Origin of the sequence: Streptococcus sp. 1001283B150225_161107_H12 (assembly GCF_015552665.1) — a bacterium.
Taxonomy (GTDB): Bacteria; Bacillota; Bacilli; order Lactobacillales; family Streptococcaceae; genus Streptococcus.
In genome coordinates, this window is the sequence record NZ_JADNFC010000001.1 from 403,701 (window position 1) to 634,386 (window position 230,686).

Here is a 230,686-nt window from a genome sequence, read left to right on the forward strand (position 1 = left end):
TTATGAAAGAACTATTCTTACAAATCTCTAATCGCCAAGACTTGACGCAAGAGCAGGTCCAAGAAGTCTTTGATCAAATCTTGCAAAACCAACTATCAGAAAGTCAAATCGCTGCCTTTTTGATGGGACTCAAAACCAAGGGAGAAACAGCAGACGAAATTACCGGAATTGTACGTGCCTTAAAGGCCCATGCGACGGTATTGCCAGAAACCTTCTCAGATGCCATGTGCAACTGTGGGACTGGTGGAGACCAATCCTATAGCTTTAACATTTCGACGACTGTTTGCTTCGTTTTGTCTGCGGGAGGGATCCGCATGGCCAAGGCCGGCAATCGCTCTGTTTCTTCTAAGTCAGGCTCTGCAGATGTCCTTGAAGCGCTGGGAATCAACGTGGCTGCCTCGCCAGAGACCCTCTCTAAAGCCTTGGACGAGGTTGGTTTGGCCTTTATCTTTGCGCAAACCATGCATCCGGCTATGCGCTTTATTGGTCCTGCTCGTCAGGCTATGGGGATTCCAACCATTATGAACCTGGTCGGTCCTCTGGCTAATCCACTGGATCTTGAAACCCAACTCATGGGGCTCTATCGTGTTGAGTTGCAAGAGATTGTCGCGCGTGCCATCCAGCAACTGGGACGCAAACGTGCCGTCGTCATCACAGGTCCTGACAATATGGACGAAGCAGCTCTATATGGAACCAATACCTATACCCTCCTAGAAGACGGCAAAATCAGCCAGCATACCTTTACCTATGAAGATCTAGGGATGGACAAGGTAGAGCTGTCTGAAATAACTGGTGGCGATGCCAAGGAAAATGCAGAAATTCTCCTCAGTGTCTTGAAGAATGAAGCCAGCCCTTATCTGGAAACGACAGTTCTCAATGCTGGTCTTGGTTTCTATGCCAAAGGAAAAGTGGCAAGCATCAAAGAAGGTGTGGAGCTTGCGCGTCAATTGATTGCGGATGGTTCTGCCCTTGCTAAATTGCAACACTTACAAGAGGTTCAAGTATGAGTAAAGCCTTTCTACCGACAATCCTAGAACAAAAAGAAAAAGAAGTGGCGCAAATGGTCATGGAAGACCTCCAGCCTCTTCGTCAGACCTATCGTCTCTATGATTTTCTCAAGAGCCATCAAGAGCACTTGCAGATCATCGCTGAGGTGAAGAAAGCCAGCCCTAGTATGGGGGATATTAACTTGGATGTGGATATTGTCGCCCAAGCCAAGACCTATGAAGAAAACGGGGCAGCCATGATCTCAGTCCTGACGGACCAAGTCTTTTTCAAAGGAGATCTCGACTACCTTCGTGAGATTTCTTCCCAGGTAACGATTCCAACCTTGGCCAAGGATTTTATCATCGATGAGAAGCAAATTGTCCGCTCTCGCAATGCCGGAGCGACGGTCATTCTCTTGATTGTCGCAGCCCTGCCCGAAGCCCGGCTCAAGGAACTCTATGACTTTGCGACGGGGCTTGGTTTGGAAGTGCTTGTAGAGACCCATAACTTAGCTGAACTCGAAATCGCCCATCGGATCGGGGCGGACATCATTGGGGTCAACAACCGGAACCTGGTCACTTTTGAAACGGATCTGAATACCAGTTTTGAATTGTCCGCGCATTTCAAAGACCAGCCAGCTTATATATCGGAGTCCGCTATTTTTGATGGGGCAGATGCGGCTTTAGTCGCTCCCTACTTTAATGGGATCTTGGTAGGGACTGCCCTCATGACAGCAGGAGATGTAGCAGCAAAGGTCAAGGAGTTACAAATTGACAAAGGTTAAAATATGCGGCCTATCTACAGCGGAAGCCGTGGAGACAGCTGTCCTAGCAGGAGCAGACTATATCGGCTTTGTATTCGCTAAGAGCAAGCGACAAGTCAGTCTGGAGCAAGCCCACGAATTGGCGAGACTGGTGACTGGCATGACCAAAATTGTTGGAGTCTTTGTCTCACCCAGTCTAGAGGACTTGGAGCAAGCCATTGCTCAGGTTCCCTTAGACATTGTTCAGATTCATGGAACGTTTGATGAAGCTCTGATACCAAAGATTTCAGTTCCCGTCATTCGCGCGATCCAGCTCAGAGATGGGGAAGCCCAAGTGTCAAGCCAGGCTGATTATCTGCTCTTTGATGCTCCAGTAGCTGGGAGTGGGCAAACCTTTGATTGGGACTTGCTGAAAGATCAGAAGATCCGGCAGGACTTCTTTATTGCAGGGGGCTTGACAGTGGACAATGTCCACCAAGCTCGAGAGAACTTTCAGCCCTATGCCCTGGATGTCTCTTCAGGGGTCGAAACAGACGGACACAAAGATATAGAAAAGATAAAAGCATTTATAGAAGGAGCGAAAGCATGAACTATCAACTACCGGATGAAAAAGGGTTTTATGGAAAATTTGGGGGCCAGTTTGTCCCAGAAACCCTGATGACAGCCGTGATCGAATTGGATCAGGCATACCGAGAAGCCAAAGCAGATCCAAGCTTTCAGGCGGAATTGGATGACTTGCTCAAGAATTATGTAGGGCGGGAGACTCCACTATACCACGCCAAAAGCCTCTCCAAGCACATCGGTGGGGCACAAATCTACCTGAAACGAGAAGACCTCAACCATACAGGGGCCCACAAGATTAACAATGCTCTTGGTCAGGTCTTGCTGGCTAAACGGATGGGCAAGAAGAAGATCATCGCGGAGACAGGGGCTGGTCAACACGGAGTAGCGACAGCGACGGCAGCAGCACTCTTTGAGATGGAGTGTACCATCTACATGGGGGAAGAAGATGTCAAACGCCAAGCCCTCAATGTCTTTCGGATGGAACTCTTGGGAGCAAAAGTCCATAGTGTGACAGACGGATCGCGCGTGCTGAAAGATGCGGTCAATGCAGCCCTTCGTGCATGGGTAGCTGGGATTGATGATACCCACTATATCATGGGGTCTGCCCTTGGACCAGCTCCCTTCCCAGAGATTGTTCGAGATTTTCAATCTGTTATTGGTAAGGAAGCCAAACGTCAGTTTGCTGAAGTCTCGGGTGGAAAACTTCCTGACGCGGTCCTAGCTTGTATCGGTGGAGGTTCCAATGCCATTGGCATGTTCTACCCCTTTGTAGAAGACGAATCTGTAGCCATGTACGGAGCAGAAGCCTCTGGTCTTGGTTTGGATACGGACAAACACGCAGCGACCTTTGCCAAAGGTCGTCCAGGAATCCTTCACGGAGCCTTGATGGAAGTGCTTCAAGATGCCCATGGACAGATCATGGAGGCTTTCTCTATCTCTGCTGGATTGGATTATCCTGGTGTGGGGCCAGAGCATTGCTATTTCAATGAAATTGGCCGGGCTACCTATGATTCCATCACGGATGAAGAAGCCCTCGAAGGATTTAAGTTGCTCTCTCGTTTGGAGGGAATCATTCCAGCATTGGAGTCCAGTCATGCTATCGCTCTAGCGCAAAAAGTCGCAGCAAAAATGACTCCGGACCAAAATCTCATCATCTGCCTATCTGGCCGTGGAGACAAGGATGTCATGCAGGTGAAAGAACGGTTTGAAGCAGAAGGGAAGTAGAGATGACCAAAACACTAACACAGCATTTACAAGCTATTAAAGACAGCAAGCGTGGGATCTTCGTCCCTTACATTATGGCGGGGGATCATGAGAAGGGACTGGATGGCCTCTTTGACACTATCCAGCTCTTAGAAGAAAGTGGAGCATCGGCTATTGAAGTGGGGATTCCCTGGTCGGACCCTGTAGCGGATGGGCCAGTCATCGAAATGGCTGGGCAACGTAGCTTGGCCAAGGGAGTGACCTTAACCGCTATTGTAAAAAAACTCCAAGAACAAGAGACCAAGATTCCCCTGGTCATCATGACCTATATCAATCCAGTCTTCCAATATGGGATAGAGGCTTTTATAAAAGAATTGGCTTCTACCTCCGTCAAAGGCTTGATCATTCCCGACTTGCCAAATGAACATGCGGATATGATAGCACCTTACTTGGAAGGGAGTGATATTGCCCTTGTACCCTTGGTCAGCTTGACCACAGGCATCGAACGCCAAAAGGCCTTGATCCAAGAAGCAGAAGGCTTTATCTATGCGGTAGCCATCAATGGGGTTACTGGAAAAATGGGCAATTACCGGGACGACTTGGATCAGCACTTGGCGACCTTGAGAGACTTGGCCACTATTCCAGTTCTGACAGGATTTGGGGTCTCCACCCAAGAAGATATCCAACGCTTTAATCAGGTATCGGATGGTGTCATCGTAGGCTCGAAAATTGTTCGGGACCTTCATGAGGGCAAAACCAGCGATGTTAAGGCCTTTGTAGACTATGGTTCACACTTTAATAAATGCTAAGGATAAGAAAAATTACAAAATTTAATAAATTTTCAGAAAATTACTTCTCTTCTGAAAATCTTTGTGGTATAATCTTAAGACAACCTTAAAAATTTATTAGGAGTAAACAATGAAAAAAAGAAATGTCATTGCTCTTGCAGGAGTAGCTCTTCTTTCAGCAGGTATTCTTGCAGCATGTTCTGGTGGTTCTAAATCATCAAGCTCAAGCTCAAAATCAAGTGAGTCAGGTCAAAAATTCTCTTACGTCTATGAGACAGAACCTGAAAACTTGAACTACATCACATCTGGTAAAGCTGCAACCCACGAAATCACAGGAAACTTGATCGATGGTTTGTTTGAAAACGACAAGTATGGAAATTTGATTCCTTCACTTGCTAAAGATTGGACAGTTTCTCAAGATGGCTTGACTTATACTTACAAACTTCGTGATGATGCCAAATGGTATGATTCAGAAGGGGAAGAGTATGCGGATGTGACAGCAGATGACTTCGTTGCAGGGATCAAGTATGCCGCTGACCACAAGTCTGAAATGCTCTACATCATTCAAAACTCTATCAAGGGATTGAATGATTATGTTGAAGGTAAGACTTCAGACTTCAAAAATGTAGGCATTAAAGCAGTTGATGATCATACCCTTCAAATCACTTTGAACCAGGCAGAGCCTTTCTGGAATTCTAAGTTGACTCTTGGGATCACTTTCCCAATCAATCAGAAATTCGTTGAATCAAAAGGGGATAAATTTGCCCAAGCAAGTGACACTAGCTCACTTCTTTACAATGGTCCATACATCTTGAAGAGCTTCACTTCTAAATCATCTATCGAGATGAGCAAGAATGAAAACTACTGGGATAAGGACAATGTTCACATCACAGATGTTAAGCTCGAATACTATGATGGTCAAGACCAAAGTAAATTGGCAAACTCATTTGAGGACAACGCTCTTAGCCTTGCTAAATTGTTCCCAACTGGACCTGGATTTACAGACCAAGCTAAGAAGTTTAAAGATGAAATCATCTACACTCCTCAAGATGCCAGCACCTTCGTTATCGGTGTGAATATCGACCGTCAGTCTTACAAGTACACTTCAAAAACAACAGATGAAGAAAAATCATCTACTAAGAAAGCTCTTTTGAACAAAGACTTCCGTCAATCAATCAGCTTTGCCTTTGACCGTGAAGCCTATGCTGCCCAAGCGAATGGTAAAGATGGAGCAAGCAAACTGATTCGTAACTTGTACATCCCACCTACATTCGTTCAAGCAGATGGCAAGACCTTCGGTGAGATGGTTAAATCTGAGTTGGTGACTTATGGAGACGAGTGGAAAGATGCAAATCTTGACGATGGTCAGAATGGTCTTTACAACGAAAAACAAGCCAAAGAAGAGTTTGCGAAAGCGAAATCTGCACTTGAAGCAGATGGCGTGAAATTCCCAATCCACTTGGATATGCCAGTAGACCAAACGACTCAATCTAAGGTTCAACGTGCTCAATCTTTCAAACAATCAGTTGAAAGTACGCTTGGAAAAGAAAACGTCGTTGTCGATATCCATATGGTATCAAAAGAAGATCTCTTGAACGTAACCCTCTTTGCTGCTAAAGCAGAAGACGAAGACTGGGATATCTCAGATAACGTTGGATGGAGCCCTGACTATCAAGACCCATCAACTTACCTTGATATCTTGAAAGCATCTTCTGGTGAAAATACTCGTACCTTCCTTGGATTTGACCCAAGCGAAAACAATGAGGCAGCTAAGAAAGTTGGCTTGTACGACTTTGAGAAGATGGTAACAGAAGCAGGAGCTGAAACACAAGACCTTAACAAACGTTATGAGAAATATGCGGCAGCTCAAGCTTGGTTGACAGATAGTGCTTTGGTCATCCCAACCACTTCTAAGACTGGTCGTCCATTCTTGACTCGTGTCGTACCATTCTCAGCGCCATTTGGCTGGACTGGTGGTAAAGGAAAAGACAACGTTGTCTATAAAGGTATGGAACTTCAAGACAAGGCTGTAACAACCGAAGACTACAACAAAGCTCTTGAAAAATGGAAGAAAGAGCAAGCAGAGTCTAACCAAAAAGCTCAAGAAGAATTAAAAGATCATGTGAAATAAACATCTTTTGATCGAGGCAAATTTGCCTCGATTTTTTTCTTGTTTAGAATTTGCTATAAAAGCGCTTACATAGTATAATAGCTGTATTGATTACAAAATAGTGAGGTCTCTTTTATGAAAAAGAAAACAGTGGTGTCCATGGTGGCTTCAAGCCTTTTGCTAGCTCCCTTTGTCTTAAATCAAGTGGTAGCAGCAGATGAGAACCTACCAGAGCTTGCTCCAACGAAAGAAGTCGTGACTCAGGTGGCTCCGGAGCCTGTAGCTTCTGAAGGAGCAACTTCCCAGAGTCAGGCAGATCCGTCTGCATCCGCTCCAAATGTGGAACCTAAGAAGGAAGTAGAGGTTTCTGAACCTGCAGGACCGAGTCCAATTGCTGCTGCAGAGGCGGAGAAGGCTGACCAGCCAGTTGGACAAGAAAAGACCGTGGCGGTAACTGAAAAAATAAATCTCCCACAGGCACCTCAGGGGGCAGGTGTCCCAGCTAGTCCAGCGGCTTCGACGGGAACATCAACTCCAGCGACAGGACAAGCCTTAACCTCTTACACAGGAAGCTTGGCAAATAGTGAGCTCAAGGATAAGGAATTAACGGTTCAAAATGCTGTTGATGAATTGCTTCAGTGGGCGGCGAAGGATCCTAAGCAGGCTGGTCAATCGGCTGCTGATCGGGAACGCTTTGCTAAGAGTCTAGGGATGATTAGCACTCAAGAGGACTTGAACCGCAAGGTCAGTCAAGAAGAGCTGACCAATATGTATAGCATTGCTAAGAAACTCTATGATGCCTATCGCTCTGAAAAGAAAGCTCCTCTCTTTTTAAATGGGCGGGCTCAACCCATCTTTCCTTATACAAGTGGGGAAAAATCAGATGAAGACTACCACTATGAGGATAGCGAAATCGTCCGCTTCCCAGTCTATGTAGAGACCGATTACGATACAGATGCGGATGGCAAGCGGGACTTAGTCAAGGCCATTGTCCAGTTGCCTAAGGCAGTTGCCAGGGGAGACTTTAAGGCGGCGACCATTCTGGAAGCGCGTCCTTATGTAGCAGGAACCTTGGATGAGAACTATGTGACTCTTGAAAGCTTGGGCTTGCCGACAGATGGCTCCTATGATATGAAGAAGTTGCGGAATCAACCAGCTAAACGACAGGCTGTTGGAAACTCATCAACTGTAGATGCGGCTAAGAAGGCCAAGGCTTCGGATTGGTATTACTACAGTCCCTACGAGTACATCTATGACTACGAAAATCTCAACTGGTACGACTATTTCTTGGTCAGAGGCTATGCCTTTATCTCTAGTGCTGGGCTTGGTACCAAGGGATCAGAAGGATTTAACACCACAGGCTCTGATCTCGAAATCAATGCCTTTAAGAATATTATCGAGTGGGTCAATGGCAAGCGCAAGGCCTACACCGATAAGACTAGCAATGTTGAAATCAAGGCAGACTGGGCCACAGGAAATGTTGCCATGACCGGTCTATCCTGGGCTGGAACCACGACCTTTGGTGTGGCAAGTACAGGAGTCGAAGGCTTGAAGACCATCGTTCCAGCTGCTGGGATCGCTTCTTGGTATGACTATTTCAATAGTCAAGGAACAGCTTATGGGAACCCACCATATAGTGATTTATCTTGGTTGTCCCTCTATGTCGGTACTCGGATCCTAGATGAAAAAGACTGGGCAGGCATTTGGCAAAATTATGCCAACTATATCAACCAGCTCAACAAGGACCAAAATGCGCACGAACGCAATTACAGCGATGTCTGGAAGGAGCGGGATTATACCCTTCATCCTGAAAAATTCAAGACCAGTGCCCTCTTGGTTCACGGCTTGAATGATGACAACGTTAAAACCAAGCATTTTGAACTCATGTACGATGCCCTCAAGAAGGCAGGCCAAAATGTCAAGCTCTATCTCCACCAGGGAGACCACGTCTATCCAGCAGCCATGTCTCGTGGTTATGGTATTCAGGCCAATGGCCAAGATTTCTATGATCTTTTGAATACCTGGCTTAGTCATTACTTGTACGGGGTAGAGAATCAAGTTGACAAATTACCAGCTGTCTTGGCTCAAAACAACTATGACCCAAGCAAGTGGACCACTTATGATAACTGGAAGACTTCACAACGCCTCTTCCTCAATGCCCAGTCGAAACGCTTGGAAGAGACGATTTCAAGTGATTACGCAGGAGCTGGCATAGAGATTGCTAAACGCAACGAAACTGTAAGTCAAGGTTCTTCAAAAGCCAACATGACCTTTGTGTCAGAGGTGACAGAAGATACTACCATCAAAGGGCATATCCCTGTGCACTTCAAGGCAGCCCTGGCTAAGGGGAAAGGCAAAAACTTCCAGATCAATGCCCTTTTAGTCGACGTCTCTGATGAGGAATTTGATGTGGTCGGCAACGGTGGCGTCAAAGCAGATAAAAAAGCAGACGGCTTCTGGATGGGAAGTAACCTTTCTAATCTCTCTGTAGCAGAGTTTGAGACCATTAAGACCAAATACAAGGTCATTGCTAAAGGATGGATCAACCTGGCCAACCCTGAGTCTGGCTATGATTCAGCCAGCTCAAGAAATAGTATCGAGCCAAAAGTTGGAGAATTCCACGACTATACGGTCCATCTCCAACCAAACCTCTATACGGTTAAAAAGGGCCACAAATTAGCCCTAGTCTTCAATACCTATGATCCATCTGACTTAACCGTTGAAAATCCTTACGAAGTCACCTTCAAGACAGATTCTATCCGTGCGACCATTCCGATTGTAGAAGGGACGCGTTCGCAAGTAGCTACTTATCTTCCTAACGCGGCTGATACAGCATATGCTGCCCTTCCAGAGATTCAAGGAGCCAAATTGGTAGAACCAGCAGTTCATTACATCGAAGAATACCATCTGCCAGTCCTTCCAGAGCCTGAAAGATATGGTAGATCAGAGATTCCTGCTGGTACAAATCTTCGTCCACTCGTCAAAACGGCTGAGAAAGAAACTGCAAAACCAGAATCTCTATCTGTTGCTTATGGACAAACATTTGTCTATGAGACGGGTAAAGCAGTAGTTCCAGCGCAAGAAAAAGCAGGTCAGCTTCCTCAAACAGGCACTGAAAAGGAATGGATAGGATTCTATGGGTTAGGTACCCTCCTCTTGTCTAGCCTTCTTTTCTGGAAGAAAAAGAAAGAAGATGTCCAAGGCTGAGAACGTAGCAAATATTTCTAAAAACTAGAATTTTGGTGTAGAATAGAACTATCAATGAGAGATTAGTGGAAAGCACTGATCAAAGGAGGAACTATGGTACACGTACTAACAGATGCAACATTTGAACAAGAAACTAGCCAAGGCTTGGTCTTGGTGGACTTCTGGGCAACTTGGTGTGGTCCTTGCCGGATGCAGGCACCAATCTTGGAACAGTTGGCAGAAGAGATCCATGAAGATGACTTGAAGATCTTTAAGATGGATGTGGATGAAAATCCAAACACTGCTCGTAATTTTGGCATCATGTCTATCCCAACACTCTTGTTCAAGAAAGATGGCCAAGTGGTGAAACAAGTCGCTGGTGTTCACACCAAAGAACAACTCAAAGCAATTGTTGCGGAATTAAGCTAAGATAAAAGAAGCCCTTGGCTTCTTAGCGTATCAAACTCGTTCACTTCCGATGATGGAAGTGGGCGAGTTTTTTTCTTTTTATGAATTTGTTAACAGAATAAGATAAGGAATTGACAGCGCTTTCCTAAGGTGTTAGAATGAACCTGTGGTTTGCCATAAAATATAAGAAAGAGAGTAGGACAGAAATCGGTAATTCGTTAGAATTCGATTTCGTCGTCCCACCTCCGCACAGTTGAGTAGGGCTGTAAAAGCTGATGAAATCAGCGTAGTAGAGCCCACTCAACCACTGCGTCTTGCTCGACAATCCAAAGACAATTGAAAGGCTAGAACTTTTGTCCTAGCCTCTTCAGTCAATTAAATTTTCTAGTTAGTCTGCTAAAATCCATACGCTGACGGAGCGTTCTGAGACTGGGAAATCAGCCCAGCCGTCTTCTTGGATTTGAACGGGTTCCTGGTAATTTCCTAGGGCATCGTAGTAGGTCTGTCCTGCATATGCTTGGCCGATTTCCATGCGTTTGGCAGATGCAGCCGCATTTGAAATGACGCAGGCGATAGGAGAAGACTCTTCCGTTCCAGAGCGAGTCCAACCAATGCAGTTAGGATCGTCAAAGTAGTCCCTTTGTTCACCGTAGGATAAGTCTTTGCGGATACGAAGGAGTTGATCCAGATCCGCTTGGAAATCCTGCTGAGCAAAGTCCCCTGAAATGCCGTAATAGTCTCCATAAAAGACACATGGAAGTCCGGCCTCGCGGAGGAGAATGAGGGCGTAAGCAGCAGGCTTGAACCATTCACCAACAGTGGACTCTAAGGCTTGTCCTCTCTGGGTATCGTGATTATCGACAAAGGTTACAGCACTTTCTGGATGATTGCTTGCGAGCGTACCATTGAAAATAGTGGTTAAATCAAAGTTTTCCCCTTCTTGGCTAGCTCTAAAGAGATTTTGGTGGAGGGCAACGTCGACTAAGTCGAACTGATAGTCAATGCTAGCTAGGTAGTCATTGTTGCTTTGTTCATCCCCGTTCCAAAACTCACCAAATACGTAGAAATCGTCTCCATATTTGTCCGTGATTTGCTGGATGAAGTTCTTCATAAAGAAGGAGTCGATGTGTTTAACCGCATCGAGACGGAAGCCTTCTACCCCAGTTGTTTCAATAAACCATTCAGCCCATTGGTTGAGGTTTTCGACCACTTCTGGGTGTTTGAAGTCGATATCAGCGTACATGAGGTAATCATAGTTGCCGTTTTCGCTGTCGACCAGATCATCCTGTGCCCAACCTTTGTTTTCCCCTTGGATTTGGTAGATGCCACTCTTATTGCGGGAAGCATCGTAGTCGGTACCGGTGAAGTGGTACCAGTGCCAGTGGAAGTCATTGTAGGCTCCATTTCGGCCATCAAAGGTAAATTTGGTCCAGCCCTTGATAGTAAAGGGCTCTGTCAAGACAATGGTCCGATCGTTAGGGTCCACTTCGACCACTTCAAATTTTTCTAAACCATCGGCTGCTGCCTTATGGTTGAGGACTACATCAGCCATAGGCTGGATTCCAGCTTCTTTTAAGGCTTGGATGGCTTGCAAGTAGTCGTCTTTGAATCCATACTTGGTGCGGACAGTCCCTTTTTGGTCAAACTCTCCAAGGTCAAAGAGGTCATAGACGCCATAGCCGACATCATTGGCAGATGTTGCTTTAAAAGCAGGTGGCATCCAGATTTTACGAATGCCCAAATCTGCCAGGTGAGGAGCATCTGCAGCTAAGCGGGACCAGTGTTGGCCATCTGAGGGTAGGTACCATTCAAAATATTGCATTAAGGTTTGATTTTCCATTTTGTTCTCATCTTTCGTGAATAATGCCTTATTTTACCAAAAATGACAGGATAGGGCAAAGGTTTGCACTCTCGAAAACGCTGTCTTTATTGGATTAAGGATAAATGGGCTGGAAACGAGCTCTCGCATGAGAAAAATGGGGAATTTGCCCTCATGAATAGGAACTATTTTTTCGTTTTTGTTCAAGTTGGCTCAATCTGTCTAAAAAGAGACTATATGTCGAAGAAGTGTCTCCATCATTTGATTGACAGGAAGGAATGTCTGTAGGATTTTCCCTGCTGTCAGTTAAGTTGTTATCCTGTTTGAAAGCTAGCTGTATACCAAATGAGAGGAATTCTAGCTTGCGGACAGGAGGAGATGCCGTTGTTGAAAGGAGGGTTCGTTTTTACTGCATCTATTGAAAAATGATCTTGTCTACTTATTGTCGTTTCGGATAAACCGTTAAAACGACACCTTTCAAAGGAGTTTGTATATGAAAAAATCTAGCCTTGTTTCGATTGTTTTTGCAAGTTTGTTACTGAGTCCAGTTGTTTTGGCGCGCCATGTCCAGGCGGAGGAAGTAGCTACGAATGGTGTAGAACCAGCCTTGACTACCCAGGTGGGACAGCCAAGTACAGCTGAAGCCACTCCTATTTCAGATGCAGTTCCAGCAAGTGGGGAGCTGTCTCCTAAGAAGGAGCTTACGAATCAACCTAACTTGGACCAAGCGACTGCTGAAACAGGTCCTACAACGATTCAGCCGACAACGGGAAATGAATCCTCTCCGACCAAGGAGACTGCTGTAGCAGAAAAAGCTCCAGTCCAGCCTACTAGTGATGCTCCTCAATCAGCAGAAGTGTCTGTTGCAGAGAAGAATCCTTCTCCAGTTTCTAGCGCTCCTAAAGTGACTCTAGGAGAACTTTCAGAAGTGACTGGTCAACCAGTAGCAGAGTCAGATGTGAAGAAGGAAGCTACAGTGATAGACGCTGTCAACCAGCTCTTGAACTGGGCCTCGACCAAGGAGAATCAAGTCGGGTCTACCGATAAAGATCGATTGGCATTTGCTAAGAGCTTAGGAATGGTCAAGGAGGGAGTAGAGGGTTCTGCACCGGTCACGGATCTCTCCAGCATGGTAGAAGTGGCTAAAAAGCTCCATACTGCATACCGAGCAGAGCGGAAGAAACCTCTCTTTTTGAATGGACGAGCCCAGCCCATCTTCCCATTTTCACCTGGGGATGATATTGAGCATTATTCCTATGATAAGAGTGACATCGTCCGCTATATTGTCTATGTTGAAACTGACTATGATACGGATGGAGATGGCAAACCGGATTTAGTCAAGACCTTTGTACAGGTGCCAAAAGCTGCTGTCAATGGGGACTATAAGGCTGCCAGTATCTTTGAAGCTAGCCCTTATGTAACAGGGACGACCGAAGAGCGTACCTTAGAGGGAATTGGTCTCAAAGAAGGTGGAAACTTCGAGATGGCCAAGCTCTATGAAAAACCTGCCAAACGCCAAGCCAGCAAAACTGTAACGACAGAAGAAGTAGCCAAAGCGACCGATCCAAAAGAATGGTATTATGTCAATCCTCGTGAAAGCTCGAATGACTATACACACTATGACTATGAAAATCTCAACTGGTACAATTACTACTTGGTTCGTGGCTATGCAGTGGTGACCAGCAGTGGCTTGGGCTCAAAAGGATCCGATGGGATCAATACGACCGGCTCAGACCTTGAAGTGGCAGCTTACAAGAATATCGTGGAGTGGCTTAACGGCAAACGTAAAGCCTACTCAGATAAGACTAGCAACCATGAAGTCAAGGCAGACTGGTCCAATGGAAATGTAGCCATGACAGGCTTGTCTTGGGCAGGTACGACAACTTTTGGAGTGGCGTCTACTGGAGTGGAAGGTCTCAAGACCATTGTGCCAGCAGCAGGGATTGCCAGTTGGTATGACCATTTCAACAGCCAAGGATCTCCCCTTGATACAGGTGCTTCCAATGACCTTTCCTGGTTATCTGTCTATACCTCTGGTCGTATCCTTGACAAGGAAGATTGGGACAAGGTCAAGGATTACTATGCAGCCTACATCACCAAGCTCAATGAACTCCAACACAAGGATGGTCATAATTATAACGAAGAATATGCGAAACGCGACTACACGCTCAACGCAGCCAACTTAAAGGCAGCTCCTCTCATTATCCAAGGGCTCAATGATGACAACGTCAAGCCTAAACATTTCGAACTTATGCTGGAAGCCTATAAGAAGGCAGGAATCGATCCCAAGGTCTTGCTCCACCAGGGCAATCACATCTATCCATCCACGCGTTGGTCAGGGACAGAAGTGGCAGGACAAGCTTTTAATGACCTGATGAATCTCTGGTATAGCCATTACCTCTACGGTATCGAAAATGGCATTGAAAATCTCCCACAAGTAACGGCTCAGGACAATTTGGATCCTAGCAAGTGGCACCGTTTTGACAAATGGGATACGGATCAAGCTATCTCAGGTCGGATCTACTCCAAGCGTGAAGAGGTAACGGTAACGGGGGATTATTATGGCACGGGAAACAACTGGACAACACGCAACCAGGATGCAGCCTTCCATTCTTCCGAAGTGGCAGCTTCCTATGCAGCCACCGTCGACCAAGATACGACCATTAAAGGTCATATTCCGGTGCATTTTAGCGCAGCTTTTGTCAAGGGAGACAAGAACCATGCCCATGTCAGTGCGACCCTGATGGATGTTTCCGATGAGGAATTTGATGTCGTTAAGGAAGAAATCACCTATGATAAAGATGGCTACAGCACGCGCACACTGGAAAAAGAAACCATCGATGAGACAGGTTACTGGAACGGTAGCAACCTAGAGACTCTGCCTCTCAAACGTTATAAGACCCACAAGGTTAAGAGTGTGGTGATTGCGCGTGGTTGGATGAATTTGGCTAATCCAGCATCTCGCTATGACTCAGCAAGTTCTAGTCATTCTATTGATGTCAAAGAAAATGAATTCCATGATTACACCATGTACTTGCAACCAAACTTGTACACAGTGAAGAAAGGTCATCGTCTGGTCTTGAGCCTACACACCTATGATCCGGATTATATCTATTTTGCGGATCCATATGAAGTGACCTTCAAGACAGACTCTATTTCAACAACCATCCCAACTGTCGAAGCTAGTCGGTCGCTCTTATTCCGCTACCAGCCAAGTGAAAAGGATACTGAATATGCAAGCTTGGCAGATCGTATTCTCCCAATTGCTAAGAAGAAGCCTACTGTAGTGGAAGAAGCCGGTAAGGTCTCTGTTGTTGATCAAGCTAGTCATCTGGAACAACAACCACCAGTTGGACGAGACCAAATGGACTTCCGTAAAGAACAGAAAGAAGAATTGGCTCAATTAGCACACGTCAGCGAAAGCAAAAGTCAAGGAGAGGAAAGTGTCGCTCGCTTGCCTGAAAAGGAGGAAGCTCACTTGCCTGAAACTGGAGAAACAGTAAATATCTGGACAGTTTATGGCTTGCTAACCGTCCTTGCGACTAGCTTGTGGAAAGTTGTCTACCGTCGCAAAGAAGATCAATAATACCAGACTGATCGCCCAAGGGTGATAGCATATCAAAGGATCCAGTCCATCAGAAGGAGGCTTCCATTGAGATCCATAGAACATTTCCAAGAACAAATTGCCACCATTTTTCAAGAGGCAATGTCCATACCGAGCTTTACTAATACCGAGACAGAAAGGGAGATAGAAGACTATCTAGACCAACGAATTGGGTCTATTCCATATTTCAAGAGTCACCCCCAGCACTTTGGTCGCTACCCTCTTCCCAATGACCATCTTCATCGCAGTGTCAATTGGGCCTTGGTCGATAAGGGCAAGAAAAAGACAGTGATCCTTTTTCACCACCACGATACGGTAGATCTAGAAGATTACGGTCCCCTAGCCCCTATAGCTTTGGATTCCGAGGCACTGGTTCATGCCTTGAAGGGCATTGATTTTCGATCAGAAATGCAGGAGGACCTAGATTCTGGCCAATGGCAATTTGGACGAGGTTCTTGTGACATGAAGGCGGCTTTAGCGCTCCAACTGGGTGTCTTAGAAGCCTACGCCTCCGATCCAGAAGGAGGTCAGGTCAACCTCCTCTACCTATCTGTGGGAGATGAGGAGTCCTATTCACGTGGGATGAGAGGAGCATTAAGTTTGCTCTGTCAGTTAAAAGATGAGTTTGACTTGGACTATGTCTTAGCGGTCGATTCAGAACCCTTTGAAGCCACTAGTGATAAGGAGAAGGTCCTGCACATCGGTACTGTCGGCAAGCTCATGCCAGTCGTCGTGGCTCAGGGTGTCTTATCCCATATGAAGGAGCCTCTAAAAGGAATCAACGCCCTCTCTCTATTAATCGCAGTCGCATCGAAATTGGATCTCCATCCAGACCTATCCGACCAAGCGCTGGGAGAGCAGTCTCCTCTCCCTTCTTGGTCTTATCTGCGAGATTTGAAGGACCAGTATGATGTATCGACGGTCCTCTATGCTGCTGGCTATTTCAGTGTGCTGCATCTGAAAAAGACCCCTCAGGAATTGCTACAACGCATCAAGGAGTTGAGCCAGGAAGTGGTTGATGAGTTTTACGTCAAATACCTGTCCCTCCAGAACCAAGCAGGCCAAGAACATGTGATAGGTCAACCAAGGGTGATCAGCTATCAAGAATTGCTGGATCGTTGCCAAAAGAAGGAAGGCTTTTCAAACTTCCAAGACCAGTGTAAGCAAAGAGCTTACCAAGCTTTCTTATCTGGAGTCAGCTATCAGGCCATTGCCATTCAGCAGATCCAAGCTTACTTAGACTTCCTAGCAGAGAAAACGCCATTGGTCGTCATTGGCTTTGCACCACCCTATTACCCATCCATGAACTGTCGCTCTTTACCAAACACCAGTCTCAAAATTGGCACCCTGGTGGATGATTACCGCCACTATTTAGGAAGACGCGGCCTGAGCCTGAAGGTAGAGGAATACTTCATGGGAATTTGTGACACCAGTTATTGCGCCTTGGAGAGAGACCTAGCAAGCTATCAGGTCGTCTTGGATAGTTTGGCGACCCCTTCTCAAGTCTACGAGTTGGATTTGGAAAAAATTGCCCAGATCCAAGTTCCGGCAATCAATTTAGGACCTTGGGGCAAGGAACTCCATCAAAGAGGGGAGCGGGTCTATAGGGAGGATCTCCTGGAGACCATCCCTAACTATCTATTTGACCTTCTCTACCGTTTTGAAGAATTGCTTTAATACTTAAGTTTTCCATTGACAAGAGAGGAAAAGAGGATTAAAATATAGGCAATATAAGGAAAATATTTGCTTTCATCAGGAAAGTGGAGTGGAAGAAGGAGAATCTATGATTGAATTTCAAGGTGTAACCAAGGATTACGATGGTCAACTGGCATTGAACCATTTGAACTTAACCATTGAAGATGGGCAAATTGTCGGCTTGATCGGCCATAATGGAGCCGGGAAATCAACGACCATTAAGAGTCTGGTCAGTGTCATTACCCCGACGACTGGTAGAATCCTAGTAGATGGGAAGGATCTCTATAGTAATCGCTTGGAAATAAAGAAGAAAATTGGCTACGTAGCCGATTCGCCAGATCTCTTCCTTCGTTTGACGGCCAATGAATTTTGGGAGTTGGTCGCTACTTCTTATGATATGAGCCAGCAGGAATGTGATGACCGCTTGGAGCATTTGCTGCATCTGTTTGACTTTGCTAGTCATCGTTATGAGGTTATCGAGTCTTTCTCTCATGGGATGCGGCAGAAGGTCTTTGTTATTGGGGCTCTTTTATCTGATCCAGACATCTGGGTTCTAGATGAGCCCATGACTGGTTTGGATCCCCAAGCCTCTTACGATCTGAAGCAGATGATGCGGGAGCATGCTGATAAGGGCAACACTGTCATCTTCTCTACCCATGTCCTCGAAGTAGCAGAACAGCTCTGTGATAAGATTGCCATTCTGAAGAAGGGGAACCTCATCTTTTATGGAACTATCGAGGAATTAAAGGGGCAACACCCAGAACAAAGCCTAGAGTCCATTTATCTTGGACTGGCTGGTCGAAGAGAAGAGGTGAGTCCAGATGCGTCTTAAAATGGTTCGTCGCCTAGTCGATGTCAACATTATCTATGCGACTCAGCCCGCCCAATTAGCGAAATTTAGAAAGAAGCAGGAAAAGGATCCGACTAGGAAGGTCAATGTTTCCGCCCAGTCCATTCGGACCTATATATTTATCGGTCTCCTTTATCTCTTCCTTTTTGGGATACTTTCTAGTGCCAATGATTTTGTCTCTAGCCCTGGTCCCTTTGTCAATATGATTACGCTCTTTGCGCTCTTAGCCATATCCCAAGGCTTGATGAGTTTTTACAATGTCTTTTACGAAAGCAAGGATTTACAATTTTACCGTCCCTATGCCTTTTCGGATGCAGAAGTAATTGCAGGAAAGAGTATTTCGGTCATCTTAGTGCTCCTGATGGCCCTGCTTCCAATTATTAGTTATTTCATCATTCTTCCTATCCAAGCAGGGGGAAATATTCTGGTGGGGCTCCTTCTTGGCCTTCTTTGCGCCATGATTCTCCTCTCCATCCTCTTTTTAGGCACCTTGTTCCTATCCCATCTGATTACCAAATCAGCTGTCTTTAAGAAACACACCAGTTTGGTGTCTAACCTCATCATTGGATTGAGTAGTCTCATTTCTATTGGAGCCTATCTCTATATCAATATGCTCCAGTCAGAGCACTCGGTAGCTGGTGATTTGGTCACTCAACCCAGCATTTTTCCTCCGATAGAGGTCTTCCATACCTTTATCTTGAATCCTTTGGATTCAGGAGCTCTACTTGGGATCTTGGCTTGGGTATTGGTTCTAGCAGTCCTCCTTTGGCTGGTCAAAAGTCAGGTCTTGCCTCATTTCTATGATGCTGCCCTTGAGGTTTCTTCTAGTCATGCGGTTAAGGAGCGGGTGAGTCAGATGAAGCTAGGAGATCAGAAGGCCTTTCATCGTTTTACTGTTTCCTATCATAAACGGCTTCTGAGTGATGGTACCTTGCTGACGCAGGTCATCTTCATGATGGCGATTTTCCCTTATCTGTTCACCTTTGGCTTGTTTCTAGGGGCTTCGCGAGCTTCCCTTCAAATTGAAAACTACCTCACGCCCCAATACCTCCTTCCTTTATCGCTGATTGCTTTCATGATTGGAGTCTTCAACTCTGTGGAAAGCTTGACCAGTATTGGGATCTCCTTGGAGCGGGAAAATTTCGCTTATCTTCGTGCCCTTCCGATTGACTTTAAACGCTATTGTTTGAAGAAATTTTGGATCCTCTTTTCGGTCCAATCTGCTTTGCCGATCGTGCTCTTAGTAGGGGTATCTTGCTACTTTGGGGTCCATCCCCTCTCCCTTCTAGCCATGCTTTTAATTTGGTTTTTGACCAGTTTGAGTTTGAGTGTGATCGCTTTTAGACGTGATTACAAGCTCTTAACCACCAATTGGTCGACTGTGACAGATCTGATGAACCGTAATAGAGGAAATGCTGCCCTGAGAGGCTTATTAATCTTTATCTTTATTATCGTCATGCTGATTTTGATAGGATTTGCTTTCTATCTCTCTGCTGTGGCCTTCACCACCTTGATTGCTAGTGTGATTTATCTTCTCATTGCAACTATAGGAGCTCTTGCAACTGTTTCTATCTATAAACGTACTTTTTATAAATTTAACCAAGAGATTGGTGAATAAAAAAGATTCCCTCTGGTCTGACCGGAGGGAATCTGTATTTTAAAATACTGGAATGAGTTCTAGCTTTTCAGATTGAAGACAAAGTCATATTAAAAACTTTCCTTAGGTGAGTACGGACGTCAGCGAACTTCTTCGAAGTTCCAAGACTAATTATTGAGCCTAAGGTCTCAATAATTCCGAGTGCCTGAAACAATAACGTTTCAGGCACTTTTCTCACAGCGGAAAGTTTTGGTATTTTTTTGAATCGATTTAAAAATTGGAACTCATTTCTATTTCTGCAGAATCGCTTAACTTATTTTACTTTAAAATAGTTTGTCTACATTATAAAAGACTGGAATGAGTTCCAGTCTTTTATAATTAGTTGTTAAATTTCATAGCCGATTAAGAGGCCACCTTCTTCAGCATAGAAGCTGCAGAGGCCAGAGGTCGGAAGAACTTCAATATCCGCATTGGCGAATTTTTCATGTACCAAGGCAGAGAGTTGTTCTACGAATTTATCGTTGCGGCGGTGAGCGATGGTGATGTGTCCACCTTTATAGCCGGCTTTGAGCATTTCTTCAAAAGTAGTGGAAATAGCTTTCTTTTGGCCACGGGCTTTATGAAGGAGTTCAAGGGTTCCGGTATCGCTGGCTTGGCCGACCATACGGATGTTTAAGAGGCCGACAACTGTTCCGATAATTTTATTAAGTCGACCATTTTTAACCAAATTATCGACCTTAGCCAGGACAAAGATCAGTTTGGTTTTTTCTTGGTATTTGGTGATGACTTCGACCACTTGATCAAAGTCAAGGTCTTGAGCGATGAGTTGATGGAGTTTGCGGACGAGGAGGTCCACTTCACCACCAGCGGATAAACTATCGATCACATGGATGTTGGTTGCAGGATGGTCTTCTAGATAAAGTTTTTTTGCGACCTGAGCACTATTGTGGCTACCAGACAACGTACCAGTGATGGTAACAACGATGATATTATCAGCACCCTCGAAGGCTTTCATATAGTCATCAGGACTAGGACAAGCTGATTTGGAAGCAGTAGTAGTAGCATACATATCTTCCATCATTTTGTCTGTATCCAAGTTGGCGTCGTCTGTATAGATGGTCTCACCAATCTGGATGGTAAGGGGAACTGAAACAAAGCTAGTATCTGGTGCAGCACTTTCATAAGTACGATAATCACAGCCAGAATCTGCAATAATTTTCCATTTCATTTTTATTACCTCAAAATGTAAAAAATTGTACATTGACAAGTAGTTAGTCTTTTTTTACAATTATATCATGAAGTTGCATTCTCTGAAAGCAGATACATTCAGATGATACAGATAGAAAGTAAGTGTTATGGCAGAAAGAAAGATATCCGAAAAATCCTTAGCGAACCTAAAGCGATCCAATCAAGAAAGCAATGCCATCACACGGGAATCCTTGGAGATTTCCTTGCTTCAGTTGTTGGATAAAAAGGACTTGAAAAAGATTACTATTTCAGAATTGGTGGAGAGAGCAGGCGTTTCTCGTGCAGCTTTTTACCGAAATTATGAGTCAAAAGAAGAATTGCTCGAATCCATCTTCCAATCAACTGTTTCGAAGATTACCAAGTCTTTGGAAGGCTATAATTTCAAGACCGATTTGTACCAGATTTGGGTCTATCTCTTTAAAGAGGCCAAGAAGGAAGCCCGCATTATCAGCTTGGCCGTCGATTATAATTTTGAGAAACTACTCACCAAGGCTGTTTATGAATTTCTAGAAAAGAGGAGTAAAAGTCAGAAATCCTCACAAGGACCAGCTAGTTATTTGAATTCCTTCCTCAGCTCAGCCATTGTCTCTGTCCTGGCCAAATGGATCAAGGATGGCATGAAGGTTCCGGCGGAGAAGATGGCTTCCTTAGGTCTTCCCTTGTTTCCTCAAAAGAAAAGAAAATAAGAAAAATGATCTACTAGATCGAGTGTTTACTTCGATTCCAGTAGATCATTTTTTACTTTATCTAGGAAACGGTCCAGTTCCTTTTGGTTTTTGAGAGTGATGAATTTATCGGAATAGGTAGAACGGATATTTCGATACCTTTCTTTGGCATTCTTAGTTCGACCGTCCCAGAGAATCCAACGGATGAATTCCCAGTCAAAGCGTTCAGGGCAGCCGGCTGCCATACTCTCACGGACGCGGCCTTCATAACGGCGGTATCGTTTCCACCCTCTATAGAGACAGTTCCAACGAGAGAAGTTGAGAAAGATAATCTGGTCGGCTTGCTCCATTCTCTCCTGATAGCAGCACCAAGAGTAATTGCCATCAATTACCCAGTCTCTATGATCGCTGAGAAACTGTCTCATCTCTTGCTCCATCCAATCCCGGTCACTGTCTATCCAACCCGGTTGAAATTGAAGGGTGTCCATGTGGAGCTTGGGGATGGAGTAGTAGCGGGCTAGGTTTTCAGCCAAAGTTGACTTACCAGATCCTGAATAGCCGATAATCATAATTTTCATGTCTTCTCCTCATTTGGAAGCAACAAAAAAAGCTCCGGAGAGCTCATTTTGTATGCAATACTTGATTAGCCAAGTTTTGCTGCAAGACGTGCTTTATCACGGCTAGCTTTGTTTTTGTGGATCAAACCTTTAGTTTCTGCTTTATCGATAGCTGAGCTAGCAGCGCGGTAAAGTTCTTCAGATGGGTTTGCTTCAAAAGCTTTGATTGCAGTACGCATAGCTGATTTTTGAGCTGAGTTTTTTTCGTTTTGTTTAACGTTCAATTCAGCGCGTTTGATAGCTGATTTAATGTTTGCCAATTTTTTCACCTCCAATGATATTCTAACTCTCTTATTATATCTGAAAACTTTTCTTTTGACAAGCCCAAACTAATTTTTCTTCGAATCGCTATTTTTTAAAGATCATTTTGTCTTAAAACTTTTATCTCTTGAGATAGATTTCGTCGATCTCATGGTTGGCAGATTTGTGCAGGATCAGTTCGGCTCGGTTCCGGGTGGGCTCGATATAGTCTTTTAGATTTAAGAGATTGATCGACTCCCATACCTGATGAGCGAAAGCGAGGACTTCTTCTTCAGGCTGCTTGGTAAAGCGGTGGTAGTAGTTGCTTGGGTCATCTTTCGCACGGTCTAACAACTTTTTAAAGCGATCGATATACCAGGACTCAATATTAGCAACCTCAGCATCCACATAGATGGAAAAGTCAAAGAAGTCTGTCATATAGAGCCGATCGTTTTGGGGATTCTGAAAGACATTGATCCCTTCCACGATAATGAAGTCCGCAGCTTGGATGGTTTGCTTCTGGTCAGGGACGATATCATAAATCTCGTGAGAATAGACGGGGATTTGATAGCTTTGACCATTTTTAAGTTGGTTGAGGAAATCCAAAAGGAGCTCCATATCATAACTTTCAGGGAAGCCCTTGCGATTGAGATTGTTTTGTTCAATCAAGGTGGCGTTGGGATACAAGAAACCATCGGTGGTCACCAATTCAACAGTAGAATCTGAAAAGGTCCGAGAAAGAAGGATTTGAAGGAGACGACTCGTCGTTGATTTGCCGACAGCCACGCTCCCTGAAATTCCAATCATAAAAGGCTGTTTTTTACTTTCCTGTTGGAGGAAGATGCCTTTTGAGAATGCTAAATCCTCTTTCGCTTTTTTGTAGATTTGAATCAGATGTGTCAAGGGTAAGTAGATATCTGTTACATCTTGCAAGCTAATGAGGTCGTTAAAACTCTTGATTGAATTCAATTCCTCTTCAGATAGAGGAGGGGTTGATTTCCGGTGGAGATTTTGCCAAGTTTGTCGATTGATCTTTTCGAAATGTAGAAATTCTTTATCCATTGCAAGCCTTTCCTCCATAGTGACCTTTAGTATATCAGTTTTGAGATCTTCTGTAAACGATTTAAAAATAGGTTAAATTATGCTATAATGCTAATATGAGTAAAATGTACTATGACGAACATCCAGATGCCCAACATGATATCCATGAGTTACAGGTGGTTCTTTTAGGGGAGCGGATGAAATTTCTGACGGATGCCGGTGTTTTTAGTAAGAAAATGATCGACTTTGGTAGCCAGGTCCTTTTATCTTGTTTGTCCTTCCAGCAAGGAGAGACGGTTTTGGATGTTGGTTGCGGGTATGGTCCACTTGGTCTCTCTTTGGTTAAGGCCCAAGGGATCCATGCGACTATGGTAGACGTCAATACACGGGCTTTAGATCTAGCTCAGAAAAACGCAGATTTAAATCAAGTTGAAGCAAAAATCTTCCAATCCAATGTTTATGATCAGGTTGAGGGAAGTTTTGATCATATTATCAGTAATCCTCCCATTCGGGCTGGGAAAAAGGTAGTCCATCGAGTGCTTTCTGGAAGTTTTGACCATTTGAATCCTGGTGGAGACTTAACCATTGTCATCCAGAAAAAACAGGGAGCTCCAAGTGCGAAGGCCAAAATGGAGGAAGTCTTTGGGAATTGTGAAATTCTCAAAAAAGACAAAGGTTATTATATTTTAAGGAGTGAAAAAGTCACATGAGAGCTGTAGATATCATTCAGAAAAAACGTGATGGCATTGAGTTGAGTAAAGATGAGATTCATTGGTTGATCGAAGGCTATGTGGCTGGAACAGTACCTGATTATCAAATGGCTGCCTTTGCCATGGCGGTTTATTTCAAGGGGATGACGACCCGAGAAATTTCAGATTTGACCATGAAGATGGTGGAGACAGGGGAGCAATTCGACCTTTCCGCTATTAAAGGCATCAAGGTGGACAAACACTCAACAGGTGGTGTAGGGGACAAAGTAACAATTGTACTGGCACCTCTAGTGGCTAGTTTTGGCGTCCCAGTTGCCAAGATGAGCGGTCGTGGTCTTGGACATACAGGGGGGACCATCGATAAGCTAGAATCCATTAAAGGATTCCAAATTGAGCGGACCCAGGAAGAGTTCATTAAACAAGTACAAGAGATTGGCCTTTCTGTCATTGGACAGTCGGACCAATTGGTCATGGCGGATAAGCTTCTCTATGCACTTCGGGATGTAACAGCGACGGTTGATACAATTCCATTGATTGCCAGCTCGGTCATGAGTAAGAAGATTGCGGCTGGAGCGGATGCCATCCTTCTCGATGTCACCGTTGGAGAAGGGGCCTTTATGAAGACCATTGAAGAGGCGCGTGAACTGGCTCGTACCATGGTAGATCTTGGTAATGCTGTTGGTCGTAAGACCATTGCTGTTTTGACAGATATGAGCCAGCCTTTAGGAACCAGCATCGGGAACCGTCTCGAAATTCTTGAAGCCTTAGACATTCTTCAAGGCACAGGCAGAGAAGATGTGACTCACTTCATTTGTGAATTGGCTCAAATTATGCTGGAACTCGGCGGGGTGACGGCCAGCTTGGAAGAAATCAAGCAGCATCTGACAGCCGGCAAAGCACTGAAGAAGTTTGAAGAAATGGTCCTTGCTCAAGGTGGAGATTTAGACGATCTCTATCGTCCAGTTCAGGTAAAAGAACAAGTGCCTGTCTATGCAGAAGAGGATGGCTATATTGCAGCCTTGCCTGCGATGGAACACGGACTCTTCGCTATGCGTCTTGGGGCTGGTAGAGCAGTCAAATCAGATGATTTAGATTATGAAACAGGGATTGTTTTTGCTAAGAAAGTTGGGGATCCTGTTCAAAAAGGCGACCTTGTTGCAACTATTTATACAAATTTAGAAATTAGTCAAAAAACCATTGCAGAATTCCAAAAAAATGTTAAAATACTAGACAAGGTTGTAAGCGTTTCAGAAATTATTGAAATTGTTTCGTAATTCATTTGGGGGAGATTTATTAATGAAATTAAACAAATATATTGACCACACATTATTAAAACCTGATGCACAACAAGAACAAATCGAGGCTTTGATCGAAGAAGCGAAAGAATATGATTTTGCAAGTGTTTGTGTCCAACCGACCTGGGTCAACTTCGCTGCAGAAGGACTTCGGGATTCAGATGTAAAAGTGTGTACAGTGATTGGTTTCCCTCTTGGCGCAAATACACCAGCTGTTAAAGCATTTGAAACTCAAAATGCCATCCAAAATGGAGCCGATGAGATCGATATGGTCATCAATATCGGTGCCTTGAAATCAAAAAATCTGACATTAGTAGAAGAGGACATTCAGGCTGTTGTAGATGCAAGTGGTGATCGCTTGGTAAAAGTGATAATCGAAACCTGCTTGTTAACTGAAACTGAAAAAGTAGTGGCTTGCCAGATTGCCAAATTGGCAGGAGCAGACTTTGTCAAAACTTCAACTGGTTTCTCTACTGGAGGAGCAACTGTTGAGGATGTTGCCCTCATGCGCCAGGTTGTTGGACCGGATATGGGAGTGAAAGCATCTGGAGGTACTCGTAGCTATGAGGATGCACAAGCCATGATCCAAGCGGGTGCTAACCGAATCGGCACTTCCTCTGGAGTAGCCATCATGAAGGGAGAAGTAGCCCATGGCGACTACTGAGTTGATTGACCTAGCTGTAAAAACAAGTGAGAATGCTTATGTACCTTATTCTCATTTTCCAATTGGAGCTGTTCTTGTGACAGATGAGGGGAAGATTTATACAGGCGTCAATATTGAAAATGCGAGCTTCGGCTTGACCAATTGTGGCGAGCGGACAGCCATCTTTAAGGCTGTTTCAGAAGGAGAGCGTTCATTTAAGGAATTAATTATTTATGGTCAGACGGAAAAACCAGTTTCACCCTGTGGTGCTTGTCGCCAGGTGATGGCTGAATTTTTCGAGCCAGACCTACCGGTTACTCTGGTAGCCAAAGATAAATCGACGGTCGTGATGACGGTCAAGGAATTGCTTCCATATTCCTTTACAGATCTTACGTAGTAACATCTGTAAAGGCGGTCTATTGACCCTTTCATTAATCCGCAACTTAGTTGCATATCTTATTTAGGAGGTTCAGAAATGAACAAGAAACAATGGTTAGGCCTAGGTCTAGTAACTGTCGCTGCAATCGGACTTGCTGCATGTGGAAATCGTGCGTCTCGCAAAGATTCTTCAGATGCAAAAACTGATTTAAAAGCTGCTATCGTTACTGACACAGGTGGTGTTGATGATAAATCATTCAACCAATCTGCATGGGAAGGTCTACAAGCTTGGGGTAAAGAAAACGGTCTTTCTAAAGATAACGGATTCACTTATTTCCAATCTACAAGTGAAGCAGATTTTGCAAATAACTTTAGCCAAGCTGCTACAAACGGCTACAAATTAGTTTACGGTGTTGGTTACAAACTTGCTCCAGCTGTTACAGCTGCTGCAGATGAAAATGCTGATATCAACTACGTTATCATTGACTCTGTTGTAGGAGATAAAAAGAACGTAGCATCTGCTGTTTTTGCGGATAATGAAGCTGCTTACCTTGCAGGGGTTGCTGCTGCCAAAACAACTAAGACTAACAAAGTTGGTTTCATCGGTGGAGCACGTGGTGAAGTTATCACTCGTTTTGAAAAAGGATTTGAAGCAGGCGTGAAGTCTGTAAACAAAGACATTTCAGTAGACGTACAATATGCTGAAGACTTCAACAACCCTGAAAAAGGAAGAACTATTGCAGCGACACAATACGCTGCAGGAGCTGACGTTATTTACCAAGCTGCTGGTGGTACAGGAGCTGGTGTGTTCAAGGAAGCAAAAGACTTGAACGAGAAGAAAAACGAAGACGAAAAAGTTTGGGTTATTGGTGTAGACCGTGACCAAGTTGATGAAGGTAAATACACTTCAAAAGATGGTAAAGAATCTAACTTCGTATTGGCTTCTACTTTGAAACAAGTTGGTAAAACTGTTCAAGAAATCGCAACTCAAACTGCTGATGGCAAATTCCCAGGTGGAAAAGTGATCACATTTGGTTTGAAAGATGGTGGTGTTGATTTGACAACTTCTAATCTTTCTGAAGATGCTAAAAAAGCAGTAGAAGATGCTAAAAAACAAATTATCGATGGTAGTGTAAAAGCACCTGAGAAATAAAACCTTCCAGAAGCGATCCATCCTTCTTGGGTCGCTTTTTTATGAGGTGTTGAGACATTTTGTCTCAATAGAACTTACTAACTCGTTTAGCAGGTCCTACTGAAATAAAATATAGTTTTCTAGAAAGGAATATTCGAATGGCACACGAAAACGTCATTGAGATGCGTGAAATTACCAAAATCTTTGGTGAATTTGTCGCAAACGACAAAATCAACCTCGAATTGCGTAAAGGTGAAATTCATGCACTTCTTGGTGAAAATGGAGCTGGGAAATCAACCCTGATGAATATGTTGGCTGGTCTTTTGGAACCAACGAGCGGAGAAATTGTGGTCAATGGGAAGTCTGAAAAACTAGATTCTCCTTCAAAGGCTGCTTCTCTAGGGATCGGGATGGTTCACCAGCACTTCATGTTGGTGGAAGCTTTCACTGTTGCAGAAAATATCATTCTTGGTAGCGAAGTTACTAATAAAGGTGTATTAGATTTGAAAAAAGCTAATGCAGATATCCTTGAGTTGTCAGAACGCTACGGCTTGGCTGTGGATCCTACCGCAAAAGTTGAAGATATTTCTGTCGGTGCTCAACAACGTGTAGAAATCTTGAAGACGCTCTATCGCGGAGCTGATATTCTGATTTTCGACGAGCCTACTGCAGTGTTAACTCCTGCTGAAATTTTGGAGTTGATGGAAATCATGAAAACCCTTGTTAAAGAAGGGAAATCTATCATCCTTATCACTCACAAACTAGATGAAATTCGTGCCGTTGCAGACCGTGTCACAGTTATTCGTCGTGGTAAATCTATTCAAACCGTTGGTATCGAAGGTGCTACCAATAAAGATTTGGCAGAAATGATGGTTGGGCGCTCAGTTTCTTTCGTAACAGAAAAAGAAGAAGCACAGCCTAAAGAAGTGGTTCTTGCAATTTCTGATTTAGTCGTGAATGAAAACCGTGGTGTTCCTGCGGTCAAAGAGCTATCTCTTGATGTTCGTGCAGGCGAAATTGTCGGGATTGCAGGGATTGATGGGAATGGTCAGAGTGAATTGATTCAGGCTATTACCGGACTCCGTAAAGTCAAATCAGGTAGTATCAAAATTAAGGGACAAGAAGTTGTTGGACTTTCCCCACGTATGATTACTGAAATGAATGTCAGCCACGTGCCTGAAGATCGTCATCGTGATGGTCTTGTGCTTGAAATGATGCTTTCTGAAAACATCGCACTTCAAACTTACTACAAAGAACCACTTAGCAAAAACGGTGTCTTAAATTACAATCAAATTAATTCCTATGCCCGCAAGTTGATGGAAGAATTTGATGTTCGTGCAGCCAACGAGATTGTGCCAGCAAGTGCTCTATCAGGAGGAAATCAACAAAAGGCCATTATTGCTCGTGAAGTTGATCGGAATCCAGATTTGTTAATCGTTAGCCAACCGACACGTGGTTTGGATGTTGGTGCGATTGAGTACATCCATAAACGTTTGATTGGTGAACGTGATAAAGGGAAAGCCGTCCTCGTTGTCAGCTTCGAATTAGATGAAATTCTAAATCTATCCGACCGGATTGCTGTTATTCATGATGGAAAAATCCAAGGTATTGTGAAGCCATCTGAGACCAACAAACAAGAGCTTGGTATTCTTATGGCTGGTGGAGAAATCAAGGAGGCTTCAAATGAATAAAAATACAAGACAAATTGCTATTCCTTTTATTTCTGTAATCCTAGGAATCATCCTCGGAGCCATTATCATGTGGATCTTTGGTTATGATGCTCTTTGGGGTTATGAAGAACTCTTCAAGACAGCTTTTGGTTCCATTAAAAATGTGGGTGAAATTTTCCGTACTATGGGGCCGCTGATTTTGATCGCTCTCGGATTTGCGGTAGCCAGTCGAGCTGGATTTTTCAATGTCGGCTTACCAGGACAAGCCTTAGCTGGTTGGATTGCGGCAGTATGGTTTGCTTTGTCCTTCCCAGATATTCCGCGTATCCTAATGATTCCTTTGACGGTCCTTGTGGCTGCAATTGCCGGTGGTCTCATTGGTTTAATTCCAGGACTTCTGCGAGCATTTTTGGGGACGAGTGAAGTCATCGTTACTATTATGATGAACTACATCGTACTGTTTGCTGGAAATGAAATTATCCGGAACTTCCCTAAAAAGTTCATGGTCGATTCTGAATCTAGTATCACAGTAGGAGCAAATGCAAGTTACCGCCTAGGGTTCTTGACAGAATTGACTAAGTCACGGATGAATATCGGTATCTTTATCGCCTTGATTGCTGTTGCAGTTATTTGGTTCATTATTAAGAAAACAACACTTGGTTTTGAAATCCGTTCCGTTGGTCTCAACCCGAATGCTTCAGACTATGCAGGGATGTCAGCTAAACGGACCATCATCCTTTCCATGGTGATTTCAGGTGCCCTTTGTGGGATTGGAGGAGCTGTAGAAGGGATTGGTACCTTCCAGAACGTTTATGTTCAAGCTGGTTCCTTGGCTGTTGGATTTAATGGGATGGCAGTGGCTCTCCTTGCTAGCAATTCTCCTATTGGGATTGTCTTTGCGGCCTTCTTGCTTGGAACCTTGCAAACAGGTGCGCCAGGTATGACCACAGCGACTATTCCACCAGAACTTGTCAATATTGTGACAGCTTCAATCATCTTCTTTGTAAGTGCTCACTATATTATCGAAAAATACATCAAGCCTAAAAAACAAATGAAAGGAGTAGAGTAAGGATGAATATTGTTGCTATACTAACGATTCTTGTATCGAATATGCTGGTCTATGCTGCTCCCCTCATTTTCACTAGTATCGGAGGTGCCTACTCCGAACATGCTGGTGTCGTTAATGTCGGTTTGGAAGGGATCATGGTTATGGGAGCTTTCACAGGAGTCGTGTTTAACTTGACTTTTGCTGGCTCTCTTGGTGGCATGACAATTTGGCTTTCTCTCCTTGCAGGCGGTTTGGTTGGTCTTATTTTCTCTGCGCTCCATGCGGTAGCGACTATTAACTTCCGTGCTGACCATGTGGTGAGTGGTACGGTATTGAACTTGTTGGCTCCTGCCTTAGCCGTCTTCTTGGTAAAAGCCATCTACGGAAAAGGTCAAACCAACAATATCGATTTGTCATTTGGTAAATTTGATTTTCCTTTCTTGTCTGATATTCCTGTCATTGGTGATATCTTCTTCAAGAATACTAGCTTAATGGGATATGTAGCGATTGCATTTTCATTTGTAGCATGGTTTATCATGTTTAAGACGAAATTCGGTCTTCGCCTTCGCTCAGTTGGTGAACATCCTCAAGCTGCGGATACCCTCGGTATCAATGTTTACCTCATGCGTTACTATGGTGTGCTCATCTCTGGATTCTTAGGAGGAGTTGGGGGTGCCTTGTATGCACAATCTGCTTCTGTCAATTTCTCTGCCACTACCATTGTGGGACCAGGATTTATCGCCCTAGCGGCCATGATTTTTGGTAAATGGAGCCCAATCGGTGCCATGCTATCCAGTCTATTCTTTGGACTTTCACAAGCCTTGGCAGTTGTATCTACGCAGATTCCTTTCCTTGCCCATATTCCAGGAGTTTACCTCCGTATTGCCCCGTATGTATTGACCATCATTGTCCTAGCAGCCTTCTTTGGTAAGTCGGTTGCACCGAAAGCAGATGGTGTGAACTACATCAAATCGAAATAAAAGCCTCCATTATGGAGAAAGAAAGCACGAGTCATTTGGACTCGTGCTTTTTGTACGTTTATGGATTAGTTTGCATTTCTGCAAGTAGGTTTTTTGCTGTCGTAGTCGGTAAGATTCGCAGGCGATTTAGTGAGTAAAGGCCATCATCTAGACTGGCTAGTCCATTATTGGTCGTTAAGCCCATTTTGTAGCCATTTTTTTCTGCTAGTTCCATGGTGACATCAGAGTAGCGACCGGCAGGGTAGACAATGGTGGTAGTGGTTTGATTGAGTTTCTTATCTAGTACTTGTTTGGAATTTGCGAGTTCAGATTTCTGACGAGAGCTATCTGATTGAGCCAAGTCTGGATGAGATACTGTATGACTCTCAAAGGTCATACCTTGCGCTTTCATTTCTTTGATCTGATCGAAGGTTAAAACACTGGGTCTTTCCTCGTCAGAAAAGGAAGTAATGATATTGTTGGTTGCGGTCATTTGGTATTTTTTTAAGAGTGGATAGACTATGGTATAAAAGTCAGCAATTCCATCATCAAAGGTCAACCAAACGACTTTTCTCCCTTCAGGCAGTTCATTTTTAGTGAGTGCCCGATAGGCTTCCTCAGGCGTCAAGGTATAGTAGCCGGCTTCTTTAAGAGCTTTGAGATGACTCTCAAAGGTTTCTGGTGCCACAATGAGATTAGCATTGGCTTCTTCAGAAGGAGCCATCGTGTGAACAGCGTGGTACATGAGAATTGGAATTTTTACAGGTTGATCTTGTTTTACCCATTTAGTAGTGGAGCCTGTCTGTTTCGCAGTCTGGCTTGTTTCTGCTTCTTGTTTGTTTACACCTGGAGTTGTTACAACTCGTATCAATAGGAAGATACCTAAAATGAAGATGCAGGATAGGAGAAAAGCATTTAAAATTAGTAGCAATCGTATTTTCTTTGGGACATGTCTTTTTCGGTGATTCATAGAGACCCCTTTCTAATTCATTATCATTATATCATAGGGGCAGGAAATCTCTTTAAGACAAAGTTACAAATAGAGTAAAATTACGGGGAATATCCTTGACTTTTGAAGGAATGATTTGGGAGTTGCGTTGATGTGGAGGTTTTAATCCGGAAAAGAAGTGTTCTTCTAAAGGAAGAGAACCATAGAACTAGTCAGAAGGGGTTTGTTTTTGATATAATAGACTATATTAGATTTTTAAGGAGACCAACATGTCTGTAAAAATTGCCTTACTAGGATTTGGTACTGTTGCCAGTGGCGTACCATTTTTATTAAAAGAAAACCATGAGAAGATTAGCCAATCTGCTCAGTCTGAAATTGAAGTAGCTAAAGTTCTTGTCAAGGATGAAGAAGAGAAAGCCCGCTTATTAGCTGCTGGTCATGACTATAACTTTGTGACCAATGTTGATGAGATCATTGAAGACAAAGACATTGCCATCGTTGTTGAATTGATGGGTCGAATTGAGCCAGCTAAGACCTTTATTACCCGTGCTCTTCAAGCTGGAAAACATGTCGTAACAGCTAATAAAGATTTGCTTGCTGTTCATGGAGCTGAGTTGATTGCGATTGCCAAAGAGCATGGCGTTGCCCTCTATTATGAAGCAGCAGTAGCTGGAGGGATTCCAATTCTTCGGACCTTGGTAAACTCTCTCGCTGCAGATAAAGTGACTCGCGTCCTGGGTGTAGTCAATGGAACCTCCAACTTTATGATGACCAAGATGGTCGAAGAGGGCTGGTCTTATGAAGATGCTTTAGCTAAGGCTCAAGAGTTGGGCTATGCGGAAAGTGACCCAACCAATGACGTAGATGGGATTGATGCAGCCTACAAAATGGTGATTTTGAGCCAGTTTGCTTTTGGGATGAACGTTCAGTTTGACCAAGTAGGTCATAAGGGGATCCGCAACATTACTCCTGAGGATGTTGCTGTGGCTCAAAGTTTAGGCTATGTAATCAAATTGGTGGGATCTATCGAAGAAACTCCTTCAGGTCTCTCAGCAGAAGTAACTCCAACCTTCTTACCAAAAGCACACCCACTAGCAGGCGTGAATGGTGTCATGAATGCCGTTTATGTGGAGTCTATCGGAATCGGGGAATCCATGTACTATGGTCCTGGTGCAGGTCAAAAACCAACAGCCACTAGTGTAGTCGCTGACATTATTCGCATTGTTCGTCGCCTCAATGAGGGAACAATTGGAAAAGCCTTTAACGAATACAGCCGTCCTGTGCAATTGGCTAAACCAGAAGATGTGAAGAGTGATTATTACTTCTCTATTCAAACTCCAGATATGAAGGGACAATTGCTCAAGTTGGCACAAATTTTCAACCAAGAAGATGTTTCCTTTAAGCAGGTTCTCCAAGCAGGTGCCAAAGATTCTGTGGCTCGTGTTGTGATTATCACTCACCAATTGAATCAAACACAATTGCACCACATCATTGAGAAAATTGATGCTGAAGCTGACTTTACCTTGTTGAATACCTTTAAAGTATTGGGAGAATAAGATGAGAATTACAGTACCAGCGACCAGTGCCAATGTCGGTCCAGGATTTGATTCTGTTGGAATCGCTGTTTCTAAGTATTTGACCATTGATGTGCTAGAAGCTCAAGAAAACTGGTGGATTGAACATGACTTGGGAGAGGAAATCCCAAGCAATGAAGAGAATCTCTTGCTTCAAACCGCTCTCCAAGTTGCATCTGATTTGCCTCCTCATCGTCTCAAGATGACCAGTGAAGTGCCTTTGGCGCGTGGTTTGGGGTCATCCAGCTCTGTTATCGTAGCGGGGATTGAGTTGGCCAATCAACTGGGCAAATTATCCCTAAGTGATGAAGATAAACTAGAAATTGCGACAAAAATCGAAGGTCATCCGGATAACGTAGCGCCAGCTATTTTTGGAAATCTGGTCGTAGCGAGCTATGTGGATCAGCAGACCAATCATTTGGTCCTTCCCTTCCCTGAATGTGCTTTGGTAGCCTTTGTTCCCAATTACGAACTCAAGACCAGCGATAGTCGAAATGTCCTTCCAAGTGAGTGGACTTATAAGGAGGCTGTTGCAGCTAGTGCAATCGCAAACGTGGCTATTGCCGCCCTTGCTAAGGGAGACTTGAGAGTCGCAGGGAAAGCTATCGAAGCGGATCGCTTCCATGAACGCTACCGCCAACAGTTGGTTGCAGAGTTCCCTCAGGTGAAAGAAGTTGCACATCAACACGATGCTTATGCGACTTACCTTTCTGGTGCAGGGCCAACTATTATGACCTTGCTCCCAGTTGAACATGCAGAAGCCTTTGCCAAAGACTTGGAATCTAAGGACTTAAATGGTCAGGTCTTCTCTTTAAAAATTGACACAACTGGTGTGAAGATTGAGGGCAGCGAATCCTGATTTGTTGAAAAAATGATTAGATAGGCTAAATTAGTCTATCTAATTTTATTTATCTATGATAAAATAGTTCTATAAATTATTTGTCTATCAAATTATTTTAGGATAATAAACAATTATTCGTAAGATAGATAGAATTGTAAAGGAGATTGTAATTCTAATGAAAGACTTTGAACGTCATCAACTTGCTACGGAACTTGGATTCCAGTATGATCCTGAAACTTCATCTATTTATGGGGAGAACTCTGGCTATTTCTTCTTAATGAGTGAAACAGACACAAAAAATGTCTTCAGCATTGCGCTTTCTGTTTCACGTGATGATGCAGAAGAAGCAGCGGCTCAATTGCATCAAATGGTGAAAGACTCTTCTGTTTTGAAGAGCATTAGCCTCAACCAATATGTCACAACTTTCACTGTAAAAGCTGGAATGACTAAAGCAAAAACAATTGAAAACATTCGTCAAGCCTTAACAGAAATCCTGCAATTTTTGCAAACCAATGGCTTCTACACTGTTTGTGGCTACTCTGGTGAAAAAGGCCCAGTTGGTCTCTATCAGATTGGAGATTCCCTCTTCTTGATGAACGAAGATAGCTTCCAAGAGCTCAGTACTCAACTGAAGATTGAAACGGATTCGTATAATAGTCAGAAAGAAAATGTCCTTCTTGGAACAGTCGGTGCCTTTATTGGTGCCATTATCGGAGGAGCTGTTACTCTTTTCATTGCCCGCCTCGGCTACGTAGCTTTTTATGCTGGTTTTATCCTTGGTATCTGTGTTGTCAAAGGCTATGAAATCTTAGGGAAGAAATTTAGTAAACTTGGAGCAGTTATTTCTAGCATTCTCTTGTTAGTGACTATCGTTCTCGTGCAACAATTTGACTACGCTTTAGAAGCAGTTAAGCAACTTGGAGTCGACTTTAGTGATGGATTTGATTTGATCAATACCCTTGTTCTAAATGGTGAAGCACCTGAAAAATACTTCTTTAACTTCTTTATGTTGGCAGTCTTCACTATTATTGGGGGTGGTGTTGCCATTAGTTCAGCCTTGTCCACTCATAAGACACGTGGCATTGCACGTAAGATTGGCTAATTCAATTAACCCTTGTTTAAAAAATTAAAACAGAATCGGTCCTTTGGCTGCTTCTGTTTTTTACTTCTGAGTCGAAAAGTGGGCTAGTTTTTGTTATAATGGATAAGATAACGTATAGAAGAGAGTTGTGAGATGGAAATCCTAAAGCAAATCAAAGAGGAGTTGGCTGGTATTGAGATTTTGTTCAATGAGCCACTCAAACAATACACCTATACCAAGGTTGGAGGAGCGGCAGATTATTTAGCCTTTCCACGCAATCAATATGAATTAAAACGAATTGTCACCTTTGCTAATGCTCAGGAAATTCCTTGGATGGTCTTGGGGAATTCTTCCAATATTATCGTCCGTGACAGTGGGATTGAAGGCTTTGTGATCATGTTTGATCATTTCCATGACGTCCGAGTCAATGGCTATGTGATTGAATCGGAGGCGGGAGCTAAGCTAATTGATGTGACTCATGTAGCCCGCTACCATAGCTTGACAGGCTTTGAATTTGCTTGTGGGATTCCAGGTAGCATCGGTGGAGCAGTCTATATGAATGCTGGTGCCTATGGCGGTGAGATTGCCCATATTCTTCAATCATGTAAGGTCTTGACGCCAGAAGGAGAAATTAAAACCTTAACAGCAGAAGAATTAGCTTTTGGCTATCGCCATTCCAAGATTCAAGAAACTGGTGACGTAGTGATTTCTGCCAAGTTTGCCTTAGCACCTGGTAATTATGATCAGATCGATCAAGAAATGGCTCGCCTGACTCATTTGCGTGAGCTTAAGCAACCACTTGAGTATCCGTCTTGTGGTTCGGTCTTTAAACGACCAGTCGGGCACTTTGCGGGTCAATTGATCAGTGAAGCAGGATTGAAAGGGCATCGAATTGGTGGCGTGGAGGTTTCTGAAAAGCATGCCGGCTTTATGATTAATGTCGATCATGGTACTGCCAAAGATTATGAAGACTTGATTGCCCATGTCATTGCGACAGTTGAAAAATCAGCTGGGGTGACCTTGGAGCGCGAAGTCCGTATTATTGGGAAAAATTAACGGTTCGAGATGGAATAGGGGCTACTATAGGGTAGACCCTTCCTACTTTAGAAGGGGGGTGAGTGCCTATCGATACCGAAAATAGGTGGGGCAGTCTTATAAGTCCCCGAGAGGTGTTGGTGGTCTGACGGGTCCGCTCGTCAGCCTATGAGACTAATGGTTGGTCTCAGAAGGAAACGCATGAAAAAGAAGGAATTTATGTGAATTGAAAAAACCAATTATTGAGTTTAGAAATGTCTCAAAAGTATTTGAAGACAGTGATACAGTGGTTCTCAAAGACATCAACTTTGAGTTGGAAGAAGGGAAATTCTATACCCTCCTCGGTGCTTCAGGATCTGGTAAATCAACGATTCTGAACATCATTGCTGGTTTATTAGACGCTTCGACAGGAGATGTCCTCTTGGATGGTGTTCGGATCAATGATGTACCGACCAATAAACGGGACGTCCATACCGTCTTCCAATCCTATGCCCTTTTCCCACATATGAATGTGTTTGAGAATGTTGCTTTCCCTCTCCGTTTGAAGAAAGTCGACAAGTCTGAAATCGAGAGACGAGTAACAGAAGTCCTCAAGATGGTGCAATTGGGAGGCTTTGAGAAACGGTCCATCCAGAAACTTTCTGGTGGTCAACGCCAGCGGGTAGCCATTGCACGGGCGATTATCAATGAACCGCGAGTAGTCCTCTTGGATGAGCCCTTGTCTGCCCTTGACTTGAAGTTACGGACTGACATGCAGTATGAGCTCCGTGAATTGCAACAACGCTTGGGTATTACCTTTGTTTTTGTAACCCACGACCAGGAAGAAGCGCTAGCGATGAGTGACTGGATCTTTGTCATGAACGAAGGAGAAATCGTCCAATCAGGAACGCCAGTTGATATCTACGATGAGCCCATTAACCATTTTGTTGCGACCTTTATCGGTGAGTCCAATATCCTTCCAGGGATCATGATTGAAGACTACTTAGTAGAATTCAACGGTAAACGCTTTGAGTCAGTCGATGGAGGGATGAGACCAAACGAACCGGTCGAAGTCGTCATTCGTCCCGAAGACTTGCGAATCACCCTGCCCGAAGAAGGTAAGCTCCAGGTAAAAGTGGATACCCAACTGTTCCGTGGGGTACACTATGAGATCATCGCCTATGATGAATTGGGCAATGAGTGGATGATCCACTCAACCCGTAAGGCTATCGTGGGTGAGGAAATCGGTCTGGACTTTGAGCCAGAAGATATCCACGTCATGCGTCTCAATGAAACGGAAGAAGAGTTTGATGCTCGGATCGAAGAATACGTAGAAGTGGAAGAACAAGAAGCCGGATTGATCAATGCCATCGAGGAGGAAAGAGATGAAGAAAACAACATCTAACCTCTTTGTGGTTCCCTACTTTCTATGGATCCTCCTCTTTGTCTTGGCTCCCGTAGTTTTGATTATTTGGCAATCCTTTGTCAATGTCCAAGGACAAGGTTCCTTAGAGAACTACCAAACCTTTTTTACAGCGCAGAATTGGACCTACCTCAAGATGAGCTTCAACTCCATTCTCTATGCTGGGATCGTTACTTTTGTGACGCTTTTGATTTCTTACCCGACAGCTTATTTTTTGACCCAGCTTAAGCACCGCCAACTCTGGCTCATGCTGATTGTCCTTCCAACCTGGGTCAACCTCTTGCTCAAGGCTTATGCCTTTATCGGGATTTTTGGTCAAGGGGGATCTATTAACCAATTCTTGAGCTTCATCGGAATCGGTCCGCAACAGATCCTTTTTACGGACTTTTCGTTCATCTTTGTTGCTAGTTACATTGAGTTGCCTTTTATGATTCTTCCTATCTTCAATGTATTGGATGATTTGGATCCAAACCTCATCAATGCTAGCTATGACCTAGGAGCTAACAAGTGGGATACCTTCCGTCGAGTTGTCTTCCCACTGTCTATGAACGGGGTTCGCTCCGGTGTCCAATCAGTCTTTATTCCAAGTTTGAGTCTCTTCATGTTGACGCGTTTGATCGGAGGAAACCGGGTCATTACCCTTGGGACTGCCATCGAGCAGCACTTCCTTACGACGCAAAACTGGGGAATGGGATCCACCATTGGGGTGGTCTTGATCCTTGCTATGCTCTTAGTCATGTGGGTAACGAGAGAAAGGAGTGAACGATGAAAAAGATTTCACGTATCTATTTAGGATTGATTTTCTTGCTCCTTTATCTACCAATCTTTTACTTAATTGCCTATGCCTTTAATGCTGGCGGGGATATGAATGCTTTTACAGGCTTTACCTTGGAGCATTTCCAAAGTCTCTTTGAGGATACGCGTCTCATGTTGATCCTCTCACAGACCTTCCTCTTGGCCTTCTTGTCAGCCTTGATTGCGACCATTATTGGGACCTTTGGGGCAATCTACATTTACCAGTCTAAGAAGAAGTTTGAAGGACCATTTTTGTCCGTCAATAATATCCTTATGGTGGCACCTGACGTTATGATTGGGGCTAGCTTCCTGATCCTCTTTACGACCATCAAGTTCCAGTTGGGCTTTGCTTCTGTCTTGATGAGTCACGTGGCCTTTTCTATTCCAATCGTGGTCTTGATGGTCTTGCCGCGCTTGAAGGAAATGAACCGTGATATGGTCAATGCGGCCTATGACCTAGGAGCTACTCAGGTACAGATGTTGAAGGAAATCATGCTTCCTTATTTGACACCTGCCATCATTGCTGGTTACTTTATGGCCTTTACCTATTCCTTGGATGACTTTGCGGTGACCTTCTTTGTTACAGGAAATGGGTTTACGACCTTGTCTGTTGAGATCTACTCACGGGCTCGTCAAGGGATTTCGTTGAATATCAATGCCCTTTCTGCCTTGGTCTTCCTCTTCAGTATCTTACTGGTGGTCGGCTATTATTTCATCACTAGAGAGAAGGAGGAGACAGTATGAAAAAACTCTATTCATTCTTGCTAGGGATTGTCGTGGTCATCCTCGTGTTAGCGGGACTAAGTGCCCGTCTTGAAGCCAAGACCAATCCAAAAGACAGTGACAAGCTGGTCATCTACAACTGGGGAGACTATATCGATCCAGAATTGCTCAAGGAATTTACCAAGGAGACAGGCATTCAAGTCCAATACAATACCTTTGATTCCAATGAAGCCATGTACACCAAGATCAAGCAAGGGGGGACGGCTTACGATATAGCGATTCCAAGTGAATACATGATCGCCAAGATGATGGACGAAAACTTGCTTGAAAAATTAGATAAGTCTAAACTGAAAGGCTTAGACAATATCGACCCACGCTTCTTGAACCTGGATTTTGATCCGGACAATCAGTACTCAGTTCCTTACTTCTGGGGGACCCTTGGTATCATATACAACACCAAGATGGTCGACAAAGCTCCAGAACACTGGGCTGATCTATGGAGACCAGAGTACAAGAATGACATTATGATGTACGATGGGGCGCGTGAGGTCATGGGGATTGGACTCAATAGCTTAGGTTACAGCCTCAACTCCAAGGATCCTCAGCAATTGCAAGAGTCTGTCGATAAGCTTTATACCTTGATGCCTAATATCAAGGCCCTTGTAGCCGATGAAATGAAAGGCTACATGATCCAGAACAATGCGGCTATTGGGGTGACCTTCTCCGGTGAAGCTCGTCAAATGCTGGATGCCAATGAGGACCTTCGTTACGTCGTCCCATCAGAAGCCAGCAACCTTTGGTTTGACAATATTGTCATTCCAAAGACCGTGAAGAATAAAGAAGCAGCTTATGCCTTTATCAACTTCATGCTTCGCCCAGAAAATGCTTATAAGAATGCTCTCTATGTCGGTTATTCTACACCGAATAAAGAAGCTAAGAAGATGCTACCAAAAGAGGTCCAAGAGGACCAGGCCTTCTACCCAAGTGATGACACGCTAAAGAACTTAGAAGTCTACGAACAACTTGGCAAGAAGTGGTTGGGCGTCTATAACGACCTCTACCTACAAGTGAAGATGTATCGGAAGTAGGATATAATTCTATAAAAGCTAAAGCAAGTTTCTACCGGTAAAAACCGGATTGAAACTTGCTTTTTTGTGTGAATAGAGGGCGTGAAAACAATAAATAAATTATCATAGGTCCTTTCAATTATTTCAACTTTCAGAAAGATTATATTTTGATAATGCCTTTTTATTTGATTTGACTATAAAGTGTAGAGAGACTACAATAAAGTTGTAAACGTTGTCATTTTTATTTGAAGGCCTTCCTTCTTTCAAATCTCTACAATTTTAAAGGAGTTTCATTATGAGGAAAAAGAAGCTTACTTTTATTCTTTCTGCTTTATTACTATCGCCTATAGTAATAGCCAATCAGGTTCAAGCTGAGGAGCAGGCTGAAAAGCCGACCGAAGCAGTTTCTGAGCTAGTTCGTTCGCCAGAAGCTATTTCTACTGAGAATTCACAAACAAATGCCCAGTCTGAAACTGCAAGCCTTGAGTCAGTAGTGGAGGCAGATGCTGAGATAGAGCGCCCAGTGGAGGGGGACGCTAGCAAGCTAACTGAAACTGACGATACTTTAGGAGGATTACCGAAACCTTTATCGGTTTCAGAAACGTCTGGAAAACTCTCTAGTTTGATTGAAAATCCAAATGTGGCAAATCAAAATTTGACCATAGGGGAAACAGCAGACGAGTTGCTGAAATGGGCGGAGTCCAAACTGGACCAAACAGGTGCAACGCTTGAAGATCGACTTGAGTTTGCAAAGAGCTTGGGGATGATTCCAGACGGGGTAGGCAAGGATGAGCCGGTCCAGAATCTAAACCATATGATTTCAATCGCTAAGAAATTGAAAGAGGCCTATCGTGCAGAGAAAAAAGAACCTCTCATCCTTAATGGAAAGACCCAGCCTATTTTTCCTTTTACTCCAGGTGATGTAGAAACTGGTTATTCCAATGAAAAGAGTGACATTGTCCGCTTTGTTGTCTATGTTGAGTCAGATTATGATACAGATGGTGATGGGAAAAGGGACCTCATTAAAACATTTGTCCAACTTCCGAAAGCAGCTGCCAATGGAGATTATAAGGCTTCGACCATCTATGAAGCAAGCCCTTATGTGGCGGGAACGACCAATAAGGAAACCCTTGGAGAAATTGGTCTAAAAGAGGAGGGCGAGTTTGACAACAAGAAACTCTATCGTTATATAGATCCTCGTCGTCAAACTGGTTCTACCACAACTTTAGAACATGCTAAAAAGGCAGATTCCAAAGATTGGTACTATAAAAATCCAAACGAAAGTGATGCAACCTTCACACGCTACGATTATGAAAATATTAACTGGTACAACTATTTCTTGGTGAGAGGCTATGCGGTCGTTACCACATCAGGATTGGGAAGCTATCAGTCGGAGGGAATCAATACAACAGGAAGTGACTTGGAAGTAGCTGGTTATAAGAGTGTCATTGAATGGCTAAATGGCAAACGGGTTGCTTATACAGATAAGACATCGAATATTGCCATTAAAGCAGACTGGTCGAATGGAAAAGTCGGTATGACGGGATTGTCATGGGCAGGAACCACTACTTTTGGAGTGGCTGCGACAGGAGTCGAAGGCTTGAAGACTATTGTTCCTGCGGCTGGTATCGCGAGTTGGTATGATTATTACAACAGCCAAGGAACGACCTTTAACGTGGGTCCTTATAGAGATTTGTCACATTTGTCTGTCTATGTATCCAATCGGATTCTAGATCCGGCTGATTGGAACAGAATTAAAGAGGACTATGCCCGCTACATTACTCAGTTGAATCGCGACCAACATAAACATGGCTATAATTATAGCGACATCTGGAAGAATCGTGATTATACCCTTCATCCAGAAAAATTCAAGGCCAGTGCTCTAGTTATGCATGGGTTGAATGATGATAATGTCAGAACCAAACATTTTGACCTGATGTATGAGACTTTGAAAAAGGCTGGCCAGCCCGTGAAGCTCTATCTCTATCAAGGAGATCATATCTATCCTGTCAATAAACGCTTCGGAATTAAAGAGGGGCAACAAAGTGTCAGTGACCTTCTCAATCTATGGTTTAGTCACTACCTATATGATGCAGAAAATCAGGTAGAGTCTTTACCAGAAGTAACCGTTTCTAATAACTATGATCCATCCAAATGGGAACACTATTCTAGCTGGAAGTCTAGCAATCAATTGACCTTGAAGACCCTTTCTAGACGTGAGGAAGAAACCATTGATAACGATTACTATGGTGCAGGGATGGATTGGACCAATCGGGATTCTCACACCACCAAGCAATCCTCTACTGCCAATGCTTTGTTTACAGCAGAAGTGACAGAAGATGTGACCATTAAGGGGCATATTCCTGTCCATTTTCAAGCTGCCTTATCCAAGCTAACCGATCAAAAGTACAAAGACTATCAAGTTAATGTGCAACTGGTCGATCTCTCTGATGAGGAATTTGATGTTGCATCCAATAAGATTACCTATGATGAAGCTGGCTACAAGTACCAAGAAATGCCTCTCAACACGCTTTCTGAATCAGGCTACTGGATGGGAAGCAATCTAAAAAATATTGCCAACAAACAATTTGGAACCATTAAAACCAAGTATAAGGTCATCTCTTCTGGTTGGATCAACCTAGCCAATCCTGATGCAGGCTATGCCTCCGCTAGCTCAAATAGTAGCATCGATCCCAAGCTCGGAGAGTTTCGGAACTACACCGTCTATCTACAACCAAATCTTTACACGGTCAAGAAGGGGCATAAACTGGGCTTAGTCTTTACCACCTTTGATAGTAACTATGTCTGGACGGATGATCCGTATTCCTATCGCTTGAAAACACGGTCCATCGTAGCAGAAATACCAACTGTTCAAAAAAGTAGTCTTCGCTATGCTTGGTATGTTCCAAATGAGAAGGATGAAACTTATCAGGTACTTCCATTGGTTGAAGAACCCCTGCCAGAGTATCCACTGGATACCCTTGTGCATACTGTGGATCAGAAAGAGCAGACACCAAACAAGGATTATATACCATACAAGTCAGGTTCATTAGCAGTTGAGACTAGCAAGAAAAATACTCTGGTACCACTAGCTGTTAACTACCAACAAGAAACATCCGAGACGGTGGATGAAAATCTCCCTCAAGTAAGCGGTACTCGCAAGGAAGGACTTTATTTGCCGCAAACTGGAATGACTACCAACTTTGAAGTCATTTCAAGTGTGTTGGGAATCGTTCTTTTAGTCGGAATGGGAATCGTACAACTAAAAGAAAGAGAAAATTAGTCACATAGATTGAATCACCAGCTTTCCTATTTTTTAGGGGAGCTGATTTTTTAGTAGTTTGCGTGCTTCTAAGCATTGTCCTGAACTAGAAAAATAGCCTTAAATATAGTATAATGAAGTGATATGCTTAGAAGGGAATGTAGAAGTATTGAGAACTTCAGAATTGCTAATTATTATTCCTGCTTATAATGAAAGTGGTAATATAGAAAAAACAATCAAGATGATTGAGGAACATACGCCAGAATTTGACTATGTCATTATCAATGATTGTTCCACAGACAATACTCTGGAAATTTGTAAAAGGAATCAATTTAATGTCATTGATTTACCCATCAATTTAGGAATTGGTGGTGCTGTACAAACAGGATATCAATATGCAGTTAGACACAGCTACCAATACGCTGTCCAAGTAGACGGAGACGGCCAACACAATCCTGAATTTATTAAAAAAATGTTAGAAGTTCTTCAAGAACAAAAAGTCAACATGGTGATTGGTTCTCGTTTCATTGAAAATCAAGGTTTCCAATCCTCATTCGCGCGGCGGATTGGAATTTCATTTTTTGAAAAATTAATCAAGGTTTTGACGAGTCAAAAGGTAACAGATCCAACTTCTGGTTTACGAGTTGCTGACCGAAAAGTGATTGAGGAATTCGCCAAGCAATATCCAAGTGATTATCCAGAACCAGAGACGATTGTGTCCCTGTTAACCTCAGGATATTCAGTAGCAGAAGTACCTGTATTAATGAACGAACGAGAGCACGGGGAATCATCTATCACATTAAGCAAATCTGTTTACTATATGATTAAAGTGACAATGGCTATGTTATTGGCTAGAATCGGTGGAGGATATAAGAAATAAAATGCTAAATATTTGGTTGACCATTATTGTAATTGTTTTTATGCTTTATATTCTACGACTGGTTGCAAAGAAGCTTGTTGAAATGAGAAATGTCATCTCTTGGCTTATTCTTTGTATCGTCTCGTTGCCAGTCATTTGGTTTCCTAATTTGATTGGAGCAATATCTGAATTTCTTGGGATTCAGACATTAAGTAACTTTGTTTTTCTATTAAGTACATTTTTATTAATATTTTTAATCTTTTCATTAACTCGTACTGTATCGAAGCAATCAGTACAGATTAAGAAATTGTCACAAACAATTGCCTTATTAAGAAGTGAGAATGAAAATGAATAATAAAGCAAATAGGAGTGTTTATTTTTGGAATTTTGCTGGGAATATAGCAGCGGCTGCAGTTTCTATATTGTATTTGATTATTGTCTCTCGATATACTTCCTCAAGTGATGCTGATAATTTTAGTTTAGCTTATGCAATTGGGAATCTCTGGATTGTAATTGGTATGTTTCAAGTAAGAAATTATCAGGCGACTGATTTGAAAGAAACATACTCATATTTGGAGTATTGGCTAACTAGGGTTATAACAGTTTGTTTGATGTTAGTCACATTATTTCCATATTTACTTTTTAGTGGAAATAATGTTGGAAAAGGAAATTTATTTTTAATTATAATCCTAACGGTGCTTTATCGTTCTTGTGATGCTTTTTCTGACTTATTCCAAGGATTGTTTCAACAACATGAACGTTTAGATATTGCCGGAAAATTAATGGTGCTACGTTATGGTTCGAGCACAATCATTCTCCTAATTAGTTTGTTACTTTCAAATTCTTTAATTTTTTCTTTAATTTGTTTATGTTTTTTTAATGTTCTTTTTGTTTTCGGGGGTGATTACGTCCAATCCAAACAAATTAGAACGATACCTTTTAATCAGTTTTCATATGCTACATTTAAGCAATCAATTAATATCATGAAAACTTGCCTTCCCTTGTTTGTTAACGGCTTTTTATTAGTATATGTTTTGAATTATCCAAAACAAGTGATTGATAAATTGCTAGTCGAGGGTGTATTACGTGAAGGTGCTCAAAGAGACTTCAGTATTCTATTCATGCCTGTTTTCTTTATGAGTTTATTTGTATTAGCATTAAGACCTTTAATTACCGATTTGGCAAAACAATGGTCAGAAAAAAGATTTCATACGTTTAATGCTATGATTCGAAAGATTTTATTATTGCTTATGATTTTGGGACTGGTAGTATCAATACTGGCCTATTTGTTAGGGATCCCTATTTTGAATATTATAAGTGGTATTGATTTATCAAATTATAGTTTATTACTTACTATTTTAGTGCTTTCCGGCTTTTTATATTCTATAGCTTCTGTCATAGGTGATTTTTTAATTATATTGAGGAAGCAAGTCTATCTACTCTATGTTTATATCGCAATGGCGTTGTTGACAAATCTTCTTACGCCTCTAGCAATGAGGGAGTTTGGTTTGTTTGGAGCAGGGCTTAGTTTTGTTATGGTTATGCTATTTTACACAGTTGCGAGTTGGATTGTCTTTGTAATTATGAGAAGGAAGGAGATTCAAAAATATGAATCAGTGGAATGATCATACATTTGTAATCTGTGCTTATGGGGATAGTCCTTTTTTAGAGGATTGTATAAACTCGTTATTAAGCCAAACCGTAAAAAGTAGTATCATTTTGTATACTTCTACTCCAAGTGTATTTATCGAAAGTATTTGCCAAAAATATGCTATTCCATTTAATACAAGTGTTGGTGGTGGGATTGGGAAAGATTGGAATAATGCTTTATCTTTTGTTACTACCCAATATGCTACAATAGCCCATCAAGATGATTATTATGAGCCAACTTATTTAATGGAAATTAAAGAGAGGATAAAGAAGCATCAAGATGCTATCATTCTTTATTCTGATTATTTTGAAGAAAAAAATGGAGAGGTCATTAAACCGACTTCAAATCTAAAAATCAAATCATTAATGTTAAAAACAATCTCTTTATTCCCTAAAACTAAGTGGTGGAGAAATCGTATTCTTGCTTTTGGAAATCCGATTTGTTGCCCTGCTGTAACTTATAATTTAGAATTGGTTAAGGGCTTTAGATTTGATGAGGAATGGAGAGTTAGTCTAGATTGGCTTGCTTGGTATCATTTGGCTAAATTTGATGGCAGATTTGTATATGTTCCAAAGAAATTAATGTGCCATCGTATTCATGAAGATTCTGAAACGAGTAATACCATTAGTGATAATACTCGAACGAAGGAAGATTACATGATGTTTAATCTTTTTTGGCCAAAAGGATTAGCGAAATTGATAAATCGTTTTTATAAAAAGAGTCAGGATACAAATGGTTAAACATTACTTGTTTGAGGTTTGCTAACAATATAAAAGTTCTATTTTCTTGCTTATCTGTAAAAACCATGAGTGATATTTATAAATATAAAGGATAAAATTGTGAAAGAAGCGCCTAAGATTAGTGTCATTATTCCAGTATATAATGCAGAATTATATCTCAAAAGATGTATAGATTCAGTTTTGAATCAAAGTTTTAAATCATTTGAAATTATTGCAATTGATGATGGTTCAAAGGATAATTCGTTCAAAATATTGAATGAATACCAACAATTTTCTCCAAGTATTAGAATTTTGAGTCGGGAAAATAAAGGTGCGGCTTATACTAGAAATGAAGGTATCAAGCTTGCAAAAGGTGAATTCATCATGTTTATCGATAGTGATGATTATATAAACCCAGACTACTTGCAGGTGTTTTATGATGAGATCTCAAACGGGATGGATGACGCAGTTATTGGTGGGCTTCAAAGAGTAAACCAAGATGGAAAACAACTATTTTCTATCCAATTGGGTAAAGATAAATGGTCGAAATATAGATCAATTTCACCATGTGCTCGCATCTATAGAAAAAAATTTATAATAGATAACGAACTTTCTTTTCCAGATATTCCGTTGGCTGAGGATTTGTTATTCAGTTTAACCGTATATACAAAATCTAAGAATATTAGAACCATACCATATTGTGGATATAATTGGTTTTACAATGAGAATAGCGCATCTAATACATTAAATAAGGGTTTTAATCCAAAATTAGATATCAAGAATGTTCTTGATAAGATAACAGGGATTATACCAAATGATTTTTCTGAAACTAAATTAATTAAATTCTTTATAAAAAAATTTACTCTTTATTGGTTATTAGACGGTGGGAGACATTCCACAAGTGAGGAGTTTTTACGTCAATATAAAGAAATTAATGATTGGGTCAAGATAAATGGAATGAAGTCCACACTTTCTGTTTTTAATCGAGAAATTAGAGATGAGAGATTGATGGTTAAACTAGCTATCTTTACAATGAACTTGATTGAAAAAGTCGGTTTATTAAAACTGTTTGCAAAACTGTATTGTAAAGGATAGTTAGAAAAACTATAGTTTCCGAAAAGATAATAGTAAATGTTAATAGGAGCAATGAATGGTTATATCAGTTGTAGTCCCGTGTTTTAACGAAGAAGAATCGATTCCATTATTTTACGAAGAAATGGAACGAGTTCGGATCTCCATGGGGGAAGAATTTGAATATATTTTTATCAATGATGGGTCTTCTGATAAAACTTTAGATGTTTTACGAGAACTCAATCTCTTAAATCCTTATGCTCATTATCTTTCCTTTTCGCGAAACTTTGGGAAGGAAGCGGCTCTCTATGCAGGACTTGAGCGTGCCAAGGGTGAATATGTAACTGTTATGGATGTGGATCTCCAGGACCCACCAGAGTTATTGATCGAAATGAAGCAGAAGTTGGAGGAACAGCCGGATTTAGACTGTGTCGGAACGAGACGCGTAACCCGTGATGGGGAACCGCCGATCCGCTCTTTCTTTGCACGGATGTTTTATAAATTGATCAATCATATTAGCCAAGTGGAAATGGTTGACGGGGCCCGTGATTTCCGTTTGATGCGGCGTCCCATGGTTGATGCCATCATGGAGTTATCCGAGTACAATCGTTTTTCAAAAGGGATTTTCGCCTGGGTTGGATTTGAGACAGAATACCTCGAATATAAAAATGTAGAGCGCGTAGCAGGAGAGACATCTTGGAATTTTTGGTCTCTATTCAAATACTCGATTGAAGGGATCGTTAACTTCTCAGATGCCCCACTAAATATTGCCTTTATTGGTGGACTGTTATCTTGGATTTTGGCTTTTATCATGGTGATTCTGATTGTAATCCGTACCTTAGTCTTTGGAGATCCTACTTCAGGTTGGCCATCCCTCATGACAGTGATTCTTTTCCTTGGAGGCTTCCAATTGCTAACTATTGGGATTTTAGGGAAATATATCGGTAAGATTTTCATGGAAACCAAGAAACGTCCAATCTATGTTATCAAAGAGAAAAGCAAGTAAAAGCAGAAAACTTCTGCTTTTTTTGCTATAATGATAGAGAAAAAGCATTCGAAAGGAACTTAACATGATTTTAATTACAGGTGCAAATGGGCAACTTGGAACAGAACTTCGCCATTTGTTGGATGAACGAAATGAAGAATATGTAGCCGTTGATGTGGCTGAAATGGATATCACAAATGCAGAAAAAGTAGACGAGGTATTCGCAGAAGTGAAACCAACCCTAGTCTACCACTGTGCTGCCTATACAGCTGTTGATGCGGCAGAAGATGAAGGAAAAGAGTTGGACTATGCGATCAATGTGACTGGTACGGAAAATGTAGCAAAAGCGTCTGAAAAACACGGTGCAACCTTAGTTTATATCTCAACGGATTACGTTTTTGATGGGAATAAACCGGTGGGACAAGAATGGGAAGTAGACGATCAACCAGATCCTCAAACTGAGTACGGTCGTACCAAACGTATGGGGGAAGAATTGGTTGAGAAGCATGTTTCTAACTTCTATATCATCCGTACAGCTTGGGTCTTCGGGAACTACGGTAAGAACTTTGTCTTCACCATGCAAAATCTTGCGAAGACTCACAAAACACTTACAGTCGTCAACGACCAACATGGTCGTCCAACCTGGACCCGTACTCTTGCAGAGTTTATGACTTATTTGGCTGAAAACCGTAAGGAATATGGTTATTACCACTTGTCAAATGATGCAGCAGAAGATACAACTTGGTATGACTTTGCAGTTGAAATCCTCAAAGATACGGATGTAGAAGTGAAGCCAGTGGATTCCAGCCAATTTCCAGCTAAGGCAAAACGTCCTCTCAACTCAACGATGAGCTTGGCTAAGGCTAAGGCTACAGGATTCGTTATTCCAACTTGGAAAGATGCTTTGAAAGAATTTTATAAACAAGAAGTGAAATAAGAACAAATAGAAGCGGCCCTCAAGGGTCGCTTTTCTGTTTGGATTAGGCAAAAAGCCTAGAAAATGGTATAATTGAATAGACTGTGAATGATTTGAAAGGGAACTCTATGCAACATGTTTTTATTATCGGAAGTCGTGGGCTTCCGGCTCAATATGGCGGTTTTGAGACTTTTGTGGACCAATTGGTTTCGCATCAAGTGTCTTCAGATATCCAGTATCATGTTGCCTGCCTTTCTAATGATCAAGCTTATTATCATTTTGACTATAAGGGTGTCGATTGTTTTACGATTAAAGCTCCCAAGCTTGGGCCTGCGCGTGTCATCGCCTATGATATGATGGCCATCAACTATGCCTTGAAGCTTATTAAGAAACAAGGAATTGAACAGCCGATTTTTTACGTCTTGGGCAATACAATCGGAGCCTTTGTGGCGCCTTTTGCGCGTAAGATCCATAAGATGGGTGGACGATTCTATATCAATCCAGATGGACTGGAGTGGAAGCGGGCCAAGTGGGCTAAACCAATTCAAGCCTATCTCAAGTATTCTGAAAAAATCATGACACGCCACGCTGACTTGGTAATTTCAGACAACCCAGGTATTGAGTCCTATATCAAGGAAGCCTATCCTTGGTCCAAGACGACCTATATTGCCTACGGAACGGACTTATCTCCTACTAGCCTAAATAGTCAGGATAATAAGGCCCGAGAATTCTATCACAAGTGGCAGACACAGGAGAAGAACTATTACTTGATCTTGGGTCGTTTTGTCCCAGAAAACAATTACGAGACCGCCATTCGTGAATTTATGGCCTCTTCTACCAAGCGGGATTTGGTGATCATTTGTAACCAGGAAGGCAATCCTTATTTTGAGGAGCTCCGAGCTCGGACTGGATTTGATCAGGATCCACGCGTCAAGTTTGTAGGAACGGTCTATGATCAAGACCTATTGAAATATATCCGTAAAGAAGCCTTTGCCTATATCCATGGTCATGAAGTGGGCGGAACCAATCCTGGTCTCCTAGAGGCTCTTGCCCAGACGGATCTGAATTTAGTTTTAGGAGTCTCCTTTAACCAAACGGTCGCTAAGGATTCGGCTCAATATTGGACTAAAGAAACTGGGAATTTAGCGCATTTGATTGACCAGGTAGATTCTTTAGAAGATGTATCTGAATGGGGTCAACGTGCCAAGGCCAATATGAAACAAAACTTTACCTGGGAAAAAATTGTAGGTGAGTACGAGGAATTATTCTTATCATGAAAGTAAATATCTTGTTGTCCACCTATAATGGTGAACAGTATCTAAAAGAGCAGGTCAAAAGTATCCAAGACCAGACCTATCAAGACTGGCAACTCTTGATCCGAGATGATGGATCGACAGATGGTACGGTGGAGATCATTCAAGAGTTGGTGGCCCAGGATGAGCGCATTCGCTTTATCAACCAAGGAGCTATCGAAAATCTCGGTGTTATCAAGAGCTTCCATGCCCTCTTGAAGTATGAGAAAGCAGATCTTTATTGCTTCAGTGACCAAGATGATGTCTGGCTTCCTGAAAAAATTGCTCTTCAAGTAGCAGAAGCCGAGAAGCATCCTCAAGAAGTGCCTTTGCTGGTCTACACAGATTTAAAAGTGGTCGATGAAAACTTGAATGTGCAGCATGAGAGTATGATTCGCACCCAGTCTGATTATGCCAATACCGAACTGATTCAAGAGTTGACGGAAAATACGGTAACTGGCGGAGTTGCCATGATTAACCACGCTCTGGCTGACTTATGGACAGGTCAAGAAAAACATGCGCTCCTTATGCATGATTGGTATTTGGCCTTGTTGGCAACTGCCTTTGGGAAGCTCATCTATATCGATCAACCAACAGAATTGTACCGTCAGCACAGTAGCAATGTTCTGGGTGCTCGAACCCTCAGAAAACGGGTTAAAAATTGGATCCGACCCCATGTGCTGTTTGCCAAGTATTGGAATCTCATAGAGTCTAGTCAAGAACAAGCAAAAAATCTATTGGATCTGCCTGTCAGTTCCCAAACTAAAGAAATTATTGAAAACTTTGTCACCATTATGGATGTTCCACTAAAAGAACGTCTGAGACGGATTCGTCAGTATGGTTACCGGAAGAACCGAGCCTTTCATACGGTTGTGTTTACCAGCTTGATTCTGACAAAGTTTGCATATCGAGGTAAAAAATAATGTTTGACGTTTTTAGTCAGAAAAATCGAATTTTATTACGAGAGTTAATCAAAACAGACTTTAAATTACGCTACCAGGGATCAGCAATCGGTTATCTTTGGTCGATTTTAAAGCCCCTGATGACTTTTACGATCATGTATATTGTCTTCATCCGATTCTTACGCTTGGGTGGAGATGTGCCCCATTTCCCAGTTGCCCTCTTGTTGGCCAATGTAATCTGGGGCTTCTTTTCAGAAGCCACATCTATGGGGATGGTGTCGATCGTTAGTCGAGGCGACTTGTTGCGAAAATTGAACTTCTCCAAACACATCATTGTCTTGTCTGCGATTTCAGGAGCAGCCATCAACTTTGTTATCAACCTTGTAGTGGTCTTGATTTTTTCATTCTTCAATGGGGTGACATTCTCTTGGACAGCCTTGATGGTCATTCCGCTATTCTTTGAGTTATTCTTGATGGCGACAGGATGCGCACTGATCTTAGCGACATTTTTTGTTCGTTTCCGTGACTTAGGTCAAGTATGGGAAGTACTCCTGCAAGCAGGCCTATATGCGACGCCAATTATCTATCCGATTACCTTTATTGCAGACCGCAATCCATGGGCGGCTAAGTTGGTCATGATGAATCCTTTGGCTCAAATTATTCAAGACATGCGTTATTTCTTGATTGATAAGGCCAACACCCCTGTCTGGCTTTTGGTGGAAAATAAGTTCTTGGTTCTGATTCCTTATGTCTTGCCAATTCTTATTTTTGTTGCTGGCTTTGCTTACTTTAACAAACATGCTAAGAAATTTGCGGAGATTCTCTAATGACAGATAAACAAATTGCAGTAAAAGTAGACCATGTCAGCAAGTACTTTAAGTTGCCAACAGAGGCAACCAATAGCCTTCGAACTGCCCTGGTCAATCGCTTCAAAGGAATCAAAGGATACAAAGAACAACATGTTCTTAAGGATATTTCTTTTGAAGTAGAAAAAGGAGACTTTTTCGGGATCCTCGGAAGAAATGGTTCTGGAAAATCGACTCTCTTGAAAATTATTTCTGAAATCTATGTGCCAGAAAAAGGAACCGTCACTATTGATGGGAAACTGGTGTCCTTTATTGAGCTTGGAGTGGGCTTTAACCCAGAACTGACAGGTCGAGAAAATGTCTATATGAACGGGGCTATGCTAGGCTTCTCAACAGCTGAAATTGATGCCATGTATGATGATATCGTAGACTTTGCTGAGTTGCATGAATTCATGAACCAAAAGCTTAAGAACTACTCATCAGGCATGCAGGTTCGTCTAGCCTTTTCGGTTGCCATTAAGGCCCAAGGCGATATCTTGATTTTGGACGAGGTCCTAGCAGTAGGAGATGAGGCCTTCCAGCGAAAGTGTAACGATTACTTCCAAGAACGCAAGAAATCAGGGAAAACCACGATTCTGGTTACCCATGATATGGGAGCCGTCAAGAAATATTGTAACAAGGCTGTTTTGATTGAAAATGGCTTGGTGAAGGCTTTAGGGAGTCCAGAAAATGTTGCCAATCAGTACAGTTTTGATAATACAGCTCCTTTGCAACAAGGAGGAGAGGTTGGTGGAGCAGGTAATTCAAACCAGAAAGAAAATGGCTTGATTGAAAATTTTCAGCTTCAGTTGTTAAGCTCAAATAAATTACGTCCTCAAGATCCTATTCAGTTCCAGATTGATTTTGATGTTCGTGAAGATATCAGGACCTATATCGCTCTGTCTTTAACGGATATTGATCGGAACATTTGGATCTACAATGATAATTCTATGAATCAACTGATGAGTGGAACTGGACATAAAACGGTTCATTATACTTGTTCACTGCCAACTGTAAATGACTTAAAAATGAAATTGGAAGTGACGGTAAGGGATGAGGAAGGACAGATGTTGGCCTTTTCAGATGCCACCCAGACCCCACTGATCTTTATCAATCGAGATGATATCGCTTTGGATGATAAATCAGCAATGGATTCGGCAAGTGGCTTAATCCAACGCAATGGAACATGGTCAATGACTGACTAGACTGAGGGAAATATGGAAACGACGCCTTTTGTTTCGATTATTTGTACGGTTTTTAATAAGGAGCCCTGGCTAAAGAAGACGATTGATAGCTTCTTAGCCCAACAAACAGAGTTTGCTTATGAGATTATCTTGGTGGATGATGCTTCAAGTGATGGATCTCGTTCTATTATTCAGGATTATCAAGCCAACTACCCTGATCTGATTCGTGCCTTTTATCAGGATGAGAACCAGGGAATTTCTAAAACCTGGGTCTCTATTTGTAAAGAAGCACGTGGTCAGTATATTGCTCGCTGTGACGGAGATGATTTTTGGTTAGACCCTTTAAAACTTCAGAAACAGGTTGATTTATTAGAAAGTAAGCCTGATTGCAAATGGTCCAATACGGATTTTGATATTTATGATGAAAAAGGAAGTCTCGTTTCTAAGGCTGGCTTTGCTAATCATACAATTCCATTAGCAGATACCTATGAAAAGATGCTTGCAACAAGAGGTTTTACCATGGCCTCTACATGGCTAGTTGAAAGAGATCTGATGTTAGAAGTCAATCAAGAGTTAGATTTAACGACATCAGATGATACTTTCAACCTCCAATTGGAACTCTTTCAACGGACTTCTTTAGCCTATCTGGATGAAGCGACAGTTGCTTATACCATTAATCAAGGATCGGATTCTCGTCCTACTGATTTTAAAAGATTAGAACGTCGCTTCCATAAGCTACTGCAAACTCAATTAGCCTATCTTGATAAATATCCAAATGCTGATTTTAAAGAGATGACAAAAATTCTCTTAGATCGTACTAATACTTATGAGATTCGCTTGTCTAAACCAATGGACTCCCTTTCACATATTGGGATGGAATCTGTTACGATTTATTTGGGAGATGAAGAAAACACCTATTCGGAAGATCGTACCTTGACCAAACTGCTTCAAAAAGAAGATTGCCTGACAATCGAAATTCCGAAGGGAACTTCTGTTATTCGAGTTGATCTTTCGGAAAATCCTAGTTATTACTCTGATGTTGAATTGAAAGATTCGTCAGGCAAGGTTTGTTCAGCTGTTTATAGTAATGGCATTGTTGTTGATAATTTGTATTTGTTTAGCGAACCGGATCCTCAATTGATTTATGAAGTTGAAGAAGAAGGGGTGTATCAACTGAGCTATAAAATGATTTCTATAGATAATCCCTCTGCACCGGATTATATCGGAAAAGTTTTTGCTGCCGAAATGTTAGATTGTCAAAATAGTTTGAAAAATCTTGAGGCAGAGTTACAAGCTACGAAAGAAGCATATAATACAGTCATTCATTCGCGCCGTTGGACCATTCCAACAAAGATCTTGAAATTCTTAAGAATAAGGAAATAATATGCAACGTTTACTTTTATATGTTCACTACAATAAGTTTAATTTTATTAGTGGGCATGTACTCTACCAATTAGAAAAAATTCGTCCCTTGTATTCACGGGTGGTCTTTATCTCTAATAGTCAGCTACCAGAAGATGTGAAGGATCATTTGTCTTCCCAACAGTTGGTGGATGATATTCTTGAGCGCCAAAATAGTGGCTTTGACTTCGCTGCTTGGCGGGATGGAATGAAGACAGTCGGCTTTGATCAACTGTCTCACTTTGATTCGGTTACCCTCATGAATGATACCTGCTTTGGACCACTTTGGGATTTAGAACCAATTTATCAACAGTTTGAAAATGACCCTGAAGTAGATTTCTGGGGAATGACTAATTACCGGAAAGACAAGGATTTTAACGAGCATATTCAAAGTTATTATCTTAGCTTTAAAAAACAGGTTATTGAATCAAGTACTTTTCATGAGTTTTGGCAGGGCGTTCAAGACTTTACCAATGTCCAAGATGTGATCGATCACTATGAGACCAAGGTCACAACGAATTTCTTGGATGCTGGTTTTCGCTATAAAACTGTCTTTGATACCATCCATGAAGATACAACTGGGATGCTCTATCCAGACTTTTCTTACTACAATCCTACAGCGATTCTCAAACATAAGGTTCCTTTCATCAAAGTCAAAACCATTGCAAACAATGAAGGAATCATGCCTTATATTTTTGATGAATTGGAGCGTGTATCGGACTATCCATTGGATTTGATTCTTAACCACATGTCTATGATTGACCGTCCGGACTATCCTTATCTCTTATCCCGTAAGTATTTGAAGGATCAAGACTTAGGAGACACATTTGATAAAAAAGTAGCGGTTCATCTCCATGTCTTTTATGTGGACCTCTTGGAAGAATTTCTAGATGCTTTCCAAGCTTTTCATTTTGACTTTGATCTATGGATCACGACAGATGTAGAAGAGAAGAAGCAGGCTATTGAACAAATCCTTTCTAATCGGGCTCAAGAAGCGATGGTTGTGATGACTGGAAACATTGGTCGGGATGTGTTACCAATGCTGCTCTTAAAAGAACAACTCTCCCAATATGATTATGTTGGACATTTCCATACCAAGAAATCCAAAGAAGCAGATTTCTGGGCAGGTGAATCTTGGCGCAAAGAATTGATCGAGATGTTGGTCAAACCGGCTGATCAAATCCTAGCCAATATGGAAGCCAATCCAAAAGTCGGAATGACTATTGCAGATATTCCAACTTTCTTCCGATACAATCGAATAGTGGTTGCCTGGAATGAAGCTCTCATTTCACCAGAGATGAACAAGCTCTGGCAACGGATGGGAGCGACCAAGAAAATTGATTTCAAAAATCTCAATACCTTTGTTATGAGCTATGGCACCTTTGTTTGGTTTAAGTATGATGCTTTGAAACCACTCTTTGATTTGAATTTGACAGCAGCAGATATTCCAGCTGAACCTCTTCCTCAAAATTCGATCCTTCATGCGATTGAACGCTTATTAGTCTACATTGCCTGGGATCAAAAATATGACTTTAGGATCTCCCAAAATCCACACGTTCTCACACCATTTATTGATAATAAGCAGTTGAACAATCGAGAGGATCTCCAACCACATACCTTCGTGGACTTTAATCAAATCGGCGGGATTAAAGGAGCCTTGATGTATATTGCGATTGGACCAGCTAGAGCAATAAAATATATTATATTGAGACTTCTAAAGAGAAAGTAGAGGAAATCTTGTGAGTTTATTTGATAAAGAAAAGTTAAGAAATATTATCATTGCAATCGTCTTAATCTTGTTCTCAAGGATTTTTTTGACCAGTTTATTTGAATTTACTTTGAATAAGAAAGTGTTAATTCTAATAATAGCATCAGTTATCTATCTGTTGCTGTTTAATTCAAAAGACTCTGATAAATTACCACGGAATGCGTTTCTGTTAATAGTTATATTTGGTAGTTTTATTTCTGTTGTCAAGCCAGTTCAATATGGATTGGATGAAGAGTCGCACTTGCCAAACGTCATTAGTATAACAGATAGTCCGATTTTTAAGTATTCGGATGAAAAGCTAGCAGACTATGATTCTGTATTTTGTTACGATGCTTTAAGAAACCCTGGGAAAAAATCCTCACAGTACTGGTATAGTGTAGAACATAAAGATAGTAAAATTAGAGGAACAAGAGTTGGATTTGACAATCCTGCCTTTCTCCCTAATGCTATTGGATGGTCCATCGGTAAACTAATCTCGAAAAAAGTATATGTTTCTTATTATTTAGGAAGAATTTTCGAAGTTATAGCCTTTGCAATTTTAGCTTATCTTGCATTAAAAATCAGTAAGGTATTCAGAGAAGCTATTTATCTTTTTTCTACGTTCCCAGCTGTTTTATATATTATCGCTGGTTACCATTATGATTACTTATATTTTGGAGCCAGTTTAATTGCGTTAGCATTATTAACAAATGTACTCTCTGAGAAAAATAAAGTTGATAAAAAATATGCAATTGCTTTTCAATGTACGACATTACTTTTTGCATTTTCGAAATTTCCTTTTATATTAACAGGAAGTATGTTGTCTGTTTTACCAAATAGATATTATAAAGATAAAAAAATGAGGACATTCTCTTCCTTACTATTTCTTTTAAATCTATTTATATCATTTATTTATGTTGGTATTATTAAATTATTCCCTTCTGGAAGTTCAATTTCAGGGGAAGGTCCAGGTCTATTTTATTTCTTAACGCATCCATTGCCATTGTTACGAACTTTATTCTTAGCACCGCATGGAATTATTAATGATTTTATTTCAGATCCATTAAAGTATGTTTCTGAAAAATCAGCATTTTTAATCGCAGCTTCAATTTTCACTTTCTTTTTCATTCTATTCATTATTATTCTTAGAAATAAGATTGAACTGCCTAAATTCTTTAAATACTACAGTTTGCTTTTACTTTTAGGTACAGCAACTCTAATTATTGTTGCGATTTCTGGAGATCCTCGTGTATATCACACAGGTGATATTGTTGTTGGTGGGGTTCAAGGTCGTTACTATTATTATATTTTAATGTTTCTACCACTTTATTTCGGCACATGGTTTCACAAAAAAGTGGGCATAGCTGATATTGCTCAAAGTGAGGATTTACATTTTGATATATCGTTACAATATGCACTCATCTTTTTGAACATTTTAACGATTAGTATTGGGATTTATACACAAATTCAGAGTTGATTATTATAATTTAAACATCATAGTTATGGGGAGAAAAATGAAGAGAAAAAAGAAGTTTAATTTAAAAGAGTTTCTTATAAGAAACTATCAAAAATTAACGAGAACTCAACTGTATTCTTTTGCTCTCCTCGTGTTTTTTCTTGTCATTAATACGTATTTAGTTCAGCATGTGATTGCTGAAAAACTAGGAGCAACTGATTCCGTTATGGCATTGATTAATCACTGTGGAATCTATTTTGGGCTTGTTACAGTCATTTTGGTTGTCCTAATTTCTCAATATGATTTAAAGCGAATTTTTGCTTTAAAGATTCTTGTATCCTATAGTGTCTATTTAATTCTTTCTTATTCAGTTGAAGTTGCCCTTCATATTAATGTACCGAAATATAAGGTATTCGATTTTGCTAAGAATGGTTTTTGGCAGACCAACTCAATTGTTTTTGTATCGGTATTAGTTGCTAGTTCACTCTTATTTTCAACTATTAGACAGTGGTTTGATAACAAGGCTGTTAAAAGAAAAACGAGACCAATTGGAAAACTATTTGAATACTTATTGCATTCTAGTATTTTAACAACTTTTGTTTTAACAGATTCTAAAATTCCTTCAACTCTATATCGTACGACCTGGTATTTGTTTGATGGCATTGGAAAAACCGGAGGAGGCAAGTATTCCCTGTCGCAATTCTGGTTTGTCGAGTTTAGAATGATTGGTTTTTCTATTCTTTTAACTCTTATCGGATTGTTTTTTGTCAAAGGTCAAATAGACTTAGTTAAAAATAGATCGAGTTTTTCACTGGCTATTATGACTAGTATTAGTCTAGCTATTCTATCTAACACTGGTGTGCAACTTGGACTTGGAGCAGGAGACTTGCTTGTTGGTTATTCGATTTTTCCAGGTGGGGTCGTATTTCCTATCCTCTGTCTCGTGTTTCTATATATCTCTCTATATGTATTGATAAATAGATATTGGTTTACAACGATTTTAATAGTCTTTAGTAGTGTTTCTTTCGTTGTTGCCAACGCTGTTAAATTCAGTATGAGGGGAGAACCTATTTTACCGAGTGATTTGGTCTGGTTATCTCAACCGTCCGTTTTATTTAGCTTTGTTGATGTCTCCTTTATGTTCATCGTCATAGCTGTTGCTGTAGGTCTATCGGTTACCTATATTCTCGGTAGGCGATATATTTATACAGGCAAGATTATACGGTCAACTATAATTCGCTATCTTACACTTTTGTCTCTTGTATTATTTGGTTATAAAGTATATTCTATCTTTGACCAAAAAGAAAATGGCGTGATTTCGGAGAAAGTACCAGTTATTACCTTATTGAATAACTTTCAGGATACGAAATGGCTGGGGAATTCGATTAATGCCAGGTATCGGTCGTTAGCTTTTGTCTGGTTCAATCAATTGACAACAGAAGTCATGATAAAACCGGAGGGATATAGTAAAGAAAAAATGCTTGAGATTGAAAAGAAATACTCTAATCAAGCCTCTGAAATCAATAAAACAAGAAATGAAGTTATCGATCAACAGACCATCATCTATGTTCTAAGTGAGAGTTTTTCGGATCCTAGCAGAATAGAAGGAGTGACAATTTCTAGAAATCCTATCCCAAATATTCAAGATATAAAGTCAAAAGTGACAAGTGGTTTAATGAAATCAGATGGCTACGGCGGTGGTACGGCTAATATGGAATTTCAAACTTTAACAGGTTTACCATTTTATAATATCAGCCCTACCGTCTCTGTTCTATACTCAGATGTTGCTCCGAAAATGCAATCGTTAATTTCGATAAGTGATTCTTTTGCACCTAAAAATAAGGAAATTATCCATTTTGAATCAAAAATTAACTATTCAAGAGATGTTATCTATAATAGACTGGATTTTGATAAGTTTGTAAGTATTGATGACAAAAAGGAATATAATGTAGGATACCAGGAAATTCATGTTAGTGACCAATCAACCTATAATGCAGTCCTAAAAGATTTAAATCCTAAGCAGAGTCAGTTTTTCTCAGTCATTACGATGCAGAATCACGCCCCATTTATTGCAGGGGAACCATCAGATGTAACAGCTTCCGGCAAAGGTTTCTCAGAGGATGTGAATACTCGTTTGACAAATTATTCAAGGTTATTAACGTTTACTGACAAAGCCACCCAAGATTTCCTAGAAAAGCTATCCAAAATTGATAAAAAGATTACAGTTGTTTTTTATGGAGATCATTTGCCTGGTTTGTATCCAGAATCTGCCTTTAAGAACTATCCAGAAGGTCAATACCAAACAGACTACTTTATTTGGAGTAATTTCGATGCTCCTAAATTAGACTATCCTTTAGTCAACTCCAGTGATTTCTCTGCTATGGTCTTTGAACAGACCAACTCTAAAGTCTCACCTTACTATGCTCTTTTGACTGAGGTTTTGAAGAAAGCAAGTGTTGACAAAAAAGCTTTAGAAGGAGAAGCGAAAGAGATTGCTGAAGATTTGAAGATGGTTGAGTATGATCTGATAAGTGGTAAAGGATACCTTTCCCAAGATTTCTTCAAGGTACCATCGGCGAAAAATTAATGGAAAGAGACCAGCTTTCATCAATCTGTCATTCAGTGATTTGATTGCTAAAATTATTAAAATAGAACAGGCTTTCCTGTTCTATTTTTGTTGATTTTATGCTAAACTAGTAGGAGGGGGTTCCGCATATGATTAAGATTTTTGGGAAAATCCGATACCATTGGCAGCCTGATTTATCAATGCTGATTACCTATTGGTCATTATCGGTTATACCCGTCTTTATTGGACTAGCTCTAATGTATGAGAGTTCCAGTATCCCGACGGTGGTACTCTTTTCATTCTTTCTCTTTATGGCCTTGCTGGCTGTAGGAGTGCATCGCTATTTTACGATCTACGATGATGGGATTTTACGGATTATCACGGCGAATCCATTAACTCCTATAAAAGTTCCGATTTCATCGATTGAAAAAGTGGAAGTTACAAAGAATTCCATCAAGTTAATTTTCAACGATGGATCAAGAAGTCGGACCTTCTGTATGCGTAAGTGGCCCAAAAAATACTTTATCAATGCCTTAGCCTTGAATGATCATTTTAAGGGTGAGATTGAGTTGACAGATAACTTTATCCATGTGGACTATTATCAACTCTACTATGCAGATAATGAAAAAAGCTCTTAATCTTTGATAAGAGCTCGGGTTGGACAATTTTTAACTGCTTCTTGGATAGAAGCATCGGTAGGAAATTCCTTTTCCAATCGTTCATCCTCAGAGGCGAACTTAACGATGCCATTATCGTGATAGTCAAAAATGTCCGAATATGTTTGGCAAAGGCCACATGCGATACAACGTTCAGGTATTAAGGTTATTTTCATATCTATATTGTAATGATTTTAACAGGAAAACACAAGGAGGAAGTTATGCCGAAAGAGCCATGGGAAGAAGAAATTTATGATGACGGAGAAGAAACATTGAAACGAACAAACAAATTAAATGGAATAAAAGCTGATCGCTTGTTGACCATCTTGGCGATTATTTTCTTTATTATTATTGTAGCGATGGTCTGCTTCTTAGTTTACCTTTCTACAGGTGGAAGCGATAAGAAGAAACAAATGAGCGGTTTCTACAATGGTGAAACAACAGTCGTTGCAGCAAGTAGTGCTCCAGCTGCAGAACAGACAGAGGAAGCAAGTGCAGAAGAATCTGAAGAAGGTACGATTACAGTCCTAGCTGGTGAAGGAGAAGCAGCAATTGCGGCGCGTGCTGGCATTTCGATCGCCGAATTAGAGCAACTGAATCCATCTCACATGTCTACTGGATCATGGTATGCAAATCCAGGAGATGTCGTCAAGATTAAATAAAGGATAAGCTATGAAACAGATTCAAATCGCGATTGATGGCCCTGCATCTAGCGGGAAGTCAACTGTTGCTAAGATTATTGCTAAAAATTTAGGCTACACTTATCTCGATACGGGTGCCATGTATCGCGCAGCGACCTATCTGGCTCTTCGTCATGATCTGACTGAAGCAGATGTTGACCAGTTGGTTGATTTGCTGAACCAATATCCTGTGAGCTTTGGGCGCTCTGAAGACGGGCAGCAATTAGTCTTCGTAGCTGATGTCGATGTGACTCATCCAATTCGTGACAATGAAGTGACCAATAATGTCTCTTGGGTATCTGCCTTGGCTCCTGTCCGTGAGCGCTTGGTAGCCCAGCAACAACAGATTGCTGCTCAAGGTGGGATCGTCATGGACGGTCGTGATATTGGGACGGTTGTCTTACCAGATGCAGAATTGAAGATTTTCCTAGTGGCTTCTGTAGAAGAACGTGCAGTACGTCGCTATAAGGAAAATTTGAGCAAGGGCATTGAAACAGATTTAGAAGTATTGAAAAAAGAAATTGCTGAGCGGGACTACAAAGACAGTCACCGAGAGGTTTCGCCATTGAAACCAGCAGACGATGCCATTCATTTTGATACGACTGGTGTCGGGATTGATCAAGTGGTTGCATTTATTGAAGAAAAAGCAAAAAAAATCCTTGACAATCCATCATAAACTTGATATCATATAAAAGTTGAGAAAAGCAGAAGTGAGAACTTCTCGCCTTGCGACTAACGTTGTCTGGCCCCTACGGATCAAGTTTCAGAAATGAAATATAATCATGTAGTGCGGGTTTGCGTTAGCAAGTCCGCTCTTGTTTTTCTCTAAAATAAAAAAAGAGGTGAAAACCATAGCAAAGCAAGACTTATTCATCAATGATGAAATTCGTGTACGTGAAGTTCGCTTAATCGGTCTTGAGGGCGAACAATTGGGTATCAAACCACTTGGTGAAGCGCAAGCACTTGCGGACGACGCTAATGTGGACTTGGTTCTCATTCAACCTCAAGCTAAACCTCCTGTTGCGAAAATTATGGACTACGGTAAGTTCAAATTTGAGTACCAGAAGAAACAAAAAGAACAACGCAAAAAACAAAGCGTTGTGACCGTGAAAGAAGTTCGTTTGAGCCCAGTTATTGACAAGGGTGATTTCGATACAAAACTTCGCAATGCTCGCAAGTTCCTTGAAAAAGGGAACAAAGTGAAGGTTTCCATTCGCTTTAAGGGTCGTATGATCACCCATAAAGAGATTGGGGCAAAAGTTTTAGCCGACTTCGCTGAAGCAACTCAAGATATTGCTATCATCGAACAACGTGCTAAAATGGATGGTCGTCAAATGTTCATGCAGTTGGCACCAGCAACTGACAAGAAATAATCTGTCAGAAAGTTAAAAAAAGGAGAAAATATCATGCCAAAACAAAAAACACACCGCGCATCAGCTAAACGTTTCAAACGTACAGGTTCTGGTGGACTTAAACGTTTCCGTGCTTACACTTCTCACCGTTTCCACGGAAAAACTAAGAAACAACGTCGTCATCTTCGTAAAGCATCTATGGTGCATTCAGGAGATTTCAAACGTATCAAAGCAATGCTTACTCGCTTGAAATAATCGCGTATTTGTAAGTAAAGAATTCTAGGAAATATTGGAGGAAATATAAATGGCACGTGTTAAAGGTGGCGTTGTATCACGCAAACGTCGTAAACGTATTCTTAAATTAGCTAAAGGTTACTATGGAGCTAAACACATCTTGTTCCGTACTGCAAAAGAACAAGTAATGAACTCTTACTACTATGCATACCGTGACCGTCGTCAAAAGAAACGTGACTTCCGCAAATTGTGGATCACACGTATCAATGCGGCAGCTCGTATGAACGGACTTTCATACTCACAATTGATGCATGGTTTGAAATTGGCTGAGATCGAAGTTAACCGTAAAATGCTTGCTGACTTGGCTGTTAACGATGCAGCAGCTTTCACAGCTCTTGCAGATGCAGCTAAAGCAAAACTTGGTAAATAATGTTTATAAGACTGGGAAGATTTTCTCAGTCTTTTTTTCTTGCTAATTTCATGCTATAATGAAAATAATCGTAACCGATATGAGGAGAGATGGAGGATACAAAGGTGACACACAATCGACTAGCTTGGGATGAGTATTTTGCAGCACAGGCTTTGTTAATATCAAATCGAGCAACTTGTAAGCGAGCCAAGGTGGGTGCTGTATTGGTCAAGGATCATAAGGTGGTTGCGACGGGTTACAATGGCTCTGTCTCTGGTACGGAGCATTGCTTGGATCATGACTGCCTCATGGTGGAGGGACACTGTGTTCGGACCCTCCATGCAGAGGTCAATGCCATTTTACAGGGAGCGGAACGGGGGATTCCCAAAGGTTTCACAGCCTACGTGACCCATTTCCCCTGCCTCAATTGTACCAAGCAGCTGCTTCAAGTTGGCTGCAAGCGGGTGGTTTATATCCATCAATACCGCATTGATGAGTATGCTGAGTATCTCTACCGTGAAAAAGAAGTAGAGCTAGTCCATCTTCCATTGGAAGTGGTCAAAGAAGCTATTGCTGAAGCTGACTTTATTTAAGAATGGATTGCTGTCTCACTACCTACAATTAAATTGAAAGCTTATTTTTGAGATCACGCTTCACTGATTCGTCTAGAGGGGGGAGATTGTGATGAACCGTAAAATTTGCTACCTCATTCTCTTACTAGTCCAGGTTCTTGGGGCTCTTTTTCAAGTATTTATGCTCTTATCCGGAGAGCCTAAAAACGGAGAGAATCCCCCTATTATCTGGTTGTCAATCATTCAGATTCTTTTATAGCTTGCTGTGGCCACTACAGATCCTCTCTTTCTGTTTAGCCATGGATGTCCTACTGGGTGCTTTCTTTTAGGTGAAACGACCAAAGATACTAAGGAAAATAGTTTTTGACAAGAAAAAAGGCTCTATCATTGCGATAGAGTCTTTTTTTGTTATTTCACTTCGCCACCTTCAACAACGAGGTCATCTGCTTTTGCAGCATCGCCGTAGGTTGGGTGAAGAGTTTTTTCATAAGCTTTGTGGAAGAAGTTTTCTTTTCCAAGCTTTTGAATGTCATCGTTAATGAAATCAAGGAGTTCTTTGTTTCCTTTTTGAACCGCTGGTGCGATAGTATCTGGATTACCAAGTGAAGTAATTCCAACTTCGTATCCTTTGTTTTCAAGGGCCCAAGCAAGGACTTCTGTGTTGTCTGTTGAGAAGGCATCGCCACGTCCATCTAGGAGAGCTTGATAGGCATCGCTGTATTGGTCATATTTTTGAAGTTTTACTTCTGGATGGTTCTTTTCGAAGTAGGTTTCAGCAGTAGTTCCCTTGGTTACGATCAAGGTCTTTCCTTCCAATTGTTTCACATCAGTGATAACCTTATCTTTAGGAGACACCACACCGAGTGAAACCTTCATGTAAGGAAGGGCGAAGTCTACTTGTTTCTTCCGCTCATCAGTTACGGTGAAGTTGGCCAATGTGATATCCACTTTATTGGAGATCAAGTATTCCGCACGGTTAGCTGCATCCACTGATACATATTTCGGTTTGACACCAAGGTCTTTAGCTAATTGGTTTCCTAGTTCGATATCGTAACCTTGGTAGGATCCATCATTATCAACATAACCAAAAGGTTTTTTGTCTCCAAAGACTGCGATACGAAGCTCGCCACTTTTCTTGATTTCTTCAATGGTACGTGCTTTAGAGCCGGTAGAAGAAGATGATGACTTGCTAGAGCCACATGCAGTGATAAAGAGCAAAGCGAGAGCGAAGGTAAAAAGAACTAAAATTGGTTTAATGAATTTCATAAAAATCTCCTTTATAGATATGAGCCAAATTGGCTAAAGTCAAATACATTTAAAAATTCTTGTGCTCGTTGGGTTTGTGGGTTGGTAAAGAAGGAGTGAGCACTTCCTTCTTCGGCAATTTTGCCCTGATCCAAGAAAATAATCCGATCGGCAATAGCTTGTGCGAACTGTAACTCGTGGGTCACCAGAATCATGGTCCGTCCTTCTTGGGCCAGGTCGTTGATGAGTTCTAGGACTTCCCGCACCATCTCAGGGTCTAGAGAGGCTGTCACCTCATCGAAGAGGATAATTTCTGGATGCATGAGGAGGGAGCGGACAATGGCTACCCGTTGCTTCTGTCCACCAGACAACTGCCTTGCGTAGCTATGTTTCTTCTCCAAGAGACCGACCCGTTCCAGTAACTCTTCTGCTTCCTTGATGACTTCCTCTTTAGCTCGTCCTTGAGCTTTTGTAGGACCAAGAATCAAGTTTTGGAGGACGTCTAAATGGGGGAAGAGTTCATAACTTTGGAAGACCATCCCAATCTTTTGGCGGACCAGGTGGAAGTCTTTTTGGTTTTTGGTAATGGATTGACCATCCAAGAGAATATCGCCAGCTTGGATGCTTTCTAAGCCATTGATACAACGAAGGAGGGTACTCTTACCACAACCAGAAGGCCCCAAGATCACTACGACCTCCCCTTTTTGAACTTTGAGGGAAAGCCCTTGGAGGATAGGAGTGTCTCCAAAGGATTTTTTTAGGTCCTTGATTTCTAAAATGGTTTCAGACATATTAATTCCTCCAGTGGTTTTCTAACTGTCCTGCTAATTTGGAAATAGGGAAGCAGACAATAAAGTACAAGACTAAAATGGTTCCATAAATCCAAAAAGAAGCGGTTGGGATGGTCAGGCGGTTGCTATCGATGATTTGTTGGCCGACCTTGGTAACTTCAACAACCCCGATGAGGACCACTAAGGAGGTTGTCTTTATCATACGGGTAATCAAGTTAATAGCTTGTGGAAGCAATCGTCTGAGAACCTGTGGGATGATGATGTAGCGATATAGTTGGACCTTGCTTAGTCCTAAGGCTTGTCCACTTTCAAACTGGTGTTTTGGAAGAGAAGTGATGGCCCCTCGGACCAAATCCCCCATCTCAGCCGTTCCCCAAAGGGTAAAAACGATAATAGCTGAACTTTCACCAGAAATGTTTATGTTGAAATTGCGGGCCAAGCCGAAGTATACGATAAAGAGCAAGACCAACTGGGGCATGATCCGGATAAATTCCAGATAAAAGCGAGTGAGCAGACGAATGACTTTTGAATGAGAAGTCATCACGATTCCGAGTAAAGTTCCAAGGATCATGGATAGGAAGACAGAGATAATGGAAATCCCAATGGTCACGCCCAAGCCTTGGAGTATTCGAAGGAGATTATTTCCCTGAAAGAGTACTTGGATTCCCGAATCCTGCATGGCGTAATCTCCTTTCTATCCAACTAAAGAGAAGTGAAATCGGTAGTAAGAGAAGCAGATAGGCAATGACCAACATGGTCAGGGCGATGTCTGTCTCGTAATAGAGTCCGATCAAATCTTTTGCGACATACATGAGGTCAGCTAAAGCGACTACAGAGAATACAGAGGTCTCTTTAATCAGGAAAATGACATTGGCACTAAAGGAAGGCAGAGCCACTGCGGTCGCTTGCGGTAGAATCACATAGCGAAAGACATGTCTGGGTGTTAGTCCAATGGAGAGACCGATTTCATGCTGGGTTTGACTGACAGCTTCTAGACCGCTTCGGAAGGACTCAGCCATATAGGAACCACCTAAAAAGATGAGACCAATGGTTGCACAGACTTCTGAAGAAAGGACGATTCCTATCCTTGGCAATCCAAAGTAGAGGAAGAAGAGCTGAATCAAGAGCGGTGTATTTCGAGAAAGTTCGATGTAACAGCCAGCTAGTTGACTTAAAATCGGTAAACGATAATGTCGGATGATACTGACAATCAGTCCTAAAAGAAATGAACCTAAAATCCCCCATACAGCAATGTGAAAGGTCAAGAAAAAGGCCTGCTGGTAGAGTGGAAAGTATTGTTCAACAATTGACCAATCCAAAAATGATTTCCTCCTCTCTAATGAGCAAGGAAAAAAGAAATGCTACCTTACTGATTAGAAAATAATACTGTCACATTGTAACACGAAAAAAAACATTTGAATAATATGGAAAATTTATCAAGCTGATAGATAAAATTTATCACTCATCATAGGCGATGCTATAGATTATCAAATGGGGTATAATAGGAGTAAGAAACTCTAAATCACTTAACCTTATAAAAGAGGAGGAAGAGCGATGACAGACCAAGATCCACAATATGAATCAAACCAAGGGCATCAAGGTGTGACTGAGGGGACTGTTCAGTCATCCATGGCGGGGGCAGAGCAGAATCCCCCAAAAAATAAAGACAAAGAGGCATATTTTTTAGGAGACAGTCTCCTTTCTAACAATGAGATGAAGCCAGAAAAAAGAGTCGGAAGTACGATAGTACTATCTATTGCACTTGTTTTCGCAACTATATACCTAGGATGGTCTTTACTCGTCGCGATCGCATTTAGAGAATGGACAATTATGTTACAACTCCATTTTCTCTGTATTATCATTGCTACCCTTCTGCTTTGGAGTGGAAAAACGATGGGGAATAGAACAACTCTCTATACATCCGCAGTTTTATATTTTGTCTCGATGATTGCAGCGTATGACCCAGCTGGGGGAATATTTTTGTTTATGCCTATTGTAATAGCTATAGTGGTTTTTTTCGGAACTGTAATGTTTGATAATGGAGAGTAATTATAGAAGATAGGGCGAAAAATCCTATCTTTTTTATATATCGAGAAAACATGGAGGAAGCGGTTACAAATTGTGGTATAATGAGAGGTAATAAATCAATTTATACTTTACTTTGAAAGTGGAGTGAAATAAATGTCTAGAAATAAATGGTATCAGGGCTAATTTATTTTGTAACCTTTCTTTATATTTCGACTGTTTGGATAGCAGGTAATGAAAATGGATCGGGTACGATTATGTTCTTCGATTAGAAAAGAGCATACCTGGTATCCGATCGTTCCGTTGGTTTCCTTGGGCGTCACTATCCTGCAATTCCTTGGTAGGATTCCAGTTGTCTTACGGTTAATGAAAAGAATGATGAAATAGTGTATAAATGTTTTAAGAGAAAACATAAATAAAGTAATAAGAAAAGGAAAGGAGAAAGCTATGCCATATCAGCAGAATAATGTTGAAGAAAATAAAGATAGGATTAGGATAAGTGGAGATGGTTTTAATTCGGCACCTATTCAGAATTATCCAACAAAAATCAAATTTACTTCCATTCTTCTTTCAGTCGCCTTTTACTTATCCATTATCTATCTTGTATTGTTTATCTCTTACTTTGCACTTTCGGGTAATGCTTGGGGACTTTTCATTTTAATTTTTCTAGGACCAAACTTTTTAAGTATTGTTATTGGAGCCATTTTCCTTAGAATAGGGATGGAGAAAGGGAATAAAACGCTACTCTATACAAGTTTCGTACTTTATATACTGTCCATTATTTTAGCTTATGATCCAGACTGGGGAGTTTTCCGAATTGCACCGATAGTTTTATCTATTCTCGTTTTAATAGGAACAATCCTAGCGAAAGAAGATAAAGAAGTATTGAGATATTAAGAAGGGGGAAACTCTTTTAAATCAGTATTTGCTTGATCAATGATCCTATCGAGTCAAGAAATTCTATCAACTTGTATATTTTAAAAATGTCATTAGATGCATGGAAGAATTCAGTGAATATCACTTATAAAATCGTTTATTCCAGCTTTTTAAGAAAAGCAAAATATTTTAGAAAAATGTCAGGAGAAAATTATGACAGATCAACAGCTAAATTGTGAAACAAACCAAGACAAAGACGGAATGCCTGAAGAATCTATTCAGCAACGAATGGGGGATCAAGGCCCAGAAAACCCTGCTCAGCCACCAATGGGGGCTCAAGGCCCAGAAAACCCTGTTCAACCACAAATGTCGGATCAAGGTCCAGAAAATCCTGCTCAGCCACCAATGGCGGAACAAGCCCCAGAAAATTCTGTTCCTAATAGGGGCCTTCTAACTCTTGTATTTTTCGTAAACATGGGCTTACTGATGCTTTTTATAGGTAGTGCTGTGGTAATGGGAGGATGGGCGATTGTCTTTTTGTTCTTTTTGGGCTCTTACCTTACTTGTTATATTGCTGCGACAGTCTTGCTTGGCATTGGTACGAAAACGGCTAATAAGACGATGCTATTTGTTTCAGTAACTCTCTATTTTGCGTCCATGCTTTTTGCTGGTGATCCAGCTTGGTTAGGTATTCAAATTCCATCTATCATTTCCACTATCCTTGTATTAATAGGGACCTTGCTACTGTAGGAATTAGAGTTGGAAAGAGGTTAAGTTAAAAGATATAGTTTCAAACTATATCTTTTTCTTTTTATAAAAAAGGAATACTGGTGCAAAATCGTGGTATAATAGTTAAGTTATATGGTCCCGATAAGGTGGTAGAAAGCATCTACCAGTTCTTTGTAACTCTATAACAATTATTTTTTAAGGGGGGACATTTTTATGTCAGAACGTAAATTATTCACGTCTGAATCGGTATCTGAGGGGCATCCAGATAAGATTGCAGACCAAATTTCAGATGCTATTTTGGATGCTATTTTAGAGCAAGATCCAGAAGCACACGTGGCTGCAGAAACAGCTGTTTATACTGGTTCCGTGCATGTCTTTGGTGAGATTTCAACTACAGCTTATGTCGATATTAACCGTGTGGTTCGTGATACCATTGCAGAGATCGGTTATACAAACACTGAGTATGGATTCTCGGCTGAAACAGTTGGAGTCCACCCATCTTTGGTGGAACAATCTCCTGATATTGCTCAAGGGGTTAATGAAGCCTTGGAAGTGCGTGGAAATACAGACCAAGATCCACTTGACTTGATTGGAGCAGGAGACCAAGGTCTCATGTTTGGTTTTGCAGTGGATGAAACAGATGAACTTATGCCATTACCAATTTCACTCAGCCACAAATTGGTTCGTCGTTTGGCAGAACTTCGTAAGTCTGGCGAGATCAGCTATCTTCGTCCAGATGCCAAGTCTCAAGTCACTGTTGAGTATGATGAAAATGACCAGCCGGTGCGCGTGGATACGGTTGTTATTTCAACTCAACACGATCCAGAAGTGAGCAATGAACAAATTCACCAAGATGTGATCAATAAGGTCATCAAAGAAGTGATTCCAGCTTCTTATCTGGATGATGAAACAAAATTCTTCATCAATCCAACAGGTCGTTTCGTTATCGGAGGACCTCAAGGAGATTCAGGTTTGACTGGTCGTAAGATTATCGTAGATACCTATGGTGGTTACTCACGTCACGGTGGTGGCGCCTTCTCTGGTAAGGACGCAACTAAGGTGGACCGTTCAGCTTCTTATGCAGCTCGCTATATCGCTAAAAACATTGTTGCTGCAGGTCTTGCTAAGAAAGCAGAAGTGCAATTGGCTTATGCGATTGGGGTGGCTCACCCTGTATCTGTTCGTATCGATACTTTCGGTACAGGAACAGTTACTGAAAGCAAATTAGAAGCAGCAGCGCGTCAAATCTTTGACCTTCGTCCTGCAGGGATTATTAAAATGTTGGATCTCAAACGTCCAATCTACCGTCAAACAGCGGCTTATGGACATATGGGACGTACTGATATCGATCTACCATGGGAACGTTTGGACAAGGTAGAAGCCTTGAAAGAAGCAGTTAACTAAGGATATAGAAAGGAGGCTGGGACAAAAGTCCTAGCCTCTCAACTCTCAATTATCTTTGGTTTGTCGAGCAAGACGCAGTGGTTGAGTGGGCTCTACTACGCTGATTTCATCAGCTTTTACAGCCCTACTCAACTGTGCAGAGGTGGGACGATGAAATCGAATTCTAACGAATTACCGATTTCTGTCCCACTCTCTTTTTATGAAATTAATCTACAAATGTAAACAAAATGATTGACAAGCAAAATGGAAGGTGTATAATAAAACTACAAATGTAAATCAATTGTTCTTGATGTGAGCTAGAAAGGTAAAAGAATGGCAAAGATTTCAAGTGCGGAATGGGAAGTGATGAGAGTTCTCTGGACTAAGGGGGAAGCGACTTCTACAGAAATAACCAAGATTCTCTCTAGCAAGCAGGACTGGTCTGCCTCAACTGTGAAAACCCTTTTGGGACGGTTAGCAGATAAGGGCTATTTGACAAGCCGAAGAGAAGGTCGGACCTATTTGTATCAGGCTATCCTCAATGAAGAAGAGGCTAATTTTACAGCTGTCAATGAAGTTTTAAGTAAGATCTGCTTGACCAAGCATGGTCACATATTGGAGAGATTAATCCAGCAAACCCCTATGACCGAGGAACAAATGAAGGGGATCCAAGACCTTCTGGCTTCTAAAATGAGCGTCGAGAGGGTTCAATGTGATTGTCAACCTGGTCAATGTCACTGTGCCAGTCATGTGGAGGAAGAGATATGAAAGAAGAAACTTTTGTCGTCAATGGGATGACCTGTGCATCCTGTGTCATCAATGTGGAGAAAGCTGTTAACCATCTGGAGGGTGTTGAAAAAGCGACAGTGAATCTGACTACTGAAAAAATGACGGTTGAATATCAGGGGGAACCTTTGAGTCCAGAGGCTATTTCAAAAGCAGTAGCGGACGCCGGTTATGAGGCAGTAGTATACAATCCAGATACAGCTAAGAGCCAAGAAGAGCGAGAAGGTGACAAGCTACAATTGATCCGAAAACGCCTCTTTTGGTCTTCCGTCTTCACCCTGCCTCTCTTTTATCTAGCAATGGGGCCCATGATTGGCCTACCAGCACCCGCATTTGTTTCACCTGATCGAGCACCTGTGGCTTATACTCTTGTTCTTTTGTTCTTGACCATCCCTGTGATGGTTTTCGGTCGAGCCTTTTATCGAAATGGCTTCCGAACCCTTCTAAAAGGACATCCCAATATGGATGCTTTGGTAGCTCTAGCGACTAGTGCAGCCTTTCTTTATAGTCTTTATGGGACTTATCACATTTTGCTTGGCCACCACCATCACGTGCACCAGCTTTATTTTGAATCTGTAGCCGTGATTTTAACCTTGATTACTTTGGGTAAGTATTTTGAAACGCTATCAAAAGGGCGTACTTCTCAAGCCATCAAAAAGCTCATGCATCTGGCGGCTAAAGAGGCAACAGTCCTACGTGATGGAAAGGAATTGAAACTACCTGTAGAAGACTTGGTCATTGGAGATCAGATCCTAGTCAAACCTGGTGAAAAAATAGCCGTTGATGGTCAAGTGGTTTCCGGACAATCATCCATTGATGAAAGTATGCTGACAGGTGAATCTATCCCCATCCAAAAAACGGAAGGCAGTCCAGTTTACGCTGGTTCCATAAATGGACAAGGTAGTTTGGTTTATCAGGCTGAAAAAGTTGGTCGAGATACCTTGCTAGCACAAATCATTCAGCTGGTGGAAGATGCCCAACAAACCAAAGCACCGATTGCCAAGATTGTCGATCAAGTGGCAGGAGTCTTTGTCCCTGTAGTCATGGGGATTGCCCTCTTATCAGGCCTCTTTTGGTACTTTATCATGGGTGAAACTTTCACCTTTGCTATGACGGTTACGATCAGTGTCTTGGTCATTGCCTGTCCATGTGCCCTAGGCTTGGCGACTCCGACAGCCATTATGGTGGGCACAGGCTTAGGGGCAGAGCATGGAATCCTCTACAAGAGAGGGGATGTCCTTGAGTTAGCCCATCAAGCACAAGTCTTGGTCTTTGATAAAACGGGGACCATAACCCAAGGAAAGCCTCAGTTGTCTTCTTCCTATACCTATGGTCAAACGAACCATGCCTTACAAGTCCTAGCTTCTCTGGAAGCCAAATCCGAACATCCACTAGGACAAGCTATTTTGGATGCTGCGAAAGAAGAGCATATAGACTTATTAGAGATGGAAAACTTCTCTAGTCTAACAGGAAGGGGCCTCACTGCTAACTATGGTGGGAAGGTTTATCTGGCTGGGAATCAAACACTCATGGATGAGGAAGGAATCGATATTCATCTTGCCAAGGCTGACTTGGAGGACTTAACTCAGGATGGACAAACCCCGATTTTCTTAGCTGAAGATGGACAACTCTTGGCCCTATTTGGGGTAGCAGACCGGATCAAGGAAGATAGTTTAGAAATGGTTGCTAGCTTAGAAAAAATGGGCAAGGAGGTCATCATGCTGACTGGGGATAATGAACGGACTGCTCGAGCGATTGCCAAGAAGGCTGGAATCCAGCAGATCATCAGTCAGGTCCTTCCTCAAGAAAAATCACGGGTGATCCAAGATTTGCAAGCAGAAGGCAAGTCTGTGATCATGGTGGGAGATGGAATCAACGATGCACCAGCTCTTGCAACCGCGGATATCGGAATTGCCATGGGATCTGGGACAGATATCGCCATGGAAAGTGCCGATATCGTCGTCATGAAACCGCAATTAATGGATGTTGTCCGAGCCTTGGAAATTAGTCGTTACACGATTAAAACCATCAAGGAAAACTTGTTCTGGGCCTTTATCTACAATGTTTTAGCCATTCCGGTGGCGATGGGCCTTCTCTATCTCTTTGGTGGCCCGCTCTTAAACCCGATGTTAGCAGGTCTAGCCATGAGTTTTAGTTCAGTATCGGTTGTACTGAATGCTCTCAGATTAAAGAGAAAAAAATTGTAAGAACTAGGAGAAAAGTTACCTCCTCGAGTAAAAGAAAGGAAAATAATTATGTCAAAAACATACGAAATTACAGGAATGAAATGCCAAGGTTGTGCCAATGCTGTCACTGAAAAATTATCTGCTGTAAAAGGTGTAGAAGAAGTAAAAGTTGATTTAGAGAAAAAACAAGTAACTATTGAAGGGAAACCTTGGAAATGGTCCTTGAGTCGAGCTTTAAAAGGCAGTAAATATGAATTAGGAAATGAAGTGAAATAAAGTCAGAAAAGGCGGTCCGAAAAGGGCTGCCTTTTTTTAAAAAAACAACAAGAGAACACATAAATAAATTAGGGTTGTTAGCAAAAATATAAAAAAATAGTAAAACATATAGTCGAGGTTTTCTAAGGATTGGATTGACCGATCAAAAGATAAGAAGTAGTGGAAAATGAAGCGTTTTTATGATATAATAGATGCGGTAATTTTTTACCGAATGATTGAAAGAGCTTATACAAATTTACATGAAAAAAATTATAATTAATGGTGGTCGCCCTTTAAAAGGTGAGGTGACCATTAGTGGTGCAAAAAATAGTGTGGTGGCCCTCATTCCAGCAACTATTTTAGCAGACGAAATTGTGACCCTTGATGGTGTTCCAGATATTTCAGATGTGGCTAGCTTGATTGACATCATGACCCTCATGGGGGCAAAGGTGGAGCGAGATGGGGAGACTCTTATTATCGATCCACGTGGTGTACAAGATATGCCAATGCCATTTGGAAAGATCAACAGTCTTCGCGCTTCTTACTATTTCTACGGAAGTCTATTGGGACGTTATGGCCAGGCAACTGTCGGTCTACCAGGTGGATGTGATTTAGGTCCACGCCCCATTGATCTGCATTTAAAAGCCTTTGAGGCGATGGGTGCTAAGATGACCATGGATGGTTCGAGTATGAACCTTTCCACAAATGGGAAGCGTCTTCGTGGTGCAGCTATCTATATGGATACGGTTAGCGTTGGAGCAACTATTAATACCATTCTGGCTGCTGTTAAGGCAGAAGGTCGTACCGTTATTGAAAATGCTGCTCGTGAACCTGAAATCATTGACGTCGTGACCCTTCTCAATAATATGGGAGCACACATTCGTGGTGCGGGTACAGATATCATTACCATTGAAGGAGTAGACTTTCTCCACGGTACGCGTCACCAAGTGATCCCCGATCGCATCGAAGCAGGGACCTATATCGCCCTTGCTGCAGCTGTTGGAGAAGGGATTCAAATCAACAATGTCCTTTATGAACACTTGGAAAGCTTTATCGCTAAGCTGGAAGAAATGGGTGTTCGGATGACCATTTCTGAGGATAGTGTGTTTGTTGAAAAGCAAGAAAATCTGAAAGCTGTTCACATTAAAACCTCTCCTTACCCTGGCTTTGCAACGGATTTGCAACAACCCTTGACTCCTTTGCTCTTGACCGCTAATGGAAAGGGAAGCATCGTAGATACCATTTATCAAAAGCGGGTCAACCATGTGGCTGAATTGATGCGCATGGGAGCGACCATTGAAACAGTTGGTGATCGCATTGTTTACCAAGGACCAAACCAATTAACAGGAGCTCCAGTTAAGGCGACAGACCTGCGTGCAGGGGCTGCCTTGGTGATTGCCGGTTTGATGGCTCAGGGTAGAACGGAAATTACCAATATTGAGTTTATCCTTCGTGGCTATTCGCATATTATTGAAAAATTGCAACAATTGGGAGCTGACATCGAGCTGATTGATGAAGCATAACGAACGATTTTTATGAACATTTGGACGCAACTAGCAGCATTTTCATGTTTTGAAACAGAGCGCCTCTTCTTGAGGCCCTTTCTATATAGTGATGCCGCTGACTTTTATACCATATCCTCCAATCCAGAGAATTTGCCTTTTATTTTCCCAGCACAAACGTCCCTAGAGGAATGCCAGTATGTCTTGGCCAATTATTTTTTAAAGAATCCTTTAGGAATATGGGCGATTTGTGACAAGGGAACAGACCGTGTGATTGGATCGATTAAGTTTGAAAAATTGGATGAAATTAAGAAAGAAGCTGAACTTGGTTATTTCTTACACAAGGACTATTGGGGTCAAGGCCTCATGACAGAGGTTGTCAAAGAGATTACCTTCTTGTCCTTTCAGGAATTTCATCTCAAACAAGTCCGAATCATTACCCATGTTGAAAATATAGCCAGTCAACAGGTGGCCTTACATGCCGGTTATACATTAAAACGACAATTCAAGGGGAGTGACCGCTATACCCGAAAGATGCGGGATTATTACGAGTTCTGCATAGATAGAGGAGATCTCAATGAGTAAACACCAAGCGATCTTAGATTATTTGGAGAAACTACCAATTGGCAAACGTGTCAGTGTGAGAAGTATCTCGAACTATTTGCAGGTGAGTGATGGAACCGCCTATCGGGCCATTAAAGAAGCTGAAAATCGTGGAATTGTTGAAACGAGACCTCGTAGTGGGACGGTTCGTGTCAAGTCCAAAAAGGCAGTCCTAGAACATCTGACTTTCCGAGAGATTGTAGAAATTACCGGTTCGGAAGTATTGGCAGGAAAAGAAGGGCTGGAACGAGAGTTCAACAAGTTTTATATCGGGGCCATGACAGAAGAGCATATTTTAGATTATGTCTCTGAAGGTGGACTCCTCATTGTGGGAGACCGGACCAATATCCAGCGTCTGGCCCTCCAACACGACAATGCTGTTCTTGTAACCGGTGGCTTTGACGTCGATCCTTCTATTTTGGAACTGGGTCGCAGTGGTCAAACTCCTATCTTACGTACCAAGCATGATACCTATACCGTGGCGACCATGATCAATCGTGCTCTCGCTAATATGCAAATAAAAACAGATATTTTAACGGTCGAACAAGTCTATTCGCCCATGCATGAATACGGTTTTTTACGGGAAACAGATACCGTACGTGATTATTTAGATTTGGTAAGAAAGAGCCGGTTTAGTCGTTTTCCTGTCGTCAATCAACACCAGATGGTTGTTGGGGTAGTGACCATGCGAGATGCCGGAGACAAGACGCCCCAGACAACTCTGGACAAGGTCATGTCCCGTAGCGTCTTTACGACAAACCTATCCTCTAGTATCGCCAATGTCAGTCAACGCATGATTGCAGAAGATTTTGAGATGATTCCTGTTATTCGCAGCAATCAGACCCTATTAGGGGTTATTACTCGTCGTGCGGTCATGGACCGGATGAGCAAGGAGCAATTGTCAGGCTTGCCAACCTTTAGTGAACAAATCAGTCAAAAAGTAGTTCTTCAAGCCAATCATTTTGAATTGACGGTTGAACCAAGTATGTTAGAAAAGAGTGGTATTCTCTCGAATGGCGTTCTCACTGAAGTTCTAACAACAGTCACTCGCCAGCTCATGATGAATTCTGGAAAAAATTTAATTATCGAACAGCTCTTGGTCTATTACCTCCAAGCTGTTCAAGTGGACGATACCTTGCGGATTGAAACGCGTATTGTCCGACAGACTAGACGATCGGCTATTATAGATTTTGATTTGTATTTGAATTTACAGTTAGTTACGAAGGCCACCGTCACTTTGAAAATTAATTAGAATGGAAGTAGGAAATAGATGATTACATTGAAATCACAGCGTGAAATCGAAGCTATGGACCGAGCAGGAGACTTTCTTGCTAGTATCCATATTGGCCTTCGGGATTTGATCAAACCAGGTCTCGATCTGTGGGAAGTAGAAGAGTATGTTCGACGTCGCTGTAAAGAAGCCAATGTCTTGCCCCTTCAGATTGGTGTAGAAGGAAGCTTGATGGACTATCCCTATGCGACATGTTGTGGGATCAATGATGAAGTGGCTCACGCCTTTCCTCGTCACTATGTCTTAAAAGACGGTGATCTCTTAAAGGTGGATATGGTCTTGTCCGAGCCCTTAGACAAGTCTGTTGTTGATGTCTCAAAGTTGGACTTTGATAATGTTGCACAGGTGAAAAAGTATACAGAAAACTACTCTGGTGGTTTGGCTGATTCTTGCTGGGCCTATGCAGTTGGGAATGTTTCCCAAGAAGTCAAAGATCTCATGGATGTCACCAAAGAATGTCTCTATAGGGGGATTGAACAAGCGGTTGTCGGAAATCGTCTAGGTGATATCGGAGCTGCCATTCAAGAATATGCTGAAAGCAAAGGTTATGGTGTAGTACGCGATTTGGTCGGTCACGGTGTAGGACCAACTATGCATGAAGAACCAATGGTGCCTCATTACGGACGTGCAGGACGTGGCTTGCGCTTACGTGAAGGGATGGTACTCACCATTGAACCAATGATTAATACCGGAACTTGGGAAATCGATACCGATATGAAGACAGGTTGGGCCCACAAAACCCTTGACGGTGGACTTTCTTGTCAGTACGAACATCAATTTGTTATTACTAAAGATGGACCGGTTATTTTGACCAGTCAAGGCGAAGAAGGAACCTATTAAAACAAGTAGTGAGGAAAGAATGGAGCTGAAGATAAATAACGGTTTCGCTCTTTTCTCTTTTTATGACTTTGTTTAGGGGAGGAAAGATATGAAAAAGTTTCTAAAATGGCTAGGCCAACGACCGTTTATTAAGGGGTTCTTGCGCTTTTATATGGCCTCTGAATCGGACATCACAAGTATAGCAGTGGCCTATTATTTATTGATTTCCATTCTCCCTTTATTGTTGATTGCAGCCAATATTCTCCCTTACTTTCAGATTCGTCCGACTCAGATTTTGCTGACCTTGCGTGAAGTATTACCTGCCTCCATGTACCGCATTGTCTTGCAAGTGATTTCATCAGTGCTTACTAAGCCGTCTACTGGTTTGCTTAGTTTCTCCATCATTTCGGCTTTATGGGTCTCCTCACAGTGTATCGCTTACCTGCAGAGAGCCTTCAATAAAAGTTATGGAGTGGAGAAGGAGAGGGGGATTATCTGGGCGAGAATCTTCAGTATTTTGATTAGTTTTGCTCTGCAAGGTCTGTTCGGTCTATCTCTGGTTTTGACCATGTTTGGCCGGATGATTATTCGTTCCGTCTATGAGATTTTTAAGTTTGACGAAAGTATCTACCTTCGCCTCTTAAATATTTCAGGACCTTCGGTTTACTTCCTGCTCTTTTTAACCTTGCTCTTGCTCTATTACACCCTACCCAATATCAAAATTCCTAAGTTTCGCTATGTCTTCCCTGGGGCCATCTTTGTAACTGTGATTCTCTATGTAACCCTCAATATCTTCTGGAAGTATGTTGATCGTTATATTACTAATTTCTTAGATGCTCGTTTCTTCGGTTCAGTCCTTTTAGCGGTCATTATGTTCTGGTTTATCCTGGTAGCTAAGGTGTTGATTATTGGCTGTATCTTAAATGCTAGTATCCAATATGCCATCGAAGCGAGATTTGAAACAAAAGACGGGGATGTGGTAGCCAAGTACAAGTCATCTAAAGTAGCTTTTCACCAAAAAGAGGCTTCAGTCAAGCGTCGTTTCCATCTTAAAAAATTGAGAAAAAATCAGGAATGATGTTAAAGAATAAAATAGGAACAAGCCGGTTTTCATCCGGCTTTTTTGTGGTTGTTATTTTTGTTGCATTTGCAATAAAAATGTGATAAAATCAATCATAAAGAAAGGAGGAGCAGATGAAAGTTCTAAGAGAGATTGGCATCATAGCCCGAGCCTTAGATTCGATTGCCAATATTGAGTTCCGAGATTTGGATTTAGCAAGAGGCCAATACCTATATTTAGTACGGATTGGGGAGCAACCAGGGATCATTCAAGAGGAGTTATCCGATTTATTAAAAGTGGATCGCTCAACAGTAGCCCGCTCTGTTAAAAAATTAGCTGATAAAGGTCTCATCCGAGAATTAACTGATCCTTCCAATCAAAAGATAAAAAAATGGATTCTAACGGAAAAGGGACAAGCGCTTTATCCTTTTATCCTTGCTGAGCATGCTTATTCTGAAAAGACTGCTTTAAAAGGTTTTTCAAAGGCAGAAATCCTTCAATTAGAAGAATGGCTTGCTAAAATGAGAGAAAACGTAGCAACGGATTGGGAGTTAGTGAAAAAAGGTCAAAAAAGAAACTATAGTGAGGAAAAGAAATGAAATTTACAGTAGATCAAGAGTTTTGGGACTTGTTTCCCCAAGCACAAGTAGTGGTGATGACAGTGGAAGGTATTGACAACCATGTTGACGAGAGCAAGGATTCATATTTTAAGGATTTGCTCGACAAGGGAGTCGCACGATCAAAAGAATATATTGATGAAGATCAGTTCACTGCTAGTCCAGTCGTTCAGGAATGGCGTCAGGCTTTTACCAAATTTAAGACCAAAAAAGGTGCACGTTCGTCAATCGAAGCCTTATTGAAACGTGTGTCGCTAGGACGGGATTTTTATCCCATTAATCCTTTGGTTGATCTCTACAATAGTGTTTCGCTAGCCTATGCTATCCCCTGTGGTGGTGAGGATATGGAAAAGATAGCTGGAGGCTTATCTTTAGGAAAAGCCAAGGGGGGAGAGCCATTCTTCCCGCTAGGAGCGGAGGAAGACGCTCCAGCTTTGCCGGAAGAGATTATCTATTATGATCAAGAGGGAGCTGTTTGCCGTTGTTTAAACTGGCGGGAAGCCCAAAGGACCATGCTGACAGAAGAGACTCGACAGGCTATTCTTGTGATGGAGGCAGTGACTGAAGAGCAAGCAGAACGGGCCAAAGAAGCGATGGATGAATTAAAAGTCTTGGTCAAGGACTATTTTGGTGTGGAAGGAAAGATTGCTTATTTGAGCGCCCAAGCAGCTAGTCTAGAAGTATAAAAAAATACCGTCAGAGACCATAAGAGTTCTGACGGTTTTTCTTGGTTATTTGGAACTTACTTCTTATTTCGGAAGACAAAAAGTTTACTGAAAACATAGTTCAAAATGACTATCATAAATTGGGCGGCAAAGGTTTCGATGGTATTGATAGCCGTCCGATTCATATTAACGAACTGACCGATGATTTGTGGATACTGGGTTACAAAGATGGTAGTCATCAGGAGGTCCAGCACGAGTGTCCCCATTCTAGCAAAAGAGAAGACAATTAACCGTTTCAACCAGCCTTTTCTTTCTTGTTTAAAGACAATGGTATCGTTGGTAGCAAAGGCAAAAAGAATTCCTGCAATATTTCCAATCAAGGTAGCTAGTTGTTCCTGGTCTGTCAGTTGGAAAACAATCAGCCGAGTAGCAACAGAAACAATCGTTGTAGCAACACCAAAAATCAGGTAGGCTAAAATTTCATTATCAAAGATTCGATGGACTAGTTTTTTCATACAATTAGTCTATCATAATTCCCTTATTTGTGCTATACTTATAAAGTTGATTTGTTGAATGCAACTCGTTCAGATGAGCTTCATTAGCGAAACTCAACCCTTGGTGCTTAGCTTCTTTCACCAAGCATATTAGACGCGGGAAAACCGCTAAAGGAGAAAACGATGAAAAACTATACTGTTCGTGACTTGGCACAGATTGCCCTAGTTGCAGCTCTCTATGTGGCCTTGACCATTACGCCCCCGTTGAATGCCATCGGAAGCAACGAGATCCAATTCCGTGTTTCTGAAATGCTCAACTTCATGGCTTTCTACAATCGGAAATACATTTGGTCTGTGACCATTGGGTGTATGATTTCTAACTTCTTGAGTTATGGAATTGTCGACGTAATCGTTGGTGGTGGATCTACCTTGGTCTTCGTTACACTTGGAGTCTATCTTTTTAAACGCTATGAAAAGACAGATCTCTTTAATGGATGGATTCGCAAGGATCATTTCTTATTCTCAATTTTCTTTGCCCTCTCTATGTTCACGATTGCCCTAGAATTGCATATTCTAAACAAAACACCATTCTTCTTGAATTGGTTGACAACTGGTTTGGGTGAATTTGCTTCCCTGATTGTTGGAGCTATTTTGATTAAAAAGATTGCCCAACGAATTGATTTAACTCAATAATCCACTAGAGAGTGGGACAGAAATCGGTAATTCGTTAGAATTCGATTTCGTCGTCCCACCTCCGCACAGTTGAGTAGGGCTGTAAAAGCTGATGAAATCAGCGTAGTAGAGCCCACTCAACCACTCCGTCTTGCTCGATAATCCAAAGACAATTGAGAGGCTAGGACTTTTGTCCCAGCCTCTTTTTTGATGTCCAGACCGATTCCGATTCCTTTTGAAAAACGATATTTTTTCGCGTGTGAAGTAGTCAGAAAGGCCACAGTAAAGCGTTTTTATGGTAAAATAGAGATATGGAAACCAGAATAAAAGAGTTAGTAAACTTACTAAACAAATATGCAGAAGAATATTATACAAAAGATGCTCCTTCCGTATCGGATTATGAGTACGACCAGCTTTATCGGGAATTGGTTGCTTTAGAGGAAGCTCATCCAGAATTGGTCCAACCCAATAGTCCAACCCATCGGGTCGGAGGAACTATTCTCAAAGGATTTGAAAAATACCAGCATACTTACCCGCTTTATAGCTTACAGGACGCCTTCTCCTATGAAGAATTGGTGGCCTTTGACCAACGGGTTCGTAAGGATTTTCCATCTGTCACCTATGTATGTGAGTTAAAAATTGATGGCCTATCTATTTCACTTTCTTATGTTGATGGTGTCCTTGAAACGGGTGCTACACGGGGGGATGGGAGCATTGGAGAAAATATCACCGAGAACCTCAAGCGAGTTCGCGATATTCCTCTAGTCTTACCGGAACCTCTTACATTAACCGTTCGCGGAGAATGTTATATGCCCCGTGCGTCTTTTGATGCCGTAAATTTGTCCCGCCAAGAAAATGGGGAGGCAGAGTTTGCGAATCCTCGAAATGCTGCAGCCGGTACTCTGAGACAGTTGGATACGAAGATTGTTGCGGAGCGCAAGCTCGCGACCTTCCTCTACCAGGAAGCTAGTCCTACTGACCAAGCGACCCAAGAGAAGGTATTGGCTAAATTAAACGGCCTCGGTTTTGTCGTCAATCCTCATCACAAGACAGCGACCAGTATCGAGCAAGTCTGGGCTTATATTCAAGAAGTTGCAGCCATGCGCGATCAACTTCCATATGATATTGACGGGGTCGTGATTAAAGTAAATGATCTAGCTGTTCAAGAAGAACTTGGCTTTACCGTCAAGGCTCCCAAATGGGCAGTGGCTTACAAATTCCCAGCTGAGGAGAAAGAAGCAAAACTCTTGTCAGTTGATTGGACAGTAGGTCGGACAGGAGTGGTGACACCAACGGCTAATTTGACGCCAGTTCAGTTAGCAGGGACGACGGTTAGTCGAGCTACTCTCCATAATGTAGATTACATTGCTGAGAAAGATATTCGCAAGGATGATACGGTCATTGTTTATAAGGCCGGGGACATTATCCCAGCTGTCTTGCGTGTTGTCATGGATAAACGAGTATCAGAAGAGCGATTAGAGATTCCGAGCCATTGTCCGAGTTGTCAGAGCGAGCTTCTTCATTTTGAAGATGAAGTGGCCTTGCGTTGTATCAACCCCCGCTGTCCGGCTCAAATAAAAGAAGGACTCGCTCACTTTGCCAGCCGTGATGCCATGAACATTACAGGCTTGGGGCCAGCAGTGGTTGAAAAACTGTTTGCCAAAGAACTGGTTCAAGATGTAGCAGGTATTTATCGCCTGACCGTGGATGATCTCTTACAATTGGATGGCTTTAAAGAAAAATCTGCTCAAAAATTAGTAGATGCGATCCAGACATCGAAGAGAAATTCTGCTGAAAAACTATTGTTTGGTCTGGGAATTCGTCATGTGGGAAGTAAGGCTAGCCAGCTCTTGCTCCAGGAGTTTCATTCCATTCCAGCCTTAGCTGAGGCAGAGGTTGAAAAGATTGCGGCGATAGACAGTTTAGGAATGGTAGTTGCAGAAAGTCTCAAGCGTTACTTTGCTCTAGAAGGTTCTCAACTTCTTTTAGAAGAGCTTAAGGAAGCTGGGGTAAACTTAGATTACCTAGGTCAAAAGGTTGCGGAAGATGCACCATTATCTGGTAAAACAGTTGTCTTAACCGGTAAACTGGAACGTCTGACACGTTCGGAAGCTAAGGCTAAATTAGAAGCCTTAGGGGCTAAAGTCACAGGCTCCGTGTCCAAGAAAACAGACCTATTAGTTGCAGGTAGCGATGCGGGAAGTAAATTAAGCAAAGCGCAGGAATTATCGATTGAAATACAGGATGAAGCCTGGCTTGAAAGTTTATAGAGGCATGTATGGAAAATAAGATTAAAAAAGCACGAGTGATATATAATCCGACTTCTGGTCAGGAAATCATTAAAAAGAACATCGCAGAAGTCTTGGATGTGTTAGAGGATGTAGGCTACGAAACAAGTGCCTATCAGACCACTCCTGAGCCCTTATCAGCCCAGTTAGAAGCAGAGCGGGCTGCAAAAGCCGGTTTTGATTTGATCGTTGCTGCCGGGGGAGATGGGACCATTAATGAGGTGGTCAACGGGGTTGCTAGCCTCGAACATCGTCCAAAAATGGCTTTTATACCTACTGGTACAACCAATGATTACGCACGTGCTCTGAAGATTCCGATGGGAGATCCAGTAGCGGCTGCGCGGATCATTGAGAAGAATCAAACCATTCAAATGGATATTGGCCGTGCTTACGGAAGTAAATATTTTATCAATATTGCCGCTGCAGGGACTTTGTCTGAATTGACCTTTAGTGTGCCGAGTGAGGTGAAGTCGCGCTATGGCTACTTTGCTTATGTAGCGGAGGCAGTGAAGAAGTTCCCTAAGAATAAAACCCGCAAGGTGCGGATTGAGCACGACAATGGGGTCTATGTTGGACCAGTTTCGCTTGTCTTCGTGGCTCTGACCAATTCAATCGGTGGCTTTGAAAGTGTGGCACCAGATGCTAAACTTGATGATGGGAATTTCACCTTGATTTTAGTGAAAACCGCTAAATTATTTGATATGTTGTCCCTCATTATGCAAGCTGTTAATGGTGGAAAACACGTCAACGATTCAAATATTGAATACCTCAAGACTTCTAAATTGAAGATTGAAGTTTTGGATAACAAGGAAGAGTTTAAAATCAATTTAGATGGTGAATATGGTGGCGATACGCCAGTAGAACTGGAAGTCTTCCACAATCACTTGGAATTTTTTGCCAACATCGATGAAATTAATGACGATGCTCTGGTTCATTCAGAATATAAATTAGAAGAATAATGGAGAAACATTGCTGAGAGTGGGCAATGCCAGTTTCTTCTTACTTAGTTAATTAGGAAATAGGAAATACAAGAGGATGCATCAGTATCAAGTAAAAATCCACTACCATCATCCCGTCGGTGATTATTTCGCCCGTGATATGTGGAAGTGGCATGAAGGAGTATGGGGAGAGGAAGTGTCTTTCTCCAAGCTCGATTATTTTGGAGTTGAGGGGCTCCTAGTTTATAACTGTGAGACACCTCAACACATTGGCCATGTCATCATCAAGGAAGGAAACTGGCTTAGTCAGTCGGATGAATACCATATTGAGCTTTTGCCAGAAGGGAAAGTGCGGGAAGTCTGGTTGATTCAAGGAGATGACACCGTTTATTATTCCTTACAGGCTGCAATGACCAGTCATGAATACAGCCGTCGGAAGCCACACGCTTTTGATATGGCGACTCATTACCAGGAATTTGATGCCAAATGGGGCTATCAGGGTTGGTTGGGATATCGCCAGCAAGATGATGATTACCGCTTTAAACTTTGGGCACCTACTGCCAATAAAGTAGACCTTCTTATCTATGATTCTGTCGCCAATGACAGCAAGGTCTGGAAGGTTGTCCCAATGGTTCGTGGTCAGAGAGAATCTAGCGACCATGTTCGCAATAACTGTGGTGTCTGGTATGCAGATGTCATGGGAAACCTCAGTGGACTAGCCTATCAGTATAAGGTTTATTTTGATTACCATACAGAGGTTGCGCGTGATCCTTATACGATCGCTACCAGTGAAAATGGTAAAAAATCTGCCATTCTTTCTCATCAGGATTGCATCTTCCCTGCCTTTCAGTCAGAAGGTTATGAAAAGGCTGACTGGCGTCTGGATAATCCTTGTCAGGCGGTTGTCTATGAAATGCACGTCCGGGATTTGACCATCTCTCCGACTTCTGGTGTGGATGAAGCCTATCGAGGAACCTACCGAGGAGCTCACCAGACTGGGACGAAGAACGCCCAAGGCGATGTCACAGCCTTTGACTATATCAAGGAATTAGGGGTCAATGTGGTTCAACTGCAACCAGTGACCGACCGCTATAAGACCTATGATGAAGACGGGAATGTCCTCTACAATTGGGGCTACGATGTGCAGAATTACTCTGCTCCAGAGACTAGTTACTCGACCAAACCTCACGATCCTAAGACTACCATGCGCGAGTTAAAAGAAATGATACACGCCTATCATGAAGCGGGTATTTCGGTCGTCATGGATGTGGTCTATAATCATATCTATTCGACAGAAGATGGAGCCTTCCAAACAACCGTTCCTGATTATTACTACCGGATGAATCCAAATGGATCCTTCCAAAATGGTACAGGAGTTGGGAATGAGACGGCCAGTGAGCATGAGATGTACCGCAAATTCATGATTGATTCCTTGACTCATTGGGTAACAGAATATAAGATTGACGGTTTCCGCTTTGACTTAATGGGGATTCACGATGTGGATACTATGAATGAAATCCGTGAAGCCATGGACGCAATTGATCCACGGATTCTCCTTTATGGAGAAGGTTGGGATATGGGGACAGGATTGGCTCCAGAAGATAAGGCCAAAAAGGACAATGCTTATCAAATGGCCCAAGTCGGTTTCTTTAATGATACCTCTCGAGATGCCATTAAGGGAGCTGAAGTCTTCGGATCCATCAAACGTGGCTATGTTAGTCGGAAGTCTACAGAAGACATCATTGCGCGTTCCGTTCTGGGAAGTGCAGAGTTGGGATCCTTCCTAACTCCAAGTCAGGTCCTCAACTATGTTGAAGCCCATGACAACTACAACCTCTACGATTTACTTTCTTATGTCCACCCAAATGATTCTCAGGAAAAAATTAAGAAGCAGGTAGAAATGGCGACAGCCATGAATCTCCTCTTCCAAGGGATGGCCTTTATGCAGGTTGGACAAGAGTTTCTACGAACCAAACTAGTTGCAACGGGCGAAGATGGTGAAGTGACACATGAAGATCGAGAACGGGCTATGAATTCCTATAATGCGCCAGATGCCGTCAACCAAGTCGATTGGGATTTAGTATCTGTCAACAAGGATACAATCGAATATGTGCGTCAAATCATTCATTTGAAGAAGACCCTACCTGCCTTGTCCCTCGAATCTTATGAGGAGATTTATCAACATGTTTTTGTACATACTGCCGATATGGGTAGTGGTGTTGTGGTCTTTGAATTGACCTGGGATAAACACTATTATGTTATCTTTAACACCAGTGGACTACCATTCTATCTCCAGAACGCAAATCATCTTGAGCTCCTTGTTGGAAATAGTCGAAACAAACGTCCATTCTATGTAGAGAATTTAACAGCATCTGTCTTTGAATGGAAGAAATAAATAAAAAAAAATAAAATTGGGATTTCCCAATCTTATTTCAAATAGAAGATAATGCTCTCTTAAAAACTTTCCTTAGGTGAGTCCGGACGTCAGCGAACTTCTCTGAAGTTCCAAGACTTAGTTTTGAACCTAAAGTTTCAAAACTCCCGAGTACTTGAAACATAGTGTTTCAAGTACTTTTCTCACAGCGGAAAGTTTTAGATTTGCTTTAATAATCCAAGGTAATAGAAGTTTATTTTGAAAAACAGTCCAGCTTCCTTAAAGTAAAAACAGTTTGTCTATATTCAAAAATAAGATTGGGAGGTCCCAATCTTATTTTTTTTCTGATGAAGATGAGCTTGAGCTACTTGAGCTGGAATCCTCACTTGAAGAAGATGAACTGAACTGTTCAGGGTGGAGCTCCTTATAGCTTGGTGCTTTGAAGAGATCAACCGTTGATTGATTGCCTTTTTGGCTATAGAGGCTGGTTGATGCATCACCTTTTTCTTTTTCAATTTTCTTCAATGCTTTCATCGAGTTATTGTAGGAGTAGTCATCCGGGTTGACTTTACCAAGATCATTTCCTGTATAGAATCGTAAGAGGTCTCCTGTTTGGATACTATCACTAATCTTGAGTTGTAGATTCGCTGCCTCACGGATTTTATCCAGTTGCTCTTTCGTTGATTCGTCTGGATTGGTGATTTCTTCACCAGTCTTGGTGTAATAGGTCCGGCCACTGTAACTTGTATACTCAGGAGTCACAAAGTAGTTAGCAGAACGGAAAGCTACGATTTGGCTATGATTTGGAGATAACAAGTCTTGACCAACTTGAAGGAAGTTCTTAGAATCAATTCCTAACAAGTGTTCTAATGTTGGAAGCATATCAATCTCTCCACCATAGGTCTCAATCACTTTCCCCTTGTCCATACCAGGAATAACTACCATATACGGTACGCGTTGCAACATGGCATTGTCATAACTAGACCAAGTTTCAGAGTTCTTATCTAGCAAAGGAGCCAGGGCTGGATTTCGAGAATTAGAAATACCGTAGTGGTCCCCGTACAGAACAATAATGGAGTTCTCATAAAGACCAGAAGCTTTGAGATAATCGAAGAAGGCCTTGATGGAAGCATCCAAGTAGTTGGCTGTTGCGAAATAGCCATTAATGGTTTCATCTTGCGTCTCTGCAAGAGGGAAGCCAATTTCGTCACCAATCAGACTCGTCGTATAAGGATAGTGGTTGGAAACGGTAATGAACTTAGTATAAAACGGTTGTTGCATGTGTTCCAAGTACTTGATAGAATCCTTCAACATGATCTTGTCATTAAGTCCATACTGGAAGGAGTTGGTGTCATCTTGCTTGGTAAAATAGGAGGCATCAAAGAAGTAATGGTAGCCCCATTGTTTGTAAGCTGTATTACGGTTCCAGAAGCTTCCGGCATTTCCGTGGAAAACTGCACTGGATTGGTAGCCATTCTTAGAAAGAATGAAAGGAGCTGCTTGCTGGGTATTGGTCCCACCGTAGTTCACCATAAAGGAACCTTGGTTCAAACCGAACAAGCCCGTTTCAATCATGGTCTCTGCATCCGATGTTTTGCCAGCTTTTACCTGGTTAAAGACATTGGCAAATGCAAAGGTTTCGTTTGAATGGTAGAGCGAGTTGATAAAAGGGGTCACTTCGTATTCTTTGCCATCGACTTTCAATTTATAGTCGATCAAGAATTGTTGGAAGCTTTCCAAATGGATATAGATAACATTACGACCTTTAGCAAGACCAAAGGTTTCAGGGTTTGGTTGAGCATAATGGCTAGCAATATACTCTTCAACTGGCTTCAAGTCAACCTCAGAAGCCTTTGAGCGTTCTTTATTGGCCATGTAGGTCTGGTTGGCACTGTAACCCAAAAAGGCAGGTAAACCAAGCGCACGAACCACATAGTAGTTGGAGAAGCCACGCGTTAACAATTCCGGACGGTCAATCTCTGCCAAGAAAAGGTTGGCAGAGAAGAGCATAGCAGAGAGCGAAGTCACTGCAAAACTTGCCCGTTTGTTAAAGGGACGGTGATCTAGTTTGACCAATTTCTTTAAGAAGAGGAAAGCTAGAATCGGGAAGTCTAAAATATAGATAATATCCCAGGGACGGAATAATTCTAAGGCTGCAGCTCCAAGACCAGCGGAAACCTTACTAGAGGCCAGCATGGTATTAACCGTTACGAAGTCTGTAAACTCACGATAATAAATCGAGTTGGAAATCAACCAGATAAATAAAATGACATAGATGCTAAAAGATAGCAAATAAAAGAGTTTGGTTCTCTTAATATAAAAAGCGAGACCGATCAATAAGAGGCTTAACGGTATCGGGTTAATGACTGCGAGAAAAACCTGATAGAAACCTTGAATATCTAAATTAAAGTCTACTGTATAGGCCCACATGGTTTTAAACCAATATAGCAACAGTAGGGTAAAGACAAATCCTAGTCTGGTACTCATAGCATCGAGTATCGTTTTGGTAATTTTTTTCACAAAAATATACTTCCTTGCCTTATTTCCTTAAAATTTTCTTACAACAGTATACCATAATTTAAAACGTTTTGAAAATATAGCAAGTGTTTAATTCGGGACAAAACGTTAAAGTCTGAGATGATGAATCAATTAGTCAACAAAAGTAGGGAGAATGTCAAATAAGGTTTTCAAATCAACAATATAAGTCGTATTTTTAAGGAAGAGACTTTGTGAAATTTTGAAAATTTTGATACAATAGAAAGTATGAAAAAGCTGATAATTAACCGACAAGTTGAGAAGAAAATCCATAAAGGTTATAAGATTTTAGAAAAGATTGACTTTGGGCAACTCTCCTTTGACAATGAGGTGGTTGAGCTGGTCACAGCTTCGGGCCATTTTCTAGGGACAGGCTACCTTTCAGAGCAAAACAAGGGACTTGGTTGGGTCATTTCTACCAAGAAAATCACCTTGGATCAGGCTTACTTTAGTCAGCTATTTGCTAAGGCCAAGTCCAAGCGCCAGTCTTACTATCAGTCGGAATTGGATACAGCTTTTAGAATTTTTAATCAAGAAGGCGACGGATTTGGTGGCTTGACCATTGATCTCTATGGAGATTATGCCGTCTTTTCCATCTACAATGCCTTTGTTTATCAAATCAGAGAGTTGCTTGTTGCGGTTTTTCAAGAAGTCTTTCCAGAGGTCTTGGGAGGATATGAAAAAATCCGTTTCAAGGATCCAGGTTATGAGTCAGCCCATCTTTTTGGTCAAGAAGCTCCAGAGCAGTTTTTGATTTTGGAAAATGGTGTTCGCTACCAAGTCTTTCTGAATGATGGCTTGATGACAGGGATTTTCTTAGACCAACACGATGTGCGTGCTAGCTTAGTAGATGGCTTAGCTGCAGGTAAAAGCTTGCTCAATATGTTTTCTTACACAGCGGCTTTTTCGGTAGCAGCGGCTATGGGAGGAGCAGTAGAAACAACCTCTGTTGATTTGGCTAAGCGGAGTCGTGAACTATCTGAAGCTCATTTTGTGGCAAATGGTCTAGCATTGGACCAGCACCGCTTTATCGTCATGGATGTTTTTGATTATTATAAGTATGCTAAGCGTCATGGCTTGACTTATGATGTGATCGTTTTAGATCCGCCGAGTTTTGCTCGCAATAAGAAGCGTACCTTCTCAGTTGCGAAGGATTACCACAAACTAATCGAGCAGTCCCTAGAAATCTTGAAACCAAAAGGAATTTTGATTGCTAGTACGAATGCTGCAAATGTCAGTCGGGATAAATTTAAGAAAGAAATTGAAAAGGGCTTTAAAGGCCGGAAACATCGGTATATCAGTGAGGTCGGACTTCCAGCTGATTTTCGATATAACGAAAAAGAAGAAAGTAGTAATTACTTAAAAGTATTTACGATTAGGGTGGATCAATGAAATTAGTCGTTTCTGTAATGCCAAGAAATTTTGAAGAAGCACAGGCCATTGATGCCAGTCGTTATCAAGATGCAGATGTGATTGAATGGCGTGCGGATTACTTGGACAAAAATGATATCTTACAAGTGGCGCCTGCCATCTTTGAAAAATTTGCAGGTCGTGAGATTTTATTTACGCTACGGACCCGGGAGCAGGGAGGAGAAATTGAGCTTTCTGGTGAAGAGTACGTAGCTCTTATCCATGATATCAACAACATCTACCATCCGGATTATGTCGATTTTGAGTACTTTGGTCATCAGGCCGAGTTTAATCAGATGATGGATTATTCCAATCTTTGCTTAAGCTACCATAATTTCCAGGAAACCCCTGAGAATATGATGGAGATTATGTCTGAATTAACCAGCTTTACACCGAAATTGGTCAAGGTATCTGTGATGGCTCATACCGAGCAGGATGTTCTGGACCTAATGAACTATACACGTGGCTTTAAGACACTTAATCCTGAACAAGAGTTCGTTACCATTTCTATGGGGAAAATCGGCCGAATCTCTCGTATCGCTGCCGATTTAACCGGTTCTGTTTGGTCCTATGCTAGTGTAGGAGTGGAAAGTGCACCAGGACAAATTAGCTTGTCCAGCATGCACAAGATTCGGGAGATCTTAGATGAAGATTGATGGCTATACGCGAATGGCTGCCGTGATTGCCAAGCCCATTCGTCATAGTATCTCACCCTTTATTCACAATCAGGCTTATCAACTAACCGCGACCAATGTAGTCTATCTTGCTTGGGAAGTGGAAGAAGAACAAGTCGAACAAAGTCTTCAACAGTTACGGGTACTGGATATGTTGGGCGCTAATATTTCCATGCCTTACAAGAAAAAGGTCTTGCCATTTTTAGATCAGGTAGATGGAAGCGCACAACTTATTGGTTCGGTCAATACGATTGTTCAGAAAGATGGTCGTTTAACAGGCTACAACACAGACGGACTTGGTTTTCTAAAGAGTCTTCCTAAGACTTTTTCGATAAAGAATAAGAAACTTGTCCTTTTAGGAGCGGGTGGTGCTGCGACTGCTATTGTTGTAGAGGCTATTCGGCAAGGAGTTGGCGAGATTCATTTATTTGTTCGTCCAGAAAGTTTAGATAAGTATCGGGCTATCTTTACTCCACTATCCGAAACTCTTGATGTTTCAATTGTCCTTCATGACTTATCCAGTCGGGATCAGTTGAATGCAACGATAGAGGGGACGGATTTATTGATCAATGCTACAGGACTTGGAATGGACGGGTCTTCTCTCCCTATTCCGAAAGAGTTTAACTTTCCTAAAGAATGTCTAGTGGCTGATTTAGCTTATTTTCCTGCCAAGACACCATTTCTTCAATTAGCAGAAGAACAAGGGGCAAAAACCTTAAATGGCTTGGGAATGCTCTTCCATCAAGCTGCCGTTGCCTTCGAACTGATGACGGATAAAACTTTCCCGGAAGAGGAAGTCTGGCAAGCTTTGAAATTGGAATACCCAGATTATGTATTAGAAAAATGATGGAAGAAAACAGAAAAACTTAATCAAGTATGCTCTGTTTTCTATTTTTATACAATAGTGAAATTGTAATCTTTTTCACATGGATTTGAAAGGAGATTCTTATGAAGGTGAATGTTGATCTACCAAAGAATGGTTATGAGATTGTCATTGAGAATGGAGCGATCCAAAAGGTTGGAACCTGGCTCAGTCATTTATGGGAAGCTCAAAAAGTAGCAGTCATTACAGACAATCATGTAGGGTCTCTTTATGCAAGTCAGGTGGTAAAAAGCCTTGAAAGTGAAGGATTTACAGTGATTAGCTTTGAGTTCCTAGAAGGAGAAGCTAGTAAAAATCTGACGACCGTTCAAAAAGTCTATGAATTCTTAGCCAAGAATGGGATGACACGATCAGATGGCATCCTCGCTCTTGGTGGTGGTGTTGTTGGTGATCTAGCTGGCTTTGTAGCATCCACCTATATGCGGGGAATCCATTTCGTCCAAGTACCGACTAGTTTGACGGCTCAGGTTGACTCCTCTATCGGAGGTAAGACCGGAGTCAATACACTCTATGCTAAGAACATGGTAGGAACCTTTGCCCAACCGGATGGGGTTCTGATCGATCCTGAAGTGCTGCGGACTCTTGGCCAGCGCGAGTTGATCGAGGGCATGGGGGAAGTCATTAAGTACGGTCTCATCGAAGATCCTGCCTTATGGGAAGAACTGGATCAAATGGATGGCTCCATTGAGTCTATTTATGAGCATGCAGAATCCTTGATTGCCCATTCCTGTCAAGTCAAGCGCAAGATGGTCGTCGAAGATGAGTTAGATCAAGGCATTCGCCTTTATCTGAATTTTGGTCATACCCTTGGTCATGCGATCGAAGCAACAGCCGGTTATGGTCAGGTCATGCATGGAGAAGCCGTTGCGATTGGAATGGTGCAAGTTACTAAGGTGGCAGAAGCTAAGGGATTGGTTCAAGCCGGTTTAACGCAGGCTATCCGGCAAATGTGTCAAAAATTTGGCTTACCAGTGGAATTCCATACTTGGGATAAGGAAAAGCTTTATCAGGCCTTGATCTTAGACAAGAAGGCCAGGGGCAATCAATTGAAACTTGTTTTGGTACCTGAAATTGGAACTTGTCAGATCCATCCAGTCCCATTGGAAGAGATGAGAGACTTCTTACACTAGAAAGCGACAAAGGAGATAGCATGCGTTATTTAACAGCAGGAGAATCACACGGACCACGACTTACAGCTATTATCGAAGGAGTGCCAGCAGGGCTCCCTTTGACCGCTGATTATATCAACGGCGAATTAAAACGTCGCCAGGGTGGCTACGGTCGTGGAGCACGGATGAAGATTGAAAGCGATCAGGTCGAGATCACGTCAGGTGTTCGCCATGGCTTGACCATGGGAGGTCCTATCACCTTGAATGTCACCAATCTAGACCATCAAAAATGGCTGGAAATCATGTCTGTCAGTGATGTGGAGGGAAAGAAGAAGGGACTCCGGAAAATTACCAAGCCTCGTCCAGGCCACGCTGATTTGGTTGGCGGGATCAAGTACCGCTTTGATGACTTGCGAAATTCTTTGGAACGGTCATCGGCTCGGGAAACAACCATGCGGGTAGCAGTTGGTGCAGTAGCCAAACGTCTATTGGAAGAGATTGAGGTTCAAGTAGCCAGCCACATCGTCAATTTCGGTGGCATCGAAGTAGAGGTTCCGGAAAATCTAACGGTTTCCCAAATCAAGGAAGCGGTTGCTCAATCCGAGGTTTCCATCGTTAATCGAGAGCGAGAAGAGGAAATCAAGGCCTATATCGATAGTGTGAAGAAAGAAGGGGAAACCATCGGAGGGATCGTCGAAACGATTGTAGGTGGTGTGCCTGTCGGTCTGGGTTCTTTTGTCCAATGGGATAAGAAATTGGATGCCAAGATCGCTCAAGGGGTTGTCTCAATCAATGCTTTTAAAGGTGTAGAGTTCGGGCTAGGCTTTGAAGCAGGTCGTCGCAAAGGCAGTCAAGTCATGGACGAAATTCTTTGGTCTGAGCAAGATGGGTATACTCGTCGAACCAATCATTTGGGTGGATTTGAAGGCGGTATGACCAATGGAGAGCCGATTATCGTCCGTGGTGTTATGAAACCAATCCCAACCCTTTATAAACCCCTTATGAGTGTCGATATTGAAACGCACGAACCGTATAAGGCTACGGTGGAGCGGAGTGATCCGACGGCACTTCCAGCTGCAGGGGTTGTCATGGAGGCTGTGGTGGCAACGGTTTTAGCCACAGAAGTCTTGGACAAGTTCTCTTCTGATAATCTGGAAGAATTGAAGGAAGCTGTCGAGCGTCATCGGGCCTATACCAAAGCTTTCTAACTGGAGAAATAGATGGAAGAAAAGGTTGTTTATATCGTCGGTCTAGGACTGATTGGCGCTTCGTTAGCCATGGGGATCCGAAAAGCTCATCCGCAAGTGACTTTACTAGGCTATAATCGCAGTCAGGCCTCACGGGATATTGCACTTAAGAATGACATAGTGGATGAGGTGACGGCTGATTTGGAAGAGTTTGCTTCTCGAGCAGATGTTATCATCGTCTCTTTGCCCGTCAAGCAAACCATTCAAACCTTTCAGCAACTGGCGAAAATACCACTGAAAGAAGGAGTCATTGTGACAGATGTGGGCTCCACCAAGGGGGCTATTGTAGAAGCTGGTCAAGAAGTTTTTAATCATCTCCCAGTCCGTTTTGTCGGCGGGCATCCCATGGCGGGAAGTCACAAGACAGGAGCTGCCTCAGCTGACTCCACGCTCTTTGAAAATGCCTACTATATTTTTACCCCAACAGCTACGACAGACCCAAGTGCGGTCTTGGAATTGAAGGATCTCCTCTCAGGGCTTAAAGCCCGTTTCATCGAGGTAGATCCAATAGAACACGATCGGGTCACTTCTCAAATCAGCCACTTTCCTCACGTATTGGCAGCTACCCTGATGGGACAAGCAGCTGCTTATACAGAAGAGCATGCCTTAGCAGGTCGCTTTGCTGTAGGAGGATTTCGTGATATGACGCGGATTGCGGAGAGTGAGCCCAGTATGTGGACCTCCATTCTGCTATCTAATCCAGCTTCGGTTCTCGATCGGATAGCGGATTTTCAGGATCGTCTTGACCAAGTTGCTGATATGATTCGCCAAGGACAAGAAGATGCCATTTGGTCCTTCTTTGACCATAGTCGAGAGCAACGGCAACATATGCAGATCCATAAGAGAGGAGGGGTGGAAAGCACCTTCGATATTTTTGTGGATGTCCCAGATGAAGAAGATGTCATCCTTCGGATCTTGGAGCTGCTTCGTGGTACCTCCTTGGTCAATATTCATATTAATGAAGAAAACCGGGAAGATGTCTACGGGATCCTTCAGATTTCCTTTAAGACGGCTGCAGATCAAGCGCGGGCTGAAGCCCTGATCACCGAGCAAACGGATTATAGTGTGGTGATCAAATAGGTCCCAAGTAGGATTTTTACAAAAATAGCAGTTTCTACCACAAGATCTACCAGAATCTTTGTATAATAGAACAAAACCAAATTGTTAAGGAGAAATCACATGTCAAATATTTATGATCTAGCCAATGAGTTGTCACGCGGAATTCGTGACTTACCAGAATACAAGGCTGTCCTTGCTAGTAAGGAAGCCATTGATGCCGATGCCGATGCAAAAGCGTTATTCGGAGACTACCTGGCTTTCCAACAAGAAATTCATGGAGTCATCCAGTCTGGACAAATGCCAACTGAAGACCAACAAAAGAAAATGCAGGACTTTGCTGGGAAGTTACAAGGAAACCCAATTGTAAATGAGTTTTTCACCAAACAACAGCAATTGTCTGTTTATCTAGGAGATATTGAACGGATTATTTTTGATCCAGTTCAAGATTTATTTAAATAAGGGAGAGGTGGAGAGCCCACCTCTTTTTCTCTCCCATCTTAGAGGACCTTCCAAGTTAACGTTGAAAATGGCTGTTTTTTATGGTAGAATTTTTAGAAAAGCTTGAAGGGGTAAGCCATGAAATTACAAACGAATTGTAAGGGTTTAAATGGAATCATTCGTGTTCCGGGGGATAAATCGATCAGTCATCGTTCGATTATCTTTGGTAGCCTTGCGCATGGAACCTCTAAGGTCTATGATATCCTACGTGGTGAAGATGTCTTATCAACTATTCAAGTATTTAGAGACCTAGGCGTTTCTATCCAAGATGATGGTCAAGTGATCACCATCGAGGGGAAAGGTTTTGAAGCCTTTCAACAACCTAAGAATGATCTGGATATGGGGAACTCAGGCACCTCCACTCGATTGATAGCGGGTGTCTTAGCAGGAAGTCCTTTTCCAGTCACCATGGTTGGAGATGACAGCTTGTCTAAACGGCCAATGGATCGAGTGGCGATCCCCCTTCGAGAGATGGGAGTCACTGTCCAGGGTCAAACAGATCGAGACATGTTGCCCCTTCACCTTCATGGAACAAAAGAGTTACAACCAATCCATTATTCATTACCGGTAGCCTCTGCTCAGGTCAAGTCGGCTCTTCTATTTGCTGCCATGCAAGCAGAAGGGGAGTCAGTCATTCTAGAGAAAGAACTGACACGGAATCACACCGAAGATATGATCCAGCAGTTCGGTGGCCAGATCAGCGTGAAGGGCAAAGAAATTCGCCTACGTGGGCCTCAAAGCTTCCATGCCTGTGAGGTGACGGTACCAGGTGATATTTCCAGTGCAGCCTTTTGGTTGGTAGCTGGTTTGATTGTCCCTAATAGTCAGATTCGTCTGGAGAATGTCGGGATCAATGAGACTCGTACAGGTATTCTAGAAGTTATTGAAAAAATGGGAGGCAAGCTTCAAATATTGGATGTTGATCCCCTTGCTAAGGCTGCGACGCTTGTCGTAGAGACTTCCGACCTCCATGGAACAGAAATTTCGGGTGATTTGATTCCTCGCTTGATTGATGAGCTTCCAATCATTGCTCTTTTGGCTACCCAGGCTTCTGGCCAAACCATTATCAAAGATGCTGAAGAATTGAAAGTCAAGGAAACGGATCGTATCCAAGTAGTGGCAGAGAGTCTAAATGCCATGGGAGCTAACATCACCCCAACAGAGGATGGGATGATTATTGAGGGGAAAACGCCCTTACATGGTGCTAGCCTGCAAACCTTTGGTGACCACCGAATCGGTATGATGGGAGCTATTGCAGCCCTGCTTGTAAGCGATGGTGAAGTGGAGCTTGTGCGTGCTGAAGCTATTAATACCAGCTACCCTACCTTCTTTGCTGATTTAGAAAAGGTGTTTTATGCCTAAAGTACTACTCGGCTTTATGGGAGCAGGGAAAACGACCATTGGCTCTTTATTAGATCCAGCTTTTACAGATATGGATGCACTCTTGGTCCAACGCTTAGGAATGCCGATTTCTGACTATTTTGCTCGCTATGGAGAAGACAGTTTTCGCCAGCAAGAGTCGCTTTTGTTGCAAGAGTTGCTCAATCAAGAGAGCTCGGTCATTTCAACTGGTGGGGGCATCGTCCTGAAACCAGAAAATCGCAAGCTTCTCAAGAAGAATCCTTGTAATATTTATTTACGGATTGATTTTGAGCGGCTTTATCAAAGACTGGCTGCGGATCCTGCAACTAAGCGCCCCCTCTTTCTTAATAAAAAACCAGAAGAGTTTCGTGCCTTGTATGAGCAACGCCTGCCCCTATATGAAGAAGTAGCCACACATGTGATTGATGTTGCTGAAAAGACACCAGAAGAAATTGTGGAGATCATCCGATGCTTGTAGCTTATCTCGGTCCTAAGGGATCCTTTACCCACCATGTAGCCCTTGAAAGTTTTGAAGAGGCGACCTTATGCCCTTACGGGTCTATCACAGAAGTGATCAAAGCTTATGAGTCCGACCAAGTAGATTATGCGGTTATCCCTGTTGAGAACTCTATCGAAGGTAGTGTCCATGAGACGATTGACTACCTCTTTCACCAGGCTCGTTTTCAGGCTATTGCAGAAGTGGTCTATCCCATTAAGCAACAACTCTTAGCTGTTAAGCAGGATCAAGCCATTGAGGTGATCTATTCGCATCCTCAAGCATTAGCCCAAGGGAAAGCCTATGTACAGGAGCATTTCCCTCAAGCCAGACTAGAGATGACAACATCGACATCCTATGCAGCTCGATATGTCTCTCAACATCCGGAACTTCCTATTGCAGCCATTGCGCCTTTGGAGGCTAAGGATGAATATGGTTTGGAAGTGGTAGCTAGTAATATTCAGGAAATGGATCAAAATTTCACCCGCTTTTGGATCCTTGGTCAGCGACCTTTTGAAGGAAGTCGCTCGCTGAAGAAAGCTGCTAGTAAGGATAGTTTGGCCATTACCTTACCAAGTAATATTGCGGGCTCCTTATGCCAGGCCCTATCTACATTTGCTTCAAGAGAATTAAATTTAACAAAAATTGAAAGTCGTCCTTTAAAAACGGCCCTAGGGGAGTATTTTTTTATCATCGATGTGGTGGATGCTGACGAAGCACTGTTTGCTTCTGCCTATCAAGAACTGGAGTCCCTGGGAGTATCTATCAAAACCTTGGGCCACTATTCGGTCTATGTGCTAAACGATAATGAAACGGAGAACGTATGAGTAGAGAATCAGAAAACCTATCCTATCATGAACAAAAGAGATTGGATTATCTTTATTCCAACTACCATTACCTGAACGAAAAGGAGCAGTTGGAATACAAGTACTTAAAAAATAAATCAGAGGGACGATTCCAAGACGATCCCGTTTCAGAAAGAGCAGAAGAGCCTGTTGCACCTTCAAGTAGAGGAGAAGACAATTCTGACGAATTACCAGTCTATCCATCACGTAGCCGGAAGGACAAACCCAAAACCAATAAAAAGAATCGAGAGGACGTAGCAGCCCTTCCCAAACGTAAGAAGGGAAGAAAGATCCGCTTCAAACGTATTTTAAAATGGATAGCCATCTTCTTCTTGTTAGTCCTTGGTGGAATGGTCTTTATGTTTCTAAAAGGCTTGAATAGCAAACCTGGTGGGACTAACGCCCAACCAGCTGTTAAAGAGTATTTTAACGGTCAGAAGACCAAAGACGGGGTCAATATCCTGATCCTGGGAACGGATGGTCGGATTGGGGAAAGCTCATCTGAGACGCGAACGGACTCCATCATGGTGGTCAATGTCAACAACAAGGACGGCAAGGTGAAAATGGTCAGCTTTATGCGAGATACTCTGGTACATATCGATGGCGTAAGCCAACAAACAGATCCAGAATATCAAGATTACTATGACCAGAAGTTGAATACAGCCTTTACCATTGGAGAGCAGAATAACAACCAAGGAGCAGAATTGGTCCGTCAAATGCTCAAAGATAACTTTGACATTGATATCCAATACTATGCCATGGTCGATTTCCAAACCTTTGCGACAGCGATTGACACTCTCTTCCCGAATGGGGTGGAGATGAATGCTCAGTTCTCCACCATTGATGGTGAAACCGTCTCTGAGGTTGAAGTTCCTGATGACTTGAATATGAAGGATGGGGTCGTTCCGAATCAGACCATTAAGGTCGGAAAACAACGAATGGACGGCCGGACCCTCCTCAACTATGCTCGTTTCCGTAAAGATGATGAGGGCGACTTTGGACGGACAAGACGCCAACAAGAAGTCATGTCTGCCATTGTGCACCAAATTAAGGATCCAACCAAGCTCTTTACTGGATCTGAAGCACTGGGAAAGGTCTTCGCTATGACCTCGACCAATGTACCCTTCTCCTTCCTATTGACCAACGGGATTGGCTTAGTCGGAAGTGCCAGCAAGGGGATTGAACGCATTACCATTCCAGAAAATGGGGATTGGGTCGATGCCTATGATATGTATGGCGGCCAAGGTCTCTTAGTGGATTTCGATGCTTATAAAAAGAAATTGTCCCAAATGGGCTTAAGATGATATAATTAAGGGATAGGAGTTTTGAAAACTCCATCCCTTTTAATTTGTAGAAAGATTGAACACCATGTTAAAGAAAAACGAAATTGTAACGGTTGAGATTGTCGATTTGACACACGAAGGAGCAGGAGTGGCTAAGGTCGATGGCCTGGTCTTTTTTGTGGAGAATGCCCTGCCAGGAGAAGTCATCCGCATGCGCGTGCTCAAGGTCAACAAGAAAATCGGCTACGGAAAAGTAGAGGAGTACTTGGAAAAATCTCCTCACCGCAATGAAGAGCTAGACCTGGCTTACTTGCGAAGCGGCATTGCTGACTTGGGCCACCTAGCTTATCCGGAGCAGCTGAAATTCAAGGCCAAGCAGGTTAAGGATAGCCTTTACAAGATGGCAGGAATCTCTGATATCGAAGTGCCCCTGACCTTGGGGATGGGCCATCCCGTCCAGTATCGCAACAAGGCCCAGGTTCCTGTCCGTCGTGTCAATGGTCAGGTAGAGACAGGTTTCTTTCGCAAGAACTCTCATGATTTGATGCCGATCGAAGACTTCTATATCCAAGATCCAGTCATTGACCAAGTGGTCTTGGCTCTTCGAGATTTGATTCGTCGGTTTGACCTCAAGCCTTATGATGAAAAGGAACAGTCTGGCTTGATTCGCAATCTTGTGGTCCGCCGAGGTCACCATTCAGGAGAAATCATGGTCATTTTGGTCACCACTCGTCCCAAGGTTTTCCGTGTGGACCAGTTTCTCGAGCAGTTAATCAAGCAATTCCCAGCCATCAAATCTGTTATGCAAAATATCAACGATCAGAATACCAATGCCATTTTTGGAAAAGAATGGCGGGTTCTCTACGGTCAAGACTATATTACCGATCAAATGTTGGACAATAGCTTCCAAATCTCTGGACCAGCCTTTTACCAGGTCAATACAGAAATGGCAGAGAAGCTCTATCAGACAGCCATTGACTTTGCGGAGTTAAGAGAAGATGATGTCGTGATTGACGCCTACTCCGGAATTGGGACCATTGGCTTGTCAGTTGCCAAGCATGTCAAGGAAGTCTATGGGGTAGAGGTCATCCCAGAAGCAGTGGAGAATAGCCAGAAGAATGCTAGTTTAAATGGCATCACCAATGCCCACTATGTTTGTGATACAGCAGAAAATGCTATGAAGAATTGGCTCAAGGAAGGCATCCAACCAACTGCTATCCTAGTCGACCCACCACGCAAGGGCTTGACCGAAAGCTTCATCAAAGCAAGTGCCCAAACAGGCGCTGACCGGATTGCTTATATCTCCTGTAACGTCGCGACCATGGCGCGTGATATCAAACTCTACCAAGAATTGGGCTATGAATTGAAGAAAGTACAGCCGGTGGATCTTTTTCCGCAAACGCATCATGTTGAGGCGGTAAGTTTGCTAGTCAAGGAGTAAAACGACGAAGATTAGCATTTACTTCCGCCCATGCGATAGCTGTCCGTGATTGACAAGTGCTAGCACGCAGACAGAACGGAGATAGCGAACCGCTGAGTGTGTCGCTCTGCTCGTAAAAGCTTAGAAACCTTTGAACGAAAGGGATAATGAAAGCCTTGATTGCAAGGCTTTTTGCTTTATGGTGGGTAAGTATCAGAGTGAGAAAATTTTTGGAATGAGTAGAAGTGATAGCTAGAAATTATCAGTTTCTATTTCCATTTACCCTGTGGGTACGTGTTTGTTTCCATTGACAAGGAGTTTGTGGGAATAGAAATGTACCCACCTTGTTTGAATCAAGTGAAGTGTAGTTGAAGGAAATCTGTTGAAAGCAATACTTCATTTTACCGAATAAGTAATAATTTAGGCAACTTCAAATCGATTAAAAAAAACTATTTTAAAGGTTAAGAGTAGACAAAAATTGTCCACTCTTTTTTGCAAACTCAATTTATCAATAAATGAAATGAGGGAATGTAAAATGAAATATTTTGAGGTTGAGTTAGAAAATCCTGATGAATTTTTAAAACTACAAACAGAAGATTTTGTGAAAGCTAATCGCTTGCTACTAAGGAAGATAATCCAGAGCGTTACAGTCTATGAAGAAAACTTCGTCATATCCTTTAAATCTGGCATCGAATTGGAAGTATGAGTCTCATTCCATAACTTTTATATTGAACATATCATCTTGTTGTGTTATACTATAAATTGATATAAACAAAGATGTAGGAGGAACCGAAACTATGACAGCCTCAATGCGTTTAAGATAAGCTGGCAATAAAAAAAGCAGAATCTATACCCGATGATAGGCTTTTTTGTTGTGCTTATTTATACGATATTGAGCATTCATTAGTTACGGTGAGGATATTGGTTATTTAACTATACCTTTATTTAACTATGTCTTTAATATGAATGTTTCCAAATTGTATGTATGCAGACCAAAAGCCACATTGTGGGGTTTGGCCTGCATTTTTTATTGCCTAGAATGCTATTCAAAATAGAAATTCAAGCAAAATAATATGCAGGAGATAATATAAATGGAAAAATACAACAATTGGAAACGAAAATTTTATGCAATATGGGCAGGGCAAGCAGTATCATTAATCACTAGTGCCATCCTGCAAATGGCGATTATTTTTTACCTTACAGAAAAAACAGGATCTGCGATGGTCTTGTCTATGGCTTCATTAGTAGGTTTTTTACCCTATGCGATTTTGGGACCTGCCATTGGTGTGCTAGTGGATCGTCATGATAGGAAGAAGATAATGATTGGTGCCGATTTAATTATCGCAGCAGCTGGTGCAGTGCTTGCTATTGTTGCATTCTGTATGGAGCTACCTGTCTGGATGATTATGATAGTATTGTTTATCCGTAGCATTGGAACAGCTTTTCATACCCCAGCACTCAATGCGGTTACACCACTTTTAGTACCAGAAGAACAGCTAACGAAATGCGCAGGCTATAGTCAGTCTTTGCAGTCTATAAGCTATATTGTTAGTCCGGCAGTTGCAGCACTCTTATACTCCGTTTGGGATTTAAATGCTATTATTGCCATCGACGTATTGGGTGCTGTGATTGCATCTATTACGGTAGCAATTGTACGTATACCTAAGCTGGGTAATCAAGTGCAAAGTTTAGAACCAAATTTCATAAGGGAGATGAAAGAAGGAGTTGTGGTTCTGAGACAAAACAAAGGATTGTTTGCCTTATTACTCTTAGGAACACTATATACTTTTGTTTATATGCCAATCAATGCACTATTTCCTTTAATAAGCATGGAACACTTTAATGGAACGCCTGTGCATATTTCTATTACGGAAATTTCCTTTGCATTTGGGATGCTAGCAGGAGGCTTATTATTAGGAAGATTAGGGGGCTTCGAAAAGCATGTATTACTAATAACAAGTTCATTTTTTATAATGGGGACCAGTTTAGCCGTTTCGGGAATACTTCCTCCAAATGGATTTGTAATATTCGTAGTTTGCTGTGCAATAATGGGGCTTTCGGTGCCATTTTATAGCGGTGTGCAAACAGCTCTTTTTCAGGAGAAAATTAAGCCTGAATATTTAGGACGTGTATTTTCTTTGATCGGAAGTATCATGTCACTTGCTATGCCAATTGGGTTAATTCTTTCTGGATTCTTTGCTGATAAAATCGGTGTAAATCATTGGTTTTTACTATCAGGTATTTTAATTATTGGCATTGCTATAGTTTGCCAAATGATAACTGAGGTTAGAAAATTAGATTTAAAATAAACAATATTGGAGGAATATTTATGTATCTTATTTTCATGTAACTCTTCCTGCTAAAATCGCAGGGTTTTCCCTGCATACAAGCAAATGAAAGCATGCGATTATAGACAGGAGGAAATGTTATGGAATTAATATTAAAAGCAAAAGACATTCGTGTGGAATTCAAAGGACGCGATGTTTTAGATATAAATGAATTAGAAGTATATGATTATGACCGTATTGGTTTAGTAGGAGCAAATGGTGCTGGAAAAAGCACTTTACTCAGGGTACTTTTAGGAGAATTAACTCCCCCAGGATGTAAAATGAATCGTCTGGGTGAACTTGCCTATATTCCCCAGTTGGACGAAGTAACTCTGCAGGAGGAAAAAGATTTTGCACTTGTAGGCAAGCTAGGTGTTGAGCAATTAAATATACAGACTATGAGCGGTGGTGAAGAAACAAGGCTTAAAATAGCACAGGCCTTATCGGCACAGGTTCATGGTATTTTAGCGGATGAACCTACGAGCCATTTAGACCGTGAAGGAATTGATTTTCTAATAGGACAGCTAAAATATTTTACAGGTGCACTGTTAGTTATTAGCCATGACCGCTATTTTCTTGATGAAATAGTAGATAAAATATGGGAACTGAAAGATGGCAAAATCACTGAGTATTGGGGAAACTATTCTGATTATCTTCGTCAGAAAGAGGAAGAACGTAAGAGCCAAGCTGCAGAATACGAACAATTTATTGCGGAACGTGCCCGATTGGAAAGGGCTGCGGAGGAAAAGCGAAAACAGGCTCGTAAAATAGAACAGAAGGCAAAAGGTTCTTCAAAGAAAAAAAGTACTGAAGACGGAGGGCGTTTAGCTCATCAAAAATCAATAGGAAGTAAGGAAAAAAAGATGTATAATGCTGCTAAAACCCTAGAGCACAGGATTGCGGCCTTAGGAAAAGTAGAAGCTCCGGAAGGCATTCGCAGAATTCGTTTCAGGCAAAGTAAAGCATTGGAGCTCCATAATCCATACCCTATAGTCGGTGCAGAAATTAATAAAGTATTTGGGGATAAGGCTCTGTTTGAAAATGCATCTTTTCAAATTCCGTTAGGAGCAAAAGTGGCGTTAACTGGTGGTAATGGAATCGGAAAAACAACTTTAATCCAAATGATCTTAAACCATGAAGAAGGAATTTCTATTTCGCCTAAGGCAAAAATAGGTTACTTTGCACAGAATGGTTACAAGTACAACAGTAATCAGAATGTTATGGAGTTTATGCAGAAGGATTGTGACTACAATATATCAGAAATTCGTTCAGTGCTAGCATCTATGGGGTTCAAACAGAACGATATTGGAAAAAGTTTATCTGTTTTAAGCGGTGGAGAAATTATAAAATTGTTGCTTGCTAAAATGCTCATGGGTAGATATAACATCCTAATAATGGATGAACCCAGTAACTTCCTTGACATACCAAGTTTAGAGGCTTTGGAAATACTAATGAAGGAGTACACCGGAACTATCGTGTTTATCACCCACGATAAACGATTACTCGAAAATGTAGCAGATGTAGTTTATGAAATTAGAGATAAGAAAATAAATCTGAAACATTAAATTTAAGGTAGTCGCTGGTCAGTATAGTCTGTTCTGGTTGGCGACTCCATTGTTAAAGAGTATAAAGACTTTAGATTTTATGAATATTAAAAATAGGAACAGTCAATTGAACTGCTCCTATTTTTCTGCTAAATATATTGTAGTTTTCTTATATGTATAATGATAGATTAGCGGATTCTCATCTACGGTACTTACTTCAAATATGAAGAAGTGATCGCGGTTATCTCTGGACTTTTCCTTATTGAGGACAAAGTAATTCTTACGTGAAGTCGCCATTGTTTTTAGGATATCATCAGTTAGGAAGGTCAATGGAATATTCATGTTAGAGTAGCGGTAGAAGTCACGTTCAAAATCTTGGTAGCTCTCGCTATAATAGTCCATTTGTAGGTGATTACGCTGAAACTCAAGCTGATTCATAGAGCACCTCCTCGACAAGTTCAATACTAATAATGTCTTTTAATTTCAAATTGATGTGACCTGTTGTAGTTTTTATCAAAATGAAATCTTTGGTCAGACTTGGTATTGTTCCAGTGTAGGAAACACGCTTGTTTTTTTCAATCACTTGAATGCGTGTGCGTAGCTGCCCGGCGTATACTTGACTGAGGAGTAATAATTTCTTCTCTAGTGATAAGTCAGACATGTACGTTACTTTGTTTGTATCATCAGAGAGTGCTGATGCATGTTCAGATAGGAAAAAGCCCATCCATTTTTGCATCTTTGTATCCTGGTACTCTCTTGCTGATTGAAATGGTAAATATGAACGGTCAATCATATCAAATCCTTTCTATGCAGAGGCAAGGGTATTTTTATCAAATTGAATCGTAAAACCTTGAATTCCCCCACCTGTGTAACATTCTTTAAAGCGATTGATTACCTCAGTATAGATTATCACAGATGAGCTTGTTGGCTTAATGCTAAATGTAAATTCCAATGGTAATCGGTTTTCAGATTTAGCATGTACTAGTCGTATCGATATTTCAGTTGTTTTGAGTTTTCTCTGACGAAGTTTTGAAGTTGCTGTTTCAACGATTCCATGTAAAAATCTTTCAAGCATTTCAATATCATTACATCCTTTGCTACGGATTTCTGAAAATTGTACTGTATTTTTTTCTTGTTTCATTTTAATCCCTCCAATCCACCCGCGGAATGACCACCGATAAGTTTACTGCGTTCAATATTTCTGGAACCTTCAGTTAGGACGGTTCCTTTTTGTATGGCTAAAAAACCAAACTGTTCTCTGACAACATCAATAGCTGTCTGAAGTCTATTATCTTTTTCAATTTGTTCTACATCATCAAAGAGTGATAGTAGAGTATAGCTTTCATCTACGAAGCCACTATAAGATACACCAATTTGTCTCACTGCACCAGAGGTGTATTTTTTCGGAATAATACAAGTACATGACTCACCATTGTTTTGGGGAGATTTGCGGGTTCAATTTTATTCTGAGCATTTATAGATTTTTTCATCTCAGTCCTAGAATAGCCAATATGAATAGAAACGACAGTAGTCAATACTAGGGCTACTGTTCCGTTCCACAGTATCATTTAAAAATCATTTTCACACCCTTTCGTCTATTAGTATAGAAGAAAGCTCTCAGCACAAGTTGAGGCAGTATCACTGCTCTTCCAATCTGAGACAGCGATAAATAGAAGGGGATGGTATTGGTGTCAATCAATGAGTAACAAAGTAACAGCATGATTTGAAACATTTGCCTGTAATTTGCGGAGGAACATCAATATGGATGGAATAACAAAAGATTCTATAAAAACGGCTAAACTAATGAAACAATTATGGCCCCAATTGACCGATAAAGAAGCTATTGATGAAGTAAAAAAATATACGAATGGCAAAAATACTGCAATCTTTACAGAAGTTAAAGGTGACACAATTGTAGGGTTAGCACTATGTTCACTCAGATTTGATTATGTTGAAGGTTGTAAATATAGTCCTGTTGGATTCTTAGAAGGGATTATTGTCGACGAGGAATATCGTTTAAAGGATATTGCTAAAAATCTCTGTGCAAAATGTGAGGAATGGGCGAAAAATAAAGGATGTAAGGAATTTGCAAGTGATTGTACTTTAACGAATACTGATTCTATAAGATTTCATCTCAATATTGGATTTCAGGAGGCAAATAGAATTATTCATTTTAAGAAGAAATTATAATTTCAGAACGTGGTCAAAATTTATGTATCTTTAGGAAGTGTGAAAGATTGGGCGAACAAATTTTTTTGATGGGTGGAAATCCGCCGATAAAGAACCATACGATTGTTCATAAAATTGTGTCATCAAGGAAGATCGGAAGAATTGTCATTTTTACAGTTTATCGAGAAAATTGGGAACCGTATATGAAAAAGTACACGGAAGTTTTCCAAAGCCATTTTCCTAACCTAAACACTGATTACATACTCTTGGACACTGAGCAGATTGATTTTGATAGCTATATAGATGCTGATGTCATTATCATCGGTGGTGGAAATACAGAAAAGTATCTAGCTACTTACATCAATCAGCAGTTCATAAATTATATCGATCGCATGCTGAATAAAGGGACGAAAGTTATGGGATTTTCTGCAGGAGCCCTATTATTAGGAGAAAAAGTCTATGTCTCACCTAATGATCATTCAGATCATCAGATAAAGATAAAAAATGGATTAGGACTCTTTAGTCAGTTTTTAATTAGTGTCCATTATGATTCCTGGAATGATAAAGCTAATAAGGATAGAGCTGAAGAACTCGTTAATGTTCCCATAATTCCACTAAATGATTATTCCTGTCTTGTATTAGATAAACTTGGAAACATTATTGAGAAAATTGACTAATTTTCATTATGTAATTCTGGATCTAGGATACTAAAATGTAGACGTACTGTTTAATGAAAAGCCTTGAATTAAGGCTTTTTGTTATATTCCAATAAAGAACTTGACATTATTAGTTTCGTCCACTACAATAGAAGTTACATACCATTGGTATGATAGAAAGGGACTGGAATGGCAAGAAATAGAAACTCACATGAAACTAGAAAAAAAATACTAGAGGTCTCTAAAGATTTATTTTTAGAAAAAGGATTTGATAATACGTCAATACAAGATATCATAGATGGCTTAGGTGGATTGACGAAAGGTGTTATTTATCATCATTTTGAGTCTAAATATGATATTTTGCAAACGATCATTAGCGAAAATAATCAAGAAATTTTAAATTATAATTGGAGAGGAAATACTGGATTAGAAAAGATACAAAATTCTTTGATGGATTCTTTCTCTAACTTTGAACACCAAAGGCTCGTTTACTCTGCTTCAATTATGCTAAGAAGTCCACGCTTATTGGGAGAGCAGTATCTAGGTCTATTTTCTGATTTTTTACCCGAAATTAGAGAAAAAGTTTACGAAGGCGTTGAAGATGGGTCTATTAAAACAGAATATCCAGAAGAGCTAGCAGATTTAATTGTTTTAACTCTAAATATTTGGATTGGTTTTCAAATTTCCGTTTTTTCATTAGTGGAATTAAAGCGTAAAATGAATTTCATTAAACTTACTTTTGAAGGTCTAGGGGTACAGTTAATTACTAATGAAATGATGGAGGTTATTTTCAAGTTATTTGATCACTTAAAAAAATAGGAAATAAGTAGTTGCATGACATGCTTGTTAATACTAATTTCTATCTATGTAATATCAATTGAACGATCTATTTTACATTTTGATACTTAAAAAAATAACATACTTTATGTGTGTTATTAAAATCCTATTTTACATACCATGGGTATGTTTGTTTTTTAGCACATACATACCAACAGTATGTATCTATGTGCTATTGTATTAAATATTTGTTGAGATTAGTTTGAATAGTTTATTCTTTATTTACACTTCGGAGGAAAGAATCTATGTTGTCGCTTATTAAAATTGAATTAAATAAAGTTTCTAAATCTAAATTATTTTTAGCCTGGTTGTGTACCTTATTTATAGTGTTAGGTATTACAGCAATCATTATTATGGGGTTAGGTACTGACAATAAACTAGGAGAATTCACTGGACAGGATTCTAATCTTATTAGAATTACTGGGAAATGGGAAGGTTGGGCAATTGTAGCATCATTGTTTTCATCTTTATTTACAAAAGCCGCATTTTTGATTTTTGAATCTTATTTATTATCTACGATCATCATTGATGAATTTAAACGAAGAACAATTTTTCAGTTGTTTTCTTACCCTATTTCTAAAATAAAATTACTATGGGGAAAAATTCTTTCAGTCATTCTAATATAATTTATTGCCCATTTTTCTGCACATTTAGTGATTCAATTATTCATTAGATTCATGGCTGTTGTAACTGAATCTAGTTATATTCCTGTAGCTAATCAATTAATTAACTTAGCTGGAATAACGTTTGGAACAGTACTAATAGGGTTACTACCATTTGTTTTAGGTATGATTAAGCATTCAACAGCTATAACAATGCTTACAGGACTTAGTTTAGCAGCATTACTTTCGAATATAAGTCCAGGAAGTTTATCTAATAATATTGCTGATAGCTTATTCTTTTTGATATTTGCAAGTTTCATAAGTTTAATGATTACTTCATTTTCAATTTTTAATATTTCAAGACAAGATATTAGTATCAAGTAGCATACCTAAGTTTAATTGAAGGAAAGTGATAATTCCTTAATAATTTCTATAAAAAAAAGAGACTGTATAAATTAATATTTATGCTCCGGGAGAAAAATTCTTGCATTTTAAGCTGGATATAGAAAGAGAGATAGAAATGAGAAATATTGTTGAAATAAAAGAAGTTTTTAAAACAATTGATAAGGAAGAAGTTTTAAGTGGTATTAACCTTCAAATTGCTGAAGGAGAAATCTATGGTTTTTTAGGACCAAATGGTGCAGGGAAAACAACTTTAATGAAATGTATGTTATCCTTATCAACTATTACATCAGGTAGTATTGAAATTTTTGGAAAAAATCTACAAGAACACAGAGAAGAAATCCTAAGTCAGGTTGGAAGTATTATTGAAACACCAAGTTTTTACGAAAACTTCACTGCAAAAGAAATTTTGGAAATTCACGCACAGTATATGGGGAAAACTATTACTGAATCAGATATAATAAGAGCCTTAAAAATGGTCGGATTAAAAAATACGACTAAAAAAGTAAAAGATTTTTCGTTAGGAATGAGGCAAAGGCTTGGGTTAGCTCGTGCCTTTCTAACAAAACCTAAATTGTTAATTTTAGATGAGCCAATCAATGGTTTAGATCCAATAGGAATTCAAGAAATTCGAAATCTTTTGTTGTCGCTTTCTAAGGAGCATGGAATTACAGTACTAATATCGAGTCATATATTATCGGAAATTTCACAGATAGCAGATAAGATTGGTTTTATCAAAAATGGAGAAATGGTAGAACAGGTTTCTATGAAAGAGATTAGGAGAAAGAATATTGACTTAGAAGAATATTTTATGTCACATTTTCTCAATGAAATTAAGAATTATGAGGTAGATTAAGGATGAAACAATTGATAAAGAACCATCAGAAGGCTTTTTATGCTTTCATGATATTTAATATACTGGTCCCTTTAACTAATATTGCTTTTGCTTATTCTATTAAAGGTATTATTGATAGTGGTATGTCCCAAAATGAAGATGCCTTAACTCAAGCGGTACTAATAGGGGCTACTGTTATTTTCATCTATGCAGGACTCAACTTTATATCTCTTCGATTGAAAAATAGACTTGTTAGGCAAATCATGTCAAGATACAAAAATAAGGTGTTCCAATCTATTTTAGATAGGGATTATAGAGACTTTTCTAAAGAAAAATCAGGGAAATTTATTTCTGTATTAACCGAAAATATGAAGAAAATTGAGCAAGATTATCTACACCAGTATTTTAATATTTCAAAAAACCTTTCCTTAATGATTTTTTCGCTCCTAGCTATGTTTATAGGTAATTGGTATTTGACCTTATTGGTTATCATTGCTAGCATTATTCCAATGATGATTTCTGGATTCATTGGACAAAAATCAGCTTATCTTCAAAAGAGTGCCATGATTGCCGATCAGAAGTATTTAGCTAAGGTTAAAGATATTTTAGCAGGGTTTCTAGTTATAAAAAGTTTTAATGTGAAAGAGGCTATCCGTCAAGATTACAGAAATGAAAGCGAAAAATTGGATGAGATATATTTTATGAAAGGAAAATTTGATGTCTTAGCTAATGTTATTTCGCAGCTTTCGGGGATGATTGTTTTTTTAGTAGCCTTTGGTGGAGGAATGTATCTTGTTTTTAATGGCTATACCACAATTGGAAGTGTAACAGCTATTGTTCAACTGGTCAATTTTGTAGTAATGCCACTAAATGAAGTTGGTATGGGAATGAGTAAATTCCGTGAAGGTCAGGCAACACTAGATGCATTTGAGGTAAAAGATGTAATCGAACTTCAAACTGGTAAAATGAAAGAATATTTCGATGATGTTATTTCTTTCTCAAATATAGATTTTTCTTATCCTAATACTGAAGAAAAAATTTTTAATCATTTATCTTTGAAGATTAAAAAAGGAGAAAAAATTGCAATTGTAGGAATGTCAGGGAGTGGGAAATCGACTTTGCTCAATCTATTACTGCGTTTTTACGATGTAACAAGTGGACATATTTCAATTGATAATCAAGATATACAAGCTATTTCAGCAGAGAGTCTTTATAACTTAATGACTATTGTTCAGCAAGACGTTTATATTTTTGATGATACTTTAAGAGCAAATATTACTCTTAATCAATCCTTCACTGATGAGGAAATAAAGCAAGCTGTAAATCAGTCAGGTTTAGAAAGTTATGTTTTAGAAAATGAATCTGGTCTACAAGCTTTATGTGGAGAGAATGGCTCAAATCTATCTGGTGGACAAAAACAAAGACTTAGTATTGCGCGTGCCTTGATTCGAAAAACACCAATTTTATTATTGGACGAGGCAACCTCATCTTTGGATAATCAAGTAACTACTGAAATTGAAAATTCAATCCTGGATATTCAAGATTTGACTGCACTTGTAGTAACCCACAAGTTGAATGAGAACATTTTGAAAAAATACGATAGAATTCTCTTTATGAATGGTGGCATCATTGTTGAAGATGGTTCTTTTGGTGACTTGATGGATAGGAGAGGTGAGTTTTATAAGTTGTTTGAGTTGAGTGTGTAATTCTCTTTCGTTCTATAATATAGAAGTTTACTAGCACCACATGTTGAGTGTGTAGGTCTGCTGGTAAAAGTGTAAAAACCTTGTAACGAAAGGGATACTGTAAAGCCTTGATTGTAAGGCTTTTTTTGCATTTTTGTGATAGAATATAGGTAGTTATAATCGAGAGTAACTAAGAAGCAGAAAATATTACATTTAAAATAATCAAGATATGGAGATGAAATGACAGAAATTGATAAAAGGAATTTAAAAAATTATCTTTATATTACATTTGGAATTACTTATATAACATGGGGGCTTCTCGCCATAATTACGCAATCTCATATTTTGGGATTAGAAACGATTATAGGGAGATCATTACATATAGTAGGTGCACTTGGACCAGCTATTGCAAGTGGCTTTTATTTGAAAAGGAATAATATAAAATTTAAACATTTTGTATTTAGTAAGAAAGAAAATAGTAGTATTTATTTCATTATTCATTTGTTAGCAATTTTGATACTATTTTCTGTATCTTCCTTAGAATTAAACGGAGTATCAATTTACCTGATGCCACTATTCTTTATTCAATTAATCTTTTTTGGTGGTGGTCACGAAGAATTAGGATGGAGAGGCATACTACAACCCTTACTTGATAAAAAATATACTTATTGGAAATCTAATTTTATTGTAGGATTAATTTGGGGGATATGGCATCTGCCTTTATGGTTTATTGTTGGAGAAAGTCATCAAGGATTTCCTTTTATTTTATTTTTTATATATACGTTATTTTTAAGTTTTGTTTTAGGGCTTCTTTACCGTCAAACGCAATCTGTGGGGTATTGTATTTTATTTCATGCGTTCGCAAATTTGTTAAATCTCTATTTTGTGTTGAAGATTAATCTTACTTTTATTATCATTTTTATAGCTTATTTAATTTATACAATATTAGCAAGTAATAGAATTAGTAAGAAAAAGAATTTGTATCCAAAATAAATGGATACACTCTAGAAAATGAAGATGATTTTGTTCAAGGTAATAAAGTAGAAATAACGAACATTTATATGAAAGGTTTAGAGTATACATGAGTCTCTTATTTGAAGAATTTAAAACCATTTGTTTCCATTTAAATCGAGTCGGAATTAAACCGACACTGATGGGGTCTTTGGGATTGGAGTTTAGAACGAAAGAAAATTGGGGGCCGTCTGACATTGACATTCATGTGCCTGGTGACCCTAGAGGTTGGGAAGCACCTGATCATCTCAGAATTTATGACTGGGACAAGATAATGAAAGTGATGAAAGACTTAGGCTATGTCTTAATAGATATTCATGAGCATGAATTCCAAAAGGATAGAGTGAGTGTTGAATTTGGAAGTATCGATTCCTTACTTGATTTTGCAGGAGTTTCGGAATCGGATATAGAGCTTATTCACATTGAAGGCATCACTTTTCGTCTTCCAAGTCTGGAGCAGTATCTAAGTATTTACAAAGCTTCTTCTCAAGACTCCTATCGAAATGATCACAATAACAATAAGGATTTTAAAAAGATCGAGTGGCTGGAAAGACATTTGTAAATTATCATATGAAAAGTAGTAAGTTGTAAGACTGGCTGCTATGTTATTTTTATTATCATTTTTATTGGTTATATAATTTATACTATATTGGCGAGTACTAGAATTAGTAATGAAAAGCAGGTGGAAAAATTGTAAAAGAGCCACAGGAAGTTTTTTGGGGTGGATATCACGCATATTTTTCGGATTTAGATGGATACTATTGGGAAGTTTCATGGGGACCAAATTTTCAATTTGATGAAAATGGATTGCTGAAATTTTGAGGATAAATAGGGAAAGAGTATGCCATAAAGTAAGGAATATTAGATTTTGAAGGAGGTAATCATAGTGAATGAATTTAATGAATTTGTTCGTGAGATTTTTTCCGCAGCAGGTAATATTGTCATAAGATCCATGATGGGCGGATACCTTATATATTTTAACGGTAAGCTGATAGGTGACATTTGCGATAATGAACTATTTTTAAAGAGAACGCCGACATCGGACAAACTTCTTGCAGACTCAGAATTGCGTTATCCGTATGAGGGTTCAAAGACATTGATGTATGCATTCGACAGATTTGAGGATATGGATTTGATTACTGAACTACTGAAAGGTATGTATGCGGAACTGCCAGAAAAGAAACCCAAGAAAGCTAAATGAGACAAACAGGCTACAGTTTGTTGAACTTAGCAAGGTATAAGTTTCTATGAGATGAAACCTACAAAACTTGTACGGATATTGTAGGGTAAGAAAAGAAATCTTCCTCTATACTAAAATAAACCGAAAGAAAGGAGGAATCGAAATGAATATTATCAAGTCGTTTAACAATACGATTGATTACCTTGAAACAGTTCTTGATGATGAGATTGATGAAAAGAAAGTAACTCAGTTATCAGGATATTCGTATTCAATGTTCAGTCGCTTGTTTTCTATTCTGACTGAAACAACGCTCTCAGAATATTTAAGAAGTAGAAGATTAACGGAAGCAGCCGTTATATTAAGAGATACGGATGAAAAGATTATTGATGTTGCTTTCAAATTCGGATACGAGTCATCGGATTCATTTGGAACAGCTTTTAAGAATTTTCATGGATTTACTCCTTCAGAGGTGAGAAACGGGAAACCATTTAAATTAGTTTCACGGGTGCAATTAGCACTAAGTGTAAGAGGAGGAAGAAGCATGAATATTACAATTCAAAAGAAAAAAGCATTTACAGTTGCTGGAATCAATGAACAAAACATCAATTCATCATTATGTCCGAGTATTTGGGATAAGCTATATGAAAAATATAGCCACGATGAACTTGCAAGTTTAGGAAGCGGTCAAAGTATGGGCGTTTGCCATGATGTGGAAAATCCAAGCACAATAAATTATATGGCTGGTTATATCGTTAATGATGTAGACAAAGCCACAAGTATGGGCTTAGATGTTTTGGAAGTGGAAGAAGCAGAGTATGCAGTTGTAGAATTAGTAGGAAGTGTTCCGGAGTGCATTCATAACGGGTGGAAATATGCAATGGAAGTATTCTTCCCTGAGCATGGCTATATTCATTCAGGAAAATCTGACTTTGAATATTACTATGAAGGTGATATGCACAGCAAAGACTACAAAATGGAACTTTGGATTCCGATAACTAAAGCTTAAAAACCAGCTTGTCGAGCTGGAAAATTCCAGTTTGTCGAGGTAATACCTTTTAACGATAACCTCAAGCTATCGTTAAATAGTTTAGTGGATATGTTTCCGCATACAACTCAACTACTTGACATACTTGGTGTTCACTCGTTCCATGTTGAGTGTGTAAGCTTGTTGGTAAAAGCGTAAAACCCTTGTAAGAAAAGGCAAAACTAAAAGCCGTGAAGTAGCTTCTTTATTCGAATAGAGGGGAAGTATCAGAGTAATAGTTGAAGTTGGGTTTCTAGATACTATAGACTGCCATGCTATCAATCTATTTCAAAATTTCTTGGAGTATGGAGTTATCATAAATCAAGTTCTCAACCACATCAGTATTTCAGAAGCTGGACAAATTGTGATAACTTTCCTTGAAGAAACAGAAGTTGAATTGTAAGAGACTGCAATCGAAAGGTTGCGGTTTTTTGTGTTGTTTCGTGGTATAATAGGCTAAAACGATAAACGGTATGATTGGTTACAAGCTGTAGGAGTTATATTATGGGTAAGTGGACTTGTCAATGCGGATATCCAATGAATGACCATGCTGCCCCAGACCCGAATGCTTTTTCGGTATTCTCGGATGAGTTATGGGAAGAGATAACGGATACCGCAGATGAAAATAATAAGATTGATTATTATGATATTACTGAGGCTTCGTACTATGCTTGGCAATGTCCAAATTGTCATAGCTTGATGGTATTCGGTGAGGATGAGAATCCAAATCGTTATACTTTTTATAAGTGGATAGATTTAGATCGTAAAGAGAAGGAGCTAACTGATCAAGAAACTGATTCAAATTCATCAGTTGTAGTTTATAGAGTTGCATCAGTCACTTTCTCAGAGTTTGGCGAGGAGTACACCTATATTTGTGAGGATGAATCAATCAGGGAAGACCATTTTGTGGTTGTACCTGTTGGAATCAACAACGTCGAAAAGGTTGCTCATGTTGTGAAGGTATATCAGGCTTCACAAAAAGATATCTCATATCCAATTGACAAGTTAAAGCGTGTGATTAAGCGTTATTCTGATTTTGATAAAGAGAAAGCAAAAGAGATTTCAGCGGAATTATTGAGGTCAGGTCGATGTTTGCAAATAGATGATTTTTCTAATTCAGTAGTAGAAAACGAATATTTTGATATTTTGCACAATAAACTTGGATACTGGTGGTTGGAACTGAATGGCGTTCCCATTCCAATGAAGGTTCTCCTATTGAATACCAATTATGAAAAGTATCACGTTGACTGCGCTATACATATCAAACCTTACAATATGCACTATAGTACTTTCCAATCGTTAAAGTTATGTACCGACTTTGAGATTGACGCTTACCGCTGGGTTGATGTCATTTCTGATGAATATGTTTGGGGAAATTCCTGGGAACTTGATGGTATCCAGTTTGGGATTACCTGTCAGGAATCATCAGAGGAGGATGAAGTGACACTTGGCAAATATAGCCGTGTCCCATATTATAACGACTGGCATCCAGATTGGAGCGATAGATACGGTTTTAATGTAGCTTGGAAACCACATGAATCTGATGAAGACTTGTCGGTAGATTTTTACATTTCTTAGAGTGATAAATTCGCTCAATCATATAATAACAAAGCCAGACTAGTCACTTTAGTTCTATAATACAGATGTTTGCTAGCATCACATGTTGAGGCAATATCACTGCATATTCAAACAGATTAAACAAAGATGTAGCTAGGAAAGTCTTACAGTAAGGAGTTTAAATGTGAAATTCCATGAATTTGGTGATAAGAATTTGCCTTCTATCTTGCTTATACATGGCGGTGGCAGTTCTTGGTGGAATTATCTTCGTCAAGCACGGATCTTATCAAAAGACTACCGTGTTATTCTACCCACTTTGAATGGCCACGGTGAAGAATATCAACTCGATTATGTTTCTACTGAAGATTCTGCTTTGGAGATCCTAGACTATGTCAAAGCAAACTGTGGCGGGAAGGTATTTGCGATTGGTGGGGTTTCACTTGGTGGTCAAATTGCCATGGAACTTTTGTCATTAGACAGCGAGATAGCTGAGAAGGTTATCATAGATGGAAGCCTCTGTATTCCTCAACCAAGGTTAGCTAAAATCAGCATCTTTCTAGTAGCTCTATTTGGTAAACTGATGTTCAGTAAATTCTCTTGCAAACTTCAATTAAGCATGATGGACAAACTCTATCCTAAACTGGCTTATCCAGAGGAAATAAAAGCTTATTATTTGGAGGATTTGCCAAGGACACCTATCAAAACATTGGTGACCATTTACAAAACCTATATGGGGTGTTACAAGTTGAAGGACACAATTTCTGCTAGCAAGGCGAAAGTTCTGTATATCTATGGTGAAAAAGAATTAAACTGTGTGAAAGCATCGGCAAAATTATTTCAGCAGCTACATCCAAATACGATCTTGTATGAAGCAAAGGGCTATAACCACGGCTATTTATCGGCTTACCTATCTCAAGAATGGATTGATTTGGTGGTACCATTTTTAAAGAGTGACCCATTGAAAATTTGATATGCTGTAAGGAGGAATCTTATGTTAGGAGCAATAGTAGGAGACATTGTAGGTTCTGTTTACGAATGGGGCAATATTAAAACGAAAGATTTTCCATTATTTCGTGAGGATTGTTTTTTCACTGATGATACGGTTATGACCTGTGCTGTTGCTGAAGCCATCATGAACGGTGGTCAGAAGGATGACTTTATTGATGCCATGAAGAAATATGGCAGAATGTATCCCGATGCTGGGTACGGGCCTAGGTTTAATACATGGATTCAAAGCAATGATTGCTCCCCTTATAATAGCTTTGGCAATGGCTCTGCCATGCGTGTTTCTCCTTGTGCTTGGGTGATGGATTGTGGTTTCTTTGCAAGAACAGGAGCCTGGCCTTTTAGAAGATCTCTCGCACGACTTTCCGCAGAAGTGACTCATAACCATCCAGAGGGTGTCAAAGGAGCTATGGCGACGTCTGATGCTATCTTTATGTGTCGTTATTACTTTGGAGGCTACTGTAGCGACTACGAGCAACCAATCAATGATTATCCTACAGAGTGTAAAAGACGTATCAAGGAATACATAGAGAAAGAGTATGGATATAACCTTTCTCAATCACTCGATGACATTCGTCCTAACTATCATTTTAATGAAACCTGTCAGAATACGGTACCTCAAGCCATCATTGCTTTTCTTGAAAGTACAGATTTTGAAGATGCAATTCGCAATGCCATCTCTCTTGGTGGGGACAGTGATACTCTTGCTGCTATCACCGGGAGTATAGCAGAGGCCGCATATGGTATTCCTGATTGGATTAAGGATAAAGCATATACCTATTTAGATGATCCTTTAAAAGATGTACTTAGCCGATGGGAGCAAGAAGTTTCAATAACATAACAGAGATTAGATAAAGACAATTAAAAACGGCAAAGCGACGAGATAGGAAACAATCTCGTCGCTTTTTGCTTAAAAGTTAATGTTGCTATGGATTTATTCAGGCACCTAGTTAGTTTTTTGCTGATTCAAGAGGAGGATACAGGATATTACTGCAATACAGGATACAAGAATCAGATACCAAAGATTTTCAAGACCAAAACCATGATTGACCATCAATCGGAATCCCCAAAAGGCTGGGAAAAGACGCCCGATTGCTTGAAGAAAATCAGGTAGTAAGTTGCTAGGAAACATGATTCCTGAGAGCATAATTGAGGGTAAAAAGACAAGTTGCGCTATCATGGTCAGCTTTGCTTGATTTTTTACAGTAAGGCCCAGTATACTTCCGATACTCAACGATACAAAAATGTAGATGGCAAGCGCGAGAAAGAATAGGGGAAGTTGATTCGGTAGACTTGCGTTAAATAAAATTGGAGCAAGTAGTAGGATCACCATGCAGGTCATTATCAAATGAACAAAGGCAGAGAGAACCATGGTCACCAGTCCTAAGTGAATAGGAACACCATTTGCTTTATAAATCTTTTTTATGTCGCTTCCGTATGTTTCAATCAAGGAAGGCGGTAAGCCGAGAAAGGCCCCCATGGAAACACTCATGACAATCATTGACTGTATGAGTGTACTACCCATTTCAGGCATAACGGAAGTAAAAATACCACCCATGAGAAGAAAGAAAATAAGCGGTACAATATAGTAAGTAACCAAGAGAGACTTACTTCGTATGTCCAATTTCCACTGTAATGCTAGGCTATATAAGAATCCTTTCATTCCGATCCCCTCCTTGCCATTTCGATGAAATGCTGCTCCAGTGTGCCACGATCCACCTTAATATCCAGTATTTGGATATGTTTCTGTTTGCATTCTTCCAATAATGAAATCAAAGTGTCCTCGATCGTATCTGTTTCAAAAGATTTCTCTCCGTCCTGGGTCTTTAAATGGATGAAATATTTTCTTCCCAACCTGTCTGTCAGTTCTGAAGGAGTACCACAAAAGACAATCTTTCCACTATTCAAAATAGCAATGCGGTCACATAAGGTTTCAACTTCGGCCATATCGTGGCTTGCCAAAACAATTGTCTTGCCCTGTGATTTGAGCTTTCGGATTTGTTCATGGAGGGATAGTCTTCCTTCAACATCAAGTCCCGCTGTCGGTTCATCGAGAAAAATAATATCCGGATTACTGATAAGTGCAAGAGCAAGATGTAATCTTCTTTTTTGACCGGTGGATAATTCTATGTATTGCGACTCCTTCATTTCTTTTATGCCAAGGGCCTTTAGCATAGCATCATCAATGTATGTATGATTCCATTTTGCAAAGAGCTTTATGGCTTCCATCGGTTTGATGTGGATGGGTAGAGAGGAGGACTGTAGTTGAATTCCGGTTTTCCCGTTTACAATTATAGTGCCTTCATCATATTTTCTCAGACCTTCGATACATTCAAGCGTGGTTGTTTTACCAGCTCCGTTCACTCCGAGCAGAGCAAAGATTTCTCCTTGTTTGATTTGAAAATCGAGACCTCTAAGAACCATATTGCTACCATAACTTTTCTTTAATCCAGAAACCTCTATCGCGTTTTTCATGGTTCTACCTCCTCAAGGGGATTGGTTCCAAGCCTTGAAAAATAGACTTGTAAAGCAGGCCCTAAATAATCATTAACGATTTTTTGCTTTTCTTCCCAAGCGTTTGAGGCGGTATCAATATTCCCAACCTCCATCAACTTCGGAAGCATGCTCATATCACCATTTGTAAACTCCATAATCAAGCTCCAGTATTCTTGCACAACCTGCTGGCTTTGTTCGCTTTCAACTGGCACGTTTTCTTTTTGAAGCTCCACGATTTGATCACTTAGGCGGTTCAACCTATCCATAAAGTCTTGTCCGCTTTTCTTGTCAAATCGACTGCGTATCTGGTCGAGCGTATCATCATCAAAGCGCTTAATGAGAGAGTAGGAGTCATTCTTCATCTGTAGATTGACAATAATGTCTGCATATTTCTTTAAATTGACCGTTTGTATTTGTAAAACTTCTACCTTTAACTGCTCTATTGCGATCAAAGAATCCTTAAGTTGTTCTATATTTTTACGAAGAACATCTGCCTGTTCCGTAAGAGCTTTAGCAACATCATCAGGTGTTTTTAAAGAGATCAAACGGCTCTTTATATCCTTGAGAGAAAAGCCCAGTGATTTTAAAGATAGAATCTGATGGAGTAGCACTATATCTTTATCGGTATAAAGCCTGCGACCTCCCTCACTTTCTGCCGATGGAGAAAGTATCCCCTCTTTATCGTAATATTGTAGAGTACGGATGGTAACGCCCATTTTCTTAGCAAGTTCCCCAACTGTCATAAATCCTTCCGGAATTGCTCTATATTTAGCCATAATTACTCCCCTCCTCATACCTATTATACATCGTTACGTAACGTCATGAACAAGGAGTTTTAATAAAATTTAAACTGTAAATCTTTTAGCATTAATGAAGAATCTCATAAAAAATATAGACTTGATGAATTGGTGAGCTTGTTTTCTATTTCAAAAGGTTATTTGGTCCAATAATAAATATCTGATATGTGAGTGGAAACGTGTTATAATTGAGGATGAGACAAGAGGAGGTAAGCTGGTGAAATTTTTAGCAATCAATCCTATTTAGTAAAAAGAATGCTTGAATCTCTATCCTCACGTGTTGAGTATATTAGTTTGCTAAAAAACTATCTTCTATCTAAATATTGAAAGGATTAATGATGTATCTATTAGAATTTTACCAAAACAATTATTCAAAAGATTTAGTCGTGTTTGATTCTTTAGAAGAGGGAAGAGCCTTTGTAGCGCAAATCCCGGGATATACTTTAGAAAAAGAAGATAGTTTTGTTGTGGAGTATTTTAATCCAAAAAATCTACCGGATTATATGGAGATTGTCTTCAATGGAAATATTGTCCCTTTATCTAGATTTTCGTTTAATTCTGAGGAAAATGTGGACATTATTTGGAAAGAAATTTCGAATCTATCCGTTAAAAACGATAAAATGATCGAAGGAGCTACAAAAGTAGAAGCATATGTCGTGAATAACGATGAAGTGAAAGCTTATGTCGAAGCACGAGAAGCAAACTTCCGCAAGGCAAAAATATTCCTAGAAAACAAAGGGTATGAAGTTGACAGAAGCTTTTTCGGAAGTGAAGACGGCGAAGCGATTCTCTACAGAAAATGCGGCACCGAAGATTGGCACTTCTTATGCCACTTAGACCCGCTGTTTGTAGAGATTGAAGATGTCGAAGAATATGTGAAAGAAGCGATGGAAGATATTCAATAGTCAAACAAAGTTCTTTGTGAGTTTATGCCACTGCTTGAGTAGACGGATTGAGCAGTAAAGAGAAACATCTAGCACTATCTAGCTTCTTAAGGAGAAATATCTATCATAAAAATGGAAATCAGGAAAACCTATCTTGTAAAATAAGATTATCGCATTAATTCCTCAAGATATGATTAAACGGATTCCATTTTTTGTTAGAAAACATGCTATTACACATACTGTTAAGAGAGTATCGCTCGAGTATCCGGAGTTGTATGCAGTAGCTGAACAAGAAGGCCAACTTCCTGAAAAGGAAGCTCAAGAATTGCAACAAATTCTTACAGATATTTTCCAAGAGAAAATGAACAAGCATAAGATTAAATAAGCTTTGAGATTTATCAATAAGATGTCGATTGAGCATTAGGAGTTGAGAATGGCAATTGATGGCGTTAAAATCATTGACAGTGATCAAGGGTATGACATTTACAATGAGGTAGTTGGTCGCTATAGAGATGGTGATCATGTAGCCAATATTATCAAGGATATCCTCGATGCGGAGAAAGATTACTGTCAAACAGACTTTTTTACAGAAATTTATTGGACTGCTCTTGCCTACTCACTGTGGAAGATTGGTCACCTGACAGACGATATCAGAGATAAAACCTTGGAGCTTATCAAAAAAGGGGCTGATCCATTTTGGTTGGAAATAGATTCAAAGGCTTTGAAGCAAAGGCAAAAGGTCTTGGATAATCTTGCTATCCATTTGCAAACTGAAAATCCTAGACCTCTAAAGGTCACTAAAGCCAAAACTAAACGTAAACCTTATTTTGAAGAAGGAGATCTCCTTACTGTTAAGTTCCAAGATGAGTATGGTCTTGTCTTTGTATCTATGGTGGAGCAGAGTCCTAGAAAGCTTGAGTATCATTTGGCTTGCACACGCCTCTTACAAACCAAAAAGCCCTCCATCGATGATTTTTTGACCAGTCAAATCTCCTGTAAGATGGACAATACAAAGTTTGCTCTCGTTACAGATTGCTGGTTCAATCACAAAGATTTAGGGCAATTATTAGAAAATATTGAAAAAATTGGACAGGTGAAACTTAGACCTTTTAGTCTTTGGATGTTGGCACCTGCCCAAAATTTAGAAGATATTTATGAAGAAATCACTAGAGATAAAGGTTCCTCTGGCCTTCGATTCATCGAAACCTATAAACTTGTCGACGATATTTTTCCAGTTTAATACTTATGTGATAAAGGGGGAAATGGTGAATCATTCCCACATGCTATGCTGGGCTCTGACTCCATAGCTATCAATCGAACCATCTGAATTGAACTTGGATTCAATCCGGTATCTTTTCCAGAGGTCGTAATCTGCTGTTTGGATGGTTAGGATAAAGTTGGTATCTTTATCAGAGACGTTATAATCAGCTGGATTGACTTCAAAGATATCGATTAATTTTCGTGTTTGAAAATCTTGGAGCTTGAGATTTGCTAGCTTGACATGATTGATGGAAATTTTTTCTAGTTGCTTGCTATCCTTAGGTGTTCTGTAATAGGTGATGACGCAGTTTTTGAGTTGATCAGTATCTCTTCCCGTAGGAGTAAGGCTCATAAAGCCACAGGACTGATCATCCCGCTTGACTTCAAGAAGCTGACCGTAGTAGAAGTGGTCGTTTTTGGGATTGGTGATGGAACTCTCTGCGCCTTTATCTCCAAAGGTATAGCCTTGGTCTAAAAGCTCGGAAGCCTTGGTTTCACCGATGATGACAGTGGTATCTTGAATGGTTACGGGAACTGGTTGAGCTGGAAGGCCACTCATCATCATGCAAAACATAAAAACATAACTCGTTAAAAAAGCTGTCCCGATAAAAGAATTGGTTGATGCATAAACATGACTGTTATGAAAGTTTTTTCTTATAGCTAGTACAACAAATTTTCCAAGACTTTTTAAAACCATACTAACAAGTACGATGAAAAATTGTTTTTTCAAACATTCATAAATGGCTTGAGGAAAGCTATTAACATGATAGTAGAAACCAGCCAATACGAGTAGATTTACGATTAAATAGATCAGTAAGAACCAATGAATCTCTTTAAGGGCGTTAGCATCAGTGATTTCTTCATAGTCAACGTGAATTCTTCCTTGAACAGCATGACCAAGTTTATAAATCCATTTGGGAATGTCTTTGCCTTTTTTAACCGCAACTACAAGTCTAATATAGAGATAGATAGTAAAGGACAAGGATAGAAAGAAAAGAGCATAAAAACCCAAAACAATACTAGTGAACATTACTATCCCCCTATTTAACATTCAATAAAACAATTTCTTAGGTCCATTATAGCATTTTCTATAGAAATAGAGCTAAAAACATCAGTATATCCTACAAGATTCAAAGGAGAAAAATCATGGGAATGATTGCCAATTATCAGTATTTACCAGACGATGAATTAAAACAATTAAGCTACTTTCTAATGAGGAAGAAGACTTGTTAGATTTTGCCGAAGATTCCGCTGATAGTCATGATATCTTAATAGATATCGACAAATAGATACGCAACCAAGTCAAGCTCCTCAACCGAGTCAATCAGTAGAAGCTGCGCAACCAGTTCAGCCAGTCGAGCCTGCTGCACCAAGTCGTCAACTTGCTCCAGTAGTTTATGTGGCAAGAAATGGAAATGCGGATGTTTATTGGTATTCAAAGGATAATATGCCGAGAAACACTAATTTTGCGAATGTAATCGAAATGTCAGAAGAGCAAGCACTGAATCTTGGAAAGAGGCATACATCTAAAGAATAAAGCTAGGATTTAAGCATATAAAAAAGCCCTGTAGGGCTTTTTTGTGTGACGAGCTTTAATGAAAAGCAGAACTAATGAATAACTTTTTGCCAATTAATCTTCAACTTCATTGAAGAACTCAAGATCTGGTTTGACATCTACTACAGCATGTAAGAAGAGGATTAACTGTTCATATTTTACAGGTGTAACCATACCTAAATCGAACTCGAATTCTTTCTCTCCCTCTCTAGAAAGTAAGAAGAGATTCTTTGAACGTACCTTTCCGTTTCGGACCCACTTGATTCGAACCCCGAGTGCCTGAATTTCATTGAGAAAGATAGGATTAACGAATCGTCCATATTGTGTATTGAAGATAGCTTCGCGGTAAAGGTAGAGTTGGTTCAGTTTATCGACAGCAGTCGCATTCTCTTTGAATAATTCCACGTTTTCTTCCAGTTCTGGATAGTGGTTGAAGATATCCTGGTATTTTTCTTGCACTTTTTTTGGTGCGACTCTGATTAAATGGCCAAATCCAAGAATCATGGCTAAGAAGATAATACCGAATACGATTGAAAAGACAATCCCAACTGTATCGTTTTCCTGAAGAGCTCTCGGTAGGTTGAATGAGATAAAAATCATCCCAATGATACCGAAAAACAACCACATACCATAAATGGTGTACAAGCCTTTAATTTCTTTCTGCATAGAAACTCCTTATATTTATAATAGGTCTATTTTAGCATAGATGGACGAATTTGTTCAATCTCATTTGACTTGCAAAGCATTTTCTAAAGTTGTATACTAGAACATGATTTTGTGTAATCGTTTGCATAAATTGATGAATGATGAGAAAGAAAAGTAGGAGACGAGACAGATGGAATTAACAGCGATTTATCATCGGCCTGAATCGGAGTATGCCTATCTTTATAAGGACGGCCAGCTCCACATTTGCATCCGAACCAAGAAAGAGGATATCAAACGGATTGTCTTGCACTATGGGGATCCTTTTATTTTTATAGAAGATCTATATGAGGCAACCAAGAAAATGGAAAAGGTGACGACCGACGACCTCTTTGATTATTGGCAAGTGTCGGTATTTGTTGGCCATGCTCGGATCCAGTATCTCTTTGAATTAGAGGACACAGCGGGAAAGAAGATCTTGTACGGAGACCGGGGTGTGGCAGCCTACACCAAGGAGAATCTGGACTTCGTCATGAATGGCTTTAAGCTTCCTTTTATCCATGAGATTGATGGTTGCGCCGTACCGGATTGGGTAGCTCAGACAGTTTGGTATCAGATTTTTCCTGAGCGCTTTGCCAATGGGAATCAAGCCATTTCCCCAGAAGGCGTCCGCCCTTGGGATGCGTCTATTTCCCCTCAAATCTTGGATTTCTTTGGTGGAGATTTGCAGGGGATCATCGATCACTTGGACTACTTGCAGGAGTTAGGGATTACAGGGCTCTACCTTTGTCCGATTTTTGAATCGCCGAGCAACCACAAATACGATACCATCGATTACTTTAAAATCGATCAACATTTTGGTGATAAAGAGACCTTCCGCCAGCTGGTGAAAGAGGCCCATGCGCGTGGGATGAAGATTATGCTGGATGCCGTCTTCAACCATATCGGCTATGATTCACCCCAATGGCAGGATGTGCTCAAAAACGGAGAAGATTCAGTTTACAAGGACTGGTTTCACATCAAAGAGTTCCCAGTTGAGACGGATAATCTCTGGAACAATCGTGACTTAACCTACCATGCATTTGCCTTTGCGGGCTATATGCCTAAACTCAATACAGCTAATCCAGAGGTTAAGGCCTATCTCTTGAAGGTTGCGACATACTGGATTGAAGAGTTTGATATCGATGCTTGGCGCCTGGATGTGGCCAATGAGATCGACCATCAATTCTGGCGAGATTTCCGTAAGGCGGTCTTGGCCAAGAAGCCAGACCTCTATATCCTCGGGGAAATCTGGCATTCGTCTCAACCTTGGCTTAATGGTGATGAGTTCCATGCGGTGATGAACTATCCTCTCTCTGAGAGTATCAAGGATTATTTCCTGCGTGGGCATAAGGAGACGCAACGCTTCATTTGGGAGATCAATAGCCAGTCTATGTACTACAGGCAACAGATCTCTGAGGTCATGTTCAACCTCTTGGACTCCCATGATACAGAGCGCATCCTGACAACAGCCAAAGGGGATCTCCAGTCCGTCAAGTCTGCCCTCGCCTTCCTCTATCTGCAACGCGGAACGCCATGTATCTATTATGGGACGGAGCTAGCCCTCATCGGCGGACCAGACCCGGATTGCCGGCGTGTCATGCCATGGGAGCGCGTGTCAGAAGACAATGACATGCTGAATTTTATGAAGGACTTGATCCAGCTCCGAAAAGAAGTGGCAGGAATAATCCAACATGGTAAAGTGAGTCTAGAAGAAGTGGAGCCGGATGTGGTGGCAGTAGAATGGCAGCATGAAGGTAACATGCTCAAAGCCTACTTTAACCACTCCAAGAAAGCCTTTGTCATAGAAAGAGGACAAGCTGATCTGATCAGCCATGGGAACATCTCTGGTGAACAATTAACCATCCAACCAAATGGATTTGTTATTTATAGAGAAGATTAGTAAGAAAGAAGCCTGGAATAGAGAGATTGCGGGCTTCTTTTTATAAATAGTATCTTTATTCGCACCCTTATATTATAATAGGAGATGAGAAAGGGGGAGACAGTGATGAAGATATTAGCAATCAATCCTATTTCGTTTAAAAAAAGAATGACAGAATTTCTGTTTGATTATCTTTTCATTCTAGCTTATTTAGTACTTCTGTTTTTAGGTTCGATGCTTATTTACATTATTTTTTTTAATGGCGTCCCAGAGTTTACAGAAATTCAGTCACAGTGGCTTGTATTTTTCACCTCTGTTTTGCCAATCACGCTCCTTTTCACCTTTTTGGATTATGCAAAAAATGGCAGTTTTGGGAAGGCAAAAGCGGGACTTGAACTGGTCTACCAGAAAAAAACAGTGCAGGCAAGCTTGATTAGAAATGTCATCAAATTTTTACCTTGGCAACTCGGTCATATGGGCACGATTCATGGCTTCTATAGTGATTTTGATATGTTATCCATTATCCTTTCTATTTCGGCTACTCTACTCGCAGTTTTGCTACTGGCAATGACGATGTTTCGGAAAGATAAGAGGCATCTAGGAGACTTGCTAGCCCATACGCAAGTCCAACTAAAAGGTGACTAGGATGAAATTTTTGGTTGTCGATAAGAACAAATAACCAAATTAATTAGGCAAAAAAACTAAAGGTATTCATGATGAAAAAATTTTTGATATTTATTTTTGCAATTTTAGTATCCATGGTAGGAGTGATAGCTCTTATGTTAAGTAGTTATTATAGAGCTTATGAGAATGCTCATAATCATTCGAGTTATTCATGGACAAAAGAAACTTATCCTGTAGAAAAATACTCTAATCCAATTGATAAATATAATGATAATTTCGAATTATTATTTAATTTGCTTGTTAAAAAACTTTTTTCTCCAACTTTAGTAGAAAAAGAATTTAAAAGGGCATATGAAACAGCTAAAAATCTGTCAGCGGATTCTCCTATTTCGATGCAGGCTATCAAAGATAAAATAAAGATTTATAATTATTCTGAAGGCGCTAACCAGTACGCTGTATATAAGCTTAATATAGACTGGAAAGAGCAGGCTGTTTTAGCAGCAAAATCACTTCAAAAGTATCGTTATTCAAAAGAAAAGTTAGCTGAGCAACTGATAAATGTTGAACTATTTACTCAAGAAGAGGCTGATTATGCTGTAGAACAAGTAAATTTCGATTGGAAGGAGAATGCTGTGAAAGAAGCGGAATCTTATGTAAGAGGTGGCAAGATTACGAAAGAAAAGATGTTAGAAATACTTGTTGAAAACAAAAAGTTTACTCAAGAGGAAGCCGAGTACGCAATAGAGCATGCTAAAATTGATTGGTCGAATTAAACAATAGTTCTAGTGTTGATCTGAAGAACCTAAAAGAGTCTAATGAATCTAAAATAACTAGGATAGAAAATTAATAAAAAGTGGCATGATGATGATTAAAACACGATTATTATCTATAATCGCTAGTTGAACAGTGATTCTCACTTAAAACAAAAGGAAGGTGTTCTAAAGTAAATCAGAAATTAATATACTTCATAAGATTTAACGACTAAGAGATAGAGTGAGGGATGACTTGCCTTTCCTCTATTTTTCGGCTCCTTTAGTTGTACTTTCCTCTACATAGGTGTATAATGTGGCCTTAGATAAACAAATGAGGAGTTTGCTATGGAATTAAAAGATTTTACAGAAAAAGAACAAGAACAAATCAACCAAGGTTTGAGCACTGCTGAGATTTCGGATAAAGAAGCAGCCAAGAAGTTGCTTGCTCTTGTACCGCAAGAATGGATTAAGCGTATCCCTTTCTTTGTCAGAGGGCATGCGACAACAAAGACGATCGAACGTGTGGCTATGCGTTATCCTGAACTCTATGCTGTGGCCAAGCGCCAAGGAGACCTTCCTGAAAAAGAACGGGAAGAATTGCGAGTCATTATGACGGAAGTCTTTGAAGAAAAGATGAACAAACACAAGATTAAATAATCCTTTATTATTTTTATCTCACAATTGAACGAGTGATTGCGGTTGAAATATTGCAGTCGCTTTTTTATTTACTAGTATAAAGTCTTTTACACTAGTAAATAAAAAAGAAGAATATTTCATGATATAATACTAATGAAAGCAGTTCCAGACGGATGAAAGATTCCATTGAAGAAAAACAAGTAAAGGTATTCATTATGAAAAAATTTTTGATATTTATTTTTGCGATGTTTGGATTGTTCGTAGGATGGATAGCTATTATGGTATATAGTTATCAAAGAAGTTATAATGAATGGAAAAGTTCACGTTCAGGATCAAGAGTAACTTATCCAGTTGAAAAATACTCTACTTCAAGTTCTAGTACCAAGTATTATGATTATGAAAAATACTCTACTTCAAGTTCTAGTACGAAGTATTATGATTATAAAAAATCAAATGAATATACAGATGCATATGTAAAAGCTCTCTTTTTGTCAGAAAAATCTCATTTATCGAAACAGAAAATTGAACAAGATTTAACAAGGTTTGGAAGATATTCAGAGGATGCTACCCAGTACGCTATCAATAAGCTTAATATTGACTGGAAAGAGCAAGCACTTTTAAGAGCAAAATATTATCAAGAGTTTCATTATTCAAAAGAAAAATTAGTTGAGCAACTTATAAATGTTGAACTATTTACTCAAGAAGAGGCTGATTATGCTGTAGAACATGTTAATTTCGATTGGAAGGAGGACGCTATGAAAGAAGCGGAATCTTATGCAAACGGTACCAAGATTTCGAAAGAAAAGATGTTAGAAGTACTTGTTGAAAACAAAAAATTTACTCAAGAGGAAGCCGAGTACGCAATAGAACATGCCAAAATAGATTGGTCGAATTAAACAATAATTTTAATTTTGATTTTTGTAACATATTGAAGAGCTGGATAGTCTGCCAGCTCTTTTTTGCTACTTATAAAGTTTCCTTAATTCGTGAAAAATAGTTGGAGCTAAGTCAGTTTTAAACTATAATATAGGATAAGGAGATTCGATAGGAAGAAGAAATGAATGATGTTACAAAACACGATTCAATGTTACAAAACATCTTAGTATATAGAAAAGGAACCAGTTTATGAAACCATTTAAAAAATTCATGCTCCTTACTAGCTGTGCTTTGGCGATCTTTGCTTTAGCGGCTTGTGGGACCAATCAAAAGCAATCCAAGGAAAAGCAGGAGAGCTCTACTGTTCAGCAGTCCATTTCAGACAAGGAGCACTACAAGGGAACTTACAGCAACCTTAATAGCAAGGAAAGCGTCGAAGAAGTGCGGGCTCTCTTGTCTGCTTATTTGGATCAGGAAAGTGTAGACAAGTTTCTGGGTCTAGTAACGGACTATGATAGCATTGTCGGCTCGGTCGGTTTGACGGGTAACTTCAGCAAGTTCAAGAAAACAGACTACAATGTAGAAAAAATTAGTGACTTGTGGACCAAGCAGAAGGGCGATTTCGTCGGGACCAACTGCCGGATCAATAGCTATACCTTGCTAAAGAATCGTATCGAGATTCCTAAGATGAAAGCGGATAGTGAACTCTTGTTCGTGGATAATGATGCTATTGACAAAGGCAAGGTCTTCGATGAGGCAGACAAGGAAGCCTTTAACATTCTCTATTCACGGGTTCCGACTGAGGCGACAACAGATGTCAAGGTCCATGCCAAGAAGATGGAAGAGTATTTTGCCAATTTCAAGTTCAATGAAAATGCGCGCATGCTTTCTGTCATCGTTCATGATAACCTAGATGGCAACACGCTTTTTGTCGGGCACGTCGGTGTCTTGGTGCCTGCTAAGGACGGCTATCTCTTTGTCGAAAAGCTAACCTTTGAAGAGCCCTACCAAGCCATTAAGTTTGCAACCAAAGAAGATGTCTACAAATACTTGGAGACCAAATACCAAGATTACACGGGTGAAGGTCTGGCTAAGCCCTTTATCATGGACAATGAAAAATGGGTTGAAACCAAATAGAATTTCAAGCTAGTTAAGTTTGATGGAATTCCAGCTAAGGAAAGGAGCTAAAGATGAATAAAAAACGGAGCTTCTTTGCTCTAGCCCTTATTCTTATCGGTTTTCTATTAGTAGAATCAAGTATGTATGTCCTACCCTTTATTGAAGGATTAAAAGATTTAGAACTAGTTGCTTTCGGATTTGGAATTCTTCTCTTAGTGGGTATCATCATCTTATTAACCAAGACTAAAAAGCATACTGATTAAGGCCAAGTCAACAATTTTACTGTGTATTTAGAATTTATGGAGGGAGAAATGGAATGGCAAATTTGGGATCAGGACCAGTATTGTTAAGTGTTGGTTTTATTGGCTTCTTCAGCATTACGTTATTCGTTCGTCGCTGGTTGGCTAGCCGACGTAGTGGTGGTCCCTTCTTTGCGCCCTTCCATATTAACCATGGCATCTTCTACATTCATGTGCCTTTGTGTTTCTGCCGTCGTATGATCCCATTGAAAGAGATGAAGCAGATAACCTACTTATTGCTCCGTGGTCGCGCTGGTGGTGGGAGTCGCTATGCTTTCTATATCGAACTCAGAAATGGAAAGACCATTCCCTTCTTTTTCGGTAAAAGCAAGCGGAATGAACTGTTGGTTGAAAAACTCAAGCAAAATGCTGGTAAGTATGGGTTTAAAGTACATTTTCAACGCTAGAATACAATCACCTGAAGGAAACAAAACTAGGATTTGATTCTCTGTAAAAACGAAAGTGAGCAATTCTATGAACGATTCTATGAAAGAATATATCTACTTAAAAAAGCAGTTCCAAGCGCAAGATAAGGATTCATCCAGCGTGCTGGCTCTCTATGAATTTGCAGATTGGCTGACCGTACAGGAAACTCCAGAAGCTAAGCAGGTCTTGGTGGATGTGTATCAGGAGTTGGGCTTGTATGCCAGTGCCTATGCTCTCTTCTCAGAGTTAGTAGACAAGTCTGATCGCAAGCAAGTAAAGAAACTTTTCACCTTAGAAAAGATGAGTCTAAGTCATGGAGATCGCTTTGCTCTCTCTCGTCCCTTGACCGAAAAAGAAAAAAAGCCTCATAAGGAGAAAGTCAGTGAATTGCCAACCTTCCGCTATCATCCGGATCCACTAGCGACGGGTTCCTTTAAGGAAGGGGAGCCTAAGACCTGCCCTTCGTGTGGGGAAGACCACACCGTCTATTATGCTTTGAGACCTTATTGTGTAGAAGAGCTAAGACATCTCTGTCCAACTTGTATTTCTACTGGTCGTGCTGCCCAAAAGTTTGAAGCAGAGTTTATCCAAGATGCTGATTGGCAAGGGGTCATGAATAAGGAAAAAGACCAGATCCTCTTCTGTCAAACTCCAGGTTATAGTAGCTGGCAGGGCGAATATTGGCTCTCCTGTTGCCAAGACTACTGTGCCTATATGGGGACAGTTGGCACTCGTGAACTGGAAGAGATGGGCATTGCAGAGCGAGTTTTGGAAGAATATGAGGAGCGTGATGAATTTCAGGATGTGGCTGAATACTTAGTCAAGGATGGTTCTATGTGTGGCTATCTCTTTCGATGTCTCCATTGTGAACAATACCATCTTTGGGTCGATGCGGATTAGTAGGATGCTCCAAATCTAATAGAGTCATGAACTAGATGAAAGAATAGAAAAGGAATCACGAATGAGTAGAAAGCAAGCCCTATCTATGTATTTGTTAGGAACCTTTGGTCAAGTATTAGGAGTCAGCCTTCTGGTTTGGTTTTTAAGAGTAGGAGGAGTCAAGGTTGATTTTACATCACCAATGGGGAGCATTGCTGTTATTGTAGGTGGTTTGTCATCAGCTTTGTGGGGCAGTATTGCAAGCATTAGTTACCATCAATCTAGTTTTAAACAACTTCTCAAAGATTTTTTTCAAGTCAAAGACAGTTTAGCAAATTATTGTTTGGTGCTTGTTTTCTTGCTACTCGACTTTTTCCCCTTTATCTTAGGTGGTAAGATTACCACTCAATCGTTGGTCTTGCCAGTGGTGCTCTTTTTCAAGGCCCTTCTTTTTGGTGGGATTGAAGAAATTGGCTGGCGTTATTTCTTTCAACCAACTTTGGAGGAAAGAATACCTTATCTTTCAGCTACTTTTATCACCTTTTTAGCCTGGTCTAGCTGGCATCTTTTTTACTTTTACATTGATGGTTCTTTAGCTGTCATTCAGTTGCTTCCGTTTCTAGTAGGTCTGCTAACTAATTGCTTTATCTTATCGGCCTTGTATCATAAAACGAAAAATTTATGGCTCTGTGTCATGACTCATGCCTGTATCAATTCCTTGTCTCAGATGATAGTGAATGAAGAGGTATGGCTATCTCTAGTCAGTAAAATTCTTATTATTTGTTTAGCAATTATGATTGCAAGAAAGAAGTATATAACTGTAAAGGAGGAAAAATGAGCAAATTTATTTCAAAACAATCAGTCGCTATCTGGTATGCACTGACTGCCCTCCTTGCTACTTTTATAGTGGGGCAAGTTATCCTTTGGTTTTTCCCGGATGGAAGTAGTATGGGTGCCTCACTACTGTTTATCCTAATGAACTTGATTCCCATGATTGTGGCGGCTGTCTTTTCTCTGGTGTTGAGTGAAGTCAACTCCTTGGGTGAATTTTTCAAAAAGGTCTTTCTTCAAAAAGAAAGTTCCCTATCTTGGATCCTAGCTTTCTTCATCCCCGTCATCTATTATGGGATCTCCATCCTGCTTATGAACGTTCGCTTTACTGGGAACTCCCTCTTGGCCTTCTTCCTATACTTCCCTTGGACCTTATTATATGGCGGTCTAGAAGAAGTCGGTTGGCGTTGGTTTTTACAAGATCATCTTTCCTTTAGTAAGCACTTTATACCTAAAATGATGCTTCTTTCCATTGTCTGGTTCCTCTGGCATATTCCTATCTATCAACTCCCTTGGATTACAGCAGGTTCGTCCAACTACCTCATCTTTTACCTGATGATTTTAGGGAATACTTTCCTATTTGGAGCGCTCAAGGAGTACTCGAAAGGAGCTGTTCCTTGTATCCTTGCCCATATGCTGATTGATAGTCTAGCTGTCCTCATGCTGGTACAGAGCTCTCTTCCTCAGATTATCCTTCTAGTTATTTTCGAAATTCTAGTATCCTCTTGGCTAGTGGCTATTCGAAAATCAGAGAAATAGAGTTGTACCTCTCATCTAATTTCGGTGGGAGGTTTTCTTTTTTATCAGATGATAAAATAAAACTTTTTAGCTAATAACGTATTCCATCATATAGTACTTCATAGAGGAGTCTGTAAAATGATATAATTAGTTTAACGAAGAACTTAGAGATAGGATCATCGTATTAACACAGTCTGATCCTTATCAATCATTCAAGGGGGAAAGACCATGCAAAAAACTTTTCAGTTGTTGCGAAGAGGAGATCTAGAGGCCGTCCGTCAGATATTGGATAAAAATCCAGAAGAAGTCAATGCTGTTTCGGGTGACAAACCCAAAAGAGATCAAGGGCAATCCCTTCTTCAAGTCGCTATCAAATCGGGACATCTAGATATTGCAGACTTACTCATTGATAGAGGGGCAAATCTTAACTTTATTGAAGAGCCGACAGAGCTGAATCCATTTTGTCAACCGGTCATCCAAACAGCCGGTGGAAGAGCTGTATTTGACTGCAGGCGCATGATCAAACGTTGGAAAGGCCAATATGAAATGCATTCGTCTAAGGAAAAGGCGGACCAGTCTTTCAAGGTTTTCGAGAAAATGTTGGAACTTGGGGCAGATATCTCTCAGAAGAATAGTCATGGGGGAACCTTATTACAAACTATCTTAATAGAAACCAAAGAAGTTCTGCCATCTTATTCTTGGAAAACAAAAGAAACAAGAGATAATGTCCTCATCACGGAGGAATTACGTCATGATTTAAATCGTATTTATAATCTCCTGATTCGTTACGGTGTGACTTCGGACGAAATTTCTGCCTATTATAAGATCCCTCTCAAAGAACTTTACCAGGACAGCCCAACCATGGAATTCTTAAATCGCTTAGATCAGAGCAGATCTTGATAAGCATTTGAACTACTAGTTAAAAGAGCCTTAGGGCTCTTTTTGTTTATTATAATGAGGATAGAAACAGATTGTTTTTTCTTTTGGGCAAATTATGGTACTCTAAAGATAGAATAATGGAAGGGTTTTCTGAAAATGCATTTAGCTGATTTAATGGAAAAAAGTGAGGGTGGACAGTTTTTAATCTTGTCACATCTGCAACAGCATTCCCCAAGTAGTCTGTCAGAAGTGATGGCTGAGACGGAATTTTCCAAAGCAACCTTGAACAAATATCTTGCACTGATTAATGACAAGGCCCAAAAGAATCAGCTGGCCCTTTTCATTGAGGTAGAAGATGAAAATCTTCGCCTTCTTGTAGGTTCGGATACCAAGGGGCGGGACATTCGGCGGGCTTTTTTGGACAATGCTATCAAGTACCAACTATTGATCTATTTACTTTATCATGGCCAATTTCAAGCTCAACAATTAGCTCAGGAGCTCTTGATTAGTGAAGCGACATTAGGGCGTCATATTTCGGGCTTGAATAAATTATTAACTGAGTTTTCATTTTCAATTCAAAATGGGCGCTTGAAAGGACCTGAACATAAAATTCGTTATTTTTATTTTGGCTTGTTACGAAAAGTTTGGGCTAGTGCAGACTGGAAACAAGAACTGAACAGGAAAGAAAGACAAACTGAAATTGCAACCTTAGAGGAGGTGTGTGGTGCCCAGTTGTCTCAAGGCCAACGCTTGGATTTTGTTCTCTGGTCTCACATTACCCAGCAACGACTAAAGGTCAATGCCTGTCAGTTCCGAGAAATTGAACAGAAGATGAAGGGCTATACAGACAACATTTTTTACCAACGCTTGTTTCGTCGAGTAGACCAGCTCTTTTCTGGGAGACACATTGCCCTTAGTCATGATGATGGAGAGATGTTGGTCCTCTTTGCTTTCCTTGTCACCCATCGGATCCTTCCGCTTCATACTATGGAGTACATCTTAGGCTTTGGGGGAGAGATTGGGGCTTTGACTACGCAGCTCATTCAAGAGATGAAAACGCAGAAGCTTTTAGGAGAGTATATAGAGGGTCCAGTGACCTATGAATTGAGCCAAATTTGTGGGCAGGTTTATCTTTTTACAGGCTACCTTCTTCAAGACAAGTATAAGTACCAACTTGAAAGCCACAATCCTTATGTCTTTAGTAGTCATGATTATAGAGAAGTAGCAGATACTATCTTCAGCAAACTTCCGATCTTTTGCCAAGGAACAGCTCTGGATAAAAAAATCAAGTGGGAGTGGCTCCAGTTAATGGATTATATCGCAGAAAATAGTGGGAGACAAATTAAGATCGGCTTAGACTTAACAGTGGGCTATTTAGGCTATACACGGATGACAGAAGTCCTCAAGCGCTACTTAGAGTATAATCGTTTTATTACCATTGAAGCCTTTGATCCAGCTTCAGATTACGATTTGATCGTGACCAACAATCCGATTAACCTTACCCAGCGGATTCCTGTCTATTATTTAAAATATGATTTAGATATGATTGATCTAGCCAATATTCGCCAGATGATCTACCAAGAAGAAGGTTAATAAAGATATTCAATGCTTGATGAGACTTTTACGATATTATTGAGCTGAATTAGTAGTAATTAAAAATTTGAGGTTAGGCAGAACAGATTCTAAACGAATTGTTCTGCCTAGCTTTTTTATTAGATTTTTCTAAAAATTTCATTATTTGTAAGTCTAAAAAATCCTTATGAAACAAGGGTTCTGAATCCATCTACTCAACTTTTTTAAAATTCTTAAAAAAATTGATGAACATGAAAGCGGTTTATTTTGTATACTAGACAATGTAAGGAGTACGTCTCCTAAAGAATATTTCTTTTTCCCAGGAGGACAGTTCATGTCACAAGAAAAATACATTATGGCCATTGACCAAGGAACAACAAGTTCAAGAGCCATCATTTTCAATAAAAAAGGAGAAAAAGTAAGCTCTAGCCAAAAAGAGTTCACGCAAATTTTCCCTCAAGCTGGTTGGGTTGAACACAATCCAAATGAAATCTGGAATTCTGTTCAGTCTGTTATCGCTGGTGCCTTTATCGAAAGTGGCATCAAGCCTGGACAAATCGAAGCTATCGGAATTACCAACCAACGCGAAACAACTGTTGTTTGGGATAAGAATACCGGCCTTCCAATCTACAACGCCATTGTCTGGCAGTCTCGCCAAACAGCTCCTTTAGCTGAACAGCTTAAGAGCCAAGGGTATGTCGAAAAATTCCACCAAAAAACAGGTTTGGTCATTGATGCCTACTTCTCAGCAACTAAGATTCGCTGGATCTTGGATCATGTAGAAGGAGCACAAGAACGGGCTGAAAAAGGAGAATTGCTCTTTGGAACCATCGATACTTGGTTGGTTTGGAAGTTGACAGACGGAGCTTCTCACGTAACAGACTATTCAAATGCTGCTCGTACCATGCTCTACAATATTAAAGACCTAAAATGGGATGATGAGATTTTGAAAATCCTCAATATTCCTAAGGCTATGCTTCCAGAAGTGCGTTCCAACTCTGAAATCTATGGAAAAACAGCTCCTTTCCATTTCTACGGTGGAGAAGTGCCTATCTCTGGTATGGCGGGTGACCAACAAGCGGCCCTCTTTGGACAGTTGGCCTTCGAACCAGGTATGGTCAAAAATACTTACGGTACTGGATCTTTCATCATCATGAATACAGGTGAAGAGATGCAGTTATCTGAAAATAACTTGTTAACTACCATTGGATATGGAATCAATGGTAAAGTCTACTACGCTTTGGAAGGTTCCATCTTTATCGCGGGTAGTGCCATTCAATGGCTTCGTGATGGTCTTCGAATGGTGGAAAACTCACCTGAATCTGAACAATATGCGCGTGATTCTCACAACAACGATGAAGTCTATGTGGTACCGGCCTTCACAGGTCTAGGAGCACCATACTGGAATCAAAATGCTCGTGGTTCTGTCTTTGGCTTGACCCGTGGAACAACCAAAGAAGACTTTATCAAGGCGACTCTTCAATCCATCGCTTACCAAGTACGGGATATTATTGATACTATGCAGGTTGATGCCAAGACGGCTATTCAAGTCCTTAAAGTAGACGGTGGAGCAGCTATGAATAACTTCTTGATGCAGTTCCAAGCGGATATTCTCGGTATTGATATCGCTCGTGCCAAAAACTTGGAAACAACAGCTTTGGGTGCTGCCTTCCTTGCTGGGCTTTCAGTCGGCTACTGGAAAGACCTAGATGAATTGAAAGAACTCAATGCAACTGGTGAACTATTTGAGCCTTCTATGAACGAATCTCGTAAAGAACAACTCTACAAGGGATGGAAGAAAGCTGTTAAAGCTACCCAACTCTTTGCAGAAATTGAAGACTAGACAAGACTTCAGTAGGATAGAAAGTGAAGAATTATGGAATTTTCAAAGAAAACTCGTGAATTATCGATTAAGAAAATGCAAGAACGCACCCTGGATCTTTTGATTATCGGGGGTGGGATCACAGGTGCTGGGGTAGCCTTGCAGGCAGCGGCAAGTGGTCTTGAAACTGGTTTGATTGAGATGCAGGACTTTGCGGAAGGGACATCTAGCCGTTCAACAAAATTGGTCCACGGTGGACTTCGTTACCTCAAACAATTTGACGTAGAAGTGGTATCAGATACGGTATCAGAACGTGCAGTAGTTCAACAAATTGCTCCTCATATTCCAAAACCAGATCCAATGCTCTTACCAGTCTATGATGAAGATGGGGCAACTTTTAGCCTCTTCCGTCTCAAGGTAGCCATGGACCTCTATGATCTCTTGGCAGGTGTCAGCAATACACCAGCTGCCAACAAGGTTTTGACCAAGGAAGAAGTTTTGGCTCGTGAGCCTGAGTTGAAACAAGAAGGTCTTGTCGGTGGTGGGGTATATCTAGACTTCCGTAATAACGATGCTCGTTTGGTGATTGAAAATATCAAACGTGCCAACCAAGATGGGGCTCTCATTGCCAATCACGTAAAAGCAGAAGGATTCCTCTTTGATGAATCTGGTAAGATTTCAGGTGTAGTGGCGCGTGATCTCTTGACTGATCAAGTTTTTGAAATCAAGGCTCGTTTGGTGATTAATACAACTGGACCTTGGAGCGATAAAGTGCGTAATCTCTCAAATAATGGAGAGCAGCATTCACAAATGCGTCCAACCAAGGGTGTGCACTTGGTCGTAGACTCAAGTAAGATCAAAGTTTCTCAACCAGTCTATTTTGACACTGGTCTTGGAGACGGTCGTATGGTCTTCGTCTTGCCACGTGAAAACAAAACCTACTTTGGAACAACCGATACAGACTACACAGGTGACTTAGAGCATCCTAAAGTAACCCAAGAAGATGTTGACTACTTGTTAGGAATCGTAAATAACCGCTTCCCAGAAGCTCACATCACTATTGATGACATCGAAAGTAGCTGGGCTGGCCTCCGTCCTTTGATCTCAGGAAACAGTGCTTCTGACTACAATGGTGGAAACAACGGAACTATCAGTGATGAAAGCTTTAACGCTTTGATTGCAACAGTTGAAGGCTATCTTTCTAAAGAAAAATCGCGTGAAGATGTTGAGTCAGCAATCAGCCACTTGGAAGGCAGCACTTCTGAAAAACATTTGGATCCATCTGCTGTTTCTCGTGGATCAAGCCTGGATCGCGATGACAATGGTCTTTTGACCCTTGCTGGTGGGAAGATTACAGACTACCGCAAGATGGCTGAAGGGGCTATGGAGCGTGCCTTGAACATTCTTAAGGAAGAGTTCGACCGTCAGTTTAAGTTAATCAACTCTAAGACCTACCCAGTATCTGGTGGCGAAATTAACCCAACAAACGTGGATTCTGAAATTGAAGCTTTTGCTCAACTAGGAGTATCTCGTGGCTTGGACAGCAAGGAAGCTCACTACCTAGCTAACCTATATGGTTCCAATGCACCTAAGGTCTTCGCCCTTGCTCATAGCGTGGAACAGGCACCTGGATTGAGTTTGGCTGATACCTTGTCACTTCACTATGCAATGCGCAATGAATTGGCACTTAGCCCAGTTGACTTCCTCCTTCGTCGTACCAATCACATGCTCTTCATGCGGGATAGCTTAGATGCGATTATCGAACCTGTTTTGGATGAAATGGGCCGCTTCTATGAATGGTCAGAAGAAGAAAAAGTTGGCTACCGCAAAGACTTACAAGTCGCTTTGGAAAACAATGACTTGGCAGCATTAAAAAATTAAGAAAAACAAAAGAGGGGTTGGAAAGAAGACTGTCTAACCTACCCCTCTTTATAATGGAGAATTAAATCATATGAAAGAATTATTTGGTGAATTTTTAGGGACCTTAATCCTGATTCTTCTGGGAAATGGGGTTGTAGCAGGAGTGGTTCTTCCAAAAACGAAAAGCCACAACTCAGGTTGGATCGTCATTACCCTTGGTTGGGGGATTGCGGTGGCTGTCGCAGCCTTCATCTCTGGTAAGTTAAGTCCGGCCCATTTGAACCCTGCAGTAACAATTGGGGTTGCTCTTAATGGTGGACTAGCTTGGGCATCTGTCATTCCTTATATCATCGCTCAATTCGCTGGAGCCATGGTAGGGCAAGTCCTTGTCTGGTTACAGTTCAAACCGCATTACCTAGCAGAAGAAAATCCTGGTAATATCCTTGGAACATTCAGTACTGGTCCAGCAATTAAGGATACTACTTCAAACCTCATCAGTGAAATCCTTGGAACCTTTGTCTTGCTATTAACGATCTTTGTGCTTGGTCTTTATGACCTTCAAGCAGGACTTGGTACCTTTGCCGTTGGTACCTTGATTGTAGGGATTGGTTTGTCTCTCGGTGGAACTACAGGCTACGCTCTCAACCCAGCTCGTGACCTAGGACCTCGTATCATGCACAGCCTCCTTCCTATTCCTAACAAAGAAGATGGTGACTGGGGTTACGCTTGGATCCCAGTAGTTGGTCCAATCATTGGAGCAGTACTAGCAGTAGTAGTCTTTAAAATGTTTTAAAAAAGAAAGAGAGTGGGACAGAAATCGGTAATTCGTTAGAATTCGATTTCGTCGTCCCACCTCCGCACAGTTGAGTAGGGCTGTAAAAGCTGATAAAATAAGCGTAGTAGAGCCCACTCAACCACTGCGTCTTGCTCGATAATCGAAAGACAATTGAGAGGCTAGGACTTTTGTCCCAGCCTCTTTTAAAATACTGTATCAGCTAAAGAGAGCTTTGTACGTTCTAACTTAAAACAAGCTATAAGAAATGTAAAAAGCGATAAAGAAAATAATGATGGCAATAATGTATTGAACCGGCTTAGGTAGGTTATTCAATTTATCCATGAATTCTTTCATTGTTTGATCTCCTTATTGTTTGATTCTCTTAGGATTAGTGTAGCATGAAATAAACCCCAAAACAATAACCAAAATAGCTGTTTTTGTTAAAATAAGAAACCCCTTTCAAAATTATTTAGATCAGTTAACCTATTACTAAATAAAGATAACATAGATTGTAAATTATTTTAGATAATAAGAGGCCAGAGTTTGACACTTATTTCACAAAGGAGTATACTGTTAGCATAGTTTTGGAAGGAACTTATGATAGATTCTCTCAAAACTGACTGTCAACCTTTGCTGTTCTTCTATGAACATTTGCTGGTATCAGGGATACCAAGGAGGAATCATATGTCTAAAGTAGCTATTGTCACAGGTGCAGGTCAAGGAATCGGTTTTGCGATTGCGAAACGATTGGTACAAGATGGCTTCAAGGTCGGAGTATTGGATTACAACGCTGAAACAGCGGAAAAAGCAGTGGCTGAATTGTCAGCTGAAAATGCTTTTGCGGTCGTTGCGGATGTCTCCAAACAAGCAGAAGTGGCTGCAGCTTTCCAAAAAGTTGTGGATCATTTCGGAGACTTAAACGTCGTCGTTAACAACGCTGGTGTTGCACCAACTACACCACTTGATACGATTACAGAAGAACAATTTGAGCGCACTTTTGCCATCAACGTTGGTGGTGTGATTTGGGGTGCTCAAGCTGCTCAAGCCCAATTCAAAGCGCTTGGCCATGGAGGAAAAATCATCAATGCCACCTCACAGGCTGGTGTCGTTGGTAACCCTAACTTGACTGTCTATGGTGGTACTAAATTCGCTGTTCGTGGAATTACGCAAACATTGGCACGTGACTTGGCAGATTCAGGCATCACTGTCAATGCGTATGCACCTGGTATCGTTAAGACTCCAATGATGTTTGACATCGCTCATGAAGTTGGTAAGAACGCTGGTAAAGATGACGAATGGGGTATGCAAACTTTTGCTAAAGATATAACCCTCAAACGTTTGTCAGAACCTGAAGATGTAGCAGCAGCGGTTAGCTTCCTTGCAGGTCCTGATTCAAACTACATCACAGGACAAACCATCATCGTGGATGGTGGGATGCAATTCCATTAAGATAAAACCAGAGGTTGGGACTTTGTCCTATGTGCACCTTATTCCTCTCGTTCGCTTTTTTTGAAAAATTAGGGTAGAATAGAAGTCATATTTTGAAAAAGAATAGATCAATAGTGATAGAGATGAACTCTCTTCCATCCATTAAAACGAAAAGAGGTGACCATATGTGGAAATGGATCAAACGAATCATCGGACTGACCTTCCTCCTAGTGATTGTCTTAGCAATTTTCTTGATACCGGCAAAAGTTTCGACTCAAGAACAATTTAAAAATGTGACAGTGAATACTTCGCTGGTAGATCTAGCCCAAGAAGGTCTTTCTACAGCAGACTTAACAACATCTGGCCTGCAAACAGAACTTCAGCTGAATTCTCCTCAATTGCGCCAAGTCATTAAAGGAATGCTTGGAGAGGTTTCGGATGAAACACTCCTCAATACAGCTGTCTCTATGAATGGAGACTATATCAATGTTCAGGTGCCGATTGAACTAGGACCGGTGGAAACCATGGTGAGCATGGACTTTTCAGCGAGTGTGACGGATCAACAATTGACCTTAAACCTAGAACGGGCCCGTCTTGGCCATCTCCCAATTCCACGTGCCTTGGTCGCTTCGAAAATTGCTGAAAAAGTTAACCAAGAGGGAACCAGAGCTACCATGACAGGCAATCAAATCCAATTGACCTTGCCGACAAGTGGCTATCAAATCCATTCTGCGAAGGTCGAAAAAGGGAACATGGTATTACAAATTATCGTTCCCATTTCCTATTAAGGATCAACCATTGGTTTCTGATGAAGCCGATGGTTTTTCTGTTTGACAAAGCCCAGAAAAAAGAGTAAGGTAGAACGAGAAAACGATTTCAGATACATGGAGATTTAGGATGCCACTATATGAATTTTGTGCAGAAAACATGACTCTTTTAGAAAAAGCTTTTCAAGCAGGAGCACGTCGTGTAGAACTATGTGATAACTTAGCGGTAGGAGGTACGACTCCAAGCTATGCTGTGATCAAAGAGGCTGTAAAGCTTGCTAAAGAGTATCAGGGCAAGGTTATTGTTATGATCCGTCCACGAGGTGGTGATTTTGTATACTCTGAGCAAGAGCTAGACATTATGTTAGAAGACTGGAAAGTTGCCCGTGATTTGGGTGTTGATGGCTTGGCGGTAGGTGTCTTGACTGCTGACAATCAGCTGGATAAAGATGCCATGCTTCGTTTCATCCAAGCTAGCCAAGGATTTGAATTGACCATGCATATGGCATTTGACCAGATTCCTCTAGAAGATCAAGCGTCGACAATCGAGTGGATGAAGGAAGTGGGCGTGACCCGACTATTAACAAGAGCCGGCAGTCCACAAACAGACTTAGAACAACGGTTGGAACGCTACGAAGAGTATGCCAAGTTAGCGGATGGCCAAGTAGAAATCTTGGCAGGTGGCGGTATCTCCTTGGAGAATCGTCAGCTTTTCCTTGACGTTCCAGGAGTGGATCAGGTCCATGGGACCCGCGTTGTCTTTTAAATCTATGTGAGTTGAGGACCATTCTCAACTCATTTTTTGCTTCTTTTTGGTATACTGGAGAAGAAGGAGTTGACCAGTGTTTTTACCGGATTATTTTGAGAAATATAGTATAGATAAAGAAAAAGCCCTGGCTTATGGGTTTTCAGAGCAGGGAGAGGCCTATCACTATGAGCAACTAATCCTCGATGGAGACTTCAAGCTCTATGTGACTGTCCAAGGTAAGGAAGTGGATTTTTGGTTAGTGGATCAAGAGACAGGCGACGACTATGTGCAACTCCATATGGACCAGATGGTCGGTCAATATGTGGGGCAAGTCAGAGAAGCCTGTCAGCAGGCCTTAGAAGATATAAGAAAGTCTTGTTTTGCTGTCAAAGTTTTTATGTATCCACAGACCAAGCGCTTGGTGGATTGGATCAGCCAGCAGTATGATCGTCCCCTCGAATATCTCTGGGACCGCTCACCGGACTCGGGTGTCTTTCGTCATCAAAAAGATCTCAAATGGTTTGGCGTTCTCATGAAGATTGACTGGTCCAAGCTAGATGCGAGACAGGAAGGGAAGATTGAGGTCTTAAATCTTAAACTGGACCATGTCAGCCAACTCTTAGAAGAGTCTCCGTTCTATCCTGCCTACCATATGAACAAGAAGTACTGGATTAGCATTCCCTTGGATGAACGAGTAGAGGATAATCATCTTTTCGAGCTTGTGGCCAAGAGTTGGACCTTGACCAAGAAGTAAAGGTTTAACCCAATTGATTTGTGAAAGTGAACAATACATAAAAAAAGAATGTTGAGGGGTCAACATTCTTTTTTTTTTATTGAAGAATTTCCTGCACTTATTGCTCTTTGGTCAATGAGAAGTGGAAATCTCTGTAATTGCTATAGTCAAACTCTGTATTGATATCTGTTGTAAAGGCTATCGGAGTATAATGACCTTCCTCAAGGATAAATCCTGGTTTGAAGCGGAAATTTGCTACTCCTAATCCAGTAATACCAGGAAGTAGTGCATCTGCGCCATTAAGACCTTCTGACTCCCAGTAATAGACATTACCAGATGCTTGAATAGCTCTTGCAGTATAGGTAGCTGTGCGGGTTGGTTCACTATCATTTTTAAAGCTAACGACAGTTGTAATATCTCCATTAGCTTCAATAGTCATTTTGATGCTATCCGCCTGAGGGCTAGATCCTACCCAAGTGCCGACAAGTCCTGCAGGAACAACTGCTTGATCAGTTGAAGATGTATCTTCTGCCTTGTTCGGTTCAGTTGAAGCTGGCGAGTTACTTGCCTGACTTGAAGGAGTAGTATTTTCTTTTGCTTGAGAAGAAGAAGATGTAGCTTTTTTATTCAAGCTAGCTTTTGGTTTTTTCTCAACTTTCGAGCTAGAAGCTTTTTCGGATGAGGAAGTTGTTTTATCTTTTGAGCCACACCCTCCCAAAGCAAGTCCAAGTGATGCAGCCACAAGAGAGGCTGCAGTCCAACGAATCAAAGATCGTTTCATAATATCACCTCTTTATCTTTCTGACTTAGATTATACTCCTATTGTTACAGATGTCAAGCATTTTTTGTAATAAATGTAATTTTTTTGTAACATAGTTTTATATATAAAATAACTCAAGAATAGAAGGATGGGATTGAATCATAGATAAGAGACAATTTGGGGTAAAACCTCTTCCAGTTTGTCCTGATTGATACGGGCAAAGGCATAGGGACAGTTTTGAATATAGGCAGATTCGAAGAAGTGGAGAGGGAGACCGCTATGTTTCAGACGAGCAACCGAAGGGACCTGTCTTAAATCTAGTAAGACTCCTCCAATGACCGGCCATACGGGGACGGACAGGGAATGTTGCTGGAGTAGAGAAGCAGTTTGCTCTTTTTGGATGACTTGTTGTTGGTGAAGGAGCCCTTTGTTTTTTGCAAACATGCCATTGTCAATATAGAGGCTCAAGGCCTTCTGCATGACCAAGTTACTTTCGTAGTCGAGTGTACCCTTGAGTTTTAAGACAGGGGCAAGAAGCGTTTTGGGGAGGACCATAGAAGTGATGCGGAGGGCAGAAAAGAGGCTGGTAGAAAAAGACTTGATGTAGATAACCCGGTCGGATGCATCCAGATAATGAAAGCTAGGAGAAAAATGTGGATCATAATCTCCCAAGTAATCGTCCTCGACAATATAGACATCATAGAGGTCTGCTAAGGCCAATATCTGTTCCTTCTCTTGTTTGCTATAACTATGTCCCAGCGGGTAATGGTAGCGGGGAATGGTATAGAAAAATTTGATCTTGCCACTTTTGAAGATGGCTTCCAGTTGGTCAAAGTCAATTCCTTGAGGCAAGCGATTGATGCTTTGGTAAGGCAAGTCTTGCTCATGAATTAACTTATTGATACGGTAGTAGGTTGGTTGCTCTACTAGGATTTCTTCTTTTTGGTTTGGGAAGGCGACCTGACTTAAAAGGTAGAGGGCTTGCTGGGTTCCTGAGGTGATAACGATTTGTTGCTCCTGGGTGTATATGGCATCTTCTCGAAGGAGAGAGGCAATAGATTGACGGAGATCGACTAGACCTTCCTGCTTTTCATAGTAGTTGAAGAGGTAATTATCACGACCGACAAGGGTTTCGTTGATACAAGTCCGAAAGTCTTCAAAGGCCTGGAATCGATCTTCCTTGAGGCGAAGAGGTAGGTCTGTGTGCTTTCCAGTTTCTTCCTCCAGGACATAATAGCCGCTTTGGGGCTTGGCATAGATGTAGTTCTTGTAGCTGAGCTCGAGAAGGGCCCGTTGGACGGTGTCTTTGCTACAGGCATACTGACTGGCTAGTTGGCGAACAGAAGGCAGGCGGTCTCCAGTTTTTAGGATCCCCTGGTCAATCTGGTTTTTCAATGTTGTAAAAATCTTTTGGTATTTGGTTGTCATAACTGTCCCCGTACAATTTTTCTTTATTGTAGTCAATTGGATGTAAAAAAGCAACTAAAAAGTGACTCCCTATAAGAGAGTCACTGTCTTACATGACATACACAATCGCGATATATTGGAGAGCAGAAGCGGCTAAGATGAAGAGATGCCAAATCATGTGGAAATAAGGTTTCTTTTTGGCGTAAAATCCAGCTCCAACTGTGTAACATAGGCCACCCATCAGCATCAAGCCCCAGAAGGTTGGACTTGTCTGGCTGATGATTTGAGGGATAATGAAAATCACCAACCATCCCATAATCAAATAGAGGGCCAAGCTGAATTTTTCATTTACCTTCTTAGCAAAAATCTTATAAAGAATTCCGAAGATAGTCGTCCCCCATTGAATCAGGATAATGGCATAGCCGAACCAGTTGTTCATGAGAGAAAGGACGACGGGTGTGTAGCTACCTGCAATGGCAATATAAATCATGGAGTGATCGATGATCCGTAAGACATACTTCTGAGGTGAGTCATAGGCCATGGCATGGTAGATGGTCGATGAGAGAAACATGAGAAAGAGACTGATGACAAAAATTGAAGTCCCGACAGCTGCTAAAGTCCCATGTGTTTCATAACTATAAATAGCAGAAGTTGGAAGGAGAAAGAGCATCAAAACGGCACCAACTGCATGGGTGACACTATTAGCGATTTCTTCCCCAAAGGATAATCGTTTACTTAATTTACTAGCATAATTCACTTTTATTTTTCCTCCTCAGAATGAACATGGATATAGGATAGGGTTTCTTGGTAGAGTAGCACGGTACGACAGGCAGAGCCGATAATAGGTGCTAAAGGTTCTTTCTCTTCATGAAGAAAGTCCACAAAACTATTATAGAGGTCTGCGGAGCTGGCTTGACTCTGCAAGAGGTTCAAGGTAGCTGCGATCTCTTGAATCGAAAAAACCGTCTTTAAGGTTGTAATAGCAATGAGACGGGCAACTTGCTGTCGCTTGTATTTCTTCTTATCTGGTTTTGGCAGATAGCCGTGTTTAACGTAATTATTGACCATGGAAGCCGTCAAGCCCTTGTCTGTTTCTGAGATAAAAGGCGCACACACCTTATTGACATAGAGGAGGACTTGGTCCAAATAAAGATCTATATCAGGAATTTCTTCCCACTTGGGATAACTGTAGTTGAATATAATAGTTATTACCTCTTTGTTATCTAGTTTTAATAACTAGATGATAACATGATGGTAATTTTATGTCAAGCGAAAATGAAATATGGTACAATAATCCTATGAAACTATTAATTCCAACAGCAAAAGAAATGAATCTGGATACCCCAGAAAAAACGGGTCATCCTGTATCAAATGAGACACAAGCGGTCATCGATGCCTTAGCTGCACTATCTCTAGAAGAGTTAGCTTCACTTTATAAGATTTCTGAAGAGCGGGCAAGTGAAGAAGAGCAACGAATCCAAGCGCTCAAGTCGGGTACAGCTAAGACCTATCCAGCTTTGAATCTCTTCGACGGTCTCATGTACCGGAATATCCGCCGTACGGACTGGACGGAAGCAGAAGCGGCTTATGTGCAAGACCATCTCTTAATCACCTCAGCTCTTTATGGGGTGATTCCGGCCCTTACTCCGATTGCTCCCCATCGTTTGGACTTTCTCATGAAGCTTAAGGTCCAGGGGAAATCCTTAAAGACTTTTTGGAAGGCTAGCTATGATCAAGCTCTTCAGGAGGAAGATCTAATTATTTCTTTGCTTTCCAGTGAGTTTGAAACCGTCTTTTCTAAGGAGATTCAAGATCGGATGGTGACCTTTAAATTTCTAGAAGAGAAAAATGGTCAGTTGAAGGTGCATTCGACCATTTCTAAGAAAGCGCGTGGGGCTTTTGTGACAGCCTTACTAGAGAAGCAGATCACGAAGGTCGAAGAGATGAAGCAGTTAAGCTTTAATGGCTTTGCCTACCAGGATGATTTATCGACTGACAAACAATTAGTCTTTGTGAAATATGAGTAAATAAAAGGTACTAGTCAGCAACTACTAGTACATCAGATTGGAGGCAAAGCACTCTTAAAAACTTTCCTTAGGTGAGTACGGACGTCAGCGAACTTCTTCAAAGTTCCATGACTAATTTTTGAGCCTAAGGTCTCAATAATTCCGAGTGCCTGAAACATAATTGTTTCAGGCACTTTTCTCACAGCGGAAAGTTTTAACTCTGCTTAATGACTCAAAAAATCTTTTTAAGGTACTAGTCAACAGAGACTAGTACTTTTTTTCAAGAATCAAAAAACGTGTTCATAGCTGGCAACTGTAGTTAGTTGGCTATGAACACGACTAATTGAATGGTTAGAATTTAGTGGGAGCCCTTTAATTTTTTCAGAAGAGTTTGAAGTTGTTTTTGCTCTTCTTCGCTAAAGACACCCATGACTTTTTGAACATTACGTATATGATCAGGAAGAACTTCGATAATTTTTTTACGGCCCTTTTCTGTCAAAGAAACGATACAAGCACGACGGTCATCTGGATCGATTTCGCGCTTGATCCATCCATCACGCACCATATTTCGAATCACGACGGTCATATTTCCAGAGGTCGCTAAAATACTGTCAATCAGGTTCTGGATACGGAGATCCCCCTTACTGTACAAGGTTTCCAAAACGGAAAACTGAGTAGGGGTCAACTGATGATCCTTAAAGACATGAGACTCTGCTGCACGAAAAGTCCGTTCCGCCTTGTGAAAGACAATCATGGTTTTTAATTCTGTTTGGGCTTCTTCAAATAGTTTTTCTAAATTCTTCATACTATCATTTTAGCAATAAATAGTATTAGACGCTATTAAGCCTTAATATCAAATAGATTACAGGCGGGTGACAAGATAATGGATTTATCAACAGAAGAAAAAATGACTGTTAACTTTAGTGTCAAATTATTTTTTTGTCGAATAGTAAGGAGTAGTAAAGTTTCTTTGAATCCTTAGTAAAATCTTGCTCCAAGTCTAATCTATGGTGTATAATATAGGTATTGTAGACAGTTTCTGGTAGAGTCTAAGTCTAAATTGGTTCGTCTGGAACTAGTCCCAGATAGAAAGTAGGTAAGGTATGAAAATTTCTGATCGTGTATTAAAGATGGAAGAAAGTGTCACCCTGGCAAGTGATGCCAAAGCAAAAAAATTAAAGGCAGAAGGAAAAGATATCCTCTTTCTAACCTTGGGCCAGCCTGATTTTCACACTCCTGAGAATATTCAAGATGCTGCAGTTCAAGCTATTCGGGATGGACGGGCTTCCTTTTATACGGTTGCTTCTGGCCTTCCAGCATTAAAGGCTGCTGTTAATACCTATTTCGAACGCTACTATGGATATTCCGTTTCACCAAATCAAGTCACCTTTGCGACTGGAGCGAAGTTTTCCCTCTATACCTTCTTTATGGCTGTGCTCAATCCAGGTGATGAGGTTATTATCCCGACACCATACTGGGTCAGCTATGGAGACCAGGTCCTAATGGCAGAAGGGGTTCCTGTCTATGTTAAGGGACACCAAGCCAATGATTTTAAGGTATCCGTTGAGCAATTGGAAGAAGCTCGGACGGAGAAAACTAAGGTCTTGGTCTTAAACTCTCCTTCTAATCCGACGGGGATGATTTATAGCAAGGACGAACTCCTAGCCATTGGAAATTGGGCTGTCGAACATGACATTATTATCTTAGCGGATGATATCTATGGTCGCCTAGTCTATAACGGCAATGAGTTTGTTCCGATTTCAAGCTTATCCGAAGCCATCCGCAAACAAACGGTTGTCATTAACGGTGTTTCAAAAGCCTATGCCATGACAGGGTGGCGGGTTGGTTATGCGGTGGGTGATCCTGAAATCATCGCAGCTATGAGTAAACTGACTGGTCAAACAACTTCCAACCTGACGGCTGTTTCACAGTATGCTACGATTGAAGCCTTGACAGGTCCACAAGACTCGGTAGAGGTGATGTGTCAAGCCTTTGAGGAGCGTTTGAACACCATATATCCTCTTTTGTGCGAGGTTCCAGGTTTTGATGTCATCAAGCCGCAAGGAGCTTTCTATCTCTTCCCAAATGTCAAAAAAGCCATGGAGATGAAAGGCTATACCGATGTGACAGAGTTTGCAACTGCCATTCTGGAAGAAGTGGGTGTTGCCCTTATTACAGGTGCTGGATTTGGAGCCCCAGAAAATGTCCGTCTTAGCTATGCAACTGACCTGGAAACGTTGAAAGAAGCTGTTCGCCGCTTGCACCAGTTTATGGAGAATTAAAATAAGAGAGTGGGACAGAAATCGGTAATTCGTTAGAATTCGATTTCGTCGTCCCACCTCCGCACAGTTGAGTAGGGCTGTAAAAGCTGATAAAATCAGCGTAGTAGAGCCCACTCAACCACTGCGTCTTGCTCGACAATCCAAAGACAATTGAGAGGCTAGGACTTTTGTCCCAGCCTCTTTTCTTTACAATTATAAGTAATCGACAGAAAGAATTGTGTTTGCCTTTTTCACAGGGACACGGGTCTTAGTCCCATTGTTTCCTTTTGGGAGGCGGAATTTTTTCACTTCTGGACTAGATGGTTTTGCTTGAGTCTTCTTGCTAACAGGTACGCGGGTTTTTACACCATTATTTCCTTTTGGAAGACGAAGTTTCTGAACAGGTTTTTCTGGAGTAGAAGGAGTCACAGGTTTCTCAACAACTGGGCTTGTCACTTCTTTATAGAAATAGGTTACAGTAACTAGGTTAGAAACATGGAGTTTATGGGAGGTCAGTTCCCCTTTGTCAGCTGATTGGAAGGTATAAGTTTTTCCATTAGCTTGGATCTGAGCAGGTGCTGTTGGAAGACCAGCTTCATAAGCCAAATCAAGGCTCCGCTCGACACTGTTTTCTTGAGAAGGCGCAATTTCTTGTCCCTTATCATCTACAAAACGAGCACGTTTTACAACTTCAGGATTCAAATCGATATCGTCATAGAGATGAATGACTTCAATAACGGGCGCGGTAGCAGTTCCTTTTTCAGGAGCGCTCTTGTAATGGAATCCATCTTTAATATCAAGCTCAGAATATCTCACTCGATACCAGGTTTTTCCATTTTCGTCTGTAACGGTTGCTGGTCCATTTCCAGAAACGTCATATTCGGTGAAAGCACGGGCTTCAACGGTCTTGTAGACGACATCTGTAGAAGATGCAATTGGAGAAAAGTCTGGTTTCAGAGTCCGACGACGATGGATGACACGAATTTCGGAGATCCGTGGATCTACCGGTGTTTCAGCAGGAGCTGGGGTTGATTCCTCAACTGTTGGGGTTACTGTCTCTTCGCTAGGAAGTGGAGCTGTTGCTTCGTTTGTAACTGTAGCAACTGAACTCTCTGAAGTTGCTGAAACAGGAGTAACCGTATCTTGTCTTTCAGAAATAGGAGCAGTGATAGGTGCTGTCTGCTCATCCGCAAATGTGGTTGTCGCAAGACTGAGGGCTAAAACAGCTGCACACAATCCCGTAGTGAGTTGAATTTTCTTTTTCATATTTTCCTCCTTATACATACTGTTAGTATAACTTGTAAGCTTTTGACTTGTCAAAAACGACTGCTAGAAAGACCTAAAAAGATAGGATTTTCCTTTGAAAAATCAAAATATAGGATAAAATATTTAAATCGGTTCAAGAATTTGAAAAAGTTGATTGACTTTTCTTAAAAAAAGTCAGCTTTCGTTAAAAAAGACGGATTTTTAGCTTGTGAGAGATAGCTATCAGCTATTATTTGTGGTAAAATGAAAGATGACCATGTCTTCGGACAAGTACAATGAGAAAAGGAAGATGTATTATGACAAAACGGATTACCATCATCGAAGTAAAAGACTACGTCGGTCAAGAAGTGACCATCGGTGCTTGGGTTGCGAATAAATCAGGAAAAGGGAAGATCGCTTTCTTGCAATTGCGTGACGGAACGGCCTTCTTCCAAGGTGTTGCTTTCAAACCAAACTTTATCGAAAAATTCGGCGAAGAAGTAGGTCTTGAAAAATTTGACACCATCAAACGTCTAAGCCAAGAAACATCTGTTTTCGTAACAGGGATTGTCAAAGAAGACGAGCGTTCTAAATTTGGTTATGAGCTCGATATTACAGACATCGAAGTGATCGGTGAATCTCAAGATTACCCAATCACTCCAAAAGAACACGGAACAGACTTCTTGATGGACAACCGTCACTTGTGGTTGCGTTCACGCAAACAAGTTGCTGTTATGCAAATCCGTAACGCTATCATCTATGCAACTTATGAATTCTTTGATAAGAATGGCTTCATGAAGTTTGATAGCCCAATTCTTTCAGGAAATGCTGCAGAAGATTCAACTGAACTTTTTGAAACAGACTACTTCGGTACTCCAGCTTACTTGAGCCAATCAGGTCAGCTTTATCTGGAAGCAGGTGCTATGGCGCTTGGTCGTGTCTTTGACTTTGGTCCAGTATTCCGTGCTGAAAAATCTAAGACTCGCCGTCACTTGACTGAGTTCTGGATGATGGATGCGGAGTACTCATACTTGACACATGATGAGTCACTTGACTTGCAAGAAGCTTATGTTAAAGCTTTGCTCCAAGGTGTGTTGGACCGTGCTCCTCAAGCCTTGGAAACATTGGAGCGTGATACTGAGCTCTTGAAACGCTACATTGCTGAGCCATTCAAACGCATTACTTACGATGAAGCCATTGATCTCTTGCAAGAGCATGAGAACGATGAAGATGCGGACTACGAACATCTTGAACATGGTGATGACTTCGGTTCACCACACGAAACGTGGATTTCAAACCACTTTGGTGTACCAACCTTTGTCATTAACTACCCAGCAGATATCAAGGCCTTCTATATGAAGCCAGTTCCTGGTAACCCAGATCGCGTGCTTTGTGCAGACTTGCTCGCACCAGAAGGCTATGGAGAAATCATCGGTGGTTCTATGCGTGAGGAAGACTACGATGCTCTTGTAGCGAAGATGGAATCACTAGGTATGGATCGTACAGAATATGAATTCTACCTTGACCTCCGTAAATATGGTACAGTTCCACACGGTGGATTTGGTATCGGTATCGAGCGTATGGTCACCTTCGCAGCTGGTACAAAACACATCCGTGAAGCTATTCCATTCCCACGTATGTTGCACCGTATCAAACCTTAAGAACCATAAAAACGCCGTCTGGCGTTTTTATACTCTTCGAAAATCAAATTCAAACTACGTCAGCTTCACCTTGCCGTATATATGTTACTGACTTCGTCAGTTCTATCCACAACCTCAAAACAGTGTTTTGAGCAGCTTGCGGCTAGCTTCCTAGTTTGCTCTTTGATTTTCATTGAGTATTACTTTAAATGAAAGAGGTGGAGAAAATGTAGGCAAATCTAAGTAAGTCTTTTAGAAACAATCATATTACATATTGAAAGAGAGAAAACAATGTTTAAAAGAACTTACAAAGGCAATATTCCACTCCTAGCAGGTCTGGAATTTACATCTTATTTCGGAATTACTAGTTTTTGGATTTTATTCTTCATCCAAAATGGTCTTTCCTTGCTTCAAATCGGTCTATTAGAGAGTATCTTTCATGGGACCAGCCTCTTGTGCGAGATCCCATCCGGTATGTTGGCAGATCGCTTTAGCTACAAGACCAATCTCTATTTGGCTCGCTTGGCCAGCATTGGATCCTCTATCTTGATCTTGTTTGGTCAGGGGAATTTTTGGATCTATGCGATTTCTATGATGGTCAGTGCTTGGTCTTATAATTTTGACTCGGGGACCAGTACCGCTTTCTTATATGATTCTGCGGTAGAAGCGGGTCAAAAGGACCGGTATCTTCAGATTTCTAGCTTTTTGTCAGGTGTGGCCGAAGTCACCCGAACTTTAGGTACCGTTGTGGCAGGCTTCTTTGTCCATGGAGCATTGGCTTGGACCTACCTAATTGCTATTGGTCTTTCCTTGCTTTCCATAGTCTTGATTTTTCTGATGAAGGAGCCAGAGAGCAAGAGTGGTGAAAGAAATCATTTGACCTTAAAAAGGATATTGGTAGTAGTGAAACAAGAATGGCAGGAAAAACCAGTACTTTTTTACTGGATGCTCACCTATCAGCTGGTAGGAACCATCATGTGCATGTTTTATTTTTACTACCAACAGAAAATCAGTGACTTGGCCAGTTGGCAAGTTTCGCTCATCATGTTGATTGGTAGTGGATTCAATCTCCTAGCGGTTTATCTGGCCAGTCAAATCGGGAAAAAATGGAATAGTAATCAAGTCTTTCCAATCCTAGTGGCGCTGACAGGTTTGGCCTTGCTTTTGGTAGGTGTAAGGACTCCATTCGCCTATCTGAGTGTCTATATCTTGACCAATGCACTATACGCAGTTTATCAACCTATTTACTACAATGAGTTACAAGCTTATCTTCCTTCCAGTGTACGAGCAACCATGCTGAGTATCAACTCCATGATGTTTAGTCTTTCCATGATCGTGATCTTCCCACTGACTGGTTGGTTGATTGATACTTGTGGATTTGTAGCTGTTTTTCTTGTGCTAGGCCTGATAACACTCATCTCTTTCCCAATCTTAGTGATTGGATTGGGGAAAATGGGCAAGATCTTAAACAAGGGAACGAAGACGGAATAAAATTGCTGGCCTTCATCAGGTCATTATTCGACTCTCTCTGCTTTGCAGGGGGAGTTTTTTTATCTTTCTAAATTATGGTAAAATAAGTACATCCTTTAGAAAGAAAAATGACTAGTATGAAAGACTTATTGAAATACTTCAGGAATTATAAAAAAGAAGCCGTACTGGGACCGTTTTTCAAGTTGTTAGAAGCAACTTTTGAATTACTGGTTCCACTTTTAATTGCCCATCTAGTCGATCAGCTCATCCCCCGTCAGGATCAAGGGGGGATGCTTGGACTGGTTGGTCTCTTATTTGTTTTTGCTGGTTTTGGGGTTCTTGTAGCGATAACAGCCCAATATTTTTCTTCGAAGGCAGCGGTAGGCTATACCAAGGAATTGACTAATGACCTATATGAGAAGATTCTCAGCTTGTCTAAGGAGCAAAGAGACCGTTTAACCACTTCAAGTCTCGTGACGCGCTTAACCAGTGATACCTATCAGATTCAAACGGGGATTAATCTATTTTTACGTCTATTTCTCCGAGCGCCAATTGTCGTTTTCGGATCTATTTTTATGGCCTTCACCATTAATCCGCAACTGACCCTGTGGTTTATTGGTATGGTTGCTCTCTTAACCCTAATCATTGTCCTTATGTCTCGTTTGGTCAATCCTCTTTATGTGCGCATCAGGAAAATTACGGATCGAATGGTTACCATTACGCGTCAGCAGTTACAAGGGATGAGGGTTATCCGTGCCTTTGGGCAGGCAGCTCATGAAGAAGCAGAGTTTAATGAGGTCACCCAAGACTATACCAAATGGCAATTACTAGTATCTAAATGGTCTAGTTTGATTAGTCCTATGACCTTCTTAGTCGTGAACGGGACTTTGATTTGTATTCTTTGGCAGGGACAAGCCTCCATTCAAATGGGGAGGCTCAGTCAAGGAATGTTGGTCGCTTTGGTCAATTACCTGCTTCAAATTTTGACGGAATTACTGAAGTTAGCGATGTTGGTGACATCGCTCAACCAAAGCTATATTGCTGCTGGTCGGATAGTCCAGGTCTTTGATGAGAAAAGTGAAGAGCTGGATCAAGAGTTGGATGATGTATCTGTTTCTGACCCTCAGCTGGCGCTACAGATCCAAGACCTTGTCTTTACCTATCCTTTAGCCGCAAAACCATCCTTAGAAGGGATTCACTTATCCCTGAACAAGGGTCAAACCTTGGGAATTATTGGAGGGACAGGATCAGGGAAGTCCACTCTGGTTCAATTGCTAGGGCATCTTTATAGCCCAAGCCACGGGAGTGTAAGTCTCTTTAAGGATGGTCAGAGTCCCAAGACCCTTCGTCAGTGGCGTGACTGGGTAGCAGTAGTTCCTCAAAAAGCAGAGCTCTTTAAAGGAAGTATTCGTTCCAATCTAACGCTGGGATTAAATGAGGAAGCGAATGAAGAGCAGTTGTGGTGGGCCTTGGGAGTTGCGCAAGCAGCTGATTTCGTCCGTGAGAAAGCGGGAGGACTAGAGGCTCCCGTAGAAGCTTTTGGACGGAATTTTTCCGGTGGTCAACGTCAACGTTTGACCGTAGCACGTGCTATCCTTCGCAAAGCACCAATTTTGGTCTTGGATGATTCTACATCTGCCTTGGACTATTTGACAGAAGCACGACTTTTACAGGCTCTAAAAGAGGAATTGACGGAGACAAGCCTCATTCTCATTTCGCAGCGGACCAATAGTCTACGAAGTGCTGAGCAAATTCTCGTCTTAGATAAAGGTCGTCAAGTCTGCCTAGGAAGTCATGAGGACTTGGTGGCAACCAATCCTTTATACCAAGAGATTCATTTCTCCCAACAGAAGAGAGAGGAGGGGGCAGAATGAAACAAAAGACATATTTACGGCGCTTGCTTGCTGACTTAGCCAAGCAGCCCATCTGGCTAATCTTAGCCAGTCTGGGAACCATCTTGCAAGTCTTGTTAACCGTCTATATCCCTATCCTGATCGGGCGGGCAGTGGACCTAGTGGTCCTCCCTGATGCAGCTCACCTCATACTCCCACTTATCTTGCAAATAGGTCTAGTGATCCTCTTTGCAACCTTGATTCAATGGTTGAATCCTTTAATTTACAATCAGATGATCTATCGCTACAGTAAGGATTTAAGGGAGAAGGTCATCCAGAAAGTGCATGTCCTACCTTTATCTTACCTGGATCGTCAAGGTACTGGGGATTTGGTCAGTCGCTTGACCACTGACGTTGAACAACTAAACAATGGTTTATTCATGGTCTTCAGTCAGTTCTTTGTTGGTCTTCTTACGATTCTAGTGACCATTGCCAGTATGGCCCGATTGGATTGGATGATGATGGGGATGGTCTTAATCTTGACACCCTTATCACTCTTTATCGCCCGTTTTATTGCCAAGCGTTCTTACCATCTCTTCAGGATGCAGACCCAGGCGCGTGGGGCTCAGACGCAAATGATTGAAGAATCTCTTAGTCAAGAAAGCTTGCTTCAAGCCTTCAATGCTCAGGCTGCATTTCATAGGAAGTTTATCGAGATCAATGGCGACTATGCTGGTTGCTCTCAAGAAGCGATTTTTTACTCCTCCACCGTTAATCCTGCGACGCGCTTTGTCAATGCTCTAATTTATGCGCTTGTGACGGGATTTGGTGCCGTCCGTATCCTATCTGGAACGAGCTTTACTGTTGGTCAGTTGGTAACCTTTCTCAACTATGTCAATCAGTATACTAAACCCTTCAATGACATCTCCTCTGTCCTTGCTGAACTGCAGAGCGCCTTAGCTTGTGCAGAGCGTCTCTATAGTATCCTAGACCAAGAGGAAGTGAAAGAAAGTGGCAAGAGAGACTTGCAAGAAGACGCTGTCGAAGGAGCTGTCCAATTTGATCATGTCAGCTTTGGTTATCGCCCTGATCAGACACTCATAAAGGATCTTTCCATTTCTATCCCGCCGGCTAGTAAGGTAGCCATTGTTGGTCCAACTGGGGCTGGGAAATCTACATTGATTAATCTTCTCATGCGATTCTATGATGTGGATCAGGGGCAGTTGCGCTTAGATAATGAAGCTGTAAATAGCTATAGTCTAGCAAGCTATCGCAAGCAGTTTGGGATGGTGCTCCAAGAGACTTGGCTCAAAGTTGGAACGGTTCATGAGAATATCGCCTTTGGTCGACCTGATGCAAGTCGGGAAGAAGTGGTCCAAGCAGCAAAAGCTGCCAATGCTGATTTCTTTATTCAACAGCTTCCAGATGGCTATGATACCTATCTAGCCGATGCTGGAGACTCCCTCTCTCAAGGACAAAGACAGCTTCTGACTATTGCTCGGGTCTTTCTTGCAGTACCTAAGATCCTGATCCTAGATGAGGCGACCTCTTCCATCGACACGCGGACAGAGTTGCTTATTCAAGATGCCTTTCATAAGTTAATGGTGGGTCGGACCAGCTTTGTGATTGCCCATCGCCTGTCTACAATTGAAAATGCGGATCTCATCCTAGTCATGGTAGATGGAAATATCGTTGAACATGGGAATCATACGGAGTTGATGGCTCAAAGAGGTGTTTATTACAAAATGCAAACTGCCCAACTTTCTAGTAATTAAGACAGTAAAAGACTGGATCTTTGTCCAGTCTTTTGTGTTTAATCCTGCTGATCTTTTAAAAGATAGAGAAGAGAGAAGGCCAAGAGAGCCATAGCAAAACCTAATACGGTAAAGATGAAAGCGTTGCTGTCTGAGATGAGACCGATGGTATTGAGAGCGAAAGGTGTAATGGCCGCTCCAAAGCTACAGCCCAAGACGGCTACAGAGGTCACTTGGTTTAATCGTTTCGCAGGAATTTTGGCTGACAAGATTTGGAAAACCATGGTGAGAGCAGTGCTATACGTATAGCCGGAGAAGAGGGCGGATAGAGCAAGAAGAGGGATACTTGGAGAAAGGGCTACAGCCATCATGGAGAATCCGTAAGCAATCCCGGCATAAGTGATCAATTTGCTCTTGAACAAATGTACAAGGCCAGAGAAGGTGAGACCAGCTAGAATTCCGATTAATTGCATAGCACTTAGAATGAAGCTGGCTGAATTATGCTGATCCTTGAACGTGTAGGCGACAATACTTGGAATGCGAAGAGTTACTCCGACGTTGCAAAGGACAATCATTGCGGCTACAATGGCCAAAATAATAGTTAACTTCCATTCTTCTTTTTGGAGTGGTTCTTTCTGATTGGCTTGTGTATGCTGACTTTCTTCTTGCTGGTGGTAAGGGACAAAGGTCATGAAGAGAAAGAGAACGATTAAGCCGGCCCCGTAGGCTAGGAAGCTAGAAGTCCAGCCGAATTGGAGGAGGAAGCCGACTAATAAAGTGACGAGGGCTGTCCCTACGACCTCGGCAGAACCACGAAATCCAAGAGTTTGGACTCGTTCACGTCCATGATAGCGTTCGCTGATAATTGAAATAGCCTTAGCATTGATCAAACCGACACCCATTCCAAAGATGAAACGAGAGATGAAGAGGATAGGATAAGCTTGGTTAATGAAAGGGACCATTCCGAAGATTGAGAGGATTAACAGACCAGTGATAATCATCTTTCTCTCATCCAAGAAGCGTTCGATAAAGGTGTTGAGAAAGAGGGTGAGCATAATCCCAGCGGATGGAAGGGATACCAAGAGTTCGATCTGACTTTTAGGGAGATCCTTATAGTATTCAAACATATAGGGAAGTGCGCTAGAAATCGAAAAAGACGTTGTTAATACAAGAGATAAAGAAAGGATACTAACCTTTTCTAATAATTTTTTCATAATCATCCTTCAGTCACATATTTGGTCAAAAGACACTCTACTATGGTATAGTTTTTTGCTTCATTTAGCAAGTTATTTAAATGAAATTTCTTAATATTTTTATAATTAAGAGAAGAAAAAAACTGGAGGTTTAACTCCAGTTTTTTATTTCTATTAGACGTTTAAGACTTTATCTAAGAATTCTTTCAATCGTGGGTGTTGTGGGTTGTCGAATATTTGGTCTGGTTTGCCATCTTCGAGGAATTCCCCATCAGCGGTAAAGATGACACGATTGGCTACTTGGCGAGCAAATCCCATCTCGTGGGTAACAATAATCATGGTCATGCCTTGTTTAGCCAAGTCCTTCATAACGTTTAGTACATCTCCGACCATCTCAGGGTCAAGAGCAGAAGTCGGTTCGTCAAAGAGCATGACGTCTGGCTTCATAGCGAGACCACGCGCAATGGCCACCCGCTGTTTCTGACCACCTGACAAGCTATCAGGAGAGACATCAGCTTTGTCAGCCAGTCCAACCTTTTCCAAGAGTTCCATCGCTAATTCCTTAGCTTCTTCACGACTCATGCGTTTGTGCTCCAAAGGAGCAAACATGATGTTTTCGATGACACTCATATGAGGGAAGAGGTTGAAGTGCTGGAAGACCATCCCGACATTTTCACGGACGATATCAATGTTGGTTTTTGGATCAGTAAGATCATAGCCGTTCACGGTAATCTGTCCCTTGGTTACTTCTTCGAGAAGATTGAGACTGCGTAGGAAGGTGGATTTACCAGAACCAGATGGTCCGATGATACAAACCACATCTCCTTCGTAGAATTTTGTTGAGATGCCTTTAAGGACCTCGTTTTCACCGTAATATTTGTGGAGGTCATGGACATCAATTTTTAATTTAGCCATTAGTTAGCCCTCTTTTCTAATTGTTTTGCAAAGCGTGTCAATAAGGTAATGATGACGAGGTAGAAGACGGCAAGGATCGCATACATCTTGAAACTTTGGTAGTTTCGAGCGATGATAATCTTACCAGTCTGGAAGAGCTCGACTAAACCGATCGCAGACACGATAGTCGTATCTTTCAGTGCAATAACGAATTGGTTGACGAAGTTTGGAAGCATCAGTTTAGTTGCTTGAGGCAAGATAATCTTGCGCATGGTCTTGCTATAAGAGATCCCGAGGCTTCGACTCGCTTCCATTTGACCAGCAGGGACTGCTTGAATCCCTCCTCGAACAATCTCAGCGATATAAGCAGCAGCATTGAGAGAGAGAGCGATGGTACCTGCAAGGAAGTCATTGATTGGGGATTGGTGACCCGTCATGGACTCGATCAAATTGGGAATTCCCCAGAAGATGAAGGCAGCAAGGATCATCAGTGGGATACCACGGATGACATCGACGAAGATCTCAGCAGTCCAACGAAGCCATTTATAAGGACTGACACTAAACATTCCGAAGATAATCCCAACAACCATAGCGATTGCGAAGGATATTAAAGCAAGGGCGATAGTGACACCTAATCCACCTAACAATTGTTTGTAGTTGTTTTGGAGCAAGCCCCAGATAGTCGTTTCATCTACTGAAGTAGATTCAGTTGTTTCTTCGCTATCGCTTGAAAGGTATTTATCCAAGATCTTTTGGTATTCGCCACTTTCTTTTAAGTTGGCCAAACCGTTGTTAAACATTTCAATCAATTCAGGGTTTGAATCTTTTTGAACAGCAAAGGCAATCTGACCACTTGGAGTACCTTCGATAGGTGTTTTGAATTTACGTCCTTGTTTAATGGCGTATTTGATAACAGGTTCGTCATCCATGATGGCAGCTACAGAACCTGAGTTCAAACTGTCATACATAGAAGCCCCATCTGAGAAGGTTTTGATTTTATAGCCATACTTGCTCTTGTTTTCCTCGAGGAAAGTTTGAGAAGCAGTACCATTTTTGACACCAACTGTTTTTCCTTTTAGATCTTCGTAGGAAGAAATCTTACTACTTTCTTGAACTGCTAGGATCGAATTGGTTGTGTAGTATGGGTCAGAGAAGTCAAAAGTTGCCTTACGAGCATCTGTTACAGTCATGCCGGCAATCATTCCGTCCGCATTTCCATTCTGAACATCACTGACGGCAGCATCAAAACCAGGGTTGCTAATTTCTAGTGTAAAGCCTTGGTCTTTGGCAATGGCCTTAATCAATTCCATATCAATCCCAGTGTATTTACTTTGATCATTTTGGAAGACGAAGGGAGCAAAAGAGGAATCGCTAGAAATTTTGTAGGTTTTCTTCTTTGGAGTTGCTTTTTGTCCTGCTTCAGTGCTCGTTTCAGGAACAGCAGAAGTGCTAGCGGTAGTTGTTGTTGAAGATGATGATTGGCTGCTACCAGTCCATTTTTCAATAATTTGGTCCAATGTACCATCTTTCTTCATTTGAGCAAGAGCTGTATTGAATTGTTTAATGAGGTTTTCATGAGAACCATCCTTCTTGACCCCAAAGGCAAAGCTTCCGACAGCTTCCCCTTCCATATTAATAGAAAGATCTTGGCCTTGCTTAATGGCGTATTCGATAACAGGTTGGTCATCCATAATGGCATTCACTGCACCAGTTGATAAACTATTGTTCATCAAATCACTGGTATCGAAGGTCTTGATCGTATAACCGTACTTATCCTTGTTCTTTTGAAGGAAGCGTTGAGCAGCTGTACCGTTTTTGACACCAACTGTTTTGCCTTTAAGCTGGTCATAGGAAGTGATTTTATTTGCTTTCTTGGTTGCAATCACGACTTTTGTATCATAGTAGGTATCAGACATAGCAAAGACTTGCTCACGTTCCTTGGTCTTGGTCATCCCTGCCATAATGGCATCGGCTTGACCAGCTTGAACTGCATTGACCGCTGCATCAAAGCCTGGGAACGATTTTTCTAAGGTCCATCCGTTAATTTCAGCGACCTTATCCAAGATTTCAACATCAATTCCTTTATAAACTTGGTCTGAGTCTTTGAATTCGAAGGGCGCATATGCTGTATCGAAAACGACTTTTACAGTTTCAGCCTGTGCTTGACTCGCAAAGGCGAATAGTGGAAATAAGAAAAGCAAACATGCTACTAGTTTTTTCTTCATTTCGTTCTCCTTTATATCTAATCCACTGGTCTCGAGAAGAGCAATGGAAGGGATACCCAAAAGGGCTCAAAAAAATAAAGAATTCATACTGAAAACAAGTATGAATTTCAATCATTTATTTTTTACAAGTATTATCATATCATAAATGAAACCTAAAATCAAGAAATTCAATCAACTAATGTCAGGTTATCTAACATGACCTAATCTTGCAGTCTCAGATTTTCTTTGCTACAATGGACCTATTAGATAAATGGAGGTCGATCATGAAGAAAGGGAAGATCATTCAAGATATAAAAATTAACACCTCATGGCCAGTACTTGTTTCTACACTATTCTATGTGTTTTTAACCTTTCTATTTGTTGAAGGTGGACTTTGGTTTGGAAGTGAATTTGTAGGACCATTTTCTATAGTTTTAGAGTTTTTAACAGAACTCTTTTCACCAGGTAATGGAGGAGCGAGTGTCCAAGAATTTTTCTACCATTATTTTCTTTATTATGAGCTCTTCAGTTTTGTATTCATTCTTTTACTCTTTATTTTTTGGGTGAAGTTCATTGAGAAGAATCCTCTATCGACTTTAGGTTTTATAAAAAAGAATTGGCTCAAGTATCTAGGTTGGGGGATTTTGCTTTCACTGCTTCAAATGGGTGTGATTGCCCTTGTCTACCAGTTGGGTGGAATTGGGTCTTTTGAGCTTAATGAATTAAGTTTAGAACCCATCCTCTTTATTCTAGGCTTATTCCCATTTTGGCTCCTTCAAGGAGGAACGGAAGAAGTGGCGACGCGGGGTTGGCTCCTAACTCGGATTGCTGCAAGAACTAATTTGCCTTTAGCGATCGCGATTTCTAGTAGTCTCTTTGGCTTTCTTCATCTGGGAAATTCAGGAGTGACCTTCTTATCCGTACTGAATATCATCCTCGATGGAGTTCTAGCTGGTCTTCTCCTTATCTACACCGATAGTATCTGGCTAGTGGTTGCCCAACACGGTACTTGGAACTATGTACAAGGGAATCTCCTTGGTTTTCAAGTCAGTGGGACGGGCGCAGATGCTTCGATTTTTAGTTTTACCATGGGATCAGGACCTGACTGGCTGACCGGAGGGGAATTTGGAGCAGAAGGATCGCTTATCACCACTATTGTTCTCCTTTTATCCCTAGTGATTGTTTATCGCTTAGGGGAGAGGAAAGAAAAGTTTGATGACTAACCTCTGTGTAATGTCTGAAAGTCATATATGAAAAAGACAAACACCAAAAATGACGTTTGTCTGCATTCTGAGTCGAACACATATTGATGAGTTCGGCTTTTTCTATATAATAATGGGAATGATTAGCTTGACTTGTGCACCATTATGAGTATTTTCTAAATGCATAGTTCCATTATGAAGTTTCATGACGCGTTTCACGAAAGATAAACCAAGTCCAAAGTGACTTTCTTGAGAGGGTGTTCTTGCTTGGTCCTCTTTATAGAAAAGATTTCCAGCATGTTGTAAAACACTTTTTGAAAAAGTAGATTGATTGTTCCATATGGTTAGAACTAATCGATTATTTTCTTGTGACATTGTTAGCTGGATCTTTGCATCATTTTCTTTTTGATGTTGTATTGCATTATTAATAATATTGGAGATTGCTCGAAAAAATAGATTGGAATGAATGGCAATTTGTGTTGATGGAGTTACTATGTTTGAAAAAGCAAATTGTGTATTTTTGGGGAGTAAAGGAGTGATCTGTTCCTTCAATTGATGAGCTACTTGTTGAATTGATATTTTTTCAAGTTGAATATCATGGTCGTAAAAGGTTTTGGAGTATTGGATAAAGTGGTTAAAATAATCGTTTAATTGAATACTTGCTTGCTCAAGATCTTTTAGACATTCCATTGTTTGCGGTGTTTGCTTAGTGGATTGTAAGAATTCAGCATTTCCCCTGATAACAGTTAGAGGGCTACGAAGATCATGTGCAGCGCTAGATACTTGAAACATGAGTTCTTTTTTTTGATCTTTTTCATTTTGAATTCTATTTTTTATTTCAGATTGCATTTTTTCGATCAGATCGTTTGTTTCAATGAATTCTTTAATCTGCAAATGGTGATGTTCATTTTTGGTGAAATATAGACCACTATGATAAACCATGTTCATTTCTGTTTGAATCTTGGTTAATAATTGTCTAATATTTATTACAATGATAAAAATTAAAATGATGCAAAGATAAATCCAAGAACTGACGCTAAAAAATAAAGCAAAGTGATTGGCATTTTTCTCATTAATTCCAGATACAGAAGATAGAAGAGCTGGAACTATGTAAAAAAGTATCAGACATAGAAGAAATTGCCAAATGATTTTAAGGTAGGTACGCTTAATGAGTTGCTTGATTGTCAATTCTTTTTCCATTTGTATCCTCCTCCCCATATTGTTTTGATGGGGTCAATTTGATGGATCTTAAATTTTTGTCTGATTTGATAGATGTATTCAGTAATGGATCGTAGTTGTGCATCAGAGTCTACAGGATAGAGGTAATTGTAAAGTTCTTCTATGCTAAATATTCGGTTCTTATTTTTTGCTAAAAGATAAAGTAAATCAAACTCTCTCTTGGTCAATGAAATTCTCTTTGATTGATAATAAACTTCTTGACTATCTCGATAAAAAGTTATATTTGACTCCATCTCTTCTTTAGAGGAGTGGTGTGATCTTTCTTCTCTACGAAGATGCATTTGAATTCTTGCAATCAATTCCTTTATGCTGAATGGTTTTGTGATGTAATCATCTGCACCAGCTTGAATTCCTTTTAGTAAATCTTCTTCAAAATCTTTAGCGGTTAGAAATAGAATTGGAGTAGTAATTTGTGAACGAATGGAACGACAGATTTCTAAACCAGAAATAGGCATCATGACATCAAGTAGAATTAGATCGAATCCAGTAAAGTCGCAGATATTGATCTCCTCTATATATTTACGAGTTTCCACGTGAAAGTTGTTCGCTTTTAATGCATTCGCTATTAATCGTAAGATTTTTTCATCATCGTCAATGGCTAAAATTTTATATTTCATAGTTCCTCCAATTATATGAGCATATTATAGCAAATATAGAATTCGATTTGTTAGAAATGAAAAAAATAATTATTCTGAGAATTTCCTGATTTTCTCCTGTTATACTTGCTCCAAGTGAAGGTGGAATTTCACTAAAAGTCAGAAAGGAAAAAGAATGAATGATAACAATTCAAAAGCTACATAAGGAATATAATAATAAAATTGTCCTTCAGAACGTGTCTTTCAAAGCCAAGAAAGGTGAGATTACTGGATTGATTGGACCGAATGGATCCGGAAAATCAACTTTAATTAGAATTTTACTTGGTTTAGAAAATAGTCAAATGGGAATGGCATTGATCGATGGCAAAAAATACTCTCAATTGGGAGATAATCCTTTTGGTATTGTTGGATCATTCCTAGATAGTTGTCAACCTTATCCAACAAGAACAGGATTTCAGCATCTTCGGTGGATTGGCTTGGCTTGTGGTGTTGACAGAAATAGGTGCAACGAATGTTTAGAGTTGGTGGGGTTAAGTGAAGCTAAAAATAAAAAAGTAAAAGATTATTCGTTAGGAATGAAGCAACGTCTTGGGTTAGCAACAGCCTTATTAGCAAATCCTGATATCTTAATTTTAGATGAACCAATCAATGGACTAGATCCAGAGGGTATACGCTGGGTACGCAATTTTTTGCAGTCTTTTGTCAATGAAGGTAAAACTGTCTTAATGACAAGTCATTATATGAGTGAGTTAGAATTAACTGTAGATCATCTAGTTGGTATTTCTAATGGGAAAATTGTTATTGATGCTCCTACAAAAGATATTTTGAAACAGTTTGGATCTTTTGAGGAAGCATATTTTAAGGCGCTCGAAGGGAAAGAAGGTGAATAATATGTTGAAACGTTCCTTTTTTAGTGACCTCTATAAATATTGTAGTTTAGCTACTTTTAAATTCACTTTTTTTCTTATTTTGGGAGTCAGCATATTTTTTACAATTCAAAATATTCAGGTGATAAATGCCTTAGTAGAAGGAAATGGCCAAGCAGTTAACCTTGATCCGTCTATGTTATCATCGAATCCAGTCTATACAGTCAGGGATGCTCTCTTATCCTCCCCCTACCAAGCAAGTGTTATTTTCTTGCCAATCTTGGTTTCACTTGTTTATTCAACCCATTACCAATATGGTGATGATAATTTTACTCAGTTATTGATTCCTAACTGGAAAGTTCGTCTTACTGGGTTTATTGCAAGTTCGATTGTCTTATCGTTACTTTCTACTTTAGTAATTTCTATAGTAAATGCTGTTATCTTACTCATTTTTCTAGATTCAACTTTAAAGAATTATTTAGAATTGACTTTGTTTATAGATGTCACGGTAAGAGTTATGATATTTTCAATCGTTCTTACTTTATTAGCTTTACTTTTCGTAATAGTAACGAAAAAATCAATGACTTCATTAATTGCAGATGTTTTATTATTGGTAATCAGTTTATCAGGTATTCTAAGAGGTATTTCCTCTAAAATAGAAAATCTATTGCCTTTGATTGGAGCAAAGTCATTTGCTTTTGGACGAATTGAAGGGACTCAAATGAGCCAATTGTATGGTTTTACACTTTTAATAGTAGAAGGGATCTTGTTCTTGGTGTTCATAATGGTTGTAGAAAAGATTCGAATGGGGAGGAAGAATGGCAAAAGTATTTTTCAGTCTTATCGTCAAAAAATATAGTTTAAAACCCGTGAAGTACCAGATAACCATACAGTCATTTTTGATAGGTTTTGTGTGTCTCTTAAGTATTTTACCAGTTGCAATCAATGGTACAATTGTAGAATTATCTTTAAAGCAAGCTCTTGTTTTTGCATCAATGCTCTCTGTTGGTATTGGGAGTGTTAATGCATTTGTAGAGTTACAATCACACGAAACAAAACTAGTTTATTTGGTAAGTGGAAAAAGGATCTTAAGTTCAATTCGGATCCTGTTTGTAGAGTTATGTGATGTACTAGTACAATCAACAATATATTTCATTGTACTGCTTGTATGGTTTCATTTTTTTAGTAGCAAAAATGGTGTCAGTTTAGAAATCTTCAGTTTCTATTTGATTGGCTCCATCCAATACTTTTTGATTTCTTACTTCTTAAGTTATTTTTTCAAAAGTCCAATGGGGAGTTTAGCTATTTTGCTGCTATTTCCTATTTTGGTACAACCATTCATAGAAAGAGTAGTGGAACCATTGACTAGTTATCTATTTTATAATATTGTTGCGGATACCATATTAGGTAGTGCTTCCAATTTGCAACTCTGTATTTACGTTTTTGGACTTGTAAGTTCACTTGGAGCAACTCTCTACCTCTTGGTAAGGTATCAAGAAGTTAAGTAGTAAATTGATTTCGTAAAAATTATACCGATCAGCAAACCTTGCTAATTTTGTAAATCAATGACATTAATGTTTATTACGTTTTTCATAGTTTTAGAATAAAAGACAAGACTTTCGAAGTAATTGCGAGAGTCTTGTTTAGTTACCATGCTAATGCGTGTCCAATTAATTATTTTGTAACATGTTGTCTTCCCTCTTCATTCCTCATCTCAGAGAATTCTAGTGATTTATGGTAAAATAAGGTCTATATATGTGAGGACAAAGAGATGATTAATCGAGTAACTGATAACAAATTTAAACTTGTATCCAAATACCAACCGTCTGGGGATCAACCGCAGGCCATTGAACAGTTGGTGGATAATATCGAGGGTGGAGAAAAGGCCCAAATCTTAATGGGGGCGACTGGTACAGGGAAAACCTACACCATGAGCCAGGTCATTGCCCAAGTTAATAAGCCAACCTTGGTCATTGCCCACAATAAGACACTAGCAGGCCAGCTCTATGGGGAGTTCAAGGAATTTTTCCCAGAGAATGCGGTCGAGTATTTTGTTTCCTACTATGATTACTACCAGCCAGAAGCCTATGTGCCATCGAGCGATACCTACATCGAAAAGGATAGCTCGGTCAACGATGAGATTGACAAGCTTCGTCACTCCGCAACCTCAGCATTGTTAGAGCGTAACGATGTCATCGTTGTCGCATCTGTTTCATGTATTTACGGTTTGGGTTCGCCTAAGGAATATGCCGATAGCGTGGTGAGTCTGCGTCCAGGTCTGGAGATTTCTCGTGATAAACTGCTCAATGACTTAGTGGATATCCAGTTTGAGCGCAATGACATCGACTTTCAACGGGGCAAATTCCGTGTTCGGGGGGATGTGGTCGAGATTTTCCCAGCTTCGCGTGATGAGCATGCCTTTCGCGTTGAGTTTTTCGGGGACGAGATTGATCGCATCCGTGAGGTTGAAGCTCTGACTGGTCAAGTCCTTGGTGAAGTGGACCACTTGGCAATTTTCCCAGCTACCCACTTCGTGACCAATGACGACCATATGGAAGTGGCCATTGCCAAGATTCAAGCGGAACTTGAAGAGCAGTTAAAGGTCTTTGAAAAAGAAGGCAAGTTGCTGGAAGCTCAACGCTTGAAACAACGGACGGAGTATGATATTGAAATGCTACGGGAGATGGGCTACACCAATGGGGTCGAAAACTACTCTCGTCATATGGATGGCCGGAGTGAAGGAGAGCCTCCCTACACCCTTCTTGACTTCTTCCCAGAAGATTTCCTCATTATGATTGATGAAAGTCACATGACCATGGGACAGATCAAGGGCATGTACAATGGAGACCGCTCGCGCAAGGAAATGCTAGTCAACTATGGTTTCCGTTTGCCATCTGCCTTGGACAACCGACCACTTCGTCGGGAGGAGTTTGAAAGCCATGTCCACCAGATTGTTTATGTGTCTGCGACACCGGGTGATTATGAGATGGAACAAACCGATACCATCATCGAGCAGATCATTCGTCCGACCGGTCTTCTCGATCCTGAGGTGGAAGTTCGCCCTACCATGGGACAAATGGACGATCTCTTGGGTGAGATCAATGCGCGTGTAGAACGTGGTGAGCGGACCTTTGTCACCACCTTGACCAAGAAGATGGCTGAAGACTTGACCGACTATTTCAAGGAAATGGGGGTCAAGGTCAAATACATGCACTCGGATATTAAGACCTTGGAGCGGACGGAGATTATTCGAGATTTGCGTTTGGGTGTCTTTGATGTCTTGGTCGGAATCAACCTCCTTCGGGAAGGGATTGACGTACCGGAAGTGAGTCTAGTTGCCATTCTCGACGCGGATAAGGAAGGTTTCCTCCGTAACGAACGGGGGCTGATCCAGACCATTGGTCGTGCTGCTCGTAATAGCGAGGGTCACGTCATCATGTATGCGGACACCATGACCCAGTCTATGCAAAAAGCCATCGATGAAACAGCCCGTCGTCGTCAGATTCAAATGGCCTATAATGAAGAGCATGGCATTGTGCCACAAACCATTAAGAAGGAAATCCGTGACCTGATCTCTGTTACCAAGGCGGTGGCCAAGGAAGAGGACAAGGAAGTGGATATCACTAGTCTCAACCGCCAAGAGCGCAAGGAACTGGTCAAGAAACTGCAAGGACAAATGCAAGAAGCCGTCGAAGTGCTTGACTTTGAACTTGCTGCCCAGATTCGTGATATGATGTTGGAAGTGAAGGCGTTGGATTGAGGGATAAATATGATCGATTTAAGAAAACTAATTGAAGAAAATTTGGTGTCTTTGTGGGAAATTGCTTATTCACAATCTAATCCAATTTGGAAGCAGTATGATGCTCCCTATTATGATGACTATCAGCATTTTCCTAATTTTCAAGAATTTAAACTACAAAAATCAGAATCCACTCTAAACAACTCAAATCGCCTTGGTATTTTTGTTGATGATAAACTAGTTGGGACTGTTTCGCGCTACTGGGTATGTAAAGAAACAAGATGGATGGAATTGGGAATTTGTATTTATGATAACAAATTTTGGAACTCTGGAATTGGAAAAGCTGCTATGCTACAGTGGATAGATCGGACATTTCAGGATTACTTGGAGTTGGAGCATCTTGGTTTGACAACTTGGTCTGGAAATTTTGGTATGATGAAATTGGCTGAAAAATTAAGAATGAAAAAAGAAGCTCATATTCCAAAAGTTCGTTATTATCAAGGTGTTTATTATGATAGTATTAAATACGGTATTTTGAGAGAAGAATGGGAGGAAGCAAATGGTCATCACTGTCAAACAGATGGAAACTCCTGAAGAGATAGAAGGAAAATCTCTCGTTCATTGGCAAACGTGGAGAGAGGCTTATGACGATATTTTACCCGAGGAATTTCAGGAGACGATGACATTAGATAGATGTCGTTTCTTTAGTCAAAAGTATCCAGAAAATACCTTGATTGCGATGGATGAAAAGAAGGTCGTTGGATTTATCAGCTATGGAAATTTTCGTGATGAGGCCATTCAAGCTGGTGAAATCATTGCCTTATATGTTTTAAAAGATTACTATGGAAAAGGTGTGAGTAAACAGTTAATGCATGCTGCATTTGTTGCTCTTGATCAATTCTCTGAAATTTATTTATGGGTATTGAAAGAGAATAAGCGAGCAATTTCTTTCTATCAAAAAATGGGTTTTACTTTTGATGGCCAAGAAAAAATACTTAAACTTGGAAAACCTGTTAAGGAATTGCGGATGATGTGTTCTTCAAATAAAAATTCCTAAAGGACGTATCTATCAATCTTTGAACCATTATCATTTAATCAAGTAAAAATATAAAAGAGATAGAATGAACCAAAGAGATGAAGGAGAAGACGAATGAAATTTTTAGTCATCAATGGGCATCCTGATAAGGAAAGTTACTGTCAGGCTATTTTTCAAACTATTGTCGAAACTATTGACTCAAATCGCCACGAGCTTAAAGTGATCAGTCTCAATGAAGAAGATTTTGATCCTGTCCTTCGCTATGGCTATCGAAAGCGGATGGAGGAAGATCCCTTTATTCTTCGTTCTCAAGAATGGATCCAGTGGGCGGATCACCTGATCTTTGTCTATCCCATCTGGTGGAGCAGTATGCCGAGCCTTATGAAAGGCTGGATCGATCGGGTCTTTACACCGGGCATTGCCTACTCGGCCAATGATCAGGGAAGTTTTATCTGGAATTACCTCAGAGGCAAGCAATTCAAGAAGTTGCTCAAAGGGAAAACAGCTAGTATTTATGCGACTTCGATGGCGCCTACTTGGTGGTACAAGATCTTTTCAGGCCCTCTCAACATTCCTGATAGTTATGGTATCTCTGTTTTGAAAAATGCCGTCTTGAACCACTGTGGGATTAAAACCAAGCGTGTCTGCATCTTGGGTGAAGTCGGACGAGATGTGAACACCGCTAGCATGCGGGAACAGCATCTTCAAAAGGTAGCAGCAGAAGTCAAGAAACTTTGATCAGAGACAGGAGACTACTGATAAGTTAGTGTCTTTAGTTGTATTTTGATTGGCTTTTGGTTAAACTATTAAAATAATCTATAAAACATAGGAATGATTCAATATGCTACTTTTTATCTATATGATCTATGTCATTTATTCACTATCAAAAATGAAAAATGAAGGCAAAAGAGTCTCAATTTTCACTAAGTTGATTGTTTACGGCTTATTGATACTCTCTTTGTTTATGCTCTATTTCAGTTTTTTGTCATTTTTATTTAGTCCGTTACCATTTTTTGGCTTTCTAGCTGCTTTTGCTATTGGTGGTATGATGCTATCTCTGAAAATAGTCATTGCCCTTCTTTTGCTTCTATTATCACTCAGCCTATTCTTAGATAGTAAAAATAGTGAACCGGATACGCCTCTGATTGATCATTGGCTACGGTTAGCAGTCCATATTCTGTTGATTATTATTTAAGGGGAGCACGCTATTCGTTTTATCTTAAACTCAAACCAATGTTTACATAGCAGAGGTCAATGATGGGAAAGCATTTGAATCTGTTTAGGATACTGTATCTAATTCTTTTACTTTTTGTTTTTGTTAACTTTGTATTAGGTTACTATGGCTATGCCTTTACTCCTCTCTTGTGGAATCCTTGGTTATATCTAGGAGCTGTGATAGTTTTTTGTCATATCTGGTATCGCTTTTATCGAACTCACGCAGTCAATTGGAAGAATGTAGTGGGGCTACTGTTTAGTTTCTTTGCTAGCCTGATCCTAGTATTATTCATTGTGTTTTTCTTTAGTTTTGATGGTCATGGTTCGGTAACGATTCACTCGGAGTATTATTTAAAAGAGAATTCAATTGTCTTTCAGAGAGGTTCCCTTTTAGATGCCTTCGATGAATACCATGAGCTAGTAAATCCCTTTGTCATGAAAAAAGAAATACAGAAAAAAGTGTATATTGATGAATGAATTACATCATAGAAAGGAACTTTATGTCACGTACAACGCCTACTATACTGTGCAATCTTTGCATGGTCGAAGATCTTGAAAATGGGAAGGTGGTCCTCCAATACCGCTCACCTGAAAAGACTCACTGGGCTGGCTATGCTTTTCCAGGTGGCCATATTGAAGAAGGAGAAAGCATTGTAGAATCCGTCATTCGTGAAATCTACGAAGAGACAGGACTTACAATTACAAATCCAAAACTGGTTGCAGTCAAAGACTGGCCACAAGATGAGGGCGGCCGCTATATCGTCTTTTGCTACAAGGCGACAGAATTCACCGGCCAGCTAAGATCGTCTGAAGAAGGAGAAGTTTCTTGGGTTGAGAAGGACCAATTAAAAAAGTTGGACTTGTCCTACGACATGCTTCCTCTGCTAGAAGTGATGGAGGATCCAGACTTATCCGAGTACTACTATCGTAAACGGACAGATGATGGTTGGGAAAAATTTCGCTATTAAAGAGTTAGGTAACACTAGCTCTTTTCTTATTCTTGTAAGAAGTGGAAAAAAATAGTATGATGGAAGAGTTTAGGAATACCTTATATAGAGGGAAGAGGTTTTAACATGAAGGATTTTCACTTTGATGCCATTGCTGCATTTGAAAATTACGAGATCAAAACCATGAGAGATGGCCATGTTGTTGTGACAACCAAGGTCGTTGAATCATCACTTAATTATTATGGAAACGCGCACGGTGGCTATCTCTTTACCTTGTGTGACCAGATCAGTGGCTTGGTCGTTATTTCACAGGGAGTAGATGGTGTGACCTTGCAGTCTTCCATCAATTATTTGAAAGCAGGGCGCCTAGGAGATGTCCTAACGATTCACGGGGAATGTGTCCACAGTGGGCGGACAACTCGGGTTGTCGATGTCGATATTACCAATCAGGAAGGTGCCAATGTCTGTAAGGCCACCTTTACCATGTTTGTAACGGGAGAAAGAGATGAATCAGCAAAAGTACGCATTTAAAAACTATATCTTTGATTTTTATGGAACCTTGGTCGATATCGAAACCGATGAGTCGAGTCCAGTCTTGTGGGAGACCATGGCCCAAATCTATCAGTCCTATGGTGCTCATTATACAGGGGAAAGTTTGCAAGTCCGCTATAAGGAGTTGGTGCAGCAAGCTGAGCAAAGTATCGCTAAGGAAAAACAGGTCACTTATCCGGAGATTGACTTGACCGTTATTTTCGTTCAACTCTATCTAGAGAGTCATCCAACAGGAGCCAGTGTTCATCATCTTAAAGAGTGGGGACGCTTGATTGCTCGGACCTTCCGTGTCCTCTCTCGCAAACGTTTGGAGCTTTATCCTCACACGAAAGAAGTCTTAGAAGACATGAAAGCTGCAGGGTGTCGGATCTATCTCTTATCCAATGCGCAAGCGGACTTTACCAACCCAGAAATTGATCTGGTTGGCTTGAGAGAGATTTTCCACGACATTTATCTGTCGTCTGATGCAGGGATTCGCAAACCTCAGCGCGAATTTCTCATGAAAGTCATCAAAGAACACCAGTTGAATCCTGATAAAACAGTCATGGTAGGGAATGACTTCACTACAGATGTGGCTGTAGCGAAAAGCATCGGCATGCAAAGTATCTTGATCAATACCTTCCCCTACTCGGACGAAGAATTACAGAATAGGAGCCAAGCAGGCGTGCGCGTGATTCGAGACATTCAGGAATTGCAAGAGGATTAAAGGTTACCATCAATTTTAGGAGGCCAAGTTGTCTCTTCTTTTATTGAAAATGCTACAGTTAAACAGAATTTGTCAAAATTTCCCTTTCATGGTATACTATGGGAGTTAATTTTGCTAAGGAGATTGAAATGAATAACTTACCAAACTGTCCAAAATGTAATTCGGAATATGTCTATGAAGATGGTGCCCTCTTGGTCTGTCCAGAGTGTGCTTATGAATGGAACCCGGCTGAAGTCGTAGAAGAAGGTGTTGTAGCCATCGACGCGAATGGAAATAAATTGGCTGATGGCGATACTGTCACCTTGATCAAAGACTTGAAAGTGAAGGGTGCACCAAAAGATTTGAAACAAGGAACGCGCGTGAAAAACATCCGTATCGTCGAAGGCGACCACAACATCGATTGTAAGATTGATGGATTTGGCGCAATGAAACTTAAATCAGAATTTGTGAAGAAGATCTAAAGAAAAGAAGAAATAGTTCTATATAAAGTATACAAATTAATAGAGTTGTTTAAGTTTATAAGGAACTTTCCGCTGTGAGAAAAGTACTTGAAACAGTATTGTTTCAAGTACTCGGGAGTTTTGAAACTTTGGGTTCAAAACTAAGTCATGGAACTTCGAAGAAGTTCGCTGACGTCCGTCTTCACTTAAGGAAAGTTCCTGATTAAACTGAAGGGCCTAAACCCTTTTCTTTTGGGAGAATACTATGAAATTCAAACTATTGTTTAGCTATCGTTTTCTATTGTTTATCTTGAGTGTGATCGGCGTTTATCTGCAACTGACCAAGCATGGTGGCTTTGGGATGATGCTCTATTACACCATTTTGTCCAACATGTTGGTCATGTTCTTTATGGGGGACATGGTCTGGCGCATGCTTCGTGGTCGTTCGACCCAGACTCAGGGCTATCTTCGCTTAAAGGGCGGTGTCACCATGTCTATTATGATCACCTGTGTCATCTACCACTTTATGCTAGCACCCATCGCGACACCTGAGAAGTTTTACCGCTTGGAAAACTTCCTCTGTCACTACATTGTTCCTTTGATGTTCTTCTTTGACACCCTGGTGATTGATAAACCGAAACAATACCGTAAGTCAGATCCATTGGCTTGGACCGTGCTTCCCGTACTCTATATGGTCTTTGCTCTTCTCAACGGTTTGGTTCTTAAGTGGCCAGTTCCAGGGGCAAAAGACAGTCCTTTCCCTTATTTCTTTATCAATGTCAATCGTTTTGGTTGGTTATATGTGGTTAAGATGGCGACCATCATTTTTGTCGCTTATTTACTAGCTGGATGTGGCTTGTTTGCCTTGAAGAAGATTGGGAAAAAAGGAACAGATCATCATTAAATAAAAGATTTGTGGATGTAAATCCGAACATTCGTAGAAAATAATGAGTTTTTTCTTGCATCCCACTATAAACTGTGATATAGTATGGATAATTAAATAGTCCTTTAATCCTGTCCCGTGAGGCAGGCAAGGAGTCTGATCAAAATAAGGGGTGAACTAGATGCGTTCTAGGTCTTATCTCTTGATATTTTTCTGAAGCCTCCTTGAAAAGGGAGGCTTTTTTCTGTCAATTAGGAGGAAAAGATGAAGATCAAAGAAGTCGTTGATGATTTGACCATGAAGCGAGCGATTACACGCATCACTTATGAAATCATTGAACGGAATAAGGATCTGAGCCAAATTGTTTTGGTAGGGATCAAAACTCGTGGCGTTTTCATTGCCAATCGCATCAAAGAAAGGTTAGCACAGCTAGAACAAATAGAAGTTCCAGTCTGTGAATTGGATACCAAGCCTTTCCGTGATGATATCAAAGTAACAGAAGATTCAACCGTTTTACCAGTAGATATTACTGGCAAAGATGTCATCCTGATTGATGATGTCCTTTATACAGGTCGGACCATTCGAGCAGCCATCGATAATCTTGTCAGTCGTGGACGTCCATCGCGTGTCAGTCTGGCAGTCCTAGTGGATCGTGGTCATAGAGAATTACCGATCCGACCAGATTATGTTGGAAAGAACATTCCAACAAGTCGATCAGAGGAAATCATTGTCGAGATGACTGAGCTGGATGGTCAAGATCGCATCTTGATCGAGGTGAGTGAATAAGGTAGTTTTCAAATCGTCGCTATATACAGGAGTGACTGAGGAAGCTTCCTGTATTGTTTTCACATATGCATATCTTTGGAATGGAGTTACAACATGTCTACAAATCAAATCGCACTTAAAAACCTTGTCTCAATGGAAGCTTTATCAAACGAAGAAGTTATGGCCTTGATTAAGCGTGGGATTGAGTTTAAAAATGGAGCAAAAGCTCATTATGATGAGCAACATATCGTGGCTAACCTCTTCTTTGAGTCATCAACACGTACTCACAAAGCATTTGAAGTGGCTGAGTTGAAATTAGGTTGTGACCTCCTTGACTTTGATGTGAAAACGAGCTCTGTAAACAAGGGTGAAACTCTGTACGATACCATTTTGACCATGTCAGCTCTCGGAGTTGATATCTGCGTCATCCGTCACCCAGAAGTAGACTACTACAAGCAATTGATTGAAAGTCCAACTATCACAGCCTCTATTGTCAACGGGGGAGATGGATCTGGTCAACACCCAAGCCAAAGTTTACTAGACTTGATGACCATCTATCAAGAGTTTGGTCACTTTGATGGACTTAAGGTTTGTATCGCTGGTGACTTGGATCACTCACGAGTGGCAAAATCAAATATGCAAATCTTGAAACGCTTGGGAGCAACTCTTTACTTTGCGGGTCCAGACGAATGGAGAAGTGCAGAGTTTGAAGAATACGGAACCTTTGTGACGATTGATGAAGTGATCGAAGAGGTCGATGTCATGATGTTCCTCCGTGTGCAACACGAGCGTCATGATTATGAGTCTCTCTTCTCAAAAGAGAACTACCATCGTTTGCATGGCTTGACACAAGAACGCTATGATCGTATGAAAGACACAGCCATCTTGATGCACCCAGCTCCAGTAAACCGTGATGTAGAGATTGCTGACCACTTGGTAGAAGCTCCTAAATCACGCATCGTGGAACAAATGACCAATGGTGTCTTTGTCCGCATGGCTATTATCGAAGCGGTTTTAGCTGGACGTAAATAATATGTAAAAAAGAAAGGAGAAGTGAGAGAGTCTACAAAAAGGTGGTCTTTTCTCACTTTTCTTTTTGGAGTTTGTAAGGAGAATTTATGGTAAAACGTCTCTTAGTGTTAGAAGATGGGACGGTTTTTGAAGGAACTGGTTTTGGAGCTGATACCTATGTCAGTGGGGAATTGGTCTTAAATTCTGCCATGACGGGTTATCAGGAGTTGATTACCGACCAGTCCTATAAGGGGCAAATATTAGCCTTTACTTTTCCAGTTATCGGTACAACTGGGATAAACCGAGATGATTATGAATCTATTTTTCCTGGGTGTCTAGCAGTGGTAGTGCACCAATTAGCGAGTCATCCCAGTAATTGGCGCAAACAGTTATCCTTAGATGCTTACCTGAAAAAACACAATATTCCAGGAATCCAAGGAGTCGATACTCGAAAGCTGGCTAAAATTGTCACTGAACATGGAAGTATGAAGGCTACAGTGGTCAATGAAGGGGATGCGATTGAGCATATCTTAGACCAGCTCCGGGCAACCGTCTTACCTTTTGATCAAGTCCGCCAGGTGTCGACCAAAACCCCCTATGCTGCACCAGGGTTTGGTAAGAGTATCGTCTTGATCGACTTGGGCTTACGGCATTCCGTTTTGCGTCAATTGATTGCACGAGGTTGTAACGTCACGGTCGTTCCTTATTCAGTTAAATTGAAGGAATTAAAGGATTTGCAGCCAGATGGCATCATTCTATCCAGTGGTCCAGGGAATCCTCATCATATCGATGGTATTTGCCAGGTCATTGCTAAAATCGATCCTCATATTCCGATCATGGGAATCGGCTTAGGGGCAGAATTGCTGGCCCTTGCCCATGGAGGAAGCCTCACCAAACTAAAAAGCCCTCATCGAGGACTTAACATTCCTGTAAAAGAGGTGGCTACTGGAAAAGTCGAAATCACTAGCCAGAATCACCAGTACAACATCGAACGCAATACTCTTCCACGAGATTTTCTGATCACCCATGAGGAGCTTCATGATCACTCTATCGAGGCCTTTCGTCACCGCTATCTTCCCTTGATCGGTGTTCTCTACCATATTGAGTCCAGCCCAGGACCAAGGGAAAGTCTCTATTTCTATGACGAATTTATGGATCTGATTGAAAGTAAATTAGACGAAAGAAGGGAGGAGTTATGGTCATGAATCAAGTAACGCTTTTGTGTGCAGAATCCTTCAATGATGTCAGTTTGCTTGGAGCACTCACGTCTTGTCCCTTATTAAAAGAACGTGGCTACCAGACAGAAATCCTCTATTGTGGAGACGAGAACGACGTCACCAAAGAAGCAGGAGACGCTGTTTCGGTTATTCGTTTAAAGTTGGACAGTCTCAAAGAAGCCCTTCTAGCGACGAAAACAAAAAATTTACTGCTGTCATTTGCGGATAAGCAAGTCCTTGGTCTTTTATTCCGATTGGAAGAAATTGGGTTTCTCAAGGAACACAAAATCCGTATTCTAGGAACTTCGCTTAGGCAGTACCGTACCTTTTACCACCAGGCAGACCAAAAGTCATTTCTACAGGACTTAGGTTATCAAGTTCCTTCCTCATCCTTGGTTTCGACAGTGCGAGAGGCTATTGAGTTCTCAGAGCAGATCCAATTCCCTATTGTTGTTTGGCCACTTGCCAGCAAGCATGGGCAAGGTCGTCGGATTGCTAATAACTTGGATGATTTATGTGATGCTGTCGAAAAAGGACTAGAAGTATCGCCACAGGCTCAGTGTTTGTTGGAGCTCTCAACGGTTGGTTTCAAGGAGTTGGAATACATCGTCGTCCGAGATCGTCAGGATAATTATTATCTTGCGGGAAACATTGAGAGTATCGACCCGGTGGGGATCCATTCCAGTGATTCTTATCAAGTCATCCCAAGTCTGACGTTGACAGATACCGAGCATCAGACCTTGAGAGAGGCAGCTTTGTCTATTGTCCGGCACTTGAGACTGGTTGGAGCGACATCCATCAAGTTTGCGCTAGATCCAAAGAGTTACCAATTCTATATTCTTGAGGTCAATCCTTTTGCTTCGGATTCCTTCTCGACCATGTCCATGGCCTTAGGTTATTCGATTTACTACCAGGCCTTATGCTTAAAATTAGGCGACCACCTTTTGGACCTTCCTCATCCTACGATGAAGGGTCTTACAGCCCTGTTTGAACCCACTCTAGATCGTATTTTCTTTAAACTACCCGTCTTTCCAATGGAAAAGGTGACAAAAGTTCTCAATACACAAATTCATTCAGTTGGTGCAATTCATGGTTTTGGTAGTAGTTTGGAAGAAGCCTATCAGCAAGCTGTTGAAAATTTCGGTTCGAATCAATGGCCTAAGCATATTCTAAAAGAGATTTCGGACGATGAACTCATCCAACGGATCGCCAAACGAATGCCATATCGCTTTTCATCTATCTTAGAAGCTTTTCATCGAGGCTTCGAAAGGGAAGAAGTGAGTGACCTGAGTCGAATGGATCCGTTCTATCTCCAGTTTTTATATAATCTTTACTTGTATGAGCGACAAGAGAAGGAGCAACTATGTCCTGAGCTAAAATTACGTTCTTTGGATTTAACAGCTGGATTCGGTCAAGTTGGCGAAAGGTTTTCTTACTATACTTCTATCTGTGGCGAGAATGAGGCACCAGATTGGAGTCAATGGAGCTTATTGGTTGATCGAAGCGCTCCAGAAGATTCAAGCCAGATTCTTAGACTGATAGATCGCTTGAAGAAGGAGCATGAAAAAGGAAGAAAAGTAGCCCTTCTGACCCATCGTCCTTTTGTAGGACATGCGGCAGATACTTGCTTGCGAATCCCTCTTTCAATTTATGAGACTTACCAAGACAAGATTAACAGCCAGTTTGGTCAGGTAGAATATTTGGATGAATAGAAAAAGAGCTTCGGTCAAGATAACCGAAGCTCTTTGTTTAATTCAATAGTGTGAATTAGGAATGGCTAACAATTCCGATGATGGTATCCACTGCACGTTCCATGGTTTGAAGGCTGACGTATTCAAAGCGACCATGCATATTTTCGCCACCAGCGAAAAGGTTTGGAGTTGGAATTCCCATGAAGGAAATCTTAGAACCGTCTGTACCACCGCGGATTGGTTCAATAATAGGAGTAATGCCTAGATCTTCCATGACTTCCTTAGCCAAGTTGACTGGTGTCATGTCTTTCTCGATGACCTGTTTCATGTTGTAGTACTGGTCTTTAAGGGTCAAAAGAACTCTTTCGGCACCAAGTTCTTGATTCATCTTGCTTGCGATGTCTTCCATCATAGCTTTACGGGCTTCAAAGTTCTCTGTCTCGAAGTCACGGATAATGTAGCTAGCATGCGCCTCCTCAACAGTTCCATCGATATTCATCAAATGGAAGAAGCCTTGGTAGCCATCTGTTTTTTCTGGGCGGTCTTCTTCAGGGAGTTGATTGTGGAAGTCAATGGCTAACTGGAGAGCATTGACCATTTGGTTCTTAGCAGTACCTGGGTGCACATTACGCCCTTTGAATGTGATTTCAGCTCCTGCAGCAGAGAAGGTTTCGTATTGCAATTCACCAAGAGGACCACCGTCCACTGTATAAGCGAAGTCTACATTGAAATCTTCTGCATCAAACTTATCTGCTCCGACTCCGATTTCTTCATCTGGTCCAAAGCCAACTCGGATTTCGCAGTGTTTGATTTCTGGATGAGCATTCAAATATTCGATAGCTGTCATAATCTCAGCAATCCCTGATTTGTCATCTGCACCAAGAAGGGTCGTACCGTCAGTAGTGATCAAGGTTTGACCTTTGTAGTTATGGAGGTTAGCAAAGTCGGCTGGATCAAGTGAATAATCAGAATCACCAAGAGGAATAGCGCCACCATCATAGTTTTCGATGACTTGAGGGCTGATATTCTCAGCATTAAAGTCAGCTGTATCCATATGAGAGATAAAGCCAATCTTTCGGGTGAGACTTGGATCGTTTGCTGGTAGCGTTCCGATAGCAAAACCATTTGGAAGGTAGTAGACATTCTGAAGTCCAACTCGTTCCATTTCAGGAAGCAGTACATTCTTTGCAAACTCTACTTGAGAAGGTGTACTAGGAGTTGTTGTAGAAGTCTCATCAGAGCGAGTGTTGACTTTGACATAAGTTAAAAAACGTTCTAATAGTGTTGGGTATTTCATTTGTTTTTCCTTTTCTAGTTCTGTGCTTGTAAAACATAGCGTTTGATAGCAGTAGCGACACCGTCTTCTTCGTTAGAAGTGGTAGTGACATCAGCCAAGGCTTTGATAGCAGCTGGAGCATTGCCCATAGCAACTCCAAGACCCGCGTACTCAATCATTTCAATATCGTTGTTCTCATCGCCGATAGCCATGACCTCTTGCCTTGGAATTCCTAAGTATTCAGCCAGAGCCTTTAAGCCAGTCGCTTTATTTACCCCTTTAGGAAGGATCTCAAATAGGATCGGTTGGGAGCGAATAGTGTGGAAGCGCTGGGCTAATACTTCTTCATAGGTTTCTTGAAAGATATCAATTTGCTCTTTCTGATCGATAAACATTCCTTGGAAAATCGGTTGTGCCTCAAGAATTTCTTCTAGGCCAAGTGACACGGGGACTGCAGAAACGATGCTAGCATCCATTTTAGCTATTTCAGAAGGTTCCCGATTCAAAATGATATAACGATTTAAATCGAACAAACTTAATTGAGGATGAATCTCCAGCGTCAACTGATCGAGATAACCCAAATCTTCTTCAGATAAGGCATTATAACTGATGACGGACCAATCTGATGATTTAACAGTTGTGCAACCGTTGTTAATCACAGAGTAGGAGTGGTTACTCTTGAAGCCAATTTCTTCAAAAATTGGACGAACACCAGAGAGAGGGCGACCTGTACAGATGACGACGTGTACACCAGCAGCTTCAGCATCCAAAAGAGCCTGCTTATTAGCAGGACTAATGGTTTTGTCTGGTGATAAAAGGGTCCCATCTAAATCAATAGCAACTAATCGAATCATATCTCGTCCTCCTTAGCTGGTAGAAAGCTGGCAATGACTTTTCCGATGACCCTCGGTTCCTCTTCTAAAGGAATAATCTTATCACTATATTTTTTATTGAGGGAAACGAGACGAATCCCTTGTGCTTCACGGAAGACACGCTTGATCAAGGTTTGCCCGTCGTACTCAATAGCATAGATGGCACCAGCAGTATCGTAGAAAGTTTGCTTGATTAGGGCAACAGATCCCTTTGGATATTTAGGTTCCAACGAGTCTGTATGAATCCAAAGTGCTAGATCATAAGCCAGTTTTTGATCAAACCAAACCAAATCTCCCTTAGAAGCACTTTGACTTGCAGCATAACTGTCGAAGACTGTATATGGTGTGTATTTCTTCTCGATACGTTTCCGTTCAGCCTGTAAAACCAACAAGCGATTGGCTTCCTCTAAGAGTGATTCTTGAAAGTCCTCATCCAGTTGCTTATAGATAAACTCAATCTTAGAATCCTCCAAGGTATCTGGTTGTCCATAACGAGGATCTAGGTCAGAGATGGGGATTTCAAAGAAGCTAGCAATCTTTTCTAAGTTCTCACTAACTGGGAGAGAAGTGCCCTTCACATAGCCAGTTAAGGTACTAGCTGGAATACCAGTTGTACGAGATAAATCGACCTGTTTCTTATTTTGAACCTTTAATAGTTCTCTTATTTTTTCGGAAATAATGCGCAAAGCCTCTTTATCTTGTGGGCTTGCTTTTCCACGTCCTCTTGCCAAGAGCTTCACCTCCTTTTACATTACAATTCATTATAGCGAATTAAATCGAAAAAGTAAACAAAAACCTTACAAAAATGAAGAATTAATGCGATTTCGATATAAATCATAAATGACTGGATTTGATTTCTTAAAACTAGCCAAGAAACAGCCTTTTTGTTATAATATACTGAATAGTTTTATAAGGATGAAAAAATGAATTTAGAAGAATTAAAGAAACGTCAAGAGAAGATTCGGAACTTCTCCATTATCGCCCATATTGACCACGGAAAGTCAACCTTGGCGGACCGAATCTTAGAAAAAACCGAGACCGTTTCTAGTCGGGAAATGCAAGCCCAGCTTTTGGATAGCATGGATCTGGAACGGGAACGTGGGATTACCATTAAGCTGAATGCCATCGAGTTGAATTACACGGCTAAAGATGGGGAAACCTACATCTTCCACTTGATTGACACACCGGGACACGTGGACTTTACTTATGAGGTTTCTCGTTCGCTGGCTGCCTGTGAGGGAGCCATTCTCGTAGTGGATGCGGCTCAAGGGATTGAAGCTCAGACCCTAGCCAATGTTTACCTGGCTTTGGATAACGATTTGGAAATCTTGCCAGTTATCAATAAAATCGATTTGCCAGCTGCCGATCCTGAACGGGTGCGCACAGAAGTAGAAGATGTCATTGGTTTGGATGCCAGTGAAGCAGTTCTAGCTTCAGCCAAGGCTGGTATCGGGATTGAAGAGATTTTGGAACAAATCGTTGAGAAAGTTCCAGCTCCTACTGGGGATGTTGCTGCTCCATTGCAAGCCTTGATCTTTGACTCAGTATACGACCCATATCGTGGAGTTATCCTTCAAGTTCGGGTGGTCAATGGTATGGTGAAGCCTGGCGACACCATCCAGTTGATGAGCAATGGTAAGACCTTTGATGTGACTGAGGTAGGAATCTTTACTCCTAAAGCAGTTGGTCGTGATTTCCTTGCGACAGGAGATGTTGGGTATATTGCAGCCTCTATCAAGACTGTTGCGGACACTCGTGTCGGTGATACGGTGACCCTAGCGACCAATCCAGCAAGTGAGCCTCTTCATGGTTACAAGCAAATGAACCCAATGGTCTTTGCCGGTCTTTACCCAATCGAATCTAACAAATACAATGATCTTCGGGAAGCTTTGGAGAAGTTGCAATTGAATGACGCTAGTCTTCAGTTTGAACCGGAAACTTCTCAGGCCCTTGGTTTTGGCTTCCGTTGTGGTTTCTTGGGTCTCCTTCATATGGACGTTATCCAAGAACGCTTGGAGCGCGAGTTCAATATTGACTTGATCATGACAGCTCCGTCTGTAATCTACAAGGTCAATTTGACAGATGGAGAAGTGCTGGATGTGTCTAACCCGTCTGAGTTCCCAGATCCAACCAAGATTGCTTCGATTGAAGAACCTTATGTCAAAGCACAAATCATGGTGCCGCAAGAGTTTGTTGGAGCTGTCATGGAATTGGCCCAACGCAAACGTGGGGACTTTGTAACCATGGATTACATCGATGAAAATCGGGTTAATGTGATCTATCAAATCCCACTGGCTGAAATTGTCTTTGATTTCTTTGATAAATTGAAATCCTCTACGCGTGGCTATGCAAGCTTTGACTATGAGTTGTCTGAATACCGTCCATCTAAATTGGTTAAAATGGATATCCTTCTCAATGGTGATACCGTCGATGCCCTCAGCTTTATCGTTCACAAGGACTTTGCCTATGAACGTGGTAAATTAATCGTTGAGAAACTTAAGAAAATTATCCCTCGTCAACAGTTTGAAGTGCCTATCCAAGCAGCTATTGGTCATAAGATCGTTGCACGTACAGATATCAAAGCTCTTCGTAAGAACGTCTTGGCCAAGTGTTATGGTGGGGACGTCTCACGGAAACGGAAGCTTCTTGAAAAACAAAAAGCCGGTAAGAAACGGATGAAAGCTATCGGATCTGTAGAAGTACCACAGGAAGCCTTCTTGTCAGTTCTGTCAATGGATGAGGAGTAAGCTTCTCTTTGATATATTCGAACAAATCAAACGTCCCGCTAGGGGCGTTTTTGTATCGGACTAGACAAATAGCGCTTTCAAATCTTCATTGAACGTGATAAACTAGAGGTATCAAAACCCATCACAAAGGAGAGGGAAGATGAATAATAAGTTCTTACTTGCGACCGTTTCGGTCTTGTCAGCTGTTGCCCTTGTAGCTTGTAGCACACCTAAAAAAGAGTCTAGAAAACCATTGTCATCTGAATCTAGTTCCACTGAGGTGGTAAAAAAGAGCAAAAAATCCTCTAGTAAAAAAACCTCTAGCAAGGTGGAGTCAAAATCATCGGATAATACCAAGAGTTCTGTCGAAACCAAACGGGTTGGTTCTGCAGATTATGGCTATATCGATATCCCAAGCAAGTGGATTAAATTTACAGATATAGATGGTGGAGACAGTATTCAATACACGGATGGCAGTGCCTACAATATCGTTACCATGAACGGGTATACCAAAGAGAAAGCGAATCCCGGTGAAGGTGAAGTCTTCAACGCAGAGTTAATTGCGAATCGAATTGCTTACTATTGGAATGACAATAAAGAAGTAGATAAAATGTGGGGAGCTAAAACCACTGTCTCAGGCAATGAAGCTTTGCAGCTGAATATTATCCTTAAATCTGGGCAGTACCTCATTACTTGGGTCTTCCAAAAGGATGATAAGGTTTACTTGATGTCTTTTGAAGGGGATAAAACCACTTTGGCTCAATTCATTCCCTACATTGAGGAAACTTGGAGTTTGGATGGAACAGGTGCCGTGACGGATTAATCCAGAGAGAGTTTAGCTTAAACTGTTCAGTCATTAATGTTTGATAGAAATAACTACATGACGCAGTGGTTGATTGGTATCTTTGTTCGCTTTTTAAGCTCCAAAGATAACCTAATCAACTGTGCGGGGGTGGGAAAACGAACTCTTCTTAATTAGTCGGAGTTCTGTCCCACTCCCTTTTTTACGGCCTCTATGGTATAATGCTCTTATCCATTTAGCAATTAGAAAGTAGTTTATGACTCAAGAAATTGACTTAGAAAAATACCATCAGTTAGCGCTTCAAAAACAAAAGGAGCACCGCAAGGTATTGGCAAATCTGAAAAAGAAGCCCCCTAAAAATCTAGATAAAATAGCCCAAGAGATTCACGATGAAGTCTTTCAAGAAATTGATTGTACCGCCTGCGCCAACTGCTGTAAGACCCTAGGACCCGATTTTAAGGAAGCGGATATCACGCGCATCGCAAAGTATTTCAAGATGAAGCTTCCCGCTTTTGAGGCGGAATTTCTTCAAGTCGATGAAGACGGAGATAAGGTTTTTAAATCCATGCCTTGCCCTTTCTTGGGTGGTGATAATCTCTGTTCCATCTACGATGTGCGTCCGAAAGCCTGTCGAGAATTCCCTCATACAGACCGCAAGAAAATCTATCAGATCAACCATCTGACCATCAAGAATACTCTCACTTGCCCAGCAGCCTATTTATTTGTAGAAAAATTAAAGGATCGTTTGTAATGACATATACATTTTTACTTTTTGACCTAGACCACACCTTGTTGGACTTTGATACAGCGGAGGAAGTGGCCTTAACGCAATTCCTCCAAGATCAGGGGGTTCAAGATATCCAAGCCTTTAAAGATTACTACAAACCCATGAACCAAGGCCTCTGGAAAGATTTGGAGCAAAAGAAGATTAGCAAGAAAGACTTGATTAATAGCCGGTTTGCCATTGCCTTTGCCCATTTTGGTAGAGAGGTAGATGGTGAAGAGATGGCTCTTCGTTACCAGGACTACATTAGTCAACAGGGACAGACTTTCTCAGGAGCAGAAGACTTGTTAGCTAAGCTAGTAAAAAGAGGTTACCGGCTCTATGGTGCTACCAACGGCGTTACTGCCATTCAACAAGGGCGTTTGAAGCAATCAGCCATTACCCCTTATTTCAAAGAAATTTTCATCTCTGAACAATTAGGAACTCAAAAACCGGAAGTGGCCTTTTACGAAAAGATTGGGAACCTGATCCCAGGATTTGCTAAGGAACAAGCTCTCATGATTGGGGATTCTTTGACGGCGGACATCGCTGGAGGCAATGCTGCGGGGATTGATACCGTCTGGTACAATCCGGATCACAAAGAAAATACCAGTCCAGCAGTGCCGACTTATGAAGTGGATTCTTATGAGGCCTTATTGGCGCTCTTGCGAAAAGATTAGCCTAGTACGGATACCAGTTGCTTTCAGTTAGAGCTAAAAAGGAATTGACCTGAAAAGAAGGAGAGTGTAAACGGGGATAAATGATTAGAAAGAGTTTATTTTTTCAATTTCTTATTCGACTAGCTTATATCCTCCTATTAGCTGGTGCAGCTTTCTATCTGTTATGCTCGTTGAATGGGATGGATTGGGACCAAGCTACTATCCAGGAAAGAAAAGGGTTTCGAGCGTGGATCATGCTTGGCTGCACGGTTTCTTTCATTCTCATTCGGCAAGTATTCGAATTTGTTCGTCTGATTTGTAAAACAAGCAGAAGAGGCAGAGAGTTTTCGCAGGAATGGATCGAATCAATCTCTTTGCGGGAAATAGAGAAGGAAGCGGAATTCAGAGAACCGAGGTTGAAATTACTAGTATATAAGGGCTATTTGATAACCTATCGGTCTTGTTTCGACTATCTGAGAATAGATGAGGACATTTGGAAAATCCAACTTCAGAAATTTCAAAAGTATAGTTATAGTAGATACTCTGGTAGAAACAAATCACTTCTTCCTCCTAAGTATTTTCTTGTGTTAAGGGATTTTGACTACAAGGAATACTATCTCGCTATTAGCTATCAGAAAGAGGAGTGGTATCACTTTTGGTCCTATCTGATCAGGGAATATCCATGGATAGAGTGCAGCGGTGATGTGGAGGAACATCAAATATAAGCGTTTCTTTAAGTACATGAACAAGCTTTGTTCAAATTTCATTCCATTACAAACTAGCTCTCGGGCTAGTTTTTTGTTATTATGGAAAAATGATTATATTTAAACAAATACCATTCAATATCAAGAAATGGGTCGGCTACCTGGTTCGTGCATTCTTCACAGTGGTCGCTCTCTTGATTTGTTTTCTCTTTTATTTTACTAATCAAGAAGAAAAAGAAATCCAACAGCAAATTTCTGGATTTTATCAGGAAGCGGGATTTAAAGGAGACCTACATTTTAAAGCAGCTAAACTCCATGGGATGTCGACCAAATATGCTTATACCTATCAAGAAAGAGTTGAGGGAAAGAGGGTTCAGTTTGACTTTCCCGATGCGACTCATCTATCAAAAGAAGAAACTGGGAAAAACTATGACACGGCAGGAGAACTGGCTCAACATTACAACAGTTGGTTAGTAGCTCCGTTCTTCGAAAGAGCCTTTACGGAATCTAAAGGATTTAAACAATTAAAGCAAGAGATAAAAGATCGATTCCATCAACAGGGCCTCGAGGTAAGTGAGATTCGTCTCCAGTTACCAATTCAAAATCCCGATTTTGAAGATCAGTTAGCAAGAGACTTGCTAGCTGCCGAGAAAGCTGGAGAAACGGATCTTCGAGGAATTCTGACTTTAAATTATGCTACCTACCGCCAAATTAAGGGATTTTCCTTTACCATCACAGTGACTTCCCTCGCCAAAGAATTTGAAGGGAAGCACTTGGATGTATCCGGTCTTCCTCCTGGAAACTATGTGATTGAATCGGATTCCGAAGATGAAGGATCTTATTACTTTGAGATCGATTAAAAAATTTTTAATAGTGTCAAGTTTTTTTCTTGACAGGTCTATAAAATGTGTTATAATAGATCATGTGCTAAATAGCTTGTCTATTTCACCGAAAATTAAAATATAGAAAAGAGACTTATAAAAATGGCAGTTAAAATTCGTTTGACTCGTATGGGTTCTAAGAAAAAACCTTACTACCGTATCAACGTAGCAGATTCACGTTCACCACGTGATGGACGTTTCATCGAAACAGTTGGAACTTACAATCCACTTGTTGAAGAAAACCAAGTTACTTTGAAAGAAGACCGCGTTCTTGCATGGTTGGCTGATGGAGCTCAACCTTCAGATACAGTTCGCAACATCCTTTCAAAAGAAGGTGTCTTGAAGAAATTCCACGATTCTAAATTCTCAAAATAATCAAAAAGTAGGTTGATGTATGGATACGATTGAAAATCTTATTATTGCAATTGTGAAACCTTTGATTTCACAACCGGATGCCTTAACCATCAAGATCGAAGATACTCCTGAATTCTTGGAGTACCACCTTGACCTTGATCCTAGCGATGTTGGTCGAGTGATCGGTCGGAAAGGTCGCACCATTTCTGCGATAAGAACGATTGTCTACTCTGTCCCAACTGAAGATAAAAAAGTAAGAATCGTTATTGACGAAAAATAAAAAGGCGGGATTTTATCCCGTTTTTTTTTGTTGGAAGACTCAGTAAGCATCGTTGAGAATTGTTGCTGAACATGATAGAATAGAGTGAATAAACTATACTGGAGAAATCATGAATTACTTTAATGTTGGGAAGATTGTCAATACCCAAGGCTTACAAGGAGAGATGCGGGTCTTGTCTGTGACAGACTTTGCAGAAGAACGCTTTAAAAAAGGAGCAGAGTTGGCTCTCTTTGATGAGAAGGATCAGTTCGTCCAAACAGTGACTATTGCTAGCCACCGTAAGCACAAGAACTTCGATATCATCAAGTTTAAGGATATGTACCATATCAATGCCATTGAGAAATTTAAGGGCTTTAGCCTAAAGGTTGCGGAAGAAGACTTGACGGATTTGGAGGATGGCGAGTTTTATTACCATGAGATCATCGGCCTTGATGTTTATGAAAATGACCAGCTAATCGGTCAGATCAAGGAAATCCTGCAACCAGGTGCCAATGATGTCTGGGTAGTCAAACGCAAAGGCAAACGAGACCTTCTCTTGCCTTATATCCCACCAGTGGTGCTCAATATCGATATCCCGGGTAATCGGGTCGATGTGGACATCTTAGAAGGGTTAGACGATGAAGATTGATATTTTAACCCTCTTTCCAGAGATGTTTTCGCCTTTGGAGCACTCGATCGTCGGCAAAGCGCGTGAGAAAGGCTTATTAGAAATCAACTACCATAATTTCCGTGAAAACGCAGAGAAGGCGCGCCATGTGGATGATGAACCCTATGGTGGTGGGCAAGGCATGCTTCTACGAGCGCAGCCGATCTTTGATACCTATGATGCCATTGAGAAGAAGAATCCGCGCGTGATCTTACTGGACCCTGCTGGTCGGACTTTTGACCAAGCCTATGCTGAAGAATTAGCTCAGGAAGAGGAATTGATCTTTATCTGTGGCCACTATGAGGGTTATGACGAGCGGATCAAGACCTTGGTGACAGATGAGATTTCTTTGGGGGATTATGTTCTAACGGGCGGTGAGCTAGCAGCCATGACCATGATTGATGCGACAGTCCGCTTGATTCCAGAGGTGATTGGAAAAGAGTCCAGCCACCAGGATGATAGTTTCTCGTCTGGTCTCTTAGAGTATCCTCAATACACACGGCCTTATGAATACCGAGGGATGACGGTTCCAGATGTCCTCATGAGTGGTCACCATGAAAATATCCGTCAATGGCGTCTTTACCAGAGTTTGAAAAAGACCTTGGAGCGTCGCCCTGATCTGCTAGAAAACTATGAATTGTCAGCAGAAGAAGAAAAAATGTTGAAGCAAATTAAACAGGAAGACTAACAGCCTTAGCTGTTTTTCTTTTGCTCTAAAATTAGAAAAAATCTTTCCCATCCTACTAGTTATTGGTAACAAAATGTGGTATCCTTATGAAGAGAGAACAGATATGAAAAAGTTTTGGTGGGGATTGCAATGGGCAAAAGAATAGGAAAATCAGTCTTTACAACGGGTGTCGCTGCGACAACCCTCTTTTCAGCTTTGGCTGGGCATAAGGCGCAAGCGGAGGAGATCACCCAGAAGAATGCTGCTGATCAGCAGTCGACGGATATGACTGGAATGGATTCAAGTTTTATGGATATGAATATCTTAAATGAACAGTTGTTAAAAGCTGAAAAAAGAGTAGAAGATCAACGTTTGTGCTTGAATCAGGCTCAATCTGAATACAATGTAGCCAAGTCTGGTCTTGAAGCTGCTGAAGCTAACTTACAGAATACTGAAACAAGGATTCAAAACTCCAATCAAAGCACTATTGGCAAAACTGAAAATGAAGTTGCGGTTGCTGAAGCAGTTGTTACTTTAGAAGAAGACAAGGTACGCCAAGCAACAGAAGCCGATCGCCAAGTCCGTTCTGCCATAAAGAATCAAGAGAATAAAATTGCTGCCCAACAGTTGCTTGTTGATATTGCAGGTAATGAATTGAGAAAAGCCAAACAACCCATCCAGAACGATGAGACAGTATTAGCCAACGCACAGCAAAAAGAGGAGCAGGCGCAAAACGAATTAAAAATAGCTCAAGCATTAGTAGTTAATCTGACAGAAACTCATGCCAATGTGCCTCAGGTCTTAAAGCAGGTTTCCAGTGAGATCGCGGGAGTACAGGAAAAAGTTGAGAAATTAACTCAGCAAATCTCCAAAAAAGAAGTGGAGTTAGAACAGGTCCGTGAAGCGGCAATGCTAAGTCCCATCAATCTTCAACAGGCAAGCTATGAGATCTTACTTCAAGAGTGGGCCAAAGCAGGTAACCATGATGCTGTCGAAGCCTTGTCTCTTTATAGCCGTAGGAGTGAAGAGGACCAGCTGGCAGGTGGAAAGGTCACTAGATTAGATAACGTCTTAAAAGCGTTAGAAATCGTAGATACGATTAATCTGTACCGTCGCCAGGCTGGTTTAGAGGAGCTCTTGGTAGATCCTTATCAATTGCCTGCTAGTCAACTTCAAACAGAGTATTATGTAAACCATCGAAAAGGCTTGTCCAGTTACCAAGAGAATGAGAATGTTGCCTGGGGCTATCGACCTAGAGAAGCGGTTGCCTTCTGGTATAGTGAAAAAGACCACTATCGTCAATTAGCCAAGCAATTCAATTTACCGACGGATGAAAGTCAGCTAGATCCTAGTCAGATCTCCAGGAAAGTGGGACCGGAACTATTTGCTAAGGTTGGCCACTATATCCACATGATGGGGAATCAATACAAGGCCATTTCAGTTGCCTATGCTCCAGATTTAGAAGTATCTCAAGCAGCTTTCTTTGAAGAAGGAGGCCCGCTTTATACCAGTGAAGAACTGAGCAAGTGGATGAGAAAAGTTGCCAATGCAAGGACGACAAAAGCGGATGTGAAGGCTGTAAAAAATACATTGGAGAGCCTAAAGGTCGAAAAGATTAACCAAGAATCCCGCATCAATATCCTTTCTGGGCATTTATTCGATGTCAAGAATTCTCTTGCAAGTCATGAGCAACTATTGGCGCGTGCTCAGCGTAACCTAGCTTCAGCGATGAAGAAATGGCAGGCTGCGTCGATAGAAGTCAAGGAAGCGGAAAACTCACTGGCAGTATCACGGGCTCGGATACAAGGTAGTATTAGCCCGAAAGAAGAAGCCTTGAAAAATGTTGCTCTAGCATTAGAAGAAGATAAAAAGAAATTAGATGCTTTACAGAATGTAGCAAAAGAGACTGCATCTAAGCTTGAAGGAGCACATGCCCAACTTCAAATCGCTCAAAAACAATTAACGCAAGCCAAAGGTCATCTGAAACTGTTTACCAATTCATCTGAACTGCTAGTTGATGCCCAGGCCTTAGTGGCTTCCGCAAAATCTGAACTCGAAGAGAAAAAAGTAGAATTTGAAACAGCCTTTGCAAGTTTTATGGCTTATCAAAAGGAAGCTAGTGAGTTCAGAAGTCGGATAGAGAAAATTCTGTCAATTGAGGAAGGTAACAAATCTGCAGTAGCAAGAGAGGAAGAAGTTACTGATCAGGTCCAAGTTTCGTTACTGGATTCTACTCAATCAGAAGATCACTTGCAGGACGAAGCTAACCTTGAGAAAGCTACTGGAAAAGACGAACGCAAAAGTAAAAAGGGATTATCTAAATGGTTCCGAGGGCTTGGGTTTAAAAAAGATGAATAGTTGTTAAAGTGAGAGTGGGACAGAAATCGGTAATTCGTTAGAATTCGATTTCGTCGTCCTGCCTCCGCACAGTTGAGTAGGGCTGTAAAAGCTGATGAAATCAGCGTAGTAGAGCCCACTCAACTACTGCGTCTTGCTCGATAATCCAAAGACAATTGAGAGGCTAGGACTTTTGTCCCAGCCTCTTTTTGTATAATCTAGCAGTAATAGAAACAGGATAAAACAATAGTATAATACTATCCTATTGTTTTATCCTTTATAACCCTACCATTCAACCAGAGAATAGTAGGGTAAAAATATCTGTATAAAGAATGAGTATAGTTCTATGAGTAAAATAAGAAGGTTCTCAAATTATTTGCTATTCAAAACTTTCTGTGCTATAATTTTCACAAAGGAAGAAAAAGTGTCGATACAAAATATGCCGTCATTATCAGTTTTTTAGGCAAAAATATGTGGGAATCTGACTGATGTGTTCATTTTTAAAATAGGCCTTAAAATAAAATGAACGTCTCATTCAGGAGCTCTCTTTACCTATATAAACTGGAAGAATGGTTGAATTACACTTATGCATAGGTTTTTTCATCCTTTTTATTTATAATACTATCCTAATGGAGATTATTGATATGGATAAAAAATATAGATATGTAACTCGGGCTATCTTAGCCTCTGCTGTAGCAGTTCCAGTATTTGCCGCGTCGAATGTTCAGGCTGAGAGCTATAGCTGGAACACCAGTCGTTATATCTACAGTTACTATACTCCAAGTTATGGTTACAACAATTACAACTATAATTACGGCTATAATAACTATGATTATTACTATGGTTATAACAATTACGGCTATAATAATTACAATTATGGCTATAACTATGGTTATAACAATTGGAACAACTACTATGGCTATAACAATCTCACACATGATGAGAATTACATTTACTGGAATGGCAACCACTACTATCGCATGAGTGATGGAAGTTACCGGATCTATCGCAATGGGCAATGGCTACCGTTGACCAATCGTAATAACTCTAGAAATAATCTAGCCAACGATCCTCATTACCTTTATGAGAATGGTTACCATTACTATTTATTAGATAATGGGGATTACTATTACTATCAAAATGGTAAGTGGGTATTTGTGAAGAATTCTAGCGAAACAGAAAATCCTGTAACGCCTGATACTCCGACCCCGACACCAACTCCAACCCCAAAACCGGAGGAACCAAATCCGTCTGATAAACCAGATCAACCGGTGGAACCATCAGAACCAGCTACACCTGAAGATACAGGTAACTTGGTCTTCCCTGAGAATCCGCCATTTGTAGGCGCAGATGGTGAATTCGATCCATTCGCTCCAACTCCTGAGAATCCAGCTGAGCCAAAACCAGAAGAGCCAGTTCAACCAGAAGTACCTGGAAATGACGGATTGGTAACAACTGACCAGCCAAGTGAAAACCAAATTCCACCATACGTTGAAGCACCAGCAGAAGGATTGGAACACCTTCCTTGGGCACCAAATGGTCGTGTACCTAAGTTAGTCTACCCACCTGGTAAGCCTGGATCAGTTGCTTTGCGTAACGATAAGAACTATTACTTTGATGGGACAACTCATTACTACTATGTTCCATCTGATACAGAGGCTACAGGATATTCAGCATACTGGAAGTGGATTGATGGTAAATGGAAACTTCAAGGAATGACAGATCCAAATGACCCTGTCGTCGATCCAAAATTCCATGAAGATGCAAAAGATGACGAGTACGCTTATAGCGATCGTGACTCAAGTGTGAAACTATACTCTACCAATGTAGTAGAAACAGTCAAAGCCGGCCAATCGTTACCGTTCAAAAACGTCGAAGAATTTAAGAACTATGTCATTGAAAAAATGAATCCTAAATTCATTGACAACGCGGGTTGGGATTGTAAAGTTGAGTGGGAAATCGAAGACCCTGAACTTTTTGAACAATCAAAAGAAAATCCTTGGGCAAAAGATTATGTCTTGATTGCTAACTTGAAGAGTGGTGTCGACGAAAAAGACTATAAAGACGTTGAATTTGGTTATGTGAAATTCGTATTCCGTGTGGAAGCGACAGACGATACCAACTATATTTCTTTAGATAAGGCCAAAGAAGCATTTGCTAAAATCAATGAACTAAGAAAAGCTCAAGGCTTGAAAGAGTTGACTTGGTCTGATGATATCTACAACAAGCTTTCTCTTCCAAAAGCAAACCAAATCTCAAGACAATATGATAGCACTGGATTTGTGGCTCGTCGTGAAGAAGACCCAGCAACTGTAGCAACGAAATGGTTCAACAGTGGCTTGCGTGAATTGTTACTAGAACCAAACGCAACTGAAGGAGCTGTAGCCACAGTTGTAAATGGAGATGGTTACTATTACTGGGCTTATAATTATAAATAATGTCTATTCTGGATAAACATCCCAGATTGCTTACATAACATAAAAGAAGGTATCCTAGTGATACCTCAGCTTGAAGATAAAGTCTTCTAAAAAACTTTCCTTAGGTGAGTACGGACGTCAGCGAACTTCTAAGAAGTTCCATGACTTAGTTTTGAATCTAAGGCTTCAAAACTCCCGAGTGCTTGAAACGTAGTGTTTCAAGCACTTTTCTCACGGCGGAAAGTTTTTAATCTTCTTAAATGGCACAATAAGTCATTTTTTTAAAGTACTAGCAGTTTTATTTAAAATAATAGTTTATCTCCATTCAAAGGTATCCTAGTGATACCTTTTTTGTTCTGTCAGAAATTTGCTGCTGAGTTTAAGGGGATGGAGGAATTGATCAAGCGTTAAGTAGCTAGATTTAAAGAGAGAATAATGGACGATTTTGGAGAAAATGAGAGAAAATGAAAGAAATTGATATTTAGTGCTTGACTTTGAAAGATAAGAGAGTATAATAGTCCTTGTAATCGTTTCCGAAAGGAGGTTATATGTTAAAATCTGAACGAAAACATATCATTTTAGAAAAGGTTATCAAAGAGCGAATCGTCTCTATTGAGGATTTGGTTCAAGAGTTAAACTCTTCAGAATCAACGGTTCGGCGCGATTTAGATGAATTAGAAGCTGAGAATAAACTAAGACGGATTCACGGTGGGGCTGAAAGTCTTCATTCCTTACAGGAAGAGGAAAGCAATAAAGATAAAGCAATCAAAAACGTGCAAGAAAAATCTGCTATTGCAAAAAAAGCAGCAGAATTGATCAAAGATTTTGAAGTTGTCTTTATCGATGCGGGAACTACCAATGAATTGTTAGTCCATGAATTGGCCAATCCAACCGTTACAGTTGTGACCAATTCCATTCACCATGCAGCGAGTTTAGTGGAGAGAGATATTCCGACGGTCATCATCGGGGGGATGGTCAAAACTTCGACTGACGCTAGCATTGGCGGGATGGCCTTGAATCAAATCGGTCAGTTAAGTTTCGATCGTGCTTTTATTGGGATGAATGGCGTCGACCTAGAGTCGTACAGCACTCCGGATCTTGAAGAGGGGGCCGTCAAACGGGCCATTTTAGAGAATGCAAAGAATACTTACATTCTCCTGGACTCGTCAAAACTTGGGCGGACATCTTTTGTTAAGGTAGCTCCGGTGAAGAGAGCAACCATCATTACCAATGCTTCAGATACGGAAATCCTTTCTAAATTAAAAGAAAAAACGGAGGTTATTGAGGTTTGATTTATACAGTTACATTAAATCCAGCGATTGATTATATCGTCCGTCTCGATCATGTAGAGACAGGGGCGGTCAATCGGATGGCTTCGGAAGATAAATTCGCCGGTGGTAAGGGAATCAATGTCAGTCGTGTCTTAAAGCGTCTCGATATCGAGAACACAGCGACTGGATTTATCGGTGGTTTCACAGGACGCTTCATTGAAGACGTACTGACCAGCGAAGCTATTTCAACCAACTTTGTGACAGTGGACCAAGATACACGGATCAATGTCAAGATCAAGGCTGATGAGGAAACAGAAATCAATGGGAACGGCCCAGAAGTGACGGAAGCCCAGTTGCAAGAATTGCTCAGCATCCTCTCAAGCTTAACAGCGGATGATGTGGTAGTTTTTGCAGGATCTGCTCCATCTTCACTTGGGAATGCCGTTTACAAACAATTGATCGCAGCAACTCGTGCGACAGGTGCTCAAGTGGTGTGTGACTTTGAAGGGCAAACCTTGATTGATTCCTTGGAGTTCAATCCCCAATTGGTCAAACCAAACAACCATGAATTGGGAGATATCTTTGGAGTTACCTTGACGGAATTACCAGAAATTGAACGTTACGCCAAAGAAATCTTGGCCAAAGGAGCACAAAACGTCATTATTTCCATGGCGGGTGATGGTGCTCTCCTTGTCAGTCCAAGCGGCACTTACTTCGCAAAACCAATCAAGGGTCAAGTGAAGAATTCTGTCGGGGCTGGAGATTCCATGGTAGCAGGCTTCACTGGGAAGCTCGCAACGACGGGAGATGTCATCGAAGCCTTCAAATGGGGCGTGGCTTGTGGCACAGCAACCACCTTCTCAGATGATTTGGCGACAGCTGACTATATTAAAGAAACTTATGAAAAAGTAGAGGTAGAAAAACTATGAAAATTCAAGACGTTTTAAATAAAAACGTGATGTTGTTTGACCTTCAGGCAACAGATAAAGAGGGCGTGATCAATGAGATGGTCCGATCGCTCGTTGACAATGGTGTGGTGACAGATTTTGAAACTTTTAAAACTGGAATCATGAACCGTGAAGCACAAACTTCAACTGGTTTGGGTGATGGAATTGCTATGCCTCACAGCAAAAATGAAGCAGTCAAAGAAGCAACAGTCTTGTTTTCAAAATCAAACAAGGGTGTGGACTATGCATCACTTGATGGACAACCAACAGACTTGTTCTTCATGATCGCCGCTCCAGAAGGAGCCAACGACACTCACTTGGCAGCCCTTGCTGAATTGTCTAAGTACTTGATGAAACCAGGATTTGCGGACAAACTTCGCCAAGCAAGCACTCCTGATCAAGTGATCGCAGCCTTTGATGCAGAAGAGCAAGAAGCTGTAGCTGAAGAAGCGAAAAAAGCAGAAGCAGTTAAAGAAGCAGCTTCATCTGACAAACCGCTTATCGTTGCTGTTACAGCATGTACAACTGGTATCGCCCACACTTACATGGCAGAAGAAGCCCTTATCAAGAAAGGTGAAGAAATGGGTGTTACGGTTCGTGTTGAAACCAATGGTGCATCCGGTGTCGGCAACCGCTTGACAGCTGAAGAAATCGCAAAAGCTGAAGGGGTCATCATTGCAGCGGATAAAGCAGTTGAAACCGCTCGTTTCGATGGCAAAAAATTGATTTCTAAACCAGTCGCAGCAGGTATCCGTCAGACAGAAGAATTGATCCAAACCATCTTGGATGGCAAAGCAGAAGTCTTCCACACTGAAAATGCTGCACAAGCTAGCGCAAGCCAAGAAAAATTGAGCTTGGGTGGAGCCTTCTACAAACACTTGATGAGTGGGGTTTCTCAAATGCTTCCATTCGTTATCGGTGGTGGTATCTTGATTGCCCTTGCCTTCTTGATCGACCAAATTCTTGGAGTGCCTCAAGATCAATTGTCTCAACTTGGTTCATACCATGAATTAGCAGCTCAATTCAAAACAATCGGTGGTGCGGCCTTTGGCTTCATGCTTCCTGTACTTGCAGGTTACATCGGATTCTCAATCGCCGAAAAACCTGGTTTTGTAGCAGGGTTTATCGCTGGATCTATTGCTAGCTCAGGATCAGCATTTGGAAATATCGCCTACGGCGCTGCTAAAGGTGAGTTGCCAGGAGCAGTATCATCTGGTTTCCTTGGTGCCTTAGTTGGTGGTTTCTTAGCAGGTGGAGTGATTCTTGTTCTTCGTAAAGCTCTAGCAGGTCTTCCACGTTCTCTTGATGGTATCCGTTCAATCCTTCTCTTGCCATTACTTGGTGTTGGTTTGACAGGATTCTTGATGTTCCTCATCAATATTCCAATGGCTGCTATCAATACCTCTTTGAACAACTTCTTGACTAGCTTATCAGGTAGCTCGGCAGTTCTTCTTGGTCTCCTTGTTGGTGGTATGATGGCTGTCGATATGGGTGGACCAGTCAACAAAGCGGCTTATGTATTCGGTACAAGTACGTTGACAGCTTCAGCACTTACTAGTGGTGGTTCAACCGTTATGGCAGCCGTTATGGCAGCTGGTATGGTTCCTCCATTGGCAGTCTTTGTAGCAACTGTCTTATTCAAAGACAAATTTACAGAAGAAGAGCGCAACTCAGGTTTGACAAACATTATCATGGGTCTTTCCTTCATCACAGAAGGTGCCATTCCATTCGGTGCAGCTGACCCAGCTCGTGCCATCCCAAGCTTCATCGCAGGTTCAGCATTGACAGGTGCCCTTGTTGGTCTCGCAGGATTGAAACTGATGGCTCCTCACGGAGGAATCTTCGTTATTGCCCTTACTTCAAATCCGCTTCTTTACATCTTGTTCGTATTGATTGGTGCAGTCGTAAGTGGTATCTTGTTCGGATTGCTTCGCAAACCTAAAAATTAATCATATCTAACAGAGGCTGGGACAAAAGTCCTAGCCTTTCAATTGTCTTTTGATTGTCGAGCAAGACGCAGTGGTTGAGTGGGCTCTACTACGCTGATTTCATCAGCTTTTACAGCCCTACTCAACTGTGCGGAGGTGGGACGACGAAATCGAATTCTAACGAATTACCGATTTCTGTCCCACTCTCTTTTCTTCTTTCTGTGATAGAAAACAGTGTGAAAAGACATAGTTCTGCAATAGAATCTTGATTTAATTTGTGGTATAATTTTCATAACGCTTATTTTTAGGAGAACAAGTATGGATATCCAACGTGAAAAAGAATTTGTCAGCCAGTATCATTATGATGCTCGTAACTTTGAATGGGAAAAAGAAAATGGTACTCCCGAGACAAAAGTAGACGTCAACTTTCAATTGATTCAACGCGATACAGAGTTAAAGACAACCTCTTTAATTGTCATTTTGACCTATATGATTGTCTTTGATGGCTTTGTCATCAGCGGGACCATTACCCAAATCAACCACATTCACAATCGTTTAGTCAGCGAGCCAAGCGAATTCAGCAAAGAAGAAGTAGAAGAATTAGCTCGTCCTTGCTTGAATATGCTGAACCGTCTGACCTATGAAGTTACTGAAATCGCCCTTGATTTACCAGGAATCAATTTGGAGTTTTAATGCATGAAATTAGCAGTCATCACAGATTCTTCTGCCTATCTATCAGATGAATCAAGAAGACACGATAATTTATTTGTCCTAGATATTCCAGTTGTCATTGATGGAGTATCTTACGTAGAAGGTAAAAACCTGACAGCAGAAGAGTTCTATCAAAAGATGGAATCTTCGTCTGAACTTCCAAAAACTAGTCAACCTAGTATCGCGGAATTAGAAGAACTCTTGGCGCAACTAGAATCAAAAGGCTATACCCATGTTTTAGGAATTTTCCTATCTTCAGGTATTTCTGGTTTCTATCAGAATATCCAGTATTTGAAGGATGAGTTCCCGAACATGACCATCGCTTTCCCAGATTCTAAGATCACCAGTGCTCCGCTTGGCTGGATGGCTGAAGAAGCAATCAAATGGGCAGGTGAAGGTCGGTCATTTGATGAAATTCTAGCTAATATCCAGATGCAAATCGATGGGACTTCTGCCTACATCATGGTAGATGATCTCAACCATTTGGTCAAAGGGGGCCGTCTTTCTAATGGAGCTGCGATCCTTGGGAATCTTCTCAGCATTAAGCCGATCCTCTATTTTAACGAGGAAGGTGTGATTGAAGTGTATGAGAAAGTTCGTACCGAGAAAAAAGCAATCAAACGTTTAGCTGAGATTGTCAAAGAAGGAACAGCGGATAAAGACTATCAAATCATTATCATTCACGGGAATGCACTGGATAAAGCGGAAACGCTTCGCGATATTCTTCATCAAGATGGTTTTGCTGGTGAGATTCCATTTGCAACCTTTGGCAGTGTCATTGGTACGCACTTAGGAAATCATAGCGTTGCTATTAGTTTTGTACCGAAAATATAAGGAGAAAACATGCCAATTAAAGTAGTGATTGCAGGTTTTAAAGGTAGAATGGGCCAAGCGGCTTATCACATGGTGCTAGAAGATCCTGAGCTTGAACTAGTTGGCTTGATTGATCCCCATGCGTCTGAGAATGAGTTGGCGGGTGTTCCAGTCTTTCATGACAAGGAAGGGATTTTGATGCTGGAAGCGGATGTGTGGATTGACTTCACCATCCCTAAAGTTGCCTATGAGCATACCCGCTTTGCTTTGGAGCATGGATTGGCGCCTGTGGTCGGGACTACAGGATTTACAACAGAAGAAATCACTGACTTGATTGATTTATCTCGTGAGAAGAATATTGGAGGGCTCATCGCGCCAAACTTTGCCATTGGGGCGGTCTTGCTCATGCAATTTGCAGCACAGGCAGCTAAGTACTTTCCAAATGTAGAAATCATTGATTTGCACCACGATAAAAAGAAGGACGCTCCGAGCGGGACTGCTGTGAAGACGGCTGAGCTTATCAGTCAGGTTCGTCAACCGCAAGGGCAGGGTGCGCCGGACGAAGAAGAAAGTCTGCCAGGAGCTCGTGGTGCCAACTACCAAGGGATGCATATCCATTCGGTTCGCTTGCCTGGTCTGGTAGCCCACCAAGAAGTGATTTTCGGTAGTCAAGGAGAAGGATTGACCTTACGCCACGATTCCTATGATCGGGTGTCCTTCATGACAGGGGTTAATCTAGGAGTAAAAGAAGTAGTCAAGCGTCATGAGCTTGTCTATGGTTTAGAACATCTATTATGAGATTAAAAAAACTGCCTTCTGAATTTCAGGAGGCTTTGCCAATATTAGAAAAGATTCGAAAAGCTGGGTATGAAGCTTATTTCGTCGGAGGCTCTGTGCGAGATGCTATTTTAGGTCGTCCAATTCACGATGTAGACATCGCTTCCTCCTCTTACCCAGAAGAGACCAAGGCTATTTTCGAGCGGACCATTGATGTCGGGATTGAACACGGGACGGTCTTGGTTTTAGAGAACCATCAGGAATATGAAATTACCACCTTTCGGACAGAGGATGTCTATGTGGATTATCGGAGACCCAGCTCGGTAAGTTTTGTGCGCTCGCTAGAAGAAGATCTCAAGCGCCGAGATTTTACTGTCAACGCCTTTGCTTTGAGTGAAGAAGGGGAAATCATTGATCTTTTCAATGGTATGGAAGATTTGGACAATCGAATTTTAAGAGCTGTTGGAGTGGCAACAGAACGCTTTAATGAGGATGCTCTTCGGATTATGCGTGGATTTCGTTTTCAAGCCAGTCTTGGCTTTGATCTAGAAGAAGAGACCTTTAAAGCTATGACAGATTGCGCCCCCTTGCTAGAAAAGATCTCTGTCGAGCGTGTCTTTATTGAGTTAGATAAGCTCCTCTTAGCTCCTTATTGGCGAAAGGGCTTAGAAGGTCTGATTGCTAGTCATAGCCATCAGTATCTTCCTCTCTTACAGAATAGTCGTTCGTCACTAGAGAAACTTTTCCAACTGAAGATGGACTATAACTTTACGAGTTCAGAGCAAGCATGGGCTGCCTTACTCTTGACCTTAGATGAGAATAAGGTTTCTGCTTTTTTCAAGAAATGGAAAACGTCTCGTGACTTCGCTAAGAAGGTGGAGCAGTTGGTTGAAATCTACCGCTTACGTGAAAAGGCTCGTTTAAATCGTCGGGACGTCTACCGCTATGATAAGTCTCTGCTCTTATCAGCGGAAGAACTACGTCAGGCTCATGGATTGCCTGTAGATTTCCAAGTTATTGAGGAATTGTATGATTCTCTAGCTATTCATGATAAGCACGAAATCGTAGTCAATGGTGGGTTGTTGATCAAGGAATACGGCTTAAAACCAGGTCCAGCTCTAGGACAAGTGATTTCTGCCATTGAATGGGCCATTGTAGATGGAGAATTAGAGAATGACAAAGAAGCGATTGGAGATTTTTTGAGCGACTATCTTGAAGCTAAGAAGGGGGAAGCATGAGCGATTTTATCGTTGAAAAACTAACCAAGTCCGTCGGGGACAAAACGGTCTTTAAAGATATTTCTTTCATCATTCATGAGCTGGATCGGATTGGACTAATCGGGGTTAATGGGACAGGGAAAACAACTCTCTTAGATGTTTTATCGGGTCGTTCAGGCTATGACGGAGATCGTTCTCCTTTTTCTGCAAAGAATGATTATAAGATTGGCTATCTCACCCAAGAACCTCAATTTGATGATAACAAAACTGTCCTCGATACAGTGCTGTCAGAAGATGTGAAAGAACTCCAATTGATTCGTCAGTATGAACTGTTGACGAGCCAGTATGATGAGAGTCAGCAAGCTAAACTGGAAAAAGTGATGGCAGAGATGGATTCTCTCAATGCATGGGAAATTGAAAGCCAGGTCAAAACAGTTTTAACTAAACTGGGGATTCAGGATTTATCTGCTAAGGTTGGTAGTTTGTCTGGAGGGTTGCGTCGCCGTGTCCAGCTAGCTCAGGTTCTCCTAGGAGACCATGATTTGCTCCTGTTAGATGAACCGACCAACCATTTGGATATTGATACCATCGAATGGTTGACCAATTTTCTTAAAAACTCTAAGAAAACCGTTCTTTTCATCACCCATGACCGTTATTTCTTGGACAATATTTCAACTCGAATTTTTGAACTGGACCGTGCTGGTCTAGTTGAATATCAAGGGAACTACCAAGATTATGTCCGCTTGAAAGCTGAGCAGGACGAGCGAGATGCGGCTCTTCTTCATAAGAAGCAGCAACTGTATAAGCAGGAATTGACTTGGATGCGTCGGCAACCGCAGGCGCGTGCTACTAAGCAACAGGCGCGGATCAATCGTTTCCACGACCTCAAGAAGGACCTATCTCACCAGACTACAGAAACAGATCTGGAAATGTCCTTTGAAACTAGTCGAATCGGAAAGAAAGTCATTGAATTTCGAAATGTTGATTTCGCCTATGATCAAGGGCCGATTCTGCAGCAGTTTAACCTATTGGTTCAAAACAAGGATCGGATTGGAATTGTAGGTGATAATGGTGTTGGGAAATCGACCCTGCTCAATCTGATTGCCGGGAAACTCCAACCGACTACTGGAAAGGTCGTTATCGGAGAAACGGTACGAATTGCTTACTTCTCGCAGCAGATCGAAGGTTTAGATGAAAGTAAGCGGATGATTAACTTCCTACAAGAAGTAGCAGAAGAAGTCAAGACTAGTGCAGGATCTACATCGATTGCGGATCTACTGGAACAATTTCTCTTTCCGCGTTCGACCCATGGCACCTTGATTGAGAAACTTTCTGGTGGGGAGAAGAAGCGTCTTTATCTCTTGAAACTTCTCATCGAAAAACCTAATGTCTTGCTCTTGGACGAACCGACCAATGATTTGGATATCGCGACCTTGACAGTGTTAGAGAACTTCCTACAAGGCTTTGGTGGGCCAGTCATCACCGTTAGCCACGATCGTTATTTTCTAGATAAGGTTGCTTCAAAAATTTTAGCTTTTGAAAATGGTGGCATCCGCGAATTCTTTGGAAATTATACGGATTACTTAGATGAGAAAAAGTTTGAGCTAGAAATGGTTGTCGAAAGTAGCAAACCTGAAAAAGAAAAGGTAGTCAAAGTCCGAGAAGAGAAGAAACGGATGAGCTACCAGGAAAAGCAGGAGTGGGCGACCATTGAGAGTGAGATTGAAGAGATTGAAAACAAAATCGCAGCCATTGAGACTGAGATGAATGAGAATGGTTCTGACTTCGGTAAGTTGGCCAGTCTCCAACGTCAGATGGATGAAGAAAACGAGCGGCTCTTAGCCAAGTATGAACGGTATGAGTACTTGAGTGAGTTGGCAGAAAACTAAAGGAGGAAGAATGCATCATATTAGCAAATACAGTCTGTTATTGTCATCATTTTTATTTTGTGGCATTGGTTTTATTCTCTTTGTGAATCCAATCGAAAAAATTGCCACCTTTAGTTGGTTGATTTCTCTGGGCTTTTTCTTGATTTCAGTTTCGCGCTTATCACGTTACTACCGTCTACGGACCCAAGCGACCTTGTCGGATCCCTATTTATTTCAAAGTGTGGTCTCTCTAGTCTTTGCAGTCTATCTCTTACTATATGGCTACAAGACCTTGCCAATTGTCTTTCCGATCACACTCGGTATTTGGCTCTTATATAAGTCTGCTTTGAGTTTGAAAAAGGCCCATTACCTTTCCAAACGATCTGAAGAATTATCCAAGAAATTTACATTTTGGGGGCTTATTCAACTGTTTACAGGATTGTTTCTCATTGTTAGTCCTCTATCTATTAGTGTTTTCTTATTACATATTTTGGGATTGTTCTTCTTCATAATTGGCGTTCAATCCTTGAGACTCTTTTTAAAACTTCATAACGAAGAGTAAAGAAATCTGTCTGTGTTTTTGCAGACAGGTTCTTCTTTTGCAAATGAAATTGAGAGAATTCTTGAAAAACAATTGAAACCCTTTTCACATTTTGGTATACTAGTGTCAAGAGAATAGGAACAAAGGAGTATAAAATGTCCAAAAAAATTATTGGTATTGACTTAGGTGGAACATCTGTCAAATTTGCCATTTTGACGCAAGAAGGAGAGATTCAAGAGAAGTGGTCTATCAAGACCAACATCCTTGACGAAGGAAGCCACATCGTTCCTGATATCATCGCTTCCATCAAACACCACTTGGAGTTGTTAAACTTATCCGCAGAAGATTTTATTGGAATTGGGATGGGTTCTCCTGGTGCAGTGGATCGCTTCGAAGGAACGGTCGTTGGAGCATACAACCTCAACTGGAAAACCGTACAACCCATCAAGAAAGATATTGAATCTGCCTTGGGAATTCCTTTCTTCATCGATAATGATGCCAACGTAGCTGCCCTTGGGGAACGCTGGAAAGGTGCCGGTGAAAATCAACCAGATGTCGTCTTCATGACACTTGGAACTGGTGTTGGTGGCGGTATCGTTGCGGAAGGAAAACTCTTGCACGGTGCTGGTGGTGTAGCTGGTGAGCTAGGCCATATCACAGTAGACTTTGATCGTCCGTTTGATTGTACCTGTGGTAAGAAAGGTTGCTTGGAAACAGTTGCTTCAGCGACTGGTATTGTTAATTTGACTCGTCGCTATTCAGATGAATATGCAGGAGATGCGACCTTGAAACGTCTCATTGATGATGGTGAAGAAGTTACAGCTAAGACAGTCTTTGATCTTGCTAAAGATGGAGATGAGTTGGCCTTGATTGTCTACCGTCATTTCTCTCAATACTTGGGTATTGCTTGTGCCAACATCGCTAGTGTCTTGAACCCAGCCAACATCGTCATTGGTGGTGGTGTATCAGCAGCTGGTCAATTCCTCTTGGATGGGGTTCAAAAGGTCTTTGATGAAAATACCTTCCCACAAGTTCGGACATCAACCCAACTGGTGCTTGCTAATCTTGGAAATGATGCAGGTGTCATTGGAGCTGCGTCACTTGTCCTACAATAGAATCATACAGAAAGAGTTCTAAATTGAATTATTTGGAACTCTTTTCTTTTATCCTGTGTTATAATGTAGGTATTAAAGTGTTTAAGGAGGTTTAATGACACAAGCAGATATCCTTTTTAAAGAGAATATTCGTAAAATTATGGAAGAAGGCGTCTGGTCTGAGCAGGCTCGGCCTAAGTACAAGGACGGCAGAACGGCTAATTCCAAGTACATCACTGGGGCTTTTATGGAGTTTGATCTGGCCAAGGGCGAGTTCCCTATTACGACCCTTCGTCCTATCGCCATCAAGTCAGCCATCAAGGAGATGCTCTGGATCTACCAGGACCAGTCCAATAGTCTGGAACTCCTAAATAACAAGTACCAAGTTCATTATTGGAATGACTGGGAAGTTGGGGATACGGGAACGATTGGAGAGCGTTATGGTGCGGTCGTTAAAAAGCACGACATCATCAACAAAATTCTCAAACAGCTGGAAGCCAATCCCTGGAATCGTCGTAATATCATTTCTCTATGGGACTACCAAGCCTTTGAGGAGAGCGAAGGACTCTTACCTTGTGCTTTTCAAACCATGTTTGATGTGCGCCGTATAGATGGGGAAATCTATCTGGATGCGACCTTGACCCAACGTTCCAACGATATGTTGGTGGCTCACCATATCAATGCCATGCAATACGTGGCTCTTCAAATGATGATTGCCAAGCACTTTGGCTGGAAGGTTGGCAAGTTCTTTTACTTTATTAACAACCTCCACATCTATGATAACCAATTCGAACAGGCAGAAGAATTACTTCGGCGCGAGCCATCTGATTGCCAGCCTCGTTTGGTATTGAATGTACCAGATGGCACCAATTTCTTTGAGATTAAAGCCGAGGACTTTGTTTTGGAAGATTATGATCCAGTCAAACCTCAATTGAAGTTTGATTTGGCTATTTAGGCTTTAAACAAATAATCACTATTTAGATAGGAAGAAAGTTTAGGTTTTTCATAAAAATGAACCATACTTCCTATTATTTAAATTTAATGATTAGTAATATCATCAAAAATTTTAAAAATGATTAGTTTTTTGAGTCATTTCACTTTGATATTTTTAACTAATTTGATAGAATATATAAGGTTTAAAATATAGGCCAATAAATTAGCTTATTAATTGTAAAAAATTATGGAGGAAAATATGGGCAAAGATTTATTTAATGATCGCATTAGCAGATTTTCGATTCGTAAATTGAATGTCGGAGTTTGCTCTGTCCTTTTAGGAACACTCGTTATGGTTGGTACAGCGTCTAGCGTTGCAGCCGAAGAAAACGCAGAGAACCCAGCAACTGTTGCAAAGGCTACAGAAGAAGGGGCTCAACCTGCTACAACAACAGAAGCTGCTGCTTCTACGACAACTGAAGCACCCGCTACAACAAGTGAAGCTCCAACTTCAGCTACAACTTATAAAGCTGAAGCACCAGTAACTGCAGCAGGTGTTGCACCAGCAACAACTACTGAACCAACAACTGCAGCTACTACTGAAGATAAAGCGGCTGTAGCAACTCCTGCAGCAACAGAAGCTTCAACAAACCCTAACAACAAGGCAACTGAAGCAGCTGCAACAGATAAGAAAGAAGAAGTGGCTGCAGGTGTCGCAGCTCCAGCTACTGAAACTCCTGCTGTAACAGCAGAAACTTCTGGTGGTAAGCGTAGTAAACGTACTCGTCGTGCAATCGGAGATCCTAATGATGAAAGCTTGATCGCGGATGACGTTGAAGACGCAACTTCAACTCCAAAAGTTGAAAAACCAGGCTTTACAACAGATATTGATGCCAAATCTATGACTAGCCAGATTACTTGGTTGGACTTTGGAGATGTAGCCAACTGGACAGGGGCAAAAACAGTCATCGTTCCTAAAAATGACCAACATCCTGATCAAGATTTAGAAGAAAGACTAGCTCTTCAAGTTGGCGCTACCTATACCAAGGAAATCATGCCTGGCTATGTAGTCACTGTAAAAGTTAAATCTTTGAAACCTTTCCAAGCGACTGAAATCTATAAAAAACGGATGGAAGAGCAAGGGGCTACAGAAGCTGAAAAAGCAACCTATGATCCAAACGCAAAAAATGGCTATGTAAAGGGTGTTACTTCAACAGGGGCTCAAAAAGCTTTTACCGATGGCAAAGAAGCCGACGTTGTCGCTAATCCTCAAAATAATTGGACTGAAATTAAACATGAAAATGTTGATACGAAAGCCAAGATGACTACCATGGGTTCAGCTATGAATGGTGGAAATATTGGAGTTCAGTTCGAAATCTCTGCAACCTTCCGTGGAAAGAAAGTTAAGCCAGCTATTGTTATGGCTGATGGTGAGTCTGCTAACCCTGGTGAATTTGTTATGTTCACTACCAACGGACAAGGTTGGCAGCACCTTGGAGAATGGAAAAAGTCTACCAGACCAGCCACCTCTGTTCCTTATGAACCACAAGATACAGAGAATCTTTTTGGTTCTAAACCTAAATATAATAACATTAACCTAAGACAACTTCGTGATAATTCTCCTGTAGCTGGACCAGATAAGAAACCAGTAGCATGGAAGTACTTTGGAAATTCTGACAAAGTTACGGCTGGTCTAGGAACCGGTGTCTTTGGACCAAACATTTCTGCAGGCAATTCTGCTGTTCCCCTTGTGATGACACGTGGTGCCTCTGAAGTGGGACTTTATATCGCTTCAGCTGGTAAACAGTCAGCAATGCTAGGATTCTTCCCACTTGATGAAGGGGATGCTCCTGAGTCATATGGTAAGGCAGTCCATACCATTGCAACTGTTGACGGTGTTACTGGAGCTAAAGTAAATCAACCGTATCTTGGTAACGTGAGTCCAGATATGGATGAGAACACCACTCTTGACTGGTTCGGTGATGATAACTCAACTACGGCCGATGAAGGAATTAACCAATTGCTTCCAAGCGATCTCAAAGGGACGACCAATGAGATGATTAAGATGGATCGTACACGCCCAGGTAACTACAAGATGTCAGTTGAAGCCCATTTGGATGGAGCTTCAGAAGCACATATCTATGGTTGGGTAGACTTTAACCAAAATGGTAAATTCGACGAGGATGAACGCTCAAATCTCGCTACAATCACACAAGATGGCACTGTTGAGTTGACCTTTGCAAACAGCAAGACTTACATCGATCCTAGCGTCAACGAACTTGGTGCTCGTGTTCGTATCGCTAAGAAAGCGAACGAGATCGAAAACCCAACTGGTATGGCCTTCTCAGGGGAAGTAGAAGACTTCAAGACTCAAATCACCCACCCACCAAAAGGGGAATTTAAGGAAACTTCTGGTCCTCAAGCTACTAAACAAACAGCAACAGTAACCTTTACAGCTCGTGGTGAACACAAGTATGAACGTAACTCTAAGGCAGTTATCGACGAGACAGTAGAACCATACATCGTTGATAAAGATGGCAACCGTGCAACGCTTGATGCTGAAGGTTACTATGTCGTACCAGGTCAAGGGAAATACAAGATTACTGCCAATGGTAAAGACGTAGACGTTGAGTTTATCCCAGAAGATAACTTCCTAGGAACTGCAGATGGTATCTCTATTCGTCGTGTAGATAACAATGGTTACGATACTGGATGGTCAACCAAATTCCCAGACCAAGAACCAAACATTAATGGTCAGTTGAATACTATGGATGGTCAATACGTTCCAACAGTCACTCCAATTGAAATTGAAGGGGTTGACAAAACTTCGACTGATGTTCAAGGGGCAACTCAAAAAGAAACACCTACGTTTAATACAACTGCTACTAACTTAAATGGTGATAAGATTGCAATCACTCCAAGTGCAGAATACCCGGCTAAGTTGGTAGATCCAGCTACAGGTCGCACGATTGATGAGCCATCTGTAACAGTTGAAGGAGAAGGAACATACACGATCAATCCTTCAACAGGTGAAGTAACCTTCACTCCAGAACCAGACTTTGTTGGAACAGCCAAAGGTGTGGATGTTACATTATCAGCACCAGTTGGACGTAATAAAGATGGTAAGGTTCAAAAGGAGTACGTTAAGACAGCTACAGCTAAGTACACACCAACTGTAACTCCAATTGCTATCACTCCAACAGACAAGGTTTCTGAGGATATCCAAAACGTTCCACAAACTCAAACTCCTACATTTGAGTTGAGCAACGATAAGACTGCGAAAATCACAAGTAAGAAATTGGTAGACCCAGCAACTGGTCAACCTACTGATGAAACTACTGTGACAGTAGAAGGTGAAGGAACATATTCAATTGATCCTACTACAGGTGCGGTAACCTTCACTCCTGAGAAAGACTTTGTCGGAACCGCTAAAGGGGTTAAAGTTCAAGCAACTGCGACAGTTACAAATGCTAATGGTAAAACTGCAACTATCACTTCTGATGCAAGCTACACACCTACTGTAAAAGCAGCTGTACCAACAGCAGATCCAGCTACATCTAAAGATATCCAAGGTGCTACTCAAACAGGTAAACCAACCTTTGCGGGTACAACTGTTTCTGTAAATGGTGAAGACAAAGAAATCACTATTAAAGATAACAGCTACACACTTTTGGATAAAGATGGTAACGAAGTTTCAACTACAACAGCTTACGCGGAAGATGGAACAACACCAATCGGTACATTCACGATCGACCCAGCAACTGGTGCTGTAACCTTCACACCAACTGATAAGTCTTACACAGGTAAAGTAACGCCAGTTAAGGTTCAAGCTGAGAGCTCAAACGGAATCAAGGTTGATACAACTTACACTCCAGAGATTGTTCCAGTAACACCAACTGCAACACCAGCAGAAACAAAAGACATCCAAGGTGCCACTCAAACAGGTAAGCCTGAATTCAAGGGTGGTACAGTTGAAGTTAACGGTGTTGAAAAGACTGTTGAAATCAACGAAGATGTTCCAGCGAAATTTGATGACGGTTCAACAACTAAGACAGTAGAAGGTGTTGGTACTTACACAGTAGCTCCAGATGGAACAGTAACATTTGTACCAGAAAAATCATTTGTCGGAACTGCACCAGCTGTAACCGTTGTCCGTGAAGATAAGAACGGAACTAAAGCCTCTGCGACCTACACACCAACTGTAACTCCTGTTAAACCAACTGCTACACCAGCAGAAACAACAGATATTCAAGGTGCCACTCAAACAGGTAAACCTGTATTTACTGAAGGCGATAGCCGTGTGCCAATCAACGAAGATGTTCCAGCAACATTCGACGATGGATCAACCACTAAGACAGTAGAAGGTGTTGGTACATACACAGTAGCAGCAGACGGTACTGTTACATTTGTACCAGAAAAATCATTTGTCGGAACTGCACCAGCCGTGACAGTTGTCCGCGAAGATAAGAACGGAACAAAAGCATCTGCAACCTACACACCAACTGTAACTCCTGTTAAACCAACTGCTACACCAGCAGAAACAACAGATATTCAAGGTGCCACTCAAACAGGTAAACCTGTATTTACTGAAGGCGATAGCCGTGTGCCAATCAACGAAGATGTTCCAGCAACATTCGACGATGGATCAACCACTAAGACAGTAGAAGGTGTTGGTACATACACAGTAGCAGCAGACGGTACTGTTACATTTGTACCAGAAAAATCATTTGTCGGAACTGCACCAGCCGTGACAGTTGTCCGCGAAGATAAGAACGGAACAAAAGCATCTGCAACCTACACACCAACTGTAACTCCTGTTAAACCAACTGCTACACCAGCAGAAACAACAGATATTCAAGGTGCCACTCAAACAGGTAAACCTGAATTTACTGCAGGTGATAGCCGTGTACCAATCAACAAGGATGTTCCAGCAACATTCGACGACGGTTCAACAACGAAGACCGTTGAAGGTGTTGGGACATACACAGTAGCAGCAGACGGTACAGTTACATTTGTACCAGAAAAATCATTCGTCGGAACTGCACCAGCAGTGACAGTTGTCCGTGAAGATAAGAACGGAACAAAAGCTTCTGCAACTTATACACCAACTGTAACTCCTGTAACACCAACAGCTGAAGATGTGACTTCAACTGATAAACAAGGTCAAACACAAACAGGAACACCAACCTTTACACCAGGTAACCCAAGTGTACCAATGGATGATGAAGTCCCTGCAACCTTTGAAGATGGCTCAACAACTAAGACAGTTGAAGGAGAAGGAACTTACACAGTAGCACCAGACGGAACAGTAACTTTTGTACCAGAAAAATCATTTACTGGAACAGGTACAGGCGTAACTGTGAAACGCGTTGATAAGAACGGTACTCCAGTTACAGCTAAGTACACACCAACTGTAACTCCGGTAACACCAGAAGCAACACCAGCTGAATCAGAAGCTCCTCAAGGTGTGGTACAAACTGGAACTGTAACCTTCACAGAAGGTGATCCAGTTGCACCAATCGACAAGGATACCATTACTCTTCTTGATGAAAATGGCCAACCAGCTGCATCAGTAGTTGCTAAATCGCCAGAAGGTAAAGAAATCGGTACTTTCACAGTTGATAAAGAAACAGGTGTTGTAACCTTCACACCAACTGATAAATCATATTCAGGTGATGTCGTTCCAGTTAAGGTTCAAGCCAAGGATGCAAATGGCACTCCAGCTGAAACAACATACACTCCTAAGATTACTCCAGTTGTTCCAACTGCTGATCCTGCAACATCTACAGATATCCAAGGGAAAACACAAACAGGTACACCAAGCTTCACACCTGGTAACCCTGCAATCCCAATGGATGATGATGTGCCAGCAACCTTTGAAGATGGATCTACTACGAAGACAATTCCAGGAGAAGGAACTTACACAGTTGCTCCAGACGGAACTGTAACCTTCGTACCAGAAAAATCATTCACAGGTACAGGTACAGGCGTAACAGTGAAACGTGTTGATAAGAACGGTACTCCAGTTACTGCAACTTACACACCAACAGTAACACCAGTAACACCAACAGCTGAACCTGCAACATCTACTGATGTACAAGGTGCAACACAAACAGGTAAGCCAACCTTCACAGAAGGTAATCCAAATGTACCTATGAACGATGAAGTTCCAGCAACATTTGATGATGGCTCAACTACGAAGACAGTTGAAGGCGTTGGTACTTACACAGTAGCCCCAGATGGAACAGTTACTTTCGTACCAGAAAAATCATTCGTCGGAACTGCACCAGCAGTGACAGTTGTCCGTGAAGATAAGAACGGTACAAAAGCTTCTGCAGCCTATACACCAACTGTAACTCCTGTTACACCAACTGCAGAATCAGTAACTTCAATTGGTAACAAGGGACAAACCCAAACAGGTAAACCAACCTTTACTGCTGGAAATCCAAATGTTCCAATGAACGATAAAGTTCCAGCAACATTTGAAGATGGTTCAACTACGAAGACGATTCCAGGTGTTGGTACTTACACAGTAGCAGCAGACGGAACTGTAACTTTCACTCCAGAACCTGAATTTACTGGTACTGCACCAGCAGTGACAGTAGTTCGTGAAGATGTGAACGGAACCAAAGCTTCTGCAACTTACACTCCAACTGTTCTTCCTGTGACTAAGTTTGTTGATAAAGAAGGTAAGGAAATCCCAGGATATCCTACAGTTGATGGTGAACAACCAAAAGCTGAAATTCCAGGTTACCGCTTCGTTGAAACGAAGAAATTACCAAATGGTGATACAGAGCACGTCTACGAGAAAGTTACAACTTCACACGTAGATGAAAATGGAAAACCAATTCCTGGTTATCCAACAGAAGATGGTGAGCAACCGAAGAAAGATATTCCAGGTTACGAGTTTGTGAAGACAATTGTTGATGAGAACGGTAATACTCAACACATCTACAAGAAGACGGTGACACCAACACCAGTTCCAACACCAACTCCAACTCCAACACCAACTCCGGTTCCAACACCAACACCAACACCAACTCCTACACCGGTTCCAACACCGGCACCTACTCCGGATCCAGTTCCAACACCAGATCCAAAACCAGTTCCAGAAACTAAGGAAACTAAATTCATCAATCCATCTGATGAAACAGCAGTTCTTCCTGAAACTGGTACTGAGGAAAGTTCAAAAACTGGTCTTGCTTTTCTTAGCGCCTTGACAGGTCTCTCATTATTCGGACTTGCTAAACGCAAAAAAGAAGACTAAGGTTTAAGAAATTTCTCATAAAAAACCGCGTTAATTCGCGGTTTTTTTGATGGGAAAAATAGGCAGTTTTGCTCAAGGAAGCAATAGTTAGAAACAGTCTTTTCTTGAAAAATTTGATAAAATAGAAGTATCAGTGTAAAGGATGTAGAAATGAGTAAGAAAGTAATTGGCATTTGGGCTCAGACAAAGAACGGGGTGATTGGCAAGGACCAGGTGATGCCTTGGCATTTACCAGCCGAATTGCAGCACTTTAAACAAACGACAACGGGCCATGCGATCCTTATGGGAAGAGTTACCTATGAAGGTTTAAACAAACGCGTCCTTCCTAATCGAACCAATATCATTCTCTCTAGAGATGACAAGTATGATGTGGAGAATGAAACCGTTTTGTTAAAAACTTCAGTTGAGGACGTTTTAAACTGGTATAAGAGTCAGGATCTGTCGCTTTTTATCATTGGTGGTGAAAAGGTCATCCGTCTTTTCGAGCCTTACCTAGAGGAGCTCTACCAGACTGTCATCGATGCCGAATTGGAAGGAGATACCTATTTCCCAGAAAACTTCCAGTGGGATCAGTTTCAGTTAGTAGACGAGCGGACAATCGAAAAAGATGAAAAAAACTCTTACGACTTTACCATTAGACATTTTGAAAGAAAGGAAGACTAGTTCATGGAACGTAGTATCTTTGGCTTTTTTACAGCTGTTTTATGCGTGATTTGCCTAGTATGTGCTTCCCAAACTCTTCGGAAAAAGCGCTATGGCTTAGCCACCCTCTTCTTGCTAAATGCCTTTACGAATCTTGTGAATTCGATTCACGCCTTTTATATGACTTTATTTAAATAAATTACAAACAGATTTTAGAATCGGGAGAAGAAAATGCCTACAAATCAATCAAACGATATGATGGTTTATTGTTCGTTTTGTGGTAAGAACCAAGACGAAGTACAGAAGATTATCGCTGGAAATAATGCCTTTATCTGTAATGAATGTGTTGAGTTAGCTCAAGAAATCATTCGAGAAGAATTAGCTGAGGAAGTCTTGGCAGACCTTTCAGAGGTTCCAAAACCAATCGAACTTCTCAATATCCTTAACCACTATGTCATCGGTCAGGATCGTGCGAAACGAGCGCTAGCAGTAGCAGTCTACAATCACTACAAACGGATTAACTTCCACGAAAATCGTGAAGAAGACAACGATGTGGACCTTCAAAAATCAAACATTTTGATGGTTGGACCTACTGGTTCAGGAAAAACTTTCTTGGCTCAAACTCTTGCTAAGAGCTTAAACGTTCCTTTTGCCATCGCTGATGCGACAGCCTTGACCGAAGCGGGTTACGTCGGAGAAGACGTTGAGAACATCCTTCTTAAGCTATTGCAAGCAGCTGACTTCAATATTGAACGTGCAGAACGAGGCATTATCTATGTTGATGAAATCGATAAGATTGCCAAGAAGAGCGAGAACGTCTCTATTACCCGTGATGTATCTGGTGAAGGGGTCCAGCAAGCTCTCTTGAAGATTATCGAGGGAACTGTTGCGAGCGTGCCACCTCAAGGTGGACGGAAGCACCCTCAACAAGAGATGATCCAAGTCGACACCAAAAACATTCTTTTCATCGTTGGTGGAGCCTTTGATGGAATTGAAGAAATTGTGAAGCAACGTCTTGGTGAAAAGATTATCGGGTTTGGCCAAAACAACAAAGCCATTGATGAATCCAGCTCTTATATGCAAGAAATCATTGCAGAAGATATCCAAAAATTTGGTATTATACCTGAGTTAATCGGTCGTCTTCCTGTTCTTGCTGCTTTGGAGCAACTGACAGTTGAAGATCTGGTCCGTATTTTGAAGGAACCAAGAAATGCCTTGGTGAAACAATACCAAGCTCTCTTATCCTATGATGATGTTGAATTAGAGTTTGATGACGAAGCACTTGAAGAAATTGCAAGTAAGGCTATCGAACGCAAGACAGGTGCTCGTGGATTGCGCTCGATCATCGAAGAAACTATGCTGGATGTTATGTTTGAAGTTCCAAGTCAAGAAGACGTCAAACTGGTTCGCATCACCAAAGAAGCAGTTAACGGAACTGAAAAACCAATTTTAGAAACTGCCTAGAAAGAAATTCTATGAAAGTAAATACTCATAATGCGGATATTCTCTTGAGTGCTGCTAATAAAAGCCATTATCCTCAAGATGATATCCCAGAAGTTGCACTTGCCGGTCGATCAAATGTCGGCAAGTCTTCTTTTATAAATACCATGCTAAATCGCAAGAACTTGGCCCGTACATCTGGAAAACCAGGAAAAACCCAGTTGTTGAACTTTTTCAATATCGATGACAAACTTCGTTTTGTCGATGTACCCGGCTATGGTTATGCCCGTGTCTCCAAAAAAGAACGAGAGAAATGGGGCAAGATGATTGAAGAATATCTGACAACGAGAGAAAATTTAAGAGCGGTTGTCAGCTTGGTCGATCTTCGTCATGAACCCTCAGCAGATGATGTTCAAATGTATGAATTTTTAAAATATTACGAGATCCCCGTTATATTAGTTGCGACCAAAGCTGATAAAATTCCAAGAGGAAAATGGAACAAGCATGAATCCATGATCAAGAAGAAGTTGGATTTTGATAAATCAGATACCTTTATCATCTTCTCGTCGGTTAATAAAACTGGAGTAGAAGAAGCTTGGGACGCAATTTTCGATTTCAGTTTTTCGTAATAAATCGTATTATTACTAAGCTGTTATGTTTTTGTTTGATTTATCTCGATATTGTAATTAAAACGTAATATTTAACTCAACATTTTAATGCTTTTCTGTGCTATAATCATCTTAAAGAGTTTTCATTAAAACATTAGGAGATTATCACATTGAAAAAATTACTAAATAAATCGAAAATGATTGGATCCTTAGTGGCTCTGGTTGCTGCAGGAACAGTAGCGGCAGCGATGAGCGAGCATGTAGGAAACGTTGGTGCTAACGATGAGGCTTATTCTCAATACGCAGATCCAACAGAAGCTTTCATCTCACAAATCGGTGAATCTGCTCGCCAACTTGGTCAAGAAAATGATCTGTATGCATCTGTTATGATTGCTCAAGCAATTTTGGAAAGTGGATCTGGTCAATCTGGTTTGTCATCTTATCCACACTATAACCTTTTTGGTATTAAAGGAAGCTATGCAGGTCAATCGGCAGTGATGCAAACTTGGGAAGATGACGGTGCTGGAAATGCCTATACTATCAATGATGCTTTCCGGTCATACCCTAGCTACTATGAATCATTGCAAGACTACGTTGCGGTTTTGAAACAAGGTCATTTTGCAGGAGCTTGGAAGAGCAATACAACAAGCTATCAGGATGCAACAGCTGCTTTAACGGGTGTCTATGCTACTGACACTAGTTACTATGCAAAATTAAACCACATTATTGAAGCTTACAATCTTACTCAATATGACTCACCAAGTGTGTATGGTGGATATGAAGGGACAGTTTACAATCCTTATCGCCAACAATATACAACTCAAGAAATCTTGAACTTGGATATCGCTTGGGCAAATCGTTTCTTGTAAGATATGATTTAAATTGAATTTTAAACAGACTCTCAAAGTCTGTTTTTTTATTTTATCGTTTTAAATCGATTTATTTATTATTCTTATGGGACTCAGGAATTTTACTTTAAATTTTTCTGAAAACCTTTTCAGATAGTCTATTCTATGATATAATGAAGAAGTTCACAAATTCAATATATAAGGAGATTCAGATGGGAGAATCAAATTTTGTTCTTAAGGTAGAAGCAGCATGTCAGAAGAAGGAAGAATTGTATACGGCTTCTAAAGCTCGTTATGCGGTTCGCTCTATGTTTGCGGGTGCATTTTTGACAATGAGTACTGCAGTAGGGATTGTGGGAGCAGATCTTCTCAACACCTTCCTGCCAGGTTCTGGTCGTTTCTTATTCCCATTTATTTTTGCGTGGGGATTGGTTTATTTGCTATTCTTAAATAGTGAGTTAACAACTTCCAATATGATGTACCTTACAGCTGGTGTTTATTTAAAGAAGATTAATTGGAAGAAAGCTTTAGAAATTTTGCTGTATTGTACGTTCTTTAATCTGGTTGGTGCCTTGTTTCTTGCATTTCTCTTCAGTCAGACAAGTGCTTTTGAAAATCTGAATCCAAAGGGCTTTCTTGGTTCGGTTGTAGAGATGAAGCTCCAACGTTCCAATCAATTGGTCTTCTTTGAAGGAGTGATTGCTAACATCTTCGTTAACATAGCAATCTTGTCCTACCTTTTCTTCAAAGATGAAACAGCGAAAGTTCTGATGGCTTTGTCAGCTATTTATATGTTTGTTTTCCTTACCAATGAACACATCGCGGCAAACTTTGCTTCTTTCTCATTAGCTACTTTTAACTCTATTTCGAAAGATTTGCCTCACTTAGAGTTCTTCAATGTGCTTCGTCATTATGCTGTCACCTTTGTAGGGAACTGGGTAGGTGGAGGAGTGATCATGGGCTTAGCCTATGCATGGCTCAATCGTACCAAGACTATCTATAAAGATTAACTATTTTTAAAAAAAGTTTGCAAAAATACTTGCATTCTTTTTTTTTATGTGATACACTAAATAACGGTTTGAAAAAACTGCCTAAGACAGTAGGGGAGCTCGACTCATAAAGATCCTACCGAGGACAAAACGTATCATGTAAAAAGAAGCGTATTGTACTTTCGTGTCTAGGTTTGGGCGCGTTTTTCTTTTGGAAAAATTCCCCAAGCAAAATAATTACGGAGGTGAACACACTAATGAGTGAAGCAATTATTGCTAAGAAAGCGGAACTAGTTGACGTAGTAGCTGAGAAAATGAAAGCTGCTGCATCAATCGTCGTTGTGGACGCTCGTGGTTTGACAGTAGAACAAGATACAGTTCTTCGTCGTGAGCTTCGTGGAAGCGAAGTTGAGTACAAAGTGATCAAAAACTCAATCTTACGTCGTGCAGCTGAAAAAGCTGGTCTTGAAGATCTTGCATCTGTTTTTGTTGGACCATCTGCAGTAGCATTTTCTAACGAAGATGTTATCGCTCCAGCGAAAATCTTGAACGACTTTTCTAAAAACGCTGACGCACTTGAAATCAAGGGTGGTGCAATCGAAGGCGCTGTCGCATCTAAAGAAGAGATTCTTGCTCTTGCAACTCTTCCAAACCGCGAAGGACTTCTTTCTATGCTCCTTTCTGTACTTCAAGCGCCAGTGCGCAACGTTGCTCTTGCAGTCAAAGCGGTTGCAGACAACAAAGAAGACGCAGCTTAATCTTAAGCTACGCAGCGTAGCCTAGCTACAAAAATTATAAATAAAAAAATTTAAAACTTATTTGGAGGAAATAACAATGGCATTGAACATTGAAAACATTATTGCTGAAATTAAAGAAGCTTCAATCCTTGAATTGAACGACCTTGTAAAAGCTATCGAAGAAGAATTTGGTGTAACTGCAGCTGCTCCTGTAGCTGTTGCTGCAGCTGGTGCTGCTGACGCTGGTGCTGCTAAAGATTCATTCGATATCGAATTGACATCTGCAGGCGACAAGAAAGTCGGCGTTATCAAAGTTGTACGTGAAATCACTGGTCTTGGTCTTAAAGAAGCTAAAGAACTTGTTGATGGTGCACCTGGCGTTATCAAAGAAGGTGTTGCTACAGCTGAAGCTGAAGAAATCAAAGCTAAATTGGAAGAAGCTGGAGCTTCAGTTACTCTTAAATAAGAGGCATATACCAATTAGAATTCGGAATACTATAGTATCAGCCTTTTAGAATCGTGAACACATTTTAGAAACTGATAAATTAATTTAGTTTCCTACCAAAAACCCTACCAAAAATTAATTTGGCAGGGTTTTTCTTTTTAACAAATTTATCGTGGAGAACAATTGAATATTGTTCTCCTTTTTTTATTTTCAGGAGGGAAAATGACAAAAGAATTACAATCATCACGCTATATTGTCATTTCATTTTTAGTACGTGAAATGGGAATTGATATTGTTGAAGCCATCTCTCTTATGGCTGAATTAGAAAAAAGTGGCTTGGTTCGATTGGAATCAAGTGGAGATTTAATACTCAAAGAACTAGGAGGAGCTCTATGAAACGAATTACCGCAAATCAATACCAAACTTCAGAACGGTATTATAAATTACCTAAAATTCTTTTTGAGGATGAAAAATATATGGATATGAAACTAGAAGTAAAGGTGGCTTATTCTATTTTAAAAGATCGTTTAGAATTATCTCTCAGTCGTGGTTGGATAGATAAAGAAGGGGCGGTTTATTTAGTATTTTCTAATTCTAAACTGATGAGGCTGTTAGGTTGTTCGAAGTCAAAATTACTGTCCATCAAAAAAACTCTTAAAGAATATGACTTAATTGATGAAGTTCAACAGTCTTCAAGTGAGAAGGGGAGACTTGCTAATAAGATTTATTTAGGGGAATTGTCTTCTACCCCAGTAGCTAATTCAAACAGGCCTAGTGTTAAAAAAAGACTAGGGCAGGATGAAAATGAAACGGCCCCCGTCTCACATTCAGCCCCTAGTGAGACTGAAGTTAGTGAGACTAAATATAGTGAGACTGATTCTTTATTTATTGAGGATGAGGAGGAGAGGTATACTCAACCTATCTTGAAAAGAAAAGTAGAAAAGGTCACAAAATATGATCAAGATTATATTTGGGGATTGGTACAAGATCAATTTAGACGAGAAGGTTTTTCTGAAACAGCCAGTGAAATTGCTATGACTGATTTTGAGAGAATCTATCAGTATGCTCTTGACAATGTTCGCTTTGTTAGAAGAGCGGAAGTACTTGCTGAATTTGTATTTAACGGCTTGTATTCTGTTTGGAATAATCGTGTTAGAAAAGGAGGTGGTTAAATGTCGCCAATCGAGTGGATATTAGTTATGCTCATTGTCATTTCAAGTGGTGTGACACTTTGGACATTGATAGTTGATCAGAAAGGGGTAATCAAGAAATGAGATTTATTGATTTATTTTCAGGTATCGGTGGTTTTCGACTTGGAATGGAAAGTGTAGGACACGAGTGTATTGGATTTTGTGAGATTGATAAATTTGCTAGAGAATCTTATAAGTCCATTTTTCAAACGGAAGGAGAAATAGAATTTCATGACATACGAGATGTTTCAGATGACGAATTTAAAAAACTTAGAGGGAAAGTCGATATCATCTGTGGGGGATTCCCTTGTCAAGCATTTTCAATCGCAGGAAGACGATTGGGATTTGAAGATATTAGAGGAACTTTGTTCTTCGAAATTGCTCGGGCGGCCAAACAAATCCAACCACGTTTTCTTTTTCTTGAAAATGTTAAAGGCCTACTCAATCACGATAAGGGACGGACGTTCACCACAATCCTTACCACACTTGATGAGTTGGGGTTTGATGTTGAGTGGCAGGTGCTTAACAGTAAGGATTTTGGCGTTCCCCAAAACAGAGAGAGGGTGTTTATTATCGGACATTCTAGAAAGAAAGGTACCAGACTCTTATTTCCTTTCAGACGAGAAGGTCAAGCAACTAACTCTGAGAATTTGAAAGCACTAGGAAATTTGAATCCATCAAGAAGTGGAATGAGTGGTAAAGTCTATTATTCAGAAGGTCTTGCGCCAACCTTAGTTCGTGGAAAAGGAGAAGGATTTAAAGTTGCGATTCCTTGTATGACACCAGACAGATTAGAAAAAAGACAAAATGGTAGACGTTTCAAGGATAATCAAGAGCCAATGTTTACTTTAAATACTCAGGATCGCCATGGTATTGTCGTTGTTGGGGATTTACCAACTAGCTTTAAGGAAACTGGTCGCGTCTATGGAAGTGAGGGCTTATCTCCAACACTGACTACGATGCAAGGAGGAGATAAAATCCCCAAAATACTAATTCCAGAACCAATCCAATTTCTAAAAGTACGGGAAGCAACGAAAAAAGGATATGCTCAAGCAGAGATTGGAGATTCAATCAATTTAGAAAGACCAAGTTCTCAGTATCGGCGTGGTAGAGTTGGAAAAGGTATAGCGAATACGTTAACAACTAGTGGTCAAATGGGAGTAGTAGTTGCTAGTTATGAAGGAGAAGATAAACAAGTTTATCATGTAGCCGGTGTATTAATAGATGGACAATTTTACCGTTTGAGAATACGACGAATCACTCCTAAAGAGTGTTTTCGCCTGCAGGGCTTTCCTGATTGGGCTTTTGAAGCTGCTAGAAAAGTCTCTAGTAATAGTCAGCTCTATAAACAAGCTGGTAATAGTGTAACCGTTCCTGTGATTGCCGCAATCGCAAAAAAATTAAAAGAAATAGAGGAAAAAGATGAAAGCATTAAATAAAGAATCAATACTAGATTGTGATGAATTAGAAACAGAATTACATGACGCAGAAATCAAACAGCTGGATGAACAAATATTTTTGATGCCCAATTATCCATGTGAGTTTGAGGTGACATTTTTAGATGATTACCATAAAAAACACAACTACCCCCTATTTTACGAATCCTATCTTCAAAACATTATGGAATTCCTTGAAAGTCAGGATATAAAGAACGGAGCTGATGCCTTTGTAGATGATAATCAGAATCTTGTTTTTGTTTTATATGGACAAGGCTATCGAGCCGAGGGAAAAGAGGGAATACTTACAACCCAAGTAACCGTAAAAGCTTATGATGAAGACAAGAAACCGATTAACTTCGCAAATTTATTAGATTCCTTAATCGTATCAGAATATCAAATGGAACCGAATCTTTGGGAGGTCTCCCATGATTGATCTCTATCTAAGTAAAAATAGCCAAAGAAATCAACTTCTTTTAGACTTCTTTCAAAACTATGGCATAGAGGTATCTTGTCATTCAGTTTCTGAAATGACAAAGGAGAAATTAATTGAGATGATGAGCTATTCTTCAGATTGTTTCGAGTTTTTATCTCCAAATTTATTACGTTTTAAGAATCGAGATAACCTAAAATTAACAGATTTCATCGAAATGATATTAAAAAATCCTGAACTAACCATCAGACTTCCTCTTGCGGTTTCAAATAAGCGAGTTTATCCAAATCTGAATCTGGAGGAGGCTAGAGCTTTATTGCCAAGAGATACGAAACAATTGATTTACATGGCACAAACACATTATTTATCTAACTAAAGGAGAATCAATATGGCAGAACGATTTTGGGAGAACTTGTCCATTATTTTGGCTGAAAGAAATATCAGCTGGATTGAGTTAACCAGAAAAATGTTTGCGGGAGAGTTTCACTATCCAAGTGAATTGAATCGTTTGTATCAAAAGATTCGTCACTACAAGATGGAACAACGAATGCCTCAAAGTCCATGGGTAGAAAGGATTGTGCAGGTATTAGATTTAGATTATGAAGATTTATTTCGGAGGTAACTATGAAAAGAATAATTCCAGTTTATATATTCCAACAAGTAAATGTCCTATTGGTATCTCTATACTTATTGAAATTTCTTTGTATCGGTGAGTTAACTATACTACAGATTCTCTATAGTTCGTCACTCATTTCTTTTTTATGGATGTATGGCCAACGCAAACAAGCTCATAAGGTCAATATGAAATCTAGGATGAAATGGCTTGGTATTGGATTCGTTAGCCTACTGATTATAAGTCTATGTTTTAGCCTAATCCATGCTCAAGGAACTACGAATCAAGCAAACTTAATTGGCCTTCAACATCAAGTCCCTTGGTTTTCATTTTTATTGTTCTTAATCAATGCGAGTATGGTTGAAGAATTTCTGTATCGAGAAATTTTATGGAACTTGGTTAGAAAATTAGATATTCGAGTTGCTTTGACAAGTGTTTTATTTGCCTTAGCACATCATCCAGGAACCATTCTAGCTTGGTGTTTATATGTTTCACTTGGGATGTTTTTAGGGCTTGTACGCTACAAATCGGACTTATGGGGCAGTATGGGGCTACATTTGGTGTGGAACCTACTAGTTTATAGTTTGCTGCTTTTTTAAAATAGGTGCCCTGATTTTTAGATATTCATAATGAATGTAATTGTTGACAAATATGGACTAATTGCGTATAATGAAGATAATTAAATGATATAATTACTTGTGGGCTAGTGGATATGGTCTGCACCCGCCTGTGGGCTCCGCTCTCAGTTCAGACTGTTTGTTGAGAAAAAGAATAGCAGGACTGCCTACCCTTGAGGAATAGATAGGGCATATCTAGCGTGAGGTGAAACTCAATACGTGGGAGAGAAGGAAGCAGGAGCTTCCTTCTCTTTTTTAGGAGAAAATTCAAATGACTTATACTTTGGAATGGCTAAAGACTTTTGATGGAGAGATTGATATTCTCAATATTAAGATGAATTGCTTGGCCAATACTATTGAGAAAAATGTTTCTCAGTACAAATATATTTATCAGACAAATATGGAGAACTGTCCTGAAATTATTCTATCAGTCCCAAACTCCTCCATTCCTCATCTATTAGGATTATCTAGAGAACATCATGTTAATTTACCAACTAATAATGCAGGGAGTATTTTTGAAGGATTAAAAGATGATTGGACATTGGAAAGCCTGAATAAAGCTGATAATGGTTGGTTCAACGAAAATAAATTCAAAATAGTTGGAACCTTGTTGCTTTATCAAATGTTACATGTAATGGAGTGTAAATTCTATACAACTGATGGCATTTTGAATAGAAGAGTTGGTAGCCGATTTAGAAGAGATAATATTTATTTTGTAGTCTTTAAATTAAGTAATGGTATTAGTTATACAGTAGAACTATCACGTGAACAAGGTAATCAATACTTTCCAAGAAGCCTTAAAATCAATGATACCTCCGTTACAGATTGTAGAGAAATAGAGCTTAGACTCATTAATAAGATTAGATTTAAGCCAGTTAAGGCAAGAAAGGTGAAATGGCCATCATGATTTAAAAATTGAAATCATGATTACATCACTATTCTTTTCTTAACAAATGTGAGTATTGTCGAAGAATTTCTGTATCGAGAAATTTTATGAAAGTTAATCAGAAAATTAGATATCAGAGTTTCTTTGACAAGCATTTTATCTTGCTGTTTGTATGTTTTTACTAGAAATGTTTCTAGGGCTTCATTTGGAGTGGAAACTATTAGTCCATGGCTTACTTCTTCTTTATAATAGGTGGTCTAG

At 40.9% G+C, this 230,686-nt stretch carries 220 protein-coding genes, 3 pseudogenes, 1 riboswitch and 2 other annotated features; of the genes and pseudogenes, 186 read left to right on the forward strand and 37 right to left on the reverse strand.

Annotated features, from left to right (window positions below):
* Window positions 1-2 precede the first annotated feature (2 nt).
* The 8 genes from trpD to trxA all read left to right on the forward strand — a co-directional run bounded on the left by trpD (window position 3) and on the right by trxA (window position 10,030).
* Window positions 3-1,007: an anthranilate phosphoribosyltransferase gene (trpD, locus tag I2C87_RS01810; RefSeq protein WP_195323770.1), complete on the forward strand. Its 1,005-nt coding sequence runs from the start codon at window positions 3-5 to the stop codon at window positions 1,005-1,007.
* A complete protein-coding gene (gene trpC, locus I2C87_RS01815; RefSeq protein ID WP_195323771.1) occupies window positions 1,004-1,771 on the forward strand; it encodes an indole-3-glycerol phosphate synthase TrpC in 768 nt (255 codons plus the stop codon). The genes trpD and trpC overlap by 4 nt, the downstream gene beginning before the upstream one ends.
* Window positions 1,758-2,339: a phosphoribosylanthranilate isomerase gene (locus I2C87_RS01820; protein ID WP_195323772.1), complete on the forward strand. Its 582-nt coding sequence runs from the start codon at window positions 1,758-1,760 to the stop codon at window positions 2,337-2,339. The genes trpC and I2C87_RS01820 overlap by 14 nt, the downstream gene beginning before the upstream one ends.
* A complete protein-coding gene (trpB, locus tag I2C87_RS01825) occupies window positions 2,336-3,538 on the forward strand; it encodes a tryptophan synthase subunit beta (RefSeq protein ID WP_195323773.1) in 1,203 nt (400 codons plus the stop codon). Before I2C87_RS01820 ends, trpB begins: the two co-directional genes overlap by 4 nt.
* Window positions 3,539-3,540: 2 nt before the next feature.
* Window positions 3,541-4,326, forward strand: coding sequence for a tryptophan synthase subunit alpha (gene trpA / locus I2C87_RS01830; protein ID WP_195323774.1), 786 nt, complete (start codon window positions 3,541-3,543; stop codon window positions 4,324-4,326).
* 109 nt (window positions 4,327-4,435) lie between these two features.
* Complete coding sequence (locus tag I2C87_RS01835) at window positions 4,436-6,436, forward strand: peptide ABC transporter substrate-binding protein (RefSeq protein WP_195323775.1); 2,001 nt, start codon at window positions 4,436-4,438, stop codon at window positions 6,434-6,436.
* A gap of 114 nt (window positions 6,437-6,550) precedes the next feature.
* Window positions 6,551-9,622 carry a CocE/NonD family hydrolase gene (locus I2C87_RS01840; RefSeq protein WP_195323776.1) on the forward strand — a complete coding sequence of 1,024 codons (3,072 nt, stop codon included), beginning with the start codon at window positions 6,551-6,553 and terminating at the stop codon, window positions 9,620-9,622.
* A gap of 93 nt (window positions 9,623-9,715) precedes the next feature.
* Window positions 9,716-10,030 (forward strand): thioredoxin, encoded by a 315-nt coding sequence (gene trxA / locus I2C87_RS01845; RefSeq protein ID WP_006595996.1) that lies wholly within the window; start codon window positions 9,716-9,718, stop codon window positions 10,028-10,030.
* A gap of 367 nt (window positions 10,031-10,397) precedes the next feature.
* Here trxA and I2C87_RS01850 read toward each other — a convergent pair whose 3' ends face one another.
* Complete coding sequence (locus tag I2C87_RS01850) at window positions 10,398-11,849, reverse strand: alpha-amylase (protein WP_195323777.1); 1,452 nt, start codon at window positions 11,847-11,849, stop codon at window positions 10,398-10,400.
* A 472-nt stretch (window positions 11,850-12,321) separates the two neighbouring features.
* Here I2C87_RS01850 and I2C87_RS01855 point away from each other — a divergent pair, with 472 nt between their 5' ends.
* The 4 genes from I2C87_RS01855 to I2C87_RS01870 all read left to right on the forward strand — a co-directional run bounded on the left by I2C87_RS01855 (window position 12,322) and on the right by I2C87_RS01870 (window position 19,595).
* The gene (locus tag I2C87_RS01855; protein ID WP_195323778.1) at window positions 12,322-15,414 is read left to right on the forward strand and encodes a CocE/NonD family hydrolase; all 3,093 of its coding nucleotides are present in this window, start codon (window positions 12,322-12,324) and stop codon (window positions 15,412-15,414) included.
* 120 nt (window positions 15,415-15,534) lie between these two features.
* A complete protein-coding gene (locus I2C87_RS01860; protein ID WP_195323941.1) occupies window positions 15,535-17,109 on the forward strand; it encodes a M20/M25/M40 family metallo-hydrolase in 1,575 nt (524 codons plus the stop codon).
* 106 nt (window positions 17,110-17,215) lie between these two features.
* Window positions 17,216-17,959 carry an ABC transporter ATP-binding protein gene (locus tag I2C87_RS01865; RefSeq protein WP_006596000.1) on the forward strand — a complete coding sequence of 248 codons (744 nt, stop codon included), beginning with the start codon at window positions 17,216-17,218 and terminating at the stop codon, window positions 17,957-17,959.
* Window positions 17,949-19,595, forward strand: a complete 1,647-nt coding sequence (locus tag I2C87_RS01870; protein ID WP_195323779.1) for a hypothetical protein — start codon at window positions 17,949-17,951, stop codon at window positions 19,593-19,595. Before I2C87_RS01865 ends, I2C87_RS01870 begins: the two co-directional genes overlap by 11 nt.
* 364 nt (window positions 19,596-19,959) lie before the next feature.
* Here the strand turns inward: I2C87_RS01870 and I2C87_RS01875 are convergent, their stop codons facing one another.
* The gene (locus tag I2C87_RS01875) at window positions 19,960-20,802 is read right to left on the reverse strand and encodes a DegV family protein (RefSeq protein WP_195323780.1); all 843 of its coding nucleotides are present in this window, start codon (window positions 20,800-20,802) and stop codon (window positions 19,960-19,962) included.
* Window positions 20,803-20,929: 127 nt separating this feature from the next.
* Here I2C87_RS01875 and I2C87_RS01880 point away from each other — a divergent pair, with 127 nt between their 5' ends.
* A complete protein-coding gene (locus tag I2C87_RS01880; RefSeq protein WP_048687917.1) occupies window positions 20,930-21,508 on the forward strand; it encodes a TetR/AcrR family transcriptional regulator in 579 nt (192 codons plus the stop codon).
* A gap of 26 nt (window positions 21,509-21,534) precedes the next feature.
* On the opposite strand, the gene I2C87_RS01885 is transcribed toward I2C87_RS01880, so the two are convergent.
* From I2C87_RS01885 to coaA, 3 genes are all read right to left on the reverse strand, one after another.
* On the reverse strand, window positions 21,535-22,065 hold the full coding sequence (locus I2C87_RS01885; RefSeq protein WP_195323781.1) for a DNA topology modulation protein: 531 nt from the start codon (window positions 22,063-22,065) through the stop codon (window positions 21,535-21,537).
* 65 nt (window positions 22,066-22,130) lie between these two features.
* Window positions 22,131-22,379: a 30S ribosomal protein S20 gene (rpsT, locus tag I2C87_RS01890; protein WP_023023719.1), complete on the reverse strand. Its 249-nt coding sequence runs from the start codon at window positions 22,377-22,379 to the stop codon at window positions 22,131-22,133.
* 106 nt (window positions 22,380-22,485) lie between these two features.
* Complete coding sequence (gene coaA / locus I2C87_RS01895) at window positions 22,486-23,406, reverse strand: type I pantothenate kinase (protein ID WP_195323782.1); 921 nt, start codon at window positions 23,404-23,406, stop codon at window positions 22,486-22,488.
* Window positions 23,407-23,501: 95 nt separating this feature from the next.
* Between coaA and I2C87_RS01900 the strand changes: the two genes are divergently transcribed.
* The 8 genes from I2C87_RS01900 (at window position 23,502) to I2C87_RS01935 (ending at window position 31,241) form a co-directional block, all read left to right on the forward strand.
* Entirely contained in the window at window positions 23,502-24,095 is a 594-nt protein-coding gene (locus I2C87_RS01900; RefSeq protein ID WP_195323783.1) for a class I SAM-dependent methyltransferase, read from the forward strand.
* The gene (locus tag I2C87_RS01905) at window positions 24,092-25,369 is read left to right on the forward strand and encodes a pyrimidine-nucleoside phosphorylase (protein WP_195323784.1); all 1,278 of its coding nucleotides are present in this window, start codon (window positions 24,092-24,094) and stop codon (window positions 25,367-25,369) included. The genes I2C87_RS01900 and I2C87_RS01905 overlap by 4 nt, the downstream gene beginning before the upstream one ends.
* 22 nt (window positions 25,370-25,391) lie before the next feature.
* Window positions 25,392-26,054 carry a deoxyribose-phosphate aldolase gene (gene deoC, locus I2C87_RS01910; protein ID WP_061564122.1) on the forward strand — a complete coding sequence of 221 codons (663 nt, stop codon included), beginning with the start codon at window positions 25,392-25,394 and terminating at the stop codon, window positions 26,052-26,054.
* A complete protein-coding gene (locus I2C87_RS01915) occupies window positions 26,041-26,430 on the forward strand; it encodes a cytidine deaminase (RefSeq protein ID WP_048687941.1) in 390 nt (129 codons plus the stop codon). The genes deoC and I2C87_RS01915 overlap by 14 nt, the downstream gene beginning before the upstream one ends.
* A 78-nt stretch (window positions 26,431-26,508) precedes the next feature.
* Complete coding sequence (locus I2C87_RS01920) at window positions 26,509-27,564, forward strand: BMP family lipoprotein (protein WP_048687944.1); 1,056 nt, start codon at window positions 26,509-26,511, stop codon at window positions 27,562-27,564.
* Between the two features lie 137 nt (window positions 27,565-27,701).
* Entirely contained in the window at window positions 27,702-29,234 is a 1,533-nt protein-coding gene (locus I2C87_RS01925) for an ABC transporter ATP-binding protein (protein ID WP_195323785.1), read from the forward strand.
* Window positions 29,227-30,282: an ABC transporter permease gene (locus I2C87_RS01930; protein WP_048687948.1), complete on the forward strand. Its 1,056-nt coding sequence runs from the start codon at window positions 29,227-29,229 to the stop codon at window positions 30,280-30,282. Before I2C87_RS01925 ends, I2C87_RS01930 begins: the two co-directional genes overlap by 8 nt.
* Before the next feature lie 2 nt (window positions 30,283-30,284).
* A complete protein-coding gene (locus I2C87_RS01935) occupies window positions 30,285-31,241 on the forward strand; it encodes an ABC transporter permease (RefSeq protein WP_195323786.1) in 957 nt (318 codons plus the stop codon).
* Between the two features lie 58 nt (window positions 31,242-31,299).
* Here I2C87_RS01935 and I2C87_RS01940 read toward each other — a convergent pair whose 3' ends face one another.
* Entirely contained in the window at window positions 31,300-32,190 is an 891-nt protein-coding gene (locus tag I2C87_RS01940) for a polysaccharide deacetylase family protein (RefSeq protein WP_195323787.1), read from the reverse strand.
* Window positions 32,191-32,438: 248 nt separating this feature from the next.
* On the opposite strand from I2C87_RS01940, the gene I2C87_RS01945 reads away from it, so the two are divergent.
* The 25 genes from I2C87_RS01945 to I2C87_RS02065 all read left to right on the forward strand — a co-directional run bounded on the left by I2C87_RS01945 (window position 32,439) and on the right by I2C87_RS02065 (window position 62,181).
* Window positions 32,439-33,725: a homoserine dehydrogenase gene (locus tag I2C87_RS01945; protein ID WP_195323788.1), complete on the forward strand. Its 1,287-nt coding sequence runs from the start codon at window positions 32,439-32,441 to the stop codon at window positions 33,723-33,725.
* 1 nt (window position 33,726) lies between these two features.
* Window positions 33,727-34,602 carry a homoserine kinase gene (thrB, locus tag I2C87_RS01950; RefSeq protein ID WP_195323789.1) on the forward strand — a complete coding sequence of 292 codons (876 nt, stop codon included), beginning with the start codon at window positions 33,727-33,729 and terminating at the stop codon, window positions 34,600-34,602.
* A 157-nt stretch (window positions 34,603-34,759) separates the two neighbouring features.
* Window positions 34,760-35,686, forward strand: a complete 927-nt coding sequence (locus I2C87_RS01955; RefSeq protein WP_195323790.1) for a hypothetical protein — start codon at window positions 34,760-34,762, stop codon at window positions 35,684-35,686.
* Between the two features lie 132 nt (window positions 35,687-35,818).
* Window positions 35,819-36,721 (forward strand): UDP-N-acetylmuramate dehydrogenase, encoded by a 903-nt coding sequence (murB, locus tag I2C87_RS01960; protein ID WP_195323791.1) that lies wholly within the window; start codon window positions 35,819-35,821, stop codon window positions 36,719-36,721.
* A 205-nt stretch (window positions 36,722-36,926) separates the two neighbouring features.
* Window positions 36,927-38,084 (forward strand): ABC transporter ATP-binding protein, encoded by a 1,158-nt coding sequence (locus I2C87_RS01965; protein WP_195323792.1) that lies wholly within the window; start codon window positions 36,927-36,929, stop codon window positions 38,082-38,084.
* Complete coding sequence (locus tag I2C87_RS01970; RefSeq protein WP_048687974.1) at window positions 38,065-38,871, forward strand: ABC transporter permease; 807 nt, start codon at window positions 38,065-38,067, stop codon at window positions 38,869-38,871. The genes I2C87_RS01965 and I2C87_RS01970 overlap by 20 nt, the downstream gene beginning before the upstream one ends.
* Complete coding sequence (locus I2C87_RS01975; protein ID WP_048716861.1) at window positions 38,868-39,641, forward strand: ABC transporter permease; 774 nt, start codon at window positions 38,868-38,870, stop codon at window positions 39,639-39,641. Before I2C87_RS01970 ends, I2C87_RS01975 begins: the two co-directional genes overlap by 4 nt.
* Complete coding sequence (locus tag I2C87_RS01980; protein WP_195323793.1) at window positions 39,638-40,708, forward strand: ABC transporter substrate-binding protein; 1,071 nt, start codon at window positions 39,638-39,640, stop codon at window positions 40,706-40,708. The genes I2C87_RS01975 and I2C87_RS01980 overlap by 4 nt, the downstream gene beginning before the upstream one ends.
* 274 nt (window positions 40,709-40,982) lie before the next feature.
* Window positions 40,983-43,970 carry a CocE/NonD family hydrolase gene (locus tag I2C87_RS01985; protein WP_195323794.1) on the forward strand — a complete coding sequence of 996 codons (2,988 nt, stop codon included), beginning with the start codon at window positions 40,983-40,985 and terminating at the stop codon, window positions 43,968-43,970.
* A 148-nt stretch (window positions 43,971-44,118) separates the two neighbouring features.
* Window positions 44,119-44,829, forward strand: coding sequence for a glycosyltransferase family 2 protein (locus I2C87_RS01990; RefSeq protein WP_195323795.1), 711 nt, complete (start codon window positions 44,119-44,121; stop codon window positions 44,827-44,829).
* Window position 44,830: 1 nt separating this feature from the next.
* Complete coding sequence (locus I2C87_RS01995) at window positions 44,831-45,163, forward strand: DUF2304 domain-containing protein (protein WP_195323796.1); 333 nt, start codon at window positions 44,831-44,833, stop codon at window positions 45,161-45,163.
* Window positions 45,150-46,433, forward strand: a complete 1,284-nt coding sequence (locus I2C87_RS02000; protein WP_195323797.1) for a lipopolysaccharide biosynthesis protein — start codon at window positions 45,150-45,152, stop codon at window positions 46,431-46,433. The genes I2C87_RS01995 and I2C87_RS02000 overlap by 14 nt, the downstream gene beginning before the upstream one ends.
* Window positions 46,417-47,199 (forward strand): glycosyltransferase family 2 protein, encoded by a 783-nt coding sequence (locus I2C87_RS02005; RefSeq protein WP_048716874.1) that lies wholly within the window; start codon window positions 46,417-46,419, stop codon window positions 47,197-47,199. The genes I2C87_RS02000 and I2C87_RS02005 overlap by 17 nt, the downstream gene beginning before the upstream one ends.
* 99 nt (window positions 47,200-47,298) lie before the next feature.
* Window positions 47,299-48,273: a glycosyltransferase family 2 protein gene (locus I2C87_RS02010; protein WP_233436500.1), complete on the forward strand. Its 975-nt coding sequence runs from the start codon at window positions 47,299-47,301 to the stop codon at window positions 48,271-48,273.
* A gap of 55 nt (window positions 48,274-48,328) precedes the next feature.
* Entirely contained in the window at window positions 48,329-49,255 is a 927-nt protein-coding gene (locus tag I2C87_RS02015) for a glycosyltransferase family 2 protein (RefSeq protein ID WP_195323798.1), read from the forward strand.
* Window positions 49,256-49,319: 64 nt separating this feature from the next.
* Window positions 49,320-50,171: a dTDP-4-dehydrorhamnose reductase gene (gene rfbD / locus I2C87_RS02020; RefSeq protein WP_070465686.1), complete on the forward strand. Its 852-nt coding sequence runs from the start codon at window positions 49,320-49,322 to the stop codon at window positions 50,169-50,171.
* Window positions 50,172-50,278: 107 nt separating this feature from the next.
* Window positions 50,279-51,427, forward strand: a complete 1,149-nt coding sequence (gene cps2T / locus I2C87_RS02025) for a beta 1-4 rhamnosyltransferase Cps2T (protein WP_195323799.1) — start codon at window positions 50,279-50,281, stop codon at window positions 51,425-51,427.
* A complete protein-coding gene (locus tag I2C87_RS02030) occupies window positions 51,424-52,365 on the forward strand; it encodes a glycosyltransferase family 2 protein (protein ID WP_070465692.1) in 942 nt (313 codons plus the stop codon). The genes cps2T and I2C87_RS02030 overlap by 4 nt, the downstream gene beginning before the upstream one ends.
* Window positions 52,365-53,171: an ABC transporter permease gene (locus I2C87_RS02035; RefSeq protein ID WP_003003247.1), complete on the forward strand. Its 807-nt coding sequence runs from the start codon at window positions 52,365-52,367 to the stop codon at window positions 53,169-53,171. Before I2C87_RS02030 ends, I2C87_RS02035 begins: the two co-directional genes overlap by 1 nt.
* Entirely contained in the window at window positions 53,171-54,394 is a 1,224-nt protein-coding gene (locus tag I2C87_RS02040) for an ABC transporter ATP-binding protein (protein ID WP_195323800.1), read from the forward strand. The genes I2C87_RS02035 and I2C87_RS02040 overlap by 1 nt, the downstream gene beginning before the upstream one ends.
* A 12-nt stretch (window positions 54,395-54,406) precedes the next feature.
* Window positions 54,407-55,756 (forward strand): glycosyltransferase, encoded by a 1,350-nt coding sequence (locus I2C87_RS02045; RefSeq protein WP_195323801.1) that lies wholly within the window; start codon window positions 54,407-54,409, stop codon window positions 55,754-55,756.
* A 1-nt stretch (window position 55,757) separates the two neighbouring features.
* Entirely contained in the window at window positions 55,758-57,503 is a 1,746-nt protein-coding gene (locus I2C87_RS02050; RefSeq protein WP_195323802.1) for a rhamnan synthesis F family protein, read from the forward strand.
* Window positions 57,504-57,513: 10 nt separating this feature from the next.
* Entirely contained in the window at window positions 57,514-58,998 is a 1,485-nt protein-coding gene (locus I2C87_RS02055; RefSeq protein ID WP_195323803.1) for a DUF2142 domain-containing protein, read from the forward strand.
* A gap of 37 nt (window positions 58,999-59,035) precedes the next feature.
* The gene (locus I2C87_RS02060) at window positions 59,036-61,564 is read left to right on the forward strand and encodes an LTA synthase family protein (protein ID WP_195323804.1); all 2,529 of its coding nucleotides are present in this window, start codon (window positions 59,036-59,038) and stop codon (window positions 61,562-61,564) included.
* A gap of 128 nt (window positions 61,565-61,692) precedes the next feature.
* The gene (locus I2C87_RS02065) at window positions 61,693-62,181 is read left to right on the forward strand and encodes an EbsA family protein (protein WP_006596041.1); all 489 of its coding nucleotides are present in this window, start codon (window positions 61,693-61,695) and stop codon (window positions 62,179-62,181) included.
* Here the strand turns inward: I2C87_RS02065 and I2C87_RS02070 are convergent.
* Window positions 62,178-62,375, reverse strand: a complete 198-nt coding sequence (locus I2C87_RS02070) for a ferredoxin (RefSeq protein WP_006596042.1) — start codon at window positions 62,373-62,375, stop codon at window positions 62,178-62,180. The two genes, I2C87_RS02065 and I2C87_RS02070, sit on opposite strands and share 4 nt — an antisense overlap.
* Before the next feature lie 45 nt (window positions 62,376-62,420).
* Here I2C87_RS02070 and I2C87_RS02075 point away from each other — a divergent pair, with 45 nt between their 5' ends.
* From I2C87_RS02075 to I2C87_RS02105, 7 genes are all read left to right on the forward strand, one after another.
* The gene (locus tag I2C87_RS02075) at window positions 62,421-62,861 is read left to right on the forward strand and encodes an SAG1386/EF1546 family surface-associated protein (protein ID WP_006597409.1); all 441 of its coding nucleotides are present in this window, start codon (window positions 62,421-62,423) and stop codon (window positions 62,859-62,861) included.
* A 10-nt stretch (window positions 62,862-62,871) separates the two neighbouring features.
* Complete coding sequence (gene cmk / locus I2C87_RS02080) at window positions 62,872-63,555, forward strand: (d)CMP kinase (RefSeq protein WP_006596044.1); 684 nt, start codon at window positions 62,872-62,874, stop codon at window positions 63,553-63,555.
* 20 nt (window positions 63,556-63,575) lie between these two features.
* Window positions 63,576-63,706: a sequence feature (ribosomal protein L20 leader region), on the forward strand.
* A 15-nt stretch (window positions 63,707-63,721) separates the two neighbouring features.
* Window positions 63,722-64,252: a translation initiation factor IF-3 gene (infC, locus tag I2C87_RS02085; RefSeq protein WP_006597373.1), complete on the forward strand. Its 531-nt coding sequence runs from the start codon at window positions 63,722-63,724 to the stop codon at window positions 64,250-64,252.
* A gap of 33 nt (window positions 64,253-64,285) precedes the next feature.
* On the forward strand, window positions 64,286-64,486 hold the full coding sequence (rpmI, locus tag I2C87_RS02090) for a 50S ribosomal protein L35 (RefSeq protein WP_001125942.1): 201 nt from the start codon (window positions 64,286-64,288) through the stop codon (window positions 64,484-64,486).
* A gap of 49 nt (window positions 64,487-64,535) precedes the next feature.
* Window positions 64,536-64,895 (forward strand): 50S ribosomal protein L20, encoded by a 360-nt coding sequence (gene rplT / locus I2C87_RS02095; protein WP_000124834.1) that lies wholly within the window; start codon window positions 64,536-64,538, stop codon window positions 64,893-64,895.
* Window positions 64,896-64,999: 104 nt separating this feature from the next.
* Window positions 65,000-65,467, forward strand: a complete 468-nt coding sequence (locus I2C87_RS02100) for a deoxycytidylate deaminase (RefSeq protein ID WP_195323942.1) — start codon at window positions 65,000-65,002, stop codon at window positions 65,465-65,467.
* 91 nt (window positions 65,468-65,558) lie between these two features.
* Window positions 65,559-65,705 (forward strand): hypothetical protein, encoded by a 147-nt coding sequence (locus I2C87_RS02105; protein WP_195323945.1) that lies wholly within the window; start codon window positions 65,559-65,561, stop codon window positions 65,703-65,705.
* Window positions 65,706-65,854: 149 nt separating this feature from the next.
* Here the strand turns inward: I2C87_RS02105 and I2C87_RS02110 are convergent, their stop codons facing one another.
* Genes I2C87_RS02110 through I2C87_RS02125 form a run of 4 tightly spaced genes read right to left on the reverse strand, consistent with a single transcriptional unit; the run spans window position 65,855 to window position 68,801 of the window.
* Entirely contained in the window at window positions 65,855-66,712 is an 858-nt protein-coding gene (locus I2C87_RS02110) for a cysteine ABC transporter substrate-binding protein (protein ID WP_048716914.1), read from the reverse strand.
* A gap of 11 nt (window positions 66,713-66,723) precedes the next feature.
* Window positions 66,724-67,482: an amino acid ABC transporter ATP-binding protein gene (locus tag I2C87_RS02115; RefSeq protein ID WP_048716917.1), complete on the reverse strand. Its 759-nt coding sequence runs from the start codon at window positions 67,480-67,482 to the stop codon at window positions 66,724-66,726.
* A 1-nt stretch (window position 67,483) separates the two neighbouring features.
* On the reverse strand, window positions 67,484-68,161 hold the full coding sequence (locus I2C87_RS02120; protein WP_006596050.1) for an amino acid ABC transporter permease: 678 nt from the start codon (window positions 68,159-68,161) through the stop codon (window positions 67,484-67,486).
* Window positions 68,121-68,801, reverse strand: a complete 681-nt coding sequence (locus I2C87_RS02125; RefSeq protein WP_195323805.1) for an amino acid ABC transporter permease — start codon at window positions 68,799-68,801, stop codon at window positions 68,121-68,123. The genes I2C87_RS02120 and I2C87_RS02125 overlap by 41 nt, the downstream gene beginning before the upstream one ends.
* Window positions 68,802-69,036: 235 nt before the next feature.
* Between I2C87_RS02125 and I2C87_RS02130 the strand changes: the two genes are divergently transcribed.
* The 14 genes from I2C87_RS02130 to I2C87_RS02195 all read left to right on the forward strand — a co-directional run bounded on the left by I2C87_RS02130 (window position 69,037) and on the right by I2C87_RS02195 (window position 82,300).
* Window positions 69,037-69,531, forward strand: coding sequence for a hypothetical protein (locus tag I2C87_RS02130; RefSeq protein WP_195323806.1), 495 nt, complete (start codon window positions 69,037-69,039; stop codon window positions 69,529-69,531).
* A 423-nt stretch (window positions 69,532-69,954) separates the two neighbouring features.
* Window positions 69,955-70,404 (forward strand): hypothetical protein, encoded by a 450-nt coding sequence (locus I2C87_RS02135; RefSeq protein WP_195323807.1) that lies wholly within the window; start codon window positions 69,955-69,957, stop codon window positions 70,402-70,404.
* A gap of 192 nt (window positions 70,405-70,596) precedes the next feature.
* Window positions 70,597-71,133 carry a hypothetical protein gene (locus I2C87_RS02140; protein ID WP_195323808.1) on the forward strand — a complete coding sequence of 179 codons (537 nt, stop codon included), beginning with the start codon at window positions 70,597-70,599 and terminating at the stop codon, window positions 71,131-71,133.
* 192 nt (window positions 71,134-71,325) lie between these two features.
* Complete coding sequence (gene metK / locus I2C87_RS02145; RefSeq protein WP_195323809.1) at window positions 71,326-72,516, forward strand: methionine adenosyltransferase; 1,191 nt, start codon at window positions 71,326-71,328, stop codon at window positions 72,514-72,516.
* A 312-nt stretch (window positions 72,517-72,828) separates the two neighbouring features.
* A complete protein-coding gene (locus I2C87_RS02150) occupies window positions 72,829-73,263 on the forward strand; it encodes a CopY/TcrY family copper transport repressor (RefSeq protein ID WP_195323810.1) in 435 nt (144 codons plus the stop codon).
* Entirely contained in the window at window positions 73,260-75,488 is a 2,229-nt protein-coding gene (locus I2C87_RS02155) for a heavy metal translocating P-type ATPase (RefSeq protein ID WP_195323811.1), read from the forward strand. Before I2C87_RS02150 ends, I2C87_RS02155 begins: the two co-directional genes overlap by 4 nt.
* 48 nt (window positions 75,489-75,536) lie before the next feature.
* On the forward strand, window positions 75,537-75,743 hold the full coding sequence (copZ, locus tag I2C87_RS02160) for a copper chaperone CopZ (RefSeq protein ID WP_129269436.1): 207 nt from the start codon (window positions 75,537-75,539) through the stop codon (window positions 75,741-75,743).
* Window positions 75,744-75,982: 239 nt separating this feature from the next.
* A complete protein-coding gene (locus I2C87_RS02165; RefSeq protein WP_156676532.1) occupies window positions 75,983-77,245 on the forward strand; it encodes a UDP-N-acetylglucosamine 1-carboxyvinyltransferase in 1,263 nt (420 codons plus the stop codon).
* A gap of 12 nt (window positions 77,246-77,257) precedes the next feature.
* On the forward strand, window positions 77,258-77,809 hold the full coding sequence (locus I2C87_RS02170; RefSeq protein WP_156676531.1) for a GNAT family N-acetyltransferase: 552 nt from the start codon (window positions 77,258-77,260) through the stop codon (window positions 77,807-77,809).
* On the forward strand, window positions 77,802-79,079 hold the full coding sequence (gene spxR, locus I2C87_RS02175; RefSeq protein ID WP_156676530.1) for a CBS-HotDog domain-containing transcription factor SpxR: 1,278 nt from the start codon (window positions 77,802-77,804) through the stop codon (window positions 79,077-79,079). Before I2C87_RS02170 ends, spxR begins: the two co-directional genes overlap by 8 nt.
* Window positions 79,080-79,097: 18 nt before the next feature.
* On the forward strand, window positions 79,098-79,958 hold the full coding sequence (locus I2C87_RS02180; RefSeq protein WP_006596064.1) for a methionyl aminopeptidase: 861 nt from the start codon (window positions 79,098-79,100) through the stop codon (window positions 79,956-79,958).
* 88 nt (window positions 79,959-80,046) lie between these two features.
* On the forward strand, window positions 80,047-81,015 hold the full coding sequence (locus I2C87_RS02185; protein WP_195323812.1) for a YihY/virulence factor BrkB family protein: 969 nt from the start codon (window positions 80,047-80,049) through the stop codon (window positions 81,013-81,015).
* A gap of 116 nt (window positions 81,016-81,131) precedes the next feature.
* A complete protein-coding gene (locus I2C87_RS02190; RefSeq protein WP_195323813.1) occupies window positions 81,132-81,596 on the forward strand; it encodes a MarR family winged helix-turn-helix transcriptional regulator in 465 nt (154 codons plus the stop codon).
* A complete protein-coding gene (locus I2C87_RS02195; protein WP_195323814.1) occupies window positions 81,593-82,300 on the forward strand; it encodes a B3/4 domain-containing protein in 708 nt (235 codons plus the stop codon). The genes I2C87_RS02190 and I2C87_RS02195 overlap by 4 nt, the downstream gene beginning before the upstream one ends.
* 56 nt (window positions 82,301-82,356) lie before the next feature.
* On the opposite strand, the gene I2C87_RS02200 is transcribed toward I2C87_RS02195, so the two are convergent.
* Window positions 82,357-82,794: a GtrA family protein gene (locus I2C87_RS02200; RefSeq protein ID WP_129269423.1), complete on the reverse strand. Its 438-nt coding sequence runs from the start codon at window positions 82,792-82,794 to the stop codon at window positions 82,357-82,359.
* Between the two features lie 28 nt (window positions 82,795-82,822).
* Window positions 82,823-82,959, forward strand: a riboswitch (PreQ1 riboswitch).
* Between I2C87_RS02200 and I2C87_RS02205 the strand changes: the two genes are divergently transcribed.
* The 4 genes from I2C87_RS02205 to pulA all read left to right on the forward strand — a co-directional run bounded on the left by I2C87_RS02205 (window position 82,957) and on the right by pulA (window position 89,066).
* Window positions 82,957-83,466: a QueT transporter family protein gene (locus I2C87_RS02205; protein ID WP_048716949.1), complete on the forward strand. Its 510-nt coding sequence runs from the start codon at window positions 82,957-82,959 to the stop codon at window positions 83,464-83,466. (Overlaps the previous riboswitch by 3 nt.)
* A gap of 290 nt (window positions 83,467-83,756) precedes the next feature.
* Window positions 83,757-85,715, forward strand: a complete 1,959-nt coding sequence (ligA, locus tag I2C87_RS02210; protein WP_195323815.1) for an NAD-dependent DNA ligase LigA — start codon at window positions 83,757-83,759, stop codon at window positions 85,713-85,715.
* A gap of 8 nt (window positions 85,716-85,723) precedes the next feature.
* Entirely contained in the window at window positions 85,724-86,692 is a 969-nt protein-coding gene (locus I2C87_RS02215; protein WP_195323816.1) for a diacylglycerol kinase family lipid kinase, read from the forward strand.
* 76 nt (window positions 86,693-86,768) lie between these two features.
* Entirely contained in the window at window positions 86,769-89,066 is a 2,298-nt protein-coding gene (gene pulA / locus I2C87_RS02220) for a type I pullulanase (RefSeq protein WP_195323817.1), read from the forward strand.
* A gap of 312 nt (window positions 89,067-89,378) precedes the next feature.
* Here pulA and I2C87_RS02225 read toward each other — a convergent pair whose 3' ends face one another.
* Window positions 89,379-91,565 carry an LTA synthase family protein gene (locus I2C87_RS02225; RefSeq protein ID WP_195323818.1) on the reverse strand — a complete coding sequence of 729 codons (2,187 nt, stop codon included), beginning with the start codon at window positions 91,563-91,565 and terminating at the stop codon, window positions 89,379-89,381.
* A gap of 243 nt (window positions 91,566-91,808) precedes the next feature.
* Here I2C87_RS02225 and I2C87_RS02230 point away from each other — a divergent pair, with 243 nt between their 5' ends.
* The 15 genes and pseudogenes from I2C87_RS02230 to msr(D) all read left to right on the forward strand — a co-directional run bounded on the left by I2C87_RS02230 (window position 91,809) and on the right by msr(D) (window position 107,758).
* Window positions 91,809-92,972 (forward strand): class I SAM-dependent rRNA methyltransferase, encoded by a 1,164-nt coding sequence (locus I2C87_RS02230; RefSeq protein ID WP_195323819.1) that lies wholly within the window; start codon window positions 91,809-91,811, stop codon window positions 92,970-92,972.
* Window positions 92,969-93,646, forward strand: a complete 678-nt coding sequence (gene aroD, locus I2C87_RS02235) for a type I 3-dehydroquinate dehydratase (protein WP_048716962.1) — start codon at window positions 92,969-92,971, stop codon at window positions 93,644-93,646. Before I2C87_RS02230 ends, aroD begins: the two co-directional genes overlap by 4 nt.
* Entirely contained in the window at window positions 93,636-94,511 is an 876-nt protein-coding gene (gene aroE / locus I2C87_RS02240; RefSeq protein WP_195323820.1) for a shikimate dehydrogenase, read from the forward strand. The genes aroD and aroE overlap by 11 nt, the downstream gene beginning before the upstream one ends.
* A 101-nt stretch (window positions 94,512-94,612) precedes the next feature.
* A complete protein-coding gene (gene aroB, locus I2C87_RS02245) occupies window positions 94,613-95,677 on the forward strand; it encodes a 3-dehydroquinate synthase (RefSeq protein ID WP_195323821.1) in 1,065 nt (354 codons plus the stop codon).
* Between the two features lie 20 nt (window positions 95,678-95,697).
* Window positions 95,698-96,864: a chorismate synthase gene (gene aroC, locus I2C87_RS02250; protein WP_195323822.1), complete on the forward strand. Its 1,167-nt coding sequence runs from the start codon at window positions 95,698-95,700 to the stop codon at window positions 96,862-96,864.
* Between the two features lie 12 nt (window positions 96,865-96,876).
* Window positions 96,877-97,983, forward strand: coding sequence for a prephenate dehydrogenase (locus I2C87_RS02255; RefSeq protein WP_195323823.1), 1,107 nt, complete (start codon window positions 96,877-96,879; stop codon window positions 97,981-97,983).
* A 99-nt stretch (window positions 97,984-98,082) separates the two neighbouring features.
* A complete protein-coding gene (locus I2C87_RS02260; RefSeq protein WP_061564079.1) occupies window positions 98,083-98,421 on the forward strand; it encodes a YlbF/YmcA family competence regulator in 339 nt (112 codons plus the stop codon).
* A gap of 117 nt (window positions 98,422-98,538) precedes the next feature.
* Complete coding sequence (gene aroA, locus I2C87_RS02265; RefSeq protein ID WP_195323824.1) at window positions 98,539-99,822, forward strand: 3-phosphoshikimate 1-carboxyvinyltransferase; 1,284 nt, start codon at window positions 98,539-98,541, stop codon at window positions 99,820-99,822.
* Entirely contained in the window at window positions 99,815-100,300 is a 486-nt protein-coding gene (locus tag I2C87_RS02270; RefSeq protein ID WP_195323825.1) for a shikimate kinase, read from the forward strand. Before aroA ends, I2C87_RS02270 begins: the two co-directional genes overlap by 8 nt.
* On the forward strand, window positions 100,291-101,145 hold the full coding sequence (gene pheA, locus I2C87_RS02275) for a prephenate dehydratase (protein ID WP_195323826.1): 855 nt from the start codon (window positions 100,291-100,293) through the stop codon (window positions 101,143-101,145). The genes I2C87_RS02270 and pheA overlap by 10 nt, the downstream gene beginning before the upstream one ends.
* Window positions 101,146-101,333: 188 nt before the next feature.
* Window positions 101,334-102,467, forward strand: a pseudogene (locus I2C87_RS02280) (LCP family protein); the annotation flags it as partial.
* Window positions 102,468-102,531: 64 nt separating this feature from the next.
* A complete protein-coding gene (gene rlmD, locus I2C87_RS02285; RefSeq protein WP_195323828.1) occupies window positions 102,532-103,887 on the forward strand; it encodes a 23S rRNA (uracil(1939)-C(5))-methyltransferase RlmD in 1,356 nt (451 codons plus the stop codon).
* A gap of 514 nt (window positions 103,888-104,401) precedes the next feature.
* Window positions 104,402-104,572 (forward strand): hypothetical protein, encoded by a 171-nt coding sequence (locus I2C87_RS02290; protein WP_000873143.1) that lies wholly within the window; start codon window positions 104,402-104,404, stop codon window positions 104,570-104,572.
* Between the two features lie 385 nt (window positions 104,573-104,957).
* A complete protein-coding gene (mef(A), locus tag I2C87_RS02295) occupies window positions 104,958-106,175 on the forward strand; it encodes a macrolide efflux MFS transporter Mef(A) (protein ID WP_000417519.1) in 1,218 nt (405 codons plus the stop codon).
* A gap of 119 nt (window positions 106,176-106,294) precedes the next feature.
* Window positions 106,295-107,758 carry an ABC-F type ribosomal protection protein Msr(D) gene (msr(D), locus tag I2C87_RS02300; protein ID WP_000420313.1) on the forward strand — a complete coding sequence of 488 codons (1,464 nt, stop codon included), beginning with the start codon at window positions 106,295-106,297 and terminating at the stop codon, window positions 107,756-107,758.
* 117 nt (window positions 107,759-107,875) lie between these two features.
* On the opposite strand, the gene I2C87_RS02305 is transcribed toward msr(D), so the two are convergent.
* Genes I2C87_RS02305 through I2C87_RS02320 form a run of 4 tightly spaced genes read right to left on the reverse strand, consistent with a single transcriptional unit; the run spans window position 107,876 to window position 109,120 of the window.
* Window positions 107,876-108,175 carry a DUF5960 family protein gene (locus tag I2C87_RS02305; protein ID WP_001072467.1) on the reverse strand — a complete coding sequence of 100 codons (300 nt, stop codon included), beginning with the start codon at window positions 108,173-108,175 and terminating at the stop codon, window positions 107,876-107,878.
* Entirely contained in the window at window positions 108,162-108,530 is a 369-nt protein-coding gene (locus I2C87_RS02310; RefSeq protein ID WP_000567222.1) for a hypothetical protein, read from the reverse strand. The genes I2C87_RS02305 and I2C87_RS02310 overlap by 14 nt, the downstream gene beginning before the upstream one ends.
* A gap of 12 nt (window positions 108,531-108,542) precedes the next feature.
* Window positions 108,543-108,878, reverse strand: coding sequence for a hypothetical protein (locus I2C87_RS02315; protein ID WP_000806926.1), 336 nt, complete (start codon window positions 108,876-108,878; stop codon window positions 108,543-108,545).
* Window positions 108,875-109,120 carry a hypothetical protein gene (locus I2C87_RS02320; RefSeq protein WP_001813542.1) on the reverse strand — a complete coding sequence of 82 codons (246 nt, stop codon included), beginning with the start codon at window positions 109,118-109,120 and terminating at the stop codon, window positions 108,875-108,877. Before I2C87_RS02320 ends, I2C87_RS02315 begins: the two co-directional genes overlap by 4 nt.
* 378 nt (window positions 109,121-109,498) lie before the next feature.
* Between I2C87_RS02320 and aac(6') the strand changes: the two genes are divergently transcribed.
* The 14 genes and pseudogenes from aac(6') to I2C87_RS02390 all read left to right on the forward strand — a co-directional run bounded on the left by aac(6') (window position 109,499) and on the right by I2C87_RS02390 (window position 121,541).
* Window positions 109,499-109,927: an aminoglycoside 6'-N-acetyltransferase gene (gene aac(6') / locus I2C87_RS02325; RefSeq protein WP_195323829.1), complete on the forward strand. Its 429-nt coding sequence runs from the start codon at window positions 109,499-109,501 to the stop codon at window positions 109,925-109,927.
* Window positions 109,928-109,974: 47 nt separating this feature from the next.
* Window positions 109,975-110,583 carry a Type 1 glutamine amidotransferase-like domain-containing protein gene (locus I2C87_RS02330; protein ID WP_195323830.1) on the forward strand — a complete coding sequence of 203 codons (609 nt, stop codon included), beginning with the start codon at window positions 109,975-109,977 and terminating at the stop codon, window positions 110,581-110,583.
* Between the two features lie 168 nt (window positions 110,584-110,751).
* Complete coding sequence (locus I2C87_RS02335) at window positions 110,752-111,381, forward strand: TetR/AcrR family transcriptional regulator (protein ID WP_195323831.1); 630 nt, start codon at window positions 110,752-110,754, stop codon at window positions 111,379-111,381.
* Between the two features lie 263 nt (window positions 111,382-111,644).
* Window positions 111,645-112,385 (forward strand): annotated as a pseudogene (locus I2C87_RS10145) (hypothetical protein).
* 136 nt (window positions 112,386-112,521) lie between these two features.
* A complete protein-coding gene (locus tag I2C87_RS02345) occupies window positions 112,522-113,259 on the forward strand; it encodes an ABC transporter ATP-binding protein (RefSeq protein WP_195323832.1) in 738 nt (245 codons plus the stop codon).
* Between the two features lie 2 nt (window positions 113,260-113,261).
* A complete protein-coding gene (locus I2C87_RS02350) occupies window positions 113,262-114,944 on the forward strand; it encodes an ABC transporter ATP-binding protein (RefSeq protein WP_195323833.1) in 1,683 nt (560 codons plus the stop codon).
* Between the two features lie 219 nt (window positions 114,945-115,163).
* A complete protein-coding gene (locus I2C87_RS02355) occupies window positions 115,164-115,916 on the forward strand; it encodes a CPBP family intramembrane glutamic endopeptidase (RefSeq protein ID WP_195323834.1) in 753 nt (250 codons plus the stop codon).
* A gap of 88 nt (window positions 115,917-116,004) precedes the next feature.
* Window positions 116,005-116,496, forward strand: coding sequence for a nucleotidyltransferase (locus I2C87_RS02360; RefSeq protein WP_195323835.1), 492 nt, complete (start codon window positions 116,005-116,007; stop codon window positions 116,494-116,496).
* A gap of 119 nt (window positions 116,497-116,615) precedes the next feature.
* Window positions 116,616-116,756, forward strand: a pseudogene (locus I2C87_RS02365) (glyoxalase); the annotation flags it as partial.
* A 64-nt stretch (window positions 116,757-116,820) separates the two neighbouring features.
* Entirely contained in the window at window positions 116,821-117,135 is a 315-nt protein-coding gene (locus tag I2C87_RS02370; RefSeq protein WP_195323836.1) for a TfoX/Sxy family protein, read from the forward strand.
* A 142-nt stretch (window positions 117,136-117,277) separates the two neighbouring features.
* Complete coding sequence (locus tag I2C87_RS02375; protein ID WP_195323837.1) at window positions 117,278-118,120, forward strand: AraC family transcriptional regulator; 843 nt, start codon at window positions 117,278-117,280, stop codon at window positions 118,118-118,120.
* A gap of 522 nt (window positions 118,121-118,642) precedes the next feature.
* Window positions 118,643-119,716 carry a hypothetical protein gene (locus I2C87_RS02380; RefSeq protein ID WP_195323838.1) on the forward strand — a complete coding sequence of 358 codons (1,074 nt, stop codon included), beginning with the start codon at window positions 118,643-118,645 and terminating at the stop codon, window positions 119,714-119,716.
* A 163-nt stretch (window positions 119,717-119,879) separates the two neighbouring features.
* Complete coding sequence (locus I2C87_RS02385; RefSeq protein WP_195323839.1) at window positions 119,880-120,665, forward strand: alpha/beta fold hydrolase; 786 nt, start codon at window positions 119,880-119,882, stop codon at window positions 120,663-120,665.
* A 21-nt stretch (window positions 120,666-120,686) separates the two neighbouring features.
* A complete protein-coding gene (locus tag I2C87_RS02390) occupies window positions 120,687-121,541 on the forward strand; it encodes an ADP-ribosylglycohydrolase family protein (protein WP_195323840.1) in 855 nt (284 codons plus the stop codon).
* 105 nt (window positions 121,542-121,646) lie between these two features.
* Here the strand turns inward: I2C87_RS02390 and I2C87_RS02395 are convergent, their stop codons facing one another.
* The 3 genes from I2C87_RS02395 to I2C87_RS02405 are packed head-to-tail and all read right to left on the reverse strand — an operon-like array spanning window position 121,647 to window position 123,990.
* On the reverse strand, window positions 121,647-122,363 hold the full coding sequence (locus I2C87_RS02395; RefSeq protein ID WP_195323841.1) for an ABC transporter permease: 717 nt from the start codon (window positions 122,361-122,363) through the stop codon (window positions 121,647-121,649).
* Entirely contained in the window at window positions 122,360-123,175 is an 816-nt protein-coding gene (locus tag I2C87_RS02400) for an ABC transporter ATP-binding protein (protein WP_195323842.1), read from the reverse strand. The genes I2C87_RS02395 and I2C87_RS02400 overlap by 4 nt, the downstream gene beginning before the upstream one ends.
* Window positions 123,172-123,990 carry a MerR family transcriptional regulator gene (locus tag I2C87_RS02405; RefSeq protein WP_195323843.1) on the reverse strand — a complete coding sequence of 273 codons (819 nt, stop codon included), beginning with the start codon at window positions 123,988-123,990 and terminating at the stop codon, window positions 123,172-123,174. Before I2C87_RS02405 ends, I2C87_RS02400 begins: the two co-directional genes overlap by 4 nt.
* Before the next feature lie 341 nt (window positions 123,991-124,331).
* Here I2C87_RS02405 and I2C87_RS02410 point away from each other — a divergent pair, with 341 nt between their 5' ends.
* From I2C87_RS02410 to I2C87_RS02420, 3 genes are all read left to right on the forward strand, one after another.
* Window positions 124,332-124,898, forward strand: coding sequence for a hypothetical protein (locus tag I2C87_RS02410; protein WP_195323844.1), 567 nt, complete (start codon window positions 124,332-124,334; stop codon window positions 124,896-124,898).
* A gap of 169 nt (window positions 124,899-125,067) precedes the next feature.
* Window positions 125,068-125,262, forward strand: coding sequence for a hypothetical protein (locus I2C87_RS02415; RefSeq protein WP_083307890.1), 195 nt, complete (start codon window positions 125,068-125,070; stop codon window positions 125,260-125,262).
* Window positions 125,263-125,310: 48 nt separating this feature from the next.
* Complete coding sequence (locus I2C87_RS02420; protein ID WP_070586110.1) at window positions 125,311-126,117, forward strand: hypothetical protein; 807 nt, start codon at window positions 125,311-125,313, stop codon at window positions 126,115-126,117.
* Window positions 126,118-126,147: 30 nt separating this feature from the next.
* Here I2C87_RS02420 and I2C87_RS02425 read toward each other — a convergent pair whose 3' ends face one another.
* From I2C87_RS02425 to I2C87_RS02435, 3 genes are all read right to left on the reverse strand, one after another.
* Window positions 126,148-127,167, reverse strand: a complete 1,020-nt coding sequence (locus I2C87_RS02425; RefSeq protein ID WP_195323845.1) for a hypothetical protein — start codon at window positions 127,165-127,167, stop codon at window positions 126,148-126,150.
* 238 nt (window positions 127,168-127,405) lie between these two features.
* Complete coding sequence (locus I2C87_RS02430; RefSeq protein WP_195323846.1) at window positions 127,406-127,576, reverse strand: hypothetical protein; 171 nt, start codon at window positions 127,574-127,576, stop codon at window positions 127,406-127,408.
* Window positions 127,577-127,767: 191 nt separating this feature from the next.
* Window positions 127,768-128,358: a hypothetical protein gene (locus I2C87_RS02435; RefSeq protein WP_195323847.1), complete on the reverse strand. Its 591-nt coding sequence runs from the start codon at window positions 128,356-128,358 to the stop codon at window positions 127,768-127,770.
* Between the two features lie 169 nt (window positions 128,359-128,527).
* Here I2C87_RS02435 and I2C87_RS02440 point away from each other — a divergent pair, with 169 nt between their 5' ends.
* The 20 genes from I2C87_RS02440 to I2C87_RS02535 all read left to right on the forward strand — a co-directional run bounded on the left by I2C87_RS02440 (window position 128,528) and on the right by I2C87_RS02535 (window position 148,040).
* Window positions 128,528-130,276, forward strand: coding sequence for a glycoside hydrolase family 13 protein (locus tag I2C87_RS02440; RefSeq protein WP_195323848.1), 1,749 nt, complete (start codon window positions 128,528-128,530; stop codon window positions 130,274-130,276).
* Window positions 130,277-130,360: 84 nt separating this feature from the next.
* Window positions 130,361-130,900, forward strand: coding sequence for an RDD family protein (locus I2C87_RS02445; RefSeq protein ID WP_195323849.1), 540 nt, complete (start codon window positions 130,361-130,363; stop codon window positions 130,898-130,900).
* Window positions 130,901-131,034: 134 nt separating this feature from the next.
* Window positions 131,035-131,652: an Ltp family lipoprotein gene (locus tag I2C87_RS02450; RefSeq protein WP_229046109.1), complete on the forward strand. Its 618-nt coding sequence runs from the start codon at window positions 131,035-131,037 to the stop codon at window positions 131,650-131,652.
* 324 nt (window positions 131,653-131,976) lie between these two features.
* Window positions 131,977-132,288: a hypothetical protein gene (locus tag I2C87_RS02455; RefSeq protein ID WP_006597213.1), complete on the forward strand. Its 312-nt coding sequence runs from the start codon at window positions 131,977-131,979 to the stop codon at window positions 132,286-132,288.
* Window positions 132,289-132,440: 152 nt separating this feature from the next.
* Entirely contained in the window at window positions 132,441-133,163 is a 723-nt protein-coding gene (locus I2C87_RS02460; RefSeq protein ID WP_229046111.1) for an Ltp family lipoprotein, read from the forward strand.
* A gap of 229 nt (window positions 133,164-133,392) precedes the next feature.
* The gene (locus tag I2C87_RS02465) at window positions 133,393-134,280 is read left to right on the forward strand and encodes a DUF4300 family protein (protein WP_195213804.1); all 888 of its coding nucleotides are present in this window, start codon (window positions 133,393-133,395) and stop codon (window positions 134,278-134,280) included.
* A gap of 53 nt (window positions 134,281-134,333) precedes the next feature.
* Window positions 134,334-134,525, forward strand: a complete 192-nt coding sequence (locus tag I2C87_RS02470; RefSeq protein ID WP_195213805.1) for a hypothetical protein — start codon at window positions 134,334-134,336, stop codon at window positions 134,523-134,525.
* Window positions 134,526-134,578: 53 nt separating this feature from the next.
* Entirely contained in the window at window positions 134,579-134,968 is a 390-nt protein-coding gene (locus I2C87_RS02475) for a hypothetical protein (protein ID WP_195213806.1), read from the forward strand.
* 67 nt (window positions 134,969-135,035) lie between these two features.
* Window positions 135,036-135,887, forward strand: a complete 852-nt coding sequence (locus tag I2C87_RS02480; RefSeq protein ID WP_195213807.1) for a CbrC family protein — start codon at window positions 135,036-135,038, stop codon at window positions 135,885-135,887.
* Between the two features lie 61 nt (window positions 135,888-135,948).
* On the forward strand, window positions 135,949-136,704 hold the full coding sequence (locus tag I2C87_RS02485) for a CPBP family intramembrane glutamic endopeptidase (protein ID WP_195323851.1): 756 nt from the start codon (window positions 135,949-135,951) through the stop codon (window positions 136,702-136,704).
* Window positions 136,701-137,456, forward strand: coding sequence for a CPBP family intramembrane glutamic endopeptidase (locus I2C87_RS02490; RefSeq protein ID WP_195323852.1), 756 nt, complete (start codon window positions 136,701-136,703; stop codon window positions 137,454-137,456). The genes I2C87_RS02485 and I2C87_RS02490 overlap by 4 nt, the downstream gene beginning before the upstream one ends.
* Window positions 137,457-137,663: 207 nt before the next feature.
* Entirely contained in the window at window positions 137,664-138,335 is a 672-nt protein-coding gene (locus tag I2C87_RS02495) for an ankyrin repeat domain-containing protein (protein ID WP_195323853.1), read from the forward strand.
* A gap of 135 nt (window positions 138,336-138,470) precedes the next feature.
* The gene (locus I2C87_RS02500; RefSeq protein ID WP_195323854.1) at window positions 138,471-139,907 is read left to right on the forward strand and encodes a helix-turn-helix domain-containing protein; all 1,437 of its coding nucleotides are present in this window, start codon (window positions 138,471-138,473) and stop codon (window positions 139,905-139,907) included.
* 313 nt (window positions 139,908-140,220) lie between these two features.
* Window positions 140,221-141,729 (forward strand): glycerol kinase GlpK, encoded by a 1,509-nt coding sequence (gene glpK, locus I2C87_RS02505; RefSeq protein ID WP_195323855.1) that lies wholly within the window; start codon window positions 140,221-140,223, stop codon window positions 141,727-141,729.
* A gap of 33 nt (window positions 141,730-141,762) precedes the next feature.
* A complete protein-coding gene (gene glpO, locus I2C87_RS02510) occupies window positions 141,763-143,589 on the forward strand; it encodes a type 1 glycerol-3-phosphate oxidase (protein WP_195323856.1) in 1,827 nt (608 codons plus the stop codon).
* Window positions 143,590-143,659: 70 nt separating this feature from the next.
* Window positions 143,660-144,361, forward strand: a complete 702-nt coding sequence (locus I2C87_RS02515) for an MIP/aquaporin family protein (protein ID WP_195323857.1) — start codon at window positions 143,660-143,662, stop codon at window positions 144,359-144,361.
* 666 nt (window positions 144,362-145,027) lie between these two features.
* Window positions 145,028-145,792 (forward strand): (S)-acetoin forming diacetyl reductase, encoded by a 765-nt coding sequence (locus I2C87_RS02520; RefSeq protein ID WP_009730834.1) that lies wholly within the window; start codon window positions 145,028-145,030, stop codon window positions 145,790-145,792.
* A 164-nt stretch (window positions 145,793-145,956) separates the two neighbouring features.
* Window positions 145,957-146,559: a hypothetical protein gene (locus tag I2C87_RS02525; protein ID WP_229046114.1), complete on the forward strand. Its 603-nt coding sequence runs from the start codon at window positions 145,957-145,959 to the stop codon at window positions 146,557-146,559.
* 109 nt (window positions 146,560-146,668) lie between these two features.
* On the forward strand, window positions 146,669-147,304 hold the full coding sequence (locus I2C87_RS02530; RefSeq protein WP_195323858.1) for a copper homeostasis protein CutC: 636 nt from the start codon (window positions 146,669-146,671) through the stop codon (window positions 147,302-147,304).
* A gap of 76 nt (window positions 147,305-147,380) precedes the next feature.
* The gene (locus I2C87_RS02535) at window positions 147,381-148,040 is read left to right on the forward strand and encodes an MmcQ/YjbR family DNA-binding protein (RefSeq protein WP_195323859.1); all 660 of its coding nucleotides are present in this window, start codon (window positions 147,381-147,383) and stop codon (window positions 148,038-148,040) included.
* Window positions 148,041-148,137: 97 nt separating this feature from the next.
* Here the strand turns inward: I2C87_RS02535 and I2C87_RS02540 are convergent, their stop codons facing one another.
* From I2C87_RS02540 to I2C87_RS02555, 4 genes are all read right to left on the reverse strand, one after another.
* Window positions 148,138-148,800, reverse strand: a complete 663-nt coding sequence (locus tag I2C87_RS02540) for a hypothetical protein (protein WP_048716187.1) — start codon at window positions 148,798-148,800, stop codon at window positions 148,138-148,140.
* A gap of 138 nt (window positions 148,801-148,938) precedes the next feature.
* Window positions 148,939-150,207, reverse strand: a complete 1,269-nt coding sequence (locus I2C87_RS02545) for a PLP-dependent aminotransferase family protein (protein WP_195323860.1) — start codon at window positions 150,205-150,207, stop codon at window positions 148,939-148,941.
* A gap of 88 nt (window positions 150,208-150,295) precedes the next feature.
* The gene (trhA, locus tag I2C87_RS02550) at window positions 150,296-150,943 is read right to left on the reverse strand and encodes a PAQR family membrane homeostasis protein TrhA (protein WP_048788819.1); all 648 of its coding nucleotides are present in this window, start codon (window positions 150,941-150,943) and stop codon (window positions 150,296-150,298) included.
* A 2-nt stretch (window positions 150,944-150,945) separates the two neighbouring features.
* Complete coding sequence (locus I2C87_RS02555; RefSeq protein ID WP_416385280.1) at window positions 150,946-151,386, reverse strand: DUF1836 domain-containing protein; 441 nt, start codon at window positions 151,384-151,386, stop codon at window positions 150,946-150,948.
* 98 nt (window positions 151,387-151,484) lie between these two features.
* Here I2C87_RS02555 and yaaA point away from each other — a divergent pair, with 98 nt between their 5' ends.
* On the forward strand, window positions 151,485-152,213 hold the full coding sequence (gene yaaA / locus I2C87_RS02560; protein ID WP_195323861.1) for a peroxide stress protein YaaA: 729 nt from the start codon (window positions 151,485-151,487) through the stop codon (window positions 152,211-152,213).
* 337 nt (window positions 152,214-152,550) lie between these two features.
* On the opposite strand, the gene I2C87_RS02565 is transcribed toward yaaA, so the two are convergent.
* Window positions 152,551-152,997, reverse strand: a complete 447-nt coding sequence (locus tag I2C87_RS02565) for a MarR family winged helix-turn-helix transcriptional regulator (RefSeq protein ID WP_023026886.1) — start codon at window positions 152,995-152,997, stop codon at window positions 152,551-152,553.
* Window positions 152,998-153,295: 298 nt separating this feature from the next.
* Here I2C87_RS02565 and I2C87_RS02570 point away from each other — a divergent pair, with 298 nt between their 5' ends.
* On the forward strand, window positions 153,296-154,474 hold the full coding sequence (locus tag I2C87_RS02570; protein ID WP_195323862.1) for a pyridoxal phosphate-dependent aminotransferase: 1,179 nt from the start codon (window positions 153,296-153,298) through the stop codon (window positions 154,472-154,474).
* 192 nt (window positions 154,475-154,666) lie between these two features.
* On the opposite strand, the gene I2C87_RS02575 is transcribed toward I2C87_RS02570, so the two are convergent.
* Entirely contained in the window at window positions 154,667-155,719 is a 1,053-nt protein-coding gene (locus I2C87_RS02575) for a cell surface protein (RefSeq protein ID WP_195323863.1), read from the reverse strand.
* A 296-nt stretch (window positions 155,720-156,015) separates the two neighbouring features.
* Here I2C87_RS02575 and asnS point away from each other — a divergent pair, with 296 nt between their 5' ends.
* From asnS to I2C87_RS02595, 4 genes are all read left to right on the forward strand, one after another.
* A complete protein-coding gene (gene asnS, locus I2C87_RS02580; RefSeq protein WP_037616614.1) occupies window positions 156,016-157,359 on the forward strand; it encodes an asparagine--tRNA ligase in 1,344 nt (447 codons plus the stop codon).
* A gap of 270 nt (window positions 157,360-157,629) precedes the next feature.
* Complete coding sequence (locus I2C87_RS02585) at window positions 157,630-158,829, forward strand: MFS transporter (protein WP_195323864.1); 1,200 nt, start codon at window positions 157,630-157,632, stop codon at window positions 158,827-158,829.
* A gap of 116 nt (window positions 158,830-158,945) precedes the next feature.
* Entirely contained in the window at window positions 158,946-160,682 is a 1,737-nt protein-coding gene (locus I2C87_RS02590; RefSeq protein WP_195323944.1) for an ABC transporter ATP-binding protein, read from the forward strand.
* Window positions 160,679-162,415: an ABC transporter ATP-binding protein gene (locus I2C87_RS02595; protein WP_195323865.1), complete on the forward strand. Its 1,737-nt coding sequence runs from the start codon at window positions 160,679-160,681 to the stop codon at window positions 162,413-162,415. The genes I2C87_RS02590 and I2C87_RS02595 overlap by 4 nt, the downstream gene beginning before the upstream one ends.
* Window positions 162,416-162,453: 38 nt before the next feature.
* On the opposite strand, the gene I2C87_RS02600 is transcribed toward I2C87_RS02595, so the two are convergent.
* From I2C87_RS02600 to I2C87_RS02610, 3 genes are all read right to left on the reverse strand, one after another.
* On the reverse strand, window positions 162,454-163,608 hold the full coding sequence (locus I2C87_RS02600) for an MFS transporter (RefSeq protein WP_048716164.1): 1,155 nt from the start codon (window positions 163,606-163,608) through the stop codon (window positions 162,454-162,456).
* Between the two features lie 153 nt (window positions 163,609-163,761).
* Window positions 163,762-164,502, reverse strand: a complete 741-nt coding sequence (locus I2C87_RS02605; protein WP_048690604.1) for an amino acid ABC transporter ATP-binding protein — start codon at window positions 164,500-164,502, stop codon at window positions 163,762-163,764.
* Window positions 164,502-166,706, reverse strand: coding sequence for an ABC transporter substrate-binding protein/permease (locus I2C87_RS02610; RefSeq protein ID WP_195323866.1), 2,205 nt, complete (start codon window positions 166,704-166,706; stop codon window positions 164,502-164,504). Before I2C87_RS02610 ends, I2C87_RS02605 begins: the two co-directional genes overlap by 1 nt.
* 263 nt (window positions 166,707-166,969) lie before the next feature.
* Between I2C87_RS02610 and I2C87_RS02615 the strand changes: the two genes are divergently transcribed.
* On the forward strand, window positions 166,970-167,908 hold the full coding sequence (locus tag I2C87_RS02615; RefSeq protein ID WP_195323867.1) for a CPBP family intramembrane glutamic endopeptidase: 939 nt from the start codon (window positions 166,970-166,972) through the stop codon (window positions 167,906-167,908).
* Window positions 167,909-168,010: 102 nt separating this feature from the next.
* Here the strand turns inward: I2C87_RS02615 and I2C87_RS02620 are convergent, their stop codons facing one another.
* Both I2C87_RS02620 and I2C87_RS02625 read right to left on the reverse strand, forming a co-directional pair.
* Window positions 168,011-169,087: a sensor histidine kinase gene (locus tag I2C87_RS02620; RefSeq protein ID WP_195323868.1), complete on the reverse strand. Its 1,077-nt coding sequence runs from the start codon at window positions 169,085-169,087 to the stop codon at window positions 168,011-168,013.
* On the reverse strand, window positions 169,072-169,743 hold the full coding sequence (locus I2C87_RS02625; protein WP_195323869.1) for a response regulator transcription factor: 672 nt from the start codon (window positions 169,741-169,743) through the stop codon (window positions 169,072-169,074). Before I2C87_RS02625 ends, I2C87_RS02620 begins: the two co-directional genes overlap by 16 nt.
* A 158-nt stretch (window positions 169,744-169,901) precedes the next feature.
* On the opposite strand from I2C87_RS02625, the gene I2C87_RS02630 reads away from it, so the two are divergent.
* The 18 genes from I2C87_RS02630 to I2C87_RS02715 all read left to right on the forward strand — a co-directional run bounded on the left by I2C87_RS02630 (window position 169,902) and on the right by I2C87_RS02715 (window position 184,811).
* Window positions 169,902-170,612 carry an ABC transporter ATP-binding protein gene (locus I2C87_RS02630; RefSeq protein ID WP_195323870.1) on the forward strand — a complete coding sequence of 237 codons (711 nt, stop codon included), beginning with the start codon at window positions 169,902-169,904 and terminating at the stop codon, window positions 170,610-170,612.
* 1 nt (window position 170,613) lies between these two features.
* Window positions 170,614-171,447, forward strand: a complete 834-nt coding sequence (locus I2C87_RS02635; RefSeq protein ID WP_195323871.1) for a hypothetical protein — start codon at window positions 170,614-170,616, stop codon at window positions 171,445-171,447.
* Window positions 171,407-172,096 carry a hypothetical protein gene (locus I2C87_RS02640; protein WP_195323872.1) on the forward strand — a complete coding sequence of 230 codons (690 nt, stop codon included), beginning with the start codon at window positions 171,407-171,409 and terminating at the stop codon, window positions 172,094-172,096. The genes I2C87_RS02635 and I2C87_RS02640 overlap by 41 nt, the downstream gene beginning before the upstream one ends.
* A gap of 263 nt (window positions 172,097-172,359) precedes the next feature.
* The gene (gene uvrB, locus I2C87_RS02645; protein ID WP_195323873.1) at window positions 172,360-174,348 is read left to right on the forward strand and encodes an excinuclease ABC subunit UvrB; all 1,989 of its coding nucleotides are present in this window, start codon (window positions 172,360-172,362) and stop codon (window positions 174,346-174,348) included.
* A gap of 9 nt (window positions 174,349-174,357) precedes the next feature.
* Window positions 174,358-174,921, forward strand: a complete 564-nt coding sequence (locus I2C87_RS02650) for a GNAT family N-acetyltransferase (protein ID WP_031575099.1) — start codon at window positions 174,358-174,360, stop codon at window positions 174,919-174,921.
* Window positions 174,887-175,384: a GNAT family N-acetyltransferase gene (locus tag I2C87_RS02655; protein ID WP_195323874.1), complete on the forward strand. Its 498-nt coding sequence runs from the start codon at window positions 174,887-174,889 to the stop codon at window positions 175,382-175,384. The genes I2C87_RS02650 and I2C87_RS02655 overlap by 35 nt, the downstream gene beginning before the upstream one ends.
* A gap of 93 nt (window positions 175,385-175,477) precedes the next feature.
* Window positions 175,478-176,101: an NAD(P)H-dependent oxidoreductase gene (locus I2C87_RS02660; RefSeq protein ID WP_195323875.1), complete on the forward strand. Its 624-nt coding sequence runs from the start codon at window positions 175,478-175,480 to the stop codon at window positions 176,099-176,101.
* A gap of 103 nt (window positions 176,102-176,204) precedes the next feature.
* Complete coding sequence (locus I2C87_RS02665; protein WP_195323876.1) at window positions 176,205-176,558, forward strand: diacylglyceryl transferase; 354 nt, start codon at window positions 176,205-176,207, stop codon at window positions 176,556-176,558.
* A 59-nt stretch (window positions 176,559-176,617) separates the two neighbouring features.
* A complete protein-coding gene (locus I2C87_RS02670; protein ID WP_126404316.1) occupies window positions 176,618-177,055 on the forward strand; it encodes a hypothetical protein in 438 nt (145 codons plus the stop codon).
* A gap of 23 nt (window positions 177,056-177,078) precedes the next feature.
* Window positions 177,079-177,546 (forward strand): 8-oxo-dGTP diphosphatase, encoded by a 468-nt coding sequence (locus I2C87_RS02675; protein ID WP_195323877.1) that lies wholly within the window; start codon window positions 177,079-177,081, stop codon window positions 177,544-177,546.
* A gap of 105 nt (window positions 177,547-177,651) precedes the next feature.
* Window positions 177,652-178,056: a PaaI family thioesterase gene (locus tag I2C87_RS02680; protein WP_048716141.1), complete on the forward strand. Its 405-nt coding sequence runs from the start codon at window positions 177,652-177,654 to the stop codon at window positions 178,054-178,056.
* The gene (locus tag I2C87_RS02685; protein WP_195323878.1) at window positions 178,031-178,783 is read left to right on the forward strand and encodes an HAD family hydrolase; all 753 of its coding nucleotides are present in this window, start codon (window positions 178,031-178,033) and stop codon (window positions 178,781-178,783) included. The genes I2C87_RS02680 and I2C87_RS02685 overlap by 26 nt, the downstream gene beginning before the upstream one ends.
* 128 nt (window positions 178,784-178,911) lie before the next feature.
* Window positions 178,912-179,244, forward strand: coding sequence for a zinc ribbon domain-containing protein YjdM (locus I2C87_RS02690; protein ID WP_023023370.1), 333 nt, complete (start codon window positions 178,912-178,914; stop codon window positions 179,242-179,244).
* A gap of 244 nt (window positions 179,245-179,488) precedes the next feature.
* Window positions 179,489-180,127, forward strand: a complete 639-nt coding sequence (locus tag I2C87_RS02695) for a Pr6Pr family membrane protein (RefSeq protein ID WP_125336084.1) — start codon at window positions 179,489-179,491, stop codon at window positions 180,125-180,127.
* A gap of 243 nt (window positions 180,128-180,370) precedes the next feature.
* Window positions 180,371-180,892 (forward strand): bifunctional pyr operon transcriptional regulator/uracil phosphoribosyltransferase PyrR, encoded by a 522-nt coding sequence (pyrR, locus tag I2C87_RS02700; protein WP_006596278.1) that lies wholly within the window; start codon window positions 180,371-180,373, stop codon window positions 180,890-180,892.
* 93 nt (window positions 180,893-180,985) lie between these two features.
* The gene (locus tag I2C87_RS02705) at window positions 180,986-181,903 is read left to right on the forward strand and encodes an aspartate carbamoyltransferase catalytic subunit (protein ID WP_048690641.1); all 918 of its coding nucleotides are present in this window, start codon (window positions 180,986-180,988) and stop codon (window positions 181,901-181,903) included.
* Window positions 181,904-181,989: 86 nt separating this feature from the next.
* Entirely contained in the window at window positions 181,990-183,087 is a 1,098-nt protein-coding gene (locus tag I2C87_RS02710) for a carbamoyl phosphate synthase small subunit (protein ID WP_195323879.1), read from the forward strand.
* Window positions 183,084-184,811 carry an ATP-grasp domain-containing protein gene (locus I2C87_RS02715; RefSeq protein WP_229046119.1) on the forward strand — a complete coding sequence of 576 codons (1,728 nt, stop codon included), beginning with the start codon at window positions 183,084-183,086 and terminating at the stop codon, window positions 184,809-184,811. Before I2C87_RS02710 ends, I2C87_RS02715 begins: the two co-directional genes overlap by 4 nt.
* Window positions 184,812-184,866: 55 nt before the next feature.
* On the opposite strand, the gene pepT is transcribed toward I2C87_RS02715, so the two are convergent.
* The 3 genes from pepT to I2C87_RS02730 are packed head-to-tail and all read right to left on the reverse strand — an operon-like array spanning window position 184,867 to window position 187,669.
* Window positions 184,867-186,087, reverse strand: coding sequence for a peptidase T (gene pepT / locus I2C87_RS02720; RefSeq protein ID WP_195323881.1), 1,221 nt, complete (start codon window positions 186,085-186,087; stop codon window positions 184,867-184,869).
* Window positions 186,088-186,101: 14 nt separating this feature from the next.
* Complete coding sequence (locus tag I2C87_RS02725; protein WP_195323882.1) at window positions 186,102-186,920, reverse strand: Cof-type HAD-IIB family hydrolase; 819 nt, start codon at window positions 186,918-186,920, stop codon at window positions 186,102-186,104.
* Window positions 186,917-187,669: a LexA family transcriptional regulator gene (locus I2C87_RS02730; protein ID WP_195323883.1), complete on the reverse strand. Its 753-nt coding sequence runs from the start codon at window positions 187,667-187,669 to the stop codon at window positions 186,917-186,919. Before I2C87_RS02730 ends, I2C87_RS02725 begins: the two co-directional genes overlap by 4 nt.
* A 192-nt stretch (window positions 187,670-187,861) precedes the next feature.
* Between I2C87_RS02730 and lepA the strand changes: the two genes are divergently transcribed.
* From lepA to I2C87_RS02920, 38 genes are all read left to right on the forward strand, one after another.
* Window positions 187,862-189,685 carry a translation elongation factor 4 gene (gene lepA, locus I2C87_RS02735; RefSeq protein WP_048716124.1) on the forward strand — a complete coding sequence of 608 codons (1,824 nt, stop codon included), beginning with the start codon at window positions 187,862-187,864 and terminating at the stop codon, window positions 189,683-189,685.
* A gap of 139 nt (window positions 189,686-189,824) precedes the next feature.
* Window positions 189,825-190,487 carry a hypothetical protein gene (locus tag I2C87_RS02740; RefSeq protein WP_195323884.1) on the forward strand — a complete coding sequence of 221 codons (663 nt, stop codon included), beginning with the start codon at window positions 189,825-189,827 and terminating at the stop codon, window positions 190,485-190,487.
* Between the two features lie 235 nt (window positions 190,488-190,722).
* A complete protein-coding gene (locus I2C87_RS02745) occupies window positions 190,723-191,217 on the forward strand; it encodes a YkgJ family cysteine cluster protein (protein WP_009731114.1) in 495 nt (164 codons plus the stop codon).
* Window positions 191,217-191,909, forward strand: coding sequence for a YjjG family noncanonical pyrimidine nucleotidase (locus tag I2C87_RS02750; RefSeq protein WP_195323885.1), 693 nt, complete (start codon window positions 191,217-191,219; stop codon window positions 191,907-191,909). Before I2C87_RS02745 ends, I2C87_RS02750 begins: the two co-directional genes overlap by 1 nt.
* Before the next feature lie 793 nt (window positions 191,910-192,702).
* Complete coding sequence (locus I2C87_RS02755) at window positions 192,703-193,452, forward strand: hypothetical protein (RefSeq protein WP_195323886.1); 750 nt, start codon at window positions 192,703-192,705, stop codon at window positions 193,450-193,452.
* A gap of 123 nt (window positions 193,453-193,575) precedes the next feature.
* Complete coding sequence (gene rpsP / locus I2C87_RS02760; protein ID WP_006596292.1) at window positions 193,576-193,848, forward strand: 30S ribosomal protein S16; 273 nt, start codon at window positions 193,576-193,578, stop codon at window positions 193,846-193,848.
* 19 nt (window positions 193,849-193,867) lie between these two features.
* Window positions 193,868-194,107, forward strand: coding sequence for an RNA-binding protein KphA (gene kphA, locus I2C87_RS02765; RefSeq protein WP_003001620.1), 240 nt, complete (start codon window positions 193,868-193,870; stop codon window positions 194,105-194,107).
* Between the two features lie 109 nt (window positions 194,108-194,216).
* The gene (gene rimM, locus I2C87_RS02770) at window positions 194,217-194,735 is read left to right on the forward strand and encodes a ribosome maturation factor RimM (RefSeq protein WP_049496362.1); all 519 of its coding nucleotides are present in this window, start codon (window positions 194,217-194,219) and stop codon (window positions 194,733-194,735) included.
* Window positions 194,725-195,441, forward strand: a complete 717-nt coding sequence (trmD, locus tag I2C87_RS02775) for a tRNA (guanosine(37)-N1)-methyltransferase TrmD (protein ID WP_195323887.1) — start codon at window positions 194,725-194,727, stop codon at window positions 195,439-195,441. The genes rimM and trmD overlap by 11 nt, the downstream gene beginning before the upstream one ends.
* Window positions 195,442-195,570: 129 nt before the next feature.
* On the forward strand, window positions 195,571-197,778 hold the full coding sequence (locus tag I2C87_RS02780) for a CAP domain-containing protein (protein ID WP_195323888.1): 2,208 nt from the start codon (window positions 195,571-195,573) through the stop codon (window positions 197,776-197,778).
* Window positions 197,779-198,401: 623 nt separating this feature from the next.
* Complete coding sequence (locus I2C87_RS02785) at window positions 198,402-200,195, forward strand: CAP domain-containing protein (protein ID WP_195323889.1); 1,794 nt, start codon at window positions 198,402-198,404, stop codon at window positions 200,193-200,195.
* 527 nt (window positions 200,196-200,722) lie between these two features.
* Window positions 200,723-201,466 carry a DeoR/GlpR family DNA-binding transcription regulator gene (locus I2C87_RS02790; RefSeq protein ID WP_048716102.1) on the forward strand — a complete coding sequence of 248 codons (744 nt, stop codon included), beginning with the start codon at window positions 200,723-200,725 and terminating at the stop codon, window positions 201,464-201,466.
* Window positions 201,463-202,374: a 1-phosphofructokinase gene (gene pfkB / locus I2C87_RS02795; RefSeq protein ID WP_195323890.1), complete on the forward strand. Its 912-nt coding sequence runs from the start codon at window positions 201,463-201,465 to the stop codon at window positions 202,372-202,374. The genes I2C87_RS02790 and pfkB overlap by 4 nt, the downstream gene beginning before the upstream one ends.
* Entirely contained in the window at window positions 202,371-204,341 is a 1,971-nt protein-coding gene (locus tag I2C87_RS02800; protein ID WP_195323891.1) for a PTS fructose transporter subunit IIABC, read from the forward strand. The genes pfkB and I2C87_RS02800 overlap by 4 nt, the downstream gene beginning before the upstream one ends.
* Window positions 204,342-204,638: 297 nt before the next feature.
* Complete coding sequence (locus I2C87_RS02805) at window positions 204,639-205,013, forward strand: DUF1149 family protein (RefSeq protein ID WP_006596301.1); 375 nt, start codon at window positions 204,639-204,641, stop codon at window positions 205,011-205,013.
* Window positions 205,014-205,016: 3 nt separating this feature from the next.
* Window positions 205,017-205,865 carry a DegV family protein gene (locus I2C87_RS02810; RefSeq protein ID WP_023026856.1) on the forward strand — a complete coding sequence of 283 codons (849 nt, stop codon included), beginning with the start codon at window positions 205,017-205,019 and terminating at the stop codon, window positions 205,863-205,865.
* Between the two features lie 9 nt (window positions 205,866-205,874).
* Window positions 205,875-206,642: a 4-hydroxy-tetrahydrodipicolinate reductase gene (gene dapB, locus I2C87_RS02815; RefSeq protein ID WP_195323892.1), complete on the forward strand. Its 768-nt coding sequence runs from the start codon at window positions 205,875-205,877 to the stop codon at window positions 206,640-206,642.
* Window positions 206,639-207,859, forward strand: a complete 1,221-nt coding sequence (locus I2C87_RS02820; protein WP_195323893.1) for a CCA tRNA nucleotidyltransferase — start codon at window positions 206,639-206,641, stop codon at window positions 207,857-207,859. The genes dapB and I2C87_RS02820 overlap by 4 nt, the downstream gene beginning before the upstream one ends.
* On the forward strand, window positions 207,856-209,727 hold the full coding sequence (locus I2C87_RS02825) for an ABC-F family ATP-binding cassette domain-containing protein (RefSeq protein ID WP_195323894.1): 1,872 nt from the start codon (window positions 207,856-207,858) through the stop codon (window positions 209,725-209,727). The genes I2C87_RS02820 and I2C87_RS02825 overlap by 4 nt, the downstream gene beginning before the upstream one ends.
* Before the next feature lie 10 nt (window positions 209,728-209,737).
* Window positions 209,738-210,268, forward strand: a complete 531-nt coding sequence (locus I2C87_RS02830) for a DUF308 domain-containing protein (protein ID WP_006597344.1) — start codon at window positions 209,738-209,740, stop codon at window positions 210,266-210,268.
* 134 nt (window positions 210,269-210,402) lie between these two features.
* Window positions 210,403-211,362 (forward strand): ROK family glucokinase, encoded by a 960-nt coding sequence (locus tag I2C87_RS02835; protein ID WP_195323895.1) that lies wholly within the window; start codon window positions 210,403-210,405, stop codon window positions 211,360-211,362.
* Window positions 211,363-211,456: 94 nt separating this feature from the next.
* Complete coding sequence (locus I2C87_RS02840) at window positions 211,457-212,296, forward strand: thymidylate synthase (protein WP_195323896.1); 840 nt, start codon at window positions 211,457-211,459, stop codon at window positions 212,294-212,296.
* Between the two features lie 237 nt (window positions 212,297-212,533).
* Entirely contained in the window at window positions 212,534-219,541 is a 7,008-nt protein-coding gene (locus I2C87_RS02845) for a CshA/CshB family fibrillar adhesin-related protein (protein WP_195323897.1), read from the forward strand.
* A 150-nt stretch (window positions 219,542-219,691) separates the two neighbouring features.
* The gene (locus I2C87_RS02850) at window positions 219,692-220,204 is read left to right on the forward strand and encodes a dihydrofolate reductase (protein ID WP_195323898.1); all 513 of its coding nucleotides are present in this window, start codon (window positions 219,692-219,694) and stop codon (window positions 220,202-220,204) included.
* A gap of 210 nt (window positions 220,205-220,414) precedes the next feature.
* Window positions 220,415-221,647: an ATP-dependent Clp protease ATP-binding subunit ClpX gene (gene clpX, locus I2C87_RS02855; protein ID WP_195323899.1), complete on the forward strand. Its 1,233-nt coding sequence runs from the start codon at window positions 220,415-220,417 to the stop codon at window positions 221,645-221,647.
* Window positions 221,648-221,658: 11 nt separating this feature from the next.
* Window positions 221,659-222,252: a ribosome biogenesis GTP-binding protein YihA/YsxC gene (gene yihA / locus I2C87_RS02860; protein ID WP_195323900.1), complete on the forward strand. Its 594-nt coding sequence runs from the start codon at window positions 221,659-221,661 to the stop codon at window positions 222,250-222,252.
* 176 nt (window positions 222,253-222,428) lie between these two features.
* Window positions 222,429-223,100, forward strand: a complete 672-nt coding sequence (locus I2C87_RS02865; RefSeq protein ID WP_023023312.1) for a glucosaminidase domain-containing protein — start codon at window positions 222,429-222,431, stop codon at window positions 223,098-223,100.
* 191 nt (window positions 223,101-223,291) lie between these two features.
* Window positions 223,292-224,089: a formate/nitrite transporter family protein gene (locus I2C87_RS02870; RefSeq protein ID WP_195323901.1), complete on the forward strand. Its 798-nt coding sequence runs from the start codon at window positions 223,292-223,294 to the stop codon at window positions 224,087-224,089.
* A gap of 62 nt (window positions 224,090-224,151) precedes the next feature.
* Window positions 224,152-224,287: a sequence feature (ribosomal protein L10 leader region), on the forward strand.
* 38 nt (window positions 224,288-224,325) lie between these two features.
* Window positions 224,326-224,826 (forward strand): 50S ribosomal protein L10, encoded by a 501-nt coding sequence (gene rplJ / locus I2C87_RS02875; protein WP_048691273.1) that lies wholly within the window; start codon window positions 224,326-224,328, stop codon window positions 224,824-224,826.
* A 76-nt stretch (window positions 224,827-224,902) separates the two neighbouring features.
* Entirely contained in the window at window positions 224,903-225,271 is a 369-nt protein-coding gene (gene rplL, locus I2C87_RS02880) for a 50S ribosomal protein L7/L12 (protein ID WP_003016256.1), read from the forward strand.
* Between the two features lie 201 nt (window positions 225,272-225,472).
* Window positions 225,473-225,646 (forward strand): hypothetical protein, encoded by a 174-nt coding sequence (locus I2C87_RS02885; protein WP_000159607.1) that lies wholly within the window; start codon window positions 225,473-225,475, stop codon window positions 225,644-225,646.
* On the forward strand, window positions 225,643-226,422 hold the full coding sequence (locus I2C87_RS02890) for a replication initiator protein A (RefSeq protein WP_195323902.1): 780 nt from the start codon (window positions 225,643-225,645) through the stop codon (window positions 226,420-226,422). Before I2C87_RS02885 ends, I2C87_RS02890 begins: the two co-directional genes overlap by 4 nt.
* Before the next feature lie 98 nt (window positions 226,423-226,520).
* Complete coding sequence (gene dcm, locus I2C87_RS02895) at window positions 226,521-227,879, forward strand: DNA (cytosine-5-)-methyltransferase (protein WP_195323903.1); 1,359 nt, start codon at window positions 226,521-226,523, stop codon at window positions 227,877-227,879.
* On the forward strand, window positions 227,863-228,312 hold the full coding sequence (locus tag I2C87_RS02900) for a hypothetical protein (protein WP_002917298.1): 450 nt from the start codon (window positions 227,863-227,865) through the stop codon (window positions 228,310-228,312). Before dcm ends, I2C87_RS02900 begins: the two co-directional genes overlap by 17 nt.
* The gene (locus I2C87_RS02905) at window positions 228,305-228,685 is read left to right on the forward strand and encodes an arsenate reductase (protein ID WP_049493835.1); all 381 of its coding nucleotides are present in this window, start codon (window positions 228,305-228,307) and stop codon (window positions 228,683-228,685) included. Before I2C87_RS02900 ends, I2C87_RS02905 begins: the two co-directional genes overlap by 8 nt.
* A gap of 12 nt (window positions 228,686-228,697) precedes the next feature.
* The gene (locus I2C87_RS02910) at window positions 228,698-228,931 is read left to right on the forward strand and encodes a hypothetical protein (protein WP_000840776.1); all 234 of its coding nucleotides are present in this window, start codon (window positions 228,698-228,700) and stop codon (window positions 228,929-228,931) included.
* A 2-nt stretch (window positions 228,932-228,933) separates the two neighbouring features.
* Window positions 228,934-229,521 carry a CPBP family intramembrane glutamic endopeptidase gene (locus I2C87_RS02915; RefSeq protein WP_000821296.1) on the forward strand — a complete coding sequence of 196 codons (588 nt, stop codon included), beginning with the start codon at window positions 228,934-228,936 and terminating at the stop codon, window positions 229,519-229,521.
* A 289-nt stretch (window positions 229,522-229,810) separates the two neighbouring features.
* Window positions 229,811-230,446, forward strand: coding sequence for a hypothetical protein (locus I2C87_RS02920; RefSeq protein WP_002917292.1), 636 nt, complete (start codon window positions 229,811-229,813; stop codon window positions 230,444-230,446).
* The last annotated feature ends 240 nt before the right edge of the window (window positions 230,447-230,686 follow it).

Bases quoted from the DNA above. Each gene is read 5' to 3' on its own strand.
- I2C87_RS02305 (WP_001072467.1), bottom strand. From the start codon at position 108,175: ATGAATCAGCTTGAGTTTCAGCGTAATCACCTACAAATGGACTATTAT.
- I2C87_RS02015 (WP_195323798.1), top strand. From the start codon at position 48,329: ATGGTTATATCAGTTGTAGTCCCGTGTTTTAACGAAGAAGAATCGATT.
- I2C87_RS02650 (WP_031575099.1), top strand. From the start codon at position 174,358: ATGATCGATTTAAGAAAACTAATTGAAGAAAATTTGGTGTCTTTGTGG.
- aroE (WP_195323820.1), top strand. From the start codon at position 93,636: ATGAAGATTGATGGCTATACGCGAATGGCTGCCGTGATTGCCAAGCCC.
- I2C87_RS02395 (WP_195323841.1), bottom strand. From the start codon at position 122,363: ATGAAAGGATTCTTATATAGCCTAGCATTACAGTGGAAATTGGACATA.
- aroC (WP_195323822.1), top strand. From the start codon at position 95,698: ATGCGTTATTTAACAGCAGGAGAATCACACGGACCACGACTTACAGCT.
- I2C87_RS02070 (WP_006596042.1), bottom strand. From the start codon at position 62,375: ATGAAAATAACCTTAATACCTGAACGTTGTATCGCATGTGGCCTTTGC.
- I2C87_RS02115 (WP_048716917.1), bottom strand. From the start codon at position 67,482: ATGTCTGAAACCATTTTAGAAATCAAGGACCTAAAAAAATCCTTTGGA.
- cps2T (WP_195323799.1), top strand. From the start codon at position 50,279: ATGCAACATGTTTTTATTATCGGAAGTCGTGGGCTTCCGGCTCAATAT.
- I2C87_RS01985 (WP_195323794.1), top strand. From the start codon at position 40,983: ATGAGGAAAAAGAAGCTTACTTTTATTCTTTCTGCTTTATTACTATCG.
- pheA (WP_195323826.1), top strand. From the start codon at position 100,291: ATGCTTGTAGCTTATCTCGGTCCTAAGGGATCCTTTACCCACCATGTA.
- aroD (WP_048716962.1), top strand. From the start codon at position 92,969: ATGAAATTAGTCGTTTCTGTAATGCCAAGAAATTTTGAAGAAGCACAG.
- I2C87_RS01855 (WP_195323778.1), top strand. From the start codon at position 12,322: ATGAAAAAATCTAGCCTTGTTTCGATTGTTTTTGCAAGTTTGTTACTG.
- I2C87_RS02820 (WP_195323893.1), top strand. From the start codon at position 206,639: ATGAGATTAAAAAAACTGCCTTCTGAATTTCAGGAGGCTTTGCCAATA.
- I2C87_RS02335 (WP_195323831.1), top strand. From the start codon at position 110,752: ATGGCAAGAAATAGAAACTCACATGAAACTAGAAAAAAAATACTAGAG.
- I2C87_RS02740 (WP_195323884.1), top strand. From the start codon at position 189,825: ATGAATAATAAGTTCTTACTTGCGACCGTTTCGGTCTTGTCAGCTGTT.
- I2C87_RS02870 (WP_195323901.1), top strand. From the start codon at position 223,292: ATGGGAGAATCAAATTTTGTTCTTAAGGTAGAAGCAGCATGTCAGAAG.
- I2C87_RS02460 (WP_229046111.1), top strand. From the start codon at position 132,441: ATGAAAGATTCCATTGAAGAAAAACAAGTAAAGGTATTCATTATGAAA.
- I2C87_RS02750 (WP_195323885.1), top strand. From the start codon at position 191,217: ATGACATATACATTTTTACTTTTTGACCTAGACCACACCTTGTTGGAC.
- I2C87_RS01975 (WP_048716861.1), top strand. From the start codon at position 38,868: ATGAAAAAGATTTCACGTATCTATTTAGGATTGATTTTCTTGCTCCTT.
- I2C87_RS02785 (WP_195323889.1), top strand. From the start codon at position 198,402: ATGGATAAAAAATATAGATATGTAACTCGGGCTATCTTAGCCTCTGCT.
- I2C87_RS02690 (WP_023023370.1), top strand. From the start codon at position 178,912: ATGAATAACTTACCAAACTGTCCAAAATGTAATTCGGAATATGTCTAT.
- rplT (WP_000124834.1), top strand. From the start codon at position 64,536: ATGGCACGTGTTAAAGGTGGCGTTGTATCACGCAAACGTCGTAAACGT.
- I2C87_RS01940 (WP_195323787.1), bottom strand. From the start codon at position 32,190: ATGAATCACCGAAAAAGACATGTCCCAAAGAAAATACGATTGCTACTA.
- I2C87_RS02635 (WP_195323871.1), top strand. From the start codon at position 170,614: ATGTTGAAACGTTCCTTTTTTAGTGACCTCTATAAATATTGTAGTTTA.
- I2C87_RS02865 (WP_023023312.1), top strand. From the start codon at position 222,429: ATGATTGGATCCTTAGTGGCTCTGGTTGCTGCAGGAACAGTAGCGGCA.
- I2C87_RS02440 (WP_195323848.1), top strand. From the start codon at position 128,528: ATGGAATTAACAGCGATTTATCATCGGCCTGAATCGGAGTATGCCTAT.
- I2C87_RS02595 (WP_195323865.1), top strand. From the start codon at position 160,679: ATGAAACAAAAGACATATTTACGGCGCTTGCTTGCTGACTTAGCCAAG.
- I2C87_RS02425 (WP_195323845.1), bottom strand. From the start codon at position 127,167: ATGTTCACTAGTATTGTTTTGGGTTTTTATGCTCTTTTCTTTCTATCC.
- I2C87_RS02005 (WP_048716874.1), top strand. From the start codon at position 46,417: ATGAATCAGTGGAATGATCATACATTTGTAATCTGTGCTTATGGGGAT.
- I2C87_RS02530 (WP_195323858.1), top strand. From the start codon at position 146,669: ATGCCACTATATGAATTTTGTGCAGAAAACATGACTCTTTTAGAAAAA.
- uvrB (WP_195323873.1), top strand. From the start codon at position 172,360: ATGATTAATCGAGTAACTGATAACAAATTTAAACTTGTATCCAAATAC.
- glpO (WP_195323856.1), top strand. From the start codon at position 141,763: ATGGAATTTTCAAAGAAAACTCGTGAATTATCGATTAAGAAAATGCAA.
- I2C87_RS02155 (WP_195323811.1), top strand. From the start codon at position 73,260: ATGAAAGAAGAAACTTTTGTCGTCAATGGGATGACCTGTGCATCCTGT.
- I2C87_RS01905 (WP_195323784.1), top strand. From the start codon at position 24,092: ATGAGAGCTGTAGATATCATTCAGAAAAAACGTGATGGCATTGAGTTG.
- I2C87_RS02675 (WP_195323877.1), top strand. From the start codon at position 177,079: ATGTCACGTACAACGCCTACTATACTGTGCAATCTTTGCATGGTCGAA.
- I2C87_RS02685 (WP_195323878.1), top strand. From the start codon at position 178,031: ATGAATCAGCAAAAGTACGCATTTAAAAACTATATCTTTGATTTTTAT.
- I2C87_RS01935 (WP_195323786.1), top strand. From the start codon at position 30,285: ATGAATATTGTTGCTATACTAACGATTCTTGTATCGAATATGCTGGTC.
- I2C87_RS02150 (WP_195323810.1), top strand. From the start codon at position 72,829: ATGGCAAAGATTTCAAGTGCGGAATGGGAAGTGATGAGAGTTCTCTGG.
- I2C87_RS02455 (WP_006597213.1), top strand. From the start codon at position 131,977: ATGGAATTAAAAGATTTTACAGAAAAAGAACAAGAACAAATCAACCAA.
- I2C87_RS02565 (WP_023026886.1), bottom strand. From the start codon at position 152,997: ATGAAGAATTTAGAAAAACTATTTGAAGAAGCCCAAACAGAATTAAAA.
- trxA (WP_006595996.1), top strand. From the start codon at position 9,716: ATGGTACACGTACTAACAGATGCAACATTTGAACAAGAAACTAGCCAA.
- I2C87_RS02520 (WP_009730834.1), top strand. From the start codon at position 145,028: ATGTCTAAAGTAGCTATTGTCACAGGTGCAGGTCAAGGAATCGGTTTT.
- I2C87_RS02625 (WP_195323869.1), bottom strand. From the start codon at position 169,743: ATGAAATATAAAATTTTAGCCATTGACGATGATGAAAAAATCTTACGA.
- I2C87_RS02610 (WP_195323866.1), bottom strand. From the start codon at position 166,706: ATGAAGAAAAAACTAGTAGCATGTTTGCTTTTCTTATTTCCACTATTC.
- cmk (WP_006596044.1), top strand. From the start codon at position 62,872: ATGAAACAGATTCAAATCGCGATTGATGGCCCTGCATCTAGCGGGAAG.
- I2C87_RS02845 (WP_195323897.1), top strand. From the start codon at position 212,534: ATGGGCAAAGATTTATTTAATGATCGCATTAGCAGATTTTCGATTCGT.
- pyrR (WP_006596278.1), top strand. From the start codon at position 180,371: ATGAAGATCAAAGAAGTCGTTGATGATTTGACCATGAAGCGAGCGATT.
- I2C87_RS02670 (WP_126404316.1), top strand. From the start codon at position 176,618: ATGATGGGAAAGCATTTGAATCTGTTTAGGATACTGTATCTAATTCTT.
- I2C87_RS02490 (WP_195323852.1), top strand. From the start codon at position 136,701: ATGAGCAAATTTATTTCAAAACAATCAGTCGCTATCTGGTATGCACTG.
- I2C87_RS01880 (WP_048687917.1), top strand. From the start codon at position 20,930: ATGGCAGAAAGAAAGATATCCGAAAAATCCTTAGCGAACCTAAAGCGA.
- I2C87_RS01995 (WP_195323796.1), top strand. From the start codon at position 44,831: ATGCTAAATATTTGGTTGACCATTATTGTAATTGTTTTTATGCTTTAT.
- rpsP (WP_006596292.1), top strand. From the start codon at position 193,576: ATGGCAGTTAAAATTCGTTTGACTCGTATGGGTTCTAAGAAAAAACCT.
- I2C87_RS02045 (WP_195323801.1), top strand. From the start codon at position 54,407: ATGGAAACGACGCCTTTTGTTTCGATTATTTGTACGGTTTTTAATAAG.
- I2C87_RS02170 (WP_156676531.1), top strand. From the start codon at position 77,258: ATGAACATTTGGACGCAACTAGCAGCATTTTCATGTTTTGAAACAGAG.
- I2C87_RS02140 (WP_195323808.1), top strand. From the start codon at position 70,597: ATGACAGATCAACAGCTAAATTGTGAAACAAACCAAGACAAAGACGGA.
- I2C87_RS01865 (WP_006596000.1), top strand. From the start codon at position 17,216: ATGATTGAATTTCAAGGTGTAACCAAGGATTACGATGGTCAACTGGCA.
- I2C87_RS02135 (WP_195323807.1), top strand. From the start codon at position 69,955: ATGCCATATCAGCAGAATAATGTTGAAGAAAATAAAGATAGGATTAGG.
- I2C87_RS02420 (WP_070586110.1), top strand. From the start codon at position 125,311: ATGGCAATTGATGGCGTTAAAATCATTGACAGTGATCAAGGGTATGAC.
- I2C87_RS01945 (WP_195323788.1), top strand. From the start codon at position 32,439: ATGTCTGTAAAAATTGCCTTACTAGGATTTGGTACTGTTGCCAGTGGC.
- I2C87_RS02590 (WP_195323944.1), top strand. From the start codon at position 158,946: ATGAAAGACTTATTGAAATACTTCAGGAATTATAAAAAAGAAGCCGTA.
- ligA (WP_195323815.1), top strand. From the start codon at position 83,757: ATGGAAACCAGAATAAAAGAGTTAGTAAACTTACTAAACAAATATGCA.
- I2C87_RS02315 (WP_000806926.1), bottom strand. From the start codon at position 108,878: ATGAAACAAGAAAAAAATACAGTACAATTTTCAGAAATCCGTAGCAAA.
- I2C87_RS02205 (WP_048716949.1), top strand. From the start codon at position 82,957: ATGAAAAACTATACTGTTCGTGACTTGGCACAGATTGCCCTAGTTGCA.
- I2C87_RS02215 (WP_195323816.1), top strand. From the start codon at position 85,724: ATGGAAAATAAGATTAAAAAAGCACGAGTGATATATAATCCGACTTCT.
- I2C87_RS01885 (WP_195323781.1), bottom strand. From the start codon at position 22,065: ATGAAAATTATGATTATCGGCTATTCAGGATCTGGTAAGTCAACTTTG.
- I2C87_RS02270 (WP_195323825.1), top strand. From the start codon at position 99,815: ATGCCTAAAGTACTACTCGGCTTTATGGGAGCAGGGAAAACGACCATT.
- I2C87_RS02030 (WP_070465692.1), top strand. From the start codon at position 51,424: ATGAAAGTAAATATCTTGTTGTCCACCTATAATGGTGAACAGTATCTA.
- I2C87_RS02745 (WP_009731114.1), top strand. From the start codon at position 190,723: ATGACTCAAGAAATTGACTTAGAAAAATACCATCAGTTAGCGCTTCAA.
- I2C87_RS02905 (WP_049493835.1), top strand. From the start codon at position 228,305: ATGATTGATCTCTATCTAAGTAAAAATAGCCAAAGAAATCAACTTCTT.
- yihA (WP_195323900.1), top strand. From the start codon at position 221,659: ATGAAAGTAAATACTCATAATGCGGATATTCTCTTGAGTGCTGCTAAT.
- I2C87_RS01980 (WP_195323793.1), top strand. From the start codon at position 39,638: ATGAAAAAACTCTATTCATTCTTGCTAGGGATTGTCGTGGTCATCCTC.
- I2C87_RS02570 (WP_195323862.1), top strand. From the start codon at position 153,296: ATGAAAATTTCTGATCGTGTATTAAAGATGGAAGAAAGTGTCACCCTG.
- I2C87_RS02605 (WP_048690604.1), bottom strand. From the start codon at position 164,502: ATGGCTAAATTAAAAATTGATGTCCATGACCTCCACAAATATTACGGT.
- I2C87_RS02680 (WP_048716141.1), top strand. From the start codon at position 177,652: ATGAAGGATTTTCACTTTGATGCCATTGCTGCATTTGAAAATTACGAG.
- I2C87_RS02850 (WP_195323898.1), top strand. From the start codon at position 219,692: ATGAGTAAGAAAGTAATTGGCATTTGGGCTCAGACAAAGAACGGGGTG.
- rfbD (WP_070465686.1), top strand. From the start codon at position 49,320: ATGATTTTAATTACAGGTGCAAATGGGCAACTTGGAACAGAACTTCGC.
- I2C87_RS02655 (WP_195323874.1), top strand. From the start codon at position 174,887: ATGGTCATCACTGTCAAACAGATGGAAACTCCTGAAGAGATAGAAGGA.
- trpD (WP_195323770.1), top strand. From the start codon at position 3: ATGAAAGAACTATTCTTACAAATCTCTAATCGCCAAGACTTGACGCAA.
- I2C87_RS01915 (WP_048687941.1), top strand. From the start codon at position 26,041: ATGGCGACTACTGAGTTGATTGACCTAGCTGTAAAAACAAGTGAGAAT.
- I2C87_RS02810 (WP_023026856.1), top strand. From the start codon at position 205,017: ATGAAATTAGCAGTCATCACAGATTCTTCTGCCTATCTATCAGATGAA.
- I2C87_RS01970 (WP_048687974.1), top strand. From the start codon at position 38,065: ATGAAGAAAACAACATCTAACCTCTTTGTGGTTCCCTACTTTCTATGG.
- aroB (WP_195323821.1), top strand. From the start codon at position 94,613: ATGAAGGTGAATGTTGATCTACCAAAGAATGGTTATGAGATTGTCATT.
- rplL (WP_003016256.1), top strand. From the start codon at position 224,903: ATGGCATTGAACATTGAAAACATTATTGCTGAAATTAAAGAAGCTTCA.
- I2C87_RS02180 (WP_006596064.1), top strand. From the start codon at position 79,098: ATGATTACATTGAAATCACAGCGTGAAATCGAAGCTATGGACCGAGCA.
- I2C87_RS02630 (WP_195323870.1), top strand. From the start codon at position 169,902: ATGATAACAATTCAAAAGCTACATAAGGAATATAATAATAAAATTGTC.
- I2C87_RS02475 (WP_195213806.1), top strand. From the start codon at position 134,579: ATGGCAAATTTGGGATCAGGACCAGTATTGTTAAGTGTTGGTTTTATT.
- clpX (WP_195323899.1), top strand. From the start codon at position 220,415: ATGCCTACAAATCAATCAAACGATATGATGGTTTATTGTTCGTTTTGT.
- I2C87_RS01920 (WP_048687944.1), top strand. From the start codon at position 26,509: ATGAACAAGAAACAATGGTTAGGCCTAGGTCTAGTAACTGTCGCTGCA.
- I2C87_RS02600 (WP_048716164.1), bottom strand. From the start codon at position 163,608: ATGAAAAAATTATTAGAAAAGGTTAGTATCCTTTCTTTATCTCTTGTA.
- I2C87_RS02585 (WP_195323864.1), top strand. From the start codon at position 157,630: ATGTTTAAAAGAACTTACAAAGGCAATATTCCACTCCTAGCAGGTCTG.
- I2C87_RS02465 (WP_195213804.1), top strand. From the start codon at position 133,393: ATGAAACCATTTAAAAAATTCATGCTCCTTACTAGCTGTGCTTTGGCG.
- I2C87_RS01835 (WP_195323775.1), top strand. From the start codon at position 4,436: ATGAAAAAAAGAAATGTCATTGCTCTTGCAGGAGTAGCTCTTCTTTCA.
- I2C87_RS02480 (WP_195213807.1), top strand. From the start codon at position 135,036: ATGAACGATTCTATGAAAGAATATATCTACTTAAAAAAGCAGTTCCAA.
- I2C87_RS02500 (WP_195323854.1), top strand. From the start codon at position 138,471: ATGCATTTAGCTGATTTAATGGAAAAAAGTGAGGGTGGACAGTTTTTA.
- I2C87_RS02900 (WP_002917298.1), top strand. From the start codon at position 227,863: ATGAAAGCATTAAATAAAGAATCAATACTAGATTGTGATGAATTAGAA.
- I2C87_RS02105 (WP_195323945.1), top strand. From the start codon at position 65,559: ATGAACCGTAAAATTTGCTACCTCATTCTCTTACTAGTCCAGGTTCTT.
- trpB (WP_195323773.1), top strand. From the start codon at position 2,336: ATGAACTATCAACTACCGGATGAAAAAGGGTTTTATGGAAAATTTGGG.
- I2C87_RS02255 (WP_195323823.1), top strand. From the start codon at position 96,877: ATGGAAGAAAAGGTTGTTTATATCGTCGGTCTAGGACTGATTGGCGCT.
- I2C87_RS02360 (WP_195323835.1), top strand. From the start codon at position 116,005: ATGAGTCTCTTATTTGAAGAATTTAAAACCATTTGTTTCCATTTAAAT.
- I2C87_RS02495 (WP_195323853.1), top strand. From the start codon at position 137,664: ATGCAAAAAACTTTTCAGTTGTTGCGAAGAGGAGATCTAGAGGCCGTC.
- I2C87_RS02755 (WP_195323886.1), top strand. From the start codon at position 192,703: ATGATTATATTTAAACAAATACCATTCAATATCAAGAAATGGGTCGGC.
- I2C87_RS02840 (WP_195323896.1), top strand. From the start codon at position 211,457: ATGACACAAGCAGATATCCTTTTTAAAGAGAATATTCGTAAAATTATG.
- I2C87_RS02075 (WP_006597409.1), top strand. From the start codon at position 62,421: ATGCCGAAAGAGCCATGGGAAGAAGAAATTTATGATGACGGAGAAGAA.
- I2C87_RS02805 (WP_006596301.1), top strand. From the start codon at position 204,639: ATGGATATCCAACGTGAAAAAGAATTTGTCAGCCAGTATCATTATGAT.
- trpC (WP_195323771.1), top strand. From the start codon at position 1,004: ATGAGTAAAGCCTTTCTACCGACAATCCTAGAACAAAAAGAAAAAGAA.
- I2C87_RS02400 (WP_195323842.1), bottom strand. From the start codon at position 123,175: ATGAAAAACGCGATAGAGGTTTCTGGATTAAAGAAAAGTTATGGTAGC.
- I2C87_RS01875 (WP_195323780.1), bottom strand. From the start codon at position 20,802: ATGAAATGGAAAATTATTGCAGATTCTGGCTGTGATTATCGTACTTAT.
- I2C87_RS02200 (WP_129269423.1), bottom strand. From the start codon at position 82,794: ATGAAAAAACTAGTCCATCGAATCTTTGATAATGAAATTTTAGCCTAC.
- I2C87_RS01860 (WP_195323941.1), top strand. From the start codon at position 15,535: ATGTCCATACCGAGCTTTACTAATACCGAGACAGAAAGGGAGATAGAA.
- I2C87_RS02710 (WP_195323879.1), top strand. From the start codon at position 181,990: ATGGTAAAACGTCTCTTAGTGTTAGAAGATGGGACGGTTTTTGAAGGA.
- I2C87_RS02910 (WP_000840776.1), top strand. From the start codon at position 228,698: ATGGCAGAACGATTTTGGGAGAACTTGTCCATTATTTTGGCTGAAAGA.
- I2C87_RS01900 (WP_195323783.1), top strand. From the start codon at position 23,502: ATGAGTAAAATGTACTATGACGAACATCCAGATGCCCAACATGATATC.
- I2C87_RS02110 (WP_048716914.1), bottom strand. From the start codon at position 66,712: ATGAAATTCATTAAACCAATTTTAGTTCTTTTTACCTTCGCTCTCGCT.
- I2C87_RS02890 (WP_195323902.1), top strand. From the start codon at position 225,643: ATGAAACGAATTACCGCAAATCAATACCAAACTTCAGAACGGTATTAT.
- trmD (WP_195323887.1), top strand. From the start codon at position 194,725: ATGAAGATTGATATTTTAACCCTCTTTCCAGAGATGTTTTCGCCTTTG.
- I2C87_RS02715 (WP_229046119.1), top strand. From the start codon at position 183,084: ATGAATCAAGTAACGCTTTTGTGTGCAGAATCCTTCAATGATGTCAGT.
- glpK (WP_195323855.1), top strand. From the start codon at position 140,221: ATGTCACAAGAAAAATACATTATGGCCATTGACCAAGGAACAACAAGT.
- I2C87_RS02640 (WP_195323872.1), top strand. From the start codon at position 171,407: ATGGCAAAAGTATTTTTCAGTCTTATCGTCAAAAAATATAGTTTAAAA.
- aroA (WP_195323824.1), top strand. From the start codon at position 98,539: ATGAAATTACAAACGAATTGTAAGGGTTTAAATGGAATCATTCGTGTT.
- I2C87_RS02780 (WP_195323888.1), top strand. From the start codon at position 195,571: ATGGGCAAAAGAATAGGAAAATCAGTCTTTACAACGGGTGTCGCTGCG.
- I2C87_RS02390 (WP_195323840.1), top strand. From the start codon at position 120,687: ATGTTAGGAGCAATAGTAGGAGACATTGTAGGTTCTGTTTACGAATGG.
- I2C87_RS02190 (WP_195323813.1), top strand. From the start codon at position 81,132: ATGAAAGTTCTAAGAGAGATTGGCATCATAGCCCGAGCCTTAGATTCG.
- I2C87_RS02410 (WP_195323844.1), top strand. From the start codon at position 124,332: ATGTATCTATTAGAATTTTACCAAAACAATTATTCAAAAGATTTAGTC.
- I2C87_RS01840 (WP_195323776.1), top strand. From the start codon at position 6,551: ATGAAAAAGAAAACAGTGGTGTCCATGGTGGCTTCAAGCCTTTTGCTA.
- pulA (WP_195323817.1), top strand. From the start codon at position 86,769: ATGCATCAGTATCAAGTAAAAATCCACTACCATCATCCCGTCGGTGAT.
- I2C87_RS02545 (WP_195323860.1), bottom strand. From the start codon at position 150,207: ATGACAACCAAATACCAAAAGATTTTTACAACATTGAAAAACCAGATT.
- I2C87_RS01925 (WP_195323785.1), top strand. From the start codon at position 27,702: ATGGCACACGAAAACGTCATTGAGATGCGTGAAATTACCAAAATCTTT.
- asnS (WP_037616614.1), top strand. From the start codon at position 156,016: ATGACAAAACGGATTACCATCATCGAAGTAAAAGACTACGTCGGTCAA.
- rimM (WP_049496362.1), top strand. From the start codon at position 194,217: ATGAATTACTTTAATGTTGGGAAGATTGTCAATACCCAAGGCTTACAA.
- I2C87_RS02355 (WP_195323834.1), top strand. From the start codon at position 115,164: ATGACAGAAATTGATAAAAGGAATTTAAAAAATTATCTTTATATTACA.
- I2C87_RS02800 (WP_195323891.1), top strand. From the start codon at position 202,371: ATGAAAATTCAAGACGTTTTAAATAAAAACGTGATGTTGTTTGACCTT.
- I2C87_RS02165 (WP_156676532.1), top strand. From the start codon at position 75,983: ATGAAAAAAATTATAATTAATGGTGGTCGCCCTTTAAAAGGTGAGGTG.
- I2C87_RS02575 (WP_195323863.1), bottom strand. From the start codon at position 155,719: ATGAAAAAGAAAATTCAACTCACTACGGGATTGTGTGCAGCTGTTTTA.
- murB (WP_195323791.1), top strand. From the start codon at position 35,819: ATGGAAATCCTAAAGCAAATCAAAGAGGAGTTGGCTGGTATTGAGATT.
- I2C87_RS01850 (WP_195323777.1), bottom strand. From the start codon at position 11,849: ATGGAAAATCAAACCTTAATGCAATATTTTGAATGGTACCTACCCTCA.
- rplJ (WP_048691273.1), top strand. From the start codon at position 224,326: ATGAGTGAAGCAATTATTGCTAAGAAAGCGGAACTAGTTGACGTAGTA.
- I2C87_RS02660 (WP_195323875.1), top strand. From the start codon at position 175,478: ATGAAATTTTTAGTCATCAATGGGCATCCTGATAAGGAAAGTTACTGT.
- I2C87_RS02705 (WP_048690641.1), top strand. From the start codon at position 180,986: ATGTCTACAAATCAAATCGCACTTAAAAACCTTGTCTCAATGGAAGCT.
- trpA (WP_195323774.1), top strand. From the start codon at position 3,541: ATGACCAAAACACTAACACAGCATTTACAAGCTATTAAAGACAGCAAG.
- metK (WP_195323809.1), top strand. From the start codon at position 71,326: ATGTCAGAACGTAAATTATTCACGTCTGAATCGGTATCTGAGGGGCAT.
- I2C87_RS02485 (WP_195323851.1), top strand. From the start codon at position 135,949: ATGAGTAGAAAGCAAGCCCTATCTATGTATTTGTTAGGAACCTTTGGT.
- I2C87_RS02445 (WP_195323849.1), top strand. From the start codon at position 130,361: ATGAGAAAGGGGGAGACAGTGATGAAGATATTAGCAATCAATCCTATT.
- I2C87_RS02120 (WP_006596050.1), bottom strand. From the start codon at position 68,161: ATGCAGGATTCGGGAATCCAAGTACTCTTTCAGGGAAATAATCTCCTT.
- I2C87_RS02380 (WP_195323838.1), top strand. From the start codon at position 118,643: ATGGGTAAGTGGACTTGTCAATGCGGATATCCAATGAATGACCATGCT.
- I2C87_RS02825 (WP_195323894.1), top strand. From the start codon at position 207,856: ATGAGCGATTTTATCGTTGAAAAACTAACCAAGTCCGTCGGGGACAAA.
- I2C87_RS02915 (WP_000821296.1), top strand. From the start codon at position 228,934: ATGAAAAGAATAATTCCAGTTTATATATTCCAACAAGTAAATGTCCTA.
- I2C87_RS02230 (WP_195323819.1), top strand. From the start codon at position 91,809: ATGAAAAAGCTGATAATTAACCGACAAGTTGAGAAGAAAATCCATAAA.
- I2C87_RS02375 (WP_195323837.1), top strand. From the start codon at position 117,278: ATGAATATTATCAAGTCGTTTAACAATACGATTGATTACCTTGAAACA.
- I2C87_RS02920 (WP_002917292.1), top strand. From the start codon at position 229,811: ATGACTTATACTTTGGAATGGCTAAAGACTTTTGATGGAGAGATTGAT.
- rlmD (WP_195323828.1), top strand. From the start codon at position 102,532: ATGTTAAAGAAAAACGAAATTGTAACGGTTGAGATTGTCGATTTGACA.
- I2C87_RS02695 (WP_125336084.1), top strand. From the start codon at position 179,489: ATGAAATTCAAACTATTGTTTAGCTATCGTTTTCTATTGTTTATCTTG.
- I2C87_RS02000 (WP_195323797.1), top strand. From the start codon at position 45,150: ATGAAAATGAATAATAAAGCAAATAGGAGTGTTTATTTTTGGAATTTT.
- dcm (WP_195323903.1), top strand. From the start codon at position 226,521: ATGAGATTTATTGATTTATTTTCAGGTATCGGTGGTTTTCGACTTGGA.
- I2C87_RS02830 (WP_006597344.1), top strand. From the start codon at position 209,738: ATGCATCATATTAGCAAATACAGTCTGTTATTGTCATCATTTTTATTT.
- I2C87_RS02195 (WP_195323814.1), top strand. From the start codon at position 81,593: ATGAAATTTACAGTAGATCAAGAGTTTTGGGACTTGTTTCCCCAAGCA.
- copZ (WP_129269436.1), top strand. From the start codon at position 75,537: ATGTCAAAAACATACGAAATTACAGGAATGAAATGCCAAGGTTGTGCC.
- I2C87_RS02050 (WP_195323802.1), top strand. From the start codon at position 55,758: ATGCAACGTTTACTTTTATATGTTCACTACAATAAGTTTAATTTTATT.
- I2C87_RS02065 (WP_006596041.1), top strand. From the start codon at position 61,693: ATGATTAAGATTTTTGGGAAAATCCGATACCATTGGCAGCCTGATTTA.
- dapB (WP_195323892.1), top strand. From the start codon at position 205,875: ATGCCAATTAAAGTAGTGATTGCAGGTTTTAAAGGTAGAATGGGCCAA.
- I2C87_RS02185 (WP_195323812.1), top strand. From the start codon at position 80,047: ATGAAAAAGTTTCTAAAATGGCTAGGCCAACGACCGTTTATTAAGGGG.
- I2C87_RS02540 (WP_048716187.1), bottom strand. From the start codon at position 148,800: ATGAAACGATCTTTGATTCGTTGGACTGCAGCCTCTCTTGTGGCTGCA.
- I2C87_RS02345 (WP_195323832.1), top strand. From the start codon at position 112,522: ATGAGAAATATTGTTGAAATAAAAGAAGTTTTTAAAACAATTGATAAG.
- I2C87_RS02040 (WP_195323800.1), top strand. From the start codon at position 53,171: ATGACAGATAAACAAATTGCAGTAAAAGTAGACCATGTCAGCAAGTAC.
- pepT (WP_195323881.1), bottom strand. From the start codon at position 186,087: ATGAAATACCCAACACTATTAGAACGTTTTTTAACTTATGTCAAAGTC.
- I2C87_RS02435 (WP_195323847.1), bottom strand. From the start codon at position 128,358: ATGCAGAAAGAAATTAAAGGCTTGTACACCATTTATGGTATGTGGTTG.
- I2C87_RS02350 (WP_195323833.1), top strand. From the start codon at position 113,262: ATGAAACAATTGATAAAGAACCATCAGAAGGCTTTTTATGCTTTCATG.
- I2C87_RS02665 (WP_195323876.1), top strand. From the start codon at position 176,205: ATGCTACTTTTTATCTATATGATCTATGTCATTTATTCACTATCAAAA.
- spxR (WP_156676530.1), top strand. From the start codon at position 77,802: ATGAGTAAACACCAAGCGATCTTAGATTATTTGGAGAAACTACCAATT.
- I2C87_RS01870 (WP_195323779.1), top strand. From the start codon at position 17,949: ATGCGTCTTAAAATGGTTCGTCGCCTAGTCGATGTCAACATTATCTAT.
- I2C87_RS02290 (WP_000873143.1), top strand. From the start codon at position 104,402: ATGAAATATTTTGAGGTTGAGTTAGAAAATCCTGATGAATTTTTAAAA.
- I2C87_RS02415 (WP_083307890.1), top strand. From the start codon at position 125,068: ATGATTAAACGGATTCCATTTTTTGTTAGAAAACATGCTATTACACAT.
- I2C87_RS01955 (WP_195323790.1), top strand. From the start codon at position 34,760: ATGAAAGACTTTGAACGTCATCAACTTGCTACGGAACTTGGATTCCAG.
- I2C87_RS02060 (WP_195323804.1), top strand. From the start codon at position 59,036: ATGAAGAGAAAAAAGAAGTTTAATTTAAAAGAGTTTCTTATAAGAAAC.
- I2C87_RS02620 (WP_195323868.1), bottom strand. From the start codon at position 169,087: ATGGAAAAAGAATTGACAATCAAGCAACTCATTAAGCGTACCTACCTT.
- I2C87_RS02470 (WP_195213805.1), top strand. From the start codon at position 134,334: ATGAATAAAAAACGGAGCTTCTTTGCTCTAGCCCTTATTCTTATCGGT.
- I2C87_RS02615 (WP_195323867.1), top strand. From the start codon at position 166,970: ATGAAGAAAGGGAAGATCATTCAAGATATAAAAATTAACACCTCATGG.
- I2C87_RS02035 (WP_003003247.1), top strand. From the start codon at position 52,365: ATGTTTGACGTTTTTAGTCAGAAAAATCGAATTTTATTACGAGAGTTA.
- I2C87_RS01930 (WP_048687948.1), top strand. From the start codon at position 29,227: ATGAATAAAAATACAAGACAAATTGCTATTCCTTTTATTTCTGTAATC.
- I2C87_RS02450 (WP_229046109.1), top strand. From the start codon at position 131,035: ATGTTAAGTAGTTATTATAGAGCTTATGAGAATGCTCATAATCATTCG.
- I2C87_RS02725 (WP_195323882.1), bottom strand. From the start codon at position 186,920: ATGATTCGATTAGTTGCTATTGATTTAGATGGGACCCTTTTATCACCA.
- I2C87_RS02525 (WP_229046114.1), top strand. From the start codon at position 145,957: ATGTGGAAATGGATCAAACGAATCATCGGACTGACCTTCCTCCTAGTG.
- I2C87_RS02130 (WP_195323806.1), top strand. From the start codon at position 69,037: ATGACAGACCAAGATCCACAATATGAATCAAACCAAGGGCATCAAGGT.
- I2C87_RS02310 (WP_000567222.1), bottom strand. From the start codon at position 108,530: ATGATTGACCGTTCATATTTACCATTTCAATCAGCAAGAGAGTACCAG.
- yaaA (WP_195323861.1), top strand. From the start codon at position 151,485: ATGAAACTATTAATTCCAACAGCAAAAGAAATGAATCTGGATACCCCA.
- coaA (WP_195323782.1), bottom strand. From the start codon at position 23,406: ATGGATAAAGAATTTCTACATTTCGAAAAGATCAATCGACAAACTTGG.
- rpmI (WP_001125942.1), top strand. From the start codon at position 64,286: ATGCCAAAACAAAAAACACACCGCGCATCAGCTAAACGTTTCAAACGT.
- I2C87_RS02835 (WP_195323895.1), top strand. From the start codon at position 210,403: ATGTCCAAAAAAATTATTGGTATTGACTTAGGTGGAACATCTGTCAAA.
- I2C87_RS02515 (WP_195323857.1), top strand. From the start codon at position 143,660: ATGAAAGAATTATTTGGTGAATTTTTAGGGACCTTAATCCTGATTCTT.
- kphA (WP_003001620.1), top strand. From the start codon at position 193,868: ATGGATACGATTGAAAATCTTATTATTGCAATTGTGAAACCTTTGATT.
- I2C87_RS02405 (WP_195323843.1), bottom strand. From the start codon at position 123,990: ATGAGGAGGGGAGTAATTATGGCTAAATATAGAGCAATTCCGGAAGGA.
- I2C87_RS02885 (WP_000159607.1), top strand. From the start codon at position 225,473: ATGACAAAAGAATTACAATCATCACGCTATATTGTCATTTCATTTTTA.
- I2C87_RS02790 (WP_048716102.1), top strand. From the start codon at position 200,723: ATGTTAAAATCTGAACGAAAACATATCATTTTAGAAAAGGTTATCAAA.
- deoC (WP_061564122.1), top strand. From the start codon at position 25,392: ATGAAATTAAACAAATATATTGACCACACATTATTAAAACCTGATGCA.
- lepA (WP_048716124.1), top strand. From the start codon at position 187,862: ATGAATTTAGAAGAATTAAAGAAACGTCAAGAGAAGATTCGGAACTTC.
- thrB (WP_195323789.1), top strand. From the start codon at position 33,727: ATGAGAATTACAGTACCAGCGACCAGTGCCAATGTCGGTCCAGGATTT.
- I2C87_RS02260 (WP_061564079.1), top strand. From the start codon at position 98,083: ATGTCAAATATTTATGATCTAGCCAATGAGTTGTCACGCGGAATTCGT.